We start from the raw sequence: 230,686 nt of genomic DNA, 5'->3' as shown, positions 1-230,686 counted from the left end.
GAAGGGCCAGGCCTTCGCCCGGACGGCGGCGACCAGGGAATCCCAACGGGCCGTGGGAGCCAGCCAGATGAGGCCGCCCGCCCAGGACCAGGAGGACTTGTCGCCGCCGTAGCGGGAGCCGTAGACGCCGATCAGCTCGGTGAGGTTCCTGGTCGCGTACAGCTTCGTACGGTCGCTGCCGGCGCCGCGCAGGACGACGTTCGAGTGGCCGACGCGGATCAGGTCGTCGACGCGGAAGGTGCCGGGCGGGATGAGAACCGTGCCACCGCCGGCCCTGCCGGCAGCAGCGATGGCACGGTTGATCGCGGGGGCGCAGTCCGTCACGCCGTCGTCCGCCACGGCGCCGAAGTCGCGTACGTCGGCCACGACGGGGTGACGGGGCAAACCCGCCGTCCCGCCCCGGAAACCGGCCCGGCCCACGTAGGGGATCTGCGGGTGGGTGAAGGGGGAGCGGGTGAACTCCCGCCAGAGTCCGGGCACTCGGCCGTGCGCCCCGTGCCGCGCGGCTTCCGTGCCCGTCGCCCCGGCGGTCGTGCCCGCCGCCCCGGCTTGCGTGACCGGCGGACCGGCGACGGCCGCGGCACGACCCGACGCGGCCTCCGCCGGCCCGCCGGTCACGGCGGCGGCCGCCACGGCCACGGCGCTGCCGAGCAGGCCCCGCCTGCTGATGCCCACGTGCTCCTCGCTCATGACCGCCCGCCTTCGCTCGCATCCATGGATGTGAATGACGTTCAGATCTGCGTCGGCGGTGAGCATGCCACTGCGAAGGCCCGCTCGGAAGGGGGCGTGCGGCAGTTAGTTGGACTGGACCATGAGTCAGTTGGTCGGGCGCTGAGTCAGATGGGTGAACGCATCCAGATTGCGCGTCGACTCCCCACGGGAGACCCGCCAGGCGTACTCCTTGCGGATCGCGGAGGCGAAACCGAGCTCCAGGAGAGTGTTGAAAGACCCGTCGGCGGCCTCCAGGACCGAACCGAGCAGCCGGTCGATCTCGTCCGGCGTGACCGCGGCGAGCGGCAGCTTGCCGACCAGGTACACGTCCCCCAGGGGGTCGACCGCGTAACTCACGCCGTAGAGCTTGAGATTGCGCTCCAGGAGCCAGCGGTGGACGCCTTCCGCGTTCTCGTCGGGATGGCGGACCACGAAGGCGTTCAGCGACAGGGAGTGCTTGCCGACGATCAGCGAGACGGTCGTCGAGAGCTTGCGGGTGCCGGGCAGTTTCACGACGTACGAGCCCGTCGCTGGGCTCTCCCACTCCAGCTCGGCCTCGGTGAGGGTCTGCTCGACGATCGACGCTGCGTCAGCCATGGGGCGAGCGTACGTCAGCCGACGGACAGCGGGGGTGTCAGCCCTGGTGGCCGCGGACCTTGCGGCGGTGGGTCTGTGTCGCCGCCGCGTACACGTCCGCCGTGGCCGCCGCCGCGGTGTCCCAGCCGAAGCGCTGCGCGTGCCGGGCGGCGGCCTCGCCCATCCGGGCCGGGAGCGTCCGGTCGTCGGCGAAATCGCGCAGCACGCGCGCGTAGGCGGCGGGATCGTGCCCGGGGACGAGGAAACCGGTCTCCCGGTCGCACACGGCGACGGGCAGTCCGCCGACCGCGGCCGCCAGCACCGGCGTGCCGGCCGCCTGCGCCTCGATGGCCACCAGACCGAAGGACTCGCTGTACGAGGGCATGACCAGCACCGACGCGGCCCGGAACCAGTCCGCGAGCTGCTCCTGGTCGACGGGCGGCCTGAAGCACACGACATCGGCGATACCGAGCCGGGCGGCGAGCTTCTGCAGGCCCTCGGGCTTGGCGAGTCCGCTGCCGCTGGGACCGCCCACCACGGGGACGACGATGTTGCGGCGCAGCTCGGGACGCTCGTCGAGCAGGACGGCGACCGCGCGCAGCAGCACGTCGGGGGCCTTCAGAGGCTGTATGCGGCCCGCGAAGAGCGGGATCAGGGCGTCCTGCGGGAGCCCGAGGCGGGCGCGGGCCGCGGCACGGCCGTCGGCCGGACAGAAGCGGTCGAGGTTCACCCCGGGGTGGACGACGGCGACCTTGCCGGACTCGGCCTCGTAGTGGCGTACGAGTTCCCCGGCCTCTTCCGCGGTGTTGGCGATGAGGCGGTCGGCGGCGCGCACGATCTGGGTCTCGCCGATGACGCGGGCGGCCGGCTCGGGGCTGTCGCCCTCGGCGAGCGCGGCGTTCTTGACCTTGGCCATGGTGTGCATCGCGTGCACCAGGGGCGCACCCCAGCGCTCGGCGGCGAGCCATCCGACGTGGCCGGAGAGCCAGTAGTGGGAGTGCACCAGGTCGTAGTAGCCGGGGCGGTGCCCGGCCCAGGCCTGCATGACGCCGTGCGTGAAGGCGCACAGCTGGGCGGGCAGGTCCTCCTTGGCGAGGCCTTCGTAGGGGCCCGCGTCGACGTGCCGGACGAGGACTCCGGGGGCCAGCTCGACGGTCGGCGGGAGGGCGGCCGTCGTGGACCGCGTGAAGATCTCGACCTCGATGTTGATCGCGGCGAGGCGCTGGGCGAGCTCCACGATGTAGACGTTCATGCCGCCCGCGTCGCCCGTGCCGGGCTGGTGCAGCGGGGAGGTGTGCACGGAGAGCATCGCGACGCGACGGGGCCTTCGGTTCAGCCTGAGCCGCGACGGCGTCGCCGGAGAGCGCCGCCCGAGCCTGCTGACGTACTGGCTCACGTGGCGTTCCTCCTCGCTGCGGGCATGCCGGTCGAAGGGCACGGCGCACCCTCCAATCCTGGGGAACGCCGGAGCAGGCCGCTCCATTTCCCTTTTGCCGAATCATTACCAGATGTCGATCAACCGTTCGATAGCGAGTTGCGTACGCGGTCTTTGTCCACAGGGCCGGCGGGCGGGACGGAGGTTGTCCACAGGGCAGACACGGCGTCGCGTCCGGCCGCCTACTCTCGTACGCATGACAGCCCGCGCCGCGTCCCGCCCCGTGGGAACGGTGACGCGCGGGACCACGAACCCCAACCGCCTGCGCCGGATGGACCGCTGGATCGCGGCCACCCACGGCGCCGAACTGCGCCGGAGCCCCGGCCCGGTGGCGGTCGACCTCGGTTACGGGGCGGCCCCCTGGACCGCGGTCGAGCTGCTGACGCGCCTGCGCACGGCCGCCCCGCGCACCCGCGTGGTGGGCGTGGAGATCGACCCCGCCAGGGTCGCGGCGGCACGGCCGTACGAGCGGGAGGGGCTCACCTTCCGGCACGGCGGCTTCGAGGTCCCGGTCGAGGGCAGACCGACACTCATCCGGGCGGCGAACGTACTGCGCCAGTACGACGAGGAGCAGGTCGCCGCCGTCTGGGAGCGCCTGTGCGCGCGGCTGGCGCCGGCGGGGCCGGGTTCCTCGGGCGGTCTGCTCGTCGAGGGCACCTGCGACGAGATCGGCCGCCGGCACGTCTGGGTCGCGCTCGGCCCCGAGGGCCCTCGCACGGTCACCTTCGCCACCCGGCTGGGATCGCTGGACCGCCCCTCGGACCTCGCCGAGCGCCTGCCGAAGGCCCTGATCCACCGCAACGTCCCGGGCGAGCCCGTCCACGCGTTCCTGCGCGACTTCGACCGCGCCTGGGCGGCCGCCGCGCCCTACGCCTCGTACGGCGCGCGACAGCGCTGGATCCGCACGGTCCGCGACCTGGCGGCCGACTGGCCCGTGACCGACGCGATAGCGCGCTGGCGCCAGGGTGAGGTCACGGTGGGCTGGGAGGCCCTGGCGCCGGGGGTGTGACGACCGGAGGTGTGACCCCGGTCCGGTGCGCGGGCGCGCTTCGGCGAACGGCCGCGGACCTCACCCGCCCGTACCACTCACGGAACGAACTCCATGAGTGGTTCGTCACACAGGCCGGGAGATCGTCTTGCGGAAGCGCGGCGGAGGGAAGGGAGTTCTTGCCCGCCTCTGTCGCGTTGCGCGCCGACATGGCACGATCCCCCAGGCGTCCATAAGTTACTGACGGTAAATCAGTTTGGGGGCGGAGCAATGGGATCCGGCAAGCGGAGCCTGACCACGGCGGCCATGGTCGTGGCGTGCGCCTGCGCGGTGCTGTCGGCACCGGGCGTGGCGTACGCGAGCCCGACACCGGGCCCCACACGGACACCCACCCCGTCGGGCAGTACGGCCGGCGCGAGCGGTGCGGGCGGTGCGGCCGCCCAGGATCCCCAGGCGATCCGCAAGAAGAAGGATCTCCAGGCGATCCGCGAGAAGCTGGACGATCTCTACCACGACGCGGCGGTCGCCACGGACGCCTACAACGCCGCCGAGGAGAAGGCCCGCCAGCAGTCCGCCCAGATCGTCGACCTGGCCCAGGACATCGTCAAGGGCCAGGAGAAGCTCGACCGGTTGAAGGACCTGGCGGGCGCCGCGGCCCGGGCGCAGTACCGGGGCGGCGGCCTGCCCCCCGAGGCGCAGCTCTGGCTGAGCAGGAACCCCCAGGAGTACCTGGACGGCGCGGGCAGGGTCCGCCAGGGCGAGCACGCCACCAAGGGTCTGCTCGCCGAGATGGCCCGCACACAGCAGGACTTGGAGCAGTACGCGAAGGACGCCTCCGCCCAGTGGCAGAAGCTGGAGGCCAACCGCGAGGCCAAGGCCGAGGCGCAGAAGAAGATCAAGAAGCAGATCGCCGCCGCCGAGAAGCTGCAGTCCCAGCTCCAGAAGGAGGAGAAGGAGCGGCTGGCGAAGCTGGAGGAGGAGGCCGCCCACAAGGCGCAGACGGCCTGGCTGAGCTCCGGCGTCCTGGCGGAGATCAACGGCAAGGCGTCCGCGCAGGGCAAGAAGGCCGTGCAGTACGCCACCGACCAGATCGGCAAGCCGTACGTGTGGGGCGCCGAGGGCCCGAAGTCGTACGACTGCTCGGGGCTGACCTCCCAGGCCTGGATCTCCGCGGGCCACGGCATTCCGCGCACCTCGCAGGAACAGTGGAAGCAGCTCACCCACGTCGACATCAAGGACATGCGCCCCGGCGACCTGATCATCTACTTCGACGACGCCAGCCATGTCGCGATGTACATCGGGGACGGCGCGATCGTGCACGCGCCCCGGCCGGGGCGGACGGTGACCGTCGCGGGCGCGGGATCGATGCCGATACTGGGGGTCGTACGGCCGGACGCGTGAGGCGTTGGGCGCGGGCCAGACGCATCGGGCGTGACCGTCCGGTGACCGGGCCCCGCACGCCACCCGCCCCGTCGTGACCCACCGCACGTGACCTGCCCCACGGGGGCGTATGCCTCCCCCACCCGGGGACGTGACGTTCGTCATCTTCGGCGACCCGGCATCCTGTCCAAGTGCGGTACAGGATGCGGCATATGACGGTGGCCGATTGCCGGACGCCCCGCCGCGCACCATTCCCCCGCGGCGTCCGCTACCGCTATGGTCCCCGTCGGTGGGTCGAGGACCTTCGCCCCACCACGCCCTCGGGGGGAGGGAAGGAACAGACGATGCCCGTACCCATACCGCGGCAGAGAGCGATCCCGGCCGTGGAAAGTGGTCAGGCTTCAGCCGCGTCCTCACCCGGCGGCCCATCCGGAGAGTCAACCGGCGGCCCCGCCGGACACGCGACTGGCGGCCCGGCCGAAGCCCTGCCGGCGCCCCGCGCCGCGACCCCGGTCGCCACCAACCTGACCCTGCTCGTCATCGAGGACGACCCGGCCGGTTCGCTGAGCGTGCCCGAAATGCTCGACGCGGCCGGCAAGCCGATCCGTATCCGTACCGCCCGCAACCTCACCGAGGCCGAGCGGCTGCTCACCGACGACGTCCACTGCATCCTGCTCGACCTCGCGCTGCCGGCGCCGGGCCGGGCGGCCGACTCGGACGACGAGCTGGCCACGCTCAAGCACGTTCTGCGGCTCGCGCCCCGGCATGCCGTGCTCGCGCTCACCGCGTCGGGTGACGCCGAACGCGGCACCGAAGCGGTACGCGTCGGCGCCCAGGACTATCTGTTCCGCGACGAGCTGGACGGCCGGCTGCTGAGCCGCGCGATCCGGTACGCGGTGGAGCGGAAACGTTCCGACAGGGCCGAGCGACGGCTCACCGAGTCCAGGCTGCGTGCCCAGGAGAACGCGCGCCTGGAACGCGGTCTGCTGCCGACCCCTCTCCTGGAGGGCTCCTCGCTGCGGTTCGCCGCGCGCTACCGCCCCGGTCGGTCCCGGGCCCTGCTCGGCGGCGACTTCTACGACACGGTCCGTACGGCCGACGGCACGGTGCACGCCATGATCGGCGACGTCTGCGGGCACGGACCCGACGAGGCGGCGCTCGGCGTGGAGTTGCGCATCGCCTGGCGGGCGCTGACGTTCGCGGGGATGTGCGGTGACGAGCTGCTCTCGACGCTCCAGCAGGTGCTGGAGCACGAACGGGAGAACGACGAGATCTTCGCGACGATGTGCACGGTGGACATCGCGCCGGACGGCCGCCGTGCCGGGCTCTGCCTGGCCGGTCACCCGTCCCCGCTGATAGCGCGCCCCGGCCGCCCGGCCGAACTGCTGCCGTACGAGAACGGCGGCCCGGCGCTCGGTCTGCTGCCCGGCGCCCGCTGGCCGCGCCAGCAGGTGGAGCTGGGCGGCGAGTGGAGTCTGATGCTCTACACGGACGGTCTGATCGAGGGCCGTGTCGGCGAGGGCAACCAGCGGCTGGGCCAGGACGGCATGGTGGACATGGTCCGCCGTCAGCTCGCCGAGGGCCTGGAGGGCGAGCAGCTGCTGCGGGCCGCCGTCAGCGAGGTGCGCGAACTCAACGGCGGAGAGCTCACGGACGACGTCGCGGTGCTGTTGCTCGACCGCACGCCCTAGCGTCGTACGCCCACCGGAGTGCCGTGTTCGTCGGCCGGACCACCGGGCCCGGCCGACGAAGCGGCGTACCTGTCCGACGACGCGGCGTACCTGTCCGACGGAGCGCACGGAGCGGTGCGATCACCGAGCCGGTCAAGGGCCGCGGCGGCTGCGCGAGGTGGTCAACGACCGCCGTTGTACGGACCGTAGGGGCCGTCGCTGCTGCTTCCACCGCGGCGGCCGCCTCCGGAGACCTGGCGGAGCGCGGGGCGTACGTCCACGAAGAAGACGATCGTGGCGACCAGGCCCGCGATCTGCAGGAAGATCATCGGGACCAGCAGGTTCACGGCCACCGTGATGCCCAGGATGATCAGCCAGAACATCTTGCTCTGCTTGTCCGCCGCGCGGTACGCGTCATCGCGGGCGATCGCGGCCATCCCCAGTGCCACCACGGCGAGCACCAGAATGGCCAGGAAGATCAGCGACATGAAGCCGCCGAATGCCGTCAACAGCACTATGCCCACCGCCCGGGTCGAATCATCTCTACGGTCACCGTACCCGGAGAACGGGCCGGGAACTCTGAGAGTGCCCGGCCCGTCCCCGCATCCCTACGCCGTTCGCCCACCACATCCGTCGGCGGGCTCGCGGCAGTCGCTCACTTCGCGGGCGGAGTCGTCTTCTTGGCGACGGGCTTGCGCAGCGGGGCCTTCTTCGGCGCGGTCTTCTTGGCCGCGGCCGGCTCCGCGGCGGCCGCGGCCGGCTTCGGCTCCTGCTTGACCTGGGCGGACTGCGCCTCCGGCTCGACGGCCACGGCCAGCTCCTCGATGCCGTCGGCCGCCTCACCGCGCCAGGTCCGCACGGTCTGCTCGCCGTGCTCGGCGACCTTCTCGTACGTCTCCCGGGCCTTCACGGCGTACTCGGCGGCGACGCCGACACCGCGCAGGGCGAGGTCCTGGGCGGACTCACCGAGCTTCTTGAGGTCGGTGTCGAGGGTGCTGATGAAGCCCGTCACCCGGGTCTGGATCGTCTCCTGCGCCTCCTTGGCACGGGAGGCGGCCTTCTCCTGGACGGTGTTCGCGTCCATGTTCTTCACGGTCTCGATGCGCGCCGGGGCCTCGGCGCGGATCTGCTCCACGATGCCGGGGACCTTCCGGGCCTGCTGGACGGCCAGGTCGGCGGTGCCGGCCAGGAAGTACAGCGGGGTCGGGTCCGTGGCGGCCTTGCGGATGTCGTCGGTGATGGCCATGGCGATGATCCTCCCGGAGTCGCTTTCAGCTGAGGGTTTGGGTGGTCCGCGGCGAACCTGCCGGTCTGCACCGGTGGCGGCGGCACTGCCGTCGCCGGTACGGGTCAACCGGCGGTCTGCTGCGGATCGGCATCGCTTCCGCCGGCCGTGCGGGGGCCGCGGACCGCGGTGTCCGGCGAGTGCCGGGTGTCCGATATGTTCCGTACCGGGTCCTGCACCGTCTCCTGGACCACGTCTTCGGCCATGTCCTGTGCCTGGCCCTGGACCATGTCCGGCGTGATCTCGAATCCGTTCTCCTTGCGGAAGGACTCGTAGATCTGGAGCAGTACCTGCTTCTGCCGCTCGTTCAGCGTGGGATCGGCGAGGATGACGGCACGTGTCTCCACCTCGTCCCGGTCCCGCTCGGCGTCGAGGATGCCGGCCCGCACGTACAGCGTCTCGGCGGAGATCCGCAGCGCCTTGGCGACCTGCTGCAGCACCTCCGCGCTCGGCTTGCGCAGCCCGCGCTCGATCTGGCTCAGATACGGATTGGACACCCCGGCGGCGTCGGCGAGCTGCCGCAGGGACAGCTGCGCGTTGCGCCGCTGATCGCGCAGATACTCACCGAGATTGCCGACGTTGAGCGATGCCATGGCTCCACCTTGCCGCACCTCCGCTAACAATTGCAAGCACCCGCTTGCAAAAGTGCGCTGTGCCACGCCGAAATCCCCCCGGTCGGACGCACGCGCCGGGCCTGGGCCCGCGCTGTGCCCCTCGCCGTGCATCTCGGCGACGGCACCCGCCGACGGACCGCGGCCGCGCGCGGCGGGTACATCCCCGCGCTCGGCCCTCCGCTCTCGTGCTCGTCTTCCACTCACGGGCCGGGACGAAACTCGACAGGACGGCGTCGGCGTGATCACCGCGCAGGGGCGCCCGGCGGCCGGACGACCTCGAAAGCACACCCTCGCCGGCAGGCCCCACCCGACGACCGGCCGCACCTGACAACAGGCCGCGCTCGACAGCAGCAGCGTTCGACAGCAGCAGCGTTCGATGACCGATCGCGTTCCCCGCGACGAATACGCGGGCCGGGCGGCGCGAATTTCGACGACTGACGCGGTGGACGACTGACGGCGGTAATGGACAGCGGCCGAAAGTGGCTGACCGGAGAGGGCCGAGTGGCCGGGAATTACCGGCCCGCGCATTGCCTCGCAGGCACCTCGGCACTACCGTTGCGGCCATGACTGCCGGGTCGGCCTCGTGCCGTGAGCGAGTGGGTTGCCCGGCCTCCGAGTGAGGCCGGGGCGGTGCAGGGCACCGCCCACTCCTTTTCTCCGCGCACTCCGGGATACGGAGTATCGCGCGCCTTCCTCTCCCCTTGATTTTCCGTAACGCGGGCTTCGCGTGCCCTCGCACGCGCACGGTGCCGCGGCGATTCCCCCTGCCCGAAAACTGCCCGAAGACAGCAGAAAGCAGAGCATGCCCAACGCCTTCAACCAGCAGATCATCGATGAATTCCGCGCCCGTCACGGGAAAGTCGGCGGCCCTTTCGAAGGAGCCCGGCTGCTCCTTCTGACCACCACCGGGACGCGCACCGGAACCCCGCACACCACCCCCCTCGGCTACTACCCCGACGGCGGCGGCCGGGTCCTCGTCATCGCCTCGGCCGGGGGAGCGCCGAGACACCCGGACTGGTTCCGCAACCTCGTCGCCGACCCGCGCGTACGCGTCGAGAGCGGCGTCTTCACGTACGACGCGCGGGCCGTCGTCCTGGAGGGCGCCGAGCGTGACCGGCTCTTCGCCCGCGCGGTGGAGGCCGACCCGGGGTGGGCGACGTACCAGGCGAAGACGGACCGCGTGATCCCCGTCGTCGCGCTCCAGGAGATCGCCCAGGACGGGCCGCCGCGCGTGAACGCCGGTTCCGTGAGCGAGGCCCTGAAGGCCGTCCACGACGCCTTCCGGCGCGAACTCGCCCTGATCCGGGCCGAGTTCATGACCTCGGGTCCCTCCCTGGGTGCCCAGCTCCGCGTCAACTGCCTCACCCTCTGCCAGGGCCTGCACCAGCACCACACCGGCGAGGACATCGGACTCTTCCGTGCCCTCGCCGACCGGCACCCCGAACACGCGCCACTGCTGGACCGGTTGCGCGACCAGCACGGGCGGATCGCCGTGCTGACCGGGGAACTGCGCCGGGTCGTCGGCGAGCAGCACGCCGACCCGGCCCTCGTACTCCCCGAGGTGGTACGCCTCACCGAAGCGCTCGAAGCCCATCTCGGCTACGAGGAGGACCAGCTGATCCCGATTCTGGACGCGGCGAGCGCCCGCTGAGTCGACGGTCGGCGGTCTCGTCGAGCGGGACGAGGCCGCCGGCCGGCCACCTTGCCCGCCTGTACGAGCGGTTCACCCATGACGCCGTCGGCCGTCCTGCCCGGCCCGTCGGACATCCGCCGTCCCCTCCCCCGTGGCGAAGCCCGGCGGCAGGTCAGAGGTCCGCGGAGACCTCGGCTGTCCGTCGGGCTCCATGGTGTCCGTGCGGCAGCGCACGGGCGAGATGGGGGTTCGCCGTCCCTCTGCCCGGAAGCCCCAGCACCGCGGTCGCGTCGGCCAGGGTCATCGCGTACGAGTCGACCGCCCGGCGGACGTTCGGTGTGTCCAGGCTGTCGCCGGTCACCAGGCGGTCGAGGTCCACGTACGCGGAGCGGACGACCTCCATCCACCGGTAGACACGCCAGTCCTCGCGCCAGCCCTTCGTGCAGTCCTCCGGCAGCACACGAGCCCAGCGGGAGAACAGGCGCTCCCGGATCTCGGGGCGCGTGGGAGTGAGGTGCATGTGCCGCACCAGGTCGTACAGGGGGTCGCCGACAACCGCCATCTCCCAGTCGATGAGGACCAGTTCGCCCTGCCCGCCGCGCACCAGGTTCCACGGGTTGAGATCTCCGTGCAGGAGCACGGGCCGACGTGGGACCAGCGTGTGGCGGTCGAGGATCTCGCCGAGCCGGTGTCCGTCCGGGAGTCCGAGTTCCCGCATCAGGTCCCGGGTCGGCTTGGGCAGTCCGTTCACCATGTGGACCAGTTCGTCGCGGAGTCCGGGGTAGAGATCCAACCCGTCCGCGTCCTGAGCCAGCTGCTCACAGTCCACGGACGTCAGGGCCCGGAGCTGGTCCACGAGATCGTCCGCCTCGTACGGCCGCAGACCGTCCACGGGGTGATCCGGTGGTCTGAACGGGTCCGCCGGCCCTTCGTACGAGTGGATGGTGAACTGTTCCTTCAGGCCGCTGGTGCCCAGGGCCAGCACGCGCGGGGCACGCACGGGCACGTTCGACCGCTCGATGGCTCCGAGGACGGCGTGCTCGTTGAGGAACCGGCGCTCCCGGGCGTTCGCCGTGCCGATCTTCCGGCGGACCATGACGGGAAGGGGCACGCCCGTCACCCGTACCGCCGTGTTGAGATGAGCCGTCCCCTTGAACACCCGGTCCGCGGAGGCGGCCCCCTCCTCGAACAGCGCCTCGCTCACGACCGCCGAGGTGAATGCCCCCTGCTCGGGGACTCGGGGGTCGCGTTCCCAGACGATCCGTGAACGCGACCCGCGCCGTTCGTGCTGGCCTCCGTGGGACTCGTGCCACCGGAAGAGAACGCGCTCGATCGCGGCCTCGTCCGGCACGCCCGCGAGTCGCAGAGGTGCCTCGGCCGCCAGCAGGGCCCGGTGCACCGCACCGGACGCGGCGTCCCGTTCCTGCTGGGTGGCGGAGTCACCGAGCGACATGGCGGCCCGGATCACGTCCGGGTACACCGACTGGGCACGCTCGAAGGCGACGTAGTGTCCGAGGTCGCGGTCGAGCCCGTGCACGGCCGCGGGGCGCCGTCGGCCCATCGCCTCACGCCATGCCTCGATCACCTCGGGCCACTGGTAGTCGGGGTACCGCATCCGCACCAGGTGCGTGGCGAGGTCGTGCAACGGGTCGCCGTAGGTCGCCAGTTCCCAGTCGACACAGGTCAGAGGCGGCCCGCCGCCGTCGGGGACGATCACGTTGTGCCGGTGCAGGTCGGTGTGGAGCAGGCTGAAGGGGCGGCCGGCCAGCGCCGGCACCCTCTCGGCGAAGCGCACCATCGCGTCCTCGGGAACACCCAGCATCGCGAACAGGCCGCCGAACTCTGCCCAGTTGCGCTCTCTGATCTGCTCCTCGGCCGCGAACGCCAACGCCCGCAGAAAGGCTCTGCTGTCCCGGTTGGAGTGCGGCCAGGACGGGGGCAGCGGAGGAAGGTGCTGTCTGCGCACCCGCGTCATGTCCGCGAGGAGATCCGCGAGTGCGGTGATCAGGCCGGAGTCCAGTGGCTTGCCGTCGGGGCAGACGCGCGACAGCGGCACGCCCGCCACGTGGCTCAGGATGGTCAGATCACGGTGCTTGACCAGGCAGCGCGGAACGTGCGGCAGTACGCCGCAGATGGTGTTGAGGATCTCCGCCTCGTCCCGCCAGGTCCTGATGACCACGGGGAGCGCCGAGGGGATACGTTCCCGCACCGTCACCGGTGCGCCGTCGTCGCACACCACCAGTCGGGAGTCACGCTCCGTGAGCGGCCGCACCATGTAGTTCAGGTTGTGGTGACCCCGGCCGAACGATCCGCATGCCTTGGCGTACCGCACGAAGTCGCGGTACGCCGTGTCCGCCGCCTCTTCCAGGGCCGGTGGGCCGGGCGGGCCGGGCATCGGCGGAACGCCCACGGGTCACTCCTGAATGGCTGTGCGTGATCGCCGATGTTCATGCATCGCGACGAGGGTGGACACACAGTAGTGCCCGCCCACGGCCGTGGACGGGGAAACGCCCTGTACTTGAGGAAGAGTTCTAGTTCCAGGAGGCACCACGTGGGGGGCCGGTGGATTCCCTGCCGTCTCAGGACGGTCGCGCGAGGAGATTCCGGCAGGTATCGAACCAGGCGTACCCGCTCTCCACGAACACCGGCCCGCGGGAGTCGGGATCACCCTCGCCGTTGACGTGGCGGGTGGGTGTCGGTCCCGGGCCGAGCACGTCGATGGCGTCCCCTCGGTCGCGTCGTCGATGAGGATCGAGCGTTCCACCACCACGTACGGCCCGGGCAAGGCCTCGACGCCCTCCCATCGAGCGGTCGCCGTTCGACGGCCGGCCGGGAGAGCGCCCCGGACGTGACACCGCTCGACACCCGCCGCGACCCCGTCAGTCCTGCCCCCGAAGCACCCGCAGCACCGGCTCCAGCGAAGCCACCACGTTCTCGGCGCCCGCGTCGCGCAGCAGCTTCTCCTGGTAGGCGTTGCGTGCGTAACCGAGGAAGGGGACGCCGGCCTGTCGGGCGGCCTCGTGATCGGAGGGGGTGTCGCCGATCATCAGGGCGGCGGAGGGGGCCGCGCCCATGGCGTTCAGTGCGCGATTGAGGCAGTGCGGGTGCGGTTTGAGATGGTTCAGGTCCTGCGTGCGGCCGTAGAGGTTGCGGGTGAAGCAGTCGGTGAGGCCACGGCTTTCGAGATAGCCCGAGACCGTACGGGCCGAGTTGTTGGTGGCGATGGCCAGCCGCACGCCCACCGCGCTCCAGGTCCGGATCAGCGGATCCGCGTACGGGGTCGGCCAGGCGGAGGCCACCGCCTTCAGTTCCTGCTGGGTGAGGCGTTCCTCCAGTTCGGTCACCAGGTCGCTGTGCGGATGGTGCCGGTGGACGGCGTACAGGACGACCATCGGATCCGGATGGCTCTGTTCCTCCTCCGTCAGCAGCCCCCGCATGCCCTGGTGTTCGAGCCACTCCACCAGGTCCTTCGCCACGTTCTCCGCCAGGTGCCCCGCGAACAGCCGGCAGATCGGCCCGTCGAAGTCGAAGAGCACGAAGCGAGCCCGTTCGATCACTTCTCGCAGGTTCTCGGTCTCCGCTGTCACCGGTTCGGTCTGCCTCGTATCAGAAGTCACTAGGAGAGTGTCAGGTCCGTGGTGATGGTTTCCCAGAGGGCGTCGAACCACTTCTGCGATTGCTCCACGAACGCGGCGTCCCGCATACCGGACCGCTTCTCGAAGGAGAAGAGGAGGGAGTCCGATCCCACGGCGTCGTACATGTCCAGCGTCACGTCGGCCATCTCCTCCTCCCGCCGCGTGACCATGTAGTACGCGAGCAGGGCCTCGGCCTCGTTGAGAAGGTACAGCTTCACGGGCGGCGTGAAGGGCAGGGCCCGGAACGTCACCCGTACGTCGACACCGTGCGAGGAGCGCAGGGCGCGCAGGTTGTGCTGGAGGACGTGGACCTGGGCGTTGCGCTGGGTCAGCCAGCGACCGTGGACCGGGTCGTCGTCCGCGCCGCTGTCGACGGAGACCGGGAAGGCCAGGTTGATGTCCCGGGACGGGAGCAGGATGCGGACGTCGATCGACTCGGGGCGCAGGCGGCCCTCATGGATCAGGCGGACCGGTTCGCCGAGCGCCAGCATGAGCGTCTCGGCGGTCAGACAGGCCGCGTCGATCCGGACGTGCGGCGCCGAGAACGCCTGGGCCAGGCGGGGCGCCAGGCCGACCATCGTCGTCTGGGGCTCGCCCTGTGCCGGGGCCCGCTCCGCGATCCGTGGCGGGCTGCCCTTGCTGACGTTGCTGAGCAGACCGTCGTCCTGAAGGGCGCGCAGGGCCTGCCGGACGGTCCCCCGCTCGACACCGAACTCCTCCGCCAGCTCGGCCTGCGTGGGCAGACGGTCTCCCGCCCTGAGGTCTCCGGCCCGGATCCGATCCCTCAGGACGTCGGCGATCTCCTGCGGCGAAAGCCTTCTGCTGCCGTTCACTGCAACGTTCTCCTGGGTCACGACCAAACGTTACAACTCCCATCCATCTACGGGGAGTTGTTTCAAAGTTGTTTATGACTGGCGGCCAAGTGGGGACAACCTAAGCAGAGTTGGCAGCCAACTTATCCAAGTTGGCGGAAGTTTTGCCTCCCCCACCGAGCCAGGTGCCCCAGCTCCCCGGACTCACCCCCGCACACCCCAGAGGAACCACCACGCCACAGTAGAAGCAGGAGAACCGACCATGCCCGCCATCGCCCTTCTCTCCGCCCTCTTCGTCGTCGGCTTCGACCAGTTCGTCCAGTGGCAGTACGGCACGACCGGCGTCGTCGGACTGCTGCTGCTCACCATCGGGGTCAAGGCGAAGAGCCCCACCTGCAGCTCCATCGGGGCGGTCGTCCTCGCCCTGCTGGTGGCCGGCCCCGCCCTGTGAGCCCCGGCCGGGAGACGGTCAGCCCGAAAGCAGCAGCTCCGAGCTGATGGTCTCCCACAGCGCGTCGAACCAGAGATGGGACTGCTCCACGAACGTGGTGTCCCGCAGCCCGGCTCCGTGCGCGAACGGGAACAGCATCGACTGGGTGCCCTGGACGTCGTACATCTCCAGGTACTCGTGGTCGACCTCCTCCTCGCGCCTGGCCAGGGTGTAGTACGCGAAGAGCGCCTCTACCCCGTTGAGCAGGTACAGCTTCACGGGCGGGGTGAAAGGCAGCGCGCGGAAGGTGACGTTGACGTCGATGCCGTGCGTGGCGCGCAGGGCGAGCAGGTTGTGGCGCAGCACCTGGCCCTGGGCGTTGCGGTTGGTGAGCCAGCCGCGCTGGAGCCGTTCCGAGGCCGAAGCGTCCACCGGGGCCGGGAAGGCCAGGTCGATGTCACTGCTGGGGAGCAGTACGCGGACGTCCACCCTGGCTGGTTTTATGCGGCCCGCGTGAATTTGCCGGAGGGGCTCGCCCATGGCAAGGGTGAGCGAGATCGAGGTCAGGCACAGCGCGTCGATCTGCACGTGCCGGGCCCCGAAGGCGGCCGTGATCCGACCGCCCAGCGCCACCGTGGTGGGCTGCGGTGAGGCTTCCGGGCCGGTCAGGGCCCGTCCCAGGGTGTCGGCGACGGTGGCCGGGCTCCCCTTGGACATGTTGACGAGCAGGTGCTCCGACTGCAGGATGCGCAGCGCCTGACGGACGGCCCCGCGCTCGACGCCGAACTCGTCGGCGAGCTTGGCCTGGGTGGGCATGCGCTGGCCCGGCCGCAGCTTGCCGGACCTGATCCGGCTCCGCAGTTCGTCGGCCACTTCACGGTGTGACCTCTGTGGCCGTGGTGACCTGTTCCGCCCATTGGCGGCGGCGTGTTCCGGCTCCACGACCAAACACTACAACTTCGCGCCATCTTTGGGCAGTTGAAGGATAGGTGGTTATGAGTCGACCCAACGCGGAGATAACCATGAGTGAGTTGGTTGCCAACTTCAGCAACATGGTCAAACTTTCCGAGGGGTTGGCCGCCGGAGTCGTCCAAGCGCACGTTCGGTCGACCAGGTGGACGGTCCCCAGCGGGGTCCGCCTCGCCGTCCCGAAGGAGGGACCGTCATGCCGCTCATCGCCCTCGCCGTCGCCGCCCTCGCCATCGGATTCGAACAGATCATCCAGTGGAGGTACGGGCCGATGGGCCTCATCGCCTTCGCCGTGCTGACCGTCGGCCTCAAGGCCAAGAACACCACCCTCAGCGGCATCGGGGCCGTGATCCTCGTCCTGCTGCTCTCCCAGTCCGGCTGATCGGGCACCACCGTCCGGCAGTCCGGCTGACCGGGCTCTCCTCCGGAGGGGAGCCGGGAGCCCGGTCGGTCCGTACGACGCACCACCGCACGACGAACAACCACCACAACCGCAGTGCTACGGAGCACACCCCAACAACCCCAACAACCCCAACCACAAGGAGCAAGGAAGCCGCGGCCACAGGGAGGAGCAGGAGTCGGGCCGGTAGAACCAGGGACTCAGAAGATGTCCGGGCACCACGGTCGCCTGGACGTGCGGAGCAGGGCGTCGGCCACGGAGGCGGCGCCCTCTCGTTCTTCCCGCACCCGCCCGAGCGCGGCCAGCCGCACCGCCGACGCCTCGCCGAGCCACAGCGCCGACAGCTCGCGTACGTCCAGCGTGAGGTCGGCGGCCTGCCCGGTCGGGGCGCACACGGCCCCGTCCGGACCCACGTCCAGCCGGTAGCGTCCGGCGGACAGTCCGTCCCCGTCGGTGACGTCCAGGACGAGGGTTCCCGAGCCCGCGTACGTGCGCGCCTCCATGGCGCGTACGACATCCAGGATCCGCACCCACAGCCAGTCCGCCTGGCTGGTGATCCGGGCGGCGCGTGGGTCCGGCAGGAGGTCCGGCAGCAGGTCGTCCGGGGCGCGCCAGCCGGTTTTGACCTGGGTGATCCAGTCGATCGAGCAGAGGTACTGCCACAGGGCGCGCTCGGCGGCGGGGGTCACCCCGATCAGCCATTTCACGGTGGCCGTGTTCAGCGGCTGCTTCGCGTCGCCCCAGTTGTCGTCCGACTCGTAGGCGACCAGTCCCTCCGCCTCGCCGTCCGCCGAGCGGTACACGGCGTAGAACGGCTCCGTCCACGCGACGCCGCCCGGCTTCAGCGCGCCGGTGTTCACCTGCCACCAGCGCTCCGCACGGCTGACCACGCCCGGCTGGGTGCGGCTGAGCCGGGCGTGCAGCTCCGGGCCTGTCTTGCGCACCTCCTCGCCGTCCACCAGGTCGATACGGCCGCCGTCGGCCGGGCCCGACCAGCGGCGGTCGAGGCCGGTCCGGGGGACGTCGACGGTCCACTGGGCGGCGGTGGTGGCGGGTCCGAAGCCGTACCGCCCGTAGATCGGGTACTCCGCGGCGATCAGCGTGGCGACCACGTCGCCCCGCTCCTTCGCGGCCGTGAGGGCGGTGCCCATCATCCGGGTGAGGAGGCCGCGGCGGCGGTGGGTGGCGGTGACGGAGACGTTCGTGATCGCTTCGGCGGGGACGTGGGCGCCGCCCACGGCGGTGAGCTGCTGCGGGAACGAGCGGAAGGTCGCGACGCATCGGCCGGCGTCGAAGGCGCCGAGTGTGCGGGGCAGGTGCATGTACGAGCCGCGGTCGGCGGTCTCCTGCTCGGAGACGGCCGGGGAGCGCAGGAATCCCGTGTTCAGCGCGCGGATCCAGTCCGGGATCTCGGTCTCGGTGATCGGTCGTACGTCTATTCCATCGCGGCGGCTCATGAGGGCACGCTAGGTGTACGCGCCCGAGGCTGTCGCGGGGTTTTTCGCCCCCGCCGCCCCTACCCGGCCCATCCCGTTCCTGGGGGCTGCCGCCCCCAGACCCCGCCAGGGGCGCTGCGCCCCCTGGACCCCCGCTTCGCCCGAAGGGCTCGTCCTCAATCGCCGGACGGGCTGGATATGCGGGCCCGCGCTGGATTGTTCCGTCCCGGGCGTCGGCCCTTTCAGCGCGGGCCCGCCCTATCAGCCCGTCCGGCGATTGAGGACGAGGCCGTTCAGGCCGAAGCGGGGGTCTGGGGGCGGCAGCCCCCAGGAACGGGATGGGTCGGGTAGGGGCGGCGGGGGCGAAGAAACCCCGTCTTGGTCAGAACGTGGCGCGGACCTCGCCGACCTCTCCGCTCCCGCCCATCAGCGGAGCGTGTCCGATCCGCGCCAGGACCGGCGCGTCCAGGCCCAGACGGGTCAGCGTGCGGGCCAGGACGGGACCCAACGCCCGGCCACCACCGTCGTCGATCTTGAAGGCGAAGGCCCGGCCGTCGGGAAGGGCCACCGCCTGGACGGCCTCCGCACCCATCTTGGACAGCACCCCGGGCACCTCCCGCATCAGCCACGTGTCGGGCCGCCGCGTACCGGCGACGTACTCGGGATGGGTCCGCATCGCGTCGGCCACCCGCCGCTCCGCGGAACCCGGCGCGGCGGCGACGAAGGAGCGGAACGCCCGCGCCAGCCCGGTGAGGGTGAGGGCCATCAACGGCGCCCCGCACCCGTCCGTGCCGACCGCGGCCACCGGCTCCCCCGCCGCCTCCTCGACCACGGTGTGGATGAGCTGCTGCAGAGGGTGGCCGGGGTCGAGGTAGGACTCCAGCGGCCAGCCCCGCTGCGCGCACACGGCGAGCATCGCCGCGTGCTTGCCGGAGCAGTTCATGGTGACCCGGTCGCGCACACCGCCGGCGGCGAGATAGGTCTCCGCCTCCACCGGATCCAGCGGCAGGTCCGGCGGGCACTGCAACAGCCCGGCGCTCAGCCCGTGCTCGTCCAGCATCTTCCGCACGAGATCCAGGTGGAAGGTCTCCCCGGAGTGGCTGGCGGCGGCGAGGGCCAGCCGTTCACCGGTCAGGTCGAGGCCGGCCCGCAGTACCCCGGCCGCCTGCATCGGTTTGTTCGACGAACGCGGAAAGACGGGTGTGTCCGCGTCGCCGAGCGCCCATTCGACGGACCCGTCCGCGGCCAGCACCACCAGGCTGCCCCGATGGTGCCCCTCGACGAATCCCGAACGGACGACCTCGGCCAGAACGGGAAGGTCCGGAGACGTCCGGACCGACCGGGGCGCCCGGAGTGCCTGGAGTGCGGGGAGGGCCTCACCGGCCGCGCCCTCCGGGTGGACCGGCGGGACCGAGGGGGACGACGGAGGTATGGAGGGGTCTGCGGGGGCGGCGGACATCGGCGGTGACCTTCCGGGACGGGACCCGCGCGTGATCGGACCGGGACGCCGCACCGGGGAGGTCCCGGATGCCGCCGGCCGAGCGCCACGACCGCGTGCCGGGCCGTTCCCGGTGCGGTCGCAGCGACCACCGCACACCCCCGGGATCGCCGGGGGCCACCGCGTCACATGAGCAGGTCGTCTACTTGTGCTTCCCCATCACGGTACCTGCGGGCGATCTCGGCGCTGCAATCGTCGGCCGTCCGCTGCAGGCGCTGGCGGCGCCGGGAGACCTGCTGCTCGTAGCGCACCAGCCGTCCCATTCCCTCGACCAGCTCTTCGTCCGTACGGGCCTCCAGGTCCGACAGCTCCACCTCGGAGAGCATGTCGGAGGCGAGCCGGCGGTACTCCTCGCCGTGCGGTGTGCCCACCGTCACATGGCGGGCCGAGGATCGGTGCCGGGCCGGCGCGTCCGTCAGGATCTCCGGGAGCCGGTCGACGACCGAGGGCTCCCCCGCCGCCCCGCGCCCCACGGCCGACGAGGCCGAGGACGACGAGGTCGTGGACGCGGTCGATCCTCCCGGTCCTCCCTCGGTCGCACCCGAGCCCGACTCCGCGGCAGGCGCCCGCAACCCACCTCGCCGCGCCAGCTCCGCCCGCAGGATGTCGATACGGCCCTGGAGGAGCCGTCGCACATAGCTGAGATCGGCCTCGTCGCGCTGGGCGTCGCGCCGCAGGGTCCGCAGTTCGGGCAGCCGCAGCAGGGTCAGATCGGGCTGGGGCGAGTCCGGGGGCAGCGGGCTGTCGGTGCGCTGCGCGGGAGGGCGGTGGGCTCCCGCGCGACCGCCTCCCGCCCGCGGATTCGTCCGGGTCAACGACACGGCTCCGGGCGGCTGCCCGATACTCGGTGTGCTCATCTGCCTCTTCCGTCCCCTCAACCGGCGCGGTCCACCCCACGGTTGCACCGCAACACACGCATCGTGCCACCCCAAGTGGCCGCTATGTGACCGAGTGCCCCTGATCAGACCTAGATGGGGGGTTAAGGACAAAAAAAGAAACCCCAAAGGGCGCCACAAGGACCTCGGAGGACTTCGCCGGGACCCTTCCGAACGGTCTTCGCCGCACACGGCATGATGGTCACATGCGTGCGGTGGTGCAGAGGGTGGACGGGGCGAGCGTCGTCGTGGACGGCGAGACGGTCGGGGCGATCGACGGTGAGGGGCTGTGCGTGCTCGTCGGCGTCACGCACGACGACACCAAGGAGAAGGCGGCCCAACTGGCCCGCAAACTCTGGTCGATCCGCATGCTGGCCGACGAGAGGTCGTGCAGCGACATCGACGCACCGCTGCTCGTGATCAGCCAGTTCACGCTGTACGGCGACGCCCGCAAGGGGCGCCGCCCCACCTGGAACGCGGCGGCCCCCGGCGATGTCGCCGAGCCCCTCGTCGACGAGGTCGTCGCCCAGCTCCGCGCACTGGGCGCGACGGTGGCCACGGGCCGTTTCGGCGCCCGGATGCGCGTCTCCCTGACGAACGACGGCCCGTTCACCGTCGTCATCGACATGTGACGACCGCCGACTGTCGACGGGTGGCGGGTGCCGACCGTCGACGGGCGGTGGGTGCCGACTACGGCTCGACGACGACTTCCTGCGCCGCGGCCGTGGTGTCCGCGAGCAGCGGCGCGTCGAGCGGGACGTTCCGCTTCACCAGCGCCAGCGCGATCGGGCCGAGCTCGTGGTGCCGTACGGCGGTGGTGATGAACCCGATCTTCCGGCCGTCGGGGCCTTCGCCCGCCAGACGGAGTTCGGCGCCGTGCGGCGGAAGGTGCACCTCGCTGCCGTCGAGGTGCAGGAAGACCAGCCGGCGCGGTGGCTTGCCCAGGTTCTGCACCCGGGCCACGGTCTCCTGGCCCCGGTAGCAGCCCTTCTGCAGATGGACGGCGCTGCCGATCCAGCCCAGCTCGTGCGGGATGGTGCGGTGGTCGGTCTCGAAGCCGAGCCGCGGGCGGTGGTGTTCGACGCGCAGCGCCTCGTAGGCGAGCAGCCCGGCCGCCGGACCGCTCTTCCCCGCGTACGACTCCAGGTCCGCGCGCGGAAGGAGGAGATCACGCCCGTACGGCGTCTCGCGGACGACGGCTCCCTCGGGGACCTCGGCGATCGAACCGGCGGGCAGGTGCACGACCGCCAAGTCGCCCGTGCGGTCGGCGACTTCGACTCGGTAGAAGAACTTCATGGACTCCAGGTACGCGATCAGCGCGTCCTGGGTGCCGGGCTCGACGTGGGCCCAGGTCGTGGTGCCGTCGTCGACGAGGTACAGCGCGTGTTCGATGTGGCCGTGCGCGGAGAGGATCAGCGCCTCGGTGGCACGGCCCACCGGGAGGTCCGTGACGTGCTGGGTGAGCAGCAGGTGCAGCCAGCTCAGCCGGTCCTCGCCCGTGACGGCGACGACGCCGCGGTGCGAGAGGTCCACGAAGCCGGTGCCGTCGGCGAGGGCGCGCTGTTCGCGGAACAGGTCGCCGTAGTGGGCGGCGACGTCTTCGTCCACGCCCTCGGCGGGGACCGCGCCGGGCAGGGCCAGGAGGGGGCTCTTCATATCCACACAGCCTACGACCCGGCAGCCGCCGAATTTATTTCTTATTTCGGAACCCTGCTTCCCGGCCCTCCCGGCCCCTGCTTCTCGGCCCCTGCTTCTCGGCTCCTACTTCTTGGCCGCGCAGTCCTGGCAGCGGCCGAAGATCGCGAAGTGTTTCATGTCCGTCTCGAAGCCGAAGGTGTCGCGGAGCTTCGCGGTGAACTCCGCGGCGACCGAGATGTCGGCCTCGATGACGTTCGTGCAGTCCCGGCACACCAGGTGGATGTGGTGATGACGGTCGGCCAGGTGGTAGGTCGGCGCGCCGTGCCCGAGATGTGCGTGGCTGACCAGGTCCAGCTCCTCGAGCAGCTCCAGCGTTCTGTAGACCGTCGAGATGTTGACACCGGAAGCCGTTTTGCGCACTTCGACCAGGATGTCGTCCGGGGTCGCGTGCTCCAGCGTGTCCACGGCTTCGAGCACAAGCTGCCGCTGCGGAGTCAGCCGGTAACCGCGCTGCCGCAGATCGCTCTTCCAGTCGGTGCCTACCACGCGGCCCAGTCTAGGCTGCCAGGATCTCTCTGACGCGTGTCACGACGTTCTCCAGGCTGAAGGGCTTGGGGAGGAGGACCACCGGGACCTCGCGGCCGGCGTCGCGCAGGATGCGGGCGACGTCCGCGCCGTCGAAGTCGGGAAGGCGCACGTCGAGCACGACGAGGTCGGGGGTCTCGGCGTACGCGGTGTTCAGCGCGGCGACGCCGGTGCCGACCGCGGTGACGGCGAAGCCCGCCAGCCGGAAGGTCTCGGTGAGCAGCTCGCGGACGTCCTGCTCGTCGTCGACGACGAGCACGCGGGCGGGAGCAGGTACGGGTACGGAAGCCGGTACGGGTACGAGAGCAGGCTCGGCAGCAGGCGCAGGCGCAGGCGCAGGCACGGGTGGGTTCGCGGGCTCTTCGGGAAGGAAAGCGGGGCCGGTCACCCTCGTAGAGTTACCGGCCCCGCATCAGAGGAGCGTGAGCTTTCCCTGTACATCGCTTGAGAGTCGCCGCTGACGACGCGATCGGCGCCCGGTCTACTTGAAGAACGCGATCCCGTCGTCCGGCATGTCGTCCGGGAGGGCCTTGGCCCAGCGCTCGACGTCCTCCGGGGTGACGACCTTCTTCAGGTGCGCGGACATGTAGGGGCGCAGCTCGACCTCGGGGGTCTGCTTCTCGCCGACCCACATGAGGTCGCTCTTCACATAGCCGTACAGACGCTTGCCGCCGGTGTACGGACCGGAGGCGGCGGTTCGCGCCACCGCGTCCGTGACCAGGTCGATCTGGGGCTTCTTGTCGGCCAGGTCGCCGTACCAGATCTCGACGACACCGTCGTCGCGGGTCATGACGACCTCGACCTTGCGGTGGGCGTCGATGCGCCAGAAGCCCGACTCGGACTCCAGCGGCCGGACCTTGTTCCCGTCGGCGTCGAGCACCCAGGTGTGCGAGTGGTACTCGAGGAAGTCGCGCCCGTCGTGGCTGAAGGTGACCTCCTGCCCGAAGTTGCACTTTTCGGAGCCGGGGAAGTCGTGGACGCCCGCGCCGGCCCAGTTGCCGAGCAGGAAGGCAAGGGGGAGCAGGTCCTTGTGGAGGTCGGACGGGATCTCGATCATGAGCAGCTTTTCGTCGTCGACGTCAGAGGCGGGGTCAGCGCTGGCCCTGGTACAGCTTCTTCACGGTCAGCCCGGCGAAGGCCAGAACGCCGACGCAGACCAGAACCAGCAGGGCTTCGAAGAATGCCTCAAGCACGGGGTGCTCCTCGGGTGACGCGGTGGTGGGCGGTGACAGGCGGTACGAGAACCGGACCCCACTCTAGTCGTGCGGGGCCCGGCTCTCTCTGCGAGGTACGCCCTGGCGGCTCAGCCCAGCAGCTGGCTCTGCAGGGCCACCGTCTGCTGGAAGGGAATGGCCCGCGTGACGCCCTTGCGGGACTGCACGATCACGGCGAGGGTGTCCCCGGCCTCGAGGTACGCCTCGCGGACCTGCTCGGCACCGTACGGCTTGGTCTCGGCGTACGCCGAACGGTCGACGTCGTCGGTACCGGCACGGGCGGGGTAGTCCTCGTCCCTGGACATCCCCGCGGCGCCGCGCATCGCGTACTCCGGGCTGTTGTAGGAGGTCAGATCGGTGGTGCCGAGTTCGTCCACGACGGCCGCGGTGCCGAAGTGCAGCAGGTAGATCCGCGTGTGCGTGCCGTCCGGTGTACGCCAGCCGCCCGCGGCGATGTTCCGCAGCCCGTTGTCGGTCAGCAGCTGTCCGAGGGTCTCCCGGTCGTCCTTGGAGGCGTACTCCGCCAGGAAGGTCTTCGTCGCCAGCCAGCCGTCCTCGCCGCGCAGCGCCGCGTCGGCCTTGGCGCCCTTCGGCGCGGGCAGTACGAGTTCACGCAGGTCGGCGTAGTGGGTGCCGGCCTTGTTCGCGTCGTCGAAGGGGCGGGGGCTGCCCGCGGGCAGCGGCGGCAAGGTGATCTCCGGGTAGTCCCAGCGACCGTCCGACTCCGTCGCCAGACCCGGGACGTCGGTCCGCTCCAGCCGGGTGACGCCGTACGCGGCCGAGGTGCCGACCGCGGCGAACACCACGGTGGCGGCCGTCCAGCGCAGGACGGCGCGCAGGACGCGGCGGTCCTTCTTCACCGGCGGTCCGACGGGTGCGCCGGCCGGCGGTTCGGCAGGCGGACCGGCCAGCGGTTCGGCAGGCGGACCGGCCGGCGGTTCGACGGACGGTTCGGCCGCCGGATCGACGGACGGTTCGGCGGGCGGCTCCGTGAGGGGCTCGTCCGCCGGTCGGGGTGCGGGCAGCGGTGCGGCCTGTTCCTCGACGGACGTCGTCTGCTCGGTCATACCGCCTCCCCCGGTTCCGCGATGCGGTCGAGCTGCTCGCGCAGCAGCTTCGCGACACCCTTGGTGTTCAGTGGCTTGGCCCCGTACGCGGTGAGGCTGACCAGTACGTCGCCCTGATAGGCGGAGCAGACCATCGCGTCGAGCTTCTCCTTCTTGTCCTTGGGCGGCAGGAAGCACTTGGCGTTCTTGTGGCCCTCGATCTTCGGCCCCGTGCGGAAGATCTTGAGGGCGTCGAAGAACTCGTTCTGGAACGTGGACATGTTCCGGACCGCCGTCTTGTCCTCCATCTGGGCCAGCTCGATGCTCACCGTGAACTCGGCCTGCAGCGTGTAGGTGTCGGTGCCCAGGTAACTGCGCATCGCGATGCCCTTGGTGTGCTCCTTGTCGATGCGCTTCTCCAGCTGCCGCCGCTGGGAACGGGGCAGCTCGCGCAGCGACTCCTTGCGCAGGGCGGTGGCCTCGGGTCCGCTGAGCGAGGCGTCGTTGCCGAACTCGGCGATGTCGGGTCCCCGGGTCCAGCCGTCGGTGCCGTACGGCACGAGCACGGCGGCGAGTCCCGTGGGCCCCTTCGCCGTTCTGGCGTCGTGCGCGGTCTTGGGGAAGGTCCAGGTGGGCGCGCCGGGGTCCCGGTCGGCGTCCTGGACGGTCACCACGGTGTAGGCGCTGCCCGCGACGACGGCCCCGACGAGCAGGACGGCACCGGCGACGGCGGCGACACTGCCACGACGTACGCGCTTCCTGGCCGGAGCGGGCTCGGGCACGGTCGACCCGGGTTCGGCGGAGGTCTCCGGCGCCACCGGCTCAGGCGTGGCGGCGGGCTCGGCCGTGGCGGTGGGCTCGGGTGTGACGGTCGACCCGGGCGTGGCGGTGGGCTCGGGCGTGTCGGCCGCCGGGACGGCTCCCGCGTCCGACGGGTTCGCCGGTTGCTCGTTCACAGCCGCTCCATCTGCCGCTTGGCCAGGTCCATGATCGTCGCCTTCGGGATCGGCTTGCTGTCGTAGATCCAGATCTCCATGGCGATGTCGCCGCGCCAGGCCTGCGCTTCCGCCCCGTAGATCGGCACGTAGCCGGGATTCGTGTCCGGCTTGCTGTGGACGTACACCATGCCGTTCCCCGTGCCGGGAATGGCCCAGCTGCGCGTGCCACTCTCCTCGTCCGCCCAGTACTGGCCGTTGTCGGACGCTTCGCCGGCGGCGAGTTTCTCCTCCTGGCGGTACTGGAGGAGCCTGATTTCCACGGTGCCGGCGCTGCCCTGCTTCCAGCCCGTCACGGCCGCGCGCCGGAACTCGTCGGTGACCAGGTCCTTGAAGGCGCCGGCCGGCTTCGTGAACGACTCCGCGTACTCACCGACGTCCATCCAGCCGTCGCTGTCGATCCACTCGGCCTCCCGCGCGCCCTTCGGCCGCTTCAGCAGCAGCTTGCGCAGGTCTCCGTCGGTCTTCACCCGGTGGTCCTGCGCTGCCGACAGGGGCTCGGGCGCCGCTCCCCGCGCCTGGGCGACCACGGGCTGCGAGAGCGACGGCAGCCCGGTGGGCTCACGGTCGGCCTGGATCAGATAGCCGGCACAGGTACCGGCGACCAGCCCCAGCACGGCGGCCGTGGCGATCAGAAGGGTCGTGCGCCCACGCCGGCGCCGACGCGGGCCGGGTACGCCGGACTCGTCAGGCGCCTCAGGCGCGTCGGGCGCGTCGGGTACGTGCTCGGGCGTCTGCCCGGACGTCTGGTCGAGCGGCTGCGGCGCTGGGGGTCTCTCCCCTGCGTCGGCCGCCTCGGATGTTTCGGGTACTGCCTCGACTTCCAACTCGTCCCCCCACGGAACGCGAAGCACGGATTCCGTATCCGCGCGCACAGGAGACCCATGGGTAACCCACGGGGTTGTAGAGGCCTTGATCACGATTCGGACTCCGCCGACTACGATGCATCCATGGCGAAGAAGCTCCTGATCAAGGTGACGGCGGGGGCCGACGCCCCGGAGCGCTGCTCACAGGCGTTCACGGTGGCGGCGGTGGCCGTGGCCAGCGGCGTCGATGTCTCCCTCTGGCTGACCGGCGAGTCCGCGTGGTTCGCCCTGCCGGGCCGGGCCGCCGAGTTCGAGCTTCCGCACGCGGCTCCGCTGCCCGGTCTGATCGACTCGATCCTCGCGGCGGGCCGCATCACGCTGTGCACGCAGTGCGCGGCCCGCCGGGACATCACGGAGAAGGACGTGCTGGAGGGCGTGCGCATCGCGGGCGCCCAGGTCTTCGTCCAGGAGGCCATGGCGGACGAGACGCAGGCGCTCGTCTACTGAGCGGTCGCCGCCGGCCGGGCGGGTGCGGACGGGAGCTGTCCGACCGGCCCTACGGCCGCCGTTTCTTCCCGTCCAGCTCGTCCCACCACTCGTCGGACTTGGGGTCGCCCGACGGGTCGTCCCACCAGCGGTCCTCGGGACCGCGCCGGTTGGCCACCATCGCGGCGAGCGGCGGAATCACCATCGCCACCACACACATCCCCACGGCCGCGGGAATCGACCAGATCCGCACGACTCCCCAGGCCAGGACGAAGAGACCGATGCACGTCCCCATCATGGCGAAGTACACGTGCCGCCGTCGTGCGTACATACGTCCAGAGTAGGTCCACGGAAGCGGTCCGGCGCGGGACGTGCGGGCATGCCGAAGGGCCGCACCCCGAGCGTTCCACCCGGGGTGCGGCCCTTCAGCCGTTCAAGGTCCTGCGGGGTGCCTTCAGACGGCGATGGCGACCTCGGCGAGGCCGCCCGTCCGGGCGACGACCGTGCGGTCCGCGGTGCCGCCGGGGACCAGGGCGCGTACGGTCCAGGTGCCCTCGGCCGCGTAGAAGCGGAACTGGCCCGTCGCGGAGGTGGGGACCTCCGCGGTGAACTCGCCGGTCGAGTCCAGCAGACGCACGTAACCGGTGACGGGCTCGCCGTCACGGGTCACCTGGCCCTGGATGGTGGTCTCACCGGGCTTGATCGTCGAGGCGTCCGGGCCGCCGGCCTTCGCTCCACACATATTTCGATTCCGTCCTTCAGGCCTTGGGGGTTACTTGTTGGCGCCGAGCTCGATCGGGACGCCGACCAGGGAGCCGTACTCGGTCCAGGAACCGTCGTAGTTCTTGACGTTCTCGACGCCGAGCAGCTCGTGCAGCACGAACCAGGTGAGCGCGGAACGCTCACCGATGCGGCAGTACGCGATCGTGTCCTTGGCGAGGTCGACCTGCTCGTCGGCGTAGAGCTCCTTGAGCTCGTCGTCCGACTTGAAGGTGCCGTCGTCGTTGGCGTTCTTCGACCAGGGGATGTTGCGGGCGCTCGGGACGTGGCCCGGACGCTGCGACTGCTCCTGCGGAAGGTGCGCCGGGGCGAGCAGCTTGCCGCTGAACTCGTCGGGCGAACGGACGTCGACCAGGTTCTGCGAGCCGATCGCGGCGACCACGTCGTCACGGAAGGCGCGGATCGCCGTGTTCTGGGCCTTGGCCTTGTAGTCGGTCGCGGCGCGCTCGGGCACCTCGACGACCAGGTCGCGGGAGTCGAGCTCCCACTTCTTGCGGCCGCCGTCGAGGAGCTTCACGGCCTCGTGGCCGTAGAGCTTGAAGTACCAGTAGGCGTAGGAGGCGAACCAGTTGTTGTTGCCGCCGTAGAGGACGACCAGCGTGTCGTTGGCGATGCCCTTCGACGACAGGAGCTTCTCGAAGCCCTCCTGATCGATGAAGTCACGGCGGACCGGGTCCTGGAGGTCCTTGGTCCAGTCGATCCGGATCGCGTTCTTGATGTGGTTCTTCTCGTACGCGGACGTGTCCTCGTCGACCTCGACGATGGCCACGCTCGGGTCGTCCAGGTGGGCCTGGACCCAGTCGGCGTCTACCAGGACGTCGCTGCGGCTCATGCTCTTTCTCCTCCGGGGCAGTTGCGGCGGGGCGGTGCGTTAGAGAGAGGGTGCGCGGTCATGCCTGTCTCGGCTGCGCGGCGCGCACGGGGGTCCCTGGCGAAGAAGGGCCAGGGCGGGGCGGATGGGCGAATGCCCCCGCTCAGAAGGTGCGACAGAGCATGGCGGCGACGCGGCACAGGTCTACTGCCCGCCGCTTCGTGAGATCCGCCTGTCGCTTCATGCGTCCGATCGTAGGGACGGACAGCGGGACATGTCACCGGTGTGTCGCATCATGAGATGGGATCGTCCGGGATGTGGGATGAGATGACCATCGAAACCACTCGCGCCCGCACACCGGGCCCCGGCGCCCGGCATCGCGCCCGCCGCGCATCTGCCGTACGGACGGGCCCGTCTCGCCCTTCGGACAGCCTCGCCCCGACCGCCGCCCGCGACCGTCCTTCCGGCCGCCACCTCCGGCCGTCGCACCTGAACGCGCCCTGGCATGCGACCACCGGCCCCGTACCGCCCGGAACCGCGGCCCCGGCGGGGGCCGTCAACCGTCCTACCCGACCAGCTTGACGTCCGAACCCTTCACCGAGATGTCCACGCCGTTCGCGGCCGCCTCGACCTTGTCCAGCTTGATACCGCCCGGCAGCCCGTCGATCCGCTGCTCGAAGTCGGTGATCGCCCGGATCCGGCCCTCGACGAGATCCACGCCCAGCTTGGGCAGCCCGTCCGCGTGCACCTTGACCAGGTTGCCCCCGACCACCGCGACGGAGCTCAGCACGGAGACCGGCTCGGGCAGCTTCTTGCCGAACACGGTGGCCGTGAGCTCGACCTTGATCTTGCCGTTCCCGCCGTCGGAGAGCCCGACGACCTGCGCGGTGACGCCGGGGGCGACCTGCGTGGGCTGGGACTTGGCGGCCTTGAGCAGCTCGGCGTAGGAGACGGTCGCGGAGCCGGAGGCGCTGTTCGCGGTGGCGGAGCTGTAGTCGCCGTTGAAGCGGACGCCGTGCATCTCCGCGTTCAGGGTGTCGATGCGGATGGTGCCGGCGCCTCCCGCGGTGCCCTTGGCGCCCTCCGCCGACGCCTCGTAGTCCTTGATGCCGATCTTCACGTCGTCGAGTTCGCCGCCGGCCACCTGGGTGAGGAAGGGGAAGCCCTCGATGGACACGTCGGGGGTGCTGGTGAGGCCCTCGGTGCTCCTGATCCGGTCCGCCGCCTTGTTCTCCGCGAAGCCAACCGCCACGCGGTCCGCGATCACGAACAGCCCGCCGAGGATGACGGTGACGACCAGAATTATTCGCAGTGCGCGCATGCTCAGGGTTCCCCATCTGGACCGGGTCCGGGCGGCCGACATGGCCGTCCAGCGCGAACGTAACCCCGAAGGGCCCCGTGAAGGGGCCCCCCGAAGCGGTTGTCGATCACCTGTGACGAACGGCGGGATCCCCCGACGCCGGCAGGACCCGGACGCCGCTCCCTTGACGGGCGGTCGCCTGCCGCGGCACTAGCCGAGCGCGCGGCCCAGCAGATAGACCGCCGGAGCGGCCGCCGCCAGCGGGAGAGCCACACCGGCCGTGAAGTGCACGAAACGCGACGGGTAGTCGTAACTGGCGACCCGGTGGCCGATCAGCGCACAGACACCGGCGCCGAGGCCCAGGAAGGCGCCCTGGCCGCCCAGGTCCGTCATCCCGCCGACCACGAATCCCGCGCCGGTGGCGACCACCAGGGCCACCACCACGGAGGCGGCGGTGGGCAGCGGCAGCGCGCGGGCCAGGATCGCCACCGCGACCGCGGCGGCGCCCACCGTGACGGCGTCCGGCTCGGCCGCGAGGTGACCGGCCGCGATGATCGCCAGCGCCGCCGAGACGACGGTGGCCATCAGGCCGTACATCCGGGTGTCCGGGTCGGCGTGGCTGCGCAGTTGCAGGACGAGGGTGAGCAGGACCCACACGCCGAGGGTGCCGAGGATGGCGGCGGGCGCGTTCTCCCGGCCGGCGGCGAGCAGCACCACGTCGGCGGTCACCGCGCCCAGGAACGCCAGCGCGATGCCCTGCCGGGCGGGCCACATCCCGTTCAGCCGGAACCAGCCCGCCGCGGTCACGGCCTGCAGCAGCACCAGCGGGACGACGAGGGCGTACTCGCCGATCGCCGCCGTGCCCGAGAGGAGCAGCGCGAGCACCGCGGTGAGCCCGGCCGGCTGGATGCCGGGTTCGATGACGGGCGAGCGGCCCTCGGCGCGGGCGCGCTGGGCGTCGGTGACGCGGGCGTTGCCGGTGACGGTCGCGGGGCCGTAGCCGGGTGCGGCCCCGGCGCCCGGGGCGTTGCCGGCCGCGGGGGCGGGGGCGGACCCCGCCATGTGCGCGGGCGCCTCGGGGTGCTGCTGCGGCCGGGCGTGGTCCCAGCCCTGCGCGGCGGGTTCCTGGGGCAGCGGCCGGGCCGCGGCTCCGTACCCGTACGCCTGGGCGTGCGCGCCGCCCTGCGGGTGCCCGGTGCCCTGCGGCTCCGCGTACCCCTGGTGGGCCTGCTGGTGGCCCTGGGGGTCCTGTCGGCCGTCGGGGGTCCGGGGCGGCGCGTACGCCGGGTCGGCGGCGGGCGTCGTGGGCTGCACCTGGGTCTCCCAGGTCTGGCCCTCCCACTGCTGGGTGTGCTGCTGCCAGTCGGCCTGCTGCTGAGGCTGCTGATACAGGTCGTGCCCCTCGTGCGGGGGCTCGAACCGGGGCTCGTACGGCTGGTTGCTCATCGTCTCGCTCACCCTCCTGCGAACGGCGGGAGCACCTCGACCGTGCCGCCCTCGGCCAGCGGTACCGTCTCATGCCCGCGGGTACCCACGGGGTCACCGTCGATGAGGAACGAGCATCGCCGCAGGACGCGGACGAGTTCGCCGGGGTGTCGCTCACGGGCCCCGTCGAGTGCCTCGGCGAGCGTGCCCGCGTCGTACGGCTCCTCGGCGACACCTGCCGCGGCCTTGGCGGCGGCCCAGTAACGCACCGTGCCCTTTGCCATGTCGTTCCTCAATCGGTGGACCGGCGGATCCTGTGGACCGGCGGATCGGTGGGTACGTGCCATCAGTCGATACGTGCGTCAATGGATACGTGCGTCGGTGGACACCCGCATCGGTGAATCCTGTGAACACGGTCAGGCTAGCCCGCGGCCGAACCCGCCCACGCACCGATGCGGGCCAACAGCTCGTCGCGGGCCGCGTGCTCGGCGTGGCCCATCCCGTGCTCCACCCAGAGTTCGGCGTGGCCGCCGGAGGCCTCGGCGAGCATCCGCGGGTGGTCCAGGGGGAAGTAGCCGTCCTGGTCGCCGTGGACGATCAGCAGCGGGGTGGGCGCGATCAGCGGGACCGACTCGACCGGCGAGGCCGGTACCGGGTCCCAGTCGCGGGAGTGGATGCGGGTCCGCAGTCCGTAACGGCCGACCACCCGTCCCGCCGGCCGGGTGACCAGCCAGTGCAGGCGCCGCATGGGAGCCGTACCCCGGTAGTACCAGCGGGCCGGCGCGCTCACCGAAACCACCGCGTCCGTACGCGCCTCCGTGCGCCCCTCGTGCTCCCGGCCGGCTTCCCCGTGCATCGCCGCGTGCCGGAGCACCACCGACCCGCCCATCGAGAAACCGACGGTGGCCACGCGCGTGTGCCCCAGTTCGCGGGCCCATCCCACGGCGGCGTCGAGGTCGTGCACCTCACGGTCGCCGACGGTGGAGCGGCCGCCGGAACCGCCGTGACCTCGGAACGAGAACGTGACCACCGCCGCGTCCCGGCCGAGGACGTCGGCCACCCGTCGCACGTGCGGACGGTCGAGACCGCCCGTGAAACCGTGCGCCACGACGATCGCCAGGCTCCCGCCCACGTCATCGGAAGTCCCCCTCGCGGGGTCGTACGCCGCATCGATCGTCACCCCGTCGACGGTGCGCAGAAACCTCCGCAAAGGGGCGCGCGAGGCCGTCTCAAGGGATGGACGAAGGGAAGATCCCGTCACTTGACCTGCCGGACCTGAGCTCATGTGGGCTATTCTGCTGGGCAGAGGACTCGGGCAGCGAAGCCCCCGGGTCCTTTTGTGCTTTCTGAAGCGTTGTATACGAAACGGGAAACCGCCGGTGTACGAAGCCCACGAAGGCACGGCGACTCCCCGGGACGCGGGAGCCGCGCCGCAGGGGAACAAGCGAAGAAGCAAGGAAGCAGTGCCGCAAACTCCCCCACCGCCCCGAGGGCGTGGGAGGTACCCCCATACAGGGACCGAGGAGGAACCAGACGTTATGGGCGAGCGAACCGTGCACGAACGTAGGACGACCCGGGCAGGTGGGGCGCGATGAGTTCTCTGCTGCTCCTGACCAATGCCCTTCAGCCGTCGACGGAGGTGCTTCCCGCTCTCGGCCTGCTCCTGCACAACGTGCGAGTGGCCCCGGCGGAAGGACCCGCCCTCGTCGACACCCCCGGTGCCGACGTCATCCTGATCGACGGCCGGCGTGATCTCCCGCAGGTGCGCAGCCTGTGTCAGCTGCTGCGCTCGACGGGACCCGGCTGTCCCCTCGTCCTCGTCGTGACGGAGGGCGGTCTCGCGGCCGTCACCGCCGACTGGGGCATCGACGACGTTCTCCTCGACACCGCGGGTCCGGCCGAGGTCGAGGCCCGGCTGCGGCTCGCCATGGGCCGCCAGCAGATCGTCAACGACGACTCCCCCATGGAGATCCGCAACGGCGACCTCTCCGTGGACGAGGCGACGTACAGCGCCAAGCTCAAGGGCCGGGTCCTCGACCTGACCTTCAAGGAGTTCGAGCTCCTCAAGTACCTCGCGCAGCACCCGGGCCGGGTCTTCACCCGCGCACAGCTGCTCCAGGAGGTCTGGGGCTACGACTACTTCGGCGGCACGCGGACGGTCGACGTCCACGTACGCCGGCTGCGCGCCAAGCTCGGTCCCGAGCACGAGTCGCTGATCGGAACCGTCCGGAACGTCGGTTATCGATTCGTTACACCCGAGAAGGTGGAGCGGGCAGCGGACGAGGCGAAGGCCAAGGCCGCACAGCCAAAGGCGGCGGATGCGGACGAGACGGCGCACCTCGGCGCCGCGCGCGCGGTCGAGGCCAAGGCCGAGGTCCAGTAGGCCTCCGTACGCCCTGCCCAGAGGCGGGTCCATCCGCGTAGACTCCGCGCGTGGCCAAGGTGACGAGGGACGATGTGGCACGACTGGCGGGTACTTCGACCGCCGTCGTCAGCTATGTCATCAACAACGGACCGAGGCCGGTCGCCCCGGCCACGCGCGAGCGCGTTCTCGCCGCGATCAAGGAGCTGGGGTACCGGCCCGACCGGGTCGCCCAGGCCATGGCGTCGCGGCGGACCGAGCTCATAGGCCTGATCGTGCCGGACGCGCGCCAGCCCTTCTTCGGCGAGATGGCGCACGCGGTCGAGCAGGCCGCGGCCGAGCGCGGGAAAATGGTCCTGGTCGGCAACTCCGACTACATCGCCGAGCGCGAGGTCCACTACCTGCGCGCCTTCCTCGGCATGCGGGTCTCCGGCCTGATCCTCGTCAGCCACGCGCTCAATGACAACGCTGCCGCGGAGATCGAGGCCTGGGACGCCCGCGTCGTGCTGCTGCACGAACGCCCCGAGGCGATCGACGACGTGGCCGTGGTCACCGACGACATCGGCGGCGCCCAGCTCGCCACCCGCCACCTGCTCGAGCACGGTTACGACTACGTGGCCTGTCTCGGCGGCATCGCGGAGACGCCCGTCGTCGGCGACCCGGTCTCCGACCACGTCGAGGGCTGGCGGCGTGCCATGCAGGAGGCCGGGATCCCCACCGAGGGCCGTCTCTTCGAGGCGCCGTACAACCGCTACGACGCGTACCAGGTCGGCCTGCAGCTGCTCGCCGGGCCCCACCGGCCGCCCGCCATCTTCTGCTCCACCGACGACCAGGCGATCGGCGTGCTGCGCGCCGCCCGTGAGCTGCGCATCGACGTGCCGGGGGAGCTGGCCGTGGCCGGCTTCGACGACGTCAAGGAAGCCGCGCTGACGGACCCGCCGCTGACGACGATCGCCTCCGACCGGTCGGCGATGGCCCGCGCGGCGGTGGATCTCGTACTGGACGACGGGCTGCGGGTCGCGGGGTCGCGGCGCGAGCGGCTGAAGGTGTTCCCGTCCCGGCTGGTGGTGCGGCGGTCCTGCGGTTGCGTGTGAGACCGCCGGTCCGGCCCCCGGCCGCCGCGCGGTTCCCCGCCGCCCCCTGAAACGCACGTCGGCCCCGCGGATCGCGGGGCCGACGCGTTGTTTCCGGAGTGCCCCGGAGGGCACGAACCGCCTGGAACGGCGGGTGGTACCGACTAGAACAGCAGGTTGTACTGGTTGAAGCCGGAGCCCAGGCCGACCCGCGAGCCGAAGAGGCTGCTGGAGGCCTTGTTGGTGCCGGGGTAGAGCCAGAGCTTGCCGGCCGAGTCGCGGGTGATGACATCGGCGATGCCGTCGCCCGTGACGTCGCCGTTGGAGACGTACGAGGTGAAGTTCCAGCCCGTACGGGCCTGGATCCGCGCCGACCACGGGGTGTGCTCGACCTGCGTACCCCGGTAGAGGTACAGGACGCCGGAGCTGTTGCGGACCAGCAGGTCGGCACGGCCGTCGCCGGACAGGTCGCCGTGACCGAAGATCTTGACGTTCTTCCAGGCCTTGTCCACGACCTTGACGCGGCCGTAGAACTCGCCGTTGCCCTTGCCCGGGTAGAGGTAGACCGAGCCGTCGGCGTCCACCGCGACCAGGTCGGGGCGGGCGTCACCGGTCATGTCGCCGGGGATGGCGTACGACTTGTAGCCGCCCCACACCGAGGTGATCTGCATCCACTCGAACTCGTCCGAGCTGTGGTTCAGGTAGCTGCGGTACAGCTTGCCGTCGCCCTTGTCCCGGATGATCAGGTCCTGGAAGAAGTCCCGGTCCAGGTCGGCCTGCAGACCCCAGCTGGCGTTCTGCCAGCCGCTGCTCTGGAAGGCGCGGGTGGTGAGCGAGGTGCCCTTGCTGTCCTGCTCGAACAGGCCCCCGGACGGGGTGCGCTCCAGCAGGTCGGCCTTGCCGTCGAAGGTCAGGTCCGCGTCGTCGATGCGCGGCTGCGCGGCCCAGGTGTACGAGGACACCTTGGTGAAGACGGGGTAGGCGCCCTTCGCGGTGCAGCCGGCGACGCCCCACGAGACGATGCCGACGACCTTGCCGCCGACGATCACCGGACCGCCGGAGTCACCGTTGCAGGGGCTCTTGGTGCCCTCGTCGGTGCCGGTCGCCGGGGTGCCGGCGCAGAACATCGAGCCCTCGACGAAGTCGTCCTCGTGGAGGACCGAGTTCATCGCGCTGTTGCAGGTGGAATCGGCGACCACGGGCAGGGTCACCTTGCGCAGCGTGGCCGACAGGTCGGCACCGTCGGCGCCGGAGGTCAGGCCCCAGCCGTAGACGGTGGCGGAGCTGCCCGCCTTGTAGGAAGCGCTGTCGCCGGCGGCCACCAGCCGCTGCCACTGCTGCTCCAGCGGGCGGTCCAGGGTGAGGACGGCGATGTCGTTCTGGACGGTGTCGCTGTTGTAGTGCGGGTGGTTCCACTGGCGGTAGACGCCCGCGACCGTACCGGTCGTGTCGTCCAGCAGACCGGTGGCACCGGCCAGCACAGCGCCGTTCTTGACCCAGTTCAGGCCGGAGACGCAGTGGGCGGCCGTCAGGACCTTGTTCGGGGCGACGAGCGTGCCGCCGCAGAAGTAGCCGGTGTCGGCCGCGCTGTCGTAGTAGGAGAGCTGGACCATCCACGGCGCGGAGGAGATGGTCGTCTGGCTGCCGCCGATGATGAACGGCGTCTTCTTGGGGCTCGTCGCCGGGGTCGCCTGGTCCTTGACGGCCTCGGCGACCCGGTTGCGCAGCTCCTTGTCGGAGACGGTCGGCTTCGCGGGCTGTGCCTGGCCGACGTCCGGCAGCGACGGTCCGTCCGCCGCCTGGGCGGGCTGCGCCGCGAGGGCGCCGGCGCAGGTCAGCGCCAGCGCGAGGGCGGCCGTGGGCAACGCCGTGACAGGGCGTCTCCAGCGGTCGCGCAGAGCACGTATCACTCAGGGCTCCTGGTATGGGTGCGGGTGGGTCATGACGTGAGTGGCCCGAGAAGGGCGTACGACGCACCGGCCCGACCGACGACAGCGGGCGTCGGACATGGCCGACCAACCGCCTGCGTCGAATCAGGCACCACCGCGGAGCCCCCCTCCGGCGCGGTGATCGTAGGCCCCACCCGCCCCAGAACACATGTGCTATGCACCAGGCATTCAAGTATTCGTCGGTCGCATTCCGTGAGATCACCCCGGCGCAACCTGTTGTTTCCCCGACCCGAGCGGGCGCGGGCGCCTTTATATCGGGCATACGAGGTTCTGTCGGGCTTCTCAGCGGGGACTCAGGGAGCTCTCATGATCGCGCGGGAGTCTCATGTCATGACCGAGAGCTTCCGCCGCAGCGGCGAGTACCCCCAGGGCGACGACCACCAGTCCCCGTACCCCCAGCAGCAGCCTGCCTCCGCTCCCTCCCCCGTGAACCCCGAGTGGCCGGCGCCGCCGGCGTACGCGCCGGCCCCGCCGGTCGCCGTCGAACCGGGCACCACCGTGTGGCCGGGCTCCGGTCAGGTCGGCGGCGGCGCAGCCGGCGGTCATGGCGGTGGTCACGGCGGCGGTCACGGCGGTGGCTACGGCGGCGGAGGCGCTGCCCACCCGGGACACCCCGAGCCGCCGGCCGGCTCCACCGCGGTGCTGTCCGCGGCCCCCGTGCCGCCCGGGACCGCGCGGAAGAAGCCCGCGAGGGGCCCGCTGGCCCTGATCGCCGCGGTCGCGATCGTCGCCGCCGCCATCGGAGGTGGCACCGCGTACGGCATCCAGGAGCTGACCGGCAAGGACACCGCGTCCAGCAGCACCAGCACCACCGTGGTGCCCACCGCCAAGAGGGGCACCGTCGCCGGGGTCGCCCAGGCGGTCAGCCCCAGCATCGTCGAGGTCAGCGCGACCTCGAACGCCGGCTCGTCCACCGGTTCGGGCGTGATCATCACGTCCGGCGGCGAGATCGTCACCAACAACCACGTCGTCTCGGGCGCCTCCGCGATCAAGGTGCGGCTGAGCGACGGAAAGTCCTACACCGCGAAGGTCGTCGGTACCGACAGCAAGAAGGACCTCGCGCTCCTCGAGGTGGCGGACGCGCCCTCCGGTCTGAAGGTCGCCACGCTCGGCAACTCCGACGGCGTCCAGGTCGGCGACGACGTCGTCGCGATCGGCTCCCCCGAGGGGCTGACCGGCACCGTCACCAGCGGCATCGTCTCGGCCCTGGACCGGGACGTGACCGTCTCCACCGACGAGAGCCAGGGCCAGCAGCAACAGCAGGGCGGCGACAGCGGTCAGTGGCCGTTCTCGTTCGGCGGCCGCCAGTTCAACGGCGACACCGGCTCCTCGACCACCACGTACAAGGCGATCCAGACCGACGCGTCCCTGAACCCCGGCAACTCAGGCGGTGCGCTGATCGACATGAACGGCAACATCGTCGGCATCAACTCCGCGATGTACTCGGCGGCTTCGGACTCCTCGTCCAGCTCGTCGGGAGCGGGCAGCGTGGGCCTCGGCTTCGCCATCCCGATCAACACCGTCAAGGCCGACCTGGCGAACCTGCGGGCCGGCGGCTCCGACAGCTGACACCACCGAGACGGCTGACAGCAGCACAGGACAGCACACCCAGGAGGTCGACATGATCTGGAAGAGGATCTCTCGGATTTCCCCGGTCACGCACTCCCGCGAAGGCGGCGACCCGGCCGGGCTCGACCTGGCCCTCGCCGTGGCCCGTGAACTGCACCTGCCGGTGCCGCGGGCGCCCGAGGTGGCGCTCCCGGCCGCCGTCCCGCAGCTGATGGGCCTGCGCACCCCCGCCACCCGCCCGCACCGCCGCAAGGTCCCGCTGAGCAGGCTCTCCACGCTGGCGGGCTGAACGTCCCACGGCAGTACGGGACACTCCTTCCGCGTCTGAGCCTTTTCCTCCCGACTGGGACGGTTCTTCCCCGACTGGTGCTTTCCGTCCCCGCCCGGAAACGTGCGACGCTGAAGGCCGTCAGACCCTCCACCCCACCGCACCCGAGGACTCCCGCCCATGAGCCCCGCCGAAGGCGACCGTGAACCACAGCGCATCCTGATCGTCGACGACGAGCCCGCGGTGCGCGAAGCACTCCAGCGCAGCCTCGCCTTCGAGGGATACGACACCGAGGTCGCGGTCGACGGCGCGGACGCGCTGGAGAAGGTGACCGCCTACCAGCCCGAGCTGGTCGTCCTGGACATCCAGATGCCCCGGATGGACGGCCTGACGGCGGCCCGCCGGATGCGCGGAGCCGGCACGACGACCCCCATCCTCATGCTGACGGCCCGTGACACGGTCGGGGACCGGGTGACCGGCCTCGACGCGGGCGCCGACGACTACCTGGTCAAGCCCTTCGAGCTGGACGAGCTGTTCGCCCGGGTCCGGGCCCTGCTGCGGCGCAGTTCGTACGCGGCGACGGCGGGCGCCGCCCCGGACGAGGACGCGCTCACCTTCGGCGACCTGCGGATGGACCTCGCGACCCGCGAGGTCACCCGGTCGGGCCGGGCCGTGGAACTGACCCGCACCGAGTTCACCCTGCTGGAGATGTTCCTCGCGCACCCGCGCCAGGTCCTCACCCGCGAACAGATCCTGAAAGCCGTCTGGGGCTTCGACTTCGAACCGTCCTCCAACTCCCTCGACGTCTACGTCATGTACCTGCGCCGCAAGACCGAGGCGGGTGGTGAGCCGCGGCTCGTGCACACGGTGCGCGGAGTCGGGTACGTGCTCCGCTCGGGCGGCGCGGAGTGATCAGAAGGTTCCGCTCCCTGCCGATCCGTTCCCGGCTGGCGCTGCTGGTGGCGGCGGCGGTGGCCTTCGGGGTGGCGGCGGTCTCGGTGACCTGCTGGTTCATCGTGCGGGGGAAGCTGTACGACGAGATCGACAACAACCTGCAGGACCAGAAGCAGGCCCAGCAGTACACGCTGGTCCAGTCCGTCCTCAACGACTGCCGCAAGGAACCGAGCAACGAGAACGACTTCCACGGACGGTTCGACGACTACGCCCAGGTGATCAACTCGGACGGGACCGTCTGCGTCTTCGGGTACTCGGCGGGCTCGGTGACGGTGACCGACGGCGACAAGGCCGTGGCCAAGCACCCGCAGTTCAACAAGAGCGCACCGCGGAACGGGACCGACACCAAGGGCAACGACGTACGGGTCCTGGCGATGCCGCTCGTCGTCACGAACTTCCCCGGCGAACTCCCCGGCACCCGCGTCCTGTACAGCGACCGCGCCTATGTCGTGGCCGTGCCCCTCAAGAGCACCCAGGCCACCCTGAACGACCTGGCCCTCGTCCTGCTCCTGGTCTCCGGGATCGGCGTGGTCGGCGCCGGCGCGGCCGGGCTCGCGGTCGCCCGGGCGGGCCTGCGCCCCGTCGACAAGCTCACCGAGGCCGTGGAACACGTGGCCCGCACGGAGGACCTCTCCATCCGCATCCCGGTCGAGGAGGACAACGAGGACGAGGTCGCCCGTCTCTCCCGCTCCTTCAACTCGATGACGTCCGCGCTGGCCAGCTCCCGCGAGCTGCAACAGCAGCTCATCGCGGACGCCGGCCACGAACTCCGTACGCCCCTGACCTCCCTCCGTACGAACATAGAGCTCCTCACCCGCAGCGAGGAGACGGGCCGCCCGATCCCCCCGGCCGACCGCAAGGCACTCCTCGCCTCCGTCAAGGCCCAGATGACCGAACTGGCCTCGCTCATCGGCGACCTGCAGGAGCTCTCGCGTTCGGACGCCGGCCAGCAGGCGAACACCGTGCCGACGGTCCCCCTCCAGGACACGGTCGAGGCGGCACTGCGCCGCGCACGGCTGCGCGGACCCGAGCTGACGATCACGGCGGACCTCCAGCCCTGGTACGTCCGGGCGGAGCCCACCGCGCTGGAGCGGGCCGTCGTCAACCTCCTCGACAACGCGGTGAAGTTCAGCCCGGAGGGCGAGGCCGTCGACGTCGTCCTCAAGGACGGCGAACTGACCGTCCGCGACCGCGGACCCGGCATCCCCGCCGAGGAACTCCCGCACGTCTTCGACCGCTTCTGGCGCTCCCCGTCCGCCCGCGCGCTCCCCGGCTCGGGTCTTGGGTTGTCGATCGTGGCGCGTACGGTGCAGCAGGCGGGCGGCGAGGTGTCCCTGCGGCCGGCCGCGGGCGGCGGCACGGTGGTGTCGGTCCGCCTGCCGGGAGCGCCCACACCGCCGCCGGAGACGGCCCTCGACCAGGAGTGACCGCGGGGAGCGGGGAGCGGGCCGCTCACGGACTCACCGGCGCCGGCTCGGTGAGGGGCCGTTCGGCTCCCCGTAGGGCACGGGACGGCCCGTGAAGGCGTCCAGGAGGACGCGGTCGCCGAGCCGCCCGGCCAGTCGCACCGTCACCTCCTGGCGCAGCATCACACCCGCGCAGGGACCTTCGCGCACCCCGGTGACGAAGGCGGACAGCACCACGCTGCCCCCGGTCTCCAGCACGTGCACGGCGGGCCCGTCGTCGCAGGCCCCGTGTTCCGCGCTCACGGTCGCCGACCGGCCGTCGCCGGCCACCTCGACCAGCCCGGCGAGGGGCGCCAGTTCGCTCGTGGACACCTGCCGCTGCGGCCCGATCGGCGGCGGGGGGAGCTTCGAGGGGGCGACGGCGGCCCGCTTGAGCGGGGTGTCGTACCCCTCCAGGGTGAACAGCCAGGCCGGAACCGTCGCCGGGCCACGGCTGGTGGCCAGGGTCATCACGCCCGGCCTCGCCCCGGTCACCGTCAGGTGCGGGCCGTCGTTGCCTCCCCGGGCCACGGACCCGTACGCCTCGCGTGCCCCGACCAGCGGCAGGAGGAGCGGGGCTCCGCTCCTCCACCGCACCTCCCCCTCCGTGCGACCGGCCGCGGGAAGCGTGCCGCGCAGGACGAAGTTCTGCGTCGTGAACGCACGTTCGTCGGCGCCCGCGTGGAAGCCGCCCGCCGGCGGCTGCACCGCCTCCCCCATCGGGTGGTAGCCGGCGCGCCACGTCCGCGCGGCCCCGGATCCGTCCCAGGCCGCGGCGACTTGGCGGGCACGGGCCTGCCTGCGCGCTTCCGTGCCGGTGTCACGGCCCTGCGCACCGTGGCCACGGGTCTTCGGGCCGTCGCAACCGGCGACGGCACCGGATCCGACGGTCAGGAGGGCGAGGGCGAGGAGCAGGCGGGCGGTGCGCGTGGTCTTCGTACGCATGGGATCCCCAGGGACGGACGTCGGCGGACGGAGTCGTGCGGCGTGGAACCCGCACCGCACCTGTGACGCCCGGCCCCCGGGCCGCGTTCGGTCCGTTCGTCCCGTGGCCGCGCACGATGCCGCATCGTTACCTCCCCCGTGCCGGGCGACCGGGCACGGACACCGCCCGCACGGCACGGACACCGCCCGAACTGCGCGGCGGATCCGACCGGTGACGGCGAGGCCGTACGCCACCCGCCGTACGCCACCTACCGATCGCCACCCGCCGACCGCCGCGGCACTAGACGCTCCGCGTCACCAGGGAGCCGGTCTCCGGCGTCGCCAGCCGCGCGTACGCGCCGCCCCTCGCCAGCAGTTCGTCGTGTGTGCCGGTCTCCAGCAGCCGGCCGCCGTCCACGACCAGGATCCGGTCCGCGTCCGGCGCCAGTGACAGATCGTGCGTGATCATGATGGTGGTGCGGCCCGCCATCAGCCGCCGCAGCGGCCGCACCACCCGGCGGGCGGCGATCGAGTCGAGCCCGGCGGTCGGCTCGTCCAGGACCAGGACGGGCGCGTCGCGCAGCATGGCGCGGGCGATGGCGACGCGCTGGAGCTGGCCGCCGGAGAGCGCGGCCGTGCCGGGGGCGATCCGCGTGTCGTACCCGTCGGGCAGCGCGCTGACGAAGTCGTGCGCGGCGGCGTCCCGGGCCGCCCGCTCGATGTCCGCCCGGGACGCTCCGGGCCGGCCGCACTCGATGTTCTCGCGGATCGTGCCGCGCAGGACCAGGGTCTCCTGGGGCAGCAGCGCGACGTTCTCGCGAAGGAACTCCAGGGACATGTCGGGCAGGGGGACGCCGTCCAGGCGGATCACGCCGGCCGTGGGGTCGTAGAAGCGGGTGAGGAGTCTGGAGAGCGTGGACTTCCCGGCGCCACTCGGACCGGTGACGACGACGAGTTCGCCGGGGCCCGCCGTGAAGGTCACGTCGCGCAGGGAATCGCGCTCGGCGCCGGGGTGGCGGAACGACGTGCCGTGGAAGTCGACCCGGCCGCGCACGGGCCAGTCCGGGACCGGCTCGGCGGGTTCGGTGACGGCGGGTTCGGTGTCCAGGATCTCCTGGATGCGTTCCGCGCCGGCGGTGGCGGCGGTGAGGGTGAGGCCGAGCCCGCCCAGACCGCGGATCGGCGGGTACAGATACCCGAGGAACGCGGCGAAGGCGAGCAACCGGCCCAGCGACATGCGCCCCTGCGAGATCTCCCAGGCACCGAGGCCGATCACCACGAGCACGCACAGGGTCTCGACGACCTCGACGAACTGCTCGTACCTCTCGCTCGCCCGTGCGCCGCGCACCGATGCCCGCATCCAGGCGCGCGCCTCGCGGTCGAGCCGCCGCTCCTCGGCGCGCCGGCGGTTGTAGGCCTGGGTCAGCACCACGTTGCCGAGCGACTCCTCGACGACCGAGGTGATCGCGCCGTCGGCGGTCCGTTCCTCCTGGGAGGCCTGTCTGATCCGGCCGGAGAAGCGGCGGGCGACGACGAGGAAGAGCGGGGCGAGGACGAAGGTGACCAGGGCCAGGTCCCAGCGCAGCCAGAGCGCCGCGGCGGCGTAGAAGACGGCCGAGAAGGCGGCGGAGACCGTGCCGACGACACCGGACACGACCATCTGCTCGATGGCCTCGACATCGCCGGTGAGGCGCTCGACCAGGTCGCCCCGGCGGTGCTTCTGGAAGAAGTCGGGGGGCAGGTCCTGGACATGCCGGAAGACGCTCGCGCGCAGCCGCAGGACGAATCTCTCGGCGGTCCACACGGCGAGGGAGTTGCCGAGGTAGCCGACGATCGCGCCGATCACGGACACGCCCAGCCAGGCTCCGGCCGGCCCCCAGAACGCGGCGAGCGATCCCGACTTGAGCGCGTGGTCGGTGAGCTGCGCGAAGAGCAGGATCGCGGCCGTCTCGGCGAGCGCGGCCACGACCACGCAGCCGACGATCAGCACCATCCATGCGCGGTCGCCGCGGGTCAGCGGCCAGAAGCGTGCGAACACGGCCCGTACTTCACGCATATCCACTCGGTTTCCCTTTCCGGTCCTCGAATTGTCCGGCAAAGCCGAGGCGGGGCCACCGGAAGGGAATTCCGGGGACCCCGCCTCGTGCGATGCGCCGGCTCGCCCCGAGCGATCTTCCGGCCTGTCGCGCGATCCGCTAGCGGCCCTGACGGCTCACCGGGCGCGGCTTCGGGGCGGCCTTCTTCGCGCCGGGCTTCGGCGCGTGCTTGGCAGCGTGCCGGGGGGCCGGGGCGGCCTTGTGGGCGTGCTTGACCGGGGCGATCCTGTGGAAGCTCATGAGTTCTCCTTCTTCGCTTCGGGTGAATTCCCTTTGCCGTTCGCGCTGTTCGCTTTCGACATGGAAAACACTACGGCGCCCCGGACCAGGAATCCGCCAATTCCGCTGAGACCTGCATGAATTGCGACTGAAAAAGGTTCTCAGGACGACGGCGGAACCAATCGGCCGCTCACACAGAATTGATGACGCCTCGTACCCGGGACTTACCGACGCAAGGCCAGGACGATTGAATTCAGCGAGGTTTTGTCAGCGCCCGACCGACAGCCCGGTCCCCGTCACGTCGACCCGTATCCCGTCCCGCTCCACCCGCACGTCCCGCAGCCGGATCCGTCCGTCCGCCGGATGCGGCAGCCGGAAGCCGAGCGAGAGCTGGTCGACGAGGACGGGGCGGGTCAGGCGGGAGAGGCCGTCGAGCAGTGCCGGGTCCAGCCCCAGCCGCTTCAGGAGCTCGGGGTGGGCCGTCGCCAGGTCGAGGAGGTTCAGGCGCATCGCCTGATGGACGAAGGCCGGCGACCCCGTCAGGGACGCGAGTTCGGTGTCGTCGCGCAACGCCTCGCGCACCACCCGGTCCGGGACCCCGAGCCTGCGGACGACCGACGGGACGGACAGCAGCGCCCTCGCCCTGGCGGTCTGGCCGCCGAGGCGGGCCGCCGAGCGCGGGGTGAGGTGGAGGCCCTCGGAGGCGCGGACACCGGGGCGGTACGTTGCCAAGTCGCCTATGTCCAGGCGCATTCCGTCGATGTGGGTGGAGATGCCGCGCGTCCCGTCGCGCCGGATGCGCGCGTCGGCCCGGAGCCTCAGGTCGTGTCCGGCGACCGGCAGGGTGCCGCGCGCACGCACTTGGTCGCGGCCGTGCCCGGTGAACGTCACCTGGGAGGAGCCCAGTTCGCGGTTCAGGTCGTCGAAGGAGAGCAGCACCTCGCCGTGCAGCTCGGGGATACGGGCGCCGTGCACGTCGGTCGGTCCGTCGCTGTCGAGCCGTACCCGCGTCGCGGTGGCCGACACCTTCGCCAGGGAGACCCGGTCGGCGGCCACGTCCGGCACGGTGACCCGCACGGAGTCCAGCCGGTCGTCCGCGAGTTGGGTCAGGAAGGGGAAGCCCCCGATCTCGACCTCGGGCGCGGCGGTCAGGCGCAGTTGGTCCTTGAGTGTCTGCGCGGCCTGGTGCTCGGCGTACAGCAGCGCCCAGCGGTCGGCGAGCGTCAGGAACGCGGCGAGGGTCACGACGAGGACGGCCGCCTTCATCGCGAACGGCGGTCCGGCGAGGTGCCTGCGGCGGCGTCGGCCGCCCCGGCGGTGGTTGGGCGGGGCCCACGCCCCGCCCGGCTCTTCGCCCGGCTCTTCGCCCGGCTCCTGGTGGGGCGGGCCACCCGGCCAGGTCTCCGGCCCGGCACCCGGCTCGTCCTCGTGGAAGAAGTCCTCCAGCGGGCCCGCGCCGCCGAGGGTGCCCAGTTCGTCGTACGGGTTCGGGTAGCGGTCCGGCGGGTCGTCCGGGAGGTCGTACGGATGGTCGTACGGGTTCGGGTGGTGGTCGGCCGGGTCCGGGTGGTGGTCGGCCGGAAGGGGATGCGCTGTCATGCGGTGGGGGGTACGCATCGTCTCATCCGACCATGCGTACCGCCCCCGACCGCAACCGCAACCGTCCGGATGCGATCTACTTCACGATCTTCGCCGGTTCCGGTGCCCGGCCCCGACGGCTACTGAACGACCGTGACACGGTCCGCCGAGGGCACCGGATAAGGCGCCGTGGCCGAGGAGTTGGCCGTCAGGTAGGACTCGAAGGCGGCCAGGTCGTCGCCGCCGACCAGGACGTTCGTACCCTTGCCCAGTTCGGCGAAGCCGTCACCGCCGCCCGCGAGGAACGAGTTCATCGCGACGCGGTAGCCGGCGGCCGGGTCGATCGCCGTGCCGTCGAGCTTGACCGAGCCGGCCACCACGCGGGTGGCGCCCGTCTTGGTGAGGTCCAGCGTGTAGGTCAGGCCCTTGGAGATCTGAAGGATCTTCGGCGCGGCCTCGTTCGCCCCGCTGACCTGCTGCTGCAGTGCGGTGATCAGCTGGGCGCCGGTGAGCGTCACGAGGTTGACGGTGTTGGCGAACGGCTGCACCGTGTACGCCTCCCCGTACGTCACCACGCCGTCGCCCTCGCCGCCGCTCGCGGTGTAGGTGAGGCCGGCGCGGATACCGCCCGGGTTCATCAGCGCGATGTCGGCCTCCGGGTCGACCGACTTGGCGTACGCGAGCTGCGCGTCGGCGATCATGTCACCGAGCGGGGACTCGGTGCCGGCGTTCCCGATCTCGCCCGCGATGTAGCCGATGGGGCGCGAGGCGATGGGACCGGCGAGGGTGTTCCACTTCGCGATCAGGCCCGTCATGTCGGCGGCCTTCGCCACGTCACGGGTGACCACGTGGTTCGCGGACTTCACCGCCGTACGCGCGATGTCACCCGTCCAGCGGTCGTACGTCAGCGTGGTGTCCGTGTAGAGACGGCCGAACGAGGAGGCCGACGTCACCATCCGGGGGTTGCCCGCCGGGTCCGGGATCGTGCACGCGTACGCCTGGTGGGTGTGACCGGTGACCAGCGCGTCCACGGCCGGCGTGACGTTCTTCGCGATGTCGACGATCGGGCCGGAGATGCCGTCGCCCGCGCCGGGGCTGTCGCAGTCGTAGTTGTACGCCGCCGAGGCGGGCGCGCCGCCCTCGTGGATCAGCGCGACGATGGACTTCACGCCCTGGCGCTGGAGCACCTTGGCGTACTTGTTGATCGTCTCGACCTCGTCACCGAACTTCAGGCCCTTGACGCCCTCCGCCGACACGATGTTCGGGGTGCCTTCGAGGGTCACACCGATGAAGCCGACCTTGACGCCGTTCTTCTTCCACACCCAGTAGGGCTTGAGGATCGGCTTGCCGGTCTTCTCGCTGGTGACGTTCGCGGCGAGGTAGGGGAAGTCGGCGCCCCGGAACTTCGCCTTCTTGTCGTAGCAGCCGTCCGTGGGGTGGCAGCCGCCGTTCTGCAGGCGGGCCAGCTCCTTGGCGCCCTCGTCGAACTCGTGGTTGCCGACGCTCGTCACGTCCAGGTCGAGCTTGTTCAGCGCGTCGATCGTCGGCTCGTCGTGGAAGAGCCCGGAGAGCAGCGGGGAGGCGCCGACCATGTCACCGGCGGCAGCCGTGATCGAGTACTTGTTGCCCTTGCGGGCGTCGCGCAGATGCGTGGCGAGGTACTCGACACCGCCCGCGTCGATCGACTTCGTCGTCCCGTCCGCCTGGAGCTCCGTGACCCGGCCGGAGGAACCGGACGGCGGCTCCAGGTTGCCGTGCAGATCGTTGAAGGACAGCAGTTGTACGTCCTGGTAGCGGCTGCTGCCGTGGTGGTGCCGGGCGGTCGCCCTGTCCTGCCCCGCGCTCGCCGGCATCGCGGCGGCCAGGGCGGCGACGGTGGCCAGGCCCGCGGCACCCGCGAGGAGGCGATGGGTACGTCTGTTCCGGAACGTCGGCGGCATGGGGTCCCCCCTGGAGAACGGTGAGAGCTACGAGTGTCACGAGCACGGTGCGACGGCCGTGGCTTTGCACGCACTTTAGAATCAACGCGCGTAGCACACCAGGGGGTTCGGGGTTACGGACTGGTTGCCATCGCCTCACCGGCAGACGCACGCGCGGGGACCCGCGAGGGGGCGCACACGGAGTTGCCGCGTGGGTCGCCCCGCCGCCGGGAGGCGGCCCGCCCCGCCACGATCCACATCCACCCCGCCCAACTCCTTGTCCGGAAAAGAGCGCGCCGTACCCTCGTATCCATGACCAGCGACGACACCGCACCCCCCGCGCTCTCCCGCTCCATCGAGACCTCCAGCGCGCTCTCCCCCGCGCAGGCCGAGGACGTGCTCCGGCTGCTCTCGGAGGCCGCCCTGGCCGACGGACAGCAGGCGGTCTCCGAGCAGGGTCGACTCCAGCTGAAGGGCGGTGCGCGCGAGGGCGTACGGCACCTGCTGCTGACTCTCGGCGACGTGCTGGTCGGATACGCCCAGTTGGAGGACACCGACCCGGTCGAGGCCCCGGCCGCCGAGCTGGTCGTGCACCCGGCGTACCGTGGGCACGGCCACGGACGGGCGCTGGGTTCGGCGCTGCTCGCCGAGTCCGGCAAGCGGCTGCGGGTGTGGGCGCACGGCGGGCACTCCGCGGCCCGGCATCTCGCCCAGGTCCTCGGGCTCACCCTCTTCCGCGAACTGCGCCAGCTCCGGCGGCCGTTGACCGACCTCGACCTGCCCGAGCCGAAGCTCCCGGACGGGGTGCGGGTCCGTGCCTTCGTGCCGGGCCGGGACGACGCCGCCTGGCTCGCCCTGAACGCCGAGGCCTTCGCCCACCATCCCGAGCAGGGCGCCCTCACCCAGCGCGACCTGGACGACCGCATGGCCGAGCCGTGGTTCGACCCGTCCGGGTTCTTCCTCGCCCTGCGCGGCGACGAACTCGTCGGTTTCCACTGGACGAAGGTCCACGCCACGGAGGGCCTCGGCGAGGTCTACGTCCTCGGGGTCAGCCCGGCCGCCCAGGGCGGCGGCCTCGGCAAGGCCCTCACCACGATCGGGCTCCGCCATCTCGCGGCGCAGGCTCTGCCGACCGCCATGCTCTACGTCGACGCCGACAACACCGCGGCCGTGGCCGTGTACGAGCGCCTCGGTTTCGTCACCCACGAGACGGACCTGATGTACCGCAGCGAGTCCTGACGGACCCGGGCGGGACCGACGCGCCCCGGGCGGGGCCCTACCTCTCCGGAGGCCGGCCGTACTGGGCGGAGCCCGGCGTACCCGGGGCGCAGTCCTACGTACCCAGCCGGGGGCCGGCGGTACGTGAGCAGGGCCCGACCTTTCCGGAGGCCCGGCCGTAGCTGGGCGGAGCCCGGCGTACCGGGGGGGACCTACCTACCCGGGGTGGAGCCATACGTACCTCCGCCGGGGGCCGGCCGTACCCGGGGCGGAGCCCGACGTACCCGGGGCGGGACCTACGTACCCGGGCAGGACCTAGGTACCCGGGGCAGAACCCGGCGTACCTGGGCGGGACCGATGCTCCCGAGGGCGGAGCCCCACGTACCCCCCGGCCGGGCCCGGTACCTGAGCGGGGTGCCGCGCACCCGGGGGGCTCGGCCCTGGCTGGGCGGCGCCCGGCGGGCTCGGGGCGGAACCCGGAGCACCCGGGGCGGAGCCCGACCGGTGGTGGGGCGGAGCCCTCAGCGGCGGGCGGGGGTCGGCGGGCGCCACGCCCGTGCGGGTTCCGTGCAGCACGCCGCGCAGAGCAGTGCCGCCACGGCCAGGACGGCCGCCCACCGCTCGTGGGCGGCGTCCCAGTGCGGGTCGTCCACGGCCACGACCAGCGCCCACCGCTCGGGCAGCAGCAGGGTCGGCACCGTCATGGCGGTGACCAGCAGCCCCGTCGCGACGGCCGGGCCCGGCTCGGTCCGGTCCGTGAACCGTACGGCGGCGGACGCGGCGGCCAGGGCGGTCGCGGCGATCGCGGCCGCCTCCAGGGTGAGGGCGCCGGCCGGGGGCCGCGTCCGCTCCGGTACGAGGAGCAGCGCGACCGTCCACCAGAGCGCGGCGGCCGGGGCCACCAGCGCCATCCGCAGGCCGCTGCGCAACGGCCTGCGGGCCGGTACCGCCGCGGTGGTGTGCCGCGCCGGGTCGTCCAGCAGGAACGCCAGTCCCACGGCGAGGACGAGCGCGGCTCCCCGCAGCAGGTTGAGGCACAGCCACGGATCCGGCTGGCCGGGCAGCAGGCGCGGGATCCCGGCCAGCAGGAGCCCGAGACCGCCGCAGGCCGCGAGGGCCGTCCGGGGCAGGGTGCGCCAGACGGGCCGCACGAGGGCGCGGATCATGAACTGCTCCCCGTTCGTCCGTCCACGGTTCGTACGCGTCCCCTCCGTGCGCCGACTGTTCGTGCGCGCCCGCTTCGTCCGCCCCCTGTCCGTACGCTCCCGCTTGCGCCGGCTGTTCGTACGCCCACCGTTCGTACGCTCACGCCCCGTCCGCCGGCGGATCGCGCACGCGCGTCCGTGTCCGGCGCGGTCATCCCTCGCACGAGTCACCGTCCGGTGCCGGGTCCGTCGCCCCCGCCTTGGCCGGCACTCCCAGCAGCTCCGCCACCCGGGCCGTCGAGGTCTTCGGGGAGATCAGCTGCGACCAGTGGGCCTTCACCTTGGCGGTGACGCCGTAGCGGGGCTTCGTCAGCAGCTCCCGCACGATCCGCGTCTGTTCGGCGGTCATGGAGAGCGGCTCCGCGGGGGCCAGGACGATGGCGGAGCCGGTGACGCTGTCGTCGAGGCGGACGTGCCGGAAGAGGGTCATCGGGTCGGACTCCGCGCCCAGTGCCAGCCACATGATGGTCACCATGCGGGCGTCGCACACCGCGCTGCCCGCCTTCTCGTTCCCCGCGACCAGGACGGACGCGACGGCGACCGCGAACTCCGGGACCCGGTTGCCGCCCCAGGCGGTGCCCACGGTCACCTGGCCGGGCACGGTGGACGGTTCGAGGGCCGGGTTGTCCGCCAACCCGGAGCGGGCGTCGACGCGCTGGCGCACCGTCAGCCGCTCTCCCCAGGCGGCGCCGCCCGCGAGGCTCCGGACCCGGTCGACGACGGTGGCCCAGTCGGCCGTGCGGCCCTTCCACTCGGGGAAGGCGCAGTACACCGAGGTGCCGTGCTCCAGACACGACTGGACCTTCTCGGGGGTGAGCGAGGCCCGTTCACGGGCCGCGACCGTCGCGGCCGGGGTGCCGCCGGACTGGGCGACCGCCCCCACCAGCGTCAGGGCGAGCGCACCCGCGAGGACCACCTGGACGGTCCTCGTACGGCCGCCGCCGACCAGCACGGCGAGAACGGCCACGAACAGGGCGAGCCCGAGGAGGTACAGCGCGTGCCAGGCGGCCGGGCGGCCCAGCAGGTCGGAGGGGAACGGCCTGGCGCCGGTCTCGGCGACGACCGGGGACAGCCAGTCCGTCCAGCCGGTCCCGCCGGAGGTGCTCCCGCCGAGCGCCTGGGTGAACAACAGGAAGACGAGGAGGACCGGCGCGGCCACGGCGGAGGGGACCAGGCGCCCGAGGAGGACACCGAGCGCGCCGAACAGCAGGACCGTCAGCGGGCCCACGGCCAGTTCGGCCGGTGAGCCGTGCCCGACGGCACCGGGCTTGAGCGCTTCCCAGGTGAACTGGACGGTCACGCAGACCGCGACGAACAGGGCGGCCGGGACGACGGACAGCGCGTGCGCGACCGTACGCCGCCAGGGCTCGACGACCAGCACCCCGAAGAGGCGTTCCGTGTCGTCGCGGTGGGAACGCCGGACGGCGCGGTTGACGCACAGCATGACCGAGAGGCCGACGAGCATCGGCATGCTCTGGGTGGCCCGGTCGACGTCCTGCAGCACGGGGTAGTCGCCCGTCCGGCTCGTGCACTGCCAGACAATCCAGCCGACGTACAGCAGCGCGACACCGATGAAGGACAGGTAGAGGCGCAGCTCGCGTGCCTCGAAGCGGGCGAGGGCGGCCACGGCCGCCCAGGGGTGCGGCTCCCGCGCCGGCTCGACGGCCCTGGCGGGGGTCTCCAGTACGGTGCTCATCCCGCCGCCACCTCCGCGGGCGTGCCGTCGAGGGTGAGCAAGTACCCGTCCTCCAAGGTCGGTTCGAGGAGTTCGGCGCCCGGGGGCGGGTCGCCGACGTTGCGGAAGGAGCCCGTGCCCGTGCGCCATCCGGCGCGTGCGGCCGGGTCGCGCTCGGCGCTGCTCCACACATGTCCGTCGGCGCGTGCGGCCAGTTCGGCGGGGGTGCCCTCGAAGAGGACACGTCCATGGGCCATCACGATGACGCACTGGCAGAGCATCGCGACGTCCTCGGTCTGGTGGGTGGAGAGGAGAACGGTGCGTTCCTCCCCCGCGCGGGCGATCAGCTCCCGGAAGCGCATGCGCTGTTCGGGGTCGAGGCCGACGGTGGGCTCGTCGAGGACGAGGAAACCGGGGTCGCCGACGAGGGCCGCGGCCAGCGCGACCCGCTGGCGCATACCGCCGGACAGCTTCTTGATCCGCTTGCCGCGTACGTCGGTCAGGTCGACGGCCTCCAGGACCCGGCGCACCTCGCGGTGCCGGGCCGTACGGTCCGTCTGCTCCTTGAGGATCGCCACGTAGTCGACGAACTCGAAGGCCGTGAAGTCCGGGTGGAATCCCGGGGCCTGCGGCAGATAGCCGAGCGTGCGCCGGACGTTCTGGCGCCCGGCGGGCGTGGCCGGGTCGTGTCCGAGCACGGTGAAGGCGCCCCGGTCGGCGGGCACGGCGGTGGCGAGCACCCGCAACAGGGTGGTCTTTCCGGCCCCGTTGGGACCGATGAGCCCGGTGACACCTTCCTGGAGCCGCACCGACACGTCGTCGAGGGCGGGGGTCCTGCCGTAGCGGAGGCTCAGCCCGGAGGCGGAGACGGTGGGGGTCATACGGCGCTCCTGCGGGAGTGGTCGAAGAAGGAGGACGAGGTGAAGGGGACGGAGGGGAGGGGTGAGAGGGGTGAGAGGGGGGACAGGGCGGAGACGGGGTGGGCCGGTGAGGTGGCCGTGGGCGTCCTCACCCGTCGCCCCCGCCGTCACCGCCTCCGGTGTCCCCGCCGATGTCCCCCGCGAAGGACCGTCCGCGGTGGCGGTCGGGGGCGCGGACGACCAGGTGGAGCAGCTCGGCCGCGAACGCCGCGAGGGAGACGGCCATCAGCAGCACGGCCTTCAGGAGGCGCAGCCGCCGCTCCCGCCGGGTGACCGGCGTGACCGGCGCGACCGGCGTGACCAGTGCGAGCGTCACGGCCTGTGCGGGTGGTGTGCGGTCCGTCATCCCGTGCCTCCTCGGGTGAACCCCCGGAACGGCTTCCGGGGGGACGACGCGTCGAACCCGTCGCGCGCCAGGTACAGCAGCCCGGCGGCCAGCGCGGCCACCGCCGCCGCGACGCCCTGCCCGGCCGCCGTGAACGGCGCGGGCGTCGTGTGGTGGGTCCCGGCCGCCGACGCCGTCAGCGCGATCAGCGTCACCCACACCGTGGCGACCAGGCCGGGCGCGAACACCGGGCCCAGCCGGGGCGTCAGCGCGAGCCCGGTCCCGGTGAGGGCCAGCGCGGGCAGCAGCCAGGCCAGCGCGCGCAGCCCGTACGCGGGCAGCGCGAGGGTGGCGAGACCGTTCAGACCGAGGACGACGGTCAGCACGGCGAGCGTGCGGATCATCAGCAGCCGGAATCCGTGCGTCGGTGCGACGACCGCCATCTCGTACGTCGGGTCGAGCACGGGCCCGTACGACAGCGCGACCCCGGCGAGCGGGAGCAGCGGCGCGAGGGCCAGGAACAGGTTGGGCGCGGTGGCGGTCTGCGCCGAGTCGGCCGCCGCCACGGTCATGACCAGCACGGCGGCGACCGCTCCCAGCCAGGAGCGGCGCAGCACGGGTGCGGCGGCCAGCAGGCGCGCGGTGTGGTCGGCGACGCCGATGCGCACCAGCAGTGACTCGAGCAGGCGCGGCCGCGGTGCGTCCAGTTCGGCGTCGAGCCGTTCCCACCCGGCGTCCAGCGCGACCGGGTCGGCCGCCGCGGCGAGCGTCTCCCGGCAGTGCGCGCACGTGGCGAGGTGGGTGTCCGCGGACCAGAGCCGGGGCGGGGTGAGTTCTCCTCGCGCATAGGCCCGGATGTCGTCGTCCGGCACGTGCCAGGCCGTGCCGGTGTCCTTGTCGATGCCGCTCATGCCAGCGCCTCCCGCAGCTGCTTGCGCGCCCGCTGGGCCCGCGTCTTGACCGTGCCGGGCGGTATGCCGAGCAGGACGGCCGCCTCCCTGGTGGTGAGGCCGTCGATCACCGTGGCCTGGAGCACGGCCCGCAGTTCGGGCGAGAGCCGGACCAGGGCGCCCGCGAGGTCTCCGTGCTCCACCCCCGCGAGCACGCGTTCCTCGGCGGACGCCTCGTCCCGGTGGCGCAGGCGGGCCAGGGCCTGCCGCAGCCGGCCGCGTGCGCCGTCGCCGCGCAGGGTGTCGATCAGCCGCCGGGAGCCGACGCGCCAGAGCCAGCCGGCCGCGTCGCCCTCCTCCCGGTAGCGCGCGGTGCCGCGCCAGACGGCGAGGAACGTCTCCTGTACGACGTCGTCGACCACCCCGGCGTCCGCGCACCGGCCGCGCAGGCGTGCGGTCAGCCACGGCGCGTAGCGCCGGTACAGCTCCTCGAAGGCGCGACGGTCCCCGTCCGCCGCGATGGCCCGCAGCAGCTCCCCGTCGCTTCTCGTTTCCCTCACATCACCTCATCGGACGAGCCCCGGCGATCGGTTCACGTTCGCGCCGACGGATTTCGCACTTGACTCACGGCACCCTCCTGCACCACCCTTTCACTACTCAATTAGTGAAAGGGTGGTTGCCGAGTGGTGGAGTACCGCATCGACCGGCGCAGCGGTGTCGCCACGTACGTCCAGATCGTCCAGCAGACCAAGCAGGCGCTGCGCCTGGGCCTGCTCGAACCCGGCGACAAGCTCCCCACGGCCCGCGAGGTCGTGGAAGCCACCGCGATCAATCCGAACACCGTTCTCAAGGCCTACCGCGAGCTGGAGCGCGAGGGCCTGGTCGAGGCCAGACGCGGCCTCGGTACCTTCGTCCGCCGCTCACTCGGCACCACCACCCCGGCCGACTCGCCCCTGCGCGCCGAACTGGACGCCTGGGTGACACGAGCTCGCGAGGCGGGGCTCGGCCGGGACGACATGGCGGCGCTCTTCACCTCCGCACTCGACGACCGCTTCACTCAGGAACACGCCAAGGGAGACCAGGAATGAGCAACACCGCCATCGAGGCGGCCGGACTCGGCAAGCGGTTCGGGCGACGCGGGAGCTGGGCACTGCGCGCGTGCTCCTTCCGGCTCCCCGCGGGACGCGTCTGCGCCGTCGTCGGTCCCAACGGCGCGGGCAAGTCGACCCTGCTGTCCCACACGGCCGGCCTGCTCGCCCCCACCGAGGGCGCCCTCACCGTGCTCGGCACCCACCCGGCCGCCGCCCGCGAGCGCGTCGCGTACGTCGCCCAGGACAAGCCGCTGTACCCGCAGCTCACCGTGGACCAGACGCTGCGCCTGGGCCAGGAGCTCAACCCCGCCCGCTGGGACGCCCGGGTCGCCGGGCGGATCGCGTACGAGGTCGGCGGCCTGGACCCGAAGAAGAGGATCCGCGCGCTCTCCGGCGGCCAGCGCACCCGGGTCGCCCTCGCCCTCGCGCTCGGCAAACGGCCCGAACTCCTGCTCCTGGACGAGCCGATGGCCGACCTCGACCCGCTCGCCCGGCACGAACTGATGGGCACCCTGATGGCCGAGGCCGCCGAGTACGGGACGACGGTCGTGATGTCCTCGCACGTCGTCGCCGAACTGGAGGGCTCCTGCGACTACCTGCTGCTGATAGGCGACGGCCGGGTAAGGCTGGCGGGCGACCTGGACGACCTGCTGGCCGCGCACACCCTGACCACCGGCCCGGTCCGCGACCTCGCCCCGCACACCGTGGTCGAGTCCCGCACCACGGGACGCCAGCAGACCGCCCTGATCCGCCCGCAGGGCCCGTACCCCGCCGACACCGGAGCCACCGCGCCCTCGCTGGAGGACCTGGTCCTCGCGCATCTGCGCAACCCCGCGGCCCCCGCGCTGATCCTCGCACCCGCCCGCACCCAGGAGCCCGCCGTATGACCGAGCTCGCCACCACCGGCACCCCGGCGGCTCCCGTCCGCCGCCCGTCGGCCTCGCGCGGCCTGGTCCGGACGGTCCTGCTGCTGCACCGCCCGGCCCTCTGCGCCGGGGCGGGCCTGTTCGCCGTCCTCACCGTCCTGCTGCTGTGGCTGCACGGCCCCGCGATGGACGCGGCGGCCACCGCCTGGCGGCAGTACGACCACTGCCGGGAGTCCGCCTGCACCTACGACCAGGACGCGCTCCTCACCTACAAGTCCTTCTCCCAGTACGCCACCATCGCGGTGACCCTCGTGCCCTTCCTCGTCGCCGCCTGGGCGGGCGCGTCGCTGTTCGGCCGCGAAATGGAGACCGGGACCGCGCGACTGTCCTGGACCCAGTCGGTCTCCCCGGCCCGCTGGCTCACGGTCAAGCTGGCCCTCCCGGCCGCACTCGTGACCGCCGGGACGAGCGTGCTGGTCCTGCTGCACCAGCGGACCTGGCGCAGGAGCCAGAGCCGGATCGACACCGCCAAGGGCTGGGCCGACCCCCTCGTCTTCCACGCCAACGGCCCGACCACCGTCGCCATCGCCCTGTTCGGTCTGGCCGCCGGCGCGCTGGCCGGCCTCGCGCTGCGCCGCTCGCTGGGCGCGCTCGTCGTCTCCCTGATGTTGACGGCGGGCGTCCGGGGCGCCGTCGCCCTGGCGCTGCCCCACCTCTGGTCACCGGTGCGGACCGTCACCAGCCTGCACCACAACGGCCCCAGGAGCCTCGGCCTCACCGTCGACGAAGGCCTTCTCACCTCCGACGGGGGCCGCCTCGCCGACCCGTACTGCGGCAGCGACCTCAGCACCCGCTGCCGCGAGCTGTACGCGAAACTGCACGCCACCGGCTTCTACAGCGACTCCCACCCGTACTCCCACTACTGGCCCCTCCAGTGGGTGGCGACCGGGATCGTCCTCGCCCTCACCGCGCTCGCCGTCCTCACCGCCTTCCGGCTGCTGGCCCGGCAGGTCGGCGCCGCCCCCAAGGGGAGCCGCCGATGAACGCCGTCAGCGGAGTCCCGTGGACCGTCCTGCGCCTGCACCGCCCGGCACTGGCCCTGTGGGGCGCGTTCGTGGCCACCGTCGCCGGGCTCCTGGTGTGGGCGGTCGAGGTCCAGGCCGACAAGGCCCGGGCGGAGCTCGCCCACTGCGCGCACCACGACACCTGCTCCACCATCGCCACCGTCGACTACGGCGACCTCCTCCGCTGGGCCGCCGTCGTCGTCTGCTGCTCCTTCTACGCCGTGGCCGCCTGGGCGGGCGCCTCCCTGGTCGCCCGCGAACTGGAGTCGGGCACCGCACGGCTGGCCTGGACCCAGTCGGTGTCGCCGGCGCGCTGGCTGGCCGCCAGGCTCGCCGTTCCCGCGCTGGCCGTCACGCTCGGCGGTGCGGTGCTCGTGCCGCTGTTCCGCTGGGCCTGGTCGAACAACCCGGACCGGCTGGACGACGGCTGGAGCGGCTTCAACACCTTCGTCGCCCTGGGCCCCGCGACGGTCGCGTACGGCCTGTGCGCGCTGGCCGTCGGCGCGCTCACCGGCCTGCTGCTGGGACGCGCGCTGCCCGCCCTCGGCGTGACCTTCGCCGTGATGCTGCTGCTCAACCAGGTCCTGGGGGCCTGCCGCGCCGACCTGTGGCCCAAGGTCACCCGGACCGGCGCCACCGAGACCGCTCTCCCCCACCGGGCCTGGCAGCTGGAGAACGGGGTGCTCGTCCACGGCCGCCGGGTCGCGAACCCCGACTACGGGCAATGCGTCGGCACGGCCGCTCGGATCAGACGCTGCGCGGCCGACCACGGGATCACCGGCCACTACTCGGTCTACCATCCGTTCTCCCACTTCTGGCCCCTCCACCTGGTGGAGACCGGCATCGTCCTCGCCGTCACCACCGCGGCCACCGCGGTCACCTTCCGGCTGCTGCGCCGCCGCACCGCGTAGACCCGGCCCCCCGCACCGCGGGAAGGGGCGGAACCGGCCCCCGCGACCTGTCCGTACGCCCTCCACGGGGGTGGGGACGTACAGGGCCCCCGGACATCTGGACGTCCGGGGGCCGCTCCCCGATATCCCGCACGTCATGTCGCCGTAACCATCGATTCAGACGAGCTTGCGACGCTCAGCCAATGAAGCCCGCCGTGCCAGAGCCTTCGCCTCCACCGGAGAACGAGCCCCAGCCGTCGACGGCGGACGAACCCGTGTCCGTGCCCCGCCCGGGGCACTCCCGGTCGGACGAAGCCGTGAGCCGGGGAGCCGTCATCCGCCTCGCCGCGCTGCCGCCCGCCCGCTCCGACGCGCCGGTCTCGCGTCCGGCGCGGAAGAATGGGTCCATGAACCAGCCCAGCGCCCAGGCCCAGGTCCAGCACCCGCAGCCGTCCGTCGGTTCCATCGCCGCGCACCGGCCGCACACCGTCGCCGCCAACGTCTCCGACCTGGAGCCCGACCTCGACGCCGACCTCGACGCGTACGAGGACACGGTGCAGGACGGCATCCAGCTCCCGCAGGGCCGGTTCCTGGACCGGGAACGCAGCTGGCTGGCGTTCAACGAACGCGTCCTGGAGCTCGCCGAGGACCCGAGCACGCCCCTGCTCGAACGGGCGAAGTTCCTGGCGATCTTCGCCAGCAACCTGGACGAGTTCTTCATGGTCCGGGTGGCCGGACTCAAGCGCCGCATCGCGACCGGCGTCGCCACCAAGTCCGCCTCCGGGCTGCAGCCGCGCGAGGTCCTGGAGATGATCTGGGCCCGCTCGCGCGAGCTCATGGCCCGGCACGCGGCCTGCTACCAGGAGGACGTCGCCCCCGCGCTCGCGGAGGAGGGCATCCACCTGGTCCGCTGGAGCGAGCTCACCGAGAAGGAACAGGCCCGTCTCTTCACGCTCTTCCGGCACCAGATCTTCCCGGTCCTGACCCCGCTGGCGGTCGACCCCGCGCACCCCTTCCCGTACATCTCCGGCCTGTCCCTGAACCTGGCCGTGGTGGTGCGCAACCCGGTCAGCGGCCACCGGCACTTCGCGCGTGTCAAGGTCCCGCCGCTGCTCTCCCGCTTCCTGGAGGCCTCCCCGGACCGCTACGTCCCCATCGAGGACGTGATCGCGGCCCACCTGGAGGAGCTCTTCCCCGGCATGGAGGTGCTGGAGCACCACACCTTCCGCCTCACCCGCAACGAGGACCTCGAGGTCGAGGAGGACGACACCGAGAACCTGCTCCAGGCACTGGAGAAGGAGCTCATGCGCCGCCGCTTCGGGCCGCCGGTGCGCCTGGAGGTCGAGGAGTCCATCGACCGGTACGTCCTCGACCTGCTGGTACGGGAACTGAAGATTTCCGAGGCCGAGGTGTACCCGCTGCCGGGCCCGCTGGACCTCACCGGCCTGTTCGGCATCGGCGCCCTCGACCGGCCCGAGCTGAAGTACCCGAAGTTCATCGCGGGCACCCACCGCGACCTCGCGGAGGTCGAGTCGGCGTCCGCGCCCGACATCTTCGCCGCCCTGCGCGAGCGCGACGTCCTGCTGCACCACCCGTACGACTCCTTCTCCACCTCCGTACAGGCCTTCCTGGAGCAGGCGGCGAGCGACCCGGACGTCCTGGCGATCAAGCAGACGCTGTACCGGACGTCGGGCGACTCGCCCATCGTCGACGCGCTGATAGACGCCGCCGAGTCCGGCAAGCAGGTCCTCGTCCTCGTCGAGATCAAGGCACGCTTCGACGAACAGGCCAACATCAAGTGGGCCAGGAAGCTGGAGGAGTCCGGCTGCCACGTCGTGTACGGGCTCGTCGGACTGAAGACCCACTGCAAGCTGTCGCTGGTGGTACGGCAGGAGGGCGACACCCTGCGCCGCTACAGCCATGTCGGCACCGGCAACTACCACCCCAAGACCGCCCGGCTGTACGAGGACCTCGGACTGCTCACCGCCGACCCGCAGGTCGGCGCGGACCTCTCCGACCTCTTCAACCGGCTCTCCGGCTACTCGCGCCGCGAGACCTACCGCCGGCTCCTGGTCGCCCCCAAGTCGCTGCGCGACGGCCTGATCGCGCGGATCAACAAGGAAGTCCAGCACCACAACGCCGGACGCCCCGCCTACGTCCGCATCAAGTGCAACTCGATGGTGGACGAGGCGATCATCGACGCGCTGTACCGCGCGTCCCAGGCCGGAGTCCCCGTCGACGTGTGGGTGCGCGGCATCTGCGCGGTCCGGCCCGGCGTCACGGGCCTGTCCGAAAACATACGGGTCCGGTCCGTGCTCGGCCGCTTCCTGGAACACTCACGGGTCTTCGCGTTCGGTAACGGCGGCGAGCCCGAGGTGTGGATCGGCAGCGCCGACATGATGCACCGCAACCTCGACCGGCGGATCGAGGCCCTCGTCAGGATCACCGACCCGGCCCACCGGGCAGCCCTCAGCCGGCTGTTCGAGACCGGGATGTCGGACACCACCGCTTCCTGGCACCTGGGCCCGGACGGCGAATGGACCCGGCATGCGACCGACCAGGATGGCCAACCGCTGCGGAACGTCCAGGAGATGCTCATAGACGCCCGGAGGCGCCGGCGTGGCACAGCAACACCTTGACCCCACCGACCCCACGGCCGGGTCCTCACCCCGGCTGGCGGCCCCGCCCGACCGGCGGCACCCCCATGAGCAGGGCGGTACGCCCGTCGGCGAGGTCCTCGCGGACTATCTGCGGGACCAGGCCACGGAGTTCCTCCGTTCGCTGCGGCAGCACCGGGAGACCGGCGCCGCGGCGGGCGGCTCGGCGGATTCGGTCGACGCGGCGCGCGCCCTGCGCCGCTCGGCCCGCCGCATCAGCGGCACCCTGCACACCTTCCGGCCCCTCCTCGACACGGACTGGTCGGAGGGGATGCGCCCCGAACTCGCCTGGCTGTCGGGCACCTTGGCGCGTGAGCACGCCTACGCGGCCCGCCTGGAGCGGCTGCTCGGCGCGCTGAACCGGCTGTCGGGACCGTCCGCCTTCCCCGCGCAGTCCGCGGGGGGCGCCGACGTTCCGCCCAAGGGCCAGATGACCATCGGGGCGGCGAAGGCGGGCGCGCTGCTCGACCGGCAGCTGACCCTCGCCCGCACCCGGGCGCACTCGGCGGCACTCCAGGCGCTGGGATCCTCCCGTTTCCACGCGGTCGCGGACAGCGTCGCCGTGCTCGCGAGCGAGGTACCGCTCACCACCGCGGCCACCGCGGCCGACCTGCGGCCGCTGGCGGCCGCCGCACAGGACCGGCTCATCGACGCGGTCGCCGCGCTGCCGCTGCTCACCGCGGGCCATCCGTACAACGCGGAGGCCCTCGTGCACGGCCTCTCCGCGGACGCGGCTCCCCATCCCCAGGACGCGCCCTGGCACCAGGTCCGGCTGCTGCTGCGGCTGCACCGCTACGCGCGCGAGTGCCTCTACCAGGAGGGCGTCCCCTCCGACGTACGGCTGCTCGGCGCGGGTCAGGCCCTCGACCGGCACCGGGACGCGGCGGAGGCGGCCGCGGCCGCGGCGTCGGCGGCCCGCACCCCGCGCATCGCCCCGGCGACCGCGTACGCGCTCGGCGTGCTCCACGCGGACCAGCGGCACGAGGTGGAGGCGGCACGCTTCGCCTTCCAGCAGAGCTGGCAAAAGGAAGCCGTACGCACCCCCTGAGGGAGAGCCCATGACCGGCGGCACCGACATCATCCGGGCGGCGGGCTGCGTCCTGTGGCGCCGCTCGCCCGTCGACGGCGAGCTGGAGGTCTGTCTGGTCCACCGGCCGAAGTACGACGACTGGTCGCATCCCAAGGGCAAGCTCAAGCGCGCCGAGGACCCCCTGGCCGGCGCGCTGCGGGAGGTCGAGGAGGAGACGGGGTACTCCGCGGTACCGGGCGCCACGCTGCCCACGCTCGGATACCTCGTCGGCGGACGCACCAAGGAGGTCCGCTACTGGGCGGCCGAGGCGGCGGACGGCTGCTTCCGGCCGAACAGCGAGGTCGACCGCGTCCTGTGGCTCCCGCCGACCGCGGCCCGGCACCGCCTGACCCAGCCCAGGGACCGCGACCTGGTCGACGCGCTGCTGCACTCGCTGCATCTGGCGTAGGACCGTGCGGCCCTGGGACTCGGGCCCGGGAGGCGGCCGATGAGGTCCCGGGACACGGCTCATGAGAGATCGCGGTGCAGACCTTGTCGGTCACCATTCCGGCGCCCGTCGCTCCGGACCTGCTGGAGGGCCCGGACGGAGCGTGAGGTCCGGCGCACGCCGTCGCACCCCGTCCGGACTCCACGCCTGCGCGAGGCACCCGTGCGCCGTACACGTGCGCCGGGTCGCACCCGGTCCCGTCCCGCCTCTGGCGCCGAAACCTGAACGATTGCGGCTGGTTGCCTAGAGTTACCAATGAGACCCGAGTTGTCGGAAACCGCCCCGTGTCCTCGACGTAAGCGTTCCGTGACCTCACCGCACCGACCGCAGGGGTTCACCCTCCGTTCACTTATGGCCATCGGCGCCTTCACCTCTTCTGCCTAATTTCGGCCTTACGCGGTGCGGACCGCGCCCCGGGCAGGTCCTGGGACACGGCTTCCGCCTACCACCGACATCGCACGCCGCCACTCGACGGCGGCTCCTGGAAGGAACTCCCGAAAAGTGAAGCTTCAGCGCAAGAACCGGCTTCGCGCCCTCTCGCTCGGTGCCGTCGCCGTCTCCGGCGCCCTGGCCCTCACGGCGTGCGGCTCGGACGACACCGGTGGCAAGAGCAACGGTGGCGACAAGGCGACCTCTTCCGCCACCAGCGCCAGCGCCATCAAGTGCGACGACGCCAAGGGCCAGCTGCAGGCCTCCGGCTCCTCCGCGCAGAAGAACGCCATAGACGCCTGGGTGAAGGAGTTCACCCAGGCCTGCTCCGGCGTCCAGATCAACTACAACCCGACGGGTTCGGGCGCCGGCGTGACGGCGTTCACGCAGGGCCAGACCGCGTTCGCCGGTTCGGACTCCCCGCTGAAGCCCGAGGAGGTCGGCGCGGCCGCGAAGGCCTGTGGCGGCAACCCGGCCATCGACCTCCCGATGGTCGGCGGCCCCATCGCGATCGGCTACAACCTGCCGGGCGTGGACGGCCTCGTCCTCGACGCGTCCACCATCGCGAAGATCTTCGACGGCAAGATCACGAAGTGGAACGACGCCGCGATCGCGAAGCTCAACCCCACCGCGAAGCTGCCCAGCACCAAGATCCAGGCGTTCCACCGCTCGGACGAGTCCGGCACCACGGACAACTTCACCAAGTACCTGAAGGCCGTCGCCCCGTCCGACTGGAACTACTCCGGCGGCAAGGCGTGGCAGGCCAAGGGCGGCCAGTCCGCGCAGGGCTCCGCCGGTCTCGCCCAGCAGGTGAAGCAGACCGCCGGTGCGATCTCCTACTTCGAGCTCTCCTACGCCGCTGACGGCATCAGCACCGTCGACCTCAAGACGGACGCCCCCACTGCGGTGAAGGCCAGCGTCGAGAACGCCACCAAGGCGATCGCCAGCGCCGAGGTCAAGGGCAGCGGCAACGACCTGTCGCTCGGCCTGAACTACAAGCCGACCACCGAGGGCGCCTACCCGCTCACCCTGGTCACGTACGAGATCGTCTGCGAGAAGGGCAACAAGGCGGACACCCTGCCCGCCACGAAGGCCTTCCTCAACTACATCGCGAGCGAGGACGGTCAGAAGCTTCTGACCGACGCCAAGTACGCGCCCATCCCCGCCGAGATCATCACCAAGGTTCGCGCAGCCGTCTCGAGCCTGAGCTGACCTGAGTGTGCGGCCCGCCTCACCCGAGGCGGGCCGCACCGTCCGGTGCACCGCCGCCTGGAGCCGCCACCCCTTACGGTTCCGCAGACCGGAGAATCCTCATGGACATAACGACACAGAACACCGAAGCACCACCTCCCACCCCACAGACTTCCGCGCCCGGCACGAAGATCGCCGACCGCGGCGCCTCCCCCGTCGGAGACCGCGTCTTCATCGGCCTCTCCCGCGGGTCCGGCATCTTCCTTCTGGTGATCATGGCCGCCATCGCGGCCTTCCTCACCTATCGCGCGGCCAACGCGATCAGCGAGGACCACGGGAACTTCCTCACGACGTTCGAGTGGAACACCAACCTGCTGCCGCCGAGCTTCGGCATCGCGGTGCTGGCCTTCGGCACGGTGGTCTCCTCGATCATCGCCATGGCCCTCGCGGTCCCCGTCGCCGTCGGCATCGCGCTGTTCATCACGCACTACGCGCCGCGCAAGCTCGGCGGCCCCATCGCCTTCGTGATCGACCTGCTGGCCGCCGTCCCGTCCATCGTGTACGGCCTCTGGGGCGCCCTCGTCCTCGTCCCGCACATGGACGGCCTCTTCGGCTGGCTCGACCACTACTTCGGCTGGACCGGCATCTTCGACTGGCAGGGCGGCGCCCCCCGCTCGATGCTCACCGTCGGCGTCCTGCTCGCCATCATGATCCTGCCGATCATCACCAACGTGAGCCGCGAGGTCTTCCGCCAGGCTCCGCTGATGATCCAGGAGGCCGCGCTCGCGCTCGGCGCCACGCGCTGGGAGGTCATCCGCATGTCGGTGCTGCCCTTCGGCCGCTCCGGTGTGATCTCCGCCTCGATGCTGGGCCTCGGCCGCGCGCTCGGCGAGACGATGGCCGTCGCCACGGTCCTCTCGCCGACCTTCGAGATCAACGCCAGCCTGCTCGACCCGGGCGGCGGCACCTTCGCGCAGAACATCGCGAGCAAGTTCAGTGAGGCCACCCCGCTCGGCCAGGACGCGCTGATCGCCTCCGGTCTCGTCCTGTTCGTCATCACCCTGCTGGTCAACGGCGGCGCGCGGATGATCATCAACCGCCGCAAGGAGTACTCGGGGGCCAACGCATGAGCCACGCATCCGTCACCGAGAGGCGCCCCAGCAGCCTGCGCGGCGCCAGTCTCCCCTCGTGGTCCCCGTGGGGGATCGCCGTGGGCGCGCTCGTCCTCGCCGTGGTCATCGGACTGGTGGGCGGCCTCGACAGCAAGGTCCAGTGGGGCCTGATCGCCGCGATCCTCTTCATCCTCGGCACGTACGGCATCTCGGCCCGCGTCGAGGGTCGTCGCCAGGCCAAGGACCGGGTCGCAACCAGCCTCGTCTGGGTCTGCTTCCTCGTCGCCATCGTCCCGCTGGCCTCCCTGATCTGGGAGACCGCCAAGCGTGGCGTAAAAGTCTTCGACGTCTACTTCCTGACCCACTCCATGGGTGTGGTCGCCGACACCGAGACCGGTGGCGGCATCTACCACGCGATCATCGGCACCCTGGAGCAGGTCGGCATCGCCACCCTGATCGCCGTGCCGATCGGTGTGCTCACCGCCGTCTACCTGGTGGAGTACGGGCGCGGCAAGCTCGCCAAGGCCGTCACCTTCTTCGTCGACGTCATGACGGGCATCCCGTCGATCGTCGCCGGCCTGTTCATCCTCAGCTTCTGGATCCTGATCCTGGACATGGGCTACTCCGGCTTCGCCGGTTCGCTCGCCCTGTCGATCCTGATGATGCCGGTCGTGGTCCGCTCCACGGAGGAGATGCTCAAGCTCGTACCGAACGAGCTGCGCGAGGCCTCCCTCGCACTGGGCGTCCCGAAGTGGCGCACCATCATCAAGGTGGTCCTGCCGACCTCCATCGGCGGTATCACCACGGGTGTGATGCTCGCGGTCGCCCGCATCACGGGCGAGACCGCCCCGGTGCTGCTCCTGGTCTGGGGCACGAACTTCATCAACACGAACCCGTTCTCGGACCCGCAGGCCTCGCTGCCGCTGTACATCTACCAGCAGTACGCGAACAGCGCCGGCTCCGGCGCGGCCTACGACAGGGCCTGGGCGGCGGCACTCGCGCTCATCGCCTTCGTCATGATCCTGAACCTGGCGGCCCGCGGCATCGCCCGCTGGAAGGCCCCGAAGACGGGCCGCTGACGCGGCCAATCAGCGACCCGAACCTCTCGAAAGAAGCAGTGACTGACATGGCCAAGCGAATCGACGTGAGCGGTCTGACCGCTTACTACAGCGCCCATAAGGCGATCGAAGACATCTCGATGACGGTCGAGCCGCGCTCGGTGACGGCCTTCATCGGCCCCTCCGGCTGCGGCAAGTCGACCTTCCTGCGCACCCTCAACCGGATGCACGAGGTCACCCCCGGCGGCCGTGTCGACGGCAAGGTCCTCCTGGACGACGAGGACCTGTACGGCCAGGGCGTCGACCCCGTCGCCGTGCGCCGCACGATCGGCATGGTCTTCCAGCGCCCCAACCCCTTCCCCACCATGTCGATCTTCGACAACGTGGCGGCGGGTCTCAAGCTCAACGGCTCCTACCGGAAGTCCGAGCTCAACGACATCGTCGAGAAGTCCCTCAAGGGCGCGAACCTCTGGAACGAGGTCAAGGACCGCCTGAACAAGCCCGGCTCGGGCCTGTCCGGCGGCCAGCAGCAGCGACTGTGCATCGCGCGGGCGATCGCGGTGGAGCCGCAGGTCCTTCTCATGGACGAGCCGTGCTCGGCCCTGGACCCGATCTCCACCCTCGCCATCGAGGACCTGATCGGTGAGCTGAAGGAGCGCTTCACGATCGTCATCGTGACGCACAACATGCAGCAGGCCGCCCGCGTCTCCGACCGCACCGCGTTCTTCAACCTGGCCGCGGTGGGTCAGCCCGGGCGCCTCATCGAGATCGACGACACGGAGCGGATCTTCTCCAACCCGTCGGTCCAGGCCACCGAGGACTACATCTCGGGCCGCTTCGGCTGAGCCGACCCCCACGAACCCCTCGCGGTGCTGCATGGCGGTGCCACCGCGAGGACGAGAAGGGCCCGCCCCCGGCTCCCGGGGGCGGGCCCGCTCCCGTTCCGGCCCGAACGGCCTCGCCCCCGATCGCCGGACGGGCTGAGACCTGAGCTGAGAACGAGACCCGCCACAGAGACACCCGACCCACGCTGACCGCTCACGCCGCAGATCCCGGCGTGCGCTGAGGATTCCGGCCGAAGCGATGCCCTCCAGCCCGTCCGGCGTTCGAGGACGAGCCCTTCGGACGATCAGGGGTCCAGTGGGCGGAGCTCCCTTGGCGGGGCACGGAGGCGGGCCCCCGCAGAATGCCCTCGGCCAGAGCTACCAGCGGGGTCCTGCGCGAAGCCGCACACCGGCGTCCAGGGCGAAGCCCCAAGCCAGGAACCTGGGCGAAGCCGCACGTCGGCGTCCGGGGGGCAAAGCCGCACACCGGGATCCGGAGACGAAGCCCCACGCCAGGGGTCCGAAGGCAAAGACCCACGCCGAGGTCCGGAGACGAAGCCCCACGCCAGGGGTCCAAAGACAAAGACACACGCCGGGATCCGGAGACGAAGCCCCACGCCAGGGCACTGGGCAAAGCCGCACGTCAGCGCCCGGGGGACACAACCCCAAGCCGGCATCCAGAGCTTCCAAGCCGGGGTCCGGGGCGGAGCCCCAAGCCGGGGTCCGGGGCGGAGCCCCAGGTACGGGATGGGTCGGGTAGGGGCGGCGGGGGCGAGAGAAACCGGTCACCAACCCCCGCAGGGACCAGAATCCCTACAGGAACGCCAGGTCAACAACCCAGAAGCTGGCGGCAGCCACCAACGCCGCCGCCGGCATGGTGATGAACCACCCCAGCACGATGTTCTTGGCGACACCCCACCGCACGGCGTTCACCCTCTTGGTCGCCCCCACACCCATGATCGCGGAAGTGATCACATGCGTCGTGGAGATGGGCGCCTTGAACAGAAACGCCGTGGCGAACATGATCGACGCCCCGGTGGTCTCCGCGGCGAACCCCTGCGGCGGATCCAGCTCGATGATCTTCCGCCCCAGCGTCCGCATGATCCGCCACCCACCCGCGTACGTACCGAGGGACAGCATCACGGCGCAGGAGATCTTCACCCACACCGGAATCGGGTCGTCGGCGCCCTGGACGTCACCGATGACGAGCGCCATCACGACGATACCCATCGTCTTCTGCGCGTCCTGCAGACCGTGCCCGAGCGCCATACCGGCCGCCGAAACGGTCTGGGCTATCCGAAAACCCCTCTTGGCCTTGTGCGGGTTGGCCCGGCGGAACAGCCACATGATCGCGCACATCACCAGATAGCCGCCGATCAGACCGACGACCGGCGACAGGAACATCGGGATGATGACCTTGTCCAGGACGCCGGACCACAGGACGGTCGTACCGCCCGCGAGCGCCGCCCCCACCAGACCGCCGAACAACGCGTGCGACGAGGACGAGGGAAGACCGAAGTACCAGGTGACGAGGTTCCAGACGATGGCCCCGATGAGCGCGGCGAAGAGGATGCCCATCCCCTTGGAGCCCTGGGGCGTCGCGATCAGACCACTGCTCACGGTGTGCGCGACCCCGCTGCCGAGGAACGCGCCCGCGAGGTTCATCACCGCGGCCATGGCGAGCGCGGCCCGGGGGGTCAGCGCACGGGTGGACACGGACGTGGCGATGGCGTTCGCCGAATCGTGGAAGCCGTTCGTGTACGTGAATCCGAGCGCGACCCCGATGGTCACGATCAGCGCAAAGGTGTCCACGAAGCCTCAGGACTCCTTGACGGCGATGGTCTCCACCGTGTTCGCCACGTGTTCGAACGCGTCGGCCGCTTCCTCCAGCACATCCACGATCTGCTTGAGCTTCAGCACCTCGATGGCGTCGTACTTGCCGTTGAAGAGCTGGGCGAGCAGCTTGCGGTGGATCTGGTCGGCCTGGTTCTCGAGGCGGTTGACCTCGATCCAGTACTCGGTGAGGTTGTCCATGGTCCGCAGGTTCGGCATCGCCTCGGCGGTCAGCTCGGCCGCCCGCGCCAGCACCTCGATCTGCTGCTCCACGCCCTTGGGGAGCTCCTCGACCTGGTACAGCACGACCAGGTCGACGGCCTCCTCCATGAAGTCCATGATGTCGTCGAGGGACGAGGCCAGGTTGTAGATGTCCTCGCGGTCGAAGGGGGTGATGAAGGAGGAGTTCAACTGGTGGAAGATCGCGTGCGTCGCATCGTCACCGGCGTGCTCGGCTGCCCGCATACGCTCTGCGATCTCGGCTCGGGCGGAGGCGTCGGCCCCGAGCAGTTCCATCAGGAGTTTCGAGCCCGTGACGATGTTGTCCGCGGATGCGGAGAACATGTCGTAGAAGCTCGTCTCCCTGGGGGTCAGACGAAATCGCACGTGAGGTCCTCGGGGTCCTTTTGTTTCGGTCAGGCTGATGCTAGGCGCATCATCCGGCCACGGCTAACCGGCCGTCCCCCAGTGTCGCCCATGAGGCACAGTGATCAGCACAGGGTCCGGTCCCGGCATCGGGCAAGGGCCCTATACCCAACGAAGTTCGATACCATATACCTACCAGGGGTATATGTAACCGACCTTTCCGGCGGGATCAGCAGGAGGACGCGATGACGACCACCGAGGCCGGCGCGCCGGTGCCCTCCGGTGACACGCGGGAGACCGCGGAGGCGGTCGTGACCGACCACGACCGCGGTGTCCACGGCTACCACAAGCAGAAGGACGAGCACCTCAAGCGCCTGCGCCGGATCGAGGGCCAGATCCGCGGTCTGCAGCGCATGGTCGACGAGGACGTCTACTGCATCGACATACTCACGCAGGTCTCCGCCTCCACCAAGGCCCTGCAGTCCTTCGCCCTCCAGCTCCTGGAGGAGCACCTGCGCCACTGCGTCGCGGACGCGGCCCTCAAGGGCGGCGACGAGATCGACGCGAAGGTCGAGGAAGCCACGAAGGCGATCGGCCGGCTGCTGCGTACCTGAGGGCCGTCACCGTCCGCCCCCTCGCGACCCGGCACCCACCAGGCGGGGGGGGCGTGGCGGCAGGACCTACTGCTCCGTGCCGCTCTCCCGCGCACGTTCTTCAGCCACTTTCAGCACCTCGTCGATGCTCTCCAGGCTGAGCCGGTCCTCATGGGCGGCCGACGCCGCGATGATCAGATCGCCGCACAGCTCGATCTCGGCGAGGGCCACGTGGTCCTGAACTGCCGTACCGCCGACCGGAGCCACGCGCGTCACCTCTTCCTGCCGTCACCGACTTCCTAGAGTAGGGAGCGGCCTACACACCGCGCATGGCACGGAAGGGCCATTTCCAGCCCCCAACCCCGCCTCCCACGAGGAGCCCGCGCGGCAACTCCGCGCGCCCTCCGGTCCGGGCCCCTACCCGGACTTCGCCGGCCCGCACGGCGTACCGCACACCCTTCACCCCGCGCTTTCCGCACCTCTACGGCTCCGCGATCTTCCCCGCGAAGATGTCCCCGGACTCGGGAAGCCGGACGGGCGCCGGGACCCCGAAGTCGTACAGCAGGGTCGTCGAGGTGACCGCGACCGTACCCCTGTGCTGGCCGTTGACGAAGCTGAACCGGCACCGCAGCGTGCGGATCCGTCCCTCGTCGTCGAGATAGACGTCGAACGGGACCTCGGGGGTGGCGAACCCTTTCGCCGCCGCCCGCAGCGCCTCCCGGTTCCCCTTCGACGCGCTCCGTGCGGCGAGGTCCAGGTCGGCGGTCCCGCGATAGTGCGCCACCGGGACCCCCGCCACCTCCGTCCGGCCGGCGTACGTCGCCGTCCGCGCCCCGCGCAGCAACTCGGCCGCGGCGAACGGGTCGGTGGCACCGCCGGTCACCAGATTCCCGTCGGAGAGCGTGGCCGTGTCGACGCGCACCCACTTGTCGGCCGGGACACCCGCGCCACGGTTCTTCATGAACAGGGCTCCCGGGGCGAGGAGTTCGGTGATCGGCCGATGCTCCTCGGCACCGGCCGGGTCCTGCGGCAGCTCCACCGTGAGCTGCCCCGACTGCTTCCTGAAGTCGTAGACACCCTCGCCCCGGATGGTGACGCGGGTCCCGCCGGTGGCCATCTCCATCGACGTACGGGCCCGCGCGCTGCCGGCCCGCTCCAGGGTGGCGGCGGCGCGGTGCAGCAGCTCGGCGGAGACGGTGCCCGAGCGGGTGCCCACGGCGGCGGGGCGTGCGTCCTCGGCACCGGCACGGCCTGCCGAACATCCGGCGACGCAGCACATGAGCCCCGCCACCGCGACCGCGAGAACGCGCGCGTCCGTCCGCCTGCCCTGCTGCGCCACCATCGTCCGCCGACCCCCAGCCGGTCCGTCCCGGGCCTCCTGTCGTACCGGTTAACGACGAGTAGGGGCGCTCGTCACGCGGGCGCGATTCCGTTTGCTTGCCTTGGGTAACGTTACGGACGTGGCGCAGCAGGACGACATCCCATTCGCCGGAGAACACCGGACCATCACGGTCGAGCAGGGCCGCTTCTGCGTGGCCCGCTGCTCCTGCGGCTGGAGAGGCCCCGCCCGCCGGGCCCGCAGTCTCGCCCGCACGGACGCGGAGTCCCACACGACGCCGTCGCTCGCCTGACCGCATCCCTGCCCCGCACGCCCGCACGCCCTCGCACGCGAGGGCCGGGCAGGCGCGAAGCCCCCGACGGGAGCCCGGATTCGGGGTGGGATGCCCGTGATATCCGTCATAGGGGGATCACGGTCCTGTAGCGGTTGCGTTCTTCGCCCGTCCGTTGTGGAACCCTCGGAACCGGTCACCCGTCTCGTCCCACGGGAACCGAGCGGGAGGCTCACATGCAACGGCGAATATTCATAGGCGGCGGCGCGGCCGTACTCGCGGCGGCGGTCACCACCGCGTGCAACGGGAAGGACGGGGCGGCCACCAGGACGACGTCCGGGGCCGCGGAGACGTCCAGCACCGCCGTCCGCACGACTTCGGGCGCCACCCCCGCCGGCGTCCGCGCCGCGGCGAACTGGACCGCCCTCGCCAAGGACCTGGACGGCCCCCTGGTCCGCCCCGGCGACCGTGCCTGGCCCGCGGCGCACCAGCTGTACAACACCCGCTTCGACGCGCTGAAGCCCACCGCCGTCGCGTACGCCGCCCACGCGGACGACATCCGTACGGCCATGGCCTACGCCCGCGCCCACCACATACCGCTGTCGATCCGCAACGGCGGCCACTCCTACGCGGGCTGGTCCTCCGGCGACGGCCGACTGATCCTCGACGTCTCCAAGCTGAACAAGATCCGGGCGTCCGCGAACGAGGCCGTCGTCGGCGCCGGCTCCAAGCTGATCGACGTCTACCGCGCCCTCGCCGCGAAGGGCGTCACCATCCCCGCGGGTTCCTGCCCGACCGTCGGCGTCTCCGGTCTGACCCTCGGCGGCGGCCACGGCGTCGTGTCCCGGGCCTACGGCCTGACCTGCGACAGCCTCACCCAGGCGACGCTGATCACGGCGGACGGCAAGCAGCTCGTCGCGAACGCGAGCGAGCACAAGGACCTCTTCTGGGCGCTGCGCGGCGCCGGCAACGGCAACTTCGGTGTCGTCACCGAGCTCCGTTACAAGACCCACCCCGCCCCGCAGGCCGTCTCCGCGTACCTGTCCTGGCCGTGGGCGAAGGCCGCCGCCGTGGTGAAGGCGTGGCAGGAGTGGGGACCGGACCAGCCGGACGAGATCTGGTCGTCGCTGCATCTCGCGAACGCCGCCGGGGGCACCCCCACCGTCTCCGTCGCCGCCTTCTCCCTGGGCACCTACGGCGAACTCCAGAACGCCGTGGACCGCCTGGCCGACCGGGTCGGCGCCCCCGCCTCCAGCGTCTCCCTCAAGAAGCGCTCGTACGAGGAGTCGATGGAGGTGTACGCGGGCTGCTCCTCCTTCCCCACCGACCCCCAGTGCCATCTGCCGGGCACGACGCCGGGCCGTTCCGCGCAGGGCGCCCTCGGCCGCGAGACGTACGCGGCCCGTTCGGACTTCTTCGACCGCTCGATCTCCGCGGCCGGCATCCAGACGCTCCTGAACCAGATGGCCGCGGTCCGCGGCGGCGCGGGCAGCATCGCGCTCACCGCCCTGGGCGGCGCGGTCAACCGGGTCTCTCCCACCGCGACGGCCTTCGTGCACCGCCGCTCCCGGATGCTCGCCCAGTACATCGCCTCCTGGCAGGCGGGCACCTCCGGCACCACGGCCCAGTCCTGGCTGACCTCGGCGCACACGGCGATGGCCCGCCACGCCTCCGGCGCCGCCTACCAGAACTACACGGACCCGACCCTCACGGACTGGCGCAAGGCGTACTACGGCGACGCGGCGCCCCGCCTCACCGCTCTGAAGAAGCAGTACGACCCGGACCGCTTCTTCTCGTTCCCGCAGGCGCTGTAGAAACCGTCGGCTCCAGAGGCCGTCGGCTGCGGAAGCTGCCCCCGCGCGGCCCGGTGGGAACCGGGCCGCGGCCGGAGGCGGCGGCTACGCCGCCAGGTCGGGCTCTTCGGGCCGCTCCGCCCGCGCCTCCGGAATCCGCGCCCGCTGTCCCGTGAGCCCCGCGCGCCGCGCCCGCACGAGCCGGCCGGCCCGCGGGGACCGCTCGACGGCCTTCATGACCGGCGTCAGCAGGGCCATGGCGAGCGGGGACAGCAGCAGCGCGACGGCCGTGCCGAGGGCGAATCCGCCGATGACGTCCGTCGGGTAGTGCACGCCCAGGTAGACCCGGCAGAACCCCTCGACGAGCGCGAGCCCTATCCCGGCCAGGCCGAACTTCCGGTGCACGACGAACAGGCCGACCCCCATCGCCATCGTGAGCGTCGCGTGGTCGCTCACGAAGGAGAAGTCGGTCTTGCCCGCCACCAGGACATCGAGTCCCTGGTGGTCGACGAACGGCCGGGGCCGCTCCACGAAACCTCTTATCGGCACGTTCACCAGCACCGCGATTCCGGCGGCCAGCGGCGCCCACACCAGCCCGGCCACGGACGACGCCGCGCCCTCGCCACCGCCGCGCCGCACGGTCCACCAGCACCACAGCACCAGCAGGACCATGGCCAGCAGCAGTCCGTACTCGCCCACGAGCTCCATGCCCCGGTCGAACCAGTGCGGTGCGCCCTTGGCGAGGCCGTTGATGTCGTAGAGCAGGTCGACGTCGGGGTTCGAACCGGATTCGGCGAGTCCAGCCATGGTGCTGCGGCCCCTTCGTCGTCTTTCCCGCGGGCACACCCTTTCGCGCGCCGCTCGATCCACCCCGTGATGTGTAGAACCGCGGCCCGGAGGTCCTGGATCCGCTCTACGTCATCAGGAACGCACAGTCCCGTTCAGTACGTTCCACACTCCACCGAATGATCACGCAGACGTTATCGAAGAGAGATACATCGCCGCAGCTCAGGGGGTGGGTTCAGACCGTCGTCGGCAGTGCTTTCGCGCCATCCTCGGTCACGCGCGTCGCCCCGAAGTAGTCGGGGGTGTCGATCGGGTCGAAGCGGATGACGGCGCCCGTCCGCGGTGCGTCGATCATGTAGCCGCCGCCCACGTAGATCCCCACGTGCCGGATGGCCCGGGAGTTGGTGAGGTCGTCGGAGAAGAACACCAGGTCCCCCGGCAGCAGTTCCTCGCGGGCGGGGTGCGGCCCGGCGTTGTACTGGTCGTTGGCGACCCGCGGCAGGGTGACCCCGACGCTTTCGTACGCGGCCTTCGTCAGACCCGAGCAGTCGAAGCGCCCGCCCTGGTCAGCGGTGCCGTTGCCGCCCCACAGATAGGGCGTGCCGAGCTTCTTCTGCGCGTAGTAGATCGCCGCGGCGGCCTGCCGTGACGGATCGACCCGGTTCACGGGCCGGGCGAAGCTCTTCTCCAGGGTCGTGATCGTCTTCACGTAGTTCCGGGTCTCCCGGTACGGCGGAACACCCCCGTATCTGATGACGGCGTACGCCCCCGCGTTGTAGGCGGCGAGCATGTTCTCCGTGATGTTCCCCGGCGCGTCCTTGACGTACGAGGCGAGCTGGCAGTCGTACGAGGCGGCCGACGGAATCGCGTCATTCGGATCCCATACGTCGCGGTCGCCGTCCCCGTCGCCGTCGACTCCGTGCGTGGCCCACGTCCCCGGGATGAACTGCGCTATCCCTTCGGCCTTCGCCGGGCTCCTGGCGCTCGGATTGAATCCGCTCTCCTGGTACAGCTGGGCGGCCAGCAGCGCGGGGTTGATCGCGCCGCACAGGTTTCCCCACTTCTGTACGAGCGTCTGGTACGCGGCCGGTACCGCGCCCTTGGCGAGCCCGACCGAGCCGCCCCCGACCCCGTTCGCGAGGTTGCCCGCGACGACGTAGACCCCGACGACGAGCAGCATCACGAAGGAGAGTCCCGCCCCGGCGACAGCGGCCGCCACGACCCATGCCTTACGCACCGTCAACCGCCCTTCGCCGCCCAGGAGTCCGCCGACGCCAGTGTAGAGGCGGCCCCCGCGCCGCGGGACGATCACACACAAGGAGAAACCGCATGTGGCGGCCCTGTCCGGGCGCCTGCCGCACCCCTTGCGCAACTCCCCTGTCCCGCAAGGCGGTAACACGCCAAAGGGGACACCCCGCTATGGCCAAAAGGCGTCCGCGCGCGGCGCGGCGCTCCCCCGCTACTGCTCCTGTGTCGACCGGTACAGGGCCCGCGCCTCGTCCCCGAGAACCACGCTGTACGAGATGTCGTCGGTGTCCCCGCCGGCCTCGTGGCCGCCGATGACTCCGACGACCTCCCCGTACCCGTTCACCCAGGGGCTGCCGCTCGTGCCGCCGGCGAAGGCGGGGCAGGCGATGCGCTGCTGGGTGCGGCTGTGGACGGTGGGCCTGTTCGTGCACGTGATCGGCACTTCGAGGGTGCTGGGGTAGCCGGTGACGGTCACCGCGGTCGCGCCGGTCTCCCGCCCCGTGACGAACGCGTTGCCGCCGACGACGTCCTCGACGCCCTTGCCGCCCCGGTCGGCGACGGTGGCGAAGGCGACATCGCTGTCCTCGTCCTGGGCGCCGGTCCACGCGTCACCGACGTACGTCCTGCGGATCTCCCAGATGCCGTACGGCGCCTTCCCGTCGCGGTATCCGGGCGCGAAGCGGAGCTTTCCGCCGCCGTCCAGGCAGTGCGCGGCGGTCACGAGCAGGTTCCGTCCCCTGCTGTGCACGACGGACGCCGTACAGAAGTGGCCGCCCTCCAGAGCGCCGCTGCCCCCGAACAGCGCGCCGACACGAGAGGCCGCCACGGTGCCGGAGGCCCGCGCGGTCACGCCGAGGGGCCCGCGGCCGTCATCGGCCGCCGCCACGGAGGCCGATGTCACGGCCAGCACCGCGACCGCGACGAACAGGGCGTTCCGCCTGGCACCAGGGGGACGAGTGATGCGCTTCATCGGTTCATACTCTGGCTCACGGATCTGAGAGAAATCCTGAAACCACCTTGAGAAATTGGCATGAGTCGCCCGACGGAATCCGCCGTACGGCCTACGCCCACCGACCGTCCTCTCTCGCACTCCGATCAAATGACGTCACGCTACGTTACTCCAGTCACGCCCTCCGCGCGCGGCGGCCGGATATCCACAGCCTGTGGACACCCGCCCCGCACACCGCCCCGAGGCCTCCACGGCCCAGGTACCCCCGAACCCCGACGGGACACGGGCCGCCCCGACGGCGCTGCACGGGGCCGTGTCAGGACGCGGTCGGGGAACCGCCGCCCGCGGACTCCCCGTCCCCGGCACCCCCGCCGTACGCCGCGGCCGTACGGGCCGCGGCCTCCCGGGCGGCACCCTCGGGCTCTCCGGCCGCGAGGCTCGCCCGGTACCAGCCCTCGCTGCTCAGCGTCACGAACCGGCGCCCCTCCTCGGAAGCGAGCCAGGCCGTGCTCTCCTTCGGGTCCACGGACGGCCCGGACGACAGATGGGCGGCGAGCCCCATCAGACCGAGGTCCCAGCCGACACCGACCGCGCCCGGTCCGTACTGCGCCCAGCGCTCGTCGTCGACGTGCGCGATGTGCGCCAGCTCGAAGCGCGTCACGGCTTCCGCCACCGCCGTCAGCCTGACCTCGATCCAGCTGACCTCACCGCCGAACTCCCAGGTCGCGGCGAAGCCCCGGGGCGGGTCGCAGCGCTCGACGGTGCCGCCCGCGTTGCCCTCCAGCTGGTAGGTGCCGCCGAGCCTCAGCTCCCCGGAGACCGGCAGGAACCAGCGCGGGATGCGCCGGGCGTTGGTGCAGGCGTCCCAGACCTCCTCGCGCGTCACGTCGTACGTCTGGCGCACCGTCACCACCCGGGCCTCGCCCGCCCTCCCGGAACGGGTACCGACCTGCCGCCTCACCGCGTCGATCTGATGGCTGACGTCGATCATGGAGTGCTCCTCGGATCCGCTCGCTCGGCGGCCATCTCACCACCGAAGGCCTCCGAAGCCGCGCAACTCCACGCGTTTCCCGCGAGCCCGGCCGAGCCGACGCCGGGCGACGGGACCGCACCCCGCACCCCCGCTCCGCGACAGCCCTCGTCAAGTACCGCTCGCACCAAGGCCTCCCGCCCCGCATCCTCACCAACGGCTGTCCCTGCAGAGCCAGTCGGGCCGGTACGACGGCGAAACGGGCCGCGGCGACCGGCCACGGCCCGTTTCCGTGCGCCACGGCGACGGGGATAGCCTGCGTGACAGTGATCGGGCGTCCACATCCGGCAGACGCGCGACCCGGAGAACATCGGCTCGACAACCCGTCAGAATCGGGACGCGTCCGCAGCACACCTACGAGGCGAGCAGGGCGACTGTCCCGCGCACTTCGTAGAAGGGGTTAACGACGGAACCACACCACAGGTTCCGCATCTACTTCATTGCCCGGCGTGACCTGCCGTGATACACAGAGTGACCATACGACTCTCCGCATACCGGCGCACGCCTCCCGAATGGGGCCCGCGTGCGCCGGTCGCAAGGGATTCGTACGAAACCCGCCAATCAATGACGCCAAGTCGACATGCGACAGCGTCATTGTCGGCGAGAATGGGCCCGACCTCTGCGCGCAGTGGCAGGGGGTGCAGAACTACCCACTAGGGGCGGTGACTTACATGCTTTTCGCAGCCGACAAGGGCGACATCACCACAATCATCGGCGGGATCGCCCCGGACTGGGGTCCCTTCGGCAGCCTGGGCAACGAAGCCAAGACGATGATCCAGGTCGTGATGGCGGTCGCCATCCTGCTCTGCCTCGGGATCGCGATCTGGGGAGCGGCCAAGCAACGCATCGGCGCGACGGCGCTGCGCGACACCTTCAGCGCGGAACAGGGCAAGGGCCTGATCATCGCGGGCCTCACCGGGGTCTTCATCATCGGGTCCCTGGGCACGCTGTTCACCATCGTGTACGGCATGGCCGTCTAGCCCCGGCCGGGGCGCCCGGCTTCGCTCTCCTCCGTCTGTCCGATCCACCTGTCCGTCGCGCCCACCGGCTGAGGTTGCGTTTCCCTGATGTCGAGTCACCACACCGCGTCCGCGCGGAAACCAGCACGGCTACCGTCGTACTACGCGATTCAGCAGAGGTTGAGGGGGCGTACGCGGCATGAGTCTCGGTGACGAACCCGGATACGGGGACGGCTCCCGCGGCGACGACGGGAGATACGGGGGCACGGGCCAGACCCGGACCCGGCTCCCCGACCGCCCCGGCGACGTCTACGGCGGCGCCCGCCGTGGACGCTCGTCCTCACGCAGCCTGGTCACGGTGGTCGGCGTCGTGGTCCTCCTGATCGCCGCGATCGCCTTCGCGAACCGTGGAGGAGACGATTCCCCTTCGTCGGGCAACGGCGGCGGAAGCGGTGGCGACAAGTCCAGGACCTCCCCCACGGCGGCTTCCGGGGAGCGGCCGGTCGATTCGAAGCCCGGAAGCATCCCGGCGGGATTCGCTCACAGCGAGCAGGGGGCACAGAGCGCGGCGGCGAACTACGGTGTGGCGCTGGGATCGACCGGGATGTTCGACTCCGACCAGCGGCACGCGATCGTCGCCACGGTGTACGCGCCCGAAGTCGCCGACGCCCGTCAGTCGGATCTCGACGCCGCTTACTCCAGCGAGAAGTTCCTGACCAACATCGGTCTCGACAAGGACGGCGCTGCGCCCGCCGGTCAGACCTTCGTCTCACGGGTCATCCCGGTGGGCACCAAAGTCACGTCCGCCGGTCCCGACAGCGCCACCGTTGATCTCTGGTACACATCGCTTTTCGGTCTGTCCGGCCAGGGATCAACGAACCCCGTGTCGGAGAGTTGGTACACGACCACGTACAAACTCAAGTGGATCAGTGGGGACTGGAAGGTAACGGACTTCTCGCAGAAGGACGGGCCGGTCCCGGTCGGACGCGACCAAAGGGCCTCCACCGCCGACGACATGACCAAGGCTGTCGAAGAGTACGGAGGGTTCACGTATGCCCGCTAGCCGCCGCGTACTCAAAGTCGCCGCCGCTGTCACGGCCGTTCAGGCCACGACGGTGCTGCTGGCGACTCATGCCCTCGCCGCCCCCAAACCTTCGCCGACGACGAGCAACGACCCTTGCGACCTCATCCGTGGCCCCGCCAAGGACTACTGCGAAAAGGGCGGCCGTTCCGGCGGCACCGCCGGCTCGCCCCCCAGCCTCACCTCCACCCTCGACCCCCTCTCCTCCCTCGCCAAGGGCTGCGCCGACGCCGCGTCCTGGACCATCGACAAGCTCTCCTCCGCGGTCAACGACACGGCGAACGTCGACTTCACGAACCCCAAGTTCCTCCAGCAGTACGCCGTCGTCTTCGCGGCGTCGACGATCCTCACCCTCCTCCTGTGGCTGCTCGCCGTGGCGAAGAGGGCGGTCCGGGGCGTCCCCCTCGGCACCGCACTCTCCGAGGCCATCGGCTTCCTCTGGCTCACGGTGCTGGCGTCCGCGTTCACCCCGCTGATCCTCTACACCGTCGTCTCGGCCTCCGACGGCGTCACCGACGTCCTCGCCAAGACCACCGGCAACCAGACCGACACCTTCTTCGGGACCTTCTCCGGCGCACTCGCCAAGGGCGAGAACATCGGCGGCGGCCCGATCATGCTGATCGTCGTGTCCCTGGTCTCGATCCTCGCCGCCGGCGTCCTGTGGCTCGAGCTCGTCATCCGCGCCGCACTCCTCTACGTCGGCGCCCTCCTCGGCACCGTCGTGTACGCGGGTCTCGTCGACAAGAATCTGTGGGGCCACGTCCGCCGCTGGGCCGGCGTCATGATCGCCGTCATCCTGGTGAAACCGGTGATCGTGATAGTGCTGGGCCTGGCCGGCGCCCTGTCGACCGACAACGGTCCGGACTCCTTCTCCGCCGTCGTCTCCGGCCTCGCCATCATCCTGCTCGCCATCTTCGCCAGCGCCATGATCTACCGCTTCGTCCCCGGCTTCGGCGACGAGATCGCGAACTCCCGCAACAACCGCATCATGCAGGGCGCCGAAGGCAAGGCCGCAGCCGTGATCAGCTCCCCGGCCACCCTCGTCGCCCAGGGCATCAAGACCCACAGCACCCGCGCCGACAACAACGGCGGCGGTGGCGGAGGCAACAGCGGCAACCAGCCGCCCCGCCCCGCCAACCCCGCCTCCGGCGGCGTGGCGGCGCACAGCACACGTACACCGAACGGAGGCGGCGGATCCGTCCCGGCCGCCGCGCCGCCGCCACGTACGAGTCCCACCGGAAACACCCGCAACAGCAGTTCCAACCGCACGGGAGGTGAAGGGCGTTGACGACCGAGTCCCACGTGTCCCATCCGGTCACGCCCCGCCGTACATATCTGATCGGCCGCGCCCGGCCGAACGCGATGGTCGGCCGGAATCGCGAGTCCGGCGAGATCGTGCTCATCATCGCGGGCGCGTTCCTCGGCATGATGTGCGGTCTGCTCGTCCCCGTACTGTCCCTGCGGATCGTGCTGCTGATGGGCTTCCCGCTGGTCGCCCTCGCCGCGGTGTACGTCCCGTACAAGCGCCGCACGTTCTACAAGTGGTTCGAGATCAACCGCAGTTACAAGCGCAGTCTGCGCCGCGGCACGGCCTACCGCAGCAACGTCATGGAGGCCGGCACGCACCTCGACGGCCGGGAGATCGAGATCGGACCGCCGCCCGGCATCGGGCGGATCTCCTGGCTCGCGGCCCCCTTCGGGCCCGACGAGATCGCCGTGCTCCTGCACGCCGACCGCCGCACCGTCACGGCCGCCATCGAGATCGAGGGCCCGGGCGTCGGCCTGCGCGACAGCGAGGACCAGGAAGCCCTCGTCGACCGCTTCGGCACCCTCCTCAAGCACGTCGCGAACGGCGACGGCTTCGTCACCCGTCTCCAGATGCTCGCCCGCACGCTCCCCGCCGACCCGGACGCCCACGCGAAGGACGTCGCCGTACGCGGGGACGAGAAGTCCCCCGGCTGGCTGCAGCAGTCGTACGACCAGCTCCAGTCCATGGTGTCCACCAGCAGCGAGCAGCACCGCGCCTATCTCGTCGCCTGCATGCACTGGACCCGCGAACTCGCCGCCGAGGCCCAGGCCATGGCGCGGGCGGCCCGGCCCCAGGGCGGCAAGAAGCTGGACCGCGACGCGGGTCTCGCCGTCGTCATGGCCCGCGAGCTGACCGACATCTGCTCGCGGCTCCAGGAAGCCGACATCCGCGTACGCCAGCCCCTCGGCCAGGGCCGGCTCTCCTCCCTCGTGCACTCCATGTACGACCCCGACCACCCCATCGACCACATCCAGGCGATGACGAAGCGCAACGCGTGGCCCGCCGAGCTCGACGCCATGGAGCCCACCTACCTCCAGGCGAAGACCCGGGAGTCCTCCACCCGCGCGCCCTGGTGCCACGCCACGGCCTGGGTGAAGGAGTGGCCGATGACCCCGGTCGGCGTCAACTTCCTCGCCCCGCTGCTGGTCCACACCCCGGACGTCATCCGCACGGTCGCCGTCACCATGGACCTCGAACCCACCGAGATCGCCATCGAGCGCATGCTGACCGAGAAGACCAACGACGAGGCCGAGGCCAGCCGCCAGGCCAAGATGAACCGCACGGTCGACCCGCGCGACATCGCCTCCCACAACCGCCTCGACCAGCGCGGCGAGGACCTCGCGAGCGGCGCCGCCGGTGTGAACCTCGTCGGCTACATCACCGTCTCCTCCCGCTCCCCCGAGGCCCTCGCCCGCGACAAGCGCACCATCCGCGCCTCGGCCGGCAAGTCGTATCTGAAGCTGGAGTGGTGCGACCGCGAGCACCACCGGGCCTTCGTCAACACGCTCCCCTTCGCCACCGGTATTCGGAGGTAAGGCCCTGATGCGGGATCCGCTGTCCGCCGCCACCGACACCTTCACGTCCTTCCTCTTCGGCAAGGTCGAGACGACCCGGCTGCCGGTCCGCACCTCCACGGGCCAGGCCCAGGCCGTCTACCTGCCCACCGCCGCACCCGGCCTCGGCGACTCCGGCGTCATCATCGGACGCGAGGTGTACTCCGGGAAGGGATACATCTACGACCCCTTCCAGCTGTACGGGCAGCAGCTCCCGGCCCCGCACTGGCTGGTCCTCGGCGAGTCCGGCAACGGCAAGTCGGCCCTGGAGAAGACCTACGTCCTGCGCCAGCTGCGCTTCCGCGACCGGCAGGTCGTCGTGCTCGACGCCCAGGGCGAGGACGGGGTCGGCGAATGGAACCTCATCGCGGAGGAGCTGGGAATAACTCCCATCCGCCTCGACCCCACGGCCGCCCTGGACATGGGGATCCGGCTCAACCCGCTCGACCCGGCGATCACCACCACCGGCCAGCTGGCCCTGCTGCGGACCATCATCGAGGTCGCGATGGGCCACGGCCTCGACGAGCGGTCCGGCTTCGCGCTGAAGGTCGCGCACGCCTACGTGAACGAGACGATCGTCGAGCGCCAGCCGGTCCTGATGGACATCGTCGAGCAACTGCGCCACCCCGAACCGGAGTCGGCCGAGGCGATGAACGTCGCCATAGACGACGTACGGGCCTGGGGCCTGGACGTGGCCCTGGTGCTCGACCGGTTGGTCGACGGTGACCTCAGGGGCATGTTCGACGGCCCCACGACGGTCGGCATCGACCTGGACGCCCCGCTCATCGTCTTCGACCTCTCCCACATCGACCGCAACTCCATCGCCATGCCCATCCTGATGGCGATCGTCGGCGTGTGGCTGGAGCACACCTGGATCCGGCCCGACCGCAAGAAGCGCATCTTCCTGGTGGAGGAGGCGTGGCACATCATCAACAGCCCCTTCGTCGCCCAGCTCTTCCAGCGCCTGCTGAAGTTCGGCCGACGCCTCGGCCTGTCCTTCGTGGCGGTGGTGCACCACCTGAGCGACGTGGTCGACGGTGCGGCCGCCAAGGAGGCCGCGGCGATCCTGAAGATGGCGTCCACCCGCACGATCTACGCCCAGAAGGCCGACGAGGCACGGGCGACGGGACGGGTGATCGGCCTGCCCCGGTGGGCCGTGGAGATCATCCCGACCCTGACCCCGGGCATCGCGGTCTGGGACGTCAACGGCAACGTACAGGTCGTCAAACACCTGATCACGGAGACCGAGCGGCCCCTCGTCTTCACCGACCGCGCCATGACCGAGTCCTCCGCGGACCACCTCGCCGACGACGCGCTGCGCGCCGCGGAACTGGAGGCCGAGGAGCGGGCGGCGGCCTTCGTGGAACAGCACCTCAGCGATCTCGACGGCACGTCCGAGTCCACGGTGGCATGAGATGAGACCGGACGAGCGGGAACGGGAGCGGGCGGGGGGCGTCCCCGACGGTCTGCTGGTGGGCGTACTGGGCTTCCTCCTCGGCATGACCCTGCTGGTGTGGTCCGCCACCGGGCTCGCCGGATGGCTGGCCCGGGGAGCCTGGCCGGCGGCGGTCACCGTCGCCCGTACGCCCCTGGCCCTGCGCCATCTGATCGGGCAGCCACAGGACGTGGCGGGCGCCTGGCCGGACACCCCCGCCGGCCAGTTGTCGGGGTACGGGCTCTTCTGGGGTCTGTTCATCGGGCAGTTGATGGTGCTGGTCGTGCTGACGGTGTTCGTGATGGGCACGGTGGCTCGGTGGCGGGCGGTGCGGGCACGGCGGAAGGCGGGCGCGTACGCGCCTCAGGCCCACGTGGCCGCCCGTGCACCCGAACCCGCGCCAGAACCGGCCCAGCCGTACGCCGAGGTCCCGAAGAGCGCCGAGGAACCCGCGCGTCACGAGGTCCCGGTACCCCGGCCCGCACCCGAACCGGCCGAACTCCCCACGGAGGCCGCGCGGACGACGCCGGCTCCCCTGGCGGCCGCCGGTCCACGGGCGGCCGGCTGGGACGGGACCCCGGCCGCGGGCGCGGTCGTCCTCGGCCCCGCCGAGGCCCGTCGCCCCACCGCCGCCCAGGCCGTACGGGACGCGGAGGGCCCCGTGCTGGTCGTCACCTCGGACCCGAGAACCTGGTCGGAGACCAAGGACGCCCGGGCCAAGCTCGGCCCGGTCCTCCTCTACGACCCCACCCACCGCTGCGACACCCCGGCCCGGCTCCACTGGTCCCCCGCCGCCGGCTGCGAGGACAGGGCCACGGCGGCGGCCAGAGCCGCGGCGCTGCTGGCCCCCGTGCGCCCCACCGCCAAGGTCGACCACGCCATGGCCGACGTCGCCGAAACGCTCCTGCGGAGCTATCTGCACGCCGCCGCCGTGGAGGGCAAGGCCTTCCGGCACGTCCACCGCTGGGCCCAGGGATCCCAGGTCCAGGACGCGGTACGAGCCCTGCGCACGAACCCCAAGGCCGCTTCCGGCGCGGCGGGCGAACTCGAGGCCGCGCTCACCTCGCACCCCGAACGCCGTGACATAGCGCAGGAGTTGACGGCCCGCGCCCTGTCCTCCCTGTTCACGGTCAACATCCGCGAATCCTGCACGCCGAACCGAAGTGACGCCCTCGCGCTGGATTCCTTCGTGAACGAAGGGGGCACGCTTTATGTGGTCGGTGAACCCATCGAGGATCCCAGGGCGAATCCCGGCGCCATGCCGCTCCTGACGGCCCTCGCCTCAAGCGTGGTCGAGCGCGGCCGCCGCATGGCCGAACGGTCATCCTCCGGTCGCCTCGACCCACCACTTGCGCTCGTCCTGGACGACGTGGCCGCCGTCGCCCCGCTCCCTCAGCTCCCCGACCTGCTGACCGCCGGAGCGGGCCTGGGCCTGCCGACCCTGGTCCTGCTCCGCTCCCGGGAACAGGGCAGGTCCCGCTGGCCGCAGTACGAACTCCCGCTCTGACAACAGGGGTCAGCCGTCCGTCGAGGGCCACCACCGCGTGATCCACCCAGCACCCCCCTAGGACCGTGTGATCACGAACTCCAGATCCCGTGCTCCCTTGTCCCCCACGGACGGCGTGCTCCCGCCGGTCGGCGCGAACCCGGTCCGGCGGTAGAAGGCCTCGGCGCGCCCGTTCTTCTCGTGCACGAACAGCCGCACCCGCTCCAGGCCGATCTCCCAGGCCCACGCGAGCGCGGCATCGAAGAGCGCGTCCGTCACACCGCTTCCCCGGTGCTCGGGCCGTACGAAGACGCCCACCAGATGTCCCTGGTCCCGCTCGCTCACATTCCCGAGAATGTCCAGCTCGCCGGCCTTCTCGACCAGCACGACCACGGAGCCGGTCCACACCCCGTCCGGGTCGACGGCGACGAACTGCCGCCGCTCGAGCACGCCTTCGGCGGCCCCGGCGGCCCGTTCCTGCCAGAACGAGTCGGGCCGCGCCAGGGACTCCTCGTACGTCTCCACGAAGGCGAGATGTGCGACGGGGTCCCGCAGCGCGACGAGCCGGAGCTCCTTCACCGAACGCCAATCGTCGGCCCGTATGGAACGGATCTCTTGGTTCATGCGGCCACGGTAATGCCCGGGCGTCTCCGCGCTCATCCGGTTTTCCGCCCCCGGAGTTCCACCCTGCCGACCCCGGAGATCCACCCTGCCGATGCCCGTGGTCCAGGCCCCCGTCATGCTCTTCCCTGTACGACGTGCTGTGCGACGTCCCCGACGACGTTGCCACGACGCGGAATTGACTCTTACTGTCGCCGGTTTGCCAGGGAGAACGACGCATGCCCAAGGTCCAACTCGAAGAACTCCGTCACGTCATCCACCCTCCGGGCAAGCTGGAGAGCAGGGCGGAGCACTGGGCCGGCCGCCTCTACATGCGTTCCGTTTCCCTCCGGGTGACACGGCTGGCTCTCGGGACCCGCTTCTCGCCCAACCAGATCACGGCCGTGATGGTCGTCGCGGGCGTGCTCTCCGGAGTCGCCCTGGTCCTGCCGGGTCTGGGCGGTGCCGTGCTCTCCGTCGTCTTCATGCAGCTGTACCTTCTCCTGGACTGCGTGGACGGTGAGGTCGCCCGCTGGCGACGGCAGTACAGCCCGCTCGGCGTCTACCTGGACCGTCTCGGTGCCTATCTCGCCGACGCCGCCGTGATGGTCGGCATGGGCATCCGCGCCTCCGAACTCGGCCTGGACCCCTACCTGGTGGCCGGCCTCGCGGCGGCCATCGGCGTCCTGCTCCTGAAGTCGTCCTCGGACCTCGTGCACGTGGCCCGCTCCGACAGCGGCATGGAGAAGGCGACCGACCAGTCCGTCGTCCCGCGCTCCAGCGGCCTCGCCCGGATACGACGTCTCACCTCCGCGGTCGGCCTCCACCGCCTGGTCAACGGCATCGAGTGCACCCTGCTGCTGCTCGTGACCGCGGTCGTCGACCTCGCACTCGGCGATCTGACGGCGACGCGTGTCGCGACGGTGGGTGTGACGGTCATCGTGTGGCTGCTCGTCCCCGCGCACATCGTCTCGATCGTCGCTTCGTCCCGCCTGAAGTAGCGGCGCCCAGAGCAGTCCTCAACGCGTTCAGCCCCCACTCCCGGGAACGGGGGTGGGGGCTGAACGTCTGTACGGGCATCGGGGAGCCGGCACCGGACCGGAAACGCGAAGAAGCCCCAACTCGCGGGTTCTATCCCAGAGTTGGGGCTTCTTCTCAAAATTTGTTCGGCGGCGTCCTACTCTCCCACAGGGTCCCCCCTGCAGTACCATCGGCGCTGTAAGGCTTAGCTTCCGGGTTCGGAATGTAACCGGGCGTTTCCCTCACGCTATGACCACCGAAACACTATGAAACTGTCAACCGGAGCCGTGGCAAAGCTACGACGGTTGTTCGTGGTTTCAGAACCAACACAGTGGACGCGAGCAACTGAGGACAAGCCCTCGGCCTATTAGTACCGGTCACCTCCAGCGGTTACCCGCCTTCCAGATCCGGCCTATCAACCCAGTCGTCTACTGGGAGCCTTAACCCCTCAAAGGGGGTGGGAATACTCATCTCGAAGCAGGCTTCCCGCTTAGATGCTTTCAGCGGTTATCCCTCCCGAACGTAGCCAACCAGCCATGCCCTTGGCAGGACAACTGGCACACCAGAGGTTCGTCCGTCCCGGTCCTCTCGTACTAGGGACAGCCCTTCTCAATATTCCTACGCGCACAGCGGATAGGGACCGAACTGTCTCACGACGTTCTAAACCCAGCTCGCGTACCGCTTTAATGGGCGAACAGCCCAACCCTTGGGACCGACTCCAGCCCCAGGATGCGACGAGCCGACATCGAGGTGCCAAACCATCCCGTCGATATGGACTCTTGGGGAAGATCAGCCTGTTATCCCCGGGGTACCTTTTATCCGTTGAGCGACGGCGCTTCCACAAGCCACCGCCGGATCACTAGTCCCGACTTTCGTCCCTGCTCGACCCGTCGGTCTCACAGTCAAGCTCCCTTGTGCACTTACACTCAACACCTGATTACCAACCAGGCTGAGGGAACCTTTGGGCGCCTCCGTTACTCTTTAGGAGGCAACCGCCCCAGTTAAACTACCCATCAGACACTGTCCCTGATCCGGATCACGGACCCAGGTTAGACATCCAGCACGACCAGACTGGTATTTCAACGACGACTCCACCATGGCTGGCGCCATGACTTCAAAGTCTCCCAGCTATCCTACACAAGCCGAACCGAACACCAATATCAAACTGTAGTAAAGGTCCCGGGGTCTTTCCGTCCTGCTGCGCGAAACGAGCATCTTTACTCGTAGTGCAATTTCACCGGGCCTATGGTTGAGACAGTCGAGAAGTCGTTACGCCATTCGTGCAGGTCGGAACTTACCCGACAAGGAATTTCGCTACCTTAGGATGGTTATAGTTACCACCGCCGTTTACTGGCGCTTAAGTTCTCAGCTTCGCCAAACCGAAGTTTGACTAACCGGTCCCCTTAACGTTCCAGCACCGGGCAGGCGTCAGTCCGTATACATCGCCTTACGGCTTCGCACGGACCTGTGTTTTTAGTAAACAGTCGCTTCTCGCTGGTCTCTGCGGCCACCCCCAGCTCACCGAGTAAATCGGATCACCAGTGATGGCCCCCCTTCTCCCGAAGTTACGGGGGCATTTTGCCGAGTTCCTTAACCATAGTTCACCCGAACGCCTCGGTATTCTCTACCTGACCACCTGAGTCGGTTTAGGGTACGGGCCGCCATGAAACTCGCTAGAGGCTTTTCTCGACAGCATAGGATCATCCACTTCACCACAATCGGCTCGGCATCAGGTCTCAGCCTTGATGTGCGACGGATTTACCTATCACACGGCCTACACCCTTACCCCGGGACAACCACCGCCCGGGATGGACTACCTTCCTGCGTCACCCCATCACTCACCTACTACAGGTCTGGACCATCGGCTCCACCACTCCCCTTTGCCCGAAGGCTCCAGGGCGGCTTCACGGACTTAGCATCGCCTGGTTCAATGTTTGACGCTTCACAGCGGGTACCGGAATATCAACCGGTTATCCATCGACTACGCCTGTCGGCCTCGCCTTAGGTCCCGACTTACCCTGGGCAGATCAGCTTGACCCAGGAACCCTTAGTCAATCGGCGCACACGTTTCTCACGTGTGTATCGCTACTCATGCCTGCATTCTCACTCGTGAACCGTCCACCACTGCCTTCCGGCGCGGCTTCACCCGGCACACGACGCTCCCCTACCCATCACAGCAGGCGTTGGCCCTATTGCTGCAATGACACGACTTCGGCGGTACGCTTGAGCCCCGCTACATTGTCGGCGCGGAATCACTAGACCAGTGAGCTATTACGCACTCTTTCAAGGGTGGCTGCTTCTAAGCCAACCTCCTGGTTGTCTGTGCGACTCCACATCCTTTCCCACTTAGCGTACGCTTAGGGGCCTTAGTCGATGCTCTGGGCTGTTTCCCTCTCGACCATGGAGCTTATCCCCCACAGTCTCACTGCCGCGCTCTCACTTACCGGCATTCGGAGTTTGGCTAAGGTCAGTAACCCGGTAGGGCCCATCGCCTATCCAGTGCTCTACCTCCGGCAAGAAACACACGACGCTGCACCTAAATGCATTTCGGGGAGAACCAGCTATCACGGAGTTTGATTGGCCTTTCACCCCTAACCACAGGTCATCCCCCAGGTTTTCAACCCTGGTGGGTTCGGTCCTCCACGACCTCTTACAGCCGCTTCAACCTGCCCATGGCTAGATCACTCCGCTTCGGGTCTTGAGCGCGCTACTAAATCGCCCTATTCGGACTCGCTTTCGCTACGGCTTCCCCACACGGGTTAACCTCGCAACACACCGCAAACTCGCAGGCTCATTCTTCAAAAGGCACGCAGTCACGAGGCAAGCACAAGTGCTTGCCCGACGCTCCCACGGCTTGTAGGCACACGGTTTCAGGTACTATTTCACTCCGCTCCCGCGGTACTTTTCACCATTCCCTCACGGTACTATCCGCTATCGGTCACCAGGGAATATTTAGGCTTAGCGGGTGGTCCCGCCAGATTCACACGGGATTTCTCGGGCCCCGTGCTACTTGGGTGTTTCTCAAACGAGCCGTTGACGTTTCGACTACGGGGGTCTTACCCTCTACGCCGGACCTTTCGCATGTCCTTCGCCTACATCAACGGTTTCTGACTCGTCTCACGGCCGGCAGACCGTGAAAGAGAAATCCCACAACCCCACATACGCAACCCCTGCCGGGTCTCACACGCATATGGTTTGGCCTCATCCAGTTTCGCTCGCCACTACTCCCGGAATCACGGTTGTTTTCTCTTCCTGCGGGTACTGAGATGTTTCACTTCCCCGCGTTCCCTCCACTTGCCCTATGTGTTCAGGCAAGGGTGACAGCCCATGACGACTGCCGGGTTTCCCCATTCGGAAACCCCCGGATCAAAGCCTGGTTGACGACTCCCCGGGGACTATCGTGGCCTCCCACGTCCTTCATCGGTTCCTGGTGCCAAGGCATCCACCGTGCGCCCTTAAAAACTTGGCCACAGATGCTCGCGTCCACTGTGCAGTTCTCAAACAACGACCAACCACCCATCACCCTGCCCGGAAGGCAAGTTCACTGGGGCCGGCACTGAAGGCAGCCAACAATCGGCCGTACCTTCAGACACCCAACAGCGTGCCCGACACCCTCGCCACTCATGATCAGCTTTCCACGCTCCGAAGAGCAGTACTGGCAGCCCGAGATGACTGAAAGTGCCGAATAATCAACGTTCCACCCATGAGCAACCACCGTCGAACATTTGCCGACGTAGTGGCCTCTGACCTCACCCCGGAGGGATCGGTAAGAAGTGCTCCTTAGAAAGGAGGTGATCCAGCCGCACCTTCCGGTACGGCTACCTTGTTACGACTTCGTCCCAATCGCCAGTCCCACCTTCGACAGCTCCCTCCCACAAGGGGTTGGGCCACCGGCTTCGGGTGTTACCGACTTTCGTGACGTGACGGGCGGTGTGTACAAGGCCCGGGAACGTATTCACCGCAGCAATGCTGATCTGCGATTACTAGCAACTCCGACTTCATGGGGTCGAGTTGCAGACCCCAATCCGAACTGAGACAGGCTTTTTGAGATTCGCTCCGCCTCACGGCTTCGCAGCTCATTGTACCTGCCATTGTAGCACGTGTGCAGCCCAAGACATAAGGGGCATGATGACTTGACGTCGTCCCCACCTTCCTCCGAGTTGACCCCGGCAGTCTCCTGTGAGTCCCCATCACCCCGAAGGGCATGCTGGCAACACAGAACAAGGGTTGCGCTCGTTGCGGGACTTAACCCAACATCTCACGACACGAGCTGACGACAGCCATGCACCACCTGTACACCGACCACAAGGGGGGCACTATCTCTAATGCTTTCCGGTGTATGTCAAGCCTTGGTAAGGTTCTTCGCGTTGCGTCGAATTAAGCCACATGCTCCGCTGCTTGTGCGGGCCCCCGTCAATTCCTTTGAGTTTTAGCCTTGCGGCCGTACTCCCCAGGCGGGGAACTTAATGCGTTAGCTGCGGCACCGACGACGTGGAATGTCGCCAACACCTAGTTCCCACCGTTTACGGCGTGGACTACCAGGGTATCTAATCCTGTTCGCTCCCCACGCTTTCGCTCCTCAGCGTCAGTAATGGCCCAGAGATCCGCCTTCGCCACCGGTGTTCCTCCTGATATCTGCGCATTTCACCGCTACACCAGGAATTCCGATCTCCCCTACCACACTCTAGCTAGCCCGTATCGAATGCAGACCCGGGGTTAAGCCCCGGGCTTTCACACCCGACGTGACAAGCCGCCTACGAGCTCTTTACGCCCAATAATTCCGGACAACGCTTGCGCCCTACGTATTACCGCGGCTGCTGGCACGTAGTTAGCCGGCGCTTCTTCTGCAGGTACCGTCACTTTCGCTTCTTCCCTGCTGAAAGAGGTTTACAACCCGAAGGCCGTCATCCCTCACGCGGCGTCGCTGCATCAGGCTTTCGCCCATTGTGCAATATTCCCCACTGCTGCCTCCCGTAGGAGTCTGGGCCGTGTCTCAGTCCCAGTGTGGCCGGTCGCCCTCTCAGGCCGGCTACCCGTCGTCGCCTTGGTGAGCCACTACCTCACCAACAAGCTGATAGGCCGCGGGCTCATCCTTCACCGCCGGAGCTTTCAACCCACCCAGATGCCCAGGCAGGTATTATCCGGTATTAGACCCCGTTTCCAGGGCTTGTCCCAGAGTGAAGGGCAGATTGCCCACGTGTTACTCACCCGTTCGCCACTAATCCACCCCGAAGGGCTTCATCGTTCGACTTGCATGTGTTAAGCACGCCGCCAGCGTTCGTCCTGAGCCAGGATCAAACTCTCCGTGAATGTTTTCCCGTAATCGGGACGACACCACGAGAGCGGAACCAGGAAGAGGAATAATCCTCCCGGTTCACAGCGTCCTCGCTGTGCGCCCACCCCAGTCAAGGAGCGGGACTTTTTCAAAGGAACCTCGCCCCGACCGGTCGGCCGGAGACGGGGTATCAACATATCTGGCGTTGATTTTTGGCACGCTGTTGAGTTCTCAAGGAACGGACGCTTCCTTTGTACTCACCCTCTCGGGCTTTCCTCCGGGCGCTTCCCTTCGGTCTTGCGTTTCCGACTCTATCAGACCGTTTCCGTATCCGATTTCCTCGGTGCTTTCCAGGTTTCCGCTTTCGCGTTTCCCTTTCCGGCGGTTCCGACTCTATCAGATCCTTTCGGGCCTGATTCCCAGTCAGAGGGGCTTGTCTTCCCGGCTGTTGGGCCGTTCCGACGTCCCGAACTTTAGCGGATCCTCCCGGCAGGTCCTAATCGGACCGCCGAGCCCATTCGAATTGAATTCGGGCACACCGAATTCGCCCCGGCTGGGAGATCGTGCTGGTGGTTTGGGTGCCGCGTCCGCGGCGGAGGTGCTACCGGAGAACCGTTACGGCCCCGTGGCAACTCGAAGAACCTTACGGAGCCACGAGGGGTATGTCAACCGCCTCTGTCAAGATCTTTAATCGAGGTCGGTGAGTCGACCGCCGGCGTCCGGCTGCGCGTGCTCCACGCGGCGGAGGAGCCGCGTCAGGACCTCGCCCAGGACACCGCGCTCCTCGGCGGAGAGGTCCTGGAGGAGGTCCTCCTCGAAGACCGTGGCCAGGCGCATGGCCTCCAGCCACTTCTCGCGCCCCTCGCCCGTCAGCTCCACGATGACCCGCACCCGGTTCGACTCGTCGCGCTCCCTGGTGACGAGCCCTTCCGCGACCAGGCGGTCGATCCGGTGGGTCATCGCGGCCGGGGTCAGCCCCAGCCGCTTCGCCAGGTCGCTCGGACCCATGCGGTAGGGGGCACCGGAGAGCACGAGGGCCTTGAGGACCTCCCACTCGGCGTTGCTGATGCCGAGGTTGGCGGTCTGACGGCCGTAGGCGACGTGCATCCGGCGATTGAGCCGGCCGAGCGCCGAGACGATCTTCTCGACCTGGGGGTCGAGGTCCTGGAACTCGCGCTGATAGGCGGCGATCTGCTCTTCGAGGGTCGGCTCGCCGCTGACGCCGGGGGTGTCGGCCATGGCCGAAGTATCGCATGGCTCGCTTGGCGTTGAAGTCCTTCTAGGTGTAGAGTTCAACTTCTAACTTTAGCTTCGAAGTCTTCAGGCTTGCACCCTTCGGGGTGCAGGCCTGTGCTTCGCGACCAAGGCAGGTGAAAGTGACCAGGGCGATGGGCGCAGCGATGCGCCGGATCCACGTAGGCAACGCACTCGGAGCGTTCGGGCTCGGCTTTACCGTCCCCTTCCTCTATGTCTATGTGGCGCAGGTGCGGGGACTCGGCTCCATGACGGCGGGCATCGTGCTCGCCGTCTTCGCCGTGGCCGCGCTCGTGGTGCTGCCGTTCGCCGGGCGCGCCATCGTCCGGCGCGGTCCGCTGCCGGTCCTGCTCACCGCCCTGGCCACGGCCGCCCTCGGAGCGCTGAGCCTGGGGCTCGCGAGCAGTGCCACGACCGTGGTGCTGTCGGCGGCCGCGCTCGGTGCCGGGCAGGCCGTGATGCAGCCGGCGCTGGCGACGATGATCGTGGACTGTTCCACCGCGGACACCCGTTCGCGCGCCTTCGCCACTCAGTTCTTCCTGCAGAACCTCGGGCTCGGGGTCGGTGGTCTGATCGGCGGCCACATCGTCGACACGACCCGGGCGGGTTCGTTCACGCTGCTGTTCGGGATCGAGGCGGCGATGTTCCTGGTGCTCGTCGTGATCATGGCGACGGTGCGGATGCCGCGCGCGCCTCGGATCCGGGACGAGGCACCGCAGGCCAGGGGCGGCAGCTGGAAGCAGCTGCTCGGCAACCGGGCCATGGTGCAGCTGTCCGTGCTGGGCTTCGTGCTGTTCTTCGCCTGCTACGGGCAGTTCGAGTCGGGGCTTTCCGCGTACGGCGTCGAGGCGGCCGGGATCTCCACCTCCGCGCTCGGGACGGCGATGGCGGCGAACACGGCGATGATCGTGGTGGCGCAGTTCGCCGTGCTGAAGCTCGTGGAGCGCCGGAAGCGGTCCCGGGTGATCGCCACGGTGGGGCTCATCTGGGCCGTCGCGTGGGTCGCGGCCGGGTACGCGGGCCTCGGGCACGGCAGCCGGACCATGGCGACGGCCGCGTTCGTCTCGACGTACGCGCTCTTCGGGCTCGGCGAGGCGATGCTGTCGCCGACCGTCGCGCCGCTGGTCGCCGATCTGGCACCGGCGGGCCTCGCGGGGCAGTACAACTCCGCCTTCGCCCTGGTGAAGCAGCTCGCGCTGGCCATCGGGCCGGCGGTGGGCGGTCCGATGGGGGCCTCGCTGCACGGGCCGTACGTCGTGACGTTCCTGCTGTTCTCGCTGGGCATCACGGTCCTGGCGGTGCGGCTCGGGCGGCAGCTCAGTCCGGTGCAGAACCAGCCGTGGCTGGCGAGGAGCCGGGTGGTCGCTCAGGGCGGGGCGCCGGCGGAGCCGGTGGCGGCGAGCGCCTGACGAACGGCACGGAGCCGGGCCGTCACCACGTCCTGTGGTGACGGCCCGGCTGTCCGCGTTCCGTGGGGGACCTGCGAGGGGAGTTCCGGTTCAGGGGGCGGTGCGGGCGAGTGCGAACTCGCACCACACGGCCTTTCCGCCGCCGGGGGTGCGTCTGGATCCCCAGCCGGAGGCGATCGTGGCGACGATCGCGATGCCCCGGCCGGCCTCGTCGGCGGGTTCGGCGCGGCGGCGGCGCGGGAGGTGGTCGTCGCCGTCGGTGACCTCGATGATCAGGCGGCGGTCGGTGCGGCGCAGCCGCAGCCGCATCGGCGGGGTGCCGTGCTGCAGGGAGTTGGCGACGAGTTCGCTGGTGGCGAGGACGCCCAGGTCGTGCAGGTCCGGGGGGAAGCGCCAGCTCGTCAGGACGCCGGAGGCGAAGGCCCGCGCGCGGGGGGCGGCTTCCACCCCGCCCAGCAGTTCCAGCGCGGCGTTGCGGAAGAGCTCGCCGTCGGGGCCCGTGCGGGCCGGGTGCTGGAGGACCAGGACGGCCACGTCGTCGTCGTGGTCGGCGGTGACGCCCGCCGAGCGGACGAGCCGGTCGCAGACGACCTGGGGTGTGCCGGTGGCGCCGGCGAGGGCGCGCTCCAGAGCGGCGATGCCCTCGTCGAGGTCCTCGTCGCGGCGCTCCACCAGGCCGTCGGTGTAGAGGACGGCCGTCGAGCCGGGTCCCAGGGGGACCGAGCCCGACGTGTGCATCCAGCCTCCGGTGCCGAGGGGCGGGCCGGTGGGTTCGTCGGCCCGCAGCACGGTGCCGTTCTCGTCGCGTACGAGGATCGGGAGGTGGCCCGCGGACGCGTACACGAGCCGGCCCTCGTTGGGGTCGTGGACGGCGTACGCGCAGGTGGCGATCTGGTTGGCGTCGATCTCGGTGGCCAGGCCGTCGAGGAGCTGGAGCACCTCGTGCGGGGGCAGGTCGAGACGGGCGTACGCGCGGACGGCGGTGCGCAGCTGGCCCATGACGGCGGCGGCGCGCACCCCTCGTCCCATCACGTCGCCGATGACCAGGGCCGTGCGGCCGCCGCCGAGGGTGATCACGTCGTACCAGTCGCCGCCGACCGCGGCCTCGGTGCCGCCGGGCTGGTAGGTGGCGGCGACACGCAGGTCGTCGGGCTCCTCCAGCTCCTGGGGGAGCAGGGAGCGCTGGAGGGTGACGGCGGTCTCGCGCTGGCGGCGCTCGCTGGCCCGCAGCCGCTCGGCCGCCTCGGCGTGGTCGGTGACGTCGGTGGCGAAGATCAGCACGCCGCCGTCGGGGCCGTCCGGGGTGGCGTCGACGGGTGTGCAGGTGAAGGTGTACGAGCGGCCGCCGGGCGCCTTGCGGGACTTGACCGTCCGCGGCTTGCCGCTGCGCAGGACCTGGTCGAGGAGCGGGAGCAGGCCGGTCTCGGCGAGCTCGGGGAGCGCCTCGCCCGCGGGCTCGCCGACGGGACGGGCGCCGAAGGCGGTCGCGTAGGCGTCGTTGACGTAGGCGAGGCGGTGCTGGGGGCCGTGCACGAGGGCGACGAGGGCCGGGACGCGGTCGAGGACCTCGCGCACGGGGAGGTCGTCGACAGCGGGGACGGGCTGCTGGTCGTCGGTCAGCCGCTCGGCGCGGGCCGCGGGCACGGCCCCTTCACCTCGCCGGTCCGGGGAGGCCATGTGCTCGGTCCGCGCTGCGGCGCGGCGCTGCGTTCCGGGGAGCCGGGCGCTCCAGCGCGTGAAATTCACCGAATCCTTGCCTCGTGATCCTTGCCTGGTGATGGTCGTCTCCGGTCGGCTCCGGATCCGGTCGGGGTCGGCCCGCGGCGCGGTCGCCGAGGGCTCTGCGTCCCCTGGGGGTGCGGCGCTTGGGAAGAAGCCTCGTGGGTGCGGAGAGCGGGCGGGCGGCCCGCCCAAGGTCGTGGACCAGTCTGGCCGACCGGACCGACATCCGTCAGACGCCTGCCTGATCGGTGGAGTTCCTGGGTCCGGTCAGGACGACCCCTTCGGGTCGAGCTTCGGGTCGAGTGGATGTTTTCCACCGGCCGCGAGTTCGAACTCCGCTCGGGGGTGTTCGAGGGATCCGAGCGACACGATCTCCCTCTTGAAGAGTCCCGCCAAGGTCCATTCGGCGAGTACACGGGCCTTGCGGTTGAAGGTCGGGACCCTGCTGAGGTGGTAGACGCGGTGCATGAACCAGGCAGGATAGCCCTTCAGCTTGCGGCCGTAGACGTGCGCGACGCCCTTGTGCAGTCCCAGGGACGCGACCGAGCCGACGTATTTGTGGGCGTACGTCTCGAGCGGTTCGCCGCGCAGGGAGTGCGCGATGTTGTCCCCGAGGACGGCGGCCTGGCGCACCGCGTGCTGGGCGTTGGGCGCGGTCTCCTTGCCGGTCTCCGCGGCGGTGACGTCGGGGACGGCGGCGGCGTCTCCCGCGGCCCACGCGTGCGGGGCGCCGTCGACGGTGAGCCGGGGGGTGCACTTGAGGCGGCCGCGTTCGTTCAGCGGCAGGTCCGAGGCGGCGAGGACGGGGTGCGGCTTCACTCCGGCGGTCCACACGACCGTACGGGTGGGGAAGCGGGCGCCGTCACTGAGGACGGCGATCCGGTCCGCGCAGGAGTCGAGGCGGGTCTTGAGGCGTACGTCGATGTTGCGGCGGCGCAGCTGGGTGATCGTGTACGTGCCCATCTCCTCGCCGACCTCGGGGAGGATGCGGTCGGAGGCCTCGACGAGGATCCACTTCATGTCCGCGGGCTCGATGTTGTGGTAGTAGCGCGCGGTGTAGCGGGCCATGTCCTCCAGTTCGCCGAGGGCCTCGACGCCCGCGTACCCGCCTCCTACGAAGACGAAGGTCAGGGCCGCGTCGCGGATCGCGGGGTCGCGGGTGGAGGAGGCGATGTCCATCTGCTCGATGACGTGGTTGCGCAGGCCGATGGCCTCCTCGACGGTCTTGAAGCCGATGGCGAAGTCGGCGAGACCGGGGATCGGGAGGGCGCGCGAGATCGAGCCGGGGGCGAGGACGAGTTCGTCGTAGGTGAGCTGTTCCGTGCCGGCGTCTTCCTCGGTGGCGAGCGTGCTGAGTGTCGCGGTGCGCCGGGCGTGGTCGATGGAGCGGACTTCGCCGATCACGATCCGGCACCGGTCGAGGACCCGGCGCAGCGGGACGACCACATGGCGCGGGGAGATCGAGCCGGCGGCCGCTTCGGGAAGGAACGGCTGATACGTCATGTAGGGGTCGGGCGAGACGACGACGAGCTCGACCTCACCCTGTTTAAGTTCCGGCTTCAACTTTCGCTGGAGACGGAGGGCGGTGTACATCCCGACGTAGCCGCCGCCGACGATGAGAATGCGCACAGGTTCCTTCACCATCCCATGACGCACCCAGCTCTGGAGTTTGTCCACAGCCTCGACAATTTGTGTGACCGGCTGCCGTGAACGCGGAGGGTTGGCCGATTTGCCGGAGTACGAGGGAAATTCGCAGGTCAGCGCGAGTGGGTGGGGGGTGCGGAGGGGGCGCAATCGGGAGGTATCCGACCCGTACTCCGATCGGGGGGCGCTCTGTGCGGAACCTGCCCCTTCTGAATTGACCCCCACTCAACTATGTTCGTGTGTCGACGGGGTGTAGGGGGATGTGCTGGACGAGTCCGCGCGGCGGGTTCGGGAATCAGGCTTGTTCCGCTCGCTCCGTCTTCCAATGGCGGGGAGTCTCCGGGGGGAGACGTCATTACCGGGGGAACGCTTATGCACATTCAGGACTCTCATTGGTCTTCCGCGTCTGCCATCGCATCCGGTGGCACGGTCGGCGCGGCAGCGGGCGGCAACGGCCGTGTTCCGGCGGACGGATCACGGACGGCGCCGCTGCGCGTGGACGCACAGCGCAATCTGGAACACGTACTGCGCGCGGCGCGCGAGGTCTTCGGCGAGCTGGGATACGGCGCGCCGATGGAGGACGTCGCGCGCCGCGCCCGGGTCGGTGTCGGCACGGTGTACCGGCGCTTCCCGAGCAAGGACGTCCTGGTGCGCCGGATAGCCGAGGAGGAGACCTCCCGGCTCACCGACCAGGCACGCACGGCGCTCGGTCAGGAGGACGAACCGTGGTCGGCGCTCTCGCGCTTCCTGCGGACGTCGGTGGCCTCGGGCGCGGGACGGCTGCTGCCGCCGCAGATCCTGCGGGTCGGTGTCGCGGAGGACGGGCCCGTCGCGGACGGGGCCCGGGTGCCGCAGCAGCGCTCCCAACTCGGCGCGGAGCTCAGGCTCGTGGAGCAGCGGCCGGTACCCGAGAACGTGGTCGACGACGCCGGGGCGGCCGCGCTGCTCGACGTGGTGGGCCGGCTGGTGGACCGGGCGCGTGCGGCGGGCGAGCTGCGCACGGACGTGACCGTGGCGGACGTCCTGCTGGTGATCGCCACGGCGGCGCCCTCGCTGCCGGACGCCGCCCAGCAGGCCGCGGCCTCGGCCCGGTTGCTCGACATCCTGCTGGAGGGGCTGCGCTCGCGTCCGGCGTGAGCGCCCTCGGGCCGGTCCGCCAGGACCGACCGTTCCGGCAGCGGGATCTTCCCGCGGCGGTGGACCACCGCGCGCGGGTGCTCCGGCACGCGTGCCGTACACGCACGCCGTACATCCGCGCCACGAGCGGCGCTCGCACCACCCGCACATCCGTGCCACCGGCACCATCCGTGACACCCGCACCACCCGCACATCCGTGCCACCGGCACCATCCGTGACACCGGCACCATCCGTGACACCCGCACCATCCGTGACACCCGCACCACCACGCCGCCCGTGCCGCCCGCCTCGTCGGGGGGCACGGGCGCTGCGGTCTCCAGGGGTGGTGCCGGGCAGATCACGGCATAACGGCCATAGCGGCAACTTCCGTGCTGGAAGCATTTATTGACTATTCCCCAATCGGGTGACCGCTAGAGCTGTCGTGCGGCAAAACCCCCCGGACGAGTGGTTGGCCCGTGCGGCGCGGTCCCGCCCCTGCGGCATGTGGCACTCTGTCCCGGTATTCGGGTCCGAGTGTGCAGGCGGGGGCTTTCCGCGATGAGCGTTGACGGGCGGGACGAGTCACTCGGTGACGGCGGCGCGGAGGCGGGCGGTCTGCCCTCGCAGCAGGTTCCCAGTCAGGGCGGGCCCCCGGCGGAGGACCTGGGTTCCTCCGGCGCGCCGAGGCCCTCCGGCATCCCTGGCCCCTCCGGCGCCCCGAACCTCCCGGGCCCCTCCGGCACCGCCCACGGCACCCCCGGCGATCCCAGCGTCCCGGCGCAGCGCGACCGGTTCGATCCGCGGGACGTCAGCGGTGTCCTGCCGCCCCCGGTCGAACTGCCGCCGTCCGACGCGGATCTGATCGCGCGCATGCGCTCGGGTGACGACACGGCGTACGAGGCGCTGTACCGCCGTCACGCGGAGGCCGTCCGCCGCTACGCCCGTACCTGCTGCCGGGACGCGCACACCGCGGACGACCTGACCGCCGAGGTGTTCGCCCGCATGCTCCAGGCGGTGCGCGGCGGCCACGGCCCCGAGCACGCCGTACGCGCGTATCTGCTGACGACGGTCCGCCGCGTCGCCGCGAACTGGACGAAGTCTGCGAAGCGGGAGCAACTGGTCGACGACTTCGCGGTGTTCGCCGCGCAGGCCGTGCGCGGTGCCGAGGTCTCCGACGACGACACGCTCGACCTCGGCGCGGACGCGCGCGCGATGCACGAGGCCGAGCAGTCGATGGCCATGCGGGCGTTCCGCTCGCTGCCGGAGCGCTGGCAGGCCGTGCTGTGGCACACGGAGGTCGAGGACGAGTCGCCGAGCGAGGTCGCCACACTCTTCGGGCTGGACGCCAACGGCACCCGTGTCCTCGCCAGTCGTGCCCGCGAAGGCCTCAAGCAGGCCTACCTCCAGGCGCATGTGAGCGCCACCCTCACCAGGGACGAGGAGTGCGCGCGCTACGCCGACCGGCTCGGCGCCTACGCCCGCGGCGGGCTGCGCACCCGGGCCGAGCGTGGACTGCGCAAGCACCTGGAGGAGTGCGCCAAGTGCCGGCTGGCCGCGGGCCAGATCAAGGAGGTCGCCAGCGGTATCCCCGCCGTCGTGCCGGTCGCGGTCATCGGCTGGTTCGGTGCCGCCGGGTACGCGAAGGCCGTCGCGCTCATCGCCGGTGGAGCCGGGGCGGGCGCGGCGGGAGCGGCCGCCGCGGCAGGCGGCTCCGGCGGAGCGGGCGCGGGTGGCGGCGCGGCGGTCTCCGAGGGGCTCGGGGCACCGGTCAAGGCCGGGATCGCGGCGGGCGTCGTCGCGGTCGCCGCCGCGGCGGTCGCACTCGCCCTGGCGGGCAACGAGAGCACCGCCAGGAAACCCGAGGCCAGGCCCGCCGCCTCGCCCGCCGTCGAAGCACCGCCCCGGACACCGACGCTCCCGCCGTCGAAGAGGCCCGCGCCGCGGCAGCCGGTGGCGGTCACCCCGCCCGCCCGCACCCCCGCCGCGCCGAAGCCCACCCCGAAACCCGCGCCCGAGCCGTCCCCGGCCCCCACGAAGGCGAAGCCGGAACCCACGACCGGCCCCACTCCGCCCGCGCCGCTGCCCCCGGACCCGGCACCCAGTCCGACGCCGACGCCCGCACCGGTCGTCTACCAGTGGAACGAGCTGCGCTACGGCATCACCGGCGACCACACCGGGCCCGAGATGCGGCTCGGCCAGAGCAGTTGGGTCTGGCAGCGGTGGGGAATGTCGATCGCGGACCAGCGGTACGCGCACGGAGTGACCGTCCACGGCACGTCGTCCGTCACCATCGACCTCAACCGCAGCTGCTCGGCGTACGAGGCTCGGGTCGGCGTCGACGACCTGACGTTGGGCCTGGGCCGGGTCAGCTTCTCCGTCTACGCCGACGGAGCGCGCCTGTGGCGGTCGCCGCTGGTCGAGGGCGGCGACCGCACGATCCCCGTCCGGGTGAATCTCACGGGCCGGAGGACGATCCGGCTCGTCGTCGAACCGCGCACGCCGTTCGAGTCGGTGGCGCTGGCGGACTGGGCGGAATCGAAGTTCGAGTGCCAGTGAGCCCCGCCGCACGAGGAGCCGCACCGGAGCCGCACCGGCCACCGCCGGCTCCGGCGGCCCCGGCGGCCCCGGCGGCTAAGAACTGTCGGCGGGGTGCTCCTTCACCGCCTCCGCGAGGTCACGCAGGGCCTCGTCCGCGGTGAAGTCCGCTCCCCTGGCCTGCTCCGACGCGTAACGGTGGGGGCCGAGGGCCGTACGGGCGGCGGCCTCACCACGCTCGGCGGCGGTGCGCTCCAGCACGGGACGGGGGTGACCACCCCGCCACCGTGTCCCCACGGCGAGCAGACGGGTCGCGCGAGGATGGTCGCCGAGCCCGGACAGCAGGCCCGCCGCGCTCTCGACGAGGCTTGCCGTCACCACATCGGCGCACCGCCCCGCCACGGCTGCCCCCAGGGCGTCGGCCATCTTCCGCAGTCCGCGCTCCGGACCGGACTCGGCGGCCGTGATGAGCGCCTCGACCCAGTTCAGCGCCGCCATGAACTGCGGCGGAGGGGTGCCCCGCAGACTCATCTCGCCGGCCTTCCCCCACATGTCGCGCGCGAGGGCGATCTCGCCGTCGTCCAGGGCCAGCTGCGCGCGCAGCAGCCGGACGAAGGCGCGGGAGTCCATCACCCCGTACCGCTCGGCCGCCGCGTCCGCCTCTTCCAGGGCGGCCAGCATCCGCGCCCGCTCGCCCGCGCGGTAGGCGAGCTCGGCCAGCCGCGCCAGCAGGAACGGTGTCTCGGCGTGCGCGCCGACCTCGAAGGCGAGCCGCAGCGCCTCCTCGTACTCGGCCTTCGCCTCGTCGTGGAGACCGCGCGCCATGGCCGCCTCGGCGGCGGCGCTGCACACCTGGGCGCGCATCCAGCGGTCGCCCACCCGCCGGCTGAGCACGCGCAGTTCGGCGAGGTCGTCGTCCACCCCGGGCATACCGCCCGGGGCGTCGACGACCATGTGCGTACGGAACATCAGGGTGACGCCGATCGCCCAGTCGTCCCCGTACGCACGGCAGTTGGCGACCGCCTTGTTCATGGCCGGACGCACGTCGTACGAGCCGCTCAGGAAGAAGGCGGCCATCGGCCACACGATGCCCGGCATGCTCGCCGCGTCCGGGCCGCCCTTCTCGAAGGCGTCCCGCACCCGTTCGACATATTCGCGGATACGGGGATGGTCCTGTTCGTCCAGCGTCTCCGTCTCGACCCGCATGAACAGGTGCAGCATCCGTATCCGCATCCGCAGGCGGTGCAGCGGATGGGACTCCTCGCCGTCCGGGGCGTCGAGGAAGGCTTCCAGCGGGTCGAAGCGCTCGAGCTCGACGAGTCCGGCGCACCCGTCGGCGCCGGGCGCCGTGGGCCCGCCGTGCGCGGATCCGGTCGCGTCGAGTGCCACGCCCAGACGCAGGACGCGGTCCGTCCACTCCGTGCCCTCGCGGCGGAAGTTGCGCAGCCACCAGAACCATCCCATGGCGAGGACGAGCGAGGCCGCCTCCTCCTCGGCGCCGGCGACGACCGAACGGTGGAGGGCCGCCCGGATGTTGTCGAGCTCGGTCTCCAGGCGGCGGATCCAGGGCAGTTGGGCGGCGGAGCGCAGCAGCGGCTCGGCCTGTTCGGCGAGCCGTCGCGCCCACGCACGGTGGCGGCGCTCGGCCTCGGCACGCAGGTCGGGAACCTCGGCGGCGCGCTCGGCCGCGTACTCGTGAATGGTCTCCAGCATCCGGTACCGCATGCCCCCACCGCCACGCGCGCCGTCGGCGCCGCTCACGTCGGGGTCCGTGTCGTAAGGGGTCGCGACGACGAGGGACTTGTCGACGAGCGCGCCGACGAGGTGGGCGGCGGGGCCGGTGCACACGGCCTCGGCGGCGGCGAGGTCCCAGCCGCCGGCGAAGACGGACGCCTCGCGCAGCACGGTCCGCTCCCGCTCGTCGAGCAGGTCCCAGGACCAGTCGACGACGGCGCGCAGGGTCTGCTGGCGGGGCAGCACGGTGCGGCTGCCGGAGGTGAGGAGCCGGAAGCGGTCGTCGAGCCGGTCGGCGATCTGACGTGGTGTCAGTAGACGTAGGCGCGCGGCGGCCAGCTCGATGGCCAGGGGCAGGCCGTCGAGTCGCCGGCAGATCTCGTCCACCGCTTCGAAGTCGCGCAGGGCGGCGTCGGCGCCGGGACGCACGGCCGCCGCGCGCTGCATGAACAGACGCCGCGCGGGATCCGGTGGCAGGGGTTCGACCGGACGCACCAACTCACCCGGTACGCCGAGGGGTTCACGGCTGGTGGCGAGGATCGTGAGCCCCGGGCAGTGCGTGAGCAGGGTCTCGGCGAGCTCGGCCGCGGCGCCGATGACATGTTCGCAGTTGTCGAGAACCAGGAGCGGGTCGCGCGCGGCGCAGTACTCGACGAGCAGGGCGAGCGGGTCGTCCTGGGCGACCACCGTCTCGTTGCTGATCAGCGCGGTCTCGCGCAGACCGAGGGCGCTGACCACGGCGCCGGGGACCGCCTCGGGACGGTCGAGCGGGGCCAGCTCGACCAGCCACGCCTGCGGGAGCCCGGCGGCGGCTTCCTCGGCGAGGCGGGTCTTCCCCGAACCGCCCGGTCCGGTCAGCGTGACCAGACGCGCCCGCCGCAGATCGGAACGGATGGCATCGAGGTCGGCTTCCCTCCCGACGAACGAGTCCAGACGGGGGCGAAGGTTGCCGTTCCGCTCCGGCCTGGAGGGCATCGGCGTCGGCCCGGTCTCCCGGGCGAGCAACTCGGCGTGCAGGGCGCGCAGTTCCGGCCCCGGGTCGGTGCCCAGCCCGTCCAGCAGGGCACGGCGCACCTCCTCGTACGCGGCCAGCGCGTCCGCGCCGCGGCCCGTGTCGCGCAGGGCCCGGAGGAGCAGGGCACGCAGGGCCTCGTCGTACGGGTGGGCGGTCGTCAGCTCCTTCAGCTCCGGTACGACGTCGGGGGCGCGGCCCAGTCGCAGGTCCGCCTCGATGCGGGTGCGCGTGGCCTCCAGGCGGAGTGCGTCCGGGCGGGTCGCGGCGCTGCGGTCGGGGAGGTCCGCGAGGGCCGGGCCGCGCCACAGGGCGAGCGCCTCGCGCAGGCTGCGGGCGGCGGTGGGGGCGTCGCCGTGTTCGAGCGCCGCCGTGCCCTCGCGGACCAGGCGCTCGAAGACGAACAGGTCCACGTCGTCCCTGGCCGCGCGGAGGCGGTAGCCGCCCGCCTCCGAGACGACCGCGTCCCTGCCGAGGGTGCGGCGCAGGCGGCCGACCAGGGCCTGCAGTGCCGCCGGCGCGTCCAGTGGGGGTTCGTCCGCCCACACCTCGTCGATCAGGGTTTCCGGGGGCGTGGTGCGGTCGGGGCGTCGGGCCAGGGCGGCGAGCAGCGCGCGGACGCGGGGGCCGCCCACCGTGGTCGGTGTTCCCCGTTCGTCCGTTGCCTGGGCCACGCCCAGGATCCTGTACCGCACGACCCCATTCTCACCGGTGCCGGTGTGGGGGGCCGCGGCTTTCCCCCCGCCCGGGCGTCGCGCCTCCGTCGGCCCCCCGAAAACCTTCCCTCGCCCCCGCCGCCCCTACCCGACCCATCCCGTACCTGAGGGCTCCGCCCCCAGACCCCCGCCAAGGGGCTACCGCCCCCTGGACCCCCGCTCGCCCGAAGGGCTCGTCCTCAAACGCCGGACGGGCTGAAAAACCACACCGCACCCCTGTACCCGCCGTGCCACGCGAGGGGCCGTGCCGGTGTGTCGCAAGGCCGTCGCTTACGTTCGGATCGAGCAGCGGCTCGCACACCCGTCCCAGGCCTGATCCAGCGGCGACGGCCTCGACACACCGGCACGGCCCCGACCCACCCACCGACCAGCGCCGGCACCGGCACCCGACCAGCAGCGCCCGCCTACCCTCTACCCCCGCCCCCCGCTCCCGCCCCCAACGCCCGCCCCTGCGGCACGATCCCCGCAGGCACCGCCCGCTGTCGCGCGGGCGTCCCCGTCCAGCACGTCCCCCGCCGCGCCAGCAACCGCCGCAGCCACAGCTCCAGGGAGACCAGATCCGCGAGCCCGTCCAGCGGCAGCGGCTCCCCCGCGGCAGCCGCCCGCAGGGCCTTGCGCACGACCCGCGCCTCCACCAGCCCCGCCTGCGCAAGCAACGGCGTGTCGAACAGCGCGATCAGGGAGTCCGCGGCCACGCGCAGCCCCGTCCGCGCGGCCGCCGCCGAGGACGCGTGCGAAGGCGCCCCCCACCCGGGCGGCAGTTCGGCCACCCCGGCCCCCTCCAGCACCGAACGCAGAATCTCCGCCCGCGCCCCGGGCTGGACCCGCAGTGCCTCCGGAAGGACGCGGCAGGCGCGGACGACCTGGTTGTCCAGGAACGGCATGTGCAGCCGCTGGAATCGGATCTCGGCGGCCTGCTCCAGGACACGGAGATCGCCGGCGTGACGAGCGAGTGCCGCACGGGCGCGGAAGTCACCGGGCCGCTGTCCGGGCCCGACCCCGGGCCGACCTGTGGTTCCCTGCAGGCGAACCGATACTTCAGCCAACGCCTCGCCGGTCAGCCAACGCGCCGCCGGGCCGGGCCTGGCCCAGGTGAGCGCGGCGAGCGACGCCCCCACGGCCCCGCCCGGTTCCTCGAACCGCCGGTGCAGCAGCCGGTCGGCGAGGACGTCGACACCGGTCCGGTACGGCGTGCGGGCCAGTCTGCGTGCCGCGCCGTACACGCGCGCGGGAACCATCACCGACCCGTCGGCCTTCGCCAACGCGGCGACGGGTCGCACCAGATGACGTCTCTTGCGGTCCATCAGCAGGTCGGCCAGCCGCGCCGGATGGGCGTCGAGCACCTGCCGCGCCCCGTACCCCGTGAAATGGTCCGCGCTGCCGGAGGCGAGCCGCGCCCGGTGCCGCGCCGCGGCCACCAGGGACGGTCCGGGTTCGTCGGTCAGCGGACCGTCCAGGTCGGCGTACGGAAGGGTCTCCTCGGCCCCGGTGACCACCACATGGTGCAGCCGGGGATTGGCGGCCAGGGTCCCGGCCCGTTCCAGCTCGGCCTCCCGCCCGCGCACGGCGAGGTCGTTGAACGTGACCGCGAGCAGCCGCTCCCCGGCCCCCGTGCCGTGCCCCAGTACGGTCCCGGGCGCCCCCGGAAGCCCCGCGGCGAGCAGGGCCAGCGTCCCGGAGGCGGGCCCTCCCGAGAGGTCGGCCCCGATCCCGGGCACGGGCATGCCTCGCGCGGCGCGCCGTTCCGCGGGTCCCATTCCGGGGACGGGCCCGGGGTCGATGTCCGTGCCGGGAACGTGCCGGGGCGCGGCGAGACGTGCGCGCACCGCCTCCACGAGGGCGTCCCGGACGCCGTCCATCGCGCGGTCGGGGTCGGCCGAGGGCGCGGCGACGGCGAGCGAGGCGACGGGTTCGTAGCCGGCGATCTCCCGGGCGCCGGTGCGCAGGATCAGCGCGTGTCCCGGCGGAATCCGCCGCACCCCTTCGTAGGGCGTCGAGTCGTGGACCGCGGCCGGTACGTCGGGGGCGGCGAGCAGGGCCGCCAGATGTCCGAAGTCGAGGTTGGCCTCGATGAGGTCGGCGAGCGGCAGCGCGGCGGTCGCGTACGCGGTGCCGCCGGCCCAAGGGGTGTAGAAGACGGGCCGGATGCCGGCGAGATCACCCGCGACGGTGACGCGGCGGCCGACCTGGACGACGGCGGTGTAACTGCCGGACCACGCGGTGAGATGCCGCAGTGCGCCGCCGCGCGCCGCGAAGAGTCCGACCCGGATCTCCTCGTCGCTCGCGCCACAGGTCCCGAGGACCGCGATCCGGTTCTGTGCGTCGGCCTTCACGACGCGCACCTCGTCGGGGCGCCAGTCGCCGACCGCCCAGAGCGGATCGGGGTCGCCCCACAGGAGTTGGGAGCCCACCGGGTGCACGGTCTCGCCGTCGTTGCCGGTGGCGCCGGCCGAACCGATCTCGGGCGCCCTGGCGGCGGCACTGCTCCACCCCACCAACCACCGCATCGACGCCTCCACGGACTGTGGACAACCAGTGCACCGTACGAACTCGGCACCATGCTGCCACGAAGAGTGCGTGCGGGAGGGTTCCTGCGACGGCTTGCGCCCCCTGGAATGCGCCCCCGCGAACGCGCGCGCGCCGCTGGGGAGCGACTGCAAAGCCGATCCGACACGACTGCGAACGCCCGCCGGGGGGAGGGCAGTCAGGGGAGACGGGCGAACGGACCGCCGAGGGCGGGGGTCGATCTGCGACGCGAATGCGCCCCCGATACGCTCCCCTCGGACACCCTGCGCGCCCTCAAGTCGCGTGGTAGGAGCGGTAATCACCCGCGAGAAGCACCGTCGATTTTCGGCCAAATCGGCCACGGCCGGACAGCGTTGCACACGCTCCGTACAGGCCCTGCGCACCACTGGACCGACGCACGGTCCGGGAGGCGGGGTTCGCCTCCCGGACCGGTCCGCCGCCCGCGGGGATGGAGGCGGCGGTGTCCCCCAGCCCACTGGATCCAGTACAGCGGGCCGACCCACGCACCCTCCATGGAAGCGCTCCCCCGATGGCCGGAGAAGAGCGCACGGGCGGGCGCACAGCCACACAACAGGAGCACGCCGCAACCGTCCGTACTTCCGTACGGACCACAATCCCGCCATTGGGAACAACGCCCCTTAACGCATGGGATGCGGCGAACTACGCTGGGTTTACGAATGCCGCATGGTTATGCCAGCGCGGCAGCCGTCTGTGTCGAGGGGTGGCGCATGTCCAGGGAGCAACGCGGGCCGAACGAAAAACTCGGCGCCGTTCTCGCCCTCGCGGGAATCAGCAACGCAGGACTCGCGCGGCGCGTCAACGATCTTGGCGCTCAACGCGGGTTGACTCTTCGCTACGACAAGACGTCCGTGGCGCGCTGGGTGTCGAAGGGAATGGTGCCGCAAGGCGCGGCTCCACACCTCATCGCGGCCGCCATCGGACAGAAGCTCGGCCGCCCGGTGCCGCTCCACGAGATCGGTCTGGCGGACGCGGATCCCGCGCCCGAAGTGGGCCTCGCCTTCCCCCGTGACGTCGGGCAGGCGGTGCGGTCGGCCACCGATCTGTACCGTCTCGATCTCGCCGGGCGCCGGGCCGGCAGCGGCGGCATCTGGCAGTCACTGGCCGGTTCCTTCGCGGTGAGCGCCTACGCGACCCCCGCCTCACGCTGGCTGATAACCCCGGCCGACAGTTCGGTGGCGCGGGACGCGAACCCTGCCGAGGGCTCCGGAGCGCCACTGAAAGTCGGCCACAGCGACGTGCAGAAGCTCCGCGAGGCAGCCGAGGACGCCAGGCGCTGGGACTCCAAGTACGGGGGCGGCGACTGGCGTTCGTCGATGGTGCCGGAGTGTCTGCGCGTCGAGGCGGCTCCGCTGCTGCTCGGCTCGTACTCGGACGAGGTCGGCAGGGCCCTCTTCGGGGCGTCCGCCGAACTCACCCGCCTCGCCGGCTGGATGGCCTTCGACACCGGCCAGCAGGAGGCGGCGCAGCGCTACTACATCCAGGCGCTGCGGCTGGCCAGAGCCGCGGCGGACGTCCCCCTCGGGGGCTACGTGCTCGCCTCCATGTCCCTCCAGGCGACCTACCGGGGCTTCGGCGACGAGGGCGTCGACCTCGCCCAGGCCGCCCTGGAACGCAACCGCGGCCTGGCCACGGCCCGCACGATGAGTTTCTTCCGCCTCGTCGAGGCACGCGCCCACGCGCGCGCGGGTGACGCCCACGCGGCCGGCGGTGCCCTGCGGGCCGCCGAGGGCTGGCTGGAGCGGGCCCGGGACGGCGACAACGATCCGTCCTGGCTCGGCTTCTACTCGTACGACCGGTTCGCCGCCGACGCGGCGGAGTGCTACCGCGATCTCAAGGCGCCGCGCCAGGTCCGCCGCTTCACCGAGCAGGCACTGTCGAAGCCGACGGAGGAGTTCGTCCGCTCCCACGGTCTGCGCCTGGTGGTGTCGGCGGTCGCCGAGCTCGAGTCGGGCAATCTGGACGCGGCGTGCGAGCAGGGCGTACGGGCGGTGGAGGTCGCCGGGCGCATCTCCTCCGCGCGCACCACCGAGTACGTGAAGGACCTGCTCCACCGGCTGGAGCCGTACGGCGACGAACCGCGCGTGGCGGAACTCCGGGAGCGCGCACGACCGCTGCTGATGGCTCCCGCGTAGACCGTGTCCGACGGCCGTGCCCGGTGACCGTGTCCGACAGCCGTACCCGGTGACCGTGTCCGACGGCCGCGTCCGGCCTGGTGGTCCTTCCCGCGTCACCCGGCGGGAAGGGACCGGACGGCCGGACACGGCCGGGATCGGATCCACTCCGGTGTGCGGGGACGGGGTGTGCGGGGCGGGATGAGCCCCCGCGGGACACGGGCTCGCCCCGTCCCCCGCACGCGCGGCGTCCGCTCGTCCATCTGTGCGATCTTCGCGGCGCTTTCCGGGTTTGAGGGCATTGTCAGTGGCGCAGTGCACTATCGAAGCCGGGAGGTGGAGCAGGTGCGGATCGTTCACGACTGCGATGTGCTGGTGATCGGCGGCGGGATCGTCGGCCTGTCGACGGCGTACGCGATCTCGCGCGCCGCGCCGGGCACACGGGTGACCGTGCTGGAGAAGGAGTCCGGCGCCGCCCGGCACCAGACGGGGCACAACAGCGGGGTGATCCACAGCGGGATCTACTACCGGCCGGGCTCGCTGAAGGCGCGGTACGCGGTGCGCGGCGCCGCCGAGATGGTCAAGTTCTGCGCGGAGTACGGCATCGCGCACGCCGTCACCGGCAAGCTGATCGTCGCCACGGAGAAGGCCGAGCTGCCCCGCCTGCACGCACTCGTCCAGCGGGGCCGGGAGAACGGGATTCCGGTCCGCGAGCTCGGCACCGCCCAGCTCGCGGAGTACGAGCCGGAGGTGCGCGGGCTCGCCGCGATCCATGTCGGCACGACGGGGATCTGCGACTACGTGGCGGTCGCCCGGCAGCTCGCGGAGGCCTCCGGCGCGGAGATCCGCTACGGGGCCGAGGTCGTCCGCATCGACCGGCGGGACGCCCTCGGGGTCGCCGTCCGCACCGGTGACGGCGCGATCGTCCGTGCGCGGGTGCTGGTCAACTGCGCGGGGCTCCAGTGCGACGAGGTCGCGCGGCTCGCGGGGGACGAGCCCGGGATGCGGATCGTGCCGTTCCGCGGCGAGTACTACTCGTTGGCGCGGCCCGAGCTGGTGCGGGGGCTCGTGTATCCCGTGCCGGACCCCGCCTTCCCCTTCCTCGGGGTGCATCTCACCCGGGGGATCGACGGAGACGTCCACATCGGGCCCAACGCGGTGCCGGCGCTCGCCCGGGAGGGGTACGGATGGGGGGTGATCCGTCCCCGCGAGGTGGGCACGACCCTGGCCTGGCCCGGGTCGTGGCGGATGGCCCGGCGGCACTGGTGGTACGGGGCGGGGGAGCTGCGGCGGTCGGTGTCCAGGAAGGCGTTCACCGGAGCCGTGCAGCGGCTGCTGCCGGCGGTGACGGTGGACGATCTGGTGCCTGCGGAGGCGGGGGTGCGGGCGCAGGCGGTGCTGCGGGACGGGACGCTGGTGGACGACTTCCTGATCGAGGAGGGGGTGCGGACGGTGCATGTGCTGAACGCGCCGTCGCCTGCCGCGACGGCGGCTCTGCCGATCGGGAGAGAGGTTGCGCGCAGGGCGCTGGCCTCGCTGGCGGCGACCTGAGGATTTTCGCCCCCGCCGCCGCTACCCGACCCATCCTCCACCTGGGGGCTCCGCCCCAGACCCCGCCAGGGGGCTCCGCCCCCTGGACCCCCATCGCCCGAAGGGCGTCCTCAAACGCCGGACGGGCTGAAATGCATGACCCCGGGCGCCGGCCTTCGAGGACGACCCAACAGCACGGGGCTCGCACCTCCAGCGCAGGCCCGCATATCCAGCCCGTCCGGCGCTTGAGGACGAGGCCGCCCAGGCCGATGCGGGGGTCGGAAGGCGGCAGCCCCCGGCGGGCAGCGGACGGTGTGTGCCGGACCTGGTCGTAAAATCGACGCATTGTGTCTGAGTTCCTGAGCAGCTCCCCCGAAGAGCCCCACCCCACCGGCGACACCCAGCGGGAGCGCCCCCGTGCCAAGGGAGAGCCCCGCTTCCCCGACGGGCCGAAGGCCGATCCCGCCGGGTCGCACTTCGAGCGGCGGATCCGGAGTTTCCAGCCGCGCCGGAGCCGGGTGACGGCCGGGCAGGCGGACGCCCTGCAGCGGCTGTGGCCCAAGTGGGGCCTCGACATCGACGGGCAGCGGATCATCGACCTGGCCGAACTCTTCGGTGCCGACCTTCCCGTCGTCCTCGAAATCGGATTCGGCATGGGCGAGGCCACGGCGCGGATGGCCACCGAGGACCCGGGGACGGGCATCCTGGCCGTCGACGTGCACACCCCCGGCCAGGGCAACCTGCTGAACCTCGCGGACCAGAACGGACTGTCCAACATCCGGGTCGGCAACGGCGACGCGATCATCCTGCTCCGCGAGATGCTCCCGCCGGACTCGCTGAGCGGCCTGCGCGTGTACTTCCCCGATCCGTGGCCCAAGAAGCGCCACCACAAGCGCCGGCTGATCCAGCCGGAGTTCCTGGACCTCGTCGCGACCCGCCTCGCGCCGGGCGCGCTGGTGCACTGCGCGACCGACTGGGAGCCGTACGCCGAACAGATGCTGGAGGTGCTGACCGCACATCCGGACTTCGAGAACACCGCGCCGGACGGCGGTTTCGCGCCTCGTCCGGGCTTCCGGCCGCTGACCCGTTTCGAGGGCCAGGGGCTGGAGAAGGGTCATGTGGTGAACGACCTGCTCTTCCGGCGCGTACGGCACCGGGAGCAGCACACGTCGGGCGACTGACACTCCCGCGGACCGCCTCCGGCACCGTCGCGGGGACCGCCCCTGCCTCGTTAGGGTCAATGCCGTGGCCACCTTCCCCGCGTACCCCACGCACCCCGGCGCTCCCGGCGACGCGCCGACCGCCGGTGCGCCGCGGCTCCCGCACTGGTGGCAGCGATGGGGGTACCTCGCTGCCCGAGCGCGGCCGACAGCCTGGGGGAGAGTGCGTTACGGCGCGCCGGCCGCCCTGCTCGCGCTCTCCGGTCTCGTGATCCTGGCCCTGGTGCGCCAGCAGACGGGTACCGAGGGTTTCCTGGTGGGTCTCGGCCTCGCCGTGCTGCCCGTCCCGCTCCTTCTCGCCGCGTTCCGCTGGCTGGACCGGGTCGAGCCCGGCCCCTGGCGGAACCTGCTCTTCGCCTTCGCCTGGGGCGCGTGCGCGGCGGCGCTGATAGCGATCGTCGCCAACAGCTTCGCGACCCGGTGGATAGCCACCGCGACCGCCGACCCGTCGAGCGCGGACACGCTCGGCGCGACGGTCATAGCCCCGATCGTCGAGGAGTCCGCGAAGGCCACGGCCGTCCTGCTGGTCTTCCTCTTCCGCAGACGGCACTTCACCGGGATCGTCGACGGCGTGGTCATCGCCGGGGTCACGGCGACCGGCTTCGCCTTCACCGAGAACATCCTCTACCTCGGCAACGCCTTCGGCACGGACCAGCTCAGCGGCGAGCACGGACTGGCCTCAGTCACCGCCGCGACCTTCTTCGTCCGGGTCGTGATGGCGCCCTTCGCGCACCCGCTGTTCACCGTGTTCACCGGCATCGGCTTCGGCATCGCGGCACTGTCCGCCGAGCACCGGCGGCTGCGCCGCGTCCTGCTGCCCCTGGGCGGACTGCTGCTCGCGATGGGCATGCACGCCATGTGGAACGGCTCGTCGAGCTTCGGGAAGTACGGGTTCTTCGCGGTGTACGGCGCGTTCATGGTGCCGGCGTTCGGGCTGCTCACCTTCCTCGTCATCTGGACGCGGCAGCGCGAGCTGAGGACCGTCCGCGCCGAACTCCCGGCGTACGCCGCCGCCGGGTGGCTGACACCGCCCGAGCCGTACGCGCTCGGTTCGATGCGGGCACGGCGGCTCGCCCGTCGGTACGCGGCCCATCACTTCGGCAGGGCGGCGGCACGGTCGGTCGCGCGGTACGAGGCCTGCGCGACCTCGCTCGCGTTCCTGCGGCACCGGGGACGCAGCGGCCGGGCCGGCGCCGATTTCGTCGTACGGGAGCGGGAGTTGCTCCACGAGCTGTGGCGCCGCCGGGAGGTCGCCCGCCCCTCTCTCGCGTACGCGGCACGGGTGACCGCGCCGGCCGTACCGGTGCCGCCGCCGTGGCCCGCGTACGGCTACGGCGGCTACAGCCACGGCGGCTACGGCCATGTCCCCGCGCAGCCGTCCGCCCCGGACGGACGTCCGTATCCGGCCCCGGCAGCGCCCCGTCCGGCGTACGACCCGTACCGGACCTGAGCGGCGCCGGGGCCGCGGAGCGGATCGCTCAGGCGGACGCCTCCGTCAGCCGCGCCAGTTCGTCGTCCGTCAGCGTCAGGTCCGCGACCGCGAGCAGCGCCGGAAGCTGTTCGACCGTCCGCGCCGAGGCGATCGGGGCCGCGACGGTGGGCCGGGCGGCGAGCCAGGCGAGGGCGACCGTGGCGACCGGGACGTCATGGGCGCGGGCGACCTCGTCGAGGGCGTCGAGGACACGGGGCCCCCGCTCCGTCTCGAGGTGCTTGGCCGCGCCCTCGGCCCGCGCCGAGTCGACGGTCGTGCCCGGACGGTACTTGCCGGTGAGGAAGCCGGACGCGAGGGCGAAGTACGGGACGGCGGCCAGTCCGGTCCGGGAGGCGACCTCCTGGAGCGGGCCCTCGTAGGTGTCGCGCGAGACGAGGTTGTAGTGGGGCTGGAGGGCGGTGTAGCGGGCGAGGCCCTCGCGGTCGGAGAACTCCAGGGACTCCGCGAGCCGCTCGGCGGAGAGGTTGGAGGCGCCGATCGCCCGGACCTTGCCGGCCCGGACCAGCTCGTCGAGCGTGCCGATGATCTCCTCGACGGGGACCGAGGTGTCGTCGAAGTGGGTGTAGTAGAGGTCGATGTAGTCCGTGCCGAGCCGGCGCAGTGATGCGTCGGCCGCCGCCCTGATGGTGTCCGGGGCCAGCCCCTTGTACTGGGGATGGGAACCGACCTTGGTGGCGAGGACGACATCGGAGCGATTGCCGCGCGCGGCGAACCACTTGCCGATGATCGTCTCGGACTCGCCGCCCTTGTTGCCGGGGATCCACGCCGAGTAGCCGTCGGCGGTGTCGACGAAGTTGCCGCCCCCGGCGGCGTACGCGTCGAGGACGGCGAAGGACTGCGCCTCGTCGGCGGTCCAGCCGAAGACGTTGCCGCCGAGGGCGAGCGGGAAGACCTCGAGGTCGGAGGAACCGAGCTTGCGGAGAGGAGTCATACCCCATTGCAACAGCCGTACCGGACGACTGCATTCCGCACCCGCCGTACTGGTGGCGGGTGCCGGATCAGGGGTTGATGCCCTTGCCGTGCAGCCACGCCATCGGGTCGATCGCGGCGCCGCCGCCGGGGTGGACCTCCAGGTGGAGGTGCGGCCCGGTCACGTTGCCGGTCGCGCCCACCCGTCCGATGACGTCACCCGTGCCCACCTTCTGGCCCACGCTGACGCTGATGGACGACTGGTGGCAGAACCACAGCTCCGTGCCGTCGTCGAGGGTGAGGATCGTGCGGTAGCCGTACGCGCCGGCCCAACCCGCCTCCGTGATGGTGCCGCTGTGGATCGCCTTGATCAGCGTGCCCGTGGGAGCGGCGAAGTCGAGGCCGGTGTGGTACCCGGAGGACCACATGGAGCCGGCGTCGCCGAAGCGGGAGGTCAGGGTGTACGAGGAGGTCGGCAGCGAGTAGCTCTTGGCGAGCTCCGCGAGACGCGCGGCCTCGGCCTTCTGCTTGGCCTCAGCGTCCGCCTTCTTCTTCGCGGCGGCTTCCTTGGCCTTGGCCTCGTCCTGCTGCTCGGCGGCCAGCGCGACCGCCTTCTTCGCGGCGGCGGTCTCGGCGGCGGACTGGGCCGCACTGTCGACCTGGTCCTGCTGGGACTCTGCCTGCTCCATGATGCGGGCACGCAGCGCCTCACCGGCGTCCGCGTTGCCCTGGGCGGCGTCGGCGCTGGTGAGACCGGCGCCGGTGAGCGGGGTGGAGGAGCCCTTCGGCGTGCTGGAGCCGCCGTCGGAGATCAGGGCCTTGGCCGACTGGGTGACCGAGGAGAGGTCGGGCAGCGAGATCGACACGGGCGGCTTGCCGGGTGCGGCGGTGGCGATGCCACCCGCGCCGACGGCGGCCAGGACACCGACGCCGAGGACGGTGGAGCTGCGGGCGAGCCCGCCCCCGCGCTGCTTGGAGACGCGGTGCCGGCCGCGGACGGGAGCGACGGAATCCGCGGTGGGGTTCCACTCCTCCCAGGGGCCCTCGTCGTCGCCGCGGGAGTAACCGAAGGTCTGGGTGTCGTTCGGCGCGAACGAAGTGGGCTGGGCAGGCCGGTTGGACGCCACGTGGGCGCGCTCCTTTCCTTCCTTCTCGCCTACCGGGTTAGCTGACGGGTTCGGAGCAGGAAGGTCTCCTACGCGCGTCAACCCACGGTGTCTCCACCGTGAAAGACGCTCGATTCACCCCAAGTTGGTGGTTCCCCGGTTCCCTCGCGGGATTCGGCGCGTGCGCACGGAGCCGTCTCTTGTGACGGCTGGGACGACCGCGCTGCGTTATCGAACGTTAATAGACTCGGGTACCGGATTCCAAGCCGTTCGTGCTGATCATTGCGCTCTCTTGGCCAGGACTTACGGGGCATGAGCGGGGGAAAACGGGCGAGTTGGCCCACCGTCCCCGGTGAGGCCGTTCTTGACGGTGCGTCAGTCGTTATGCGGAGGGATACCGTCCGGCTACGCCTCGTGACGGCGATCAAGGAGCTTCGCCGTCTGCCGGGGGCGCCGTACGGCGAGCAGTGCCATGTCGTCCGAGAGCGCGCCGCCGGTGTGCCGTCGGACCCCCGTCGCGAGCGAGGCCAGCAGGGCGTCCGGGTCGCGGAAGGTCCGTCCCGCGAGCCGTTCGGCCGGCTCGTAGAAGGTCCCCCGGCCGTCGCGCGCCTCGGACAGCCCGTCCGTGTGGACCAGCAGCGTGGAGCCGGACGGGAAGTCCGCCGTCTCCGCGCGGTCGGGCCAGGAGCCGAGCTCGCCCATGCCGAGCGGCAGCGCGGGGTCCGCGGCGTCGAGCGTGGCCAGCGTGCCGTCCGCGTGCAGGAGCAACGGCGGAGGATGGCCGCGGTTGACGATCCGTACCGCGTCGCCGTCGTGCGGGATCTCCGCGAGGACGGCCGTGGTGAAGCCCTCGAAGGCGTCCAGGCCCTCGCGCCGGGTGCCCTCGCGGGCCAGCGCCCGTTCCAGCCGCTGCGCGACCGCCTCCAGGGTCGCCTCCTGCTCGGCCGCCTCCCGGAACGCCCCGATGACCACCGCGACGGCGGCCACCGCGCCCATGCCCTTCCCACGGACGTCGCCCACCACCAGCCGTACTCCGTGCGGGGTGTCCTGCACGGCGTAGAGGTCGCCGCCGATGGACGCGCCCTCCTGGGCGGCCTCGTAGCGCGCCGCGACCTCCAGGGCGCCGATCCTGGCCTCGGGCTCCGGCAGCACGGCGCGCTGTGCCGCCTCGGCGATCTGGCGGGCCGAGGCGAGCCGTTCGTCCGAGCGGCGGACGAGGATGTTGATGAGGACGGCGAGGCCGACGACGGTCGCCACCGTGACGACCTCGGTGATCGAGCCGATCCTCATGTGCAGGCCCAACCTGAGACGGAGGGCGAGCAGCGCGGCCAGCGTCAGGGCCCCCGTGAGGAAGGTGCCGCGCAGCGAGAAGAGCGGCGCGGCGACGAGCGGGGCGGCGGTGAAGAGCGGGGCCGCGGTGAAGTCGGGCGGTGTGAGGACGTCGTAGACCACCGCGACGACGACGAGCAGCACCGGCAGCACCCGCACCAGGGTCCAGGCGCGCGAGATCCGGCGCGCGTCCGTCTCGACCGGAACCCGCGGCGGCTCGCTCCCGAGCCCCGGATCGGGCACGGGGTCGCCGGGCAGCCGTCCGCCCGACCGGTCGTAGGGCGGTTCGGCCCGCTGCGCACCTCCTGGCTGCCCCACCCGTCCAGGTTTCCCGCAGCGGGGGGAGGGGGCCAGCGGTGTGGGCCGACCGGGGGACGGGTCCGCCGACAGGCGTCGCGCGCGTCCTGCGGCCGGTCCCCGTATCCGCGGCCGGAGAGACGCCGGGGGCCAGCGGGCGGAGGGACGCCGGGGGCCGCGAATACCCGGAACCGAGGGCCGCGCGAACACCGGGAACCGGAAAACACCGGGAACCGGAAACGCCGAAGGCCCGGAACGCCAAGGCCCGGAACACCAAGGACGGAAACACCAAGGGCCGGAACTCGTGAATCCGAGTTCCGGCCCTTGGCCTTGAGTAGCGGGGACAGGATTTGAACCTGCGACCTCTGGGTTATGAGCCCAGCGAGCTACCGAGCTGCTCCACCCCGCGTCGTTGAAACCAGTGTACGCCATGTTCGACCCCCGGAGCACACCCGTTCACGCACGCCCCGCGACCAGGCCTCTTCCTCCGCGGTTCCGCTCCGATCCCCCCGCGATTCCGCTCCGCTCACGACCACCACGGCCGGGGCGCCCGGCCGCCGGAAGCCCCTCCGCTAGGGGGCGCCGAGAAGATGCGCGTTGGGTGCCGTGGCCCGCTCCTCGAACTCCGGGAGCACCACGACGTCCGCGCCCGCGGCCGCCAGCAGCCCGTTTCCGTCCGCGCCCGCCACGAAGGTGTCCGGTTCCCGCCAGGCGGTCACCACTCTGCGCACGCCCGCGTCGAGGATCAGCCGGGCGCAGGGCGCGGGCCGCGAGGCCCGCCGGGCGCACGGTTCCAGACTGCTGTAGACGGTGGCGGTCGCCAGCCGGGGATCCCCGGCGGCGATCTTGGCGAGTGCCGCCTCCTCCGCGTGCGCGACCGGGTCGCCCCCCTCCCGCGAGTGTCCGCGGGCCAGCTCGGTGCCGTCCGCGGCCACCACCACCGCGCCCACACTGAACGCGGTCCGCGACGGCGGGCACAGCGCTGCGAGTTCGCACGCGACCCCCAGCCAGTGCCGGTCCGCGGCGGCCGCGAGCCCACCGGTGCCGGGTGCCGTGGGGACGTAGCGGATGAGGACGACGTCTCCCACCGCCCGGGTCTCCACCAGCCGCATCCGCCCGGGCGGGTATCCCCCGGGCCCGAACAGCCGCGGCGCGTCCGCCTGTCCCACGAAGAGCGGCGCGACGGCGAGCTGCAGCTCGTCGGCCAGGCCCTGGCCCATCAGCTGGGTGTGCACCCGCCCGCCGCCCTCGACCATGAGACGCCGTACCCCCCGTACGTCATGGAGGTGTTCGAGCACGGCGCGCCAGTCCAGTTCGGCCCCCGTCGCCACCACGTCGACGCTCGGACCGCGCAGGGCGTCGGCGGCCCGTACGGCTCCCTTGTCCGTGGTGTAGACGATCTTCTCGCCGCCCGTGTGCCAGAACTGCGCGTCGGGGTCGAGGTCGCCGGAGCCGCTCACGGTGACCTTCAACGGGTAGGCGGGGCGGCCTTCGGCGACCCGGGCCGCCCGCCGCTCGGCGGAGTTGACCAGGAGCCGGGGATTGTCCGAGCGGATGGTGCCCGCGCCGACCAGGATCGCGTCGCTGGACGCCCGCACCTCGTCGACCCGGTCGAAGTCGGCCGGACCCGAGAGCAGCAGCCGTTCGGGGCCGGTGTCGTCCAGGAAGCCGTCGAGCGAGACGGCGGCGGACAACAGGACGTAGGGATGGGGCATGGGACGCTGCCTCCGGCTCCGAGCTCCGCGCTCTGGGCTGCTAGTGACTCAAGTGGGCGTTCGAGTAGCGATCGATCAGTGGTTCAACTTTTAAACAATACCTAGACTGGCGATATGACGACCCGCTGGCTCACCCCCGCCGAGCAACGCGCCTGGCGCTCGTACATCGCCGCCGTCTCGCTCCTGGAGGACACGATCGACCGGCAGCTCCAGGCGGAGGCCGGCATGTCCCACCTTTACTACTCCATCCTGGCCATGCTGTCCGAGGCGCCGGAGCGGCGGCTGCGGATGACCGACCTCGCCGAGGTCCTGAAGATCACCCGCAGCAGGCTGACCTACGGCGTGACCCGGCTGGCGAACGACGGCCTGGTACGCCGGGAGGGCTGCCCCACGGACCGGCGCGGTCAGGTCGCGGTCCTCACGGACGAGGGTATGGCCGTCCTGGAGCGGGCGGCGCCCGGGCACGTGGAGCAGGTGCGCGCGGCACTCTTCGACCGGCTGACCCCGGAGCAGGTGGGGCAGTTGGAGGAGATCTGCGCAAGCGTCACCCGTGGCATCCAGGGCGGAGAGCCCGGGGTCCAGGGGGAAGATCTGCCGTGGCGGCGGCGTTCCTCCTGAGGGCGCACGGAGGGGGACCGGACGGACAGGGCGGACGGGGGACGGGAAGCCGGGTGAGCCCCGGTCGGCTCATCTCCCTCGAACGTGTTGCTTGAACTTTAAAGCATCAGGTACGGTCGCTTTCCGAGACTGTGCTTCAAATATGAAACACACGCCCTGGGAATCCCCTGCCACCGACCCGCTGGACCGGAGAGACAACATGCGCGACTTCCCCACCGCCACGGTGCGCACCCGCGTCGCCGTGCCCCTGCGCTTCGGCGACGGCTACTCGGTCGACGCGGAACTGGTCACCTTCCACGGACTGGCCGACGGCCGGGAACACCTCGCCGTGGTGCTCGGCGAGGCGGGCGCGAACCCGCTGGTGCGCCTGCACTCCGAGTGCCTGACCGGCGACGTCTTCGGCTCGGCCCGCTGCGACTGCGGCCCGCAGCTGCGCGAGGCGGTGGAGCGGATCGCGGAACGGGGCGGTGTGCTCCTGTACCTGCGCCAGGAGGGCCGCGGCATCGGCCTCTACAACAAGCTCGACGCGTACGCCCTCCAGGACCAGGGTCTCGACACCTACGCCGCCAACGCCGCCCTCGGCCTGCCCGAGGACGACCGCGACTACACGGCGGCCGCCCAGATGCTCCGGGCCCTCGGTGTCGGCTCCCTGGATCTGCTCTCCAACAACCCCGACAAGGCCGAGCAGCTCCGCGACCTCGGCATCGAGGTCTCCCACCGCGTCCCGACGGGCGTCTTCACCACGGCCCACAACGTGCGCTACCTCCGCGCCAAGGTCCTCCAGACCCAGCACACGCTCCCGCTGCCGGAGCTCACGGCCGGCTGAGCCCGGCTGCCCCCCCAACACACCGAAGCCCCGGGCCGGATGATTCCGGCCCGGGGCTCGTCGGTAGACCCTGTGGGACTCGAACCCACAACCAATGGATTAAAAGTCCACTGCTCTGCCAATTGAGCTAAGGGTCCACGCACCGGCCCGCATCCATCCCGCGCCGACGCATCCCCGAGCATAGCCGGACGAGGCCGGGACTCCGATCGGGTATCGGTCTCCCGGCCGCGCCGAGGGTGCGCACGGCCGGGTACCAACCGCGCACAACGCTACGGATCGACCGGTTCGGGCGCACCCTTGCGCGCCGCCTCACGGGCCCGGGTCCGGGCGTGGTCGGGGTTGAGGAACCAGTGGCGGGCCGAGGCCGTCCACCAGGCCGCGGCGGAACCGAGGACCACGAGGACGGCGACCGGGGCGTAGTTGAACGTCTCCCAGGTGACCGGGGAGACCTGCGGCAGCATGAACAGAACGGTGATGACGACCACCCAGACGACCGACACGACGCCGATCACGCGCGACCAGCGGCCCAGATGCCACGGCCCCCGTTCGAACGCCTCCCCCTTCCGCAGCCGCAGCAGCGTCGGGATGACGTACGCGATGTAGAGCCCGATCACGGCTATCGACGTCACGGCCGCGTACGCGGTCACGTTGATGAGGTAGGGCAGCCCCAGCACCAACGCCCCCAGCGCCGCCAGCCACACCGCCGCGACCGGTGTGCGCGTGCGCGGGCTCACGGTGTGCCACACCCGGGAGAACGGCAGCGCCCCGTCGCGCGAAAAGGCGTAGATCATGCGGCTGTTGGCGGTCACGGACGCCATCCCGCAGAACAACTGCGCGCCGATCACGACCAGCAGCAGGAGCTTGCCCGCGGTGGCTCCGAGCGCGTCGAGCAGGATCTGCGCCGGCGGCGCGCCGGTCGCCGAGCCCAGCTCCTTGTCGTACGACTGGATGGCGAAGGTGAAGCCGAGCAGGAGGACGAAGCCGGCGATCCACGACGTCCAGATCGACTGCACGATGCCCTTGGGGCCGGCCGTCGACGCGTCGTGCGTCTCCTCCGTCATGTGGGCGGAGGCGTCGTACCCGGTGAACGTGTACTGCGCCATCAGCAGGCCGACGAGGACGACGTACACACCGCTGCCCCAGCCGGTGTTGTTCACGAAGTGCGTGAAGACGAAGGACGCGGACTGGTGGTGGTCCGGTACGAGGGCGAGGGCGCCCACGATCACCGCGACGCCCAGGACGTGCCACCACACGCTGATGTCGTTGAGGAGGGCGACGATCCGGACTCCGAAGGTGTTGAGCAGTCCGTGCAGGACGAGGATGCCGGCGAAGAGCAGGATCGTCCGGCCCGGCGTGACCTCGAAATCGAACTGCAGGTTCAGGTAGGCGCCCAGGAAGGACGCCGCGCCGAAGTCGATGCCCGCGGTCACCGCGACCTGCCCGAGGACGTTGAACCATCCCGTGAACCAGGCCCAGGCCGCCGCGGAGCGCTCGGGGGCGAGCCGGTGCGCCCAGAAGTACAGCCCCGCGGACGTCGGATAGGCCGAACAGATCTCGGCCATCGACAGTCCGACGAACAACGTCATCAGTCCGACCGCGACCCATCCCCAGGTGATCACGGCGGGACCGCCGGTGTTCATGCCGAACAGATACAGCGTCAGGCAGCCCGAGAGCACCGAGATGATCGTGAACGAGACCGCGTAGTTGGAGAACGCCGACATGCGGCGGGCCAGAACCTGCGTATAGCCGAGCTGGGCAAGCCGTTCTTCGTCCGACAGCCCACTCGCCTTGGCGTCATCTGTCATGCCCCCAGCGATTCCCTTGCCGGGGGCATGACATGCGCCACAACGGTGAGCAAACTGGCTAGAAAAGGCCCCTGTAGCCCTGCCAGCCGCTCGCGATCTTCACGCGCGAGCCGAACGAGCCGGTCCCCGTCCCGGCGTTGCGGTAGACGTTCCCCGAGGTGTCGCGCTCGACGAGGTCGCTCTTCCCGTCGCCGGTGATGTCCCCGACCCCGACGATCGCGTTGTAGGACGCGCCCCAGCCGGAGAAGACCTTCACCCGGTCCTTCAGCAGGCCCGTCCCCGTGCCGTTGTAGCGGTACAGCGTCCCCGCCTTGTCACGGGCGAGCACGTCCCCGATCCCGTCGCCGTTGAGGTCCCCGGCACCGACGATCTTCGTGTAGCCCTTCCACGCCGTACGGATCCTCTTGCCCGGGGCGAGCGTTCCGTCGCTCTTCGCGGCGAACAGGTAGATGTCGCCGGTCGAGGCCTTCCGCGCCAGCAGATCGGACCGCCTGTCACCGGTCAGGTCGCCCGGCGAGGTCAGGACGTCGTAGGCGTTCCATCCGGTGCCGAGCGCCTTGTACGGCGTCGAGGGGGTCGGCGCCGTGCCGCACGCGGGCTTGTAGCCACGCAGGGACCCGTCGCTCATCCGCACCAGGACGTCGTTGCAGCGGTCGCCGCTCAGATCGCCGAACGACACCGCGACGGTCTTCGTCGACCAGCCGCTGCCGGTGACCTTCCCGGCGAACGCGCCCTTCCCGTCGCCCTGTTGGAAGGTCAGGCCGCCCGTAGAGTTCAGGGTGAGGAGGTCGGCGGTGCCGTCCGGAAGCCGTTCGGCGCCCACATGGTCGTGGCGCACCGGGCTGCCGCCGTGCAGCCGCACTGTGCCGCGCACCTGGAGGGGGCCACCGACACCGTCCGCGGGCGTGACGGAAAGGGTCCAGTCGTAGGAGCCGTCCGGCAGGAAGACGTCCCCCGTGAGCCCCGGATCATCGCCGTGCCAGCCGACACTCAGCTCACCTCGCGCAGCACCCCCGTCCAGACCGTCGCCGTAGACCTTGCCGGTGGCGCGGTTACGCACGTTCAGATCCCAGGTCGCGGCCGGCTTCGACAGCAGCACGGTGGTCAGCGTGTCCGGGATGGTGTCGATCTCGTGCGCCCCGACGGACGACGCGCTCCGCGCGGGCGCCAGCAACCGCAGCGGCTGCTGAGCCACCCCGGAGGGTACGAGGTGCACGCGCTCCTGGTCGTCCACGTACGCCGCGTTCGCGCCGGACTCGTCGACCGTCCAGCGCACGTCCCGCTGTGAGACCCCGGTGTCGGGCAGATCGCCGACGATCCGGCTCTCGGCGCTGCCACCCGCGACCGCCGTCAGCGTCAGCTTCCCGGCCCGCTTGTCGTGCGTGACGACGTACCCGTCGCCGAGCTTCGCCTCTCCGGCGGGCACGGCCACGGACTTCTTCGCCGTACGGTCGAAGACGCCGGCCCTGCCGCCACAGGTCCAGTAGATCCACCGGCCGAGGGCCTGGAGCTCGGTGGGCATGCAGCCCGCGTCCGTGGTCAGGGTCTCGGTGGTCTTCTTCGCGGTCAGGTCGTACGCCGTGACGGTGCCGGGCGTCGCTCCCGTCGTCCAGAGCACGTCGCCGGAGAGGGCGGCGGCTCCCGGGGTACGGGTGAGCGCCGGAGTTCCGTCGTTGCCGATCGCGTACACGTACTGCTTGTCGGCGGCCGTGTAGAGGACGTACCGGCCCGAGACTTCCGTGACCCGGCCGCCCGCGGGCACGCTCCGCTGCCACAGCCCCGCTGTCGTCGGGCCGTTCACCCGAAGCAGCTCGGAGGTGTCCGACCCGTGCTCCAGCCAGACGATCCGGCCGTCAGCCGTGCCGTGCAGCGGGGCACAGGCCGCGCTGTCGGTCGCGCAGGAGCCGATCACCACGTCGGACGTGAGGCGCGGGGTGAAGTCGACACGCTCGCCGTACTCGGGGCTTCCGGTCACGGCGACGCTCCGCACGTAGTCGTCACGCGTTCCGTTCCTGCTGGTGTCCGTGACGACGAGACGGCCCTGGTCGAGGGAGATCCCCTGGACCGGGACGGCCGGCTTGGGCAGCGGCTTGACCTGGGTGACGACCGGGGCGCCGTCGGGGCCGGGGGCGATGCGCTGGATGCCCCAGTCGTCGGCACCGGTGCGGCCGATCTTCACGGCGGTGCCCCCCGGACCGCTCACCATCCCGTAGGCCGAGGACGGCATCAAGGTCACCGCCGCACCGCCGCCGATCGGCTGCGCGACCACCTGGTTGACGCCGTTGACCAGCCAGTCGCCGACGACGGCCAGGTCGTGGTTGGAGTTCACCTGGTCACCGACGTTCCGCAGGACGACCTCGGCCGGTGCCGCCGACAGGTCGGCGCGGGGGAACACCAGCACCTTGGCCTTGTCGTAGGCGGCGACGACGACATGGTCCGGCGAGATCCACACCTTGCTGTACGCGATGGAGAGCGGACCACTCCAGCTCTGCACCTGCCCGCTCTCCCGGTCGACGGCGACCAGGCGCGCCTCGCCGTCCAGCGTCGCGCGCAGGAAGACACTCTTGGCGTCCGCGCCGGCCGGCAGCCCGAACTTGAGACCAGCGGGTCCACCGCCGACGGTCACGTCTCGGGTGCTGCCGTCCGCCCCCGGGGTCAGCAGGTGAATGATCCGGGTGCTCGTGCCGTCCTCGGCGGTCCCGTTGCGAGAACCGACGACCAGGTTGTCGTAGGGATTCAAGAACCCGGTGCCCGCAGGCATCTGGAGGCGCTGGGTCGTGCCGTCCGCCGCGTTCCACAGCTCGACCAGGCCGTCGGGGTACTTGTAGGCCAGGACGTCACTACCGGTGGGTATGGCGGACGCCCCCGACCGGACCGGGACGGGTACCGACTCACCGTCCGCGTAGCGCGTCCACAGCGACGGCTCGCTGCCCTCCACACGGTGGAAGACGCCCTGTGCCCCGGCGCTGTCGTGGCCGTTCGCGCTCGAGGAGTTGAGGAAGGCGGCCGAGGTGTAGGTGTTCCGCAACTGGGCCGGAACCACCGTTTCCTGTGCCACGGGCAGCGCGGACGCCGGCGTCGGCAGCAGCGGGACCAGCCCGCCCGCGAGGGCCGCGGCGGTGGCGACAGCGATACGTCTCCGTCGAGCGCGTTGGACGAAGGCATGACGAACCAAAGGGATCCCCTCCCGGAGCGGTGCGGAGAGGCGACTACCGTCCCGGGCGTCGGCCTGGCCCCCAGCCGTCGCATCCCCCACACACAAGTCGGCCGATCATACAGAGAGTTCACAGGGGAGCAGAGAGCGTTTACCGCGCCTGCCCTCGCGGACAGCGATGTGGCCCCCACCCGGAACCCGGGTGGGGGCCACATCACTTGGCTATGTCAGCGGCGGTCAGCCGTTGCGCTTCCAGCGCGGCTTCTCGTCGCGGCGGAAGGAACCGCCGCCGGTGCCCGGGCCGGTGCCGGTGCCGCGGTGGTCGTCGCGGCGGCCGTACGGACGGTCGTGGCCACCGGAGCGGAAGCCGCCGCCCGCGGGACGGTCGCCCTGACGGTCGCGGTTGAAGGGACGGTCGCTGCCACGGTGGCCGCCACGGTCGTCACGGCGCTCGAAGGAACGGCCGGTGGTGCCACGGTCGTTGTCGCGGCGGAAGCCACCACGGTCGCCGTCACGGCGGTCGTCCCGGCGGAAGCCGCCACGGTCGTTGTCCCGACGCTCGGGGGAACGGCCGCCACGGTCGTCGCGGTTGAAGCCGCCGCCACGGTTGTCGTCCCGGCGGAAGCCACCACGGTTGTCGTCACGACGCTCGAAAGAACGGCCTCCACGGTCATCGCGGTTGAAGCCGCCGCCACGGTTGTCGTCACGACGCTCGAAGGAGCGGCCGCCACGGTCGTCCCTGCGGTCGTTGTCGCGGCGGAAGCCACCACGGTCGCCGTCACGGCGGTCGTCACGACGGGGGCCACGGTCGTCGCGGTTGAAGCCGCCACGGTCGTTGTCACGGCGGAAGCCACCACGGTCGTTGTCACGACGCTCGTAGTTGCCCCGCTCGTCACGGCGCGGACGCGACTGCTCGTAGGACGGACGCTCCGCGGGCTGCTCGGACACGGCGGCGGGCACCTCGGCGGGAGCCTCGGCCGCGGCCTGCTCGATCACGGCCTCCGCGGCGGCGGCGACCGCGGTCTCCGGGTCCTCACCCCGCTCACGCGCGGCACGGGCGACCAGACGGTCGGCCTCACCGCGCAGCTCGGCGGCGCGACGCTGCGCGCGCTCCAGCTCCTTGGTGAGCTGCGTGACCTCGCGCTCGGCCTGCTGGGCGGCGTCGCCCGCGGACTGCGCCTGGACCTCGGTCATCGAGCGGGCACCGGTGATCTCGGCGACCTCGGGCTCGAAGGCCGTACCGGAGTTGATGATGTGACGCGCGGCGTCGACGCCCGCGTCCTCCATCAGCCGGAAGATCTGGCGGCGCTGGTGCGGCAGCGACAGCGACACGACGGTGCCGGAGCGACCCGCGCGAGCGGTACGGCCGGAGCGGTGCAGGTAGTCCTTGTGGTCACCGGCCGGGTCCACGTTCAGGACCAGGTCGATGCCGTCGACGTGGATACCGCGGGCGGCGACGTCGGTCGCGACGAGCGCGTTGACGTAACCGTCCTTGAAGTCGGCCAGCGTCCGGGTGCGGGCGCCCTGCGTCATGCCGCCGTGCAGCGCGTCGGCCTTCACACCGGCGTCGCGCAGCTGCTCGGCGATGCGGTCGGCGCCCAGCTGGGTGCGGACGAAGATGATCGTGCGGCCCTTGCGGGAGGCGATCGCGGCGGTGACCGGCGCCTTGTCCTTGGGCTTCACGATGAGGATGTGGTGCGACATGGTCGTGACGTTGCCCTGGGCGCTGTCGACCTCGTGCGTGACCGGGTTGGTCAGGTAGCGCTTGACCAGCGTGGAGATCTCGTTCTCCATCGTGGCGGAGAAGAGCATCCGCTGGCCGCCGGCCGGGATCTGGTCGAGCAGCTCGGTGACCTCGGGCAGGAAGCCCAGGTCCGACATCTGGTCGGCCTCGTCGAGGACGGCGATCTGGGTGTTCTCCAGCGAGCAGGCACCACGGTTGATGATGTCGCGCAGTCGGCCCGGGGTGGCGACGAGGACGTCGACGCCGCGCTCCAGGGCGTAGATCTGGTTGCCCATCGACGTACCGCCGCAGACGACCTTCATCTTCAGGCCGAGGACGTCGCCGTAGGGCTGCAGCGCGTCGGCGACCTGCATGGCCAGCTCACGGGTCGGCGTGAGGATGACGGCGCGCGGCTTCTTCTTCTCGGTGTGACCGCCGGCGAGCTGCGCCAGGGTCGGCAGACCGAAGGAGAGGGTCTTGCCGGAGCCGGTGCGGCCACGGCCGAGGATGTCCTTGCCGGCCAGGGCGTCCGGGATGGTCGCGGCCTGGATCGGGAACGGGCTGGTCACGCCGTTCTGAGCGAGCTTGCGGACGACGCCCTCGGGAAGACCGAGGGTCGCGAAGGTGATCTCGGGGGCGGACTCGGTGGCCTCGACAGCCTCGGTGGTCTCGACGGAGGCCTCGACAGCGGCCTCGACGCCCTCGATGTTGTCGCCCTCGTTGTTCTCGGGCACGACGACGTGATCAGTACTGGAAACAGACATGCGAAATGCGAACCTTCCGGAGTTCTACGGCACGCGCCCAAACTCCGTGAAGTCGCAATCGACCGCCTCTATGCGGTCCGGCCACGGCAAGGGAGAGTACGCGCCACGCGGCGCTCTCTGCGTTGGCGCCGGGCAAATGGGATCAAACGATCTACTACCATACGCACCCTTCGACCTTGAAGGCAAACTGACCTCAAAAAGCCAGGTCAGGCGCGTACGGGAAGAGGAACGCCCCCGCCCCCCGAACGTATTCCCCGCCCTCCTCCCCTTCTTCCGCTCCTCGCTCTCCGCCCCCTCCCTCCGCCTCTCACCGCCCCCCTCCTGCCCTCCCCGTGCTCGCCCTGCTCCCCGTGCTCCCGGTCCTCGTCACCACCGGCGGTGCCGGACCGGCGCCCCGGCCCGCGGCGCCGGCACCCGGTTCAGCATCTGGGTGCCCTGCTCGTGCGCGGACGACGACGGCTCCGCCGTACTCGGCTCGGGGGACGGCGACGAGGGCGGCGGGGGAGGCGGGGGCGGGGGTGTCGGATCGGACGTCGCACGAGTGGGACTCGGCACACCGCCGGACGGACCGGGCCGGTCCGTCCGCCCCTTCCCGTCCCCCTTCCCGCTCGCCCCGCCGGACGGCTTCGCCGTGCCCGACGCCGACGCCGACGCGGACGCCTCGCCGGACCGTGACTCCCCGGGCCGGCCCGGGGCACCCCCCTTCGCCCCCGTCCCCCCGTGGAACCCGCCGCCGCCCCCGCCGCCCGCGGATCCCCCGTCCGGTGCCCCGCCTCCGCGGTGCCCCGCCGAGTGCGCGGGCTCGGGGCGGCCCGCGTCGTCACCCACACTCATGCAGCCGGCGGCGGCCGCTACGACGATGACCGTGGCGGCCAGACGGACGGGTACGTACAAGGCGCGCACGGGCAGCCACCTCCGGTTGGGGTCTCCCCTGCTCGATCGCTGCCGAGAGCCCGGGGAAGTTCGGGCAGTCCCCCTGCCCAACTCCCGCCGCCCGCAGGAGGACACGCGCCAAGACGCCCCGCCGCCGGACGACTCACCCGTATCCGAGCGCGTGCAACCGGTCGTCGTCGATCCCGAAGTGATGAGCGATCTCGTGCACCACGGTCACCTCGGTCTCCGCGATCACGTCCTCCCGGGTCGCGCACATCCGCAGCGTCGGCCCCCGGTAGATCGTGATCCGGTCCGGCAGCACCCCCGCGTACCACTCACCGCGATCGGTCAGCGGAGTCCCCTCGTAGAGCCCGAGCAGCCCCGGGTCGGACGGGTCGGGCTCGTCCTCGACGAACACCGCCACGTTGTCCATCAGCCGTGTCAGCTCCGGCGGAATCCGGTCCAGCGACTCGGCGACCAGTTCCTCGAACTCCTCGCGCGTCATCTCCAGCACACGGCCATTGTCCGGCACGACCGCCCCACACGAGAGTCGACGGCGGCCCCGCACGGAACACGGGAGTCACCGAGTCCTCCGGGGGCGGAAGCCGCCGCGCCCTCCCGGTCGGGGACCGCCCGCCCACGCCGCACCGCATACCCGCCCGCACCCTTGGGCATACGGGACCAATGGTCCGCGTCCCCGCTGCCGTAACCGTCCCCGCGACCGCCCTGGCCCGCCGTTGCCGCACCTTCGGCAGCCGCGTCCGCCGCACTCCGCACACCCCTCGCACCCGTCCCGTGGCCCAGGAACTCGTGCAGCAACCGTCCCCGTACGCCAGGGCGCTCGGCCTGATGGCCGTCGTCCTGCTCGGCGCCTGGCTGGGCCTGCTCATCGTGGGCAACGTGCGTGCCCCGGTCGGCCCGATGAACACCACGATGACCCTGCGCCCGTCGGTGACCGGCGGCACGAAGATAAACGTCTCCCCGCTGGGCGCCCTCGAACTCGACAGTCATGTCGCCCCCGTCCGGCTCGACGTCAACGTCGACCAGCTCGACCCGGTCCGCGCACAGGCCCTGGTCGACCACCCGGAGCGCCTCTCGGGCCTCCAGGACGAGGTCGCGCACGACGTCGAGCACGGCACGCTCGACCTGGCCGTACGGTCCTGCGTCGCGGTCGTCTCCGGGGCCACGGCACTCGGCCTCGCGGTCTACCGCCGACCACGCCGCGCCCTGGCCGCCGGCGGTCTGGCCCTCACCCTCCTCGCCGCCTCCGGCGCGACGGCCTTCGCCACCTGGAACCCGGACTCCGTCCTGGAACCGAAGTTCTCGGGCCTGCTCTCCTCCGCCCCCTCCCTCGTCGGCAACGCCCGCAGCATCGTCAGCGAATTCGACGTCTACCAGAAGGAACTGGCGCGCCTGGTGACGAACGTGACGAAGCTGTACGACGTCACCTCCACGCTCCCGACCTACGAGCCGGACCCCAGCACGATCCGGGTCCTGCACGTGTCCGACATCCATCTCAACCCGGCGAGCTGGAAGATCATCGCGTCGCTGGTGAAGCAGTACGACATCAACGTGATCGTCGACTCCGGCGACACCATGGACCACGGCACCGCGGCCGAGAACGGCTTCCTGGACCCGATCGCGGACCTGGGCGCGCCGTACGTCTGGGTCAGGGGCAACCACGACAGCCATCTCACCCAGCGCTATCTGGAGCACCTGAAGAACGCGCACGTCCTGGACGACGGCCGCGCGCTCACGGTCGCGGGCCTGCGCTTCGCGGGCATCGGCGACCCGCAGTTCACCCCCGACCGCTCGGTCGCGCCCGGCGGCGGCGCGGCGGAGGAACTGGCCGGCGCCCGCCTCGCCTCCTCCCTGCGCGACCAGCGCGCCGCGGGCACGCCCGTCGACATCGCCATCGCCCACGAACCCTCGGCGGCCCGGCTGACGGACGGCGAGGTGCCCCTGGTCCTGGCCGGCCACCTGCACCACGAACAGACGGAGGTCATGAAGTACGGAACCCGCCTGCGGGTCGAGGGCTCGACGGGCGGCAGCGGCCTGCGCGCGATCGAGGGCACCTACCCGGACCCCATCGAGGCCTCGGTCCTCTACGTCGACCGTGACACCCGCCGCCTCCAGGCCTGGGACGAGATCAAACTGGGCGGCCTCGGACTCACCACGGCGGAGGTCAGCCGCCACCTCCCGAAGGAGAACCACCCGGGCGCCCCCCAATCGCCCTCTCCCACCGCTCCCCCCTCTCCCCCCTCTCCCATTTCCGCGACCCCCGCCACCCCTTCCTCCAGCCCCTCCGACAGCGCCCCGTAAACCGTTTTGGCGATACCTCCCGCCATCCCATATGCTTCTCACGTCCCCGACGCGCTGAGGAAGCGCCCAGGCGGGCCGATAGCCCTCATCGTCTAGCGGCCTAGGACGCCGCCCTTTCAAGGCGGTAGCACGGGTTCGAATCCCGTTGGGGGCACGCAACACCGTGTGCGACACTGTTCACGCGTCGCACACAACAGCTTGGTCCTGTGGAGCAGTTTGGAGTGCTCGCCACCCTGTCAAGGTGGAGGCCGCGGGTTCAAATCCCGTCAGGACCGCTGAGGTTTCTCCGGAAATCTCGTGGCTGGGTAGCTCAGTTGGTACGAGCGATCGCCTGAAAAGCGATAGGTCGCCGGTTCGACCCCGGCCCCAGCCACCACATGAAGGGCCCCGTCCGACGGACGGGGCCCTTCATCGTATGGTTCACCCCTGAACTTGGCATGCACCGTGCAGGACACGGTGTCCTGGGGATGGGGAACCCATGGTGTTACTCAAGGGCGAGCCGAAGGCGCAGACCGCGGCCAGGCGGCAGGCGCCGGTGCGCGAACTCGACCTGGAGCGGTATCGCGCCCGATACGGACTGCAGGCGGTCCTCCTGAGCAATCTGGCGATCGCCGGCGTGGCGATCTTCGGAGTCTGGCGCCTGGACGGTGACAAGTCCGTCATCATCGGCGTCCTCACCGCGGCCTTCACCGCCGTCAGCACCATGACCACGGCCTATCTGGGCATCAAAGCCGTCTCCAACACCGCCCAGGCGATGGCCCAGTCGGACCCCTCCCGCCGAGACGCGACCCCTCCCACACCACCCCCCAAGAATCCGTAACGGCCCCACGCACCCACAGCCGCCGACACACCGAAGGCCCCGCACCCGCACGTCGCGCCTCGGCAGCCGCGGGTCGTGCCGCCGCCGACGACGCGCGGAAGGGGCCGTGCCGGTGTGTCGCAAGGCCGTCGCTTACGTTCGGATCGAGCAGCGGCTCGCACACCCGTCCCACGCCTGATCCAGCGGCGACGGCCTCGACACACCGGCACGGCCCCGACCCACCCACCGACCAGCGCCGGCACCGGCACCGGCACCCGACCGGCACAAGCCGCCACCGCCACTGCCACCGCACCCGGGAACCACACCTCACACCCCCGCCGAAGGCACCCCCGCCCAAAACCGTTCGCCAGGAATTTCGGCGAGGTGAGATCCTGGACCGCGTATGTCTACGCATCCTGCCCCCGCCCTCGGCGATCTCGCCCCCCGCCTGGCCGAGCTGTCCCTGCGCGACGCGCACCGGCTCGGCCGCAGGCTCGAGGGCGCGCGCCGGATCCGCAAGCCCGAGGCCCGGACCGCCGTGCTCGCCGAGATCGAGGCGGAGGTCACCAAGGCCGAGGCCCGCATGGCCGAGCGCCGCGCCCGCGTGCCCGCCGTCACGTACCCCGAGCAGCTCCCGGTCAGCCAGAAGAAATCGGACATCGCCGACGCCATACGCGACCACCAGGTCGTGATCGTCGCCGGTGAGACCGGCTCCGGCAAGACCACCCAGATCCCCAAGATCTGCCTCGAACTCGGCCGCGGCGTCCGCGGCATGATCGGCCACACCCAGCCCCGCCGCATCGCCGCCCGCACGGTGGCGGAACGCGTCGCCGACGAGCTGGACACCCCGCTGGGCGAGGCCGTCGGCTGGAAGGTCCGCTTCACCGACCAGGTCAACCCGGACGGCACCTTCGTCAAGCTCATGACGGACGGCATCCTGCTCGCCGAGATCCAGACCGACCGCGAGCTGCGCGCCTACGACACGATCATCATCGACGAGGCCCACGAACGGTCCCTCAACATCGACTTCCTGCTGGGCTACCTCGCCCAGCTGCTCCCCAAGCGCCCGGACCTCAAGGTCGTCATCACCTCCGCGACCATCGACCCCGAACGCTTCTCCCGGCACTTCGGCGACGCCCCGATCGTCGAGGTCAGCGGCCGTACCTACCCCGTGGAGGTCCGCTACCGCCCGCTCCTGGAGGAGGACGGCGACGACGCGGACCGCGACCAGATCACCGCGATCACCGACGCCGTGGAGGAGCTGCAGGCCGAGGGCAAGGGCGACATCCTCGTCTTCCTCTCCGGCGAGCGCGAGATCCGCGACACGGCGGACGCGCTCACGAAGAAGAACTACCGCTTCACCGAGGTCCTCCCCCTCTACGCCCGCCTCTCGCACGCCGAGCAGCACCGCGTCTTCCAGCCCCACACCGGCCGCAGGATCGTGCTGGCGACGAACGTCGCGGAGACCTCGCTCACCGTCCCGGGCATCAAGTACGTCATCGACCCGGGCACCGCCCGCATCTCCCGCTACAGCCACCGCACGAAGGTCCAGCGTCTCCCGATCGAACCCGTCTCCCAGGCCAGCGCCAACCAGCGCAAGGGCCGCTGCGGCCGTACGTCCGACGGCATCTGCATCCGTCTGTACTCCGAGGACGACTTCGTCTCCCGCCCGGAGTTCACGGACGCGGAGATCCTCCGTACGAACCTGGCGAGCGTCATCCTCCAGATGACCGCCGCCGGCCTCGGCGACATCGAGAAGTTCCCCTTCATCGACCCGCCGGACCACCGCAACATCCGGGACGGCGTGCAGCTCCTCCAGGAGCTGAACGCGTTGGACCCGACGGAGAAGGACGTACGCAAGCGCCTGACCGAGACGGGCCGCAAGCTCGCCCAGCTCCCCGTGGACCCGCGGCTGGCCCGAATGGTGCTGGAGGCCGACAAGAACGGCTGTGCGCGCGAGGTGATGGTGATCGCCGCGGCGCTGTCCATCCAGGACCCGCGCGAGCGCCCCTCCGACAAGCAGACGCAGGCCGACCAGCAGCACGCCCGCTTCAGGGACGAGACCAGCGACTTCCTCGCCTTCCTGAACCTGTGGCGGTACGTCCGCGAGCAGCAGAAGGAGCGGGGCTCCTCCGCCTTCCGCCGCATGTGCAAACAGGAGTTCCTGAACTTCCTGCGCATCCGCGAGTGGCAGGACATCTACACCCAGCTGCGCACGGTGGCGAAGCAGATGGGCATCCACCTGAACGAGGAGGACGCGGCCGACCAGAGCGTCCATGTCTCGCTCCTGGCCGGCCTGCTCTCCCACGTCGGCATGAAGGACGTGAAGGAGACCGGCGGCGAGAGCGGGCGCGCCACCGGCAAGAACGAGTACCTGGGCGCCCGCAACGCCAAGTTCGCGATCTTCCCCGGTTCGGCGCTCTTCAAGAAACCCCCGCGCTTCGTGATGTCGGCCGAGCTGGTGGAGACCTCCCGCCTCTGGGCGCGGGTCAACGCGAAGATCGAGCCGGAGTGGGTCGAGCCCCTCGCCGGGCACCTCCTCAAGCGGACGTACAGCGAACCGCACTGGGAGAAGGACCAGGCCGCCGTCATGGCGTACGAGAAGGTCACTCTCTACGGCGTGCCGATCGTCGCCCAGCGGAAGGTCAACTACGGGCGCATCGACCCCGAGGCGTCCCGCGAACTCTTCATCCGCAACGCCCTCGTGGAGGGCGACTGGCGCACGCACCACAAGTTCTTCGCCGACAACCGCAGGCTGCTCACCGAGGTGGAGGAGCTGGAGCACCGCGCCCGGCGCCGGGACATCCTGGTCGACGACGAGACCCTCTTCGACTTCTACGACCAGCGCGTGCCGGAACACGTCGTGTCCGGAGCGCACTTCGACTCCTGGTGGAAGCACAAGCGCCACGACGAGCCCGAGCTTCTCGACTTCGAGCGTTCGATGCTCATCAACGAGAAGGCGGGGGCCGTCACCAAGGACGACTACCCCGACTCCTGGCGTCAGGGGCGTCTCAAGTTCCGGGTGACGTACCAGTTCGAGCCGGGCGCGGACGCCGACGGCGTGACGGTGCACATCCCGCTCCAGGTCCTGAACCAGGTGACGGACGAGGGCTTCGACTGGCAGATCCCGGGTCTGCGGGAGGACGTCGTGACGGAGCTGATCCGCTCCCTCCCCAAGCCCATCCGCCGCAACTACGTGCCCGCCCCGAACGTCGCGCGGGCCTTCCTCGACCGTGCGGTCCCCCTCCAGGAGCCGCTGACGACGACGATGGCCCGCGAGCTGAAGCGCATGGTCGGTGTCACGCTCACCGCCGACGACTTCGACTGGTCCCGGGTCCCCGACCACCTGAAGATCACCTTCCGGATCGTCGACGAGCGGCGCCGCAAGCTCGCCGAGGACAAGGACCTCCAGGCGCTGCAGCTCCAGCTGAAGCCGAAGGCCCGCAAGGCGATCTCGCAGGCCGCGGCGGCGACGGCGGAGCGCGAGGGCGGCGAGTCCCTGGAGCGCACGGGCCTCACGGACTGGACGATCGGCTCGCTGGCGCGCGTCTTCGAGACGCGCCGGGCGGGCCAGCCGGTCAAGGCCTACCCGGCCCTGGTGGACGACGGCGACACGGTCTCCGTACGCCTCTTCGACACCGAGGCCGAGCAGGCGCAGGCCATGTGGAAGGGCACCCGGCGGCTGATCCTGCGCAACATCCCGGTGAACCCGGGCAAGTTCGCCTCGGACAAGCTGACGAACGCCCAGAAGCTCGCTCTGTCCGCCAATCCGCACGGCACCGTGCAGGCCCTCTTCGACGACTGCGCGACGGCCGCGGCGGACAAGCTGATCGGCGACTTCGGGGGCCCGGCGTGGGACGAGGAGTCGTACCGCAAGCTCTACGACAGGGTGCGCGCAGAGATCGTCGACACGACGGTCCGTACGGTCGGACAGGTGCAGCAGGTGCTGGCCGCCTGGCAGGCCTGTGAGCGCCGCCTGAAGGACGTCAGGAGCCCCGTGCTGCTGGCGAACCTCGCGGACGTGCGGGGGCAGCTCGACGCCCTCGTGAAGCCCGGCTTCGTCACGGCGACCGGTCTGCGCCGGCTGGCCGACCTCATGCGTTATCTGGTGGCCGCCGACCGCCGGCTGCAGCAGATGCCGACCAGCGTCCAGCGGGACACCACCCGGATGGAGAAGGTCCACGAGATGCAGGACGAGTACGCCTGGCTCCTGGAGCAGATGCCGCAGGGCCGTCCGGTACCGCAGCAGGTCCTGGACATCCGCTGGATGATCGAGGAGCTCCGGGTCAGCTATTTCGCCCACGCGCTCGGCACGGCGTACCCCGTCTCCGACAAGCGCATCGTGAAGGCGATCGACGCCGCGGCACCGTAACGACGCCCGTACGGTGGGTGAGTTCGACCCTGGGCTCACCCTCCTGTACAGTCTCTTTTCGCAGCACAGCGCACGACGGTGACTGCGAAACCTGGTCCTGTGGAGCAGTTTGGAGTGCTCGCCACCCTGTCAAGGTGGAGGCCGCGGGTTCAAATCCCGTCAGGACCGCAGTAGATACGAGAGCCCGGGTCTTCGGACCCGGGCTCTCGTGCGTCCGGCATCCTCCCGCACCCCGCGCTACCGGCCGACCCGCGTCTCCGCTCCCACCCCGTCCCGCCCGCGGGCTTCCGCGTCTTGACGGCGCCACATTCCCCGGGTACCCCAGAAACCAGGGCTCTCGACCCCCTGGAGGTGGCCCATGGCGGCATCGGCCCGGCACGAGACGCGCGCCCTGCTCCGCGCCCATCTGTCGGCCGCTTCCGGCTACCGCCATCTGACCCGGCACTGCCCGATCTGCCACCAGCTCCTGAGGCTGGCCATGGAACCCGCTCCGTACGGCGAGGAGGACGAGACGGCGGCCGAGGACGAGAGCCCCTCCAAGGCCTGAGCCGGCGCGCCGGGAATACGGCCCCCCTCCCAACTCCTTTAGCGCAGAGGAGTCGTGAGCGACAAGGACTCTGGCATGTGACGGGTGTCACCGCATAAGTTTTCAGAACAGCGAAACTTACACCCCACCTACAACTAGTCAATTTAATATGTGCAATTGCACCGCCCACCGAGGACCGCCACAGGAGATCCGACAGCCCTCCCCAGACTCCCCCAAGGCCGCTCACGGACCCTCCGGACCGCCCACCCCCGCGGCAGCCCGGCGCACGGACGGAGCGTCAAGGGGGCGCGCCCGGGGCGCCGACAGAGCGCCGGCGGGCCTGCCAGGACCCGGCCGGGGCACAAAAAAATCGCGCTGGACCCGGCGGAGTCCAGCGCGATCGACGACGCACCCTTGTCATTGGTGGAACTGGGTCGGGCGTGAGCCCTGTTGGGGCAGGACCCGCGTCGCTTGAAGCTGTGGTTCGGACGTTCCGGCGGATTGGGGGAGCTGCCGAATTGTCCGTTTATGTAATTGTTCAGGCCTCGCTGCGCTGCTGCGGGATGCCCGCGAGCAGTGCACGGACCTCCGCTTCGCGGTAGCGGCGGTGCCCGCCGAGCGTGCGGATGGACGTAAGTTTGCCGGCCTTCGCCCACCGTGTGACCGTCTTGGGGTCGACGCGGAACATGGTGGCGACCTCAGCCGGGGTCAGCAGCGGCTCGGCATCAGGGGTGCGAGCGGTCATGAGCGGCCTCCTCGGGAGAACCGAACCTTCTCGGTTCTTTCCTCTAAATTCTGCACCTTGACCCGCGTTGCCCGAAATGGCGGACGCGAGTCGAGTCGGTTATAGGACGAACGGCTTGTCCTCGGCACTACAACTACACCATCCGTCCAGCCGCGTCGGCCAAACCGATGGAATTGCCCTCCCAGGTGTTCATCAGCGACGGAAGCCGATGGACCATGCCATAGCGGACAGTCACGACACTGTGACGATCAGTCACAGGGCGATCAGGAGTCACCAGACCCCCCATAGCGTGCAATGCGGAGATTCCACCCAAACACGGGTAGAAGGAGTCCTCCCCGGACTCCTTGTCCTATTTTGGCACGGGGAGGGGTAAGCGATGCAAGAGCCAGGTAAGTGCCATCCGTCACGCTTGACACACCCTTGACGCAAAAGACCGGATCGGGACCTACGTCCCATAGTCGGGACCTACGTCCTACAGTGGGAGCTCTTCGGCGTGCGAGGACCATACGTCAGTTCGGTTGCGGGCGGCTGAGATACGCGTCACACGTCCCGGACGAGACCACGCGACACGCCCGGCCCACGCGATCCACCCGGCGGACCTCAGTTCGAGGACTGCCGGTCCCTGACCGAGCGCCAGCGCTCCACGAGCCGCCCGTACGCCTCGCCCGCGGCGACCCCGTCCCCGTCCCGCAGCGCCCCGATGCCCTCGGCGACGTCCGCCGCCGAGTGGTCGTCCTCCAGGTGCCCGGCCGGCAGGGCGTGCACCAGGCCGCCGTAGTCCAGCTCGACCAGCGAACGCGGGTGGAACTCCTCGAGCCAGCGCCCCACGTCCACCAGGCCGTCGATGAGCGGCCCCTCGTCGAGGGTGTCGCGGAGCGTCTTCAGCGCCCGCGCGGTCCGCCGGCGCGCCTGCACCATCGGCGTCCGGTAGCGCAGCACCGGCGCCGCGCCGTCGCCGCCCGCGCCCTTCTCGTACTCCCGCTCCTCGTCGGAGACGAGCACGAACCAGTTCAGCGGCACCTGCCAGGTCGAGCTGCGGATCCACGGGCGGGCGTCGGGGTTGCGGGCCAGCCAGCGCTCGTAGTCCAGGGCGGCCTGGCGGCGGACGAGCGGGGGCAGCACCGCGTCCAGGACCGGCGCCGGCAGTTCCTCGGCCAGCTCGCCCAGCGCCTGCCAGCCCCGCAGCCGCGTGCGCCAGGGACAGACGCAGAGCACCCCGTCGACGTCCAGCACGAACGCGTCGGCGCTCTCCTGCACCGGCACGGGGATCGGCGGCGTCGGGAGCAAATCGGCCAGGGAGCGGCGCAGTTCGTCCTGGTACGACGGACGCTCCGCGCGCCGGGCGTAGCGGGCCCAGTGGCCGCGCTCCGGCTCCGCAAAGGCGGCCAGCGGTTCGTAGACGCGCAGATAGGACGCGTACGGGACGACCACCGAGGACACCTTGGGCACCTCTGCTCCCTCCCCATCGGACCGAACGCGAAACCCGGACGGGAACGCGTTCAACCGGCACACGAGCGACCGGGAAAACACTGCAAATCGTCCCACGGTCGTGCGGAAACGTACTCCGGGAGAAGGTGATCCTGAACACTGCGCGGATGGTGACCGGACACAGGCTCTACCCTCGTGCCCACGGGCGCCCGCCATCCGCACGGGCACCGTCCTCAACCGCCGCTACTTACCTGGGAGTCACCACAGTGACCGACGTAACCGACGGCGTCCTGCACACCCTGTTCCACTCGGACCAGGGGGGTCATGAGCAAGTCGTGCTGTGCCAGGACCGGACCAGCGGCCTCAAGGCCGTCATCGCCATCCACTCCACCGCCCTGGGCCCCGCCCTCGGCGGGACGCGTTTCTACCCGTACGCGAGCGAGGAGGAGGCCGTCGCCGACGCGCTGAACCTCTCGCGCGGGATGTCGTACAAGAACGCCATGGCCGGTCTCGACCACGGCGGCGGCAAGGCCGTCATCATCGGCGACCCCGAGCAGATCAAGAGCGAGGCGCTGCTGCTGGCCTACGGCCGGTTCGTGGCCTCGCTCGGCGGTCGTTACGTCACGGCCTGCGACGTCGGCACCTACGTCGCCGACATGGACGTCGTGGCCCGGGAGTCCCGCTGGACGACCGGTCGTTCGCCGGAGAACGGCGGCGCGGGCGACTCGTCGGTCCTGACCGCCTACGGGGTCTTCCAGGGCATGCGGGCCAGCGCCCAGCACCTGTGGGGCGACCCGACGCTGCGGGGCCGCAGGGTGGGCATCGCGGGCGTCGGCAAGGTGGGCCACCACCTCGTGGACCACCTGCGCCAGGACGGCGCCGAGGTCGTCGTCACGGACGTGCGGGCGGACTCCGTGCAGCGGATCCTGGACAAGCACCCGACCGGGGTCACCGCCGTCGCCGACACCGAGGCGCTGATCCGTGTGGAAGGGCTCGACATCTACGCCCCCTGCGCGCTCGGCGGGGCACTGAACGACCACTCCGTGCCGGTCCTCACGGCGAGGATCGTGTGCGGCGCCGCCAACAACCAGCTCGCGCACCCGGGCGTCGAGAAGGACCTCGCGGACCGCGGGATCCTGTACGCGCCCGACTACGTGGTGAACGCGGGCGGTGTCATCCAGGTCGCCGACGAACTCCACGGTTTCGACTTCGACCGGTGCAAGGCGAAGGCCGCGAAGATCTTCGACACCACGCTGGCCATATTCGCACGTGCGAAGGAGGACGGGATTCCGCCGGCCGCCGCGGCCGACCGGATCGCCGAGCAGCGGATGGCGGAGGCGCGGCACCGCGGCTGACGGAACCCGGCCATTCGGAACCCCTCGTTCCGGCTCATTTCCAGCTTGTCAGGGACCCGCCGAGGGGAGACTTGGAGAGAACTCTCACTCCTGTCGGCGGGTCGGGCGCCAAGAAGAGGTTAAAATCGCGGTTGACCAGCGGGGACAGGGCACCTCGCAGGTTCTGGGCACAGGCGCGTCCTGCGGGCGACGTACCGTATGGGCGCGGGCTCAGGTACCGTGGAAGCCCTACGGACCGGTCTCTCCACGGAGAGCCCGTTCCAGATCATGAACGCGTGTCAAGACTCTGGGGCCACCGAGCCCCGTATCCGAGGGGGTCGAGCCATGGGGCGCGGCCGGGCAAAGGCCAAGCAGACGAAGGTCGCCCGCCAGCTGAAGTACAGCAGCGGCGGGACTGACCTCTCGCGCCTGGCCAATGAGCTGGGCGCTTCGACTTCGAGCCAGCCGCCGAATGGCGAGCCGTTCGAGGACGACGACGAGGAAGACGACCCGTACGCCCAGTACGCGGATCTCTACAACGACGACGATGAGGACGAGGACGACCAGTCCGGTCCCCAGTCCCAACGTCGCGGCGCTTGACGCAACAGCGTCCCTCGCGGTTTCCGCGATCTCTCGTAGCAGATTCCTGTTGGCGGACTTCTGCCGACAGATCTTCGCCGGCGGTTCTCCGTCGGCGGGTTCTGTCGGCAGAATTCTTATGACAACCGCACTTCACCCGGTCCGGGGCGTCAGCGCCGGACCGGGTTTTGTGCTGCCCGGCGGGCGTCAGTTCGCGTAGTCACCGATCAGGGCCGCGCCCGTCGTGTGCGCGCCGCGCTCGGTGATCTCACCGGCGATCCAGGCGTCCACACCGCGGTCGCCGAGGGTGGCGAGCGCCGCGTCCGCCGATTCCTCGGGGACGATCGCGATCATGCCCACGCCCATGTTCAGCGTCTTCTCCAGTTCGAGCCGCTCGACCTGACCGGTCCGGCCGACGAGGTCGAAGACCGGGGCCGGGGTCCAGGTCTCGCGGTCGACGATCGCGTGCAGGCCGTCCGGGATCACCCGGGCGAGGTTCGCCGCGAGGCCGCCGCCGGTGATGTGACTGAAGGCGTGCACCTCGGTGGTCCGGGTGAGCGCCAGACAGTCCAGCGAGTAGATCTTGGTGGGCTCCAGCAGCTCCTCGCCGAGCGTACGGCCGAACTCCTCGACGTGCTGGTCGAGGCTGAGGTTCGCCCGCTCGAAGAGAACGTGCCGGACGAGGGAGTACCCGTTCGAGTGAAGCCCGGAGGCAGCCATGGCGATCACCGCGTCACCCGTGCGGATACGATCCGCCCCGAGCAGCCGGTCGGCCTCGACCACGCCCGTACCGGCTCCCGCGACGTCGAAGTCGTCCGGACCCAGCAGACCCGGGTGTTCGGCCGTCTCGCCGCCCACCAGGGCGCAGCCCGCGAGGACGCAGCCCTCGGCGATGCCCTTCACGATGGCCGCGACGCGCTCGGGGTGGACCTTGCCGACGCAGATGTAGTCGGTCATGAAGAGCGGCTCGGCGCCGCACACCACGATGTCGTCCATGACCATCGCGACGAGGTCGTGTCCGATCGAGTCGTACACGCCGAGCTGCCGGGCCAGGTCGACCTTGGTGCCCACGCCGTCCGTGGCGGAGGCGAGCAGCGGACGCTCGTACCGCTTGAGGGCGGAGGCGTCGAAGAGGCCGGCGAAGCCGCCGAGTCCGCCGAGGACCTCGGGGCGCTGCGTCTTCTTCACCCACTCCTTCATCAGCTCCACGGCGCGGTCGCCCGCTTCGATGTCGACGCCGGCAGCCGCGTAGGAAGCGCCGGAAGGGCTGCCCGTCGCCGGAGGTGACTGATCAGAGACAGAAGACATTGCCTGGGATCTTTCGGGTTGGTGAAACGGGGCTCTGCGGCACTTACGGGCGACGGATGGCGTCAGCCGCGGCCGTGGCTGCGGGACCCGCGGCCAGCTCGGTCTCCAGGAGCTGCTTGCCGAGCAGCTCGGGGTCGGGAAGCTCCATCGGGTACTCGCCGTCGAAGCAGGCCCGGCACAGGTTCGGCTTGGCGATGGTCGTGGCCTCGATCATCCCGTCGAGGGAGATGTACGAGAGGGAGTCGGCGCCGAGCGAGGTGCCGATCTCCTCGACCGTCATGCCGTTGGCGATCAGCTCGGCGCGGGTCGCGAAGTCGATGCCGAAGAAGCAGGGCCACTTCACGGGCGGGGAGGAGATCCGGATGTGGACCTCGGCGGCGCCGGCCTCGCGGAGCATGCGCACCAGCGCGCGCTGGGTGTTGCCGCGGACGATCGAGTCGTCGACGACGACCAGCCGCTTCCCCTTGATGACTTCCTTCAGGGGATTCAGCTTCAGGCGGATGCCCAGCTGGCGAATGGTCTGCGAGGGCTGGATGAAGGTCCGGCCGACGTACGCGTTCTTGACCAGACCCGCGCCGAAGGGGATTCCGCTGGCCTCCGCGTAACCGATCGCGGCGGGCGTCCCGGACTCCGGAGTCGCTATCACCAGATCAGCCTCCACAGGGGCTTCCTTGGCGAGCTTGCGGCCCATCTCGACACGGGACAGATACACGTTCCGGCCGGCGATGTCCGTGTCGGGGCGGGCCAGGTAGACGTACTCGAAGACACAGCCCTTGGGCTTCGCTTCCGCGAATCGAGAGGTGCGCAGGCCGTTCTCGTCGATGGCGACGAACTCGCCCGGCTCGATCTCGCGGACATATGCGGCGCCGCAGATGTCGAGGGCGGCGGACTCGGAGGCGACCACCCAGCCGCGCTCCAGCCGGCCGAGGACCAGTGGGCGGATGCCCTGCGGGTCGCGGGCCGCGTAGAGGGTGTGCTCGTTCATGAAGACGAGGCTGAAGGCGCCCTTGACCTGCGGGAGGACCTTCGCGGAGGCCTCTTCCACGGTCAGCGGCTTGCCGTCGTCGTCGACCTGGGCCGCGAGCAGCGCGGTGAGCAGGTCGGTGTCGTTGGTCGCGGCCACCCGGGTGGTGCGGCCGTCCTGCTTGGGGAGGTCGGCGACCATCTCGGCGAGCTGCGCCGTGTTGACCAGGTTGCCGTTGTGGCCGAGCGCGATGGAGCCGTGCGCGGTGGCACGGAACGTCGGCTGGGCGTTCTCCCAGACGGAGGCGCCGGTGGTCGAGTAGCGGGCGTGACCGACCGCGATATGACCCTGGAGCGAACCGAGCGAGGTCTCGTCGAAGACCTGGGACACGAGGCCCATGTCCTTGAAGACGAGGATCTGGGAGCCGTTGCTGACCGCGATACCCGCGGATTCCTGGCCTCGATGCTGGAGGGCGTAGAGCCCGAAGTAAGTGAGCTTGGCGACCTCTTCACCGGGGGCCCAGACTCCGAAGACGCCGCAAGCGTCCTGGGGGCCTTTCTCGCCGGGGAGCAGATCATGATTGAGTCGACCGTCACCACGTGGCACGGCTCCGAGTGTAGGCGAGATCGACCACTGGTCCGAATTGGGGATACGGGGCCGCGACGGCTCACTTTTCGGCGACCGCCGTGACGTGCGTGCCGTTTGTGCTGGTCAGAGCGAGGCTGCGGTGATCCAGCGTGTAGCGCACCGTGCCGTCGAAGAGGCTCAGCAGGGTGCGCTCGGTGTCCATGAGTGAGGCGTCGCACACCATCCGGGTGGTCCGGGGGGCGCCGAGGGTGATATGTCCGTCGCGGACCGTGGCTTTCGCCGAGACGTTGTTGCAGCCGAGGCGGCCGGAAAGTGTCCCCTGGCGCCGGTCCAGGACGAAGTACGCCGCGGTTCCCGCGGGCAGGGGCCGGGCCGCGTCGCCGGTACCGACGGACGTGATGGTCCACTTCGTGCCGTGGAGCGGGACGTCCGCCTCCCTGGTGAGACCGATCCGGTCGCCGTCGCCGGTGGTGAGGGTGAGTTTGTCGCCCTTGACCGCGGTGGTGAACGTGTCCCGGCCGAAGAGGCGGACCAGGCGCTTCTCGAAGGCCATGGGGGTCTTCCCGCAGGCCATCTCCGTCGTCCGGACGTCCCCGAAGTCGACGCGGTCGTCCTTGACGGTGGCGGTCGAACCGAAGCCGTTGCAGCCGAGGTTGCCGCTGACGCGGCCGTCCCGGTCGATCCGCAGGTAGGCGCCGCCGGGCGAGCGGGTGGTCCTCCCGTCGACGGTGAGGCTGTCGACGTTCCAGTGGACGCCGGTGACGCCGGTGCCGTGCGCCGCGGCGACGGACGACGAGCCCGTCCCGGCGGAGTCACCGCCCGCCGTCTCGGTGCCGCAGGCCACGGCGAGCGGAAGCAGGGTCAGGACGCTGAGGGTCAGTCGCTGCTTGTCCATGGCGATGGGACGGGACGGGTGGGGTGGTCGGTTCCCTCCGGCCCGGCGTCGCGCGGGCCGGTCGACGTCACGCGGATCCCCTCGGCGGCGGATGCGCGGGGCGCGGCGCGACCGGCGTATGCGCGGCTCGCGGCGCGATGTGCACGCGGGGCGCGGCGCGCGGGACAGGCGAGGCCCACGGCATTGGTTCGCGGGTGCCGCGGCAGCGCATACGCAAGCCACCGCGGCGGCAAACGGCACACGGGTCCCGGGCGCGGGTCGCGGGTCGCGGGTCGCGGGTCGCGGGTCGCGGAGCAGGCAGCACACGGGGCACAGGGCGCGCGCCACGACGGGCGCGCAAGGCCCACCGCAGCGGACTCACGGGTCCCGCGCCGGTCCGGTGGCGAGGGTGCGGGTCAGCCCATGAGCGGCAGGAGCGGCGCGAGATCCGCCCGTTCCCCACTCGCGCCGACCGTGGCCTCGTCCAGCGCCGTCCGCCACTCCACGCGTCCCGTCGCGAGCCGGATCCAGGTCAGCGGGTCCGTCTCGACGACGTTCGGCGGCGTGCCCCGGGTGTGCCGGGGACCCTCCACGCACTGCACGACGGCGAACGGCGGGATCCGCACCTCCGTCGACGCGCCCGGCGCCTTCACGGCGAGCGCGTCGGCCAGCAGCCGGGTGCAGGTGGCCAGGGCCTGCCGGTCGAAGGGGATGTCCGTCCCGGCGGCGCGGTTCAGGTCGTCGGTGTGCACGACGAGTTCCACCGTGCGGGTGACGAGGTAGTCGGCGAGGGTCATGGCGCCGGTGGGGGCACCGGCCGCCCGGTCGGAGCCGGGGGTCCGGGGGAGCGTGGCGAGCAGCCGGCCGTCGGGTGCGGTGGCCAGCCGCTCGGCGTACCGCTCCCCGGTGCGGGCGTAGAGCGCGTCGAGGTCGGGGTGGTCCGCGGCCAGGCGGCGCGTGCCGTCGGCGATGTCGCCCGCCCGCCCGGCGGTGGCGAACGGCCAGTCGAGCAGCGTGACCTCCCTGCCCGCGGGTTCCGGCAGGTCGAGGTTCCGGCTGACGTTCTCCAGGGCCGTCGTGATGTGCGCGGCCAGTTCCCGCACACTCCAGTCCCCGAGGCCCGAGGACCGCGCCAGCCGCTCCTCGTCGAGGTCGCGTACGCCGTCACGCACGTGTCCGAACTGCGCGAGCACCGCCGCGCGCGTCTTGGCGGGGTCGTAGGCGCGGGGGCGTTTCCTGGCCGGAGGCATGATCCCCAGAGTAGGCGGTGGACGGACACGGGCGTGGGGCCCGGGCGCGCGAAGGCCCCGCCCGGAATTCCGCTGCCCGGGCGGGGCCTTGAGGTCGGTACGGCCCGCGGTGCTACGCGAGGAGCGCCGGGATCGTCGCCTCGTGCGCCGTGCGCAGCTCCGTCAGCGGGAGCGCGAACTCACCCTGCACCTCGACCACCGCGGTCGCGTCGGACTCGGTCCCGTCGACGACACCGATACGGGTGACGGGCAGGCCCCGCGCGCCGCACATGTCGTTGAAGCGCAGCTCCTCCGAGCGCGGGACGGCGACGACCGCGCGGCCCGCCGACTCCGAGAAGAGGAAGGTGAAGGCGTCGAGACCGTCGGGCACGACCAGTCGCGCGCCCTTGCCGCCGAGCAGCGCCGATTCGACCACGGCCTGGATCAGACCGCCGTCGGACAGGTCGTGCGCCGAGTCGATCATGCCGTCGCGGGAGGCGGAGATGAGGATCTCGCCGAGCAGCCGCTCGCGTTCCAGGTCGACCTGCGGAGGCAGCCCGCCGAGGTGGTCGTGGACGACCTGCGACCAGGCCGAACCGCCGAACTCCTCGCGGGTGTCGCCGAGCAGGTAGAGGAGCTGTCCCTCTTCCTGGAAGGCGACCGGTGTGCGGCGGGCGACGTCGTCGATGACGCCCAGCACGGCCACGACCGGGGTCGGGTGGATGGCGGCCTCGCCCGTCTGGTTGTAGAGCGAGACGTTGCCGCCGGTCACCGGGGTGCCCAGCTGCAGGCAGCCGTCGGCGAGACCGCGGACGGCCTCGGCGAACTGCCACATGACGGCCGGGTCCTCGGGCGAGCCGAAGTTCAGGCAGTCGGAGACGGCGAGCGGCTTGGCACCGGTCGTCGCGACGTTGCGGTAGGCCTCGGCGAGCGCGAGCTGCGCACCCGTGTACGGGTCGAGCTTCGCGTACCGGCCGTTGCCGTCCGTGGCGATGGCGACGCCGAGTCCGGTCTCCTCGTCGACGCGGATCATGCCCGAGTCCTCGGGCTGCGCCAGCACGGTGTTGCCCTGCACGAAGTGGTCGTACTGGGAGGTGATCCAGGACTTGGAGGCCTGGTTGGGGGAGCTCACGAGCCGGAGGACCTGGTCCTTGAGCTCCTCGCCCGTCGCCGGACGCGGCAGCTTGTTCGCGTCGTCGGCCTGGAGGGCGTCCTGCCACTCGGGGCGGGCGTAGGGGCGCTCGTAGACCGGGCCGTCGTGCGCGACCGTGCGCGGGTCGACGTCGACGATCTTGCCGCCGTGCCAGAAGATCTCCAGCCGGTCGCCGTCGGTGACCTCACCGATGACGGTGGCGATGACGTCCCACTTGTCGCAGATCTCCAGGAACCGGTCGACCTTCTCCGGCTCGACGACCGCGCACATGCGTTCCTGCGACTCGCTCATGAGGATTTCCTCGGGAGAGAGCGTCGAGTCCCGCAGCGGTACGTCGTCCAGGGTCACGCGCATGCCGCCGGAGCCGTTCGAGGCGAGCTCGGAGGTGGCGCAGGACAGACCGGCCGCGCCGAGGTCCTGGATGCCGACGACCAGCTTCTCGGCGAAGGCCTCCAGGGTGCACTCGATGAGGAGCTTCTCCTGGAAGGGGTCGCCGACCTGGACGGCGGGACGCTTCGACGGCTTGGCGTCGTCGAAGGTCTCGGAGGCCAGGATGGAGGCGCCGCCGATGCCGTCGCCGCCGGTGCGGGCACCGTAGAGGATGACCTTGTTGCCCGATCCGGACGCCTTGGCGAGGTGGATGTCCTCGTGCTTCATGACGCCGATGGCGCCGGCGTTGACGAGCGGGTTGCCCTGGTAGCAGGAGTCGAAGACGACCTCGCCGCCGATGTTGGGCAGGCCCAGGCAGTTGCCGTAGCCGCCGATGCCGGCGACGACACCGGGCAGGACGCGCTTGGTGTCGGGGTGGTCGGCCGCGCCGAACCGCAGCGGGTCGACGACGGCGACCGGGCGGGCGCCCATCGCGATGATGTCGCGCACGATGCCGCCGACGCCGGTGGCCGCGCCCTGGTAGGGCTCGACGTACGACGGGTGGTTGTGCGACTCGACCTTGAAGGTGACGGCGTAGCCCTGGCCGACGTCGACGACACCGGCGTTCTCGCCGATGCCCACGAGGAGCGCGTCGGACTGCGGGGCCTTCTCGCCGAACTGGCGCAGGTGCACCTTCGAGGACTTGTACGAGCAGTGCTCGGACCACATCACGGAGTACATGGCGAGCTCGGCGCCGGTCGGGCGGCGGCCGAGGATCTCGACGACGCGCTCGTACTCGTCCTTCTTGAGGCCCAGTTCGGCCCAGGGCAGCTCGACGTCGGGGGTCGCGGCCGCGTTCTCGACCGTGTCCAGAGGCGTGCGGCTCATGCGGTGACCAGCTTCTTGAGGATCGAGGTGAAGAAGGGGAGGCCGTCGGTGCGGCCGGAGCCGACGAGGGGCTCGACGGCGTGCTCCGGGTGCGGCATCAGACCGACGACGTTGCCCGCCTCGTTCGTGATGCCGGCGATGTCGCGCAGCGAGCCGTTCGGGTTGACGTCCAGGTAGCGGAACACGACCCGGCCCTCCGCCTCCAGCATGTCGAGCGTGCGCTCGTCGGCGACGTACCGCCCGTCCATGTTCTTCAGCGGGATGTGGATCTCCTGGCCGGACGCGTAGTCGGCCGTCCAGGACGTCCCCGCGTTCTCCACCCGCAGCTTCTGGTCGCGGCAGATGAAGTGGAGGTGGTTGTTGCCGAGCATCGCGCCGGGCAGGAGGTGCGCCTCGGTGAGGACCTGGAAGCCGTTGCAGATGCCGAGAACCGGCATTCCGGCCTTCGCCTCGGCGATCACGGTCTCCATCACGGGCGAGAAGCGCGAGATGGCGCCGGCCCGCAGATAGTCGCCGTACGAGAAACCGCCGGGCAGCACCACGGCGTCGACCTGCTTGAGGTCCTTGTCCTTGTGCCAGAGGGCGACGGGTTCGGCGCCCGCGAGCCGGATCGCGCGCTGGGTGTCACGGTCGTCGAGGCTGCCCGGAAAAGTGACGACTCCAATACGAGCGGTCACTTTCCTGCCTCCACCTTCTCGTCCTCCACCTTCACGGTGAAGTCCTCGATCACGGTGTTGGCGAGGAAGGATTCCGCGAGTTCGTGGATGCGGGCGAGGGCGGCCTCGTCGACCGGTCCGTCCACTTCCAGTTCGAATCGCTTTCCCTGACGTACGTCGGAGACGCCTTCGAAACCGAGACGCGGCAGTGCACGCTGCACCGCCTGGCCCTGGGGGTCGAGGATCTCCGGCTTGAGCATGACGTCGACTACGACGCGTGCCACTGGCACTCCCGGTGTGTGGTGCTGAGCAGGTCCCTTCAGACTACCCGTACAAAATTTCTACCCGCGTAGATTCGTAGAATCCTACGTGAGCCCGATCACGATCCCGCATCGACGCGGGGGCCTGCACGGAAAATCCTGGGAAAAACCGCAGAAGAGCGGTGGGACCCCATTGCCTCCTGACACGCGGAAGGATTTAGTCGGACTTCACAATGCAATGCCCGGCACTGTACAAAGGAATTGGCAATAGCCGATACTTTGCCCAATAACAGCCGGACAGTCGGCATCTCCCCGACAACTCCGTGGCGTCAGCGCACGTCATGGGGTGTGATCGCAGAGGTGCCGCGCGAAGGGACCGATATTCGTGGCGCAGCGTGTCGTGGTCACTCTCTTTGACGACATCGACGGCTCGGAAGCGGCGGAAACGATCGCCTTCGGACTCGACGGCAAGTCGTACGAGATCGACCTCAATCCAACCAATGCCAAGAAACTGCGTAAGGTCCTCGCGCCCTACGTCGAGGCCGGCCGCAAGCAGTCGAAGTCCGGGAAGGCCTACACGCACACCGCGTTGACGCCCGACCCGGCCGCCGTCCGCGCCTGGGCCCGCTCCAACAAGCTGGACGTGCCGCCGCGCGGCCGCATCCCCAAGAAGGTCTACGAGGCGTTCGCCGAGGCGCACTGAGGCCCGCGCTCCCTCCGTGCCGGGGCGCCCCCACTGCCGGGGGTGCCCGCGAGGGCCCGTCAGCGGGCCCTGGCGACAACCGACTTGCGCAGACCCCCAGGTGATCAGCTAGAGTCTGGAACACGCCGAGGGGCAAGGCCGAAAGGCCCGAACCCCGAGGAGTCACGCGGGTGTAGTTCAGTAGCAGAACATCCCCCTTCCAGGGGGAAGGCGCAGTGTGCAATTCCTGTCACCCGCTCTGCAAGCCCTATCGATCAGGTAGGGTGGTGCTCGCACCGATCGGTGAAAGCCGGTCGGGGGCAAATGCGGACGTAGCTCAGTTGGTAGAGCGCAACCTTGCCAAGGTTGAGGTCGCGAGTTCGAGCCTCGTCGTCCGCTCCAGGAAGCAAAGACCCCGGTCAGCCGACCGGGGTCTTTCTCGTATGTCCGATGCGCGGCTGCCGCATGCGCCGAAGGCCCGTGCCCAGGTCGTGTGTTGAAAGCTCGTGCCGAAGACCCGTGCCGGTGGAGCCCGGTGAGAAGGAACAGCGGGAAGGCACCGGCAGGCTGGCGTCTGACATTTGTCATGCGGAGTGATGACACCGCGCACTGCTGCCGCGTCCGGTCCGCGGGGACGCTGATCTCATGAACACGAACGAGCACGATGACGTGATTGAGGTCACCGATCTGCGGCGCGTGTACGGGGGAGATTTCGAAGCCGTGCGCGGAGTCACCTTCTCCGTGGGCCGCGGTGAACTCTTCGCACTGCTGGGGACGAACGGCGCGGGCAAGACCTCCACGGTCGAACTGCTGGAAGGCCTCGCCCCGCCGGCCGGCGGACGGGTCCGGGTCCTCGGGCACGATCCGTACGAGGAACGCGCCGTGGTCCGGCCCCGGATCGGCGTGATGCTGCAGGAGGGCGGCTTCCCCTCCGAACTGACGGTCGCGGAGACCGTACGGATGTGGGCGGGCTGCACGAGCGGAGCCCGGCCCACCGCCCAGGCACTCGACCTGGTCGGTCTCACACGGCGGTCCCGCGTACGGGTGAAACAGCTGTCCGGAGGCGAGAAGCGGCGCCTGGACCTGGCGCTCGCCCTCCTCGGCCGCCCCGAGGTCCTCTTCCTCGACGAGCCGACGACCGGGCTGGACGCCGAAGGGCGCCGGGAGACCTGGGAGTTGGTACGGGAGCTCCGCGACACCGGCACGACCGTGCTGCTGACCACGCACTATCTGGAGGAGGCGGAGCAGCTGGCCGACCGGCTCGCGGTCCTCCACGAAGGGCGCATCGCGGCCTCCGGCACCCCCGCCGAGGTGACCGCCTCCCAGCCGTCCCGGATCTCCTTCGAACTGCCCGCCGGCTACTTCCTCGGGGACCTGCCGCCGCTCGGCACGCTCGGCGTGACCGACCACGAGACGACGGGCCGCACCGTCAGGCTGCGTACGGACGAACTCCAGCGGACCGCGACCCGTCTGCTGCTGTGGGCCCAGGACGAACAGGTCGAACTGCGGGGACTCGACGTCCGGTCGGCCTCGCTGGAGGAGGCGTTCCTGCGGATCGCGCGGAACGCGTCCGGGGCCGACGGGGACTCCGGTGCCGGTTCCCGGACCGGGGCCGGCTCCGGTGACCGTGACGCAGGGGCGACGACGGAGAAGGAGGCCGTGGCATGAGCGCGGCGACCATGACCGACCCCCGGACGGGGACCACCACCACGGCGGGGCGGATGGCGGCGCTCGCACGCGCCGAGCTGACCCTGCTGGGGCGAACGAAGGCGACACTCGCCGCTGCCGTGATCGTGCCGCTGGCCCTGCCGTTCAGCCTGCGCTCGACCGTCGACCAGATGGACCTGAAGGGCACCGGACTCTCGGTGGGGTCGGTCGTCCTGCCGTCCTCCGTCGGTTTCTCCCTCCTCTTCGCGGTCTACAGCTCGCTGGTGAGCGTGTACGCGGCCCGCCGCGAGGAGCTCGTCCTCAAGCGGCTGCGCACCGGGGAACCGCGGGACGCGGAGATCCTCGCGGGCGCTGCCCTGCCTTCGGTCGCGATCGGTCTCGTCCAGTGCCTGGCCCTGACCGTCGCGTGCGCCGCCCTGCTGGACGTCGGGGCACCCGAAGCCCCCCATCTCGCCGTCCTGGGGCTGCTTCTGGGCCTGGCGATGTGGCCTCCGCTCGCGGCCGTCACCGCGAGCCTCAGCAGGAGCGTGGAAGGCGCCCAGGTGACCGCCATGCCCCTGATTCTGCTGTCCCTGCTCGGTTCGGGCACCTTCGTCCCCCTCCAGATGATGCCCGGCGCACTGGCCTCGGCCTGTGAACTGCTGCCCCTGACCCCGGTGATCACCCTGGTCCGCGGCGGCTGGACCGGCGGCCTGTCCGCGCACGACGCCCTGGGCGCCGTCGGGACGGCGGTGGCCTGGATCGTGTTCGCGGTGTTTGCTGTACGGCGGTGGTTCCGCTGGGAGCCGCGCCGGTGACCACGGACCCTCGGAGGTCGGCATGAGCAGGCCGGGTGGCTGGTGGCAGGGCAAGAGCACACCGGCGAAGGTGGAGACCTACACGCGGTGGTCGTTCCACTTCTTCGCCCTGATCGAGATCACCTCGATCGGACTGCCGCTGTTCGCGAACGTGGCCGGCACGCTGTCCTGGTGGCTGTTCGCGCTGGTGTGCGGGCACTCCGTGCTCTGCGCGGCGACCGCCTCGCGGGCGCTGGACTGGGTACGCGGCACCCGAGACCGCCCCCGGCGGATGCTGACCGCGCTGGCGGTGGTCACCGCTCTGGTCGCCGTGGTGGCGCTCACCCTCTCGGGCACGGACTGGCGTCCGGCGACCGACGTCGAGGTACGCCAGGGCGCCTCGATGTTCGTCGGCGTCATCGCCTTCGGCACCGGGACACTCGCGCTCGGCACGCGGGACCGGCGCCGGATGGCCCATGTGGTGGTCGGGGCGACGGTGGGTGCCGGAGCGGCGTCGTTCCCGCTCGGCTTCCCCGGCCCCGCCGCGCTGGCCATCGCCGGCACGGTCCTGCTCACCGCCGGATTCCTCGCCTTCACGGCCGCCTTCTCCGTCTGGCTGCTCAACGCCGTGTACGAACTCGACGCGGCCCGCGAAACCCGGGCCCGCCTCGCGGTCGCCGAGGAGCGGCTGCGCTTCGGACGCGATCTGCACGACGTGATGGGCCGCAACCTCGCGGTGATCGCGCTGAAGAGCGAACTCGCCGTCCAGCTGGCCCGGCGCGGGCGGCCGGAGGCCGTGGACCAGATGACCGAGGTGCAGCGGATAGCCCGGGAGTCCCAGCGCGAGGTGCGTGAGGTCGTGCGCGGCTACCGCGAGGCCGACCTCACCGTCGAACTCGCGGGCGCGCAGGGTGTGCTGAAGGCCGCCGGCATCACCTGCGAGGTGACCGGTTCCGCGACGGGACTTCCCGCGCAGGTTCAGTCGGCGCTCGGCTGGGTCGTACGGGAAGCGACCACGAACGTGCTGCGACACGGGGACGCGCGGCGGTGCGGGGTCTCGCTGCGGGCGGCGGACGGGAGAGTCACCCTCACGGTGGAGAACGACGGGGTGCCGGACGCGGTCGCCGCCGCCTCCGGAGCGGGAGAAGGCGCCGGGTCCGGCGAAGGCTCCCGATCCGGTGGGGGCTCCGGGCTCGTGGGCCTGCGGGAGCGGCTGACCGAGCTGCACGGGACCTTGCGGGCGGGGCCGGCCGGCGCCGGCACGTTCCGTCTGACGGCCGAGGTGCCGCTTCCGCATCCGTCCGGGCCGGATCGGCCGGAGGCGAGTCACCCCGTGGCGAGTCAGCCGGAGCCGGATCTGCCGGAGCCGGATCTGCCGGTGGTGCCCGCGCCGCGCCGAGTGAACGAGGTCAGACCATGACGCACGTACCGTCCCCGTCACCCGTACCGCCCGTATCCCCCGTCCGTCTGCTGCTCGCCGACGACGAACATCTGATCCGGGGAGCGCTCGCCGCGCTGCTGGCCCTGGAGGACGATCTCGTGGTGGTCGCCGAGGCGGCGACCGGGCCCGAGGCACTGGCCATGGCACGGGCGCACGTTCCCGATGTCGCCGTGCTCGACCTCCAGATGCCGGGGGCGGACGGTGTGAGCGTGGCCACATCGCTGCGGGCCGAACTGCCCGGCTGCCGGGTGCTGATCGTGACGAGCCATGGGCGGCCGGGTCATCTGAAGCGGGCGCTCGCGGCAGGTGTACGGGGATTTGTCCCCAAGACCGTCAGCGCGCAACGGCTCGCCGAGATCATCCGCACCGTGCACGCGGGAAACCGTTACGTGGACCCGGAGTTGGCCGCCGACGCGATCTCCGCCGGGGACTCCCCGCTGACCGCGCGGGAGGCCGAGGTGCTCGAGTTCGCCGCCGACGGGGCGCCCGTCGCGGAGATCGCGGAACGGGCCGCGCTGTCGCAGGGGACGGTACGGAACTATCTGTCGTCCGCCGTCTCCAAACTCGGGGCGGAGAATCGGCACGCGGCGGTGCGTCTCGCACGGCGGCGAGGTTGGGTATAGTTGCTCTCGCACCACAGCGCATGCGGACGTAGCTCAGTTGGTAGAGCGCAACCTTGCCAAGGTTGAGGTCGCCAGTTCGAACCTGGTCGTCCGCTCCAGTGCAGAAGCCCCCGGCCTCCGGCCGGGGGCTTCTTCGTGTGCCGACCCGCTTTCTCAGCTCCAGCTGGTGCCGGTCAGCCGCTCGAACGCCTCGATGTACTTGGCGCTGGTCGCCTCCACGACATGCGCCGGGAGCGCGGGCGGCGGCTGCTCGCTCCTGCGGTCCCAGCCCGACTCGGCGGACGTCAGCCAGTCGCGGACGAACTGCTTGTCGAAGGACGGCTGGGCACGGCCCGGCTCCCACGCGTCGGCCGGCCAGAAGCGCGACGAGTCCGGGGTCAGCACCTCGTCGGCCAGGACGAGGGTCCCGTCCTCGTAGCCGAACTCGAACTTGGTGTCGGCGAGGATGATCCCGCGTTCACGCGCGATGTCACGGGCGCGGCCGTAGACGGCGAGGGTCGTCTGACGCAGCTGGGCCGCGGTCTCGGCGCCGACCTGGCGGGCGACCTCCTCGTAGGGGACGTTCTCGTCGTGCTCGCCGACCTCGGCCTTGGTGGCGGGGGTGAAGATCGGCGCGGGGAGTTCGGAGCCGTCGACGAGACCCTCGGGCAGGGCGAGACCGCAGACCGTACGGGAGGCGTCGTACTCCAACAGGCCGGAACCGGTGAGGTAACCACGCGCGACGCACTCGACCGGGACCATCCGCAGCGACTTGCAGATCAGGGTGCGGCCGGCCCAGTCGGCGGGGGCGCCGGGCGGGAGTTCGGTGCTCAGGACGTGGTGGGGGACGAGGTCGGCGAGCTTGTCGAACCACCACAGGGAGAGCTGGGTGAGGACCCGGCCCTTGTCGGGAATCTCGGTGGGCAGTACCCAGTCGTAGGCGGAAAGACGGTCACTGGCGATCATCACGAGGTCGCCCGCCTCGTTCCGGTACAGGTCGCGCACCTTGCCGGTGTGCAGATGCACCAGACCCGGGACCTGGAGGGGCTCGGGCTTTTCGACGAATCCGGACACGGTTCCTCCCCGTATTTCTGTCCAAGTGACTCGATTCTCCCGTATGCGGAGAGCGGCTCCGGCCACGGGGTGCCCGGACGGGCGCGGGATGGTGCCGCGCGGGGTGCGCGGCGGGTGCGCGGTGCGGTGCCCGCTCAGTCGCGTTTGCAGATGCGGTCGAGGAGGTTGGCCGTGGCCCGCTGGACGCGGGTGTCGACGTGGCCCGGCCGGTCCAGGGCCGGGGACCAGGCGAACGTCCCGGACGCGAAGACCAGCGCGCCGGAGGGCGCTCGGTAGAGGGAGGTCTCCTGGTGACGGACGGCGCCCTCGCTGTCCCGGTACGGGGAGTGGGCGAGGAGGATGCGGCCGTCGTGCTCCGGCAGCGGGGCGCGGGGGAAGTAGCGGTCGGCCTCGCCCGCGACCATGCCCTCGAGTTCGTCGCCCTCGTGCGCGCCGGTGGCGTCCCACAGCCAGTGGTCGCAGTTGCGGACGACCAGGGGGTGGGGGTCGGGGACCCTGCCCGCGTACTGGATGCCGATGAGCTGCTGCTCGGGCCGGTCGATCTCCCGCCACAGCGACGGCTTTCCGGGGCCCCTGCGCTTGCGGCAGGTCAGCAGGCGGTCCGCGACACCGGACGGCGAGGGGCCCAACTCCACCTGCCAGTACATGGTGTTGGCGGAGAGAAAGACCAGCGAAGTGCCGTTTCCGCAGGCGAGTTCCGCGGTGCGGCGCATGGCCGGCGACCAGTACTCGTCGTGGCCCGGGAAGACCAGGCCGCGGTAACGGGTGGGGTCGACGCGGCCGGCGTGCAGGTCACGGGCGTCCGCGTAGGCGAGGTCGTAGCCGTAGCGCTCGGCCCAGCGGATGAAGTCGTAGGCGTGGCCGACGTGGAGGGGGAGGCCCGCGCCCGCGTACGGGCGGTCGAAGGAGACCGTCGTCGCCGCGTCCGCCTCGCCGAGGAGCCGGCCGTCCTCGTCCCAGGCGTGATAGAGGCTCGCGCCCGTGCGGCCGTCCTCCGGGTAGAGGTTGTACGCCTGCCAGGTGATGTCCGGGAGCAGGAGCAACAGGTCGGCGGGGTGGTTGTCGCGGACCGTGAAGGGGACGTGGGAGCGGTACCCGTCGGCGGTGGTCAGGACGGCCACGTACGCGCCGATGTTCCAGTAGCTCGGGATCTGCAGGCGCCAGGACAGCCACCAGTGGTGGCAGGAAACGGTTCTGTCGGCGGTGAGCGGCGGGGGCTGGACGATCCCGGAGAGGCGGGGGCTGGTGGTGATCTTGCTGGCGCCGTCGCCTCCGTAGTGCCCGATGCGGTAGATGTCGACGCTGAATTCCTGGGGCGGGTCGACGGTGACGTGGAAGTCGATGGCCTCGCCCGGCGCGGCCGCGCCGTTGGAGGCGAACCCCTTGATCTGGCGGTGCACGTCGTCCGCGGAGCGGGGGCCCCCGATCCTGGGCTGGGGAATGGCACCCCGCACCGGCTTCGTGGCGTCCCGCAGGAGGGTGGCGCCGGGGGCGTGGTCGATGTACCAGGGGACGACGTGCCCGGTGTCGTCGAAGTACTGCTCGTCGCCGCGGAGCCAGGGAACGGGTCCCTGACCGAAGGGGTCCGTCACGGCGTGCGCGAGAGCTCCCGACTCCCAGCGGCGGATCTGCTCCGATCCCATGCCTGCTCCCCTCCCTCGTGCCCCCGTCGGTTCCGTCAACCTCTGCCCGGCGCGCGAGTCTCCGCCCGGCGCGCGATCGGTCCCAGCACATCACATTACGCACGCACTCCGTCACCGTTCGTCGCGAATTGACGTGAACGGAACGGGGGAATCCGGACCCGGGCGGGAGAATCCGGACCGGGGTGAGTGGGAAGGGTCCCACTCCCGCGGTGCCGAGCACGGTACTCGGCTCGGCACCGGCGCGTCGCCGTCGTGCTCAGACCAGCCGGACCGGTTTCTCCGGGCGGACACCGAGGCGGCGGAGCCAGTCCCGGAGGGGTGCCGGGTCCCCGTCCTCGACCAGGGTCAGGACGCGGGGGCCCAGATCGGCCGCGCGTACCCCGCCGACCAGGAGGGACGGTCCGTCGAGCCAGTCGAGCCCGGGTGCCGCGCCCGCGGTGTCCATCGCCGCGCAGCAGACCATCGCGGTGACGTGGTCGGCCAGCAGCTCGCGTCCGGTGCGCGGCGGCTGGAGCGGGAAGAGCGGCAGCATCCCGTCCTCCCAGAACGCCAGGTCGGGCCCCGGCTGCTCCGCACCGCCACTCGGTACGGAGGCCGGCACCGCCGCCTCGTCCCGGGCCAGCTCCGCGCTGAGCCCGGCCGCGAGCGCCGCCGTCCGTTCGCTCCCGAGGCCGAGATCGCCGTCGTCCTCGTCCGCGCCCATCCGTTCGTACGCTCCGCGCCGCTTGGTGACGAAGGGAACGGAATCCGGCTCGGGGGTCGTCCCGGAGGCGGCGCGCGGGCCGGTGTCGGCGTCGGTGCCCGCGCCGATACCGGTGTCCGCGCCGGCGTCGCTGTCGTTCGGCGGCGCGGTCAGATGGTCCAGGACGCGTGCCAGTGTCGGGCCGCCACGGTCGGGCACCGTCGGGTCCGAGGAGTGGCGGACGCCCAGCGCGTCCAGGACCCGGTGCAGGCGGGCGGCGTCGGCCCGCCAGGTGCGGTCGACGACCTCGTCCGGATACTCCTGCCAGTCCACCGGAGCCCAGTCGGGCCCGGTCTCCGCGGGCCCGCCGTGGAAGAGCCGGGCGGCGAGCAGCGAGGCGGCCTCGTCCACCGTGCCGGGCTCTTCGAGCAGGTCGCAGGCGGGGCGCTCGCCGAGGCGCGAGGTGAAGCCCTCGGCCAGCCGGTCGCGGCGGGAGAGCTCGGTGAGGGCCGCGACGACACCCGCGTCCAGCCGGGACGGCCAGCGGCCCATCCGCCAGGCGGGCAGCGCGACGCGGTTCAGCAGTCGGTCCCAGCCGGCGTAGGCCAGGCCCACCTGTTCCTGGGCGACGATCCGCAGGCCGTAGTCCACGGCCTGGGCGCGCTCGGCCGCGGCTGCCGCCACTCCCCGCTCCATCTCGGCCGCGTGCCCCCGGCAGCTGCGCAGCAGCAGGCGGGTCACCCAGCCGACACCGGCCAGCACCGTGCGGACCACCGGACCGTGGGCGGGCGCCGAGGTCACGGCCACGGCCGCGTCCAGCCCCCGTACGAAGCGGCGGGCCGCGGCTATGTCGGGGTGCGCGGAGGGGCCCGTACCGGCGACGACCGGGGCGAGGACCGCGCGCAGCTCACCGACACGCATCCACCACAGGAAGGGCGAGCCGATGACGAGGACGGGAGCGGCGGGGCTGCGGCGGACGTGCGCCGAGGCTCCTCGTACGCCCGCTATCTCATCCCTGGCCTCGGGCGGCGGCGGGCCGTGCGCCGGGTGGGTGCGGTCCTCCAGCCAGCTGTCGCAGTCCGGGGTGAGCGCTATCGCGGAGGGGGGAGGGACGTCGAGGCGGTCGGCCAGGTCCCGGACCATGCGGTACAGGTCGGGGGCGGATTCCTCCGCGACCGGGACCGTGGGGCTCACGGCGGGACGGGCGCGGGCGACGACGAGCGCGATGCCCGCGGCCGCGAGGAGGACGAGGCCGGCGAGGACCGCTACGACCCAGCGCGTGACGGGCCACGCCCCGCCGGTGATGTGGCCGGTCGAGCCGCCGACGAGCAGCACGACGGCGACAGCCGCGGGCAGCAGGGCTACGGCCAGCGCGCGGCTGCGGATCCGCAGCACGGCGAGAGCCCGGGAGCGCGCGGCCTGCGCGCCCACCTCCACACCCATACCGGTCACGACCGGAGGTCACCCCCTACTGTCCGCTCGTACGGGGCTGTTGCACAGCCCGCGCCGGCGGATGCCCTGGCTTTGCTCACTCCCCCACTGTGGCACCCGCCACCGACATCGCAATGCCGGTGGGCCAAGTGCCGGAATGCTTTCGCCGCACCCTAGTTGGGGCCTCGGTCCCCGTCAGGCGGTTGGGGCATCGCTCACTCGATGGAATGGCTTTGGGGAAAGGTGGATGACCGTGGGCAATGATCAGGCCCCGGATTCCGTACAGAATCCGGGGCCCAGGGGCAGGTCGAGGACCGGGGGCTACGCCGTCGCCGCGGCCCCCGCCGAGGATTCGGCCGCGGCCTTCGCGGCGATGTCCGTACGGTGCTGGGAACCGTCGAGGCCGATACGGGCGACCGCCGTGTACGCGCGGGCGCGCGCCTCGGTGAGGCCGGTGCCGGTCGCCGTGACGGACAGCACGCGGCCCCCGGCGCTCACGACCGCGTCGCCGTCGTACTTCGTCCCGGCGTGCAGGACGTACGCGTGCGGGGCGTCCTGGGCCGCCACCTCGTCGAGCCCGGTGATGGGGTCACCGGTACGCGGGGTGTCCGGGTAGTTGTGCGAGGCCACGACCACGGTGACCGCCGCGTCGTCGCTCCAGCGCAGCGGGGGCAGGTCGATGAGCGTGCCCTCGGCGGCGGCGAGCAGGACGCCGGCCAGCGGGGTCTTCAGACGGGCGAGGACCACCTGCGTCTCGGGGTCGCCGAAGCGGGCGTTGAACTCGATCACCCGTACGCCGCGGCTCGTGATCGCCAGGCCCGCGTAGAGAAGCCCGGAGAACGGGGTGCCGCGGCGGCGCAGCTCGTCGACGGTCGGCTGGAGGACGGTCTCCATGACCTCTTCCACCAGCTTCGGGTCCGCCCACGGGAGGGGCGAGTACGCGCCCATGCCGCCGGTGTTCGGGCCCTGGTCGCCGTCCAGCGCGCGCTTGAAGTCCTGGGCGGGCTGCAGCGGGACGACGGTCACACCGTCGGTGATCGCGAAGAGGGAGACCTCGGGGCCGTCGAGGAACTCCTCGATGACGACGCGATCGCAGGCGTTGGCGTGCTCCCGGGCCTTCGCGAGGTCGTCGGTCACCACGACGCCCTTGCCGGCCGCGAGGCCGTCGTCCTTCACGACGTAGGGGGCGCCGAAGGCGTCCAGCGCCTCGTCGACCTCTTCGGGGGCCGTGCAGACGTAGGAGCGGGCGGTCGGAACGCCCGCCCGTGCCATCACGTCCTTGGCGAAGGCCTTGGAGCCCTCCAGCTGCGCGGCCTCCTCGGAGGGGCCGAAGCAGGGGATGCCCGCGGCGCGCACGGCGTCGGCGACCCCGGCGACGAGCGGTGCCTCCGGGCCCACGACGACCAGCTCGGCACCGAGCTCGGTGGCCAGCGCGGCCACCGCGGCACCGTCGAGGGCGTCGACCGCGCGCAGCTCGGCCACGTCCGCGATGCCTGCGTTCCCGGGGGCGCAGTGCAGGGCGGTGACGGCGGGATCGAGGGACAGGGAACGGCACAGGGCGTGTTCGCGGGCGCCGCCGCCGATGACAAGGACCTTCACGGGGTCAGCCTAACCGCCGGGGGCGCGTGCCTTTTGTGGGGGCTTCCGAGGCGGGGGGTCGGCGGAGTTGGTGGGATCCTCCAAGCGGTCCTGGGGTTGCCGGGGTTCCTGGGGGTCTTGAGGGACCTCGGGTTCCTGGGGTTCTTGTGCGTCCCGGGGTCCGGGTCGGGTCCGGGGGCCGGGGGTCTCGGGGCCGGGGTCTCGGGGCCGGGGTTTCGGAGCCGGGGGTCTCGGAGCCGGGGGTCTCGGGGTCCTGGGTCCTGGGTCCTGGGTCCTGGGTCCTGGGTCCTGGGTCCTGGCAGGGAGTGGACAGCAACCGTGGCTCGGACGGTCGTGGGTCCGCGACCGTGGCCGGCCTCGGGGCAGGGCCCCGGGCTACTCGTTCGAGAACTCCTCGACCACTGTCGCCCCCAGTTCGCGGACGATCAGGTCGTGGCCCGAGAGAGCGGACTCGTCGAGGTCGGGGTCGTCGTCCTCGGGAATGTCGTCCTCGGGGGCCACCGGGGGCGGCGGCTCGGGGGCGGGAGGTCCGCTGGGTCTCGACGCGGGCGCGGCCGGTGCCTGGCCCGCGGGCGGCCCCTGCGGCGCGGCGGGGCGCGAGGCCGGGGCCGGCGACTGCGGGGTCGCGGGACGCGGTGTGGCCGGCGCCCCGCCGTATCCGGCACCGCCACCGCCGTACCCGCCACCGCCGCCTGCGCCACCACCACCGCCGCCGAACCCGGGGCCGGGTGCCGTCATCGGCGGCGGTGCCGAGCCGCCCGAGGCGTCGACGATCGCCTCGATCTTCCACTGGATGTTGAACTGCTCGGACAGCGCCTGCTTGAGAACGTCCTCGCTGCCACTGCTCGCGAAGTTGTCCCGCGCGCCCGCGTTGACGAAGCCGATCTGCAGCGTCGTGCCGTCGTAGCCGGTCACCTGGGCGTTCTGGCTGAGCAGGATCCAGGTGAAGCGGCGGCGGTTCTTGACCGCCTCCAGGATGTTCGGCCACAGCACGCGGGGGTCGGGTCCATCGGCCGGGGGCGCCTGCATCGGCGCGGCGGCGGGCGCCGCCGGGGTGCCGGGGGCGGTGGGAGCCGAAGGCGTCGGGGGTGCCGCGGGCGCGGCCGGGGCCTGCCCGCCGCCCGCGGAAGCCGGCGTCGGCCAGCCACCGGGCCGCCTGCCGCTGCCGGCGGCCGTCGCGGTGGGCCACGCACCGGGCGCGGGTCCCGCCGGCGGAGCTGCCGCGGCGGCCGGCGCCGGTGCCGGTGCCGGTTCGCTCGTCGGGGCGGGGGTGGTCGGGGCGGGGGTGGTCGGCGTGGGGGCCTGGGACGCGGCGGCGGGTGCGGCCGGGGCGGGAGCGCCCGCACCCTGCGCCGGAGCGGCGCCGCCGGCACCGGCGGTGTCGTACCCCCCGTGCCCCTCGGAGCCCGCGCCGCCGGGACCCTGCGCCCGTACGGCGGCCCGGGCCGCGGCGGGGCCGCCGTACGGCGGAGCCCCGGGGCCTCCGGGGGCCGCGGCCGCCATTCCATGTACCTCGGGACCGGGCACATACCCCATGGCGGGGGCGCCACCGCCGGCGAAGTTCACCCCGCGCTCGATACGGTCCAGCCGGGCCATGAGGGCCCGCTCGTCCCCATAGGCGGCGGGCAGGAGCACGCGCGCGCAGATGAGTTCGAGCTGGAGCCGCGGCGAGGTGGCGCCGCGCATCTCCGTCAGTCCTTCGTTGACGAGATCGGCGGCGCGGCTGAGCTCGGCGGCGCCGAAGACCCCGGCCTGGGCCTGCATGCGCTCCACCACGTCGGACGGGGCGTCGATGAGCCCCTTCTCGGCGGCGTCGGGCACGGCCGCCAGGATCACCAGGTCGCGCAGCCGCTCCAGCAGGTCGGCGACGAACCGCCGCGGATCGTTGCCCCCCTCGATCACGCGGTCCACGACCTCGAAGGCCGCGGCGCCGTCCCCCGAGGCGAACGCCTCGACGACCGAGTCGAGCAGCGACCCGTCCGTGTAGCCGAGGAGCGAGGTGGCCATGGCGTAGGTCACACCCGCGTCCGCCGCTCCCGCGAGGAGCTGGTCCATGACGGACATGGAGTCACGCACGGACCCCGCGCCGGACCGCACGACCAGCGGCAGCACCCCGTCCTCGACGGGAATGCCCTCATGTCCGCAGACCTCGCCGAGGTACTGGCGGAGGGTCCCCGGGGGCACCAGCCGGAACGGGTAGTGGTGCGTACGGGACCGGATCGTCCCGATGACCTTCTCGGGCTCGGTGGTGGCGAAGATGAACTTGAGGTGCTCCGGCGGCTCCTCGACGACCTTCAGCAGCGCGTTGAAACCCGCCGACGTGACCATGTGGGCCTCGTCGATGATGTAGATCTTGTACCGGCTGCTCGCGGGCCCGAAGAACGCCTTCTCTCGCAGGTCACGGGCGTCGTCGACACCACCGTGCGAAGCGGCGTCGATCTCGATGACGTCGATGGATCCCGGGCCGTTGCGTGCGAGGTCGCGGCAGGACTGGCACTCCCCGCAGGGCGTCGGCGTGGGCCCCTGCTCGCAGTTGAGGCACCTGGCCAGGATGCGCGCGCTGGTGGTCTTGCCGCACCCGCGCGGACCGCTGAACAGGTACGCGTGATTGACCCGGTTGTTCCGCAGCGCCTGCTGCAACGGGTCGGTGACATGCTCCTGCCCGATGACCTCGGCGAACGACTCCGGGCGATAGCGGCGGTACAGCGCGAGAGACGACACACATACGAGGTTATAGGCGCCCACTGACAACAAGGACCGCCCGCGATGACAGCGTCCGGCAAGCGGGGACGGCTCGCCCTCACATCCCCGGCAGACGCAAGCGCCCCCCACGCACCCGCCAGAGCCAACCTACCCTTGCTGCCTTCCGGCCCTGGGGGAGTTCAGTCAGATAGCGCCACGTGAGGGGCTGCGCTCACAGTACCCGATCCGAGCGGGGGGAACGAGTTCGCGAGCACTCCTCAACGTCTTGTATTGTTTGCCGCGGAGGATTCGCCTAGAGGCCTAGGGCGCACGCTTGGAAAGCGTGTTGGGGGCAACCCCTCACGAGTTCGAATCTCGTATCCTCCGCCAGTGCCTCACCGGGCACGACTCGAAGGGCCCCACCGTTCGCGGTGGGGCCCTTCGACGTTGTCCGCCTCGGTTTCCGTCTCAGCGGGTATTTCCTTCGGCCCCGGACGGCTCCCGGAGGGCCTGTCCGACCTGCCGCGCGGCCTTCCCGGAGCATCGGGCCCGTGACGTGCGTGTACCGAGCGCGCATCCGGGCCGCTCCGCCGGACTCCCGTCCCATTGACCGCGTCGACCACGACGTCCGGACGCCGACGATCAGGAGCACGGTCGCCGCCATGTGACGAGCGTCACGGAGCGGTCCGTCCCGGACGCTCCTTCTCAGCGCAGTTGCTCGGCCAGGCCGACGATGACGCCCTCCGGGCCGCGGAGGTAGCAGAGCAGATAGCTGTCCTCGAACCGGGCGATGTCCCCGACGAGTTCGGCGCCGTGAGGGCGCAGGCGGGCGACGGTGTCCTCGATGTCGTCGACGGCGAACATGACGCGGTGCGTGCCCAGAATGTTGTGCGGCCGGTCGCGCGGCCCGGCACTGATCACCGCGGGGCTGCGGTACTTCGCCAGCTCGAGCCGGCTGTGGCCGTCCGGGGTCCGGACCATCGCGATGTCACAGTGGACGCCGTCGAGTCCGGTGCACTGGTCGGCGAAGGGGCCCTTGACCTCCGCCCGGCCCTCCAGCTCCATGCCGAGTTCCACGAAGAACGCGATGGCGGCATCCAGGTCCTCGACGACGATGCCGACGTTGTCCATCCGCTGAATCGCCATGCTGGTTTCTCCTTCTTCCACGTGCGGCCGGTGGTGGCCGCCTCAGTCCCTGGGACGGAGCGGGTGACACGTTCTCGACATCCGCGGACCGCCGGACTCCGGAATCCTGCCGTTCTGGCATCGGGCTCGAACGTCTGGGCGGGGAAGCTGACGCTGCCGCCGGGGAATCACGTGAAGTTCCCCAGCGCCGGCCGCGGTAGGCCTCGGCCGGAGGCGGCTGCACGGACCGCTTCGATGCCCCACCCGTCAATCAGGACGGGTGGGGCTCCCTCCGTGCCAGAACCGACGGAACCGACCGGAATCGAGGTTCTCCAGAGTGCGTACCGCCCCACCCTGCCCGAGGCAGGGATTCCCACCCAGGTCATGCCTGTGATCTCCCAGCCTCGCTGCTAAGAGCGGTGATCACGCGTCGGGTGTGCCGGGCACGGGGCGGGGAGCCTCAAGGCGTAGCACGAGTGCACGTAGGGCCCGGAGTTCGGCGTCCAGGGCCTGCGCGCCTTCGCGGGTGAGGCTTACCCATGTTCGGGGGCGCCGACCGGCGTAACCCTTCTCCACGGTGATCATTCCGGACTCCTCCAGCACCTTCAGGTGCCGGGAGAGATTTCCGTCGGTGACGGCCAGTTGCTTCTTCAGGAAGCTGAACTCGACCCGGGCGGCTTCGCGGGCAACGGTGAGGACGCCGAGCCGCACGCGCTGGTGAACGGTGTCGTCCAGCGCCTGGGTGGGATGCAGTTCCTCCTGGTCGTCCTGCGTAGCGGTCGAGTCGTCGACGCTCATGGGACGACCGTACCCAAAACTGCGCCACCGGGCGCGCCCCGGCGGCGGGCCGCCGTCCACTCGCACAGACCCGCGAGGAGCAGGACAGCAGCGAGCAGAAAGGCCTTGACCTGCGGTCCGTCCGCCCAGCCGGGGTGGGCGGGGTGCTGCCAGGGAAGCCATCCGCTGCCCCAGGAGGCTCCCAGGTACCCCGTGAGCAGCAGGGCGTGAACGGTGCCGGCCGCCGCGGCGATCCCACTGCGTTCGGCAATTCCGAGGGCGAGAAGTCCGATGCCGACCAGGTACCACGGGGAGGCGTAACTGTTCTCCAGCAGCACGGCCTCCCACGACTGGTCCTTGCCGAACAACAGCGCCACCAGAGCTGCCGTGATCACGGTGGTGGATGCGGCGGTCACGCGGACCCACATGCCGCGCCGGGGGACGACGCCCCGGGCCTCGCCGCGCAGGCGATACCAGCGGGCGAGGACGAACCATGCGAGGGGAAGGAGCGCGAACCACACGCCCCATGCCGCGAAGCGAAGGACGGCTCCGTCGAACTCGCCCTCCAGGCAGGGGGTCCCCGGTTCGTGGACGACGCACAGGCCGGTCAGCTCGGCGTAGGCAAAGGCCGGATAGGACCCGATGTCGCGCCCGTGCGCCCCGAAGTTGAAGGCGTACCGGGCGACCGGAACGGCTGCCAGCGCAAGGAGCCCGAAACCAAGGAGGGGAGTCCATGCCCCATTGGTCTGCGTGCGGGTCCTCGCCCGGAGGCCTTCCGTCGCAGCCAGCAAGGCGGCCGCGGCCGCCCTCGGTTCCGATCCCGCGCCGCTCGGTACGGATGTTCCCATTTGTCCCCCTTGTGGCCAGGCGCTTCGGCAGCGTTCGCGAGCGGACCGCCAATGGTCGATGGCCATCCGCTGAACTAGCTTTGCGATACAAAGTACATGGCAATCAAGAGTTAAGGTGCGTACCGACAACGGACCACGGGGAACACCGGGAATCGAACAGCGGCCCACCAGGGGCGCCAGCCCCCTTGGCCGCTGTTTGCCGCGCGATCGAGCCCCTCGTCCAGGAATCCCTCGTCCGCCTCCTGCCGGACGGGCTCCTGCCCGTCACTCCGGCGATCGGCGGGTACTGGACCCGGAGCAACGACGTCGAAATCGACCTGGTGGGCGCCGAGACGCCCACGACCATCCCTTGACCCATCACAGGCGCGGTCATGACCACTCGTTCACCGCGTCTTCACCTGCGGTGATGCGTCTTTGACAGGATTCTCAACGGGCCTGTGAACCTTGGGAGTTCCGAGCGTCCGGGCTCGCTGCCGGCCCAACGGATTCACATCCCCTCCCCTATCGACCGTTAAGGACACGAGTGTTCCCTTCCCGTCACACCGCCAGAGCGGCACGCGTCATAGGCACCTTCGGTGCCGCGGCCGCACTCTCCCTCGGTATCGCTGACACGGCGTCGGCATGCAATATCAGCGACTTCTCGGCAGCGGCCGTGTGCGACGCGGGCGGCACCGGCGTCATCCGCGTCACCGACCGGGACGGCTCCGGCACCCCGGCCACCGTCAAGCTGTACCTGCAACTGAACATGCCCGGCGGCGAACGGCTCGTCGACACCAAAACGATCGAGCACCCGACCGCGCAGGGCGTATCCGTCGATCTCACTCCCCCGGACTGGTACCCAGGGGGGACCTACCGGGTGCACGTCAAGGCAGGCGACCAGGTCGACGACGACATCCAGCCGATGACCGTCATACCGGATGAAACCTGCGCGCCCTCCACCCCCTCCTCCTCGGCGCCCGCCACTGCGCCGGCGCAGTCCTCCTCGCCCGCCTCGCCCTCCTCCGCCACCACCCCGGCGACGCCGAGCCCGGCGCAGAGCAGCAGCGCGGCCGCCGCGCCGGGTGCGAGCAGCGCCCCGACCGCCGCCGGCGGCAGCACCGGCCTCGCCGAGACCGGCGCGGGCAGCGGCACCACCGTGATCGCCGGCGCCGCCGCGGCCCTGGTCGTGACCGGCGGCGGCATGGTCGTTGCGCTGCGCCGCCGAGCGGTACGCCGCTACTGACGGCACCTGCCCTCCTGAGGCCGAAGTGCTCCCTCTCGAGGCCGAGGCACGATCGTGCGGCCGGGACCAGGCGGCGACCGGCCTCATCGCACCGGTAAGTGAGCCGGCTCCCCTCTCGGTCAGGGCCCCACCGTCCGCGGCGGGGCCCTTCGCCGTCGCCCGTCCCGGACTCCGCCCCTCAGCTGGTTCCTTCTTCATCTCCGGGCGACTCCCAGCGGGCCCGCCCTGGCACTTCGGTACGCAGCCAACGAGCAAGCTCGGAGAAATCGGCCCCGGTGAGGCCCTTGGCCGGGTCGACACGGTGGAGCAGTGAGGGTCCTGGGTGCTGCGCGGCGACCCAGAGTCGGTCCACGGCGCTGATCTCGTCGTCGACCCAGATGAAGGGGCGGCGGCCGGCCCACTCCACGAGGGGACGCGTCTTCCAGTGCAGGCCGTGCGGGCCGGCGTCGGTGGAGGGCTCGGGCCACTCCACGACCGGCAGCCTGGGCAGCCCGATCCGCGCGGCGACGGACTCGTTGGCCTCCTCCATCCACGTCGAGGCCCACACCAGGTCGCATCCGAGGGCCATCAGCCGCGGCCCCACCGCGCGGTCGAGCCGTCCGAGCAACGGGTTCCCCTCGTCGGAGAACGCTCCGGGACCGGAAGCAGGAGCCTGAAGCCGGCCGGGCACCGGCGAGTACACGCCAGCGCGCCGTGACCTTTCCGCCACGCGCCCTGTTAGCGACTCTGCCCGCCGCCCACCTGCGCCAGGGAAGCCCTCATGACGATGACCAGACCGTGTCCGGCGGTGCACCTGTGACCACGACGGTTCCGAGCCCCAACGCGGTCGACGGCTGCTTCCTCAGCTACGAGCGGGACGAGCCCCGGTTCCGGCCCTATGTCGGGGCGGTCCTGGAGGTGACCGGCTCCAGCCCGGGTCCGGGCCCGGTGCGCGAGCAGATCGCCGAACGTGTGGACCGCATGCCGAGCCTCGCCTGCAAGGTCACCCGGCAGGGGCGCCGGACGGTCTGGGAGCTCGATCCCGGCTTCGACCCGCGCCGCCATGTGCACGAGATCGTCGTGGAGGACGGCCTCCCCTCGCTCGGCCGGGCCGTGGACGCCCTGCTCGGTGAGCCGATCGGCACCGGTGCGCCCCGCTGGGGGGTCTGGCTCATCCACGGCTACTCCCCGGACAGATACGCGCTGTTCTACCGCGCCCACCACGCCGCCCAGGACGGCCAGGCGGTGCTGGACGCGCTCACGGCGCTGTTCGGGGTGGGTCCCGCCGTTCCTCCCCGCCAGGCGACGGACGACGCACCCGGCGGCCGTGGCACCGGTGGGGCCCGGGACCGGCTCGCGTGGGTGAGGAACATCCCGGCGCGGGCGATCGCGCAGAACGCGGCCGACACCGTACGCGGCCTGCGGTCCACCCTGACGTGGGCGCCGCACCGCCCCCTCACCGGCCGGACACGGCTGTTGTCCGCGGCCGTGCCGGTGTCCTGGCCCCGGGACGTCGCGAAGGCCCTCGGGGCCACGCCCAACGACGTCTGTCTGGCCGCGCTGGCGGAGGCGGTACGGGACTGGGTGCCCGAGGAGTGGCGGGCCCGCCCCGGGCACGGCCGGGAGCTGCACGTGGGCATGCCGGTCAGTCTCCGCCGGCCGGAGGAGCGGTTCGCGGTGGGCAACAGGGTCTCCGCCGTGCGCGTTCCGCTGTCGTACTGGGCGAAGTCCCCCGCCGCACGAGTGGTCGCCGTCGCCCGCGCGACCCGCCGGGTCAGGACCGAGGGGATGCGCCGGGTGCTGCGGGCGCAGCTGGAGTGCTTTCCGGACTGGCTCGTCTACCGCTTCGTCCGGCAGTCCTGCGCCGCGAGCAGCGCGGTGGACACCTCCGGGCTGCTGCGCGTTCCCCGCCGGCTGGCGGTCGGGGCGGATCCGGTCGAGGGGGTGGTGCCCACCCTGTTCCTGCACGGCGACCACCTCTTCGCGGTGTCGTTCCTCTCCTACCAGGGACGGGTCCGGGTGAGCTTCACCGTCGACCGGGCACTGGACGACGTCGGTGATCTCGCCGCCCTGTGGGCCGGAGCCGTGGAGCGGCTGTGGCGCGACGTCACCGTCGGCCCCGCCGGTCACACCGGTCACGCCAGTCACGCCAGTCACGCCAGTCACAGAGATTCGTACGCGTCCCGTACCGGGGAGAGCTCATGAGCACGACGGGCCGAGAAGGGTCCACCGCCCTGGTCACGGGCGCCAGTTACGGCATCGGCGCCGACATCGCCCGCGCCCTCGCCGCCCGTGGCCACCATCTCGTCCTGGTGGCCCGCAGCGCCGAGCCCCTGGACCGGCTGGCGGCCGCCCTCGAAGCCGAGTTCGGGATCAGTGCCCGCCCGCTGGCCGCCGACCTGAGCACCGAGTCCGGCATGGAGCTGGCCGCCGCGCGCGCGTGCGACGCCGACATCCTCGTCAACAACGCCGGTGCGGGACTGGGCCTGTCCTTCGAGCGCACGGCGTGGGAGGAGGAACGGCGGATGCTCGCCCTCAACGTCGTCGCCCCTTCCCGGCTCGTCCACGCGGCACTGCCCGGAATGCTCGGCCGGGGCCGCGGACGCATCCTGAACGTCTCCTCGGTGGCCGCCACCGCGCCGGTCTGGCAGGGCACTTCCTACGGCGCCTCGAAGGCGTACGCCCTGGCGCTGACCGAGTCGCTGGCCCACACGCGCCGTCTCCGCAGCTCGCCGGTGGCGCTGACCGCCCTCGTACTGGGGCACACCGTCTCGGAGTTCCACGAGCGGGCCGGTATCCCGCCGTCCCCTCCCTCGCTCACCCTCGCCTCGCCGTACGTCGCCGAGCGGGCGGTGCGGGCCATCCTCCGGCGCCGCCCGCCCGTCGTCTGCGTGCCGAGCGTCCGCTACAAACTGCTGGCCGGGCTGCTGCGTCATCTCCCGCGCCGGGTCGTCGCCCTGCCCCACCTCGCCGACGACTTCACCGTCACCTCGTACGAGGCGCCACGCCCGCCGTACGGGGCGGGGGAGCCGCGGACCGGCGGGCGGGAGTCAGCCGGGAGTGACGGCCAGGACGGCGTTCTGCCCGCCGAAGCCCACGGACAGCGAGAGCGCCAGCCCTAGCCTTGCCCGGCGGCTCCCGGTCGGGATGTCGAGGTCGATCGCCGGGTCGGGTTCCTCCAGGTTGGCCGTGGGCGGCACGAGGCCCTGTTCGACGGCGAGAACGGTGAACGCCGCCTCCACCGCGCCCGCCGCTCCCAGCAGGTGCCCGGTCACCGGCTTGGTGGACGTCACCGGCGGGCGGTGCGGGAAGAGCCCGGCCAGCACCGCGGCCTCCGCCCGGTCGCCCGCCGGGGTCCCGGTGCCGTGGGCGTTGACGTGGTGCACGTCGCGCGCGCTCGCGCCGGCCTGGGCGAGGGCCTCGCGGACAGCCGTGCCGAGCCCCGTGCCGTCCGGATGGGGCCGTACCACGTGGTGCGCGTCCGAGGAGGCTCCGAAGCCCGTGATCCGGGCGCGGGTCCGGGCACCGCGCGCCCGGGCGTCGGCGGGGCGCTCCAGGACCAGCATCCCGGCCCCCTCGCCGATGACGAAGCCGTCCCGCCGCCGGTCGAAGGCGCGCGGCGCTCCAGCGGGGTCGTCGAAGCGGTGGGACAGCGCGCCGATCCGGTCGAACCCGGCGACGTAGAACGGTGTGATGGCGGCGTCCGCGCCACCGGCCAGCACGATGTCGCACCGGTCCAGGGTCAGCAGGTCCCGTGCCATGCCGAGGGCGGTCGCACCCGAGGCGCAGGCGGTGTTGACCGTGCAGCTGGCGCCCGAGGCAGCGAACTCGATGGTCAGCTGGGCGGCCAGGGAGTTGCCCAGCGCGGCGGGCACCGCGTAGGGCGACATGTCCTGCGGGCCGGCCGCCAGCAGGGCGCGGTGCTCGGACTCCAGGGTCCGGGCGCCGCCGGTGCCGGAGCCCACGATCACCGCGACGCGCGCGCCGTCCCACCGCGCCGGGTCCAGCCGGGCGTCGGCCAGCGCCTCCCGCGCGGCGAGCAGGGCCAGCTGCGCACAGCGGTCGGGCCTGCGCGCCCGGGCCCCGCCGAGCCGGACCGGGTCGAAGCCGCCCACCCGGCAGGCCAGGTGCGCCGGAAACGTCTCCTGCTCCCCCGCCAGTACGGCGGTCGGCAGCCCCTTGCAGACCCGCTCCCAGCCGGGGACCCAGCCGTCGCCGGCGGGTGTCACCAGTCCGAGGCCCGTGACGCAGACGTCCTGTCGCCCGGTCATACGGAGGTCACCTGGCTCCGACGAGGGCGGCCACGTCCGCGACGGTGTGGGTGGCGCCGATCTCCTCCTCCGTCACCGCCACCCCTTTCTCGCGGCGCAGGACCAGGGCCAGTTCGACGACGGCGATGGAATCCAGGCCCGCTTCCTCGCGCGTGGCGTCCGGGCTGATGTCATCCTCGGAAAGCCCAAGAGAAACAAGAACGTTTTTGAGTTCTTCGTATGACACTTTTTCTCCGTCGCGTGGATAGCAGGGCAGACACCTCAAAGTACCATCTCCAAGGGAACCGAATTCCCCGAGAGAATTAATGCGACAGGCGAGCGATGGGCGAACGCAGGCATGGATATTCTGGAAAAGTGCCGGCCGTGGACCGCGGAGCATCTGCGGGCGACGGGACGGGACTGCTACTTCCGGGCGATCGGCGACACGTTCGACGGCACGGAGGCCGATTTCGAGGGCCGTCGGGTGATCATCGCGGCCTCCCACGACTACCTGGGCCTCTCCGCGGAGCCCCGGGTGCGTGAGGCCGCCGTCGCCGCCGTACGGCGCTTCGGCACCTCACTGGGAGGGTCCCGGGCGGTGAGCGGCTCGCTGGAACTGCACGAGGAGCTGGAGAACGGACTGGCGGCGTTCCTGGGCCACGAGGCGGCCGCCGTTCTTCCCTCCGGATATCAGGCGAATTTGATGCTCGCCCCTCTCCTCGGGGACGGGGACATGGTATTCAGCGACTTTTCCAATCACGTTTCACTGGAAGAGGCAGTTCGTCTCGGCAGGGCGAAGGAACGCAAATTCCTGCACGGCAACCTCGATCACCTGGAGGAATTGCTCCGCACCGCCGACGGAATCGGAAACGGAAACGAAGGAGCCGGAACCCGAGGGGGCGGAAGCGGAGGGGAAGGAAGCGGAGGGGAAGGAAGCGGAACCGGCGGGAAGTTGATCCTCACGGACGGGGTCTTCTCGGTGGACGGCGACGTCTGCAACCTTCCCGGCCTGATGAAGCTGGCGGACGCGCACGGAGCACGGGTCGTCGTCGACAGTTCGCACGACCTCGGGGTGCTCGGCCCGACCGGAGCGGGCGCAGGCGAGCACTTCGGACTGCGTCCCGACCTCGTCACCAGCGCCCTGTCCAAGAGCCTGGCCTCGGTGGGCGGGGTGATCGCCGGCCCCGCCGACGTGATCCGCTATCTGCGGTTCCACGCGCGGACGGCGCTGTTCACCGCGGCGGCCTCACCGGCCAACGTCGCCGCCGCGCTGGCCGCACTGCGGATCCTGCGCACCGAACCCGAACGGCGTGTACGGGTCCTGGATCTCGCCGAACGGCTGCACAACGGCCTGCGCGCGCTCGGCTTCGACACCGGGGCGTCCGTCACACCGGTGGTGCCGGTGCTGGTGTCGGGGCGCGAGCGGTGCATGCGGATGTGGCGGGAGCTGTTCGAGGCCGGAGTGTTCGCCGCGCCCATGGTCCACCCGGTCGTCAGGACCGGGCGCGAGGTGCTGCGGGTCACCCTCACCGCCGCGCACACCGATGACCAACTGGCCCGGGTCCTGGCCGCGTTCGAGCACGTGGGCCGCGTCGAGGGGGTCATCCCCGGCTCCGCGCCGGCCTCGCACACCCCGGTACGGATCGCCCGCCCGCGCGGCCCGCTGACACTGGCCGCCGCGCACGACGGGAGGTCCACCGGCGCGGGGGCGCGGCGGGCCACCCCGTGGGCGGGCGGACGTAGCTCGTAGGGCGGGGACGTACCCCGTGCTGCTCCCGGTGCCGCGGCTCAGCCGATCTTCACGGTCTTCGAGACGGTGACCTGGTCGATGTCGGTGGTGCGGACCGTCGCCTTCATCGTCCAGGTGCCCGCCACCGGGAGGGTGACGCCGTCGGCCCCCCAGTAGCCGCCCCGGTTCGCCAGTTCCGCGTCGATCGGGCCGATCCGCTGGGACTCCAGGGTGAAGGTGAGGCGCAGTTCGGGCACGGTCGCGATCCCTCCGTCGGGGCCGAAGATCACGGCCTGCACGGAGTTCTCGCCCACCCGGCCCGGCGCCAGTTCGATCTGCACCTTGCCGTGACCGCCCGGTGTGCCCACGTCGAACGGGATGATCGTCGCGGCCCCCGCCGGCTGCCCCGCTGCCGCGGGTGCGGAGGCCGCGGCGGCCTCGGTGGCCGCACGGCCCGGCTGGGTCCCGGTGAGCAGGGTGGTGATCACCAGTACGACGATGCCGACGGTGACCTCGGCCAGGACCGAGCCCCGCAGGGCCCGCCGGTAACGGGCGGTCTCGCCGGAAGGAGGCACGTCCGGGGCCGGCCCCGGACTGCCGGAGGTGCCCTCCGTGTCGGCCGCACCGTCGACGGTGTCCCCGGCGTCGGCGGACGCGTCACCGGTCGTCGAATCGCCGGCCGACACGACCCCGGAGACCGCCCCGCTCCTGTCCCCTACCGCAGGTGCCGCGCCGGTGCCCACGACCGCCGGTGCCCCGACGGTCTCCGGCACGCGCTCGGCCACCGCCACCGCGGCGCGCTCCTGCGCCGCCACCATCAGCCGGCCCGCCCAGCGTCGCGAGTACGCCGCCCCCGCCAGCAGGCACAGCACCGCGATCAGCTTGGCGACGAGGATGCGGCCGTACGACGTCGAGGTGAGGGCGTCCCAGGAGCCGAGGCCGCGCCAGGACTGGTAGACGCCGGTGACGACCAGGACGGCGACGGAGGCGAGGGCGAGCCGGGAGAAGCGGTTGACGGTGGCCGCGGGGAGCGGTTCGGCCGACCGGTACAGCGCGGTCAGCAGCGCCGTCAGTCCGCCCAGCCACACCGCCATGGACAGCAGGTGCAGGACGGAGGAGACCATCGCGACGGGTACCTGGACACCGGCGGACGCGTGCTCGGCGGCTGCCCAGGTGACGGCGAGGGAGACGGTGAGCAGCGCGCCCAGCGCGAGGACGCCGCGCTCCCGCCGGTCCGCGCGTACCGGGTAGAAGGCCACCGCCGCCAGCAGCACCAGCCGGGCCAGCAGGGTGAGGCCCGGCCTGCTGACCAGTGTCTCGTTCAGGACGGACGGGTCGAGGGCGTCCGCGGGACCGCTGCCGCGTTCGTAGGGGCCCCGCAGCAGGAGCAGCGCGAAGGTCGAGAGGAACAGCGTCCACCAGCCCGCGAGGAGCAGCCGCCGTACCGGGCCCGGGAATCCGCAGACCAGGACGAAGGCGGCGGCGCCGATGAGCAGGGCCAGACCGCCGTACGCGACATAGCGCGCGAGGTCGTAGAGCGTGGCGGAGACCTTGTCCCCGGCGGGGTCGACGGGGACCGGCGCGACGGTCGCGGAGGGTTTGCCGATGGAGAAGGTGAAGGCGCCGGAGACCGGGTGGCTGTCCGCCGAGACGACCCGCCAGGCCACGGTGAAGGTGCCGGTGCCGAGGCCCTTGGGCAGGGTCACGCGGGCGGTGTCGGACCGTCCGTCCGCGTGCCCCGGCTCACCGGTGTGGACGCGCCGGTTGCCCGGGTCCAGCACGCGGAAGGAGTCGTCGAGGAGCCCGACCGACTCGGTGAACGTCAGGGTCACCTGGCGGGGAGCCGTCTTCAGCACGCTGCCGTCCTGGGGATCGGCACCGGTCAGCGCCGCGTGGGCGGACGCGCCGCCCACACCGCCGAAGAGGACCAGAACCAGCACCGTGCCCAGCAGGGCCAGTCCCCGGGCCACGCGTCGTCGCTCCCGCTGTCCTCGTCCGCTCACACGCCGTCTCCGTCTCGGTGTTTCCAGAGTCACGGATACGTACGGACGAATCCGGCGCCGTGCTCACTCCACCGGCTGAGCGCCCGGTCCGGCCGGGGCGCCCGGGGTGCCGGGCGAGCCCGTCCCGAACACCGCTTCCCGGTGCAGGAAGGCGAGCCGGGCGCGCTTCTCGGGCAAGTAGACCCCGGGAAGGTCGATTTCGGGAAGCACGATCTCGGGGCCCGGTTCGAAGCCCTGCCGGACCAGGCGGGAGATCGCCTTCGCGTTGCGGGCGTCGGGTTCGACCACCACCCGCCGCCGGCCGAGGCCGATCAGCACATAGGCGGTGAACGCGGTCAGCAGCTTCGAGGACCAGCCCGGCCGGCGACCCTCGGCTCCCGCCGGGCCGATCAGCAGATGGACCCCGATGTCGCCGGGCTCGACGTCGTAGCACTCGCTGACCCGGTCGGCCTCGGGTTCGTACGTCTGGAAGAGCGCGGCGGGTTCGCCGTCCTTGACCACGAGGAAGGCGTGGTGGGTGTCGAGCGAGTCGAGATGGAGGTAGGTCTCCAGGACCTGTTCCCTGGTGAATCCGGTCATGCCCCAGAAGCCGGCCCGCTCCTGTGTCACCCACCGGTGGATGACGTCCAGATCGGCGGAAGGGTCGACGGGCAGGACGCGGACGGTGCCGAAGCCGTCGAGCTCCTGTTCGTGGACGGCCTCGCGGGCAGCCGCGTACGGCTCAGTGGTCATGGTTCTCCTCGTTGTCCCGGACGGGTTCCGGGGTCTCGGGCGGGGCCGTCTCCCGTTCCTCGGTCAAGCGGCTCCAGTCGGTGCGGACGGGAATCAGCTCTCCCCTCAGCCACAGGGGGAGTTGGTCGCGGTGATGGGCCGAGCCGGGAACCCCGGAGGCGCCGAACGGCACCACCCAGAGGCTGTTGTCGCGGTCGGCGAGGTCCCAGACGTAGCGGGCGGCCGGGCCGCGCGCGCTCAGGTCGGTGAGGCCGGGGACGGCCGAGGTGCACAGCACGCAGTCGTGGTCGCCGGCGAGCCCCGGTTCGTCGTACGCGTCGCTCGCCAGCGCCCGCCAGGGGGCGAGGCGGTGGCTGTCGCCCCAGACGCCGAGTGGCCGTGCGGCCGCCTCCTCGACGGCCGCGCGCACGAGGCCGGCACGGTCGATGCCGTACAACTCCTCTGCCCTGAGCAGGTTCTCGAGGGCGAAGCCGATGCGGGGGAGCAGGGCGAGCCAGGGGCGGAGGACCTCGGGGTACTCGGGCGGGTCGGCCAGTACGGCGAAGACGGGGTGGGCTGCGAGCCGTCGTACGACCCCGCCGCGGACCGCCGCGAACGCCGCCGCCCCCGTGCTGTCGGCCTCCATCCGGCGGTCCCAGAGCAGCAGCCGGTCGCGCAGGGCCGCCGCCGGCGGGGTCAGACCGTCGAGGGTGGCGAGGTGGTCCAACAGGGGTGCGGCGGAGGCGAGATGGGTGTCCATGTGGACGGCCGCCATGTCCGGGGCCGGCCAGGCCGTGCGGGAGGCGAGCAGGTCGCGGATGCGCGCGGCGCGGTGCGGCGGGGCGAACTCGACGCCGAGCGGGGTCGCGGGGCCGCGCTGGTTGGCCATCACGGCGATGCCGTCCTCGACGGTTCCGTACGGCATCTCGTGCCAGCCCCGCCACTCGTGTCCGGGCTCCCAGGCGGCGACGATCCGGGTGCGGTTGTCCTCGCCGCGGACCGGGACCCGGCCCGCGACCCGGTGCAGCACCCCGCCCGCGGTGTCGGCGGCCTGGATGACGTTGACGGGCTCCGCCCAGAGGTCGAACGCCCGGTCAACGTCGGCGACTTCGCGGGCCCGCAGAAGCGGGAGCAGGGCACTGAAGCCGAGGTCCCCGGTGACGCGGGGCGGATAGCGGAGGCTGATGGGGCCGACCGCACCGCGGCCGTCCGCGTCCCTTCCGCTCCCCTCGGCTCCCGCGTCGCTCCCCTCGGCCGTGTCGTGGCCCGTTCCGCTTCCCCCTATGACGACCGGCCCCCGCGCGGTCTCGATCACCTCGACCTCGACCGGGGCGCCGCCCGCGACCTCGACCGTCTCCACGTGCCGGGTCACCGCCCGCCACTCACCGTCCGGGTCCAGCGCCTCCAGGTCCTCGCCGCCCGCTCCGGCCGGGCGCAGCCGCTCCCGGTACAGGTCCTGGTAGTCGGCCATGGCGTTGGTGATGGCCCAGGCGACGGTGCCCGTGTGGGCGAAGTGGGCGATGCCCGGGACGCCGGGGACGGCGAGGCCGACGACGTCGAACTCGGGGCAGGAGAGATGGATCTGCTGGTAGACGCCGGGGTCCTCGATGAAGCGGTGGGGGTCGCCCGCGATGACCGGCTGTCCGGTGACGGTCCGTTCGCCGGTGACGAGCCAGCCGTTGCTGCCGGCGGTGCCGGGCCCGTCGGTGGCGAAGAGCCCCACGGCGTCGGCGCCGAGCCGCCGGGCGACCTCCTCGCGCCAGAGCTTGGCGGGGAAGCCGGCGAACAGGATGTGGGTGGTCAGCCAGACAGCGAGCGGGGTCCAGTGCTCCCAGTGGCCCGGTACGAGTCCGGACCGGGCGAACTCCGCTGCGTGCCGGGCGCCTTCGGCGAGCCCCTCGTTGACCCCGTCGACGTACGAGACGACCCACTCGGCGGTCTCCGGGTCCCGTTCCTCCAGGGCGGCGAAGCAACGTCTCGCGGTGTCGTCGAGCCGGGCCCGGCGGGCGAACACGTCCCAGGCGACTTCCCCCGCGCCGAGGAACGTGGCGGAGGTGCCCTGCGAACGGTGCCGTTCGACCTCCAGCTGCCACGCGCGGTCGACAGCGGTGGTACGGCCCTGGGCGTGGGCGAGTTCGTGTGCGTTCTCGGCACGCAGGTGGGGGATCCCCCAAGGGTCACGGCAGAGCTCGGCGTTCATGATCCATCCCCACTGTTCTCAGGTTAGGCTAACCTAACTCCCGTTGGGGCGAAATCGTACGCGAGGGGTGGGGACAGGATGGGCCAGGGGCACGGCTGGGAGGGCGCGGTACTCAAGCTGCTGCGCGGCAAGGACTTCACGTTCACCGTGACCGGGGCCGAGGACGTCACCCCGCACTACCGGCGGCTGCGCTTCACGGACGGCGGCATGCTCGCGGCGACGGGGGTGCACCCCACGCTGTGGGTCCGCCTGTGGTTCGACAACGCGGGCAAACCGCACCAACGGGCGTACACGCTGGTCGACCCCGATCCGGCGGCCGGCACCTTCGGTCTGGAGTTCGCGCTGCACGAGGGCCGCGCCTCGGACTGGGCGCGGGCGGCCCGTCCCGGCGACACCATCGAGGCGACGGTCCACGGCACCGCGTTCACGGACCCGGACCCGGCCCCCTCCCATGTCTTCGCCGTCGCCGACCCGGCCTCGCTCCCCGCCCTCAACTCCCTGCTGGACGCGATGGGGCGGGCCCCGGCGACGATCTGGTTCGAGACGGACCACGGCGTGGACGGGCTCCCCTTCCGCACCGCCTCCGCCCGCCACACCGTCCGCCCGGTGCCCCGCCGCGACCAGGGCGCCCACCTCGTCGCCGAGGTCAGGGCGGACCTCCCCGGCCTCCTGAAGGGCGAGCCGGACCCGTACGTCTGGATCGCCTGCGACACCGCCACGACCCGCTCCCTGACGACGTACGTCCGCAAGGAGCTCGCCCTCCCCAAGCAGCGGGTCAACGCGATGGGCTACTGGCGTACGACCTGAACGGTGCCCCGTGCGAGAACGGTGCCCCGTGCGAGAACGGGCTCCGCGCGGAACGCTGCTCCGCGCGGGGAGGCGGCGGGGCCGTCCGCGCCGGATCATCGACGCATGGACATCAGCCTTCACATCGCCCAGGATCCCGACGCCGACGAACTGCTCGGCCGCAGCCCGCTCGCCGCCCTGGTCGGGATGCTGCTCGACCAGCAGGTACCGATGGAATGGGCGTTCAAGGGACCCCGCACGATCGCCGAGCGCCTCGGCACGGACGACCTCGACGCGCACGAGATCGCGGCGTACGACCCGGAGAAATTCGCCGCGCTGCTCTCGGCGAAACCGGCCGTGCACCGCTATCCCGGCTCGATGGCCAAGCGGATCCAGCAACTGTGCCAGTACCTCGTGGAGCACTACGACGGAGACGCCGCCGCCGTCTGGAAGGACGCCGGCACCGGCGCGGAGCTCCTCCGGCGCCTCAACGAGCTGCCCGGTTTCGGCGCCCAGAAGGCCCAGATCTTCCTGGCCCTCCTCGGCAAACAGCTCGGGGTGCACCCCAAGGGCTGGCGCGAGGCGGCGGGCGCCTACGGCGAACCGAAGGCGTTCCGCTCGGTCGCCGACATCACCGGCCCCGAGTCCCTGGCCAAGGTGCGGGCCCACAAGCAGGAACTGAAGGCGAAGGCCTCCGGCGGATGACCGGCACCGTTCCTGGGGGCTGCCGCCCCCGGACCCCCGCCTCGCCCTGAACGGCCTCGTCCTCAAACGCCGGACGGGCTGAAGACATGCCCCCGCCCGGAACCATCCAGCGCGGGCCCGCACATCCAAGCCGCGGGAAACCATCCGACGCGGGCCCGCACATCCAAGCCGCGGGAAACCATCCGACGCAGGCCCCCACATCCAAGCCGCGGGAAACCATCCGACGCAGGCCCGCACACCCAACCCGCGGGAAACCATCCGACGCAGGCCCGCACACCCAACCCGCGGGAAACCATCCGACGCAGGCCCGCACACCCAACCCGCGGGAAACCATCCGGCGCGGGCCCGCACATCCAGCCCGTCCGGCGATTGAGGACGAGCCCTTCGGGCGATGCGGGGGGCAGCGCCCCTGGCGGGGGACCGGGGGCGGAGCTCGCAGGGACGGCGTCCGCCGGATGAGCCACCCCGCTGGCGCACCGTCCCGCACAGCCCAAACATGGGACAGGACCGCGGCATCCGACACCGCCCCCAGCGTCAACCACACGCCCATCCCGTACGCCATGAGGGCGTATCTCCCCGCCGCCGGATGAACCACCCTCCCGCTGAGGGGACATGACCTGACATGAGTCCCGCCTCGCCGCACCGCCGCCCGCCCCTGTGGCGCCGGCACGCGTGGATGCGGGTCCTGGCGCTGCTCGTCGTCACGTTCCTCGCCACGGGTGCGCACGCCGGGGCGCTCTCCGCGGCGGCCCCCGTGGCCGCCGCGGACGCACCGGGCCACTGCGCCGAACACGACGTACCCGACACGGCGCTCCGTCCCCCCGCCCGGCCCGAACACGGCCGCGTCACCCCGCCGCGCCCCACGCCCGGCGCCGCCGCCGGACACCCGGACCACCCGTCCCGGCCCCGCCCCGTGGCGGCTTCGCCCTCTCCCGTCCCGCCCGCCCTGCGCTCGGTGGTCCTGCGCTGCTGACAGACCCGGTCGGTCAGCTGATCAGGTACCAGCCAACGCAAGGACACAGTCATGCCCAACGACCCGTACGCGGTCCTGCGCGCCCTGCTGCGCGCGGAAGCCGCCCGCAACGCGCCCAAGCCGAACCACGACGCCGTCCGGCCGCACGGTCCGGACGAGGGCCGGGACACCCCGTCCCCGTCGTCACTGACCTCCCCGGCGGTCGCACCGAGGAAGCGCGGGCGCGGCTAGGCGCCCCCGCAGACCGGGACGGCCGTCCCGCACCGGGCGGCCGTCCCTGGGCCTGGGGGTGTCCTCACCTTCCCGTGGCGCCCTTCCCGCCCCTTCGCGCCCTTTCCCGTCGGGCGCGCGGCGCGAAGGGGCGCGCACGCCCTACCTCCTGCGGCGAGCCGTCCCGAAGAGGGAGCGGGTGATCTCCCGCCCGATCTGTGTCCCCACCGACCGTGCCAGGGACTTGAACACACCGCTGGTGACGACCTGCTCGACGACCGACGTCTCCTTCTCGGGACGGCCCTTCGCCGGCGTCCCCCCGGGTGAGGGCTCGACCTCCGCGGCAGCCCGCGCGCGTGCGGCCTCCTGAGCGGTGAGCTTCTCGTACGCGGACTCGCGATCGACCGCCTGCGCGTACCGCCCGTACAGCGAGGACTCCCGCGCCGCCCGGTCCAGGGCGGCCGCGTCGACCGGGCCCATCAGGGACCGCGGGGCCCGCAGCCGGGTCGCGGCGACCGGCGTCGGCGCGCCCTTCTCGCTCAGCACGGTCACCACGGCCTCGCCGATCCCGAGCGAGGTGAGGACCTCCTCCAGGTCGTACCCGGAGTCCGGGAAGGTCCGCACCGTCGCCTTCAGGGCCTTCTGGCCGTCCGGTGTGAAGGCCCGCAGCGCGTGCTGGACACGGTTGCCGAGCTGCGCGAGGACGTCGGCCGGCACGTCCTTCGGGGTCTGGGTGACGAAGAAGACGCCGACCCCTTTCGAGCGAATGAGACGGACCGTCTGCGTGATGGCCTCCAGGAAGGCCTTCGACGCGCCGGTGAAGAGCAGATGGGCCTCGTCGAAGAAGAAGACCAGCTTCGGCCGGTCGACGTCGCCGACCTCCGGGAGGTCGTGGAAGAGGTCCGCGAGCATCCACATCAGGAAGGTCGAGAAGAGCTGCGGCCTGTCCTGGACCTCGGGGAGTTCGAGGACGGAGACCAGGCCGCGCCCGTCCGGCGCCGTCCGCAGCAGCGCGCCGGTGTCGAACTCCGGTTCCCCGAAGAACGGGCTCATGCCCTGCGCCTCGAACGCGGTGAGGGACCGCAGGATCACCCCGGCCGTCGCCGTCGACAGCCCGCCGATCCCCTTCAGCTCCTGCTTGCCCTCGTCCGAGCTCAGGAACGCGACGACCGCGCGCAGGTCCTTGAGGTCGACCAGTTCGAGGCCCTTCTGGTCGGCGTAGTGGAAGATCAGACCGAGGGACTGCTCCTGGGTCCGGTTGAGCTGGAGCACCTTCGACAGCAGCACCGGGCCGAAGCTGGTGACCGTGGCCCGTACGGGGACGCCGTGACCCAGGCCTCCCAGCGCGAGGAACTCGGCCGGGCAGCCGGCCGGCGTCCACGCCTGGTGGAGCTCCTGGGCCCGCGCCCGCACCGTCTCCTGCTCCACGCCCGGCTCCGAGATCCCGGACATGTCGCCCTTGACGTCGGCCAGGAACACCGGCACCCCCTGGGCGGACAGCTGTTCGGCGATCAGCTGCAGCGTCTTGGTCTTGCCGGTGCCGGTGGCACCCGCGACCAGGCCGTGCCGGTTGAGCATGGGCAGCGGGATGCGGATCCGCGCGTCCGGCAGACACCGCCCGTCCCAGAGCAGGGCGCCCAGGTCGAGAGCCGGCCCGGCGAAGGCGTAGCCGGCGGCGACCCTCAGGGCTTCGGCGGGCAGCGCGGCTCCGCCGCTCACCGCCTCCGGCACGACGGCCGCTTCGCCGCTCACCCGATCAGGTGCAGCTGTCGGAGGCGTCCCCGACCCGGTGTCACGGTCACTCATGTCAGGCCTCTGTTCCCTGGTGCCTCCCGGTCCGGGTGTACCCGGCAGGTTCCGGGCAGGCAGGGAGAGTTACCGGTTCGCCCGGATTTACAACGTCTTTTCCAGCGTCGCACTCCGTCGCCATGGCTGCGCCCGGAAGGTCTGGGCCGGTAGGCTTTCCGTGTGATCTTCAAGCGCATCGGAAACGGCCGGCCGTACCCCGACCACGGCCGGGAAAGCACCCGGCAGTGGGCGGACGTCGCACCGCGCCCGGTCCGCCTCGATCAGCTCGTGACGACCAAGGGCCAGCTGGATCTGGAGACCCTCCTCGCGGAGGACTCCACCTTCTACGGCGACCTCTTCGCGCACGTCGTGAAGTGGCAGGGCGACCTGTACCTCGAGGACGGTCTGCACCGCGCCGTCCGCGCCGCGCTGCAGCAGCGTCAGGTGCTCCATGCCCGCGTCCTCGAGCTGGGCTAGAACCCGCCGGACCGGAGTCCCGCCCGCTCGAACGGGCGAAGGTTGACCCTTTTGGGTTGGACTGCGCGCGGGTCAATGATCATTTAGTAGGCATCGCCGCCGCGGCGCACTACGCTGCGCCCATGAGCATGCTCACTCCCCCTGGCATGGGCGGCCAGTACCGGATCACGGGGGACAAGTACCCACGGATGCGCCGGCCCCGAGGGCGCCGCAGGCTCGTGTTCCTGGTCGTCGCCTCCGTCACCGCGCTCGGGCTGATCGGGTGGGGAACCCTGCAGCTCATCGACGTCTTCACGGGCGGGGGTGACAGGGCCACGGCGGCCGGCACCAAGGCGCACTGCGCGACCGGTCCGTCGGCCAAGGCGTCCACGGCCGCGGTGTCCAGCGCCGCCGGCGCCCTGCCCCGACCCGGCGGCATCACGGTCAACGTCCTGAACGCCACGCCCCGCAGCGGGCTCGCCAAGGACACCGCCGACGAGCTGAAGAAGCGCGGGTTCCGCATCGGTGACGTGGGCAACGCGCCGAAGGAGTACGACAAGAAGGTCGCCGGCCCCGGGCTGCTCCTCGGCTCCGCGGCTGCCGTCAAGGCCGCGCTGCCGGTCCTGGGCACCCAGCTCACCGGTGCCCAGCTGAAGGCCGACGGCCGGACGCAGGCGGACCGGGTCGACCTCGTCATCGGCACCGGCTTCACGTCGCTCACGAAGAAGGAGGACGCCGACAAGGCGCTGGCCCTTCTGACCGACCCGAAGCCGGACTCCTCCACCGAGCCGAAGAACTGCTGACCGCCGGACACACCCAACACACCGGACACACCGAAGGTCCCGCGTCGGACGCGGGACCTTCGATCACTTCACGGGCCGGGCGGCACGCGGGGGCTGCTACTCGGCGGCCCCGTACATCCGGTCGCCGGCGTCGCCCAGGCCGGGCACGATGTAGCCGTTCTCGTTCAGGCGTTCGTCGACGGAGGCCGTGACGACGGTGACGGGCGTGCCCGCGAGCTCGCGCTCCATGACCTCGACGCCCTCCGGGGCGGCGAGCAGCACGACGGCGGTGACGTCGTCGGCGCCGCGCTTGATCAGTTCCTGGATCGCCGCGACGAGCGTGCCGCCGGTGGCCAGCATCGGGTCCAGGACGTAGACCTGGCGCCCGGAGAGGTCGTCCGGCATCCGGGTCGCGTACGTGGACGCCTGGAGGGTCTCCTCGTCGCGCACCATGCCCAGGAAGCCCACCTCGGCGGTCGGCAGCAGCCGCACCATGCCGTCGAGCATGCCGAGGCCCGCGCGCAGGATCGGCACGACCAGCGGGCGCGGGTAGGACAGCTTGACGCCCGTCGTGGAGGCCACCGGGGTCACGATGTCGACCTGCTCGGTGCGCACGTCCCTGGTGGCCTCGTAGGCGAGCAGGGTGACCAGCTCGTCGGCGAGCCGCCGGAAGGTCGCGGAGTCGGTGCGCCGGTCGCGCAGGGTGGTGAGCTTATGGGCGACCAGGGGGTGGTCGACGACGTGGAGACGCATGCCCACAACAGTAGCCGGGCCGCCGTGTCGCTCGCGCTGGCATCAAACCGCCCGTCCGAGGGAAGGCGGGAAGGACGAACCTGGGGTGGTGTGCGTATGACGGACCGGGAAGAGAAGTCCCCGGAGCAGTCCATGCAGCCGAAGCAACAGAAGCGCTCGGCGCGACCCGAGCGGCCCGAGCAGCCGCCACGCTGGCCGGAGCGGCCGGTCCAGCGACCGGAGCAGGAGACGGACGCCCAGCGCAGGCGACGCCGGGCCCAGTTCCTCCGTGAACTCACCGAGGCGCGCGAGCTGCGCGATCGCGTCCAGCCACGCCGCGCCAAGGTCGCCCGCCTCCGCCACGCCATGCGCATGCGCACCTTCCGCTGGTAGCTCCGCGGGGATCCGCCCACGCCGTGAGGGCGTAGACATGCACGCGTGACGCCAGGGGCCGCGTACGATCCGCTGGTAGCGATCAAAAGAGGCAGACACAGCAGGCCGAAGGCGTCCCCTGAGCGCTCTGTTTCTGCCACGATTCCGAGTGGGTGGGGTCTCGGAGCAGCACTCCCCGCCCATCAACCTCCGCCGGGGGGACCCCCAACCGGCACGCCTATGACCAGTGGGAGAGTCACGGTGTACTTCGCCGCACTGCTCGCGCGCACCGAAGACGGGTGGGAAGCGAGCGACACAGAGCTCGACGATGTGGAGACCCTGTCGGATCTGACCGACCTGGCCCGTGAAGCCTCGGAGGAGGACACGGTGCTCGTACTCATCGAGCAGGAGGACGCGTGGTTCGGCGTCGTCCGCGTGGACGGCGAGGAGGACCCTCGTATCTACGTCTCGGATGCCGCAGCCGCCGCCCGCAGCTCGTACGGCGAGATCCTGCTCACGGACGAACTACTAGGACGGGATCCGGGCGACGACGACGCCGACCTGGACTCCCTCGACCTGGACGGCACCGAGGACGGTGAGCCCGACGACGCACACGACTCCGACGACGAGGACGAGACCGTGTCCAGCGAGGCCGTCTCGCACAGCCCCGTCGGGGACCGCGAGATCCTCGCCGACCTCGGGGTGAGCGAGAAGGAACTGCTCGCCCTGGACGAAGGCGACGCGCTCAGCACGATCGCCGACGCCCTGGGGGCGGCGGAGGTCCTGGAGACCGTCCGCTAGTTCCCCGGGTTAGGTTTCCCGGGTGAGCGGCACAACAGAGACCTTTCCACGAGATCCGGTGCGCGACCGCTGGCGGGCCGCGATGCGGCTCGCCCTGGACGAGGCCGACCGGGCCGTCCAGGGCGGGGATGTCCCCGTCGGCGCCGTCGTGCTGTCCACGGACGGTACGACGGTGCTCGCGACCGGACACAACGAGCGTGAGGCCACCGGTGATCCGACGGCGCACGCCGAGGTGCTCGCGATCCGCGGGGCCGCCCAGCGGCTCGGCGAGTGGCGGCTGTCCGGCTGCACGCTCGTCGTCACCCTGGAGCCCTGCGCGATGTGCGCGGGCGCGCTGGTGCAGTCCCGGGTGGACCGGGTGGTCTTCGGTGCCCGCGACGAGAAGGCGGGCGCGGTCGGCTCCGTCTGGGACCTCGTGCGGGACCGTCGGCTCAACCACCGGCCCGAGGTGATCGGCGGTGTGCTCGACGAGGAGTGCGGCCGTCTCCTCACTGGATTCTTCCGCTCCCGCTGAACTCCGGAGGTGCGGGAAAACGGATTTCGGACCACGGCCCACCTTGGGGTAAGGTCTCTCTCGGTAGCGTGTCCGAGCGGCCGAAGGAGCTCGCCTCGAAAGCGAGTGTGGCGCAAGTCACCGAGGGTTCAAATCCCTCCGCTACCGCTTGATAAGGGCCCCGTCGAAAGACGGGGCCCTTTGTGCGTATCCCGCCACTGGGGGCCGGGGGAAGCGACGTGGGGGACACGCCGCCGCCCCGGCGGGGGCGGCCCTCAAGCCCGCGCCGCGGGTTCGGAGGAATCCCGTGGCGTGGACCCCGCAGTGAGGTCCGTCCCCGGCCCTGCGGGCTCCCGACCGCCGGGCTCGGCTCCATCCTGCGCCTCCGCGGTCCTGGAAGGCACCGGCAAAAGGCCCCGGTCAGCGGGCCGTTGGTCCATAAAAAGGGCGTGAAGGTTACACTCACCGCCGGCAACAGGGGGCCCACCGGCCGCAGCAGTCACAGGGGAGGCCGCGATGGCGGTGAATTCGAAGAAGATCGCCGTCTATGTGCTCGTGGTCTTCGCGCTGTACGTGATCATCACGGATCCGGCCAAGGCCGCCGACTACGTCCAGATAGGATTTGAGGGCATTTCGTCCGCCGCTCGGTCCGTCGGCGACTTCATGACGTGGGTCGCCGACGGAGCCAAGAACTGACGCCCCACCCGCGCCGCGCCACCAGGGAGTGCCCGTGATCCGCCATCTGGTCCTCTTCAAGCTCGACGAGGGCGTCGAGCGCGACGACCCGCGCGTCGTCGAGGGCGTCGCCGCCTTCCGCGCGCTCGGCGATCTGATCCCCGACGTGCGGTTCTGGGAATGCGACTGGAACATCACCGACCGGCCCATCGCCTACGACTTCGCGATCAACTCCGCGGTCGACGACGCGGACGCCCTGCAGCGGTACTTGGAGCATCCGGCGCATCAGGCGGGCGTCGCGCTGTGGCGCGAGTTCGCGACCTGGGTGATCGCCGACTACCCGTTCTGAGCCGCGCGCCCCGGAGCCCCTCGCCACGACCGGCGGGGGGCTTCTCCGCGTCACGGGCCCCCAACTCTCCACCATTCCCGCTCAACACGGCTTTATGCGGTGCTTGCACACAGTGCACATGTCTTGTGATGCTATGACCGCTTTTGACGGATGAGTTGACGGATCTGACGGATGATAGAGGTGGAGTTGACCGTGCCGGCCAGTACTGCGCCTCAAGCACCGCCCCAGGAACCGACGGCGCCCCTGGAGCGGACCCCGCTCCACGAACAGGCACCTCCCCAGGAGCGGGCTCCCCTCCAGGAACAGCCGGCACCTCCCCAGGAGCGCCCCCAGCTCCTGGAACAGGCGGCACCGCCCCAGGGCCGGACGCCGGAGCATGAGCGCGCTCCGCAGGAGCCTCCCGCGCCGGGGCAGGAGCCTCCCGCCCCGGAGCAGGAGCGGGCGCCCGAGGAGGAGCAGGTCCCGTTCCAGGAAGCCGCTCCCGAGCGCCGCCGCGGCGCCGACACCCGGGCCCTCACCCAGGTGCTCTTCGGCCGGCTCAAGACGCTGGAGCCGGGCAGCGCGGAGCACGACCACGTACGCGGGGCGCTCATCGAGGCGAACCTGCCGCTCGTCCGCTACGCCGCCGCCCGCTTCCGCAGCCGCAACGAGCCCATGGAGGACGTGGTCCAGGTCGGCACCATCGGGCTCATCAACGCGATCGACCGCTTCGACCCGGAGCGGGGCGTGCAGTTCCCGACCTTCGCGATGCCGACGGTCGTCGGCGAGATCAAGCGGTACTTCCGCGACAACGTCCGCACCGTGCACGTCCCCCGTCGGCTGCACGAGCTGTGGGTGCAGGTGAACAGCGCCACCGAGGACCTCACGACGGCCTTCGGGCGTACGCCCACGACCGCCGAGATCGCCGAGCGGCTGCGCATCACCGAGGAGGAGGTGCTGTCCTGCATCGAGGCCGGGCGCTCGTACCACGCGACCTCCCTGGAGGCCGCCCAGGAGGGCGACGGACTGCCCGGACTGCTCGACCGGCTCGGCTACGAGGACCCCGCGCTCGACGGGGTGGAGCACCGCGACCTCGTCCGCCACCTGCTCGTGCAACTGCCCGAACGCGAACAGCGGATCCTTCTGCTGCGCTACTACAGCAACCTGACGCAGTCACAGATCAGCGCCGAGCTGGGTGTTTCCCAGATGCATGTGTCAAGGCTCCTCGCCCGCAGCTTCGCACGTCTTCGATCCGCAAACAGGATCGAGGCGTAACCGGTAAGAGCGAATCGCTCAGAGATTCCTTTTCCGTCCGTTCAGCCGTGAAAAGCCGTCAGACCCCCTTTTTCCAGGGCCGATTCACCCCCTCCATGTCGACATGTCACTACAGCGTGTTGCCGACATGTGACATTCTGCCGGAAGCGCGTTTGCCGCAGCCTCCCGACCGGTATTCAGGTGGAGGCTGCGTTCCTCCGACGGGAGCGTCCGCCGCGACCGTCCGCGACCCAAAGGGGGTGGCATGTCCGCAGACCAGGGCAGCTCGAAGGTGCTCACGCTCACGAAGAGCGACTCGGAGCCCGACGCGCTTCACGTTGTCGTTGCCGACGTATCGGCCCTTCCGGCCCCGGATGCCGTCCCGGCCGCTCCGGCCGCCCAGGCCGCTCCGACCTCGGAAGCCATCGACACCCGCACCCTGTCCCGCTCCCTGTTCCTGCGGCTCGCCGCACTCGGTGAGGACAGCCCGGAGCGCGGCTACGTCCGGGACACGCTCATCGAGCTGAACCTCCCGCTCGTCCGGTACGCGGCGGCCCGCTTCCGCTCCCGCAACGAGCCGATGGAGGACATCGTCCAGGTCGGCACGATCGGCCTGATCAAGGCGATCGACCGCTTCGACTGCGAACGCGGGGTGGAGTTCCCGACGTTCGCGATGCCCACCGTCGTGGGCGAGATCAAGCGCTTCTTCCGCGACACGTCGTGGTCGGTCCGGGTGCCGCGCCGTCTCCAGGAGCTGCGGCTCGCCCTCACCAAGGCCAGTGACGAGCTCTCCCAGAAGCTCGACCGCTCCCCGACGGTCGCCGAACTCGCGTCCGTGCTCGGTGTGTCCGAGGAGGACGTGGTCGACGGCCTGGCCGTGGGCAACGCGTACACGGCGTCCTCGCTGGACTCGCCGGCCCCCGAGGACGACGGCGGCGAGGGCTCCCTCGCGGACCGCCTCGGCTACGAGGACACGGCCCTGGAGGGCGTCGAGTACCGCGAGTCGCTGAAGCCGCTGCTCGCCAAGCTCCCGCCCCGCGAGCGCCGCATCATCATGCTGCGCTTCTTCGCGAACATGACTCAGTCGCAGATCGGCGAGGAGGTCGGCATCTCCCAGATGCACGTCTCCCGGCTGCTCACCCGGACCCTCGCCCAGCTGCGCGAGGGACTGATCTCCGACTGAGGAGCCGGCGCGGGAGAACGACCTCCCGAGCCTTCATAATTGACGACCCGTCAGTCACACTGGCGCGATGCGTCGAGCGGGTCGAGCTACTTGTCATCCTGGCCGTCGAGGCGCCCTGGTGGGCGCCTCGACGGCTGTGGTGTGCCTGAGCGCGGTGCTGGCCGCCTGTGGCAGCGGCGGGGGCGGCGGCCACGTCGCGGCGGGAGTGCCCGGGGGGTCCGGCAGGGCCGTGGCCCCCACCGGGGACGTCTCACTGGCCCCACTGACCGGGGGGAGCGCCTCACGCCCCGGGAAGGGTCCCCGTGGCGACACCGGGGCAGCCGACGACGGGACGACGCGGCCGGCCGGGAGTCCGGGGCCGCCCGGACCGTCCTCGGGCGTTGCCGGGAAGGGGGCGGGGGCGGCCAGCGGCGCCGGGAACGGCGGACCTCCGGCACCCGCCTCGGCGGGCGGCAGCCCGGGTCGGGCGCGGGCGAGTTCCGGCAGCACGCCGACGACCGCCCCGCCGACGCACCCGGCTCCGTCCCCGCCGGCGCCCGCCGCCGTGCAGGTGGGCGCGCCCGAGCGGGAGGCCACCGGTCAGCGCTGGTGCGAGAAGGTGACCCTCTCCTTCCGCAACACCGGCGGCACCGCGGTGCGTTCGGGCACGGTGACCCTCGGGACGCACATCATCGGGGCGCTCGGGATCGACTGGGCCACGATCGGGTCGACGCGGGACCTGCCCGCGCCGATCGCCCCGGGAGCGGGCACCAGGAAGTCCTGGACGGTGTGCGTCGACGCCTGGCGCGTGCCGTTGGGCATGCACATCGAGACGCGGGACGTGTCCGTCCAGTGGAAGTGACCCGCCGCTACCGGCGGGGCGTCCTCACGACAGGGCGAGCCATGCCACGGCGGCCACGACCGCCACGGCGACGACGATGCCGATGATGAGGCCGATGCGGGGACCCGCCGGGGCGGCCACCTGCTGCTGCTGACGGGCCTGGGGGCCCTCGTCGACGAAAGCGCGGAACATCTGGGTGCTACCCGCGGGGTCGTAGTTGCCCTCGGGGCCCTGGGTGTTTGCCATGGCCCAGGACCCTAGCGAATAGCCGGAGCCCGCCCAAGTGCGGGGGCCCCTCCGGTGCGCGGCCGGGCCTCACAGCCGACTCTCAGTCTGGCACCGCCCTCACCAGCAGGTTTACATTTGCCAATGCCTGCCTTTGCCATGTTTTTATCCCAGCGGGCACCCTTTTCGTTTGCCTGCAGCAACCAACTGCATTTATGGTTGCCCCAAGCAACGAATATGGAGGGGTGATGGCCGAGCGGGCGCAGTACGAGGAATTGGCCCGTCAGCTCAGTGCCATCGGCGCCGTGAAGAGGGAGCTGGCGCGGATCCTGCCGCACGACTGCCCGGCGGGTTCCGCCGCCGTGCTGACGCTGCTGGGCCGCCACGGTGACATGCGGATGAGCAAGCTCGCCGAGCTGCTCTCCGTGGACATGTCCGTGACCAGCCGCCATGTCGCGCACGTCGCCGACCGGGGCTGGATCGAACGCCTCCCCGACCCGGCCGACAAGCGCTCGCGCATCCTGCGTCTCACCGACGCCGGACACGCGCGGCTCGACGAGCTCTCCCGGCGCTCCTCGCAGCTCTTCGCCGACCGGCTCAGCGACTGGTCCGACCAGGAGGTCGGGCTGCTCAGCCACCTCATGGGCCGGCTGCGCGAGAGCTTCGGCGACTGCCGCGCCACCCAGCGGCCCCCCTGTCCGGCCGATGCCCACGCAGTCCACGCAACAGAACCGACCACCACCCGTACACCCGCGTAAGCACGCAAAGCACTAGAGAAGGAAGCCCATGGCAACGACCACACCAGCCGGTGTGCGGGCTCACGCCAAGCACGGAGGTGGGTCCTCCGACGGCGCTCCGATGACACACCGGCAGATCATGGAGGCGCTCTCCGGGCTGCTCCTCGGCATGTTCGTGGCGATCCTGTCGTCGACGATCGTCACCAACGCCCTGCCCGAGATCGTCGGCGACCTGGGCGGCGGCCAGTCCGCCTACACCTGGGTCGTCACGGCCGCGCTGCTCTCCATGACCGCGGCCACGCCCCTGTGGGGCAAGCTCTCCGACCTGTACAGCAAGAAGGCGCTCGTACAGATAGCCCTGATCATCTACGTCCTCGGATCCGCCGCCGCGGGTCTGTCGCAGAACGCCGGCATGCTGATCGCCTGCCGCGTGGTCCAGGGCATCGGCGTCGGCGGTCTGTCCGCCCTCGCCCAGATCGTCATGGCGGCGATGATCTCCCCGCGCGAGCGCGGCCGCTACTCCGGCTACCTCGGCGCGACCTTCGCCGTCGCAACCGTCGGCGGCCCGCTGCTCGGCGGCGTCATCACCGACACCTCCTGGCTCGGCTGGCGCTGGTGCTTCTACGTCGGTGTGCCGTTCGCGGTCATCGCGCTGATCGTGCTGCAGAAGACCCTGCACCTGCCCGTCGTCAAGCGGGAGGTGAAGGTCGACTGGGGCGGCGCGTTCTTCATCTCGGCCGCGGTCTCGCTGCTGCTGGTCTGGGTCACCTTCGCCGGTGACAAGTACGACTGGATGTCGTGGCAGACCGCCGCGATGGTCGGCGGCGCGATCCTCCTCGGCGCGGTCTTCGTGCTCGTCGAGTCCAAGGCGAGCGAGCCGATCATCCCGCTGCGGCTGTTCCGCAACCGCACCATCACCCTCTCCTCCCTCGCCTCGCTCTTCGTGGGCGTCGCGATGTTCACCGGCACGGTCTTCTTCAGCCAGTACTTCCAGCTGGCCCGTGACAAGTCCCCGACGATGTCGGGCGTCATGACCATCCCGATGATCGGTGGCCTGTTCATCGCCTCCACGGTCTCCGGCCAGGTCATCACCAAGACCGGCCGGTGGAAGTACTGGCTGGTCAGCGGCGGCGCCCTGATCACCGCGGGCCTCGGTCTGCTGGGCACCATCCGCTACGACACGACCTACTGGCACGTCGCGATCTTCATGGCGCTGCTGGGCCTCGGCATCGGTATGACGATGCAGAACCTGGTGCTGTCCACGCAGAACCAGGTGGCGCCGTCCGACCTCGGCTCCGCCAGCTCCACGGTGACGTTCTTCCGCTCCCTCGGCGGCGCGATCGGCGTCTCCGCGCTGGGCGCGATCATGTCCACCCGGATCACCGACTACGTCAAGGACGGCCTGTCCGGCCTCGACCCCAAGTACGCGGCCGCGGCGGCCTCTTCCGGCACGGGCACCATCCCGGACATGGACGCCCTGCCCGCCCCGCTGCGCACCCTCCTGGAGAGCGCGTACGGCCACGGCATCGCGGACGTCTTCATGATCGCCTCCGTGCTGGCGCTGCTCGCCTTCTTCATCATGCTGTTCATCAAGGAGGTCCCGCTGCGGACCTCGGGCGCGCTGGCCCAGGCCGCCCAGGCCGCGCAGGCCGACGCGGGGGTTCCCGCCGTCGCCGCCGAGGAGGCCCCGGCCCGGTCCGTCCCCGCGACGGGTACCGCGACCAGCTCCGTGGCGGACACCGAGTCCGCGCCGGAGGGCACCCAGCGGCTCGCCGCCGTCGCCACGGCGACGCGCGAGAGCGCCCCGGCGCCGTCCGGCGGGATCCCGGTCCGCGGTCACGTCCGCGGCGCCGAGAGCGCGCCGGTGCCGCAGGCCGCGGTCACGCTGATCTCGCTCGCGGGACGGCAGCTGGGCCGGTCGGTCGCACAGGCCGACGGCTCCTACGCGGTGGACGCGCCCGGCACGGGTTCGTACGTCCTGATCGCCTCCGCCGACGGCTTCCAGCCGCAGGCCTCGACGATCGTCGTGAACGGCGAGCCGGTGGCGTACGACATCCTGCTGAGCGGCACGAGCGGGCTGAGCGGGCTCGTGCGGGCCGCCGGAGCCGGGACCCCGGTCAAGGACGCCATGGTCATCGTGACCGACGTGCGCGGCGACGTGCTGGCCACCGGGACCACCGGTGAGCAGGGCGAGTTCAGTTTCGCCGAGCTGGTGCCCGGACCGGTGACCGTCGCGGTGAACGCCGCGGGCCACCGTCCGCAGGCGCTGCCCGTCGAGGTCGGCGGGGCCGGGGTCACCCGGGTCGAGGTCGAACTCCGCGCGGGCGCCCAGCTCCAGGGCGTCGTACGGGCGCCCGGCGGCCCGCTGCCGGACGCGCGGGTCACGCTGGTCGACGCGGCCGGCAACGTGATCGGCACGGCGCGCACCGGCACGGACGGCGCGTACGCCTTCACCGACCTGGACGGCGGCGAGTACACGGTCATCGCGACGGGCTACCCGCCGGTGGCCACCGCGCTGACCGTCGGCGGTCGCGGTGTCGACGACCACGACATCGAACTCGCCCACCCCGGCGAGTAAAGGGAATCCCCGGCCCGTGGGACGCGCACTCCATGCGGAGACCGTGCTCCCACGGGCCGGTTCATGTGCAAGACAGGCAGGAGAAAACGGGATGGGACTGACCGCACGGATTCGTACGCGGGACGGATGGGCCGTGTCGCACGCGGTCGTCACGGTGACCGACATGACCGGGACACAGGTGCTGCGGGCCGAGGCGGACGCCGAGGGCGCCGTACGGGACGCGGGTGCGCTGACGCCCGGCGCGTACACCGTGATCGTCACCGCGGTCGGGTACGCGCCCGCCGCCTCCAGCGCGATCGTCACGGCGGGCGGACGGGCCGAGGTCGGCACCGTGGTCCTCGCCCGGCAGGGCGGCACCGAACTGCCGCCGCCCGGCCCCTGGACCGTCGACCCCGCCCACTCCTCGGTGGGTGCCGTCGCCCAGCACCTGGGCATCTCCAGCGTGCACGGCCGGTTCACCGACTTCTCGGGCACCATCGAGATCGCCCCGGACGAGGTGGCCAAGTCCCGTGTGGAGGCCGTGATCCAGGCGGCCTCCATCGACACGGGCAACGGGATGCGCGACGGCCACCTCAGGTCCCCCGACTTCCTGGACGTCGAGACGTACCCGCTGATCACCTACCGTTCCACCGGCCTGACCCCGGCCGGCTCCGACCGCTGGACCGTCCACGGCGAACTCACCCTGCACGGCGTCGTCCGCCCGGTGGACCTGGACCTCGCCTACCTGGGCACGGGCGCGGACCCGTGGGGCGGCACCCGCGCGGCCTTCCGAGCGACGGCACAGCTCCACCGCGAGGACTTCGCGATGAACTACAACCAGGTCGTCCAGGCGGGCATCTCCGCGATCGGCACCACGCTGAAGGTGGAGCTGGACGTGCAGGCGGTGCAGGGCGGGTCGTTGCCCCAGATGTGAGGTGCCTGATGTGAGGTGCCTGATGTGAGGTGACACCCCACGCGGCGGCCCGTTGCCGGGCACGGGGCAGCCCTTAGGCTGCCCCCATGGCACCGAACATCGCGACGAACACCTCCGTATCCCGCGACGAACTGCTCGACTTCGTCCGCCCCCGCCACCGCGCCGTCCTGCTCACCCGCCGGGCCGACGGCAGCCCCCAGGGCTCGCCGTTGACCTGCGGGGTCGACGACGCGGGCCGCGTCGTCGTCTCGACGTACCCCGAGCGCGCCAAGACCCGGAACGCCAAGCGGGACGAGCGGGTCAGCCTGATCGTGCTGAGCGACGAGTGGGACGGGCCGTGGGTCCAGATCGACGGCACGGCCGAGGTCATCGACCCGCCGGACTCCGTCGAACCGCTGGTCGAGTACTACCGGAACATCGCGGGCGAGCACCCGGACTGGGACGAGTACCGCGCGGCGATGCTCAAGCAGGGGAAGTCGATCATCCGGATCACGCCCGAGAAGTGGGGCCCGGTCGCGACGGGCGGCTTCCCGGCGCGTCTGGCGTCCCAGGAGTAGCCGGGGAGCACCCCCGAGATCGCCCGTACCGCGGCGGTCGGCGTCCGCCCCGCCGGGCGGACGCCGACCGCCGCGGGGCGATACGGCCAGGCGTCCGCGCCGCGGGGCGATACGGCTAGGCCGTGTCCGCGCCGCGGGCCACCATCGTCTCGATGCCCGCGATCAGCGTCTCCAGGGCGAACGTGAAGTCCCGTTCGCGCATCTCCTCGACCGTGTCGCCGCCGCGGGCCTCCATCAGGTCCGCGGCGCTCTCGAAGTTGACCGAGAACTGCGGCTGTTCACTGATCGTGCTCATGGCCTGGCGGAAGTACTCCTCCTGGCTCATGCCCGCCGAGGCGCAGCGCTGCACGAAGTGGCCCTCGATGGTGCCGAAGCCGTACACGAACTGGAAGACCGCCGAGAGCGCGCCCATCTGGCCGTACGGGGGCAGGCCCGTGCTGCGGACCACCTTCTGGACGCAGAGGGAGAAGGCCATGGAGTGCGGGCCGATGTTCAGGAACGTGCCGATGAGCGGTGACACCCAGGGGTGCCGGACCAGCAGGGCGCGGTAGCCGGAGGCCACGGAGCGCAGCTGGTCGCGCCAGTCCTCGCCCGACTCGGCGTCCGGCAGCTCCAGTTCACCGAAGACCGCGTCGAGGGCGAGTTCGAGCAGGTCGTCCTTGGTGTCCACGTACCAGTACACGGACATCGCGGTGACGTTCAGCTCGGCGGCCAGACGGCGCATGGAGAACCTCGCCATCCCCTCGGCGTCCAGCAGCCGCACCGTGACCTCGGTGATCCGGTCCCGGTCGAGCCCCGACGGCTGGCCACCGCCGCGTGCCGCACCGCCCCGGGGGGCCTTGCCCTCCAGCCAGACACTGGTCCGCGCCGGACGCTTGGGCCGGTCGGCTGCCCTCACCATGGCGTACCTTCCTCGGAACGGGGACTGCGGTCATGCGCGACGGCGGGCCGGAACGCTCCCGTCCGTCCTTCCCGATGCTAAGCGCGCGCTGCACGGAAACCGCCATCGCGGAGTCTGCCCTCTCCCACGCCGTAGCAACGCCGCGGCCACGGAACGGGCGGTGGCCCGGAGCTCGTTCGCTCCGGGCCACCGCCCGGCGAAGACCTCCAGGTCAGCTCGTCGGCTGCGTCAGGTCGTAGAAGGTGGCCGAACCTACCGTCACCTTCTTGAAGTTGGCCGTGACCCACGAGCTGATCCGGGAGGAGGTGGAGGTGGTCCCCGAGGCGCCGCCACCGCCCATGCCGCCCCCGCCCATGCCGCCACCCGAGATGAAGTAGTGGATCCTGCCGTCGGTCACGTACTTCTTGAACTGGGTCAGGGTCGGGGACGGATCGGTGCCGTTGAAGCCGCCGATCGCCATCACCGGTTTACCGGTGGCCAGTTGGTAGCTCGCCGAGTTCTGGGAGCCGATGGCCGCGGCCGCCCAGGTGTAGTCGTCGGCGTCCTTCGACAGCAGCGTCCTGGCCGCGGAACCGACGCTCGCGCCGTTCAGCAGACCGCCGGCGCCGCGGCCCGCGCCCATGCCTCCGCCACCCGTGCCACCGCCGGGCATGCCGCCCCCCTGGTTCCGGCCCTGGGCACCGTTGTTGCCCTGAGGGTTCCCGTTGCCCTGCTGGTTCCGGCCGGGAAAGCCACCGGTGCCGCCCGTCGGGGGCGCGCCCGCGCCGCCGCCCTGCTGCCCGTTCTGCTGGGTGCCGTTGCCGTTCCGCTGGTTCGGGGCGCCACCGGGGAAGCCGCCCCGCATACCGCCACCGCCACCGGGACCGCCCATCACGCTCGCCCCGGACGGACCGGCCGTCACGATGGAGCCGGAGTGCCCGGTGTTCACCGTGGAGAGCGTGTACGCGGTCGGGCCCGCGACCGCGGCCACGAAGCCCAACCCCGCTGTCGCGAGCGCGAGATGCCGGCCGAGCCGGGTCACGAAGATCAGGCCGAGCGCGCCCGTCAGACCGCCGACGAGGACCAGCCACTTGAGCCAGGGCAGGTAGTCGGAGGTGCGGTTGAGGAGGACGTACCCCCAGGCCGCGGACGCGGTGACCGCACCGGCCAGGGTGAGCGACGCCCACACCCTGCCCCGCTCCTCCCACAGCATCGTCGCGCCCATGCCGACGACGGCCGCGATGTAGGGGGCCAGGGCCACCGTGTAGTACTGGTGGAAGATGCCGGCCATGTAGCTGAAGACGGCCATGGTCATCAGCAGCGAGCCGCCCCAGGCCAGGAACGAACCGCGCGTCAGGTCGGTCCGCCCCGCCTTCCGGGTGAGGACGATGCCGGCCACCAGCAGGATCAGGGCCGCCGGGAGCAGCCAGGAGATCTGGCCGCCGATCTCGGAGTTGAACATCCGGTCCCAGCCCGTCTCGCCCCACCGCCCGGTGCCACCACCACCGCCACCACCGCCACCGACGCTGCCGGTCTCGTCGCCGCTGATGCGGCCGAGGCCGTTGTAGCCGAAGGTCAGCTCCAGGAACGAGTTGTTCTGCGAGCCGCCGATGTAGGGGCGGGACGACGCGGGCCACAGCTCGACGATCGCGACCCACCAGCCGCCGGCGACGAGCACGGCACCCGCCGAGAGCCCGATCTGCGCGAACCGTTTCCGCAGGCCCACCGGCGCGCACACCGCGTACAGCACGGCCAGCGGCGGCAGGATCAGGAAGGCCTGGAGCGTCTTGGCGAGGAACGCGAAGCCCACCGCGACGCCCGCCCACACCAGCCACTTCGTCCGGCCGTCCTCCAGGCCGCGCAGCACGCAGTAGACCGTGACGGTCATCAGCAGCGCGAGCATCGCGTCCGGGTTGTTGAACCGGAACATCAGCGCGGCGACGGGAGTCAGCGCGCACACCGCGCCCGCGATCAGACCGGCCGCCGGGCTGAACCGGCGGCGTACGGCCGCGTACAGGACACCGACCGTGGCGACGCCCATGAGCACCTGGGGGACGAGGATCGCCCACGAGCCGAGGCCGAAGATCCGCACCGACAGGGCCATCGGCCACAGCGAGGCCGGGGGCTTGTCGACGGTGATGGCGTTGGCCGAGTCGAGCGAGCCGAAGAAGAAGGCCTTCCAGCTCTGGCTGCCGGCCTGGACGGCCGCCGAATAGAAGGAGTTCGCGTAGCCGGAGGCGCTCAGGTCGTAGAGGTAGAGCAGACCGGTGGCGACGAGCAGGCCGACGAAGGCGGGGCGCACCCAGCGCGGGTCCTCGGGCCGGCCGCGTCGGACGCGGTGGAGGAAGGGCCGCCCGGGCTCACCGGTCCGGGGACGGACGCCGGGTACGGAGGACTCCCGTGGGGCCGTGTTCGGCTCGCCGGCCGGCGGGCGTCGGGCGGGCGCCGGGTCCGCGGAGGGATGCGCGTCGCGCTGATGGCTCGTGTCGGGCTGAGTGGTCATCGTGCGTCCCTCGGATCGTGGTCGTGCGGGCGCACCGGCTGCAACTGCATGGTGGCGTCCCCCCAGGTGCGGTCCGCGGCGTCACGGGCGCGGAGTCCGTCGGTGTCGTGGGCGTTGTCGTAGGCGTTGTCATGGGCGTTGTCGTGGTCGTTGTCATAGGTGTTGTCGTACGCGTTGTCGTACGGGGCCGGGGTGTGCCGCGCCACCACCGTCGAGGACGTGCCGTCGCGCCGGTCCGGGAAGACCCAGGCGCGGAAGAGCAGGAACCGCAGCACGGTCGCCGCCAGGTTGGCGGCGATCAGTACCGCCAGCTCGGTGGAGTGCGCGGGGCTGCTCGTCGCCGCGTTCAGCGCGGCGAGCGATCCGCTGGTGAGCGCGAGGCCGATACCGAAGACGACCAGGCCCTGCGCCTGGTGACGGACCGCGCCGCCCCGGCCGCGGACCCCGAAGGTCAGCCGCCGGTTGGCGGCGGTGTTGGCGACGGCCGAGACCAGCAGGGCGAGCGCGTTGGCGACCTGTGAACCCGAGAAGGTCCGGAAGCCGCTGTAGAGCAGCAGGTAGAAGAGCGTGGACAGGGCGCCCACCACGCAGAAGCCGACCAGCTGACGGGCGAGTCCCCCCGGCACGTCGGCCAGGTCGCGGTCGCGCGGGTCGTCCCCGAAGGGGCGCGCGAGCCGGTCGAGCGGCAGTGATCCGGTGCCGAGGGCGCGCCCCACGCGCCACACGCCCTTCAGGTCGTCGGTCGCCGTCCGCAGGATGTGCACGGTCGAGTCCGGGTCGTCGACCCAGTCGACCGGCACCTCGTGGATGCGCAGCCCGGCGCGCTCGGCGAGCACCAGCATCTCGGTGTCGAAGAACCAGCCGGTGTCCTCGATCAGCGGCAGCAGCACCTGGGCGACGTCACGGCGGATCGCCTTGAAGCCGCACTGCGCGTCCGAGAAGCGGGCCTGCAGCGAGCCGCGCAGGATCAGGTTGTAGCCGCGGCTGATGAACTCCCGCTTGGCGCCGCGCACCACACGCGAGCTCCGGGCGAGCCGCGAGCCGATGGCGAGGTCGGAGTGGCCGGAGATCAGCGGGGCCACCAGCGGCAGCAGGGCGTTGAGGTCGGTGGACAGGTCCACGTCCATGTAGGCGAGGACCGGGGCGTCCGAGGCCGACCACACGGTGCGCAGCGCGCGCCCGCGGCCCTTCTCTTCGAGCCGGCAGGACCGGACCTCCGGTATCCGCGACTCCAGCCGTGCGGCCACCCGGGGAGTGGCGTCCGTGGACGCGTTGTCCGCGACCGTGATGCGGAACGTGTACGGGAACGTGCGCTGGAGATGCTCGTGGAGTCTCACCACACACCGCTGGAGGTCCTTCTCCTCGTTGTAGACGGGGATCACCACGTCCAGGACAGGTGTACCGGCGGACCCGGCCGGGAGGTGCTCCCGCGCCGGCAGGTCGCCGGGAGAAGAGTCGCTTCGCATGGGAACGACTCTGGTCAGATGCCCTGTCGCACCCATGTGGTGGCGCTGTGCTGTGGCTGTGAGTGCCGTTGCGCCTTTGTTTCCCCGGTCGTCTCCACGATCGGGTCGCGGGTGGGCGCGGGCAGGTGCAGGGTGAACACCGTCCTGCCCGGCACGCTGTCGACGGTGACGGCGCCCCCGTGTGCGGAGGCGACGGCCTGCACGATGGCGAGCCCGAGACCGGTCGAGCCGGAGGCGCGGGAGCGCGAGGAGTCGCCGCGCGCGAAGCGTTCGAAGACGCGGGGCAGCAGGTCCGGCGGGATGCCGGGTCCGTCGTCCTGGACGTCCACGCACAGCCACGGCCCGTGCCGGTGCACGCGTGCGGTGACCGTCGTACCGGGCGGGGTGTGGGTTCTGGCGTTCGCGAACAGGTTGACCATGACCTGTTGCAGACGGGCGGCGTCCGCGAGGACGAGCGCGGGTTCGTCCGGCAGCTCCAGCCGCCAGTCGTGGTTCCGGCCGGCCGCGCGGGCGTCGCTCACGGCGTCGACGACGAGCGGTACGAGGTCGGTGGCGTCGTACTGGAGCGGGCGTCCGGCGTCGAGGCGCGCGAGCAGCAGCAGGTCCTCCACCAGCCCGGTCATCCGGCCGGCCTCCGACTCGATCCGCCCGAGGGCGTGCCGGGTGTCGGGCCCGGTCTCCTCACGTCCGCGTCTGGTCAGCTCGGCGTACCCGCGGATCGACGCGAGCGGCGTACGCAGCTCGTGACTGGCGTCCGCGACGAACTGCCGTACTCGCATCTCGCTCTGCTGACGGGCGTGCAGCGCGCCGTGGACGTGGTCGAGCATCCGGTTGAGCGCGGCGCCGACCTGGCCGACCTCGGTGTGCGGGTCGGCCTCGGACTCGGGGACGCGCTCGTAGAGGGTGACCTCGCCGGTGTGCAGCGGCAGTTCGGAGACACGGGTGGCGGTGGAGGCGACCTTGCGCAGGGGGCGCAGGGCCAGCCCGACCAGGACACTGCCGGCGATGCCCGCCGCGACGAGACCGGCGCCGGTGACACTGACCTCGACGAGGACCAGGGTGTTGACGGTGTTGGTGACGGTCCTGGTGGGGATGGCGACGTAGAAGGCGCCCCGGGGGCCTTCCTGGTACTCGGCGCGGTACTCGCCGAGGCCCGGGACGTCGACGTTGTGCGTGCCGGTCCTCGGCACGGCGGCGAGCGCGGCCTTCTGGGCGGCGCCGAGCTCCTTGGTGCCCATGTCCGTGACGCTGCCGACGGCGGTGGCCCTGGAGACGACCGCCCGGGTGATCACGCCGTTCGACACGACGGCACCGATGGTGTCCGCCTGGTTCGGCCCCCTGGTGAGGAAGTCGAAGACGTCGGCCGACACGATGCCGACGCCGTCGGACCGGGCGTTCGGGGGTATCCCGGTGCCACCGGTCTGGTTCCCGCCCCCCGGTTTGAAGGGGCCGGTGGCGCGCTTGGCGACCTCGCCCAGCGTCTCGTCCAGCTGCTGGTACAGATGGGACCGCAACGCGAACGTCGTGACCGTCCCGATCACCGCGCACACCACCGCGATCAGCGTCACCGCGGAGACGACGAGCCGCGTCCGCAGGGTGCGCGGCTGCCGTCCCCGCCCCTGCGCACGCGGCCGTCGCCGTCCGCTCATGACACCGCGGGCTTGATCAGGTAACCGGCTCCGCGCCGGGTGTGGATCATCGGCTCGCGCCCCGCGTCTATCTTGCGGCGCAGATACGAGATGTAGAGCTCGACGACGTTGGCCTGGCCGCCGAAGTCGTAGGACCACACGCGGTCGAGTATCTGTGCCTTGCTGAGCACGCGCCGCGGATTGCGCATGAGGAACCGGAGCAGTTCGAACTCCGTCGCGGTGAGGTGGATGTTGTCCCCGGCCCGGGACACCTCGTGGCTGTCCTCGTCGAGGGTGAGGTCCCCGACGACCAGCGTGGAGTCGGAGCGCCGGTCGGCGGCACCGGAGCGGCGGATCAGCCCGCGCAGCCTGGCCACGACCTCTTCCAGGCTGAACGGCTTGGTGACGTAGTCGTCGCCGCCGGCCGTCAGACCGGCGATGCGGTCCTCGACGGCGTCCTTGGCGGTGAGGAAGAGGACGGGCACGTCCGGCAGTTCACGGCGCAGCCGCCCCAGGACCGCGAGCCCGTCCATGTCGGGCAGCATCATGTCCAGCACCACGGCGTCGGGGCGGAACTCGCGCGCGCTCTGCACCGCGCCCTGTCCGTCACCCGCGCTGCGGATCTGCCACCCTTCGTAACGAAGGGCCATGGACAGGAGCTCGGTGATCGACAACTCGTCGTCCACCACCAGGACTCGGACGGGGCTCCCGTCCGGCCTCAGCAGTTCGGTGCGCCCCTGGGGCGAGGTCGTGGTCATAGCGGACACCTTGCTGGGCGCCGCTGAGAACATCCTTTCGGAGACCTGTGATTTTTCTGAGAAACACACAGGTGCCTCTCAGGGAATCCCTGGGAAGATCACTCGGCGTCCCGGGCACCTCCGGACGGGGCACCTTCGGACGGGGCGCCTTCGGACGGAGCACCTCCGGACGGAGCACCTCCGGACGGGGCACCTTCGGACGGGGGCGTGATCCCGAAGAGACGCGCGCCGTTCTCGTAGCAGACCGCCCTCAGCCAGTCGTCCCCCAGGCCGAGCCGTTCCAGGGCGTGGAGTTGATGGGCGTAGGGATACGGGATGTTCGGGAAGTCGGTCCCGAGCAGGATGCGGTCGCCGAGGGCCGCGAGCCGGGCCGACGCCTCCCGCGGGAACGGCGCGAGCCGCTCGCTGAAGTCCGTGAACGCCATCGTCGTGTCGAACCGCACCTCCGCGTACCGCTCGCCGAGGCCGAGGAACTCCTCGTACTCGGGCATCCCCAGGTGCGCGACGATCAGCCGCAGCCCGGGATGCCGGGCGAGGAGGCGGCCGGCCGGCTCGGGCCCGGTGTACTTGCCGGGCGTGGGTCCGGACCCGCAGTGCATCACGACCGGGATCCCGGCCTCGGCGAGCAGCCCCCAGCTGGAGTCGAGAAGCCGGTCGGCCGGGTCGTACGCGCCCACCTGGACGTGTGCCTTGAAGACGCGGGCGCCCTGCTCCACCGCCTCCCGCACATACGTCTCGACGTCCGGCTCGGGGAAGAGGGTGGCGGTGTGGAGGCAGTCGGGCGTGCGGCGGGCGAAGTCGACGGCCCAGGAGTTGAGCCACCGCGCCATGCCGGGCTTGTGCGGATAGAGCATCGCGGTGAAGGCCCGTACGCCGAACTCCCGGATCAACGCCAGCCGTTCGTCCTCGTCGCCGCGGTAGGTGATGGGCCATTCGATGCCGCCGGTCAGCGGGCCGAGGCCGTCGAAGTAGTCCCACACCTTGCGCAGGACCCGGTCGGGCATGAAGTGGGTGTGGACGTCGACGAGCCCGGGGAGCCCGAGCCGCTCCCAGAACCGCCGTACGTCCTCCGTGTCAGCCGTGCGCACGAGCCGACCCCCCGCCGCGCCGGAACGTGTGGCTGCGCTCGACCTTGGCGACGTGCAGGGTGTACGCCTCGTACCAGTGCTCGCGCCCGTGCCGCTGGGCGGCGAGGTGCTCCAGGTCGGTGCGCCACCGCTCGATGGCCGCCGGGTCACGGAAGTACGCGACGGTGATCCCGAGACCGCCGGGCGTCCGCGCGGAGTCCTCCCCGAGGAATCCGGGAATCCCCCTCACGAGCTCGCCCATGCGCTCGGCGGTCTCGGCGTAGCCCTGGTCCCCCTCGGTTCTCACGGAGGTGAAGACGACCGCGTAGTAAGGCGGTTCGGGGGCGGCGACGGGTGCGTCGGGCAGGACGGTCGGGACGTCGCCGGGCACATGACCTTGGACGTCGACAGGTGTCCGGGGTTGATCGCTCATGTCGCCCACGATGGTCGTCGGTGTCACCGCCGGTCCACCCCCTTTCCGAAAGGGTCGCCAAAGGGATCCAACTCTTGACCTCACGCTCCCCGGCCGACCGGGCACACCCTCAGAACAGCCCGTCCTGCACCACGGTGTCCTCCGCCTCGCGGAACTCCCGTACGGGAACGGTGAATCCGCTCGCTCCCGTGGTCAGTTCCCACCCGGTCATGAGCCGGGTGTCGAGTACGACCACACCCCTCCCGGTCGCCAGGTGCAGATCGGGACCCGCGGCGGCGACCAGCTCTCCGCTCACCGCGCCGCCGCCGGTCAGCTCGCTCACCGCGCCCACGGCGGCCGGGACTCCGTCGAGCCCGAACACCCCGACGTGGTCGACGGCCCGGAACGGCGCCCGCTGCAGGGAGTCGGGCCAGCCGTCGAGCGCCGCCACGCGCGCGTGCAGCTCCCGGATCTCCGCCAGCCGCTCGGCCGCGTCCGGCAGCGCCGACCGCATCCTTCGCTTGTCGGCGTACCGAATCCGGTCCGGCACCCCGAGCGCGGCCCGCAGCAACTCCTCGGTGCGCCGCGCGGCCATCAACGGTCCCTCGCCCAGCCAGCTGAAACAGAGGGCTCCCTGCTCCAGCAGCCGCGCCGACCCGCGTGCCGAGCCGGTGATCCCGACCTTCACCATCCCGGGTCCGAACCAGGCGAGGTACACGCGGTAGGGACGCGGGTCGTCGGCCATCGTGTCGGCGGCCACGGAGTGCGCCCGGTCCAGCCGCGCGCACTCCTCGCACCGCGCTCCCGTGCTCCGCCCCGACACGGCCGCCCGCACGGGGCACGCGGTGCCCCGCGCTCCCACGCACGTCCGGCCGCCGCCGTCCACCACGGCGAAGGCGACACGCTTCCCCGGGGACAGCGCGCTCTCCCGCCCGCCACCCCACACCAGCACGGGACCGCCCGCCGACCACCGCAGACCCGAACATCTCCACGTCTGTGCCATCACTCACGAGCGTAGGCGCTGCCACTGACACGCGCCCGGCCCGCCCGCGGGGAGCCCGTCCTCTCGCCAGTCCCCCGAACGCCTCTCCGTGCGCTCATCGCTCCCGCGGAGTCATCACCGGCGGCCTCTCACTCCCGGCCCCCGCTCCCATCCGCCCGGCGATCCGGTCCAACGACTCGGCCACCCGTCCCAGGGCGACCGCCACCGCGTCCTGGCTCCGGGCGATCATCTGCCGGCTCCGGCTGATCACCTCCTGGCCCCGTGCGAGCGCGTCCTGGCTCCGGGACACCGCGCGCCGGCCAGGGCCTGACCGCCGCGGCAGCCGGTTCGTCTCCACCACCGCCCGTGCACGCCGGGCCGCCATCCGATCGCCCCCGGCCGACAGCACGTCGCGCCCGGCCGACAGCTCGTCGCGCGCCGCCGCCCGCGCCGCGAGTTCCTCGTCCACCACGATGTTCCGCTCCTCGAACCGTACGAGGGCATCGGCGACCTGCTGCGGGACGACGTAGGCGACGCTCCCGTCGGAGGCGGGTTGCACGGGAGCCGGTTCGAGGGCGTAGCAGCCGTCGCGCTGGATGGTCACGACGGTCTCGGCCACCCAGGCCTTGAAGGGCTCGCACGCGGGCTTGGCACACCCGTCGACGAGCCTGACGAGCCCCTGCAGATTCACCATCTTCATCGACTTCTTGAGCCTGCGACCCGCGATCCTGCCCAAGCCGTCCGCTCCGTGGACGCCTCGCGCGAGATCCTCCAGACTCTGCCGGCACTCTGCCGCGACATGCCGGAGAAGGGCTTGGCGGGTGTTCGTGTACCCGAGAACCCTGGCCACGTCGGACGCCGCGAACCAGTGCTCTCCGTCCGGCAACGTCACCCTCCGTACCCGCGACCCGGTCGCCGCGGACACGAAGTCGTCGATGTCGATCGCGTCCTGCTCGTACATCGAGCATCACCTCCACGCCGGAAATTAGGCGAGGAGGCAGGCAACTCCCCTGGACATCAACGACGTTCACCCGATAGGCGACAGAAGGATCGATTCGTCGCAACCACCCCCACCCGGAGGGGCCGCCGGCCCGACAACGCGGACCGCGGATTCCGACCCGGATCCGGCACGACCACCGCCAGGCCGCGGCCGCGGAAGCTGTCGGGTGTAACGCGGAGGCACCCCCACAGCGTGTAAGAGGTGACGTTCGACCACGAAAGGACACACGGTGAGGGAAGCACCCGCGGACTACCTGGAGTTCGCAGTCGCCCGCAGCGGGCCTCTGTTCCGGACCGCCTGTCTGCTCACAGGTGACTGGCACCTCGCCGAGGACCTGGTTCAGGAAACCCTCGCCAAGATGTACCGCTCCTGGCGGCGGATCAGCCGTGCGGAATCCCCGGTGGCCTACGCCGACACCGTGCTGGTGCGGACCTTTCTCTCCCAGCGCCGCCGCCGCAGCTCCACCGAGCGCCCCAGCGACCGGCTTCCGGACGCGGCCGGCCCGGGGCAGGACGCGGAGCTGCGGATAGCCCTGCTGGACGGCTTGGCCCGGATGACGGCCAAGGACCGTGCAGTGTTGGTGCTGCGCTACTGGGAGGACCGCTCGGTGGAGGAGACCTCACAGGTGCTGCATCTGTCGCCGGGAGCCGTTCGGGTCCGGACCATGCGGGCCCTGCAACGTCTGCGCGCCCAGCTCGGCAGTCAGTTGGCGGATCTGGCCGCATGACGAGCACGGCCAGGCGGCACCTCGCGCCGCAGGTCCCGACCAACGCCCCAGACGAACGGAGATCCACCATGCCACTCGACGACGACCTCGAGGTACGGCTGCGCGCCATGAGGAGCGACACCGACGAGTTCCCGCCCCACTCCGCCGACCTGGTACAGCGCTCGATCGCCCGAGGCCGGCGGATGCGGCTGATCCGCGCCACCCGAGTCGCTGCCGTCACGGCCGCCTTCGCGCTGATCACCGCGGGCAGCACCCTGATGGCCACGGACGCCTTCGGTATCCGGGGCGGCGACGGCAAGCCCGATCGGCTGCGGGCCGGCGCCTCGACGCGCTCCACCGAGCGGCCACCCTCCCATGAGCCGTCGTCCATCAGCGGGCAGGAGATGACCCATACGCTGGAGAGCCTGTTGCCACCGGGCGGCACCGTCTCCGCCGCCTCGGGCAGGGGTTCCCGGTCGGATGGTCCGGTCGTCTGGCCGACCGCCCAGCTCACCTACTCCACCGAGCACGGGTCCTCCGGCATCGACATCACCATCGCCCGGCTGGAGTCCGGCACCCCCGCCGACCAGCAGCAGGGCCAGGCCGGGTGCCTTCCGGTGGAGGTGCGCCCGTACGACAAGTGCACCACCGAGAAGCTCCCCGGCGGTGCGGTGCTCAACACCACCAGGTCATTCACCTACCCCAACAGCGCCACAGGGCAGAAGCGCTGGTACGTGGTGCTCACCAGCCCTGACGGGGTCCAGCTGACAGTGCAGCAGTTCAGCGGCGGCGGCGAGAAGGGCTCGTCCAGCGGAGCCGACCCGCTGCTGTCGATCGCCCAGCTGACCTCCGTCGTGCGCAGCCCGGTGTGGGAACGGGCCATCGCCGCGGTGCCGGCCCCGCGAGGAGCCCCCTTCCCCTCCACCGGTGCCTCCACCGGTGCCTCCACCGGTGCCTCCACCGGCAAAAAACGCGTTCCCGGCGCACGTATGACCCGGGTGCTGAAGTCACATCTGCCGCAGGGCGGGACCGTCTCCGGCCTCGACTCCGGCGACGGGATGGCCCAGCTGATCTACGACGACGGCCACGGGAAGAACATGGTGGAGGCCGACGCGCAGTACGACAGGACCGCCCTCCTGGCCGGGCACATGGGCTGCGCCGATGTCCCCGGTGAGTGCGAAGCCACGACGCTGGCCGACGGCACCCAGGTCAAGAAGGTCAGGGGACCCTCGGAGAAGGGCGGCTCGGCCGTGGTGTGGCTGGTCGACACCCTGCGCCCGGACGGCCGCCGGGTGGTGGCGCGGGAGGTCAACTCGTACGCCGAGGCGGGGCCGGTGACGCGCCCCCAGCCCGCGCTGAGCATGGACGAACTGCTGAGCCTGGTGCTCGACAAGCAGTTCTTCACGGACTGAGCACCGGTACGGGCGTGGCGGCGCACCGGAGTGGCCGGTACGGCAGGGCCGGCCTTTCACCTGTGCGCACTCGGCAGGATTCGCGGCCCGGTAAGCATCGGGCGCAGGTCCCCGAAGCCCGCCACGATGGTGCCGGGGGTGAGGAAGCCAGGGAAGTAATGCTCCGTGCGGGCCACAATCTCATCGGAGGCGTCGTAGGCCGTGGAAACCAACCAGTTCAACAGCGCCGCGCGGATGGTGACGTTGCGATAGGGCCGGCGGGTCATGGCCGCCGGGTGGGTGAGGATGCCGGCGACATACGGGGCGACGGGGGCGGTGGCCTCGTAGATGGTGTTCTGGTGGCCGACCGGCTCACCCAGCTCCGACAGAGCGGAGACCTGAACCGTGGGATCGGGCTCCAACAGCCGTGCCAGAACCCCGGGAAGGTCCTCACCGCTCCCGAAAGCCGTCTGGAGCGAATCCCCATCCGTCTCCGCCAGGACTACCTGGTAGGGCGGCAAGTCAGGCTCGTGGTCCGCCCCGGCGTGGGGAAGGCTGTGGTTCACAGCCCCAACCTAGACCGGACTTCCGACGATTCCCTTCCGGGGCGGAATATCCTCCCCAACCCGCCAATTTCCCTAGCTCCCCTCCATCCCGGTGCCGGCCGATCCCCCGCCGGAGGCATCGTCTTTGACCGCGGGCGCCCTATGCGGTGATCGACTCATGGACGCCGGCCCTACTCAACCGGTCGGGGGCGGCGGCTGGGTTGCGGTCCTTCACTGCTGTACGCCTGCCTCTGGACTCGGCTCCGCGTGCGAGCAGGCTTACGCGCCTCGGATGGACAGAGCGTTGAAACGGGCCCCGTGCGTGGGTCGCCGCTGCGACCAGGGATGTGCCGGGGCCCGTTTCTGCTGTACGTCGATCAGGTGGGAGGCGTGCGGGGTGGGTCAGAAGCAGCCGGGTCCGGTGACGGGGCTGAAGCAGGCGTTGCGGCCGGGGCCGCCGTCGTTGGTGTTGGTGCCGGGGCCGCCGAAGAGCGCGTCGTTGCCGGGACCACCGAAGAGGGCGTCGTTGCCGTTCCCGCCGTTCAGGGTGTCGTTGCCGTTGCCGCCCTCGATGCGGTCGTTGCCGTCGCCGCCGGTGAGGGAGTCGTTGCCGTCGCCGCCGCAGATGATGTCGTTGCCGCCGCGGCCGTCGACCACGTCGTTGCCGCCGAGGCCGAAGATCACGTCATCGCCGGGAGTGCCGATCAGGACGTTGTTGCCGTTGGTGCCGGTGATGGTGGGCGTGGCGGTCGCGCAGGTGGGGGGGACCGGCTCGTAGGTGATGGTCACCTGGGCCGGCCCCGCGGCGGGAGCGGAGGTACCACCCGTGGGGACACGGTTCGACGCACCACCGCCACCACCGGGACCGAAAGCTGGAGGAAAAGAAAGACGGTTGCAGCCTCCGCCGCCGCCTCCGCCGAACCAGCCGCCCCCGCCTCCGCCCGCCCCGAAGCCGCCTCCGCCGGTGCCGCCCGCACCGCCCGTGCCCGGAGTGCCGGATGTACCACCGGAACCGGGGCATACGGCTCCGCCTGCGCCGCCGGCTGTCTGGGTTCCGCCGCCTCCGCCCTGGCCGCTGTTCGTTCTGCTGCCGCCGGCACCCCCGGTGATTCCGGCGTCTCCGCCGGTGGCCTCCGGGTTGAGGTAAGTGGGGGGGAAGCCGCTTCCTCCGCCGCCTCCGCCGCCCGCGACGATGAGGCGGGGGTCGGTGCCGGGGACGCCGGTCAGGACACAGCTGACGTTGGCCGAGCTGCAGGTGCGGACGTCGCTGGAACCGCCGCCGGCACCGCCCGTAGACCCCCCTCCGCCGCCGGCGCCCCCGCCCGTGCCGACGTTGACATAGAGGATGGTGGTGCTCGGCGGCACGGTGACGGTGCCGGTGACGGTGGCGCCGTTGCCGCCTGCGCCGCCGCCGGGGCCGTTCTGGCCCGCGGCGCCGGTGGCGGTGACGGTCAGTTGGGTGACGCCGGCCGGGACGGTGAAGGGCTGGTCGGCGCCCGCGTTGAAGGTGACCGTCACGGGCACCGCCGCAGCAGCGGGCGTGGCCGTGGGCACCACCAGTGCCGCCGGCAGCGCCACCGTGGCGAGCAGGACCGCAGCACGCCTCGCCGGGCGCCACCGCTCACCCGCGGCTCCCGCGCCACGTCGAGGGAAAACGGCATGTTGCAGGGTCGGTCTCACGATGGGGACTCCTCGACAAAGAGCGCGGCACTCGGCACGTGCCACGGACGTCGGTGGGTGTTCAGGCCCCTGCCGGGACCGCCCGACGATCAAGCCACACCCGCCCCCTGCGGCCGTACAGACACACCGTCATACCGCCCGCGTTCCACCGACCAGACGCTGCCGGTCCCCTCTTGTCGCCTGCTACGACCTTGCGCTGCCGGGATGCCGACGTGCGGCGCGTGAGGGCTACGGAGCGCATGGACGACGCGCTCAACCTCGAAGCTCACCAGAGTGACAGGCCGCGTCACGGACCCCCGGAGCCTGATCTTGTAGCCGGACGCCTTGATGAAGTCGTCGGCTCGGCCGATGTAGGCGATGTGCGCGTTGATGTCACTCGCTGATGTCAAAGGCCCCGTCCGGAGAACCGGCGGGGCCTTTGATCTGTGTGCACTCGGCAGGATTCGAACCTGCAACCTTCTGATCCGTAGTCAGATGCTCTATCCGTTAAGCTACGAGTGCTTGTTCTGTTGTGGAACCGGTGTCCCGCTTCCGGGCTTTTGACCCGCTCGCGGCGACAGGAAGAACATTACATGACTGCCGCCGCCATGTGAAATCCATTAGCCACACCCCTTGTGAGCTGGGCAAACGTGCTTCCGTGGGGCGTAACGCCGAAGCCCCGGTCCAGAGGGACCGGGGCTTCGGATCTTGCTGCGGAGGCGGAGGGATTTGAACCCTCGATGGGCTTTAAGGCCCAAACCGCATTAGCAGTGCGGCGCCATAGACCGGACTAGGCGACGCCTCCAGCACTACCGCCCGCGCGAGCGCGGTTGGTGCGTTGCAGATGATGACACAGCCGGGTGGGCTGTCACCAATCGGCTCCTACGGTACTAGGCAGGCGGGCCGCAGAGCAAAGCCCCCCAGGCCCTCGGGGCGTCGCGCAACCGCGTGGGGCGCGGGGCGTTAGTCAGGTCATGTCGCGTCCTTCCGTCACCATCCCCCGGCCCCCTCTCTTCCGCCGGCCCCCTCTCTTCTCCCGGCTCCCTCTCCCCTCCCGGCTTCCCCTCTCCCCACGGCTCGCGTTCGTCACCGCGGCCACCGCCGTGTCCGTCTCCGCCGGGCTGTCCGCCGTGCCCGCCGCCGCACACGCGGACGCCGCGCCGGGAGAAGGCCGGCACATGGAGGCCACGCGCCCGCAAACACCCCGCACGGGACTCGCCCCCGCCGTCCTGATGCCCCCGCCGGTCCGCGCGGACGACTCCGCGGACCGGCTGACCGTCACCGTCAGCCACCTGACAGGCACCGGCGACAGAACGTACGAACTGCGGTGTCATCCGGCCGGCGGCAGCCACCCCGCCCCGGAACAGGCGTGCGAGACGCTCGACCGGCATACGACCTGGGGGAAGGACCCCTTCGCCCCCGTCGCACCCGGCACGATCTGCACGATGGTCTTCGGGGGACCGGCCACCGCCCACGTGACCGGGACCTGGGCCGGCCGGCCCGTCGACGCCCGGTTCGACCGCGCCGACGGATGCCAGATCGCCCGCTGGGACGCCCTGGTCCCGCTGCTGCCGGACACCGGCGCGTAGGGGCGCGGTGCCGCTGCCGGACACCGGCGTGCGGGGGCGCGGATCGCCACTGCCGGACCGCACCGGAGCCCGGCGGAGGGCACAGCCGGATCATGGTTCGGGGGAGGGCGAAATGCACCGTCACAGGTTCCACGTCTCATCTGCGTCGGTTCTGCGTGCGACCTCCCTCTCATCCGGCACCGCGAGCGGAACCTCTGCCCGTAGACTCCCTCGCGTGACACGCTGCGGGCAGGTTGGCAAGATGGCCCTCGCGGTCGGCAAGGTGCGGTAACAGGGAGGAAGCGTCTCGTGAGCAGCAGGCCATCCCGAGGCGCTGCTCGCCTCGCAGCCATACTGGACGCGCTGCCCGACGCGTTGGTGCTGGTCAACGCCAATGGGACCGTCGTCAACGCCAACACCATCGCCCTGGAGGCCTTCGAGGCCCCGGGCACCGCTCTGGTGGGACGGGGCCTGCTCGATCTGCTTCCGCAGTTCGACTCGCGGCTGATCCCCGGGTCCATGCGCAGGCCCGACACCATCGACGAGCGCGGGCGGACGAAGCCCACCCGGATGGTCGCGCGGCGGACCGACGGGAGCGAGTTCCCGGTCGAGGTGACCAGCGCGAACCTGGAGGACGGCCAGCAGGCCTACGACAGTCACGGCTACACCGCCGACGAACTGCTGATGCTCGTCGTACGCGATCTGTCGGGCACCGTCGACACCGAGGCCGAACTCGCGCGTTCACAGCGCCAGACCGAGATGATCCTGCGGGCCGCGGCCGAGGGCGTCGTCGGGACGGACACCGAGGGGCGGGTCGTTCTGGTCAACCCGGCGGCCGCCCAGATACTCGGATACCGGGCCAGCGACCTCGGCGGGCAGGACCTGCACTCCCTCATCCTGCACTCGCGCGCCGACGGTGAGGCCTTCGCGTACGAGGAGTCCCCGCTCGCCGACACCCTGCGCTCCGGGCGCAAGCACCGGGTGCGCGGGCAGGTGCTGTGGTCCAAGTCCGGGGCCAAGGTCCCGGTCGACCTCACGACCGCTCCGGTCCGGGACGGGGACCAGCTCGTCGGCGCCGTGATGACCTTCACCGACCGCCGGCCGTACGACACCCTCGTCGAGGAGAAGGACACCGAGGCCACCCGGCACGCCGAGGAGCTCGCGCGGATCGGTGAGGAGCACGCCGGGGAACTCGACGCGCTGCGCGAACAGCACGCGGCCGAACTGGCCGAGGTGCGCGAGCGCCACGAGGAGGAACTCGCCGCGGGCGACGAACGGTACGCGGCGCTCGGCGAGCGCGAGAAGGACCGCTACGAGGCACTGGCCGCCCGGCACGACCAGTTGCTCGCCGTGCTCGGGCAGTCCCTGCGCGGGCCCCTCGACCAGCTGCGCGGCGAACTGTCGAAGCTCGCCGCCGACGACGCCGGTCAGCTGTGGCCCGAGGCCAACCAGGTCCTGCACCACCTCGCCGCCGGCTACTCGCGGATCACGACGCTGGTCGACAACGTGCTCGGCTACCAGCGGCTCGACTCCGGCGCCGAACAGATCGTCCGAACGAACGTCATGCTCGACGCGGTCGTCGCGGCCGGTGTCGACGGCGCCGTCGAACTGATCGGGCCCGGGCGCGTGCAGTTCGCCGTGCACGCTCCGCCCATCGAGGCCCAGGTCGACGCCGGGCTGCTGGCGAGGGCCCTCGCGCATCTCGTCGCGGACGTCGCGGGCGTCGACGCGACCGGCAACACGCCGGTGTCCGCGGGCGGCTACATGGACAACACCGTCGTGGTCGCGGCGGCGCAGCGCGGCGAGGTCGTACGGATCGAGGTGCGCGGGCCGTACGCCGGGGGAGACCCGGTGCACGAGCCGATCGTGCGCGGGATCGTGCGCGCGCACGGCGGCGTGCTGCAGACGCACGAGGTGCCCGGCATGAGCGGCAGCGCGTTCGTGCTGGAGGTGCCGATCGGCACCGGCGCGGGGGCGGTCGTGCCCCCCGTCACGGCCATGCCGCAGATCGAGGCCCCGGTCTCCACCGGCGCCGAGGTCGCGCTGCCCGAGCAGGCCTCGCACCAGGGCGGTGGCAGGCGGCGGGCCCGGCGGTCCTCCGTGGACGCCTTCCTGGAGAGCGAGGTCGCCGCCGCGGAGCCGGTGGCGCCCGACAGCGGCGCGGTCGCTCCCACCGGACGGCGCCGCCGGCGCGCGGCCGGCGAACAGGACGCCGTCGAGGTGTCCGTGCCCGCGCAGGGGTCGGGCGTCGAGCTCTCCGGTGACGACGGTTCCGGTGGTACCGGCCGCCGGCGCGGGCGGCCGAGTGCCGTCGAGGACACGGGTGACGGCGGGACCGAGGCCGTCTCCGAGGGCGCGGTCGTCATGGCGGGCGAGCACGGGGCGGGGACCGCTGCCGTGGGTACGGGGCTGGGCGGGACGGTGCCTCCGCAGGGAGTGCCCGGGCCGTCCGGGTCGTCCGGGCGGCGTGCCCGGCGCGACGGCGAACAGCACGCGCTGCCGCCCGCGCTGCCCGTGACCGCCGGCGCCCCGAACACTCCGGGCGCGCAGGTCGCCACGAGTGCACCCGGCGCATCGGGTGACCAGGGGCTCCGCGAGGCCGGCGGGACTGCCGAGGGTTCCGGTCCGCAGGCCGGCGGGCGGCGCCGGCGCGCGCTGGCCGCTGCGGCCGAACGCGCCGCGGCCGCCCAGGAGACCGGCGCCCGACCCGTGTTCGCGCTCCCGCCCGCGGACGCGGACCGTTCACCCGAGTACATCCAGGCCCAGCAGGCGCAGCAGGCCCAACTCGCCCAGCAGCGGCTCCTGGAGCAGAGCGGCGACGCCCTCGGCGCCGGGCACGCCCACGGCGGCGAAGGCCGCCACGACGTGATGTCCGCCGGCTCGGCCGACGAGCACACCCCGCCCCAGCCGCACCCCGTTTCCGCGCCGTCGGGTCGGCGCCGTGCGCAGCAGGCACCGGCTCCGGCCCAGCCGGGCACGGTCCCGCCGGGCACGGTCCCGCCGGGCGCGATCCCGTCGGGCGCGATCCCGTCGGGCGCGATCCCGTCGCCCCAGGTCCAGTCGGCGCCGGTCCAGCAGGGTGCCGTCCCGCCCGGTGGCGGCCGGCCCGGACCGGCGGGGGCACCCGCGCAGGGCGGCGTCCCGGCGCAGGCGCCCCCCATGCCGGGCCTCCCCGGACAGGCCCGCCCCGCGCAGGCCGGCCCCGCCGCGGCCATGGCGCCCCAGGCCTGGCCGGCCCCGAACACCGGGGACACCTCCGGTGCCGGGACCCCCACCCCGCCGCAGCCGGGCGCCCCCGCGGCCCCCGTGCCTCCCGGGGCCGCCGCCCAGCCGCAGCTCCGGCCGGAGAGTCCCGCCCAGGGCACCCCTCTGCCACCCGAACTGCCCGCGCAGCCCCAGCCCCAGGCCCCGCCGCGACCCCAGCCGCAGGCGCAGGCACGGATCGCCCAGCCACTGCCCGCCGAGGCCGCCGCGCCCGTCGACCCCAACTCGACGCAGGGCCGGGCGATCAGCGTGCGGACGCTCGGGCAGGGCGTCCCGTTCGCCCGCCAGGCCGCCGCGAACGGATCGCAGGCACCGGCGCAGGCGCAGTCCGCCACGCCTCCCCCGCACCAGACGAACGGCTCCGGCCGCCGCCGCAAGCTCGGTACGCCTCCGGAGCCCGTCGTCGAGCGCCCGGAGGCCGCGGCCCGTGCGCACCCGACGGCCGGTCAGGCCCCCGGGGCCCGGCTGCCCGGCGCCACCGACGGCGCGGGACGTTCGTACGCCATAGGAGCCCCGGACAAGAACGCCGACGAGGGCCCCGAACCGCTGGACGGTCCCGGCGGCGCGGTCGAGGTCGCCGACCAGCCGCACCCGCGGCCGGTGGACGACGAGCTGCCCCCCGAGCCGCTGGACAACCCGCGCCGGCTGCTCGTGTGGCCCGCTCCGGACGTGACGACCCAGCAGGCGCTGAGCGACCGCGGGTACCGGCCCGTCATCGTGCACTCGCGCGAGGAGGTCGACGCGCAGATCGCCGCGTTCCCGGCCGCGCTCTTCGTCGACCCGCTGACCGGTCCGATCACCCGCACGGCACTCCAGTCGCTGCGCCAGGCCGCCGTCGCCGCCGAGGTGCCGGTGCTGGTGACGGCGGGGCTCGGGCAGGCGACGCGCGAGGCGGCGTACGGCGCCGATCCCGCCGTGCTCCTGAAGGCGCTGGCGCCCCGGGACTCCGAGCAGCACCCGCCGCGCGTCCTGCTCATCGAGGAGCACGCGGAGATCGCGCTGGCGCTGACCTCGACCCTGGAGCGGCGCGGCATGCAGGTCGCGCGGGCGTCCACGGACGAGGACGCGGTGACGCTGGCCTCGCAACTGCGGCCGAACCTGGTCGTGATGGATCTGATGCAGGTACGGCGCCGGCGTGCCGGAATCGTCGACTGGCTGCGGGCGAACGGACAGTTGAACCGCACCCCGCTCGTCGTCTACACCGCCGCCGTCGACCAGGCCGAACTGCCGCGGCTCGCCGCGGGGGAGACGGTGCTGTTCCTCGCCGAGCGTTCGACCAGCGCCGAGGTGCAGGACCGGATCGTCGACCTGCTGGCACGGATCGGCACCAACTGACCCGCGCGCCAGGCCTGGTCGCGCGCGCCGGGCTCGGGCGTCCGTAGAGGGCCTCCGTACGCGTACGGAGGCCCTGCGCGGGTACGGCGCCCCGGCGTCCGTGCGGAGCCGACCTGCGCGTACGCCGGGCGGGGAGCCGTGGAGTCACCCGCCCGGCGAGGGGGGGGGGTCAGAGCCTGGTCACGTCCAGCGCACCCTCGGCGTACTGCCTGCGCAGCACCTTCTTGTCGAACTTGCCGACGCTCGTCTTGGGGACCGCCCCGATGATCGTCCAGCGCTCGGGGAGCTGCCACTTGGCGATCCTGGCCTCGGTGGCGAGGAACGCGCGCAGCGTCGCGAAGTCGGCGGTGGAGCCCTCCTTGAGGACGACGGTGGCGAGGGGGCGCTCGCCCCACCTGTCGTCGGGGACGGCGACGACGGCGGCCTCGGCGACGTCCGGGTGGGACATCAGCGCGTTCTCCAGGTCGACCGAGGAGATCCACTCGCCGCCCGACTTGATGACGTCCTTGGCGCGGTCGGTGAGGGTCAGGAAGCCGTCCTGGCTGATGGTGCCGACGTCACCGGTCTTGAGCCAGCCGTCCTCGCTGAACTTGTCGGCGGGCCGGAGGGGTTCGGTGCCCTGGCCGCCGTAGTACGCGCCGGCGATCCACGGACCGCGCACCTCCAGCTCGCCCGCGGACTCGCCGTCCCAGGGGAGCCGTTCACCGCCGGGGCCGGTGAGACGGGCCTCGACACCGGCCGGGAAACGGCCCTGGGTGAGGCGGTAGGCGAACTCCTCCGCGGTGCCCACGACACTGGCCGGCGGCCGGGCGATGGTGCCCAGCGGGGACGTCTCCGTCATGCCCCAGGCGTGGCAGACCCGCATCCCCAGCTTGTCGAAGGCCTCCATGAGCGAGGGCGGACAGGCCGAGCCGCCGATCGTGACCTGGGTGAGGGAGGAGACGTCCCGGGGCCTGGCGTGCAGTTCGCCGAGCAGTCCCTGCCAGATGGTGGGGACGGCCGCGGCGTGCGTCGGCCGCTCGGCCTCGATCATCTCGGCGAGCGGCGCGGGCTGGAGGAAACGATCCGGCATGAGGAGGTTCACGCCGGACATGAACGTGGCGTGCGGCAGCCCCCAGGCGTTGACGTGGAACTGCGGGACCACGACGAGCGAGGTGTCCTGGTCGGTGAGGCCCATCGACTGGGCCATGTTGACCTGCATCGAGTGCAGGTAGATCGAGCGGTGGGAGTAGACGACGCCCTTGGGGTCGCCGGTCGTGCCGGAGGTGTAGCACATGGCCGCGGCGGCGCGTTCGTCCAGCTCGGGCCAGTCGTACGCGGCCGGCTTCCCCGCGATGAGCTCCTCGTACTCGTGCACCCGCACGCTCGCTCCGGCGAGCAGCGCACGGTCGCCGGGACCCGACACGACGACGTGCTCCACCGTCGGCAGATGGGGGAGCAGGGGTGCGAGCAGGGGCAGCAGGGAACCGTTGGCGATGATCACGCGGTCGGCGGCGTGTCCGACGATGAACACCAACTGCTCGGCGGGGAGGCGGAGGTTGAGGGTGTGCAGGACCGCGCCCATGGAGGGGATCGCGAAGTACGCCTCGACGTGCTCGGCGTTGTTCCACATGAGGGTCGCGACCCGGTCGTCGTCCGCGACGCCGAGGTCCTCGCGCAGCGCGTGCGCCAGCTGGGCCGCACGGACGCCGATCTCGGCGTAGGAACGGCGCTGCGGCTCTCCCTCACCCGTCCAGGTGATCACCTGTGATGTGCCGTGGATGGCCGACCCGTGGGTCAGGATCCTCGAGATCAGCAGCGGTACGTCCTGCATCGTGCTCAGCACGGCGTCCTCCCGGGGGCGACATTGCCTACGCGGTGTTAAGGGTTGCGCTGATTCTGCGCACATACCGCGCGGTATGTCACTAGTTCCGGGTGATCGATCAGCTCACAGGGGTCGAACGGCCACGGAGGGGATCACCGAACACCGGTCCGGTGTCAGCGCACGGGCTCCAGCTCGGGATCCTCACGCAGCTTGCCCAGCGCCCGTGACACGGCCGACTTCACCGTCCCGACGGAGACGCCGAGCACCTCCGCCGTCTGCGCCTCGCTCAGGTCCTCGTAGTACCGCAGGACGACCATGGCCCGCTGCCGCGCCGGCAGCTTCATGATCGCGCGCCACATCGCGTCACGCAGCGCCTGCTGCTCGGCGGGGTCCCCGGCCGGCACCCCCTCGGGCTCCGGCAGCTCGTCGCACACGAACTCGTCGACCTTGCGCTTGCGCCACTGCGACGTCCGGGTGTTCAGCAGCGCCCGCCGCACGTAACCGTCGAGCGCCCGGTGGTCCTCGATCCGCTCCCACGCGACATACGTCTTGGTCAGCGCGGTCTGCAGCAGGTCCTCCGCGTCGCTCGCGTTGGGGGTCAGCGACCGGGCGGTGCGCAGCAGCACCGGCTGACGCGCCTTCATGTACGACGCGAACGACGGGTAGGACGGATACGACGGGTACGGGAAGGTCCGCGTCGCGACGTTCGCACCGCTGGTGCAGACGGGTGTGGTCATGGCTCCACGCTAGGAGTGACCCCTACTCCTTCGGATCGGCCGCAGGTCCCGAAGCGATGTCCCCCTCAGGTTGTAGGAGGGGGGCCCGCTCCACCTCCTGAGGGTGGAGGAGCGGCGCCCACACCCTGAGGGTCCACCCCTGAGAGACCCGTACGGCGGTGCTACGGCGGCGGTACGGCGGCTGCCACGGGGGCCTCCGGAGTGTCCTCACGAGACCCCGGGCGCCTGTTCTCCCCCGTCCGTCCCCAGGATCAGCCCCGAGGTGGGGACCCCGGTACCCGCGGTGACCAGGGTGCGGCGGGCACCGCGTACCTGGTTCACGGACGTGCCGCGCAGCTGCCGGACCGCTTCCGCCACCCCGTTCATCCCGTGCAGGTACGCCTCCCCGAGCTGCCCCCCGTGGGTGTTCAGCGGCAGGCTCTCCGCGGCCACGAAGTCCGTGGCCTCCCCCGGTCCGCAGAACCCGAACTCCTCCAGCTGCATCAGCACGAACGGCGTGAAGTGGTCGTACAGAATCGCCACGTCGATGTCCGCGGGGGTCAGCCCCGAGCTCCGCCACAGCTGCCGCGCCACCACTCCCATCTCCGGCAGCCCGGTCAGATCGTCCCGGTAGAAGCTCGTCATCTGCTCCTGTGCCCGGCCGGCGCCCTGGGCGGCCGCCGTGATCACCGCGGGAGGGCGCGGCAGGTCCCGGGCCCGCTCCACCGAGGTGACCACCAGCGCCTGACCACCGTCCGTCTCCTGGCAGCAGTCCAGCAGTCTCAGCGGCTCCACGATCCACCGCGAGGCGGCGTGCTCGGCGAGGGTGATCGGTCTGTCGTGGAAGTACGCCGCCGGGTTCGTCGCCGCGTACTTCCGGTCCACCACCGCGACCGGGCCGAAGGCCTCGGGCGTCAGCCCGTACGTGTGCAGATAGCGCTGGGCGGCCATGGCCACCCAGGAGGCGGGGGTGAGCAGCCCGAACGGGAGGGCCCAGCCGAGCGCCACCCCCTCGGCCGACGGCTCCCGCTGCCGCACCCCGGCGCCGAACCTCCGTCCCGACCGTTCGTTGAACGCCCGGTAGCAGACCACCACCTCGGCCACGCCCGCCGCCACCGCAAGCGCCGCCTGCTGGACGGTCGCACAGGCCGCGCCGCCCCCGTAGTGGACGCGCGAGAAGAAGGACAGCTCGCCGATCCCGGCCGCCTGGGCGACGGTGATCTCCGGGCTGGTGTCCATCGTGAACGTCACCATCCCGTCCACGTCCCCCGGCGTCAGGCCCGCGTCGTCGAGCGCCGCCCGCACCGCTTCCACGGCGAGCCGCAGCTCACTGCGCCCGGAGTCCTTGGAGAACTCGGTGGCCCCGATCCCGACGATCGCGGCCCGTCCGCCGAGGCGGTCCCTCGCCCGCACGCTCATGCCGCTCCCCCGGCCGGGAGGGTGACCGTCACCGTCGCGGTCACGTGTCTGCCGATGCCGTTCGCCCCGACGACCCGGACCGTCGCCGTGGTGCCCGAGACCTCCTCGACCGTGCCGGTCAACACCATCGTGTCGCCCGGGTAGTTGGGCGCTCCGAGCCGTATGGCGACCTTGCGCAGGACGGCGTGCGGCCCGAAGTGGTCCGTGATGTACCTGCCGACCAGGCCGTTGGTGGTCAGGATGTTCATGAAGATGTCGGGGGACCCCTTCCGCCGTGCCAGCTCCGGGTCGTGGTGGACGTCCTGGTAGTCCCGCGAGGCGATGGCGCCGGCCACGATCAGCGTGCGCGTGACCTCGATCTCCAGCGGCGGCAGCTCGTCACCGGGCCTGGCCGTCAACAGTTCGTCACCGGGCTTCGTCATCGGCGGACCGCCGGCGCGCTCCGTCCTCGGCGCATCCTTGTCGGCCGTCATGCCCCTCCCTCCTCGCGCACGAGCAACTCTCCCAGCTCCTGCAGCACTTCGTCGCCACAGCCCAGGTAGGCGTCCAGCTGCCGGCCCCACAGGAAGTGCCGGTGCACGGGGTGCTCCAGATCCGCCCCGGTCCCGCCGTGCAGATGCTGGCCCGTGTGCACGACCCGTCGCCCCGCCTCGGACGCCCACCAGGCGGCCGTCAGGGCGTGCGTCGCATAGGGCAGCCCCTCGTCACGCCGCCAGGCCGCCTCGTACGCCGTCACCCGGATCGCCTCGGTGTCCATGTAGGCGTCGGCCGCCCTGAGTTGCACCGCCTGGTTGGTGGCGAGCGGGCGCCCGAACTGCTCGCGGGTGCCGGTGTGCTCCACCGCGCGTGCCAGCGAACCCGCGCACACTCCGGCCTGCAACCCGGCGAAGGCGGTCCGGGCGGTGGCGAGCACGTCCGCGTGGACATCCCCGGCGTCCCCGGCCGCGAAGGCGTCGGGCGCAGCCACGGAGGCGGCGGGCACGGGGACGTCGGACACGGGGACGTGGGACACGGCCGCGGAGGCGTCGTCGTCCCGCCCGCGCGCGGCTTCTCCATCCGTCCCTCCGCCCCTCTCGCCGCCCGCCGCTCCGCCCAGCCGCTCGCCCGGCGTGCCGTCGAGGGTGAGCCGCCCCGCCGACCAGGGCGCCGTCAGCTCGACCGGCTCGCACCGCGCGTCGGCGGTCCGCACCAGCCACAGCCGACGCCGGTCGTCGGCGACGAGCACATGCGTGGCGTCCCGCAGCCACGGCACCGACGGGGCGACACCGCTCAACCGCCCCGAAGCCGTGGCGCGGACCGGTGACGGCGGGGAAACCGCGCCGCACACCACCACCGTCCCGTCCGCGATCCCGGGCAGCAGCCGCTCCCGCTGCTCCGGCGTACCGTGTGCCGCCACCGCCAGCAGGCCGTACACACAGCTCGCCGCGAACGGCACCTGGGCGGTGGTCCGCCCCTGTTCCTCCAGCAGGAGCACCAGACCGAGGAGCCCGGTCTCCGCCACGGCGGCCATCAGCCCGGCCGCGCACAGCGTCTTCCACAGCTCGGCGTCACTGCCGGTCCCGGCGGCGGACAGCCGCTCGTGCGTGGCGAGGTCCGCGAAGATCCGGGCGGCCAGATCGCGAGCCGCCGCCTGCTCCTCCGTGGGCGTGAAGTCCATGTCAGCGCCCGCCTCCCTCGATGCCGTCCCCGGCCCGGAAGACCGGGAGGACCAGCTCCTCGTCGTACCGCTCGAACTCCAGCCGCACCGGCATCCCGATCCGCACCTCGTCGTACGGCACCCCGATCACGTTGCTCACGATCCGCACGCCCTCGGACAGCTCGATCAGACCGACCGCGTAGGGCGGATCGAAGGCCGGGAAGGGCGGGTGGTGCATGACGACGTACGAGTAGACGGTCCCCTCACCGCTCGCCCCCACGGTGTCCCACTCCGGGGCGCCGCAGGCAGCGCACCCCGGCAGCCAGGGAAGGCGCAGCGTCCCGCAGCCGGCGCACCGCTGGATCAGCAGCTGGTGCCGGCCCACGCCCTCCCAGAACCCGGCGTTGTCCCGGTTGACGACCGGCCGTGGCCTGGCGCTCTTCGTCCTGCCCGCCGCCGGGGCGTACTTGAGGATCCGGAAGCGGTGTGTCCCCACGAGCTCGCCGGCCGACCGCACCTCCGTCCGGGTCGTGACGAAGTGCCCGCTGCCGAGCCGGGTCGTCTTGTGCTCGGAGACCGATTCGATGACCGCGTCGTAGGTGATCTCGTCCCCGGGGCGCAGCGGCCGCAGGTACTCCTGCTCGCAGTCGGTGGCGACCACCGAGGTGCACCCGGCGTCGTCGAGCAGCCCGAGCAGCTCCTCGAACGCGCCCGAGCGGCTCCGCTGCCCGGAGAGGCCGCCCATGGTCCACACCTGGAGCATCGTGGGCGGTGCGACGGCGCCGGGACCCTCGTACGCCGGACTGGTGTCGTCCATCGCCTCGCACCAGTGCCGGATCATCGGCTCGTTGACCGGGTCCTTGCCGACGCCCGCGACGGCAGCCGCCCGTCCCTCGTACGCCTTCAGCCGCGCCGTCCACCCGGCCGGTCCGGCGCTCACCGCCGCCCCCTCGCCATCCCCAGCCGCATGGTGGCCACGATCTCCTGCTGCACCTCGCTCACCCCGCCCCCGAACGTGTTGATCTGCGCCGCCCTGTTCATCCGCTCCAGCTCGCCGTCCCCGAACACCCCTGGCGAACCGGAACGCACCAGCGCGTCGGCACCCACGATGTGCTGACATATGCGATACGTCTCGACCGCCGATTCCGTTCCCGCGACCTTCACGCCGGCGGCGTCGCCCGGCGCCAACCGGCCGGCCCCCACATCCGCCACCAGACGCCAGTTGAGCAGGCGCGACGCCGCCAGCCGCGCATGCGCCTCGGCCAGCCCCGAACGCACCCAGGGCTCGTCGACCCGGCGCCTGCCTGTCACCGGATCGGGTGTGCGCGCCGCTGCCAGCGCGGCCGTGTAGAAGTCCTCCGCCTGCATGCCGATCGCGGCGAGGGCGACGCGCTCGTGGTTGAGCTGGTTGGTGATCAGCTGCCAGCCGCGGTTCTCCTCGCCGACGAGACGGGAGGCGGGGACACGGATGCCGTCGTAATACGTGGCCGTGGTGGTCAGGCCGCCGACCGTCTCGATCGGCGTCCAGGAGAACCCGGGGGCGTCCGTGGACACGAGGAGGATGGAGATGCCCCGGTGGCGGGGAGCGTCGGGGTCGGTGCGGCAGGCGAGCCAGATCCAGTCGGCGTGCTGGGCGTTGGAGGTGAAGATCTTCTGCCCGTGGACCAGGAAGTCCGTGCCGTCCCGTCGCGCGCGCGTGCGCAGCGCGGCCAGGTCCGTGCCGGCCGAGGGCTCCGAGTAGCCGATCGCGAAAACGAGGTCACCGCTCAGGATGCGTGGCAGGAAGTACTGCTTCTGCTCCTCGCTGCCGTACTTGATGAGCGTCGGACCGACGGTGTTCAGCGTGACCATCGACACCGGCGCACCGGCCCGGTACGCCTCGTCGAAGAACACGAACTGCTCGTCCGCGCCGCGCCCTTGTCCCCCGTACGCGGTCGGCCAGCCGATTCCGAGCAGTCCGTCGGCTCCGATGCGGCGCAGCAGCGCGCGCTGCCGGCCGGGATCGTGGGCGGGCGGGGGCCCGTCGGGCATCAGGTCCCGGAAGTACGTGCGCAGCTCGGCGCGCAGCCGTCGCTGGCGCTCGGTGGGGGCGAGATGCACGGCGGCGGCCCTCCCGGACCTCGTACGGACAGGGGTTTCTGACTGTCCGTCAGCTTCCGTGTGCTGTCAAGGTCGGCGCAAGGGGCGGGCGTACCGCCGGCGGACGCCGTCCGGGGGCCGCCCGGGAGGTGGTGGACGTGCGCGGACACACCGAAACGTCTGCACGACGGCACCGAAGCACCGTCGCGCAGACGCGTTACGACCCCAGGAAGCACACCCCCGTCAGGGAGGCGGGACCGATGAGCTCGACCAGGGCTCATCGGCCGGCACTCACCAGAGCTTGGTGAAGTGGACGACGGTGGTCGACTGATTGACGGCTGTGAACGCGGAGTGGTTCACCTGCGCGGTATTGCTCTGGTTCGAGGCGCCTGAGCCCACCGCCTGCTGTTGCGTGGTCGAGGAGTTGCCGCTGTTGTCGCGTCCGACCCCGCTGCCGCTGACGGTTGCCACCCCCGCGTTCGATCCGTTGTCCGAGATCGCGCCGTTGTCCGCCGTCGCGACACCCGTGAACAGGGCGGCGGCGAGGGGCAGGGCCGAGACGGCGGCGAGAACGCGGGCGGTACGGATGCTTGCCATGTGAGTTCCTCCATGAACCGGATGTACGGACCGGCGGTGGGCCGGGTGGTACGTGGGATACGGCTTGCTCCGAGGTGGCCGGCCGACCGCCCCGACGCTGTTCACGACGTCGCGAGTCCAGAGTTGCCCACCGAATCCCCGGCGAACCACCCCGGAAGCCGCGATTCCCCCTCAAGCGTGAGGACAAGTCGATAAACCCGCTTCGCGACAGTAAAGCCGCGGCTCAGCACGGATCGGGCAGCGGAAAACCAGGCACCGCAAGGGCTGAAGCGTTTCGCCACATGCCCGCCCAAACCGCCCGAAGCCCCCACGTCACGCTCCCGCGCCTGGCGCACTCTTCCATTTTTCGAACACTCGTACGAACATAGAGGCATGGCCACCATCGACCGGCAGGCCACGACCCTGGCCCTGGCCCATGCCCTGTCCGCCGCCGAGCGCGGCCTCGCGGTGATCCCGCTGTCCCGTACGAAGCTCCCGGCCCTGCGCTCACCCCACCGCGCCGACCCCGATCAGACGACCCCGCCCTGCCACGGCGAGTGCGGGCGCTTCGGGCACGGCGTGTACGACGCCTCCACCGACCCCCGACGTATCCGCGCGCTCTTCGCCGCCGCCCCCTGGTCCACCGGCTACGGCATCGCCTGCGGCCTCGACCCGCACCACCTCATCGGCATCGACCTCGACACCAAGGCCGGTACGGACTCCTCCACCGCCCTGCGCGAACTGGCCCTGCGCCACCTGTTCACCATCCCCGACACCGTCGTCGTCGTGACCCCGAGCGGGGGCCGCCACCTCTGGCTGACCGGGCCACCGGACGTGGTCGTCCCCAACTCGGCCAGCCGGCTGGCCCCCGGCATCGACATCCGCGGCGCCGGCGGCTACCTGGTCGGCCCCGGCTCACGCACCGAACACGGCGTGTACGGCACGGCTCCCGGCACCGCCCACCTCGCGCCCGCGCCCTGCCCGGGTGAACTCCTGCGCCTGCTCACGCCCCCACCCCGTACGCGCCACCGCACGCCTCCCGCAACCGGCCATCAGGGCCAGGGGCTGATCCAGTTCGTGCTCGCCGCCCACGCGGGCCAGCGCAACACCCGTCTGTTCTGGGCCGCTTGCCGCGCCTACGAGAACGGCATCGGACCCGACCTGACCCCCGCCCTCGTCGAGGCCGCCGTCCATACCGGCCTCACCGCACGCGAGGCCCACTCGACGATCGCGTCGGCGTCCCGCATGTCGTCCCGGCAACCCGGTCCGTCGCCGGACTGAGGCGCACCGCGGATCACGGTTTCCCGGGGTGCCGTCATGGCACGGACCCGCCTCACCCTGCCTTGGGCCCCGTCGGGACGCCGCCCGCCGTGGCCTGCGTCGGGACCTTCCGGACGAGAACACGGCTCCCGCGCCGCTCACCGTCCCCAGGGAGGAAACGGCGCGGGGCTTCGGTCTCCGGCCCTGACCCGGGACGGCCTCTTCGTTCCGGTCACGCGGGTCCGGCGGGCGGTGTCCGTTCCCCGTCGAGGAGGCCGAGGACGACGACGTCGACGAAGGCGCCGTACACCCAGGCGGAGCGACGCAGGGTGCCCTCGACACGGGCGGCGAAGCACAACGTGTGCGTCCACCCTCTCAGCGGTCCCGGCTGCACCGTCTGGGCCGGGCAGCGACGGGGCCGGAAGCAAGCTGCAATACAGCGGCAAAGCGCGGATGTCCGAGCTCCTTTCAGCGACCTGCGCCGGCCTTACCGGGCTCACCTGCCAACACGTGAGAACGGCCCCCGACCGACTCACCCGGTCAGGGGCCGTTCATCCGCGGTGGGTGTGGCAGATGAACCTGCGTGTGCGACCTGCCCGCACGCCGATCCGATCGACCTCGACCGGTGTCCTGGCCCACGGATGGCCCACGAACGGCCCACGGAAGTGCGCCGCGGGGGATCAGCCGACCCGCAACTGAGCGGGCCTCGGCGAATGGCTTTCCCACCCACCCGGATCGTGAAATCAGTTGTTGTTGGTGTTGGTGCCACCGCCGTTATTGTTGTTGTTATTGGCGTTGCCGCCATTGTTGTTGTTGTTATTGTTGTTGTTGACGTTGACGGTGATGTGCAACCCGCCGTCGTCGAGGTAGTCCCACAGGTCGCGGCCACCGTAGAAGTCCGCACCACCCTTGAGGTATGCCAGGTCTTCGGCGGCATCCGCCTCCGCGGCATCCTTGTAGTCCGCCAGGTCCTCGGCGCCGTCGACGCCCGCGGCATCCTTGTAGTCCGCCAGGTAGTCGGCGGAATCGATGCCCGCCGCGTCCTTGTAGTCCGCCAGGTCTTCGGCGGCGTCGGCCTCCGCGACGTCCCGGGGGACGTTGAAGGTGACGCTCGAGTGGAAGGTCCTGTGCGATTCATGACCTGCGGCCTGCGCCATGGGCGCCGACCAGAGACCTACCACCCCGGTGCCGAGCACGATCAGGGCCGCCGCCCTCGCACCCAGGCGGGGGTGACGCGAGGCGGTGCCCTCGTCCTGGCGCCCGTTGCGCGTCACCTTGAGCTTCGGGGACATATTGCGTCCTCTCTCCCCGCATAGGCGAGGGAACTGTCCGATTGGTTCGAGGATGCAAACGTTGAGCCGCATCCAGCCTCATCACGCTTTCCGTGCGAACTGCATGCGATAACGGTTCGGCCTGCGGTGTTAGGCCAGATGCTGGCATGTCTACGACATGCGGCTCACACCGATGGCGCCCTTGGGTGCCAGGCGATAAAGTGATCGGCCTCAAATTTTCGTGACGCTGCGTCAGTTCGCCTGTCAGGCCGTTCGAAGGGTCGGTGCCGGACGGGCGGAGGCGGCGACAGGTGGTCAGGTCGCGCGGCGGGCTGCGGGCTGCACGCGGAAGGGGCGCCCCCGTCACCGGGAGCGCCCCTTCCGACCTTCAAGACTTCGACCTGCGCGGTGGGTGTGGGATTTGAACCCACGGTGACATCGCTGCCACGACGGTTTTCAAGACCGTTCCCTTAGGCCGCTCGGGCAACCCACCCCGCGCCGCCCACGATTGTCGGTGGCGCGGGGACAAGACTAACCGGTCAGCTGTCGCCGTCGCGCTGGCCCAGGGTGACCTCGGTGGTGCGGGTCTTCCCGTCGCGCGTGAAGGTGAGCTTGACGGTGTCGCCGGGCCGGTGGGTCCAGATCTCGCCGATGAGGGTCGGGCCGCTGTCGATCACCTGGTCGTCGAGCTTGGTGATGACGTCACCCGGCCTGAGGCCGGCCTTGTCGGCGGGGCCGCCGGAGGTCACCGCCGCGGAACCGCTCGCGCCCTGTTCGGTGATCTTCGCGCCGCTGGTGCCCTCTTCGAGGGAGACGGACGCGCCGATCACCGGGTAGACCGGCTTGCCGGTCTTGATGAGCTGCTGGGCGACGTTCTTCGCCTGGTTGATCGGGATCGCGAAGCCGAGACCGATGGAACCGGACTGACTGGTGCCGCCCAGGCCGCCGCCGCTCGTCGACTGGATCGCGGAGTTGATACCGATGACGGAGCCCTGGGCGTCCAGGAGCGGGCCACCGGAGTTGCCCGGGTTGATCGAGGCGTCCGTCTGCAGGGCGCTCATGTACGAGGCCTTGCTGCTCGAGCTGCCGTCGCTGGAGGCCACCGGGCGGTTCTTGGCGCTGATGATGCCCGTGGTCACCGTGTTGGACAGGCCGAAGGGGGCACCGATCGCGATCGTCGAGTCGCCGACGGCCACCTTGTCGGAGTTGCCGAGGGCGAGCGGCTGGAGATCGGACGGCGCGTTCTTGAGCTTGATGACCGCGACGTCGTAACCCTGCGCGTGGCCGACCACCTCGGCGTCGTACTTCTTGCCGTCGGGGAAGGTCGCGGTGAGCTTGCCGCCGTCGACCGCGTCCGCCACGACGTGGTTGTTGGTGAGGATGTGGCCCTGCTTGTCGAAGACGAAGCCCGTGCCGGTGCCGCCCTCGCCGTTGGTGCTCTCGGCCTCGATGGTGACGGTGCTCGGCAGCGCCTTGGCCGCCACGCCCGCGACCGTGCCCGAGGCGCGCTTGACGTCGCCGCTGTTGCTCGGGGCGGAGACCGTCGTCGAGCCGGTGGAACTGTCGTTGCCCCTGGCCAGGGAGTAGCCGATGCCACCGCCGACTCCGCCCGCGACGAGCGCGGCCACCAGGATGGCGGCGACCAGGCCGCCACGTCCGTTCTTCGGCTTCGGCGCGGGCTGCCCGTAGGTGGAACCCCACCCGCCGCCGCCCGAGCCGCCACCGTCCGCGTACGCCGGGGTCGCGGGCGGCGGAGGCGGCCAGCCCGCCTCGGCCGCGGGAACGGCCCCGGGCGCCCCGGAACCGTAGCCCGGCGCCCCGGGAGTCCCCGAGCCGTGCCCGTACGGGTCGGGCGCCCCGGCGCTCGTCGACGCGTACGCCGGTGCCTGCCCCGGTGCGCCGGGGGCGCCCGGAGGCACCGACGGGATCTGAGCGGTCGGCGCGCCCCCTTCGGGCGCAACGTTCTGCGCGGAAGCAGCGGGAGTTTCCACCGGCACGGGAGGTGCGGACGGGGCCGGGGGTACTGCGGTGCCCTCGTTCTCGGTGCTCACAGCTCTTCTCCTCGATCCACGGCTGTTGTTCTCGGTCGCACTCGGTCACGCTCGCTCACGCTTGTCGACGGGTCCGGCGCGATGCAGCTGTGCTGGTCGTGCATGTGCTTTTTGTACGCCGTCAGCTTTTCCCACAGGACGTCAGAGCACCATAAGCGGTGGCTGTGGGTCCAGGTCCATTCTTTACATAGGTCTTTTCTGGCGCAATGGTTTCATTTGTGGCGTATCCGACCCGACGGTCGCCCCGCAGCGGTGGCACCATGACGCGGTGACCCACGCACGACAGCACCCGATCCAGGTCGTCGCCCATCGCGGGGCCTCCGAAGAGGCCCCCGAGCACACCCTGGCCGCTTACAAGAAGGCGATCGAGGACGGTGCCGACGCCCTCGAGTGCGATGTACGGCTGACCGCGGACGGACACCTCGTCTGCGTCCACGACCGTCGCGTCAACCGTACGTCCAACGGCCGCGGGGCGGTCTCCGCCCTGGAACTCGCCGACCTGGCAGCGCTGGACTTCGGCGCCTGGAGGAACCGCGACGAGTCCCCCGACTGGGAGTACGGCCCCGGGGACCCGGAGGACACGTCCGTCCTCACCCTGGAGCGGCTGCTCGAACTCGTCGCGGACGCGGGCCGCCGCGTGGAGCTGGCCATCGAGACCAAGCACCCCACACGCTGGGCCGGGCAGGTCGAGGACCGGCTGCTGCTGCTCCTGAAGCGTTTCGGGCTGGACTCCCCGCAGAGCGCCACGACCTCGCCCGTCCGCGTCATGAGCTTCTCGGCCCGCTCCCTGCACCGCG

195 protein-coding genes, 14 tRNA genes, 3 rRNA genes, 1 other RNA gene and 1 riboswitch (2 of these 214 cut by a window edge) are annotated in these 230,686 nt (G+C 71.3%); of the genes, 94 read left to right on the top strand and 119 right to left on the bottom strand.

Going from position 1 to position 230,686, the window contains the following annotated elements; genetic code table 11:
• The 3 genes from OG199_RS23065 to mshA all read right to left on the bottom strand — a co-directional run.
• A protein-coding gene (locus tag OG199_RS23065) for a glycosyl hydrolase family 28-related protein (RefSeq protein WP_405831050.1) crosses the window boundary here: on the bottom strand, positions 1-690 show its 5' end (the start). Its footprint begins 1,074 nt before the window's first position; 690 of the gene's 1,764 nt are visible here — the first part of the coding sequence; its start codon is at positions 688-690; its stop codon lies beyond the left edge, outside the window.
• 126 nt (positions 691-816) lie between these two features.
• Positions 817-1,308, bottom strand: coding sequence for a YbjN domain-containing protein (locus tag OG199_RS23060; RefSeq protein WP_401800204.1), 492 nt, complete (start codon positions 1,306-1,308; stop codon positions 817-819).
• Between the two features lie 37 nt (positions 1,309-1,345).
• Complete coding sequence (gene mshA, locus OG199_RS23055) at positions 1,346-2,683, bottom strand: D-inositol-3-phosphate glycosyltransferase (protein WP_356807549.1); 1,338 nt, start codon at positions 2,681-2,683, stop codon at positions 1,346-1,348.
• A gap of 235 nt (positions 2,684-2,918) precedes the next feature.
• Between mshA and OG199_RS23050 the strand changes: the two genes are divergently transcribed.
• The 3 genes from OG199_RS23050 to OG199_RS23040 all read left to right on the top strand — a co-directional run bounded on the left by OG199_RS23050 (position 2,919) and on the right by OG199_RS23040 (position 6,781).
• Positions 2,919-3,731, top strand: coding sequence for a class I SAM-dependent methyltransferase (locus OG199_RS23050; protein ID WP_356807547.1), 813 nt, complete (start codon positions 2,919-2,921; stop codon positions 3,729-3,731).
• Between the two features lie 249 nt (positions 3,732-3,980).
• On the top strand, positions 3,981-5,111 hold the full coding sequence (locus OG199_RS23045) for an NlpC/P60 family protein (RefSeq protein WP_401800201.1): 1,131 nt from the start codon (positions 3,981-3,983) through the stop codon (positions 5,109-5,111).
• 323 nt (positions 5,112-5,434) lie between these two features.
• Positions 5,435-6,781 (top strand): PP2C family protein-serine/threonine phosphatase, encoded by a 1,347-nt coding sequence (locus OG199_RS23040; RefSeq protein WP_405831047.1) that lies wholly within the window; start codon positions 5,435-5,437, stop codon positions 6,779-6,781.
• A 161-nt stretch (positions 6,782-6,942) separates the two neighbouring features.
• Here OG199_RS23040 and OG199_RS23035 read toward each other — a convergent pair whose 3' ends face one another.
• The 3 genes from OG199_RS23035 to OG199_RS23025 form a co-directional block, all read right to left on the bottom strand.
• Positions 6,943-7,275: a DUF2516 family protein gene (locus tag OG199_RS23035; RefSeq protein ID WP_356807112.1), complete on the bottom strand. Its 333-nt coding sequence runs from the start codon at positions 7,273-7,275 to the stop codon at positions 6,943-6,945.
• A 140-nt stretch (positions 7,276-7,415) separates the two neighbouring features.
• Positions 7,416-8,006, bottom strand: a complete 591-nt coding sequence (locus OG199_RS23030; protein WP_356807106.1) for a hypothetical protein — start codon at positions 8,004-8,006, stop codon at positions 7,416-7,418.
• A gap of 104 nt (positions 8,007-8,110) precedes the next feature.
• Complete coding sequence (locus OG199_RS23025; RefSeq protein WP_356807104.1) at positions 8,111-8,638, bottom strand: helix-turn-helix transcriptional regulator; 528 nt, start codon at positions 8,636-8,638, stop codon at positions 8,111-8,113.
• An 823-nt stretch (positions 8,639-9,461) separates the two neighbouring features.
• Between OG199_RS23025 and OG199_RS23020 the strand changes: the two genes are divergently transcribed.
• Entirely contained in the window at positions 9,462-10,310 is an 849-nt protein-coding gene (locus tag OG199_RS23020; protein WP_405831044.1) for a nitroreductase/quinone reductase family protein, read from the top strand.
• Positions 10,311-10,464: 154 nt separating this feature from the next.
• Here OG199_RS23020 and OG199_RS23015 read toward each other — a convergent pair whose 3' ends face one another.
• The 3 genes from OG199_RS23015 to OG199_RS23005 form a co-directional block, all read right to left on the bottom strand.
• Positions 10,465-12,702, bottom strand: coding sequence for a phosphotransferase family protein (locus tag OG199_RS23015; RefSeq protein WP_405831042.1), 2,238 nt, complete (start codon positions 12,700-12,702; stop codon positions 10,465-10,467).
• Between the two features lie 469 nt (positions 12,703-13,171).
• Positions 13,172-13,909, bottom strand: coding sequence for an HAD family hydrolase (locus OG199_RS23010; RefSeq protein WP_405831040.1), 738 nt, complete (start codon positions 13,907-13,909; stop codon positions 13,172-13,174).
• The gene (locus tag OG199_RS23005) at positions 13,909-14,787 is read right to left on the bottom strand and encodes a winged helix-turn-helix domain-containing protein (RefSeq protein WP_356807098.1); all 879 of its coding nucleotides are present in this window, start codon (positions 14,785-14,787) and stop codon (positions 13,909-13,911) included. The genes OG199_RS23010 and OG199_RS23005 overlap by 1 nt, the downstream gene beginning before the upstream one ends.
• A 214-nt stretch (positions 14,788-15,001) precedes the next feature.
• Here OG199_RS23005 and OG199_RS23000 point away from each other — a divergent pair, with 214 nt between their 5' ends.
• Positions 15,002-15,190: a hypothetical protein gene (locus OG199_RS23000; RefSeq protein ID WP_148009080.1), complete on the top strand. Its 189-nt coding sequence runs from the start codon at positions 15,002-15,004 to the stop codon at positions 15,188-15,190.
• An 18-nt stretch (positions 15,191-15,208) separates the two neighbouring features.
• Here OG199_RS23000 and OG199_RS22995 read toward each other — a convergent pair whose 3' ends face one another.
• On the bottom strand, positions 15,209-16,117 hold the full coding sequence (locus OG199_RS22995; protein WP_405831038.1) for a winged helix-turn-helix domain-containing protein: 909 nt from the start codon (positions 16,115-16,117) through the stop codon (positions 15,209-15,211).
• A gap of 217 nt (positions 16,118-16,334) precedes the next feature.
• Between OG199_RS22995 and OG199_RS22990 the strand changes: the two genes are divergently transcribed.
• The gene (locus OG199_RS22990; RefSeq protein WP_356807094.1) at positions 16,335-16,520 is read left to right on the top strand and encodes a hypothetical protein; all 186 of its coding nucleotides are present in this window, start codon (positions 16,335-16,337) and stop codon (positions 16,518-16,520) included.
• A 218-nt stretch (positions 16,521-16,738) separates the two neighbouring features.
• Here the strand turns inward: OG199_RS22990 and OG199_RS22985 are convergent, their stop codons facing one another.
• The 3 genes from OG199_RS22985 to OG199_RS22975 form a co-directional block, all read right to left on the bottom strand.
• A complete protein-coding gene (locus tag OG199_RS22985; RefSeq protein ID WP_405831036.1) occupies positions 16,739-17,995 on the bottom strand; it encodes a GNAT family N-acetyltransferase in 1,257 nt (418 codons plus the stop codon).
• Between the two features lie 361 nt (positions 17,996-18,356).
• Positions 18,357-19,433 (bottom strand): asparaginase, encoded by a 1,077-nt coding sequence (locus tag OG199_RS22980; protein WP_405831034.1) that lies wholly within the window; start codon positions 19,431-19,433, stop codon positions 18,357-18,359.
• Positions 19,434-19,597: 164 nt separating this feature from the next.
• Positions 19,598-20,329: an AmfC protein gene (locus OG199_RS22975; RefSeq protein WP_356799907.1), complete on the bottom strand. Its 732-nt coding sequence runs from the start codon at positions 20,327-20,329 to the stop codon at positions 19,598-19,600.
• Between the two features lie 224 nt (positions 20,330-20,553).
• Here OG199_RS22975 and dtd point away from each other — a divergent pair, with 224 nt between their 5' ends.
• Positions 20,554-20,979 (top strand): D-aminoacyl-tRNA deacylase, encoded by a 426-nt coding sequence (dtd, locus tag OG199_RS22970; protein ID WP_356799909.1) that lies wholly within the window; start codon positions 20,554-20,556, stop codon positions 20,977-20,979.
• A 58-nt stretch (positions 20,980-21,037) separates the two neighbouring features.
• Here dtd and OG199_RS22965 read toward each other — a convergent pair whose 3' ends face one another.
• From OG199_RS22965 to OG199_RS22935, 7 genes are all read right to left on the bottom strand, one after another.
• Positions 21,038-22,003 carry a YgfZ/GcvT domain-containing protein gene (locus OG199_RS22965; protein WP_405831031.1) on the bottom strand — a complete coding sequence of 322 codons (966 nt, stop codon included), beginning with the start codon at positions 22,001-22,003 and terminating at the stop codon, positions 21,038-21,040.
• A 105-nt stretch (positions 22,004-22,108) separates the two neighbouring features.
• Positions 22,109-22,531: a Fur family transcriptional regulator gene (locus tag OG199_RS22960; protein WP_266700051.1), complete on the bottom strand. Its 423-nt coding sequence runs from the start codon at positions 22,529-22,531 to the stop codon at positions 22,109-22,111.
• Between the two features lie 10 nt (positions 22,532-22,541).
• Positions 22,542-22,829, bottom strand: a complete 288-nt coding sequence (locus tag OG199_RS22955) for a response regulator (protein WP_356799913.1) — start codon at positions 22,827-22,829, stop codon at positions 22,542-22,544.
• Positions 22,830-23,051: 222 nt separating this feature from the next.
• Positions 23,052-23,627, bottom strand: coding sequence for an FABP family protein (locus tag OG199_RS22950; protein ID WP_356799915.1), 576 nt, complete (start codon positions 23,625-23,627; stop codon positions 23,052-23,054).
• Positions 23,628-23,873: 246 nt separating this feature from the next.
• The gene (locus OG199_RS22945; protein ID WP_405831026.1) at positions 23,874-24,851 is read right to left on the bottom strand and encodes a hypothetical protein; all 978 of its coding nucleotides are present in this window, start codon (positions 24,849-24,851) and stop codon (positions 23,874-23,876) included.
• Positions 24,848-25,786 (bottom strand): hypothetical protein, encoded by a 939-nt coding sequence (locus OG199_RS22940; RefSeq protein WP_405831025.1) that lies wholly within the window; start codon positions 25,784-25,786, stop codon positions 24,848-24,850. The genes OG199_RS22945 and OG199_RS22940 overlap by 4 nt, the downstream gene beginning before the upstream one ends.
• Positions 25,783-26,679 (bottom strand): hypothetical protein, encoded by an 897-nt coding sequence (locus OG199_RS22935; protein WP_405831024.1) that lies wholly within the window; start codon positions 26,677-26,679, stop codon positions 25,783-25,785. The genes OG199_RS22940 and OG199_RS22935 overlap by 4 nt, the downstream gene beginning before the upstream one ends.
• Positions 26,680-26,775: 96 nt before the next feature.
• Between OG199_RS22935 and OG199_RS22930 the strand changes: the two genes are divergently transcribed.
• Positions 26,776-27,138, top strand: a complete 363-nt coding sequence (locus tag OG199_RS22930; RefSeq protein WP_266700056.1) for a DsrE family protein — start codon at positions 26,776-26,778, stop codon at positions 27,136-27,138.
• Positions 27,139-27,187: 49 nt separating this feature from the next.
• On the opposite strand, the gene OG199_RS22925 is transcribed toward OG199_RS22930, so the two are convergent.
• From OG199_RS22925 to OG199_RS22890, 8 genes are all read right to left on the bottom strand, one after another.
• The gene (locus OG199_RS22925; protein ID WP_153289844.1) at positions 27,188-27,448 is read right to left on the bottom strand and encodes a DUF3099 domain-containing protein; all 261 of its coding nucleotides are present in this window, start codon (positions 27,446-27,448) and stop codon (positions 27,188-27,190) included.
• 123 nt (positions 27,449-27,571) lie between these two features.
• Positions 27,572-27,859: a DUF1416 domain-containing protein gene (locus OG199_RS22920; RefSeq protein ID WP_018527919.1), complete on the bottom strand. Its 288-nt coding sequence runs from the start codon at positions 27,857-27,859 to the stop codon at positions 27,572-27,574.
• Between the two features lie 30 nt (positions 27,860-27,889).
• On the bottom strand, positions 27,890-28,729 hold the full coding sequence (locus tag OG199_RS22915; protein ID WP_356799922.1) for a sulfurtransferase: 840 nt from the start codon (positions 28,727-28,729) through the stop codon (positions 27,890-27,892).
• Positions 28,730-28,871: 142 nt separating this feature from the next.
• Positions 28,872-28,952: a putative leader peptide gene (locus OG199_RS22910; protein WP_350310325.1), complete on the bottom strand. Its 81-nt coding sequence runs from the start codon at positions 28,950-28,952 to the stop codon at positions 28,872-28,874.
• Positions 28,953-29,273: 321 nt separating this feature from the next.
• Positions 29,274-30,029 carry a DUF2993 domain-containing protein gene (locus OG199_RS22905; protein WP_356799924.1) on the bottom strand — a complete coding sequence of 252 codons (756 nt, stop codon included), beginning with the start codon at positions 30,027-30,029 and terminating at the stop codon, positions 29,274-29,276.
• A gap of 189 nt (positions 30,030-30,218) precedes the next feature.
• On the bottom strand, positions 30,219-31,454 hold the full coding sequence (locus OG199_RS22900; RefSeq protein WP_405831021.1) for a hypothetical protein: 1,236 nt from the start codon (positions 31,452-31,454) through the stop codon (positions 30,219-30,221).
• A gap of 8 nt (positions 31,455-31,462) precedes the next feature.
• The gene (locus OG199_RS22895) at positions 31,463-31,717 is read right to left on the bottom strand and encodes a MoaD/ThiS family protein (RefSeq protein WP_168528809.1); all 255 of its coding nucleotides are present in this window, start codon (positions 31,715-31,717) and stop codon (positions 31,463-31,465) included.
• 137 nt (positions 31,718-31,854) lie between these two features.
• Positions 31,855-32,718 carry an alpha/beta fold hydrolase gene (locus OG199_RS22890; protein WP_356799928.1) on the bottom strand — a complete coding sequence of 288 codons (864 nt, stop codon included), beginning with the start codon at positions 32,716-32,718 and terminating at the stop codon, positions 31,855-31,857.
• A 306-nt stretch (positions 32,719-33,024) separates the two neighbouring features.
• On the opposite strand from OG199_RS22890, the gene OG199_RS22885 reads away from it, so the two are divergent.
• Complete coding sequence (locus OG199_RS22885; RefSeq protein ID WP_401800169.1) at positions 33,025-33,816, top strand: winged-helix domain-containing protein; 792 nt, start codon at positions 33,025-33,027, stop codon at positions 33,814-33,816.
• Positions 33,817-33,866: 50 nt separating this feature from the next.
• Positions 33,867-34,889, top strand: coding sequence for a LacI family DNA-binding transcriptional regulator (locus tag OG199_RS22880; RefSeq protein ID WP_356799932.1), 1,023 nt, complete (start codon positions 33,867-33,869; stop codon positions 34,887-34,889).
• Between the two features lie 143 nt (positions 34,890-35,032).
• Here the strand turns inward: OG199_RS22880 and OG199_RS22875 are convergent, their stop codons facing one another.
• On the bottom strand, positions 35,033-36,778 hold the full coding sequence (locus OG199_RS22875; RefSeq protein WP_356799934.1) for a trypsin-like serine protease: 1,746 nt from the start codon (positions 36,776-36,778) through the stop codon (positions 35,033-35,035).
• Positions 36,779-37,147: 369 nt separating this feature from the next.
• Here OG199_RS22875 and OG199_RS22870 point away from each other — a divergent pair, with 369 nt between their 5' ends.
• From OG199_RS22870 to OG199_RS22855, 4 genes are all read left to right on the top strand, one after another.
• The gene (locus OG199_RS22870) at positions 37,148-38,386 is read left to right on the top strand and encodes a trypsin-like peptidase domain-containing protein (RefSeq protein ID WP_356799936.1); all 1,239 of its coding nucleotides are present in this window, start codon (positions 37,148-37,150) and stop codon (positions 38,384-38,386) included.
• 52 nt (positions 38,387-38,438) lie between these two features.
• The gene (locus OG199_RS22865; protein ID WP_356799938.1) at positions 38,439-38,675 is read left to right on the top strand and encodes a hypothetical protein; all 237 of its coding nucleotides are present in this window, start codon (positions 38,439-38,441) and stop codon (positions 38,673-38,675) included.
• A 159-nt stretch (positions 38,676-38,834) separates the two neighbouring features.
• The gene (locus OG199_RS22860; RefSeq protein WP_356799940.1) at positions 38,835-39,566 is read left to right on the top strand and encodes a response regulator transcription factor; all 732 of its coding nucleotides are present in this window, start codon (positions 38,835-38,837) and stop codon (positions 39,564-39,566) included.
• Entirely contained in the window at positions 39,563-41,035 is a 1,473-nt protein-coding gene (locus tag OG199_RS22855; RefSeq protein WP_356799942.1) for a HAMP domain-containing sensor histidine kinase, read from the top strand. Before OG199_RS22860 ends, OG199_RS22855 begins: the two co-directional genes overlap by 4 nt.
• A gap of 33 nt (positions 41,036-41,068) precedes the next feature.
• Here the strand turns inward: OG199_RS22855 and OG199_RS22850 are convergent, their stop codons facing one another.
• The 5 genes from OG199_RS22850 to OG199_RS22830 all read right to left on the bottom strand — a co-directional run bounded on the left by OG199_RS22850 (position 41,069) and on the right by OG199_RS22830 (position 47,810).
• On the bottom strand, positions 41,069-41,998 hold the full coding sequence (locus tag OG199_RS22850; protein ID WP_405831017.1) for a hypothetical protein: 930 nt from the start codon (positions 41,996-41,998) through the stop codon (positions 41,069-41,071).
• A gap of 280 nt (positions 41,999-42,278) precedes the next feature.
• Entirely contained in the window at positions 42,279-44,033 is a 1,755-nt protein-coding gene (locus OG199_RS22845; RefSeq protein ID WP_405834643.1) for an ABC transporter ATP-binding protein, read from the bottom strand.
• Between the two features lie 139 nt (positions 44,034-44,172).
• Positions 44,173-44,313 (bottom strand): hypothetical protein, encoded by a 141-nt coding sequence (locus OG199_RS22840; protein ID WP_356799946.1) that lies wholly within the window; start codon positions 44,311-44,313, stop codon positions 44,173-44,175.
• A gap of 246 nt (positions 44,314-44,559) precedes the next feature.
• Entirely contained in the window at positions 44,560-45,909 is a 1,350-nt protein-coding gene (locus OG199_RS22835; RefSeq protein WP_405831015.1) for a DUF2993 domain-containing protein, read from the bottom strand.
• Between the two features lie 101 nt (positions 45,910-46,010).
• Positions 46,011-47,810, bottom strand: a complete 1,800-nt coding sequence (locus tag OG199_RS22830; protein ID WP_405831013.1) for a bifunctional metallophosphatase/5'-nucleotidase — start codon at positions 47,808-47,810, stop codon at positions 46,011-46,013.
• A 291-nt stretch (positions 47,811-48,101) separates the two neighbouring features.
• Between OG199_RS22830 and mshD the strand changes: the two genes are divergently transcribed.
• Positions 48,102-49,028, top strand: coding sequence for a mycothiol synthase (mshD, locus tag OG199_RS22825; protein ID WP_266700074.1), 927 nt, complete (start codon positions 48,102-48,104; stop codon positions 49,026-49,028).
• 500 nt (positions 49,029-49,528) lie between these two features.
• On the opposite strand, the gene OG199_RS22820 is transcribed toward mshD, so the two are convergent.
• From OG199_RS22820 to OG199_RS22795, 6 genes are all read right to left on the bottom strand, one after another.
• Positions 49,529-50,173 (bottom strand): ABC transporter, encoded by a 645-nt coding sequence (locus OG199_RS22820; RefSeq protein WP_405831011.1) that lies wholly within the window; start codon positions 50,171-50,173, stop codon positions 49,529-49,531.
• Between the two features lie 190 nt (positions 50,174-50,363).
• A complete protein-coding gene (locus tag OG199_RS22815; RefSeq protein ID WP_405831010.1) occupies positions 50,364-51,908 on the bottom strand; it encodes an ABC transporter permease in 1,545 nt (514 codons plus the stop codon).
• Positions 51,905-52,768 carry an ABC transporter ATP-binding protein gene (locus OG199_RS22810; protein ID WP_401800150.1) on the bottom strand — a complete coding sequence of 288 codons (864 nt, stop codon included), beginning with the start codon at positions 52,766-52,768 and terminating at the stop codon, positions 51,905-51,907. Before OG199_RS22810 ends, OG199_RS22815 begins: the two co-directional genes overlap by 4 nt.
• A gap of 127 nt (positions 52,769-52,895) precedes the next feature.
• Complete coding sequence (locus OG199_RS22805) at positions 52,896-53,153, bottom strand: hypothetical protein (protein WP_405831009.1); 258 nt, start codon at positions 53,151-53,153, stop codon at positions 52,896-52,898.
• Positions 53,150-54,043, bottom strand: a complete 894-nt coding sequence (locus OG199_RS22800; protein ID WP_401800145.1) for an anti-sigma factor family protein — start codon at positions 54,041-54,043, stop codon at positions 53,150-53,152. The genes OG199_RS22805 and OG199_RS22800 overlap by 4 nt, the downstream gene beginning before the upstream one ends.
• Entirely contained in the window at positions 54,040-54,582 is a 543-nt protein-coding gene (locus OG199_RS22795; RefSeq protein WP_401800143.1) for an RNA polymerase sigma factor, read from the bottom strand. Before OG199_RS22795 ends, OG199_RS22800 begins: the two co-directional genes overlap by 4 nt.
• A gap of 123 nt (positions 54,583-54,705) precedes the next feature.
• Between OG199_RS22795 and OG199_RS22790 the strand changes: the two genes are divergently transcribed.
• From OG199_RS22790 to pstB, 11 genes are all read left to right on the top strand, one after another.
• On the top strand, positions 54,706-55,110 hold the full coding sequence (locus OG199_RS22790) for a GntR family transcriptional regulator (RefSeq protein ID WP_356799964.1): 405 nt from the start codon (positions 54,706-54,708) through the stop codon (positions 55,108-55,110).
• Entirely contained in the window at positions 55,107-56,000 is an 894-nt protein-coding gene (locus OG199_RS22785; RefSeq protein ID WP_356799966.1) for an ABC transporter ATP-binding protein, read from the top strand. The genes OG199_RS22790 and OG199_RS22785 overlap by 4 nt, the downstream gene beginning before the upstream one ends.
• Positions 55,997-57,022: an ABC transporter permease gene (locus OG199_RS22780; RefSeq protein WP_405831007.1), complete on the top strand. Its 1,026-nt coding sequence runs from the start codon at positions 55,997-55,999 to the stop codon at positions 57,020-57,022. Before OG199_RS22785 ends, OG199_RS22780 begins: the two co-directional genes overlap by 4 nt.
• Entirely contained in the window at positions 57,019-57,954 is a 936-nt protein-coding gene (locus tag OG199_RS22775) for a hypothetical protein (RefSeq protein WP_405831006.1), read from the top strand. Before OG199_RS22780 ends, OG199_RS22775 begins: the two co-directional genes overlap by 4 nt.
• 386 nt (positions 57,955-58,340) lie before the next feature.
• Positions 58,341-60,572 carry an RNA degradosome polyphosphate kinase gene (locus OG199_RS22770; RefSeq protein ID WP_187285603.1) on the top strand — a complete coding sequence of 744 codons (2,232 nt, stop codon included), beginning with the start codon at positions 58,341-58,343 and terminating at the stop codon, positions 60,570-60,572.
• Positions 60,553-61,638, top strand: a complete 1,086-nt coding sequence (locus OG199_RS22765) for a CHAD domain-containing protein (RefSeq protein ID WP_402172356.1) — start codon at positions 60,553-60,555, stop codon at positions 61,636-61,638. Before OG199_RS22770 ends, OG199_RS22765 begins: the two co-directional genes overlap by 20 nt.
• Positions 61,639-61,648: 10 nt before the next feature.
• A complete protein-coding gene (locus OG199_RS22760) occupies positions 61,649-62,068 on the top strand; it encodes an NUDIX hydrolase (RefSeq protein ID WP_405831004.1) in 420 nt (139 codons plus the stop codon).
• Between the two features lie 540 nt (positions 62,069-62,608).
• Complete coding sequence (pstS, locus tag OG199_RS22755) at positions 62,609-63,748, top strand: phosphate ABC transporter substrate-binding protein PstS (RefSeq protein WP_405831002.1); 1,140 nt, start codon at positions 62,609-62,611, stop codon at positions 63,746-63,748.
• A gap of 101 nt (positions 63,749-63,849) precedes the next feature.
• A complete protein-coding gene (gene pstC, locus OG199_RS22750) occupies positions 63,850-64,857 on the top strand; it encodes a phosphate ABC transporter permease subunit PstC (RefSeq protein ID WP_356799978.1) in 1,008 nt (335 codons plus the stop codon).
• Positions 64,854-65,918, top strand: a complete 1,065-nt coding sequence (gene pstA, locus OG199_RS22745) for a phosphate ABC transporter permease PstA (protein ID WP_405831000.1) — start codon at positions 64,854-64,856, stop codon at positions 65,916-65,918. Before pstC ends, pstA begins: the two co-directional genes overlap by 4 nt.
• 47 nt (positions 65,919-65,965) lie before the next feature.
• Positions 65,966-66,742 carry a phosphate ABC transporter ATP-binding protein PstB gene (gene pstB, locus OG199_RS22740; RefSeq protein WP_266700092.1) on the top strand — a complete coding sequence of 259 codons (777 nt, stop codon included), beginning with the start codon at positions 65,966-65,968 and terminating at the stop codon, positions 66,740-66,742.
• Between the two features lie 792 nt (positions 66,743-67,534).
• On the opposite strand, the gene OG199_RS22735 is transcribed toward pstB, so the two are convergent.
• Positions 67,535-68,533, bottom strand: a complete 999-nt coding sequence (locus OG199_RS22735; protein WP_356799981.1) for an inorganic phosphate transporter — start codon at positions 68,531-68,533, stop codon at positions 67,535-67,537.
• A gap of 6 nt (positions 68,534-68,539) precedes the next feature.
• Positions 68,540-69,160 (bottom strand): DUF47 domain-containing protein, encoded by a 621-nt coding sequence (locus OG199_RS22730; protein ID WP_148009124.1) that lies wholly within the window; start codon positions 69,158-69,160, stop codon positions 68,540-68,542.
• A gap of 224 nt (positions 69,161-69,384) precedes the next feature.
• Here OG199_RS22730 and OG199_RS22725 point away from each other — a divergent pair, with 224 nt between their 5' ends.
• A complete protein-coding gene (locus OG199_RS22725; RefSeq protein ID WP_356799983.1) occupies positions 69,385-69,753 on the top strand; it encodes a metal-sensitive transcriptional regulator in 369 nt (122 codons plus the stop codon).
• Positions 69,754-69,819: 66 nt separating this feature from the next.
• Here OG199_RS22725 and OG199_RS22720 read toward each other — a convergent pair whose 3' ends face one another.
• Both OG199_RS22720 and OG199_RS22715 read right to left on the bottom strand, forming a co-directional pair.
• A complete protein-coding gene (locus OG199_RS22720) occupies positions 69,820-70,008 on the bottom strand; it encodes a hypothetical protein (RefSeq protein WP_356799985.1) in 189 nt (62 codons plus the stop codon).
• Positions 70,009-70,213: 205 nt separating this feature from the next.
• Positions 70,214-71,074 carry a hypothetical protein gene (locus OG199_RS22715; RefSeq protein WP_356799987.1) on the bottom strand — a complete coding sequence of 287 codons (861 nt, stop codon included), beginning with the start codon at positions 71,072-71,074 and terminating at the stop codon, positions 70,214-70,216.
• A gap of 118 nt (positions 71,075-71,192) precedes the next feature.
• Here OG199_RS22715 and OG199_RS22710 point away from each other — a divergent pair, with 118 nt between their 5' ends.
• Complete coding sequence (locus OG199_RS22710) at positions 71,193-71,363, top strand: hypothetical protein (RefSeq protein WP_356799989.1); 171 nt, start codon at positions 71,193-71,195, stop codon at positions 71,361-71,363.
• A gap of 215 nt (positions 71,364-71,578) precedes the next feature.
• Positions 71,579-73,156 (top strand): FAD-binding oxidoreductase, encoded by a 1,578-nt coding sequence (locus OG199_RS22705; protein WP_356799991.1) that lies wholly within the window; start codon positions 71,579-71,581, stop codon positions 73,154-73,156.
• An 84-nt stretch (positions 73,157-73,240) separates the two neighbouring features.
• Here OG199_RS22705 and OG199_RS22700 read toward each other — a convergent pair whose 3' ends face one another.
• From OG199_RS22700 to OG199_RS22685, 4 genes are all read right to left on the bottom strand, one after another.
• On the bottom strand, positions 73,241-73,942 hold the full coding sequence (locus tag OG199_RS22700; RefSeq protein ID WP_405830997.1) for a phosphatase PAP2 family protein: 702 nt from the start codon (positions 73,940-73,942) through the stop codon (positions 73,241-73,243).
• A 214-nt stretch (positions 73,943-74,156) separates the two neighbouring features.
• Positions 74,157-75,164 (bottom strand): bifunctional lytic transglycosylase/C40 family peptidase, encoded by a 1,008-nt coding sequence (locus tag OG199_RS22695; protein WP_356807043.1) that lies wholly within the window; start codon positions 75,162-75,164, stop codon positions 74,157-74,159.
• A gap of 216 nt (positions 75,165-75,380) precedes the next feature.
• Entirely contained in the window at positions 75,381-76,139 is a 759-nt protein-coding gene (locus tag OG199_RS22690) for a trypsin-like peptidase domain-containing protein (protein ID WP_356807040.1), read from the bottom strand.
• 295 nt (positions 76,140-76,434) lie between these two features.
• A complete protein-coding gene (locus OG199_RS22685; RefSeq protein ID WP_356807038.1) occupies positions 76,435-77,109 on the bottom strand; it encodes an SRPBCC family protein in 675 nt (224 codons plus the stop codon).
• Between the two features lie 710 nt (positions 77,110-77,819).
• Here OG199_RS22685 and OG199_RS22680 point away from each other — a divergent pair.
• From OG199_RS22680 to OG199_RS22655, 6 genes are all read left to right on the top strand, one after another.
• On the top strand, positions 77,820-78,128 hold the full coding sequence (locus OG199_RS22680) for a hypothetical protein (protein WP_054232206.1): 309 nt from the start codon (positions 77,820-77,822) through the stop codon (positions 78,126-78,128).
• 178 nt (positions 78,129-78,306) lie between these two features.
• Entirely contained in the window at positions 78,307-79,170 is an 864-nt protein-coding gene (locus OG199_RS22675) for a hypothetical protein (RefSeq protein ID WP_405830995.1), read from the top strand.
• Positions 79,160-80,476 (top strand): hypothetical protein, encoded by a 1,317-nt coding sequence (locus OG199_RS22670; protein WP_405830994.1) that lies wholly within the window; start codon positions 79,160-79,162, stop codon positions 80,474-80,476. The genes OG199_RS22675 and OG199_RS22670 overlap by 11 nt, the downstream gene beginning before the upstream one ends.
• Positions 80,473-82,032 carry an SCO6880 family protein gene (locus tag OG199_RS22665; RefSeq protein WP_356807034.1) on the top strand — a complete coding sequence of 520 codons (1,560 nt, stop codon included), beginning with the start codon at positions 80,473-80,475 and terminating at the stop codon, positions 82,030-82,032. Before OG199_RS22670 ends, OG199_RS22665 begins: the two co-directional genes overlap by 4 nt.
• A 7-nt stretch (positions 82,033-82,039) precedes the next feature.
• A complete protein-coding gene (locus tag OG199_RS22660; RefSeq protein WP_168528847.1) occupies positions 82,040-83,464 on the top strand; it encodes an ATP-binding protein in 1,425 nt (474 codons plus the stop codon).
• A 1-nt stretch (position 83,465) separates the two neighbouring features.
• A complete protein-coding gene (locus OG199_RS22655; RefSeq protein WP_405830991.1) occupies positions 83,466-84,992 on the top strand; it encodes a type VI secretion protein in 1,527 nt (508 codons plus the stop codon).
• 57 nt (positions 84,993-85,049) lie between these two features.
• On the opposite strand, the gene OG199_RS22650 is transcribed toward OG199_RS22655, so the two are convergent.
• Positions 85,050-85,595 (bottom strand): GNAT family N-acetyltransferase, encoded by a 546-nt coding sequence (locus tag OG199_RS22650; protein WP_405830989.1) that lies wholly within the window; start codon positions 85,593-85,595, stop codon positions 85,050-85,052.
• Positions 85,596-85,810: 215 nt separating this feature from the next.
• Here OG199_RS22650 and OG199_RS22645 point away from each other — a divergent pair, with 215 nt between their 5' ends.
• Complete coding sequence (locus tag OG199_RS22645) at positions 85,811-86,572, top strand: CDP-alcohol phosphatidyltransferase family protein (RefSeq protein ID WP_356807028.1); 762 nt, start codon at positions 85,811-85,813, stop codon at positions 86,570-86,572.
• 163 nt (positions 86,573-86,735) lie between these two features.
• Here OG199_RS22645 and rrf read toward each other — a convergent pair.
• From rrf to OG199_RS22625, 4 genes are all read right to left on the bottom strand, one after another.
• Positions 86,736-86,852 (bottom strand): 5S ribosomal RNA (gene rrf / locus OG199_RS22640).
• 86 nt (positions 86,853-86,938) lie between these two features.
• Positions 86,939-90,060: ribosomal RNA gene (locus tag OG199_RS22635) — 23S ribosomal RNA — on the bottom strand.
• A 315-nt stretch (positions 90,061-90,375) separates the two neighbouring features.
• Positions 90,376-91,901, bottom strand: a 16S ribosomal RNA gene (locus tag OG199_RS22630).
• The 16S, 23S and 5S rRNA genes sit together here, the layout of an rRNA operon.
• Before the next feature lie 652 nt (positions 91,902-92,553).
• Entirely contained in the window at positions 92,554-93,105 is a 552-nt protein-coding gene (locus OG199_RS22625) for a MarR family winged helix-turn-helix transcriptional regulator (RefSeq protein ID WP_401807656.1), read from the bottom strand.
• Between the two features lie 149 nt (positions 93,106-93,254).
• On the opposite strand from OG199_RS22625, the gene OG199_RS22620 reads away from it, so the two are divergent.
• A complete protein-coding gene (locus OG199_RS22620) occupies positions 93,255-94,529 on the top strand; it encodes an MFS transporter (RefSeq protein WP_356809959.1) in 1,275 nt (424 codons plus the stop codon).
• 90 nt (positions 94,530-94,619) lie between these two features.
• Here OG199_RS22620 and OG199_RS22615 read toward each other — a convergent pair whose 3' ends face one another.
• Together OG199_RS22615 and OG199_RS22610 are read right to left on the bottom strand one after the other, a co-directional pair.
• Positions 94,620-96,275 carry a SpoIIE family protein phosphatase gene (locus tag OG199_RS22615; protein ID WP_405830987.1) on the bottom strand — a complete coding sequence of 552 codons (1,656 nt, stop codon included), beginning with the start codon at positions 96,273-96,275 and terminating at the stop codon, positions 94,620-94,622.
• Between the two features lie 243 nt (positions 96,276-96,518).
• Positions 96,519-97,895, bottom strand: a complete 1,377-nt coding sequence (locus OG199_RS22610; protein WP_356807994.1) for an NAD(P)/FAD-dependent oxidoreductase — start codon at positions 97,893-97,895, stop codon at positions 96,519-96,521.
• 372 nt (positions 97,896-98,267) lie between these two features.
• Between OG199_RS22610 and OG199_RS22605 the strand changes: the two genes are divergently transcribed.
• Positions 98,268-99,032, top strand: coding sequence for a helix-turn-helix domain-containing protein (locus OG199_RS22605; protein WP_356807996.1), 765 nt, complete (start codon positions 98,268-98,270; stop codon positions 99,030-99,032).
• A gap of 537 nt (positions 99,033-99,569) precedes the next feature.
• On the top strand, positions 99,570-101,567 hold the full coding sequence (locus OG199_RS22600) for a sigma-70 family RNA polymerase sigma factor (RefSeq protein ID WP_401807650.1): 1,998 nt from the start codon (positions 99,570-99,572) through the stop codon (positions 101,565-101,567).
• Between the two features lie 75 nt (positions 101,568-101,642).
• On the opposite strand, the gene OG199_RS22595 is transcribed toward OG199_RS22600, so the two are convergent.
• Together OG199_RS22595 and OG199_RS22590 are read right to left on the bottom strand one after the other, a co-directional pair.
• Complete coding sequence (locus tag OG199_RS22595) at positions 101,643-104,987, bottom strand: ATP-binding protein (RefSeq protein ID WP_405830985.1); 3,345 nt, start codon at positions 104,985-104,987, stop codon at positions 101,643-101,645.
• A gap of 425 nt (positions 104,988-105,412) precedes the next feature.
• Positions 105,413-107,515, bottom strand: a complete 2,103-nt coding sequence (locus OG199_RS22590) for an asparagine synthase-related protein (RefSeq protein ID WP_405830984.1) — start codon at positions 107,513-107,515, stop codon at positions 105,413-105,415.
• Positions 107,516-108,262: 747 nt separating this feature from the next.
• Here OG199_RS22590 and OG199_RS22585 point away from each other — a divergent pair.
• The 4 genes from OG199_RS22585 (at position 108,263) to OG199_RS22570 (ending at position 113,866) form a co-directional block, all read left to right on the top strand.
• Entirely contained in the window at positions 108,263-109,687 is a 1,425-nt protein-coding gene (locus OG199_RS22585) for an MFS transporter (RefSeq protein ID WP_266700118.1), read from the top strand.
• 294 nt (positions 109,688-109,981) lie between these two features.
• Positions 109,982-111,217 (top strand): L-2-hydroxyglutarate oxidase, encoded by a 1,236-nt coding sequence (lhgO, locus tag OG199_RS22580; RefSeq protein WP_405830982.1) that lies wholly within the window; start codon positions 109,982-109,984, stop codon positions 111,215-111,217.
• A 326-nt stretch (positions 111,218-111,543) separates the two neighbouring features.
• A complete protein-coding gene (gene trmB, locus OG199_RS22575) occupies positions 111,544-112,377 on the top strand; it encodes a tRNA (guanosine(46)-N7)-methyltransferase TrmB (protein WP_401807639.1) in 834 nt (277 codons plus the stop codon).
• Positions 112,378-112,441: 64 nt separating this feature from the next.
• Complete coding sequence (locus OG199_RS22570) at positions 112,442-113,866, top strand: PrsW family intramembrane metalloprotease (RefSeq protein WP_405830979.1); 1,425 nt, start codon at positions 112,442-112,444, stop codon at positions 113,864-113,866.
• 28 nt (positions 113,867-113,894) lie between these two features.
• Here the strand turns inward: OG199_RS22570 and OG199_RS22565 are convergent, their stop codons facing one another.
• From OG199_RS22565 to OG199_RS22545, 5 genes are all read right to left on the bottom strand, one after another.
• Positions 113,895-114,839 (bottom strand): aldo/keto reductase, encoded by a 945-nt coding sequence (locus tag OG199_RS22565; protein WP_356809053.1) that lies wholly within the window; start codon positions 114,837-114,839, stop codon positions 113,895-113,897.
• A gap of 67 nt (positions 114,840-114,906) precedes the next feature.
• Positions 114,907-115,944: a M23 family metallopeptidase gene (locus OG199_RS22560; RefSeq protein ID WP_356809052.1), complete on the bottom strand. Its 1,038-nt coding sequence runs from the start codon at positions 115,942-115,944 to the stop codon at positions 114,907-114,909.
• A gap of 11 nt (positions 115,945-115,955) precedes the next feature.
• Positions 115,956-116,113, bottom strand: a riboswitch (cyclic di-AMP (ydaO/yuaA leader).
• 215 nt (positions 116,114-116,328) lie between these two features.
• Positions 116,329-117,570, bottom strand: a complete 1,242-nt coding sequence (locus OG199_RS22555; protein WP_405830977.1) for a PP2C family protein-serine/threonine phosphatase — start codon at positions 117,568-117,570, stop codon at positions 116,329-116,331.
• 314 nt (positions 117,571-117,884) lie between these two features.
• Positions 117,885-117,958 (bottom strand) — tRNA-Met (locus OG199_RS22550).
• Positions 117,959-118,121: 163 nt separating this feature from the next.
• Positions 118,122-119,264, bottom strand: coding sequence for a dihydrofolate reductase family protein (locus tag OG199_RS22545; RefSeq protein ID WP_405830975.1), 1,143 nt, complete (start codon positions 119,262-119,264; stop codon positions 118,122-118,124).
• A gap of 114 nt (positions 119,265-119,378) precedes the next feature.
• On the opposite strand from OG199_RS22545, the gene OG199_RS22540 reads away from it, so the two are divergent.
• Positions 119,379-119,882 (top strand): MarR family transcriptional regulator, encoded by a 504-nt coding sequence (locus OG199_RS22540; RefSeq protein WP_356809645.1) that lies wholly within the window; start codon positions 119,379-119,381, stop codon positions 119,880-119,882.
• 199 nt (positions 119,883-120,081) lie between these two features.
• Complete coding sequence (gene ribA / locus OG199_RS22535; RefSeq protein WP_356809646.1) at positions 120,082-120,708, top strand: GTP cyclohydrolase II; 627 nt, start codon at positions 120,082-120,084, stop codon at positions 120,706-120,708.
• A 64-nt stretch (positions 120,709-120,772) separates the two neighbouring features.
• Here ribA and OG199_RS22530 read toward each other — a convergent pair.
• From OG199_RS22530 to OG199_RS22510, 5 genes are all read right to left on the bottom strand, one after another.
• Positions 120,773-120,845: transfer RNA gene (locus tag OG199_RS22530), tRNA-Lys, on the bottom strand.
• Between the two features lie 132 nt (positions 120,846-120,977).
• Positions 120,978-122,513: an amino acid permease gene (locus OG199_RS22525; protein WP_402182078.1), complete on the bottom strand. Its 1,536-nt coding sequence runs from the start codon at positions 122,511-122,513 to the stop codon at positions 120,978-120,980.
• A 58-nt stretch (positions 122,514-122,571) separates the two neighbouring features.
• Positions 122,572-125,688, bottom strand: coding sequence for an FG-GAP repeat domain-containing protein (locus OG199_RS22520; protein ID WP_405830973.1), 3,117 nt, complete (start codon positions 125,686-125,688; stop codon positions 122,572-122,574).
• Between the two features lie 216 nt (positions 125,689-125,904).
• A complete protein-coding gene (locus OG199_RS22515; protein WP_405830971.1) occupies positions 125,905-128,154 on the bottom strand; it encodes a DEAD/DEAH box helicase in 2,250 nt (749 codons plus the stop codon).
• Between the two features lie 1,036 nt (positions 128,155-129,190).
• On the bottom strand, positions 129,191-129,541 hold the full coding sequence (locus tag OG199_RS22510; protein WP_266700132.1) for a metallopeptidase family protein: 351 nt from the start codon (positions 129,539-129,541) through the stop codon (positions 129,191-129,193).
• A 170-nt stretch (positions 129,542-129,711) separates the two neighbouring features.
• Between OG199_RS22510 and OG199_RS22505 the strand changes: the two genes are divergently transcribed.
• From OG199_RS22505 to OG199_RS22470, 8 genes are all read left to right on the top strand, one after another.
• Positions 129,712-131,349 carry a metallophosphoesterase gene (locus OG199_RS22505; RefSeq protein ID WP_405830968.1) on the top strand — a complete coding sequence of 546 codons (1,638 nt, stop codon included), beginning with the start codon at positions 129,712-129,714 and terminating at the stop codon, positions 131,347-131,349.
• 81 nt (positions 131,350-131,430) lie between these two features.
• Positions 131,431-131,503: transfer RNA gene (locus OG199_RS22500), tRNA-Glu, on the top strand.
• A 46-nt stretch (positions 131,504-131,549) separates the two neighbouring features.
• Positions 131,550-131,624 (top strand) — tRNA-Asp (locus OG199_RS22495).
• Between the two features lie 24 nt (positions 131,625-131,648).
• Positions 131,649-131,725: transfer RNA gene (locus OG199_RS22490), tRNA-Phe, on the top strand.
• Positions 131,726-131,827: 102 nt separating this feature from the next.
• The gene (locus OG199_RS22485; protein ID WP_356809193.1) at positions 131,828-132,169 is read left to right on the top strand and encodes a hypothetical protein; all 342 of its coding nucleotides are present in this window, start codon (positions 131,828-131,830) and stop codon (positions 132,167-132,169) included.
• Positions 132,170-132,551: 382 nt separating this feature from the next.
• On the top strand, positions 132,552-136,520 hold the full coding sequence (hrpA, locus tag OG199_RS22480; protein WP_405830966.1) for an ATP-dependent RNA helicase HrpA: 3,969 nt from the start codon (positions 132,552-132,554) through the stop codon (positions 136,518-136,520).
• Between the two features lie 93 nt (positions 136,521-136,613).
• Positions 136,614-136,688: transfer RNA gene (locus OG199_RS22475), tRNA-Asp, on the top strand.
• A gap of 190 nt (positions 136,689-136,878) precedes the next feature.
• Positions 136,879-137,067, top strand: a complete 189-nt coding sequence (locus OG199_RS22470) for a DUF6274 family protein (protein ID WP_356809683.1) — start codon at positions 136,879-136,881, stop codon at positions 137,065-137,067.
• Between the two features lie 517 nt (positions 137,068-137,584).
• Here the strand turns inward: OG199_RS22470 and bldC are convergent.
• Together bldC and OG199_RS22460 are read right to left on the bottom strand one after the other, a co-directional pair.
• Positions 137,585-137,791 carry a developmental transcriptional regulator BldC gene (bldC, locus tag OG199_RS22465; protein ID WP_003949541.1) on the bottom strand — a complete coding sequence of 69 codons (207 nt, stop codon included), beginning with the start codon at positions 137,789-137,791 and terminating at the stop codon, positions 137,585-137,587.
• A 600-nt stretch (positions 137,792-138,391) separates the two neighbouring features.
• Positions 138,392-139,240: a hypothetical protein gene (locus OG199_RS22460; protein ID WP_356809682.1), complete on the bottom strand. Its 849-nt coding sequence runs from the start codon at positions 139,238-139,240 to the stop codon at positions 138,392-138,394.
• Positions 139,241-139,485: 245 nt separating this feature from the next.
• On the opposite strand from OG199_RS22460, the gene OG199_RS22455 reads away from it, so the two are divergent.
• On the top strand, positions 139,486-140,574 hold the full coding sequence (locus OG199_RS22455) for a Leu/Phe/Val dehydrogenase (protein WP_405830963.1): 1,089 nt from the start codon (positions 139,486-139,488) through the stop codon (positions 140,572-140,574).
• Positions 140,575-140,898: 324 nt separating this feature from the next.
• A complete protein-coding gene (locus OG199_RS22450) occupies positions 140,899-141,153 on the top strand; it encodes a DUF3073 domain-containing protein (protein ID WP_037615441.1) in 255 nt (84 codons plus the stop codon).
• Positions 141,154-141,339: 186 nt separating this feature from the next.
• Here the strand turns inward: OG199_RS22450 and purM are convergent, their stop codons facing one another.
• The 7 genes from purM to purS form a co-directional block, all read right to left on the bottom strand.
• Positions 141,340-142,440 (bottom strand): phosphoribosylformylglycinamidine cyclo-ligase, encoded by a 1,101-nt coding sequence (gene purM / locus OG199_RS22445; RefSeq protein ID WP_356805700.1) that lies wholly within the window; start codon positions 142,438-142,440, stop codon positions 141,340-141,342.
• 43 nt (positions 142,441-142,483) lie between these two features.
• Positions 142,484-144,010 (bottom strand): amidophosphoribosyltransferase, encoded by a 1,527-nt coding sequence (gene purF, locus OG199_RS22440; protein WP_266700140.1) that lies wholly within the window; start codon positions 144,008-144,010, stop codon positions 142,484-142,486.
• Between the two features lie 61 nt (positions 144,011-144,071).
• Positions 144,072-144,887: an META domain-containing protein gene (locus tag OG199_RS22435; RefSeq protein ID WP_405830962.1), complete on the bottom strand. Its 816-nt coding sequence runs from the start codon at positions 144,885-144,887 to the stop codon at positions 144,072-144,074.
• A gap of 395 nt (positions 144,888-145,282) precedes the next feature.
• Positions 145,283-146,116, bottom strand: coding sequence for a sterol carrier family protein (locus OG199_RS22430; RefSeq protein ID WP_405830961.1), 834 nt, complete (start codon positions 146,114-146,116; stop codon positions 145,283-145,285).
• Between the two features lie 112 nt (positions 146,117-146,228).
• A complete protein-coding gene (purL, locus tag OG199_RS22425; protein ID WP_405830959.1) occupies positions 146,229-148,505 on the bottom strand; it encodes a phosphoribosylformylglycinamidine synthase subunit PurL in 2,277 nt (758 codons plus the stop codon).
• On the bottom strand, positions 148,502-149,182 hold the full coding sequence (gene purQ, locus OG199_RS22420) for a phosphoribosylformylglycinamidine synthase subunit PurQ (protein WP_356805707.1): 681 nt from the start codon (positions 149,180-149,182) through the stop codon (positions 148,502-148,504). The genes purL and purQ overlap by 4 nt, the downstream gene beginning before the upstream one ends.
• The gene (purS, locus tag OG199_RS22415; protein WP_266700145.1) at positions 149,179-149,445 is read right to left on the bottom strand and encodes a phosphoribosylformylglycinamidine synthase subunit PurS; all 267 of its coding nucleotides are present in this window, start codon (positions 149,443-149,445) and stop codon (positions 149,179-149,181) included. Before purS ends, purQ begins: the two co-directional genes overlap by 4 nt.
• A gap of 361 nt (positions 149,446-149,806) precedes the next feature.
• Between purS and OG199_RS22410 the strand changes: the two genes are divergently transcribed.
• From OG199_RS22410 to OG199_RS22375, 8 genes are all read left to right on the top strand, one after another.
• Entirely contained in the window at positions 149,807-150,124 is a 318-nt protein-coding gene (locus OG199_RS22410; RefSeq protein WP_266700146.1) for an Lsr2 family protein, read from the top strand.
• Positions 150,125-150,290: 166 nt separating this feature from the next.
• Positions 150,291-150,362, top strand: a tRNA-Gly gene (locus OG199_RS22405).
• Positions 150,363-150,429: 67 nt separating this feature from the next.
• Positions 150,430-150,505 (top strand) — tRNA-Gly (locus tag OG199_RS22400).
• Between the two features lie 243 nt (positions 150,506-150,748).
• A complete protein-coding gene (locus tag OG199_RS22395; RefSeq protein WP_356805709.1) occupies positions 150,749-151,771 on the top strand; it encodes an ABC transporter ATP-binding protein in 1,023 nt (340 codons plus the stop codon).
• Positions 151,768-152,568 (top strand): ABC transporter permease, encoded by an 801-nt coding sequence (locus OG199_RS22390; RefSeq protein ID WP_401807596.1) that lies wholly within the window; start codon positions 151,768-151,770, stop codon positions 152,566-152,568. The genes OG199_RS22395 and OG199_RS22390 overlap by 4 nt, the downstream gene beginning before the upstream one ends.
• A 22-nt stretch (positions 152,569-152,590) precedes the next feature.
• Positions 152,591-153,967 carry a histidine kinase gene (locus OG199_RS22385; RefSeq protein WP_356805713.1) on the top strand — a complete coding sequence of 459 codons (1,377 nt, stop codon included), beginning with the start codon at positions 152,591-152,593 and terminating at the stop codon, positions 153,965-153,967.
• On the top strand, positions 153,964-154,611 hold the full coding sequence (locus OG199_RS22380) for a response regulator transcription factor (protein ID WP_356805715.1): 648 nt from the start codon (positions 153,964-153,966) through the stop codon (positions 154,609-154,611). The genes OG199_RS22385 and OG199_RS22380 overlap by 4 nt, the downstream gene beginning before the upstream one ends.
• A gap of 22 nt (positions 154,612-154,633) precedes the next feature.
• Positions 154,634-154,709: transfer RNA gene (locus OG199_RS22375), tRNA-Gly, on the top strand.
• 55 nt (positions 154,710-154,764) lie between these two features.
• Here the strand turns inward: OG199_RS22375 and OG199_RS22370 are convergent.
• From OG199_RS22370 to ffs, 6 genes are all read right to left on the bottom strand, one after another.
• Positions 154,765-155,664 (bottom strand): phosphoribosylaminoimidazolesuccinocarboxamide synthase, encoded by a 900-nt coding sequence (locus OG199_RS22370; RefSeq protein ID WP_356805717.1) that lies wholly within the window; start codon positions 155,662-155,664, stop codon positions 154,765-154,767.
• Between the two features lie 134 nt (positions 155,665-155,798).
• Positions 155,799-157,307 (bottom strand): N,N-dimethylformamidase beta subunit family domain-containing protein, encoded by a 1,509-nt coding sequence (locus OG199_RS22365; RefSeq protein ID WP_266700152.1) that lies wholly within the window; start codon positions 157,305-157,307, stop codon positions 155,799-155,801.
• A gap of 256 nt (positions 157,308-157,563) precedes the next feature.
• A complete protein-coding gene (locus OG199_RS22360) occupies positions 157,564-159,441 on the bottom strand; it encodes a hypothetical protein (RefSeq protein ID WP_405830956.1) in 1,878 nt (625 codons plus the stop codon).
• Between the two features lie 300 nt (positions 159,442-159,741).
• Complete coding sequence (purD, locus tag OG199_RS22355; protein ID WP_356802107.1) at positions 159,742-161,019, bottom strand: phosphoribosylamine--glycine ligase; 1,278 nt, start codon at positions 161,017-161,019, stop codon at positions 159,742-159,744.
• A gap of 375 nt (positions 161,020-161,394) precedes the next feature.
• The gene (locus OG199_RS22350) at positions 161,395-163,740 is read right to left on the bottom strand and encodes a DNA polymerase III subunit gamma and tau (protein WP_405830954.1); all 2,346 of its coding nucleotides are present in this window, start codon (positions 163,738-163,740) and stop codon (positions 161,395-161,397) included.
• Between the two features lie 93 nt (positions 163,741-163,833).
• An RNA gene (ffs, locus tag OG199_RS22345) (signal recognition particle sRNA small type) lies at positions 163,834-163,932 on the bottom strand.
• Between the two features lie 71 nt (positions 163,933-164,003).
• Between ffs and OG199_RS22340 the strand changes: the two genes are divergently transcribed.
• Positions 164,004-164,091: transfer RNA gene (locus tag OG199_RS22340), tRNA-Ser, on the top strand.
• Between the two features lie 315 nt (positions 164,092-164,406).
• Here the strand turns inward: OG199_RS22340 and OG199_RS22335 are convergent.
• The 3 genes from OG199_RS22335 to OG199_RS22325 all read right to left on the bottom strand — a co-directional run bounded on the left by OG199_RS22335 (position 164,407) and on the right by OG199_RS22325 (position 166,451).
• Entirely contained in the window at positions 164,407-164,847 is a 441-nt protein-coding gene (locus OG199_RS22335) for a VOC family protein (protein WP_405830953.1), read from the bottom strand.
• Between the two features lie 402 nt (positions 164,848-165,249).
• Positions 165,250-165,624 (bottom strand): winged helix-turn-helix domain-containing protein, encoded by a 375-nt coding sequence (locus tag OG199_RS22330; RefSeq protein WP_401807578.1) that lies wholly within the window; start codon positions 165,622-165,624, stop codon positions 165,250-165,252.
• A complete protein-coding gene (locus tag OG199_RS22325; protein ID WP_401807575.1) occupies positions 165,621-166,451 on the bottom strand; it encodes a hypothetical protein in 831 nt (276 codons plus the stop codon). The genes OG199_RS22330 and OG199_RS22325 overlap by 4 nt, the downstream gene beginning before the upstream one ends.
• Before the next feature lie 185 nt (positions 166,452-166,636).
• On the opposite strand from OG199_RS22325, the gene OG199_RS22320 reads away from it, so the two are divergent.
• Together OG199_RS22320 and OG199_RS22315 are read left to right on the top strand one after the other, a co-directional pair.
• Positions 166,637-166,804 (top strand): hypothetical protein, encoded by a 168-nt coding sequence (locus tag OG199_RS22320; protein WP_401807675.1) that lies wholly within the window; start codon positions 166,637-166,639, stop codon positions 166,802-166,804.
• A gap of 170 nt (positions 166,805-166,974) precedes the next feature.
• Positions 166,975-167,673: an LAETG motif-containing sortase-dependent surface protein gene (locus OG199_RS22315; protein WP_405830952.1), complete on the top strand. Its 699-nt coding sequence runs from the start codon at positions 166,975-166,977 to the stop codon at positions 167,671-167,673.
• 178 nt (positions 167,674-167,851) lie between these two features.
• Here the strand turns inward: OG199_RS22315 and OG199_RS22310 are convergent, their stop codons facing one another.
• Positions 167,852-168,343 (bottom strand): hypothetical protein, encoded by a 492-nt coding sequence (locus OG199_RS22310; RefSeq protein WP_405834641.1) that lies wholly within the window; start codon positions 168,341-168,343, stop codon positions 167,852-167,854.
• A gap of 125 nt (positions 168,344-168,468) precedes the next feature.
• Between OG199_RS22310 and OG199_RS22305 the strand changes: the two genes are divergently transcribed.
• Together OG199_RS22305 and OG199_RS22300 are read left to right on the top strand one after the other, a co-directional pair.
• Positions 168,469-169,857, top strand: coding sequence for a wax ester/triacylglycerol synthase domain-containing protein (locus tag OG199_RS22305; RefSeq protein ID WP_405830951.1), 1,389 nt, complete (start codon positions 168,469-168,471; stop codon positions 169,855-169,857).
• The gene (locus tag OG199_RS22300; RefSeq protein WP_405830949.1) at positions 169,854-170,774 is read left to right on the top strand and encodes an SDR family NAD(P)-dependent oxidoreductase; all 921 of its coding nucleotides are present in this window, start codon (positions 169,854-169,856) and stop codon (positions 170,772-170,774) included. Before OG199_RS22305 ends, OG199_RS22300 begins: the two co-directional genes overlap by 4 nt.
• On the opposite strand, the gene OG199_RS22295 is transcribed toward OG199_RS22300, so the two are convergent.
• Both OG199_RS22295 and OG199_RS22290 read right to left on the bottom strand, forming a co-directional pair.
• Positions 170,703-171,923 carry a beta-ketoacyl-[acyl-carrier-protein] synthase family protein gene (locus OG199_RS22295; RefSeq protein ID WP_356802120.1) on the bottom strand — a complete coding sequence of 407 codons (1,221 nt, stop codon included), beginning with the start codon at positions 171,921-171,923 and terminating at the stop codon, positions 170,703-170,705. The two genes, OG199_RS22300 and OG199_RS22295, sit on opposite strands and share 72 nt — an antisense overlap.
• Positions 171,924-171,930: 7 nt before the next feature.
• Positions 171,931-172,149 (bottom strand): acyl carrier protein, encoded by a 219-nt coding sequence (locus OG199_RS22290; protein WP_266700163.1) that lies wholly within the window; start codon positions 172,147-172,149, stop codon positions 171,931-171,933.
• A 111-nt stretch (positions 172,150-172,260) separates the two neighbouring features.
• Here OG199_RS22290 and OG199_RS22285 point away from each other — a divergent pair, with 111 nt between their 5' ends.
• A complete protein-coding gene (locus OG199_RS22285) occupies positions 172,261-173,652 on the top strand; it encodes an aminotransferase class I/II-fold pyridoxal phosphate-dependent enzyme (RefSeq protein ID WP_405830946.1) in 1,392 nt (463 codons plus the stop codon).
• A 38-nt stretch (positions 173,653-173,690) separates the two neighbouring features.
• Here OG199_RS22285 and OG199_RS22280 read toward each other — a convergent pair whose 3' ends face one another.
• From OG199_RS22280 to OG199_RS22270, 3 genes are all read right to left on the bottom strand, one after another.
• Positions 173,691-175,634 carry a copper resistance CopC/CopD family protein gene (locus tag OG199_RS22280; RefSeq protein ID WP_405830945.1) on the bottom strand — a complete coding sequence of 648 codons (1,944 nt, stop codon included), beginning with the start codon at positions 175,632-175,634 and terminating at the stop codon, positions 173,691-173,693.
• Positions 175,635-175,697: 63 nt separating this feature from the next.
• Positions 175,698-176,366: a GNAT family N-acetyltransferase gene (locus OG199_RS22275; RefSeq protein ID WP_401807560.1), complete on the bottom strand. Its 669-nt coding sequence runs from the start codon at positions 176,364-176,366 to the stop codon at positions 175,698-175,700.
• Positions 176,356-178,545 carry a penicillin acylase family protein gene (locus OG199_RS22270; protein ID WP_405830942.1) on the bottom strand — a complete coding sequence of 730 codons (2,190 nt, stop codon included), beginning with the start codon at positions 178,543-178,545 and terminating at the stop codon, positions 176,356-176,358. The genes OG199_RS22275 and OG199_RS22270 overlap by 11 nt, the downstream gene beginning before the upstream one ends.
• 78 nt (positions 178,546-178,623) lie before the next feature.
• Between OG199_RS22270 and OG199_RS22265 the strand changes: the two genes are divergently transcribed.
• The 4 genes from OG199_RS22265 to OG199_RS22250 all read left to right on the top strand — a co-directional run bounded on the left by OG199_RS22265 (position 178,624) and on the right by OG199_RS22250 (position 181,240).
• Positions 178,624-179,352 (top strand): siderophore-interacting protein, encoded by a 729-nt coding sequence (locus OG199_RS22265; protein WP_356802128.1) that lies wholly within the window; start codon positions 178,624-178,626, stop codon positions 179,350-179,352.
• Positions 179,353-179,457: 105 nt separating this feature from the next.
• Positions 179,458-180,036, top strand: coding sequence for an HhH-GPD-type base excision DNA repair protein (locus tag OG199_RS22260; RefSeq protein ID WP_356802130.1), 579 nt, complete (start codon positions 179,458-179,460; stop codon positions 180,034-180,036).
• A gap of 622 nt (positions 180,037-180,658) precedes the next feature.
• Entirely contained in the window at positions 180,659-181,009 is a 351-nt protein-coding gene (locus tag OG199_RS22255; protein ID WP_405830940.1) for a hypothetical protein, read from the top strand.
• 51 nt (positions 181,010-181,060) lie between these two features.
• Positions 181,061-181,240, top strand: coding sequence for a hypothetical protein (locus OG199_RS22250; RefSeq protein WP_356802148.1), 180 nt, complete (start codon positions 181,061-181,063; stop codon positions 181,238-181,240).
• A gap of 141 nt (positions 181,241-181,381) precedes the next feature.
• On the opposite strand, the gene OG199_RS22245 is transcribed toward OG199_RS22250, so the two are convergent.
• Positions 181,382-183,025, bottom strand: a complete 1,644-nt coding sequence (locus OG199_RS22245; RefSeq protein WP_405830938.1) for a helicase HerA-like domain-containing protein — start codon at positions 183,023-183,025, stop codon at positions 181,382-181,384.
• A gap of 162 nt (positions 183,026-183,187) precedes the next feature.
• On the opposite strand from OG199_RS22245, the gene OG199_RS22240 reads away from it, so the two are divergent.
• Together OG199_RS22240 and OG199_RS22235 are read left to right on the top strand one after the other, a co-directional pair.
• A complete protein-coding gene (locus OG199_RS22240; RefSeq protein ID WP_003955420.1) occupies positions 183,188-183,484 on the top strand; it encodes a type II toxin-antitoxin system VapB family antitoxin in 297 nt (98 codons plus the stop codon).
• Positions 183,485-183,630: 146 nt separating this feature from the next.
• Entirely contained in the window at positions 183,631-184,266 is a 636-nt protein-coding gene (locus OG199_RS22235; protein WP_356802144.1) for a LytR C-terminal domain-containing protein, read from the top strand.
• A 96-nt stretch (positions 184,267-184,362) separates the two neighbouring features.
• On the opposite strand, the gene upp is transcribed toward OG199_RS22235, so the two are convergent.
• Complete coding sequence (upp, locus tag OG199_RS22230; protein WP_266700173.1) at positions 184,363-184,998, bottom strand: uracil phosphoribosyltransferase; 636 nt, start codon at positions 184,996-184,998, stop codon at positions 184,363-184,365.
• Positions 184,999-185,130: 132 nt separating this feature from the next.
• Here upp and OG199_RS22225 point away from each other — a divergent pair, with 132 nt between their 5' ends.
• The 9 genes from OG199_RS22225 (at position 185,131) to OG199_RS22185 (ending at position 190,924) form a co-directional block, all read left to right on the top strand.
• Entirely contained in the window at positions 185,131-185,370 is a 240-nt protein-coding gene (locus OG199_RS22225) for a hypothetical protein (protein ID WP_266706065.1), read from the top strand.
• Between the two features lie 240 nt (positions 185,371-185,610).
• Entirely contained in the window at positions 185,611-186,150 is a 540-nt protein-coding gene (locus tag OG199_RS22220; protein WP_266706067.1) for a hypothetical protein, read from the top strand.
• An 82-nt stretch (positions 186,151-186,232) separates the two neighbouring features.
• Entirely contained in the window at positions 186,233-186,664 is a 432-nt protein-coding gene (gene tadA, locus OG199_RS22215; RefSeq protein WP_356802147.1) for a tRNA adenosine(34) deaminase TadA, read from the top strand.
• Positions 186,665-186,726: 62 nt separating this feature from the next.
• Positions 186,727-186,811 (top strand) — tRNA-Ser (locus OG199_RS22210).
• 348 nt (positions 186,812-187,159) lie between these two features.
• Entirely contained in the window at positions 187,160-187,339 is a 180-nt protein-coding gene (locus OG199_RS22205) for a hypothetical protein (protein ID WP_405830936.1), read from the top strand.
• A 34-nt stretch (positions 187,340-187,373) separates the two neighbouring features.
• Positions 187,374-187,667 carry a Dabb family protein gene (locus OG199_RS22200; RefSeq protein WP_351722579.1) on the top strand — a complete coding sequence of 98 codons (294 nt, stop codon included), beginning with the start codon at positions 187,374-187,376 and terminating at the stop codon, positions 187,665-187,667.
• 336 nt (positions 187,668-188,003) lie between these two features.
• Positions 188,004-188,921: a SigB/SigF/SigG family RNA polymerase sigma factor gene (locus OG199_RS22195; protein ID WP_405834637.1), complete on the top strand. Its 918-nt coding sequence runs from the start codon at positions 188,004-188,006 to the stop codon at positions 188,919-188,921.
• A gap of 244 nt (positions 188,922-189,165) precedes the next feature.
• Positions 189,166-190,083, top strand: a complete 918-nt coding sequence (locus OG199_RS22190) for an RNA polymerase sigma factor SigF (protein WP_356809563.1) — start codon at positions 189,166-189,168, stop codon at positions 190,081-190,083.
• A 544-nt stretch (positions 190,084-190,627) separates the two neighbouring features.
• A complete protein-coding gene (locus OG199_RS22185) occupies positions 190,628-190,924 on the top strand; it encodes a hypothetical protein (protein WP_401807545.1) in 297 nt (98 codons plus the stop codon).
• 24 nt (positions 190,925-190,948) lie between these two features.
• Here the strand turns inward: OG199_RS22185 and OG199_RS22180 are convergent, their stop codons facing one another.
• Positions 190,949-191,149, bottom strand: a complete 201-nt coding sequence (locus tag OG199_RS22180; RefSeq protein ID WP_153289730.1) for a hypothetical protein — start codon at positions 191,147-191,149, stop codon at positions 190,949-190,951.
• Between the two features lie 227 nt (positions 191,150-191,376).
• Here OG199_RS22180 and OG199_RS22175 point away from each other — a divergent pair, with 227 nt between their 5' ends.
• The 4 genes from OG199_RS22175 (at position 191,377) to OG199_RS22160 (ending at position 195,913) form a co-directional block, all read left to right on the top strand.
• Positions 191,377-191,886, top strand: a complete 510-nt coding sequence (locus OG199_RS22175; RefSeq protein WP_405830933.1) for a MarR family winged helix-turn-helix transcriptional regulator — start codon at positions 191,377-191,379, stop codon at positions 191,884-191,886.
• A gap of 28 nt (positions 191,887-191,914) precedes the next feature.
• A complete protein-coding gene (locus OG199_RS22170) occupies positions 191,915-194,443 on the top strand; it encodes an MFS transporter (protein WP_405830932.1) in 2,529 nt (842 codons plus the stop codon).
• Between the two features lie 91 nt (positions 194,444-194,534).
• Positions 194,535-195,356: a YceI family protein gene (locus OG199_RS22165; protein WP_356809207.1), complete on the top strand. Its 822-nt coding sequence runs from the start codon at positions 194,535-194,537 to the stop codon at positions 195,354-195,356.
• Positions 195,357-195,442: 86 nt separating this feature from the next.
• Positions 195,443-195,913, top strand: coding sequence for a PPOX class F420-dependent oxidoreductase (locus tag OG199_RS22160; RefSeq protein WP_356809208.1), 471 nt, complete (start codon positions 195,443-195,445; stop codon positions 195,911-195,913).
• Positions 195,914-196,028: 115 nt separating this feature from the next.
• On the opposite strand, the gene OG199_RS22155 is transcribed toward OG199_RS22160, so the two are convergent.
• The 9 genes from OG199_RS22155 to OG199_RS22115 form a co-directional block, all read right to left on the bottom strand.
• Positions 196,029-196,814 (bottom strand): TetR/AcrR family transcriptional regulator, encoded by a 786-nt coding sequence (locus OG199_RS22155; RefSeq protein WP_356805613.1) that lies wholly within the window; start codon positions 196,812-196,814, stop codon positions 196,029-196,031.
• 211 nt (positions 196,815-197,025) lie between these two features.
• On the bottom strand, positions 197,026-199,296 hold the full coding sequence (locus tag OG199_RS22150; RefSeq protein WP_405830929.1) for an ArnT family glycosyltransferase: 2,271 nt from the start codon (positions 199,294-199,296) through the stop codon (positions 197,026-197,028).
• On the bottom strand, positions 199,293-200,762 hold the full coding sequence (locus OG199_RS22145) for a glycosyltransferase (RefSeq protein WP_405830927.1): 1,470 nt from the start codon (positions 200,760-200,762) through the stop codon (positions 199,293-199,295). The genes OG199_RS22150 and OG199_RS22145 overlap by 4 nt, the downstream gene beginning before the upstream one ends.
• Positions 200,763-200,776: 14 nt before the next feature.
• Positions 200,777-202,411, bottom strand: a complete 1,635-nt coding sequence (locus OG199_RS22140) for an ATP-binding protein (protein WP_405830926.1) — start codon at positions 202,409-202,411, stop codon at positions 200,777-200,779.
• Positions 202,408-203,148 carry a response regulator transcription factor gene (locus tag OG199_RS22135; protein WP_266700195.1) on the bottom strand — a complete coding sequence of 247 codons (741 nt, stop codon included), beginning with the start codon at positions 203,146-203,148 and terminating at the stop codon, positions 202,408-202,410. Before OG199_RS22135 ends, OG199_RS22140 begins: the two co-directional genes overlap by 4 nt.
• 98 nt (positions 203,149-203,246) lie before the next feature.
• Positions 203,247-204,236, bottom strand: coding sequence for an amidohydrolase family protein (locus OG199_RS22130; RefSeq protein ID WP_405830924.1), 990 nt, complete (start codon positions 204,234-204,236; stop codon positions 203,247-203,249).
• Positions 204,223-204,648 carry an antibiotic biosynthesis monooxygenase family protein gene (locus OG199_RS22125; protein WP_401807531.1) on the bottom strand — a complete coding sequence of 142 codons (426 nt, stop codon included), beginning with the start codon at positions 204,646-204,648 and terminating at the stop codon, positions 204,223-204,225. Before OG199_RS22125 ends, OG199_RS22130 begins: the two co-directional genes overlap by 14 nt.
• 109 nt (positions 204,649-204,757) lie before the next feature.
• Entirely contained in the window at positions 204,758-205,630 is an 873-nt protein-coding gene (locus OG199_RS22120; protein WP_405830922.1) for a DUF2797 domain-containing protein, read from the bottom strand.
• A gap of 94 nt (positions 205,631-205,724) precedes the next feature.
• Positions 205,725-206,570: a Bro-N domain-containing protein gene (locus tag OG199_RS22115; RefSeq protein ID WP_405830920.1), complete on the bottom strand. Its 846-nt coding sequence runs from the start codon at positions 206,568-206,570 to the stop codon at positions 205,725-205,727.
• 268 nt (positions 206,571-206,838) lie between these two features.
• Here OG199_RS22115 and OG199_RS22110 point away from each other — a divergent pair, with 268 nt between their 5' ends.
• Positions 206,839-207,336 (top strand): SigE family RNA polymerase sigma factor, encoded by a 498-nt coding sequence (locus OG199_RS22110; protein ID WP_356809589.1) that lies wholly within the window; start codon positions 206,839-206,841, stop codon positions 207,334-207,336.
• A 68-nt stretch (positions 207,337-207,404) separates the two neighbouring features.
• Positions 207,405-208,727 carry a hypothetical protein gene (locus tag OG199_RS22105; protein WP_405830918.1) on the top strand — a complete coding sequence of 441 codons (1,323 nt, stop codon included), beginning with the start codon at positions 207,405-207,407 and terminating at the stop codon, positions 208,725-208,727.
• 56 nt (positions 208,728-208,783) lie between these two features.
• On the opposite strand, the gene OG199_RS22100 is transcribed toward OG199_RS22105, so the two are convergent.
• The 4 genes from OG199_RS22100 to OG199_RS22085 form a co-directional block, all read right to left on the bottom strand.
• On the bottom strand, positions 208,784-209,272 hold the full coding sequence (locus OG199_RS22100; protein ID WP_405830916.1) for a hypothetical protein: 489 nt from the start codon (positions 209,270-209,272) through the stop codon (positions 208,784-208,786).
• Positions 209,273-209,653: 381 nt separating this feature from the next.
• Entirely contained in the window at positions 209,654-210,931 is a 1,278-nt protein-coding gene (locus OG199_RS22095) for a calcium-binding protein (RefSeq protein ID WP_405830914.1), read from the bottom strand.
• A 428-nt stretch (positions 210,932-211,359) separates the two neighbouring features.
• Positions 211,360-211,432 (bottom strand) — tRNA-Arg (locus tag OG199_RS22090).
• A gap of 192 nt (positions 211,433-211,624) precedes the next feature.
• Positions 211,625-211,715, bottom strand: a tRNA-Ser gene (locus tag OG199_RS22085).
• A 169-nt stretch (positions 211,716-211,884) separates the two neighbouring features.
• Here OG199_RS22085 and OG199_RS22080 point away from each other — a divergent pair.
• Together OG199_RS22080 and OG199_RS22075 are read left to right on the top strand one after the other, a co-directional pair.
• Positions 211,885-212,499: an SSI family serine proteinase inhibitor gene (locus tag OG199_RS22080; protein WP_405830912.1), complete on the top strand. Its 615-nt coding sequence runs from the start codon at positions 211,885-211,887 to the stop codon at positions 212,497-212,499.
• Between the two features lie 288 nt (positions 212,500-212,787).
• Positions 212,788-217,077 carry a PAS domain-containing protein gene (locus OG199_RS22075; RefSeq protein ID WP_405830910.1) on the top strand — a complete coding sequence of 1,430 codons (4,290 nt, stop codon included), beginning with the start codon at positions 212,788-212,790 and terminating at the stop codon, positions 217,075-217,077.
• Positions 217,078-217,246: 169 nt separating this feature from the next.
• On the opposite strand, the gene OG199_RS22070 is transcribed toward OG199_RS22075, so the two are convergent.
• The 8 genes from OG199_RS22070 to OG199_RS22035 all read right to left on the bottom strand — a co-directional run bounded on the left by OG199_RS22070 (position 217,247) and on the right by OG199_RS22035 (position 225,328).
• Positions 217,247-218,890, bottom strand: a complete 1,644-nt coding sequence (locus tag OG199_RS22070; protein ID WP_401807670.1) for a long-chain fatty acid--CoA ligase — start codon at positions 218,888-218,890, stop codon at positions 217,247-217,249.
• A 164-nt stretch (positions 218,891-219,054) separates the two neighbouring features.
• Positions 219,055-219,618, bottom strand: coding sequence for a SigE family RNA polymerase sigma factor (locus OG199_RS22065; RefSeq protein WP_356809104.1), 564 nt, complete (start codon positions 219,616-219,618; stop codon positions 219,055-219,057).
• Between the two features lie 207 nt (positions 219,619-219,825).
• Positions 219,826-221,016: a lipid-transfer protein gene (locus tag OG199_RS22060; protein WP_405830909.1), complete on the bottom strand. Its 1,191-nt coding sequence runs from the start codon at positions 221,014-221,016 to the stop codon at positions 219,826-219,828.
• Entirely contained in the window at positions 221,013-221,438 is a 426-nt protein-coding gene (locus OG199_RS22055; protein WP_405834635.1) for a MaoC family dehydratase, read from the bottom strand. The genes OG199_RS22060 and OG199_RS22055 overlap by 4 nt, the downstream gene beginning before the upstream one ends.
• A 47-nt stretch (positions 221,439-221,485) precedes the next feature.
• Positions 221,486-222,673, bottom strand: coding sequence for an acyl-CoA dehydrogenase family protein (locus tag OG199_RS22050; RefSeq protein WP_405830907.1), 1,188 nt, complete (start codon positions 222,671-222,673; stop codon positions 221,486-221,488).
• A gap of 1 nt (position 222,674) precedes the next feature.
• Positions 222,675-223,592, bottom strand: coding sequence for a bifunctional MaoC family dehydratase N-terminal/OB-fold nucleic acid binding domain-containing protein (locus OG199_RS22045; protein WP_401807506.1), 918 nt, complete (start codon positions 223,590-223,592; stop codon positions 222,675-222,677).
• Positions 223,589-224,752 carry an acyl-CoA dehydrogenase family protein gene (locus OG199_RS22040; protein ID WP_405830905.1) on the bottom strand — a complete coding sequence of 388 codons (1,164 nt, stop codon included), beginning with the start codon at positions 224,750-224,752 and terminating at the stop codon, positions 223,589-223,591. Before OG199_RS22040 ends, OG199_RS22045 begins: the two co-directional genes overlap by 4 nt.
• 270 nt (positions 224,753-225,022) lie before the next feature.
• Entirely contained in the window at positions 225,023-225,328 is a 306-nt protein-coding gene (locus OG199_RS22035) for a hypothetical protein (protein ID WP_401807502.1), read from the bottom strand.
• Positions 225,329-225,700: 372 nt separating this feature from the next.
• Here OG199_RS22035 and OG199_RS22030 point away from each other — a divergent pair, with 372 nt between their 5' ends.
• Complete coding sequence (locus OG199_RS22030) at positions 225,701-226,588, top strand: bifunctional DNA primase/polymerase (RefSeq protein ID WP_405830904.1); 888 nt, start codon at positions 225,701-225,703, stop codon at positions 226,586-226,588.
• Between the two features lie 211 nt (positions 226,589-226,799).
• On the opposite strand, the gene OG199_RS22025 is transcribed toward OG199_RS22030, so the two are convergent.
• The 4 genes from OG199_RS22025 to OG199_RS22010 all read right to left on the bottom strand — a co-directional run bounded on the left by OG199_RS22025 (position 226,800) and on the right by OG199_RS22010 (position 229,889).
• On the bottom strand, positions 226,800-226,925 hold the full coding sequence (locus OG199_RS22025) for a hypothetical protein (protein ID WP_401807499.1): 126 nt from the start codon (positions 226,923-226,925) through the stop codon (positions 226,800-226,802).
• Between the two features lie 385 nt (positions 226,926-227,310).
• Positions 227,311-227,859 carry a hypothetical protein gene (locus tag OG199_RS22020; RefSeq protein ID WP_405830902.1) on the bottom strand — a complete coding sequence of 183 codons (549 nt, stop codon included), beginning with the start codon at positions 227,857-227,859 and terminating at the stop codon, positions 227,311-227,313.
• Positions 227,860-228,244: 385 nt separating this feature from the next.
• Positions 228,245-228,331, bottom strand: a tRNA-Ser gene (locus tag OG199_RS22015).
• Between the two features lie 46 nt (positions 228,332-228,377).
• A complete protein-coding gene (locus OG199_RS22010) occupies positions 228,378-229,889 on the bottom strand; it encodes a trypsin-like peptidase domain-containing protein (protein WP_356808764.1) in 1,512 nt (503 codons plus the stop codon).
• 268 nt (positions 229,890-230,157) lie between these two features.
• On the opposite strand from OG199_RS22010, the gene OG199_RS22005 reads away from it, so the two are divergent.
• Positions 230,158-230,686: the 5' portion of a glycerophosphodiester phosphodiesterase gene (locus OG199_RS22005; RefSeq protein WP_356808765.1), read on the top strand. The gene runs 281 nt beyond the window's last position; 529 of the gene's 810 nt are visible here — the first part of the coding sequence; it begins with the start codon at positions 230,158-230,160; its stop codon lies beyond the right edge, outside the window.

This window comes from Streptomyces sp. NBC_01176, assembly GCF_045039825.1.
In the GTDB taxonomy this organism is placed as follows: Bacteria; Actinomycetota; Actinomycetes; order Streptomycetales; family Streptomycetaceae; genus Streptomyces.
Note: the sequence above shows the minus strand (reverse complement) of the source record. Positions and strands in the feature narration are given on the sequence as shown.

Bases quoted from the DNA above. Each gene is read 5' to 3' on its own strand.
- purL (WP_405830959.1), bottom strand. From the start codon at position 148,505: ATGAGCCGCACGCCTCTGGACACGGTCGAGAACGCGGCCGCGACCCCC.
- OG199_RS23040 (WP_405831047.1), top strand. From the start codon at position 5,435: ATGCCCGTACCCATACCGCGGCAGAGAGCGATCCCGGCCGTGGAAAGT.
- OG199_RS23020 (WP_405831044.1), top strand. From the start codon at position 9,462: ATGCCCAACGCCTTCAACCAGCAGATCATCGATGAATTCCGCGCCCGT.
- OG199_RS22395 (WP_356805709.1), top strand. From the start codon at position 150,749: ATGAACACGAACGAGCACGATGACGTGATTGAGGTCACCGATCTGCGG.
- OG199_RS22800 (WP_401800145.1), bottom strand. From the start codon at position 54,043: ATGAGCGGCATCGACAAGGACACCGGCACGGCCTGGCACGTGCCGGAC.
- OG199_RS22655 (WP_405830991.1), top strand. From the start codon at position 83,466: ATGAGACCGGACGAGCGGGAACGGGAGCGGGCGGGGGGCGTCCCCGAC.
- OG199_RS22030 (WP_405830904.1), top strand. From the start codon at position 225,701: ATGGCCACCATCGACCGGCAGGCCACGACCCTGGCCCTGGCCCATGCC.
- OG199_RS22685 (WP_356807038.1), bottom strand. From the start codon at position 77,109: ATGATCGACGTCAGCCATCAGATCGACGCGGTGAGGCGGCAGGTCGGT.
- OG199_RS22435 (WP_405830962.1), bottom strand. From the start codon at position 144,887: ATGGACAAGCAGCGACTGACCCTCAGCGTCCTGACCCTGCTTCCGCTC.
- OG199_RS23030 (WP_356807106.1), bottom strand. From the start codon at position 8,006: ATGGCCATCACCGACGACATCCGCAAGGCCGCCACGGACCCGACCCCG.
- OG199_RS22770 (WP_187285603.1), top strand. From the start codon at position 58,341: ATGAACCAGCCCAGCGCCCAGGCCCAGGTCCAGCACCCGCAGCCGTCC.
- OG199_RS22985 (WP_405831036.1), bottom strand. From the start codon at position 17,995: ATGAGCCGCCGCGATGGAATAGACGTACGACCGATCACCGAGACCGAG.
- OG199_RS22245 (WP_405830938.1), bottom strand. From the start codon at position 183,025: ATGAGTGACCGTGACACCGGGTCGGGGACGCCTCCGACAGCTGCACCT.
- OG199_RS22270 (WP_405830942.1), bottom strand. From the start codon at position 178,545: ATGAACGCCGAGCTCTGCCGTGACCCTTGGGGGATCCCCCACCTGCGT.
- OG199_RS22900 (WP_405831021.1), bottom strand. From the start codon at position 31,454: ATGAGCAACCAGCCGTACGAGCCCCGGTTCGAGCCCCCGCACGAGGGG.
- OG199_RS22865 (WP_356799938.1), top strand. From the start codon at position 38,439: ATGATCTGGAAGAGGATCTCTCGGATTTCCCCGGTCACGCACTCCCGC.
- OG199_RS22525 (WP_402182078.1), bottom strand. From the start codon at position 122,513: ATGACAGATGACGCCAAGGCGAGTGGGCTGTCGGACGAAGAACGGCTT.
- OG199_RS22700 (WP_405830997.1), bottom strand. From the start codon at position 73,942: ATGGCTGGACTCGCCGAATCCGGTTCGAACCCCGACGTCGACCTGCTC.
- OG199_RS22965 (WP_405831031.1), bottom strand. From the start codon at position 22,003: ATGAAGAGCCCCCTCCTGGCCCTGCCCGGCGCGGTCCCCGCCGAGGGC.
- OG199_RS22295 (WP_356802120.1), bottom strand. From the start codon at position 171,923: ATGACCGGGCGACAGGACGTCTGCGTCACGGGCCTCGGACTGGTGACA.
- OG199_RS22645 (WP_356807028.1), top strand. From the start codon at position 85,811: ATGCCCAAGGTCCAACTCGAAGAACTCCGTCACGTCATCCACCCTCCG.
- OG199_RS22150 (WP_405830929.1), bottom strand. From the start codon at position 199,296: ATGACCACTCAGCCCGACACGAGCCATCAGCGCGACGCGCATCCCTCC.
- OG199_RS22675 (WP_405830995.1), top strand. From the start codon at position 78,307: ATGAGTCTCGGTGACGAACCCGGATACGGGGACGGCTCCCGCGGCGAC.
- OG199_RS22275 (WP_401807560.1), bottom strand. From the start codon at position 176,366: ATGACCACTGAGCCGTACGCGGCTGCCCGCGAGGCCGTCCACGAACAG.
- OG199_RS22135 (WP_266700195.1), bottom strand. From the start codon at position 203,148: ATGACCACGACCTCGCCCCAGGGGCGCACCGAACTGCTGAGGCCGGAC.
- OG199_RS22545 (WP_405830975.1), bottom strand. From the start codon at position 119,264: ATGCCCCATCCCTACGTCCTGTTGTCCGCCGCCGTCTCGCTCGACGGC.
- mshD (WP_266700074.1), top strand. From the start codon at position 48,102: ATGACCAGCGACGACACCGCACCCCCCGCGCTCTCCCGCTCCATCGAG.
- OG199_RS22180 (WP_153289730.1), bottom strand. From the start codon at position 191,149: ATGGCAAACACCCAGGGCCCCGAGGGCAACTACGACCCCGCGGGTAGC.
- OG199_RS22585 (WP_266700118.1), top strand. From the start codon at position 108,263: ATGTCCAGGGAGCAACGCGGGCCGAACGAAAAACTCGGCGCCGTTCTC.
- OG199_RS22925 (WP_153289844.1), bottom strand. From the start codon at position 27,448: ATGTACGCACGACGGCGGCACGTGTACTTCGCCATGATGGGGACGTGC.
- OG199_RS22975 (WP_356799907.1), bottom strand. From the start codon at position 20,329: ATGAGCACACCGAGTATCGGGCAGCCGCCCGGAGCCGTGTCGTTGACC.
- OG199_RS22020 (WP_405830902.1), bottom strand. From the start codon at position 227,859: ATGTCCCCGAAGCTCAAGGTGACGCGCAACGGGCGCCAGGACGAGGGC.
- OG199_RS22810 (WP_401800150.1), bottom strand. From the start codon at position 52,768: ATGACCCCCACCGTCTCCGCCTCCGGGCTGAGCCTCCGCTACGGCAGG.
- OG199_RS22600 (WP_401807650.1), top strand. From the start codon at position 99,570: ATGAGCGTTGACGGGCGGGACGAGTCACTCGGTGACGGCGGCGCGGAG.
- OG199_RS22365 (WP_266700152.1), bottom strand. From the start codon at position 157,307: ATGGGATCGGAGCAGATCCGCCGCTGGGAGTCGGGAGCTCTCGCGCAC.
- OG199_RS22225 (WP_266706065.1), top strand. From the start codon at position 185,131: ATGCAGCCGAAGCAACAGAAGCGCTCGGCGCGACCCGAGCGGCCCGAG.
- OG199_RS22930 (WP_266700056.1), top strand. From the start codon at position 26,776: ATGGCGAAGAAGCTCCTGATCAAGGTGACGGCGGGGGCCGACGCCCCG.
- OG199_RS22430 (WP_405830961.1), bottom strand. From the start codon at position 146,116: ATGCCTCCGGCCAGGAAACGCCCCCGCGCCTACGACCCCGCCAAGACG.
- OG199_RS22565 (WP_356809053.1), bottom strand. From the start codon at position 114,839: ATGACTCCTCTCCGCAAGCTCGGTTCCTCCGACCTCGAGGTCTTCCCG.
- OG199_RS22515 (WP_405830971.1), bottom strand. From the start codon at position 128,154: ATGTCTGTTTCCAGTACTGATCACGTCGTCGTGCCCGAGAACAACGAG.
- OG199_RS22680 (WP_054232206.1), top strand. From the start codon at position 77,820: ATGCTTTTCGCAGCCGACAAGGGCGACATCACCACAATCATCGGCGGG.
- OG199_RS22715 (WP_356799987.1), bottom strand. From the start codon at position 71,074: ATGGTGGCGCAGCAGGGCAGGCGGACGGACGCGCGCGTTCTCGCGGTC.
- OG199_RS22250 (WP_356802148.1), top strand. From the start codon at position 181,061: ATGCCCAACGACCCGTACGCGGTCCTGCGCGCCCTGCTGCGCGCGGAA.
- OG199_RS22060 (WP_405830909.1), bottom strand. From the start codon at position 221,016: ATGAGCGTGCGGGCGAGGGACCGCCTCGGCGGACGGGCCGCGATCGTC.
- OG199_RS22725 (WP_356799983.1), top strand. From the start codon at position 69,385: ATGACGACCACCGAGGCCGGCGCGCCGGTGCCCTCCGGTGACACGCGG.
- OG199_RS22650 (WP_405830989.1), bottom strand. From the start codon at position 85,595: ATGAACCAAGAGATCCGTTCCATACGGGCCGACGATTGGCGTTCGGTG.
- OG199_RS22050 (WP_405830907.1), bottom strand. From the start codon at position 222,673: ATGGACTTCACGCCCACGGAGGAGCAGGCGGCGGCTCGCGATCTGGCC.
- OG199_RS23000 (WP_148009080.1), top strand. From the start codon at position 15,002: ATGCCCGCCATCGCCCTTCTCTCCGCCCTCTTCGTCGTCGGCTTCGAC.
- OG199_RS22830 (WP_405831013.1), bottom strand. From the start codon at position 47,810: ATGCCGCCGACGTTCCGGAACAGACGTACCCATCGCCTCCTCGCGGGT.
- OG199_RS22890 (WP_356799928.1), bottom strand. From the start codon at position 32,718: ATGAGCTCAGGTCCGGCAGGTCAAGTGACGGGATCTTCCCTTCGTCCA.
- OG199_RS22175 (WP_405830933.1), top strand. From the start codon at position 191,377: ATGGCCGAGCGGGCGCAGTACGAGGAATTGGCCCGTCAGCTCAGTGCC.
- OG199_RS22840 (WP_356799946.1), bottom strand. From the start codon at position 44,313: ATGAGCTTCCACAGGATCGCCCCGGTCAAGCACGCCCACAAGGCCGCC.
- OG199_RS22920 (WP_018527919.1), bottom strand. From the start codon at position 27,859: ATGTGTGGAGCGAAGGCCGGCGGCCCGGACGCCTCGACGATCAAGCCC.
- OG199_RS22885 (WP_401800169.1), top strand. From the start codon at position 33,025: ATGAGTTCTCTGCTGCTCCTGACCAATGCCCTTCAGCCGTCGACGGAG.
- purM (WP_356805700.1), bottom strand. From the start codon at position 142,440: ATGTCTTCTGTCTCTGATCAGTCACCTCCGGCGACGGGCAGCCCTTCC.
- bldC (WP_003949541.1), bottom strand. From the start codon at position 137,791: ATGACCGCTCGCACCCCTGATGCCGAGCCGCTGCTGACCCCGGCTGAG.
- OG199_RS22605 (WP_356807996.1), top strand. From the start codon at position 98,268: ATGCACATTCAGGACTCTCATTGGTCTTCCGCGTCTGCCATCGCATCC.
- OG199_RS22785 (WP_356799966.1), top strand. From the start codon at position 55,107: ATGAGCAACACCGCCATCGAGGCGGCCGGACTCGGCAAGCGGTTCGGG.
- OG199_RS22815 (WP_405831010.1), bottom strand. From the start codon at position 51,908: ATGAGCACCGTACTGGAGACCCCCGCCAGGGCCGTCGAGCCGGCGCGG.
- OG199_RS22590 (WP_405830984.1), bottom strand. From the start codon at position 107,515: ATGCGGTGGTTGGTGGGGTGGAGCAGTGCCGCCGCCAGGGCGCCCGAG.
- OG199_RS22915 (WP_356799922.1), bottom strand. From the start codon at position 28,729: ATGAGCCGCAGCGACGTCCTGGTAGACGCCGACTGGGTCCAGGCCCAC.
- OG199_RS23025 (WP_356807104.1), bottom strand. From the start codon at position 8,638: ATGGCATCGCTCAACGTCGGCAATCTCGGTGAGTATCTGCGCGATCAG.
- OG199_RS22470 (WP_356809683.1), top strand. From the start codon at position 136,879: ATGGCGGCATCGGCCCGGCACGAGACGCGCGCCCTGCTCCGCGCCCAT.
- OG199_RS22390 (WP_401807596.1), top strand. From the start codon at position 151,768: ATGAGCGCGGCGACCATGACCGACCCCCGGACGGGGACCACCACCACG.
- OG199_RS22035 (WP_401807502.1), bottom strand. From the start codon at position 225,328: ATGGCAAGCATCCGTACCGCCCGCGTTCTCGCCGCCGTCTCGGCCCTG.
- OG199_RS22760 (WP_405831004.1), top strand. From the start codon at position 61,649: ATGACCGGCGGCACCGACATCATCCGGGCGGCGGGCTGCGTCCTGTGG.
- OG199_RS22335 (WP_405830953.1), bottom strand. From the start codon at position 164,847: ATGGCGATTCAGCGGATGGACAACGTCGGCATCGTCGTCGAGGACCTG.
- OG199_RS22125 (WP_401807531.1), bottom strand. From the start codon at position 204,648: ATGAGCGATCAACCCCGGACACCTGTCGACGTCCAAGGTCATGTGCCC.
- OG199_RS22330 (WP_401807578.1), bottom strand. From the start codon at position 165,624: ATGAGCGTCGACGACTCGACCGCTACGCAGGACGACCAGGAGGAACTG.
- OG199_RS22805 (WP_405831009.1), bottom strand. From the start codon at position 53,153: ATGACGGACCGCACACCACCCGCACAGGCCGTGACGCTCGCACTGGTC.
- OG199_RS22170 (WP_405830932.1), top strand. From the start codon at position 191,915: ATGGCAACGACCACACCAGCCGGTGTGCGGGCTCACGCCAAGCACGGA.
- OG199_RS22070 (WP_401807670.1), bottom strand. From the start codon at position 218,890: ATGCAGGACGTACCGCTGCTGATCTCGAGGATCCTGACCCACGGGTCG.
- OG199_RS22845 (WP_405834643.1), bottom strand. From the start codon at position 44,033: ATGCGTGAAGTACGGGCCGTGTTCGCACGCTTCTGGCCGCTGACCCGC.
- dtd (WP_356799909.1), top strand. From the start codon at position 20,554: ATGCGTGCGGTGGTGCAGAGGGTGGACGGGGCGAGCGTCGTCGTGGAC.
- pstC (WP_356799978.1), top strand. From the start codon at position 63,850: ATGGACATAACGACACAGAACACCGAAGCACCACCTCCCACCCCACAG.
- OG199_RS22850 (WP_405831017.1), bottom strand. From the start codon at position 41,998: ATGCGTACGAAGACCACGCGCACCGCCCGCCTGCTCCTCGCCCTCGCC.
- OG199_RS22835 (WP_405831015.1), bottom strand. From the start codon at position 45,909: ATGCGTACCCCCCACCGCATGACAGCGCATCCCCTTCCGGCCGACCAC.
- OG199_RS22385 (WP_356805713.1), top strand. From the start codon at position 152,591: ATGAGCAGGCCGGGTGGCTGGTGGCAGGGCAAGAGCACACCGGCGAAG.
- OG199_RS22140 (WP_405830926.1), bottom strand. From the start codon at position 202,411: ATGAGCGGACGGCGACGGCCGCGTGCGCAGGGGCGGGGACGGCAGCCG.
- OG199_RS22910 (WP_350310325.1), bottom strand. From the start codon at position 28,952: ATGAAGCGACAGGCGGATCTCACGAAGCGGCGGGCAGTAGACCTGTGC.
- OG199_RS22820 (WP_405831011.1), bottom strand. From the start codon at position 50,173: ATGATCCGCGCCCTCGTGCGGCCCGTCTGGCGCACCCTGCCCCGGACG.
- OG199_RS22120 (WP_405830922.1), bottom strand. From the start codon at position 205,630: ATGGCACAGACGTGGAGATGTTCGGGTCTGCGGTGGTCGGCGGGCGGT.
- OG199_RS22485 (WP_356809193.1), top strand. From the start codon at position 131,828: ATGGTGTTACTCAAGGGCGAGCCGAAGGCGCAGACCGCGGCCAGGCGG.
- OG199_RS22080 (WP_405830912.1), top strand. From the start codon at position 211,885: ATGTCGCGTCCTTCCGTCACCATCCCCCGGCCCCCTCTCTTCCGCCGG.
- OG199_RS22190 (WP_356809563.1), top strand. From the start codon at position 189,166: ATGTCCGCAGACCAGGGCAGCTCGAAGGTGCTCACGCTCACGAAGAGC.
- OG199_RS22260 (WP_356802130.1), top strand. From the start codon at position 179,458: ATGGACATCAGCCTTCACATCGCCCAGGATCCCGACGCCGACGAACTG.
- OG199_RS22505 (WP_405830968.1), top strand. From the start codon at position 129,712: ATGGTCCGCGTCCCCGCTGCCGTAACCGTCCCCGCGACCGCCCTGGCC.
- OG199_RS22145 (WP_405830927.1), bottom strand. From the start codon at position 200,762: ATGCGAAGCGACTCTTCTCCCGGCGACCTGCCGGCGCGGGAGCACCTC.
- OG199_RS22160 (WP_356809208.1), top strand. From the start codon at position 195,443: ATGGCACCGAACATCGCGACGAACACCTCCGTATCCCGCGACGAACTG.
- OG199_RS22660 (WP_168528847.1), top strand. From the start codon at position 82,040: ATGCGGGATCCGCTGTCCGCCGCCACCGACACCTTCACGTCCTTCCTC.
- hrpA (WP_405830966.1), top strand. From the start codon at position 132,552: ATGTCTACGCATCCTGCCCCCGCCCTCGGCGATCTCGCCCCCCGCCTG.
- OG199_RS22235 (WP_356802144.1), top strand. From the start codon at position 183,631: ATGGGCGGCCAGTACCGGATCACGGGGGACAAGTACCCACGGATGCGC.
- OG199_RS22610 (WP_356807994.1), bottom strand. From the start codon at position 97,895: ATGGTGAAGGAACCTGTGCGCATTCTCATCGTCGGCGGCGGCTACGTC.
- OG199_RS23050 (WP_356807547.1), top strand. From the start codon at position 2,919: ATGACAGCCCGCGCCGCGTCCCGCCCCGTGGGAACGGTGACGCGCGGG.
- OG199_RS22870 (WP_356799936.1), top strand. From the start codon at position 37,148: ATGACCGAGAGCTTCCGCCGCAGCGGCGAGTACCCCCAGGGCGACGAC.
- OG199_RS22775 (WP_405831006.1), top strand. From the start codon at position 57,019: ATGAACGCCGTCAGCGGAGTCCCGTGGACCGTCCTGCGCCTGCACCGC.
- OG199_RS22945 (WP_405831026.1), bottom strand. From the start codon at position 24,851: ATGACCGAGCAGACGACGTCCGTCGAGGAACAGGCCGCACCGCTGCCC.
- OG199_RS22895 (WP_168528809.1), bottom strand. From the start codon at position 31,717: ATGGCAAAGGGCACGGTGCGTTACTGGGCCGCCGCCAAGGCCGCGGCA.
- OG199_RS22055 (WP_405834635.1), bottom strand. From the start codon at position 221,438: ATGACGAAGCCCGGTGACGAACTGTTGACGGCCAGGCCCGGTGACGAG.
- OG199_RS22105 (WP_405830918.1), top strand. From the start codon at position 207,405: ATGCCACTCGACGACGACCTCGAGGTACGGCTGCGCGCCATGAGGAGC.
- OG199_RS22690 (WP_356807040.1), bottom strand. From the start codon at position 76,139: ATGAAGCGCATCACTCGTCCCCCTGGTGCCAGGCGGAACGCCCTGTTC.
- OG199_RS22670 (WP_405830994.1), top strand. From the start codon at position 79,160: ATGCCCGCTAGCCGCCGCGTACTCAAAGTCGCCGCCGCTGTCACGGCC.
- tadA (WP_356802147.1), top strand. From the start codon at position 186,233: ATGCGGCTCGCCCTGGACGAGGCCGACCGGGCCGTCCAGGGCGGGGAT.
- OG199_RS22780 (WP_405831007.1), top strand. From the start codon at position 55,997: ATGACCGAGCTCGCCACCACCGGCACCCCGGCGGCTCCCGTCCGCCGC.
- pstA (WP_405831000.1), top strand. From the start codon at position 64,854: ATGAGCCACGCATCCGTCACCGAGAGGCGCCCCAGCAGCCTGCGCGGC.
- OG199_RS22300 (WP_405830949.1), top strand. From the start codon at position 169,854: ATGAGCACGACGGGCCGAGAAGGGTCCACCGCCCTGGTCACGGGCGCC.
- OG199_RS23045 (WP_401800201.1), top strand. From the start codon at position 3,981: ATGGGATCCGGCAAGCGGAGCCTGACCACGGCGGCCATGGTCGTGGCG.
- OG199_RS22950 (WP_356799915.1), bottom strand. From the start codon at position 23,627: ATGATCGAGATCCCGTCCGACCTCCACAAGGACCTGCTCCCCCTTGCC.
- OG199_RS22540 (WP_356809645.1), top strand. From the start codon at position 119,379: ATGACGACCCGCTGGCTCACCCCCGCCGAGCAACGCGCCTGGCGCTCG.
- OG199_RS22450 (WP_037615441.1), top strand. From the start codon at position 140,899: ATGGGGCGCGGCCGGGCAAAGGCCAAGCAGACGAAGGTCGCCCGCCAG.
- OG199_RS22905 (WP_356799924.1), bottom strand. From the start codon at position 30,029: ATGCGCGCACTGCGAATAATTCTGGTCGTCACCGTCATCCTCGGCGGG.
- OG199_RS22155 (WP_356805613.1), bottom strand. From the start codon at position 196,814: ATGGTGAGGGCAGCCGACCGGCCCAAGCGTCCGGCGCGGACCAGTGTC.
- upp (WP_266700173.1), bottom strand. From the start codon at position 184,998: ATGCGTCTCCACGTCGTCGACCACCCCCTGGTCGCCCATAAGCTCACC.
- OG199_RS22205 (WP_405830936.1), top strand. From the start codon at position 187,160: ATGGCGGTGAATTCGAAGAAGATCGCCGTCTATGTGCTCGTGGTCTTC.
- ribA (WP_356809646.1), top strand. From the start codon at position 120,082: ATGCGCGACTTCCCCACCGCCACGGTGCGCACCCGCGTCGCCGTGCCC.
- pstB (WP_266700092.1), top strand. From the start codon at position 65,966: ATGGCCAAGCGAATCGACGTGAGCGGTCTGACCGCTTACTACAGCGCC.
- OG199_RS22165 (WP_356809207.1), top strand. From the start codon at position 194,535: ATGGGACTGACCGCACGGATTCGTACGCGGGACGGATGGGCCGTGTCG.
- OG199_RS22265 (WP_356802128.1), top strand. From the start codon at position 178,624: ATGGGCCAGGGGCACGGCTGGGAGGGCGCGGTACTCAAGCTGCTGCGC.
- OG199_RS22625 (WP_401807656.1), bottom strand. From the start codon at position 93,105: ATGGCCGACACCCCCGGCGTCAGCGGCGAGCCGACCCTCGAAGAGCAG.
- OG199_RS22325 (WP_401807575.1), bottom strand. From the start codon at position 166,451: ATGGGAACATCCGTACCGAGCGGCGCGGGATCGGAACCGAGGGCGGCC.
- OG199_RS22990 (WP_356807094.1), top strand. From the start codon at position 16,335: ATGCCGCTCATCGCCCTCGCCGTCGCCGCCCTCGCCATCGGATTCGAA.
- OG199_RS23060 (WP_401800204.1), bottom strand. From the start codon at position 1,308: ATGGCTGACGCAGCGTCGATCGTCGAGCAGACCCTCACCGAGGCCGAG.
- OG199_RS22380 (WP_356805715.1), top strand. From the start codon at position 153,964: ATGACGCACGTACCGTCCCCGTCACCCGTACCGCCCGTATCCCCCGTC.
- OG199_RS22285 (WP_405830946.1), top strand. From the start codon at position 172,261: ATGGATATTCTGGAAAAGTGCCGGCCGTGGACCGCGGAGCATCTGCGG.
- OG199_RS22620 (WP_356809959.1), top strand. From the start codon at position 93,255: ATGGGCGCAGCGATGCGCCGGATCCACGTAGGCAACGCACTCGGAGCG.
- OG199_RS22980 (WP_405831034.1), bottom strand. From the start codon at position 19,433: ATGTCCGCCGCCCCCGCAGACCCCTCCATACCTCCGTCGTCCCCCTCG.
- OG199_RS22705 (WP_356799991.1), top strand. From the start codon at position 71,579: ATGCAACGGCGAATATTCATAGGCGGCGGCGCGGCCGTACTCGCGGCG.
- OG199_RS22065 (WP_356809104.1), bottom strand. From the start codon at position 219,618: ATGACCACACCCGTCTGCACCAGCGGTGCGAACGTCGCGACGCGGACC.
- OG199_RS22860 (WP_356799940.1), top strand. From the start codon at position 38,835: ATGAGCCCCGCCGAAGGCGACCGTGAACCACAGCGCATCCTGATCGTC.
- OG199_RS22115 (WP_405830920.1), bottom strand. From the start codon at position 206,570: ATGTACGAGCAGGACGCGATCGACATCGACGACTTCGTGTCCGCGGCG.
- OG199_RS22255 (WP_405830940.1), top strand. From the start codon at position 180,659: ATGAGTCCCGCCTCGCCGCACCGCCGCCCGCCCCTGTGGCGCCGGCAC.